Genomic DNA, 180,813 nt, shown 5'->3' with positions numbered 1-180,813 from the left:
GTAATGCGCGATCTTGTGCGTGGGCAGACCAATGGTCTCGTGCCCGTTGACCTTGATCGAGCCCTTGCGGGCGCCGGTCAGGCCCATGATGGCGCGCATGGTGGTGGTGCGGCCCGCGCCGTTGCGGCCGAGCAGCGTCACCACTTCGCCGTGGTTCACGGTCAGGTCCACCCCGTGCAGGATGTGCGACTCGCCGTACCAGGCGTTCAGGTCCTTGATCTCAAGGGCGGGAGTGTTGGTGTTCATCTCAGTGCGCCCCCTGCAGTTCCGCGTCGACCGTGCCCATATAGGCTTCCATCACGCGCGGGTCCTTGGACACCTCCGCGTACGGCCCTTCGGCCAGGATCGCGCCGCGCTGGAGCACGGTGATCTTGTCGGCGATGGAGGACACCACGTTCATGTTGTGCTCCACCATCAGGATGGTGCGGCCCGCCGACACCTTCTTGATCAGCTGCGTCACGCGGTCCACGTCCTCGTGGCCCATGCCCTGCGTGGGCTCGTCCAGCAGCATCAGCTCGGGCTCCATCGCCAGCGTGGTGGCGATTTCCAGCGCGCGCTTGCGGCCGTACGGCAGGTTGACGGTGACAGTTTCGGCGAACTCGGTCAGGCCCACTTGCTCGAGCAGGTCCATCGCCCGGTCGTTGAGGACATCGAGCGAACGTTCGCTGCGCCAGAACTGGAACGAGGTGCCAAGCTGGCGCTGCAGGCCAATGCGCACGTTCTCGCGCACGGTCAGGTGCGGGAACACGGCGGATATCTGGAACGAACGGATCACACCGCGCCGCGCAATCTGCGCCGGTTTCTCGCGGGTGATGTCGATGCCGTTGAAAAGGATGGTGCCGGTGGTCGGCTCCAGGAATTTGGTAAGCAGGTTGAAGCAGGTCGTCTTGCCTGCGCCGTTGGGGCCGATCAATGCGTGGATCGAGCCGCGCCGCACCTGCAGGTCCACGCCGCTGACCGCCGTAAATCCCTTGAAGGACTTGGTCAGGTTGCGGACTTCTAGTACGTTGGTTTGCATGAGTCTCTTATAGGCTGCCGGTTGGCTCCCCTCCGTCTGCGAGAAAGCGGCAGGAGAGGAGAGCGAACCATGGCTGTCGTCTATTTACTTCTTCACCAGCGGGCACCGCGACTGCGACAGCGGCTGGAAGGCTTCCTCGGCCGGCACGGTGGCCACGAGCTTGAGGTAGTCCCACGGCGTCTTGGACTCGCTCGGCGCCTTCACTTCCATCAGGTACATGTCATGCATCATGCGGCCGTCGGCGCGGATATAGCCGTTCTTGGCGAACGCGTCGTTGATCTTGGCCTTCTTGAGCGCCGCCATCACGGTGTCCGAATCGTCGCTGCCGGTGGCCTGCACGGCCTTCAGGTACTGCAGCACGGCCGAGTACGTGCCGGCATGCACCATGTTCGGCATGCGCTTCATGCGGGCGAAGAAGCGTGCGCCGAATTCGCGCGTCTGCGGGTTCAGGTCCCAGTACCAGGCATCGGTCAGCTTCATGCGCTGCGTCAGCTTCAGGCCCAGGCTGTGCACGTCGCTGATGGTCATCAGCAGGCCCACCAGGGTCTGGTTGCGCGGCAGGCCGAAGTCGTTGGCCGCCTTGATGGCGTTGATGGTGTCACCGCCGCCGTTGGCCAGCGCCACCACCTGGGCCTTGCTGGCCTGGGCCTGGAGGATGAACGACGAGAAGTCCGACGCGTTCAGCGGGTGCTTGATGTTGCCGGCCACCGTGCCGCCGGACGCCTTCACCACATCCGCCGTGGCGGTTTCCAGCGACTGGCCGAACGCATAGTCGGCCGTCAGGAAGTACCAGCTCTTGAGGCCCTGCTTGACCATGGCCTTGCCGGCCACATTGGCCAGCGCGTACGTGTCATACACATAGTGGACGATGTACGGCGAGCACTCCTCGTTGGTGTGGCGCAGGTTGGCGCCACCGGTAATCAGCGAGATGCGCTTCTTCTCGGATGCGATGCGCGAGACGGCGAGCGCGACCGACGAGTTCGGCAGGTCGACGATGGCATCGACGCCGTCACGGTCGATCCACTCGCGCGCCTTGGCGCTGCCGATGTCCGCCTTGTTCTGGTGGTCGGCGGTGACCAGCTCGATCTTCTTGCCCGGCAGCCCATTGCCGAAATCCTCGATGGCCAGCTTGGCGGCCTCGACCGAACCCTTGCCGGCATAGTCAAGGTAGACGCCCGACAGGTCGGTCATCACGCCGATCTTGACGACATCTCCGGAAATCGCGGCGCTGGCAGCGCCGGCAAACGTGGAAAGGCTGAACGCCAGGGCGGACAGCAGGGTGGCTCGCTTCATCTCTTCTTCTCCGTGGTGGTGTTGCTAGAAAAGCTGGGCGGCTGCTCAGACCGCCATGTGCGCGTACCGGTAGTCGGCCGGCGGCACGAATGTTTCCTTGACCGTGCGTGGCGACACCCAGCGCAGCAGGTTCAGCGGCGAACCGGCCTTGTCGTTGGTGCCACTGCGGCGTGCGCCGCCGAACGGCTGCTGGCCGACCACCGCACCGGTCGGCTTGTCGTTGATGTAGAAGTTGCCGGCGGCGAAGCGCAGCACGCTGGAGGCCTGGGCAATAGCCGCGCGGTCCCTCGCAAAGATCGCGCCGGTCAGCGCGTAGGGGCTGGTGCCGTCCACCAGTTCGAGCACCTCGGGCCAGTGCGCGTCGGCGTAGACGTAGACCGAGAGCACCGGGCCGAACAGTTCGGTTTCCATCAGTGTGTGGTGCGGGTTGTCTACCTGGAGCACGGTCGGCGTGATGAAGTAGCCCACGCTGTCGTCGGCCTTGCCGCCGGTGACCAGCTTCACGGCGCTGTCGCTGGCGGCGCGTTGCAGGTGGCCATGGATGCGGTCGAACGCGCGGCGGTCGATCACGGCGCCCATGAAGTTGGTGAAGTCGGTCACATCGCCCATCTGGATGGTCTCGGCCATCGCCACCACGCGCTCGCGCACGGCCGGCCACAGCGAGGCGGGGATGTAGGCGCGCGACGCCGCGCTGCACTTCTGGCCCTGATACTCGAAGGCGCCGCGCAGCAGCGCCACGGCCAGCGTGTCGGCATCGGCGGACGGGTGGGCGAGCACGAAGTCCTTGCCGCCGGTTTCGCCGACCAGACGCGGATAGCTGCGGTAGCGCGACACATTGCAACCGACTTCGCCCCACAGTGTGTCGAACACGGCCGTCGAGCCGGTGAAGTGAATGCCGGCCAGTTCGGGCCGCGCCAGCACGGCGCCGCTGATCGCCACCGGGTCACCCGGCAGGAAGTTGATGACCCCCTTCGGCAGACCGGCGGCCTCGAGCAGCTCCATGAACAGGAAGTTCGACAGCGACGCCGTGGCGGCCGGCTTCCACAGCACGGTGTTGCCCATCAGCGCCGGGGCGATGGCCAGATTGCCGCCGATGGCCGTGAAGTTGAACGGCGTGACGGCGTAGACGAAGCCTTCCAGCGGACGGTATTCGAGGTGATTGCGCATGCCCGGCGACGAAATCGGCTGGCCGGCCGTCAGTTCGTGCGCGAACTGCACGTTGAAGCGCAGGAAGTCGATCAGTTCGCAGGCCGAGTCGATTTCGGCCTGGTAGGCGGTCTTGCTCTGGCCGAGCATGGTCGCCGCGTTCAGGCGGGCGCGCCACGGGCCGGCCAGCAGGTCGGCGGCCTTGAGGAAGACGGCGGAGCGCTCGGCCAGCGTGGCGTTGGCCCAGTCGCGCTGGGCGGCCACGGCGGCGTCGATGGCGGCGTGGATGGTGGCCTGGCCGGCGTTGTGGACTTCGCCCAGGCGGTGGGCGTGAGCGTGCGGGGCGCGCACGTCGGTGATATCGCCGCTGCGGATGCGCTCGCCGCCCACGATGGCCGGGATCTCGCGCACCAGACCTTGCTGCTTGTCGAGTTCCGCCGTCAGCGCGATGCGTTCGGCGCTGCCCGGGGCGTAGTTCAGGACCGTTTCATTGATGGATTTTGGATAGGAATTGTTTGAAGACATATACGTTACACGCTTCTTTGGATATGAATACTAATAAATTGGATCCAGTTTAGCAGTCGGGATATTCAGGCACAATAGGGGCCTCACTCGAATCGCATACCGATCTCCAGCACCTCCCATGTCCACGCAAACGGGCCGCGCAAGCGCCCCTACCAAGGGTTTACCCCAGATCATTCGCGATCAGCTTCGCTACGAAATTCAGAAAGGCACGTTGCCGGCGGGGGCGCAGTTGCGCCAGGACGCGCTGGCGGAACGCTTCAACGCGAGCCGCATTCCCGTGCGGGAAGCGCTGCGCCAGCTTGAATCGGAAGGGCTCGTCACCTACCAGCGCAACCGTGGCGCGGTGGTGTCAGGCATGGATGCGACGCAGATCTGCGAGCTGCTAGATATCCGCGTCGCCCTGGAATGCCACGCGGCGCGCATCGGCGTGCCGAACATGGTTCAGCAGGATTTCCAGCAGATGCAGGAGATTCTGGACGCGTACTCGCAGTCGGAGTCGCTCGTGGAGTGGGCCGAGTACAACCGGCGCTTCCACCTGGCGCTGTGCGCGCCGGCCAACAACAAGCGGCTGCGGCGGCTGATCGAGGAGTTCTGCCTGAACACGGACCGCTACACGCACGAGCAGATGTCGATGGCCACCGGCAAGGAAGGCCCGCAGGCGGACCACTATCGCATTCTGGAAGCGTGCAAGGCGCGCGATGCCGAGAAGGTGGCGTCGCTGCTCGAGGAGCACATCCTCGAGACCAAGCGCAATCTGCTCGCCAGCGAGCGGATGAAGGAAGTGGATTAAATCAAATCAGGCGGGGTGCACCACCACGAGCAGCGCCGTGGCGGCACTCTTGCCCGGATTGGCGATGGCATGGGCCACGTCCGCGCCATAACGCGCGGTATCGCCATGCTTCAGCTTTTTCTCGTCCTCCGCGGCACGCACGGTCATTGACCCGCTCAGCACCGACAGGTGCTCCTGCGTGCCCGCGTCATGCGGCTCGGACGCCAGCACCCCACCGGGCTGGATCGTCAGCTCATACCACTCGAATTTCCCTGCCAGGTCGATCGGCCCAAGGATGCGCAGTTCGCAGCGTCCGTCCGGGCTTTTCAGCGCCGGGATGGCGTGCGGCTGCACCACGGCAATCGCCGGCGCCGGCGCGCTCACCGCGCCATTGGCCAGGAAGTCCGCCAGGTTCACACCCAGCGCGTTGGCCAGCCGCCACAGCACGGCCACCGTCGGATTGGTGAGATTCCGTTCGATCTGGGACAGCATAGACTTGGAGACACCGGCGCGGCGCGACAGGTCGTCCAGCGACAGCTGCTGGGCCTGCCGCAGCGCCTGGAGCGCGCCTCCCACGGCGGGCGGCCCATCGGACTGGATGGGCGGCTTGGGGGTGTTGGGCGGGGAGGGTTGCGTCATCGTCATGTGTTCGTTATAGTGCACGAACCGTTCGTTATATAGAACATGTTCGATTTATCGAATCGAACGACCGAGACACTACCACCGGGAGCCGGGCCATGTCGAGTGCCGAGACCTTCTACGCATCCATCCGCGCGGAACTGGATGCCATCCGCGACGCGGGGCTGTACAAGCGCGAGCGCATCATCGCCACGCCGCAGGGCGCGGTCATCCGCACGGCCGACGGGCGGGAAGTAATCAACCTCTGCGCCAACAACTACCTGGGGCTGTCCTCGCACCCGCAGGTGATCGAGGCCGCCCACGAAGCCTTGCGCACCCACGGCTTCGGCCTCAGCTCGGTGCGCTTCATCTGCGGCACGCAGGACCTCCACAAGACGCTGGAGGCGCGGCTGGCCCGCTTCCTCGGTACCGAAGACACCATCCTCTACGGCTCCGCCTTCGACGCCAACGGCGGCCTGTTCGAGACCCTGCTGGGCCCGGAAGACGCCGTGATCAGCGACGCGCTGAACCATGCGTCGATCATCGACGGCATCCGGCTCTCCAAGGCGCGCCGCTACCGTTACCAGCACAACGACCTGGACGATCTGCGCGCCCAACTGCAACAGGCCGATGCCGACGGCGCGCGCTTCAAGCTGGTGTTCACCGACGGCGTGTTCTCGATGGACGGCACCGTGGCGCGCCTGGATGAAATCCGTGCGATCTGCGACGAGTTCGGCGCGCTGCTCGGCATCGACGAATGCCACGCCACCGGCTTCATGGGCGCGCGCGGGCGCGGCACGCACGAGGCGCGCGGCGTGTTCGGCAAGATCGACATCATCACCGGCACGCTCGGCAAGGCGCTGGGCGGCGCCTCGGGCGGCTTCACCAGCAGCCGCAAGGAAGTGGTGGAACTGCTGCGTCAGCGCTCGCGTCCGTATCTGTTCTCGAATACCGTGGCCCCGGCCATCGTCGGCGCCAGCATTGCCGTGCTGGACATCCTGGAGGCCAGCACAGACCTGCGCGACCGGCTCGAGCGCAACACCGCGTTCTTCCGCCGGGGCATTGCCGCGCTGGGCTTCGACATCAAGCCGGGCGACCATCCGATCGTCCCGATCATGGTCTACGATGCTGAGAAAGCCCAGCAGCTTGCCGAGCGGCTGCTGGCGCTGGGCGTCTACGTGGTGGGCTTCTTCTACCCCGTGGTACCGAAGGGCCAGGCGCGCATCCGCGTGCAGCTGAGCGCGGTGCACGACGAAGCCACGCTGCAACGCGCGCTGGACGCCTTCGCGCAGGCGGGCCGTGAACTGGGGCTGATTCGATGAGCCAGGCAGTGAGCAAGCCGCAGATTCTGATCATCGGCGCCAACGGGCAACTGGGTTCCGAACTCGCGCTGGCGCTGGCCGAGCGCCACGGGCGCGAGCATGTGGTCACCTCGGACGTGGTGCCCACCGGCCGCCACGTGCATATCGCCCATGAAATGCTGAACGTGACCGACCGGGGCGAACTGGCCACGGTGGTGGAGCGCCACGGCATCACCCAGATCTACCTGCTGGCCGCCGCGCTTTCCGCCACGGGCGAGAAGGCCCCGCAGTGGGCGTGGAACCTGAACATGACCGGGCTGCTGAACGTGCTGGAACTGGCGCGCCAGCAGGGCATCGAGCGGGTGTTCTGGCCCAGTTCGATCGCCGCGTTCGGCCCCACCACGCCCGCCGTGAACACCCCGCAGAAAACCATCATGGAGCCGACCACGGTCTACGGCATTTCCAAGCAGGCGGGCGAGGGCTGGTGTCGCTGGTACTTCGAGAACCACGGTGTGGATGTACGCAGCGTGCGCTATCCGGGGCTGATCTCGCACAAGACCCCGCCCGGCGGCGGCACCACCGACTATGCGGTCGATATCTTCCACCACGCGGTGCGCGGCGAACCGTACGACTGCTTTCTGGAGTCCGACGAGCGACTGCCGATGATGTATATGCCCGACGCGATCCGCGCCACGCTGGAGCTGATGGAAGCGCCGCGCGAGTCGATCCGCGAGCGGGGCAGCTACAACCTCGCCGGCATGAGCTTCACCCCGGCCGAGATTGCCGAGGCGATCCGCCGCCGGGTGCCGGACTTCGTTGTGCGCTATGCCCCGGACTACCGGCAGGCCATCGCCCGGGGCTGGCCGGATTCGATCGACGACAGCGCTGCGCGCACCGACTGGGGCTGGCAGCCGAAGTTCGGCCTCGCGGAAATGGTCGATGACATGCTGGAGAACCTGAAGACGGCCGCCGGGTAAGCGCCGCCCACGCCACGTGAACTAGTTCGGAAAGAAATAGTTTGCATCCTAATTAATTCACGTCTATCATTCGGCGCATGCCCAAGATAGACGCCCTCCTATTTGCCTTTACCGGCCAGCTCATGCTGGCGGGCCGCCAGTGGCGCCAGATCAGCCAGGCGTCGGTCACGGCACACGGTATCTCCGCAGCGGCCGCCGCGCCGCTGCTCTTCATTCGCCGCCTCGGCGGCGGGGTGCGCCAGGTGACGCTGGCGGACTACGTGGGCGTGGAAGGCGCCACGCTGGTCCGTCTGGTCGATCAACTGAGCGCTGCCGGGCTGGTCCGCCGCGAGGTGGACCCCAGCGATCGCCGCGCCAACGTGCTCTCGCTCACCGAGGCCGGTGAGCGCATGGCCGAGCAGATCGAAGCCGAACTCAAGCAACTGCGCGCCGAAGTGTTCGCCGAGATCAGCGAGACTGACCTCGAAGCCACGCTGCGCGTGCTGGGCGCCTTGTACAAGGCCTCAGGGGCCGCTTCCGCGGCGGCCAAGCTGGAGTCCTGAGCATCATGGGCAGTTGGCCATCCGCACGGGACTGGGTTTTCTCGTTCAAGGCGTTTGCCGCCGCCATGCTGGCGCTCTGGATCGCGATGTACATGGGCCTGCCGCGTCCGTACTGGGCGATGGCGTCCGTCTACGTGGTGGCACATCCGCTGACCGGCGCCACGCGCTCCAAGGCGCTGTACCGCGTGCTCGGCACGCTGATGGGCGCCGCGGCCGGCGTGGCGATGGTGCCCTCGCTGGTCAATTCGCCGCCGCTGCTGATGGGCGCCGTGGCGCTCTGGACCGGCTGCCTGCTCTACATCGCCCTGTTGCACCGCACCCCGCGCAGTTACGTCTTCATGCTGGCCGCCTACACGCTGCCGCTGGTGGCGCTGCCGGCGGTGGACAATCCCACCGCCATCTTCGATATCGCCATTGCCCGGGCCGAGGAAATCAGCCTGGGCATCCTGTGTGCGGCCGTGGTCGGCGCCGTGGTGTTCCCGGCGAGCGTGGCGGACGTGCTGCGCCACAAGTCGCGCCAGTGGATGGCCGACGCCGCACTCTGGGCCGGCGACATGCTCTCGCCCAGCCCCGGCATGCAGGTCACGCGCCACCAGAGCCGCCACCGCCTGGCCGCCGACATCCTGGCCCTCGATCAACTCATCAGCCAGCTGGGCTACGACACCGAAAGCATCGCCCGGGTGCGTGCCGCGCGTGAACTGCGCGGGCGCATGACGATGCTGCTGCCGGTGATGTCCTCGCTGGCGTCCATCGTGGAATCGCTCCAGGCCGCCGGCGGCTTGCCGGACACCCTGCGTGCCCAGATGCAAGCGGCCCGCGCGTGGATTCAGGGCGGGGCGGTGGACGCGCCGCCGGTGCTGACCAGTACGCCGCTGGAACCGGGCTGGGACGCCGCGCTGGTCACCGCCGCCGAAGACCGCCTGCAACAGATGGTGGCGCTGTGGCGCGACTGCGTGTCCCTGTGCCGGCGCATGGGCGAGCGCGACGTGCGCGGCGGCTGGGTGCCCGAGTTCCGGCGCTGGGACGTCGGTCAGACCCGCCACTACGACCACGGCCTGCTGCTGTTCTCCACCGTCACGGTGGCGCTGTCTATCTTCACCATGGGCATGCTGTGGATCCACATGGGCTGGGCCGATGGCGCCGGCGCGGTGGCGCTGGGCGCGGTGTCGTGCTGCTTCTTTGCCGCCCTGGACGAACCCGCGCCGATGATCCAGTCATTCTTCAACTGGAACGTGGTGTGCATGGTGATCTCGATGGTGTTCCTGTTCGCCGTGCTGCCCGTGGCACATGATTTCGAGATGCTGGTGCTGATGTTCGCCGTGCCGTACCTGATCATCGGCCTGCTGGTGGCGCAGCCGCGCCTGGCGATGATCGGCATGCCGCTGGCGGTGGTCACGGCCAACGACATCGGCATCTCGGGTGCCTACAGCGCGGACTTCCATACCTTCTTCAACAGCAATATCGCTGGCATCGCTGGCATCGCGTTCGCGCTGGTCTGGACGCTGGTGATGCGGCCGTTCGGCACCGCCGCCGCCACGCGCCGGCTGGTGCGATCCAGTTGGGGCGATATCGCCGACAACGCAGTGGGCACCCGCCCCGAGGAACACACCCGGCTGCGCGCGCGCATGCTGGACCGGCTGGCGCAACTGGTGCCCCGGCTGGCCGCCAGCGAGAGCGAGGTATCGCCCGATGGCTTCAGCGAGGTGCGCGTGGAGCTGACCACGCTGGCGCTCCAGCGCGAGATGCCCAGCCTGTCGGCGCCCGAGCAGCATGCCATCAAGCGCGTGCTGCGCAGCGTGGCCGGCTACTACCAGGCGCGGCTGGACGGCAAGCGCGACGCACCGCCGCCGGCGCTGCACACGCGGCTGGCCAACGCGCAGCGCAAGGTGCAGTCGCGCATCGCGCTGGCTGCCCTGGTGGAGATGCAAGTGGCCCTGTTCCCGCCGGCCGTGATGCCGGCCCCTGTTACCGGAGGCGCCTGATGCCCGGCGAATTCAGTCTTTATGGCGTGTTCATCCCCAGCCTGCTGGTGTGGATGCTGGCCGCCTTTGCCATCACGAGTGGCGCGCGTGCAGTGCTGACGCGCCTGGGGTTCTACAAGCTCGTGTGGCACCGTTCTCTGTTCAATCTGGCGCTGTACGCGATCGTCCTGGGTGGGGTGGTTGCCGTGGTGCCGTGGTTCCAATCATGAAATTCAAACTCTCTTCGCTCGGGCCAGTCGTGCTGACGCTGGCCGTCACCGCCGTGGGCGCGGTTGTCGTCAAGCATCTGTGGGATTACTACACCGTGGCGCCGTGGACGCGCGACGGGCATATCCGCGCCGAGGTGGTGCAGGTGGCCCCCGATGTCTCGGGCCTGGTCACGCGCATCGCCGTCAAGGACAACCAGCGCGTGAAGGCTGGCGACCTGCTGTTCGAGATTGACCATGAACGCTACGCGCTGGCGCTGCGCCAGGCCCAGGCCACGGCTGCTGCAATGCGCGCCAGCCTGGCCCAGTACCGCCGCGAGGCGAACCGCAGCCAGAAGCTGGCCGAGGTGGTGTCGCGGGAAGTGATCGAGGAAGGGCTGGCCCGGGTGCAGCAGGGCGAGGCCACGCTGGCGCAGGCCGAAGCCGCCGTGGACGTGGCCAAGCTGAACCTGGACCGCACGCGCGTGGTGAGCCCGGTGGAGGGCTACGTCAACGACCGCCTGCCGCGCCTGGGTGACTACGTGAGCACCGGCAAGCCCGTGCTGTCGATGGTCGATGCCCGGTCCTTCCATGTGGAAGGCTACTTCGAGGAAACCAAGCTGCACGGCATCCATATCGGCAGCCCGGTGGACATCCGCATCATGGGCGAGAAGGGCGTGCTGCATGGCCATGTGCAAAGCATCGCAGCCGGCATCGAGGACCGTGACCGCACCAGCAGCAACAGCCTGCTGCCCAACATCAATCCCACGTTCAACTGGGTGCGTCTGGCGCAGCGCGTGCCGGTGCGGATCCAGTTCGACCAGATGCCCGCCGACGTGCGGCTGGTGGCCGGACGTACCGCCACGGTCTCGGTGACCGGAGGAGGTACGCAGTGAACAGCGCAGTGAGTCGCTTCACCCGTGCCACGCTGGCGGGGTTGCTCCCGCTCGCGCTGGCAGCCTGCATGACCGTCGGCCCTGACCACAAGGTGCCCGGGGATGCCGTGGTCAACGCCACCACCGCCAACGGCCCGTTCCAGGGTGCCGACAACCCGGCGGTGTCGATCGGCGAGGTGCCCAACGACTGGTGGAAGCTCTATGACGACCCGAAGATCGAGGGGCTGGTGAAGCAGGCGCTCGTCGCCAACACCGACCTGCGCGTGGCCGCCGCCAACCTGAAGCGCGCCATCGCCGTGTATCACGAGGTGGAAGCGGAGAACCTCCCCGAGGCCAAGTTCCGCGCCAGCGCGGAGCGCGGCCAGATTGCCGGCGAGCCGCTGCTGAAGGAAGAAAAGATCCCGGCGATGAACTTCGGCGACATCGGCTTCGACGTGTCGTACCTGATCGACTTCTGGGGCAAGCTCACCCGCGCCGATGAAGCCGCGCTGGCCGGCGCGCAGGCCAGCCAGGCGGCGCTGGACCAGGCCCGCGTAGGCGTGGTTGCGGAAACCGTGCGCGCCTATATGCAGGGCTGCACTGCCACGCATGAACTGCACGTGGCCCAGCATCAGCTCGACCTCCAGGTGCGCGGCGCGCAGCTCGCCCAGAAGATGGTCGATGCGGGACGCGGCATGCCCACGGACGTGCTGCGCGCACAGGCGCAGGCCGATGCGCTGCGCGCCGTGCTGCCCAGGTACCGCGCCGAGCAGGAAGGCGCCGCCTATCGGCTGGCCGTGATGCTGGGCAAGCCGCCCACCGCGCTGGACATGTCGAGCGTGGCGTGCGAGCACGTGCCCACGCTGCGCCAGGCCCTGCCGGTGGGCGATGGCGCGGCGCTGCTCAAGCGCCGTCCGGACGTCCGTCAGGCCGAGCGGGAACTGGCTTCGGCGACGGCCAAGATCGGCGTGGCAACGGCGGACCTCTATCCGCAGATCCGCATCGGCGCCTCGGCGGGGTTCACCGGCATTCTGGATCACCTGGGCCAGGCGCCGACCGCGCACTGGGGCTGGGGCCCGGCGATCTCGTGGACGATTCCGACCAGCGGCACGCGCGCCCGCATCCACAACATGGAAGCCGGCGCCGAGGGCGCGCTGGCCCACTTCGATGGCGTGGTGCTGCGCGCGCTGCGCGAGACGCAAAGCGCGCTCTCCAGCTACACGCACGAACTCGAGCGCAACCAGGCGCTGCGCGACGCACGCGACAAGGCCGACGAGGCCGCCAGGCACAACCGGCTGCTGTATCAGGCAGGGCGCTCGCCGTACCTGCAGAGCCTGGACGCGGACCGCACGCTGGCTAACAACGACGCCGCGCTGGCCGCCTCGGACGCGCAGATCGCCATGGACCAGATCAACCTGTTCGTGGCGCTGGGCGGGGGCTGGCAGGACGCGCCGGCCGTGGCGAGCCACCCGGTCGGCAAGGAACATTGAGGTAAAGTTTCGTCCCGGCCGCGTCCACCCGACGCGGCCCCGCCGCCGCCGATCCGCGCGCGCGGCCTTCGATCCTGAGGAAAAAGACGTATGAAGACGCTTTCGTTCGCAAAGACCCTGTCCGCCGCCATGGTGGTGGCGACATTTGGCGTGATGGCCGCCGGCAACGCTGTGGCCCAGGAACAGACCGTGCGCGTGGGCACCGTGAGCGGCCCGGACGCCGAGGTCTGGCAAGTGGTGCAGAAGGTGGCCAAGCGCAACGGCCTGAACGTGAAGGTGGTGGAGTTCAACGACTACGTGCAGCCGAACGCCGCGCTGGACGCCGGCGATCTGGACGCCAACAGCTTCCAGCACCAGCCGTACCTGGACAGCCAGGTCAAGCAGCGCGGCTACAAGATGGTCAGCGTGGGCTACACCTATATCTCGCCGCTGGGCATGTATGCGCAGAAACTGAAGTCGCCGAAGGACCTGCCACAGGGCGCGAAGGTGGCCGTGCCGAACGACCCGTCGAACGAGAACCGCGCGCTGCTGCTGCTGGCCGCGCAGGGCGTGATCAAGCTGAAGCCGGGCGTGGGCACCAACGGCGTGAACGCCACGCCGCTGGACGTGGCCGAGAACCCGAAGAAACTGAAAATCGTGGAACTGGACGCCGCCCAGCTGGCGCGCGCCCTGCCTGACGTGAGCGCGGCGGTGATCAACACCAACTACGCGCTCGCCGCCGGCCTCCAGCCGACCAAGGACGCCATCGCCATGGAAGACATCCGCAGCCCGTACGCGAACATCATCGTGGTGCGCGCGCAGGACAAGGACAAGCCGTGGGTCAAGAAACTCGTGGCGGCGTACCAGTCGGAAGACGTGCGCCAGTTCATGAAGGAAAAGTACAAGGGCGCGATGGTGCCGTCGTTCTGATCGGCACTTCATCTATCCATACTCGAATTCCTTCGTTCGCCCTCGGCGGCGACGGCGCTAAGGTAGGGGTCGATCCAAACGGAGGTACACCAGTGGTCACACCCCTCAAAGTCGTCGCCGTCAATGGCAGTGTCCATCAGCCCTCGCGCACGCGGGTGCTGGTGGAGGCACTGCTCGGGGCGCTGGAAGAACGGCTCGTGCTCGACACCCGCGTCGTGGACCTGAGCGAGATTGCCCGCCCGCTGGGCGGCGCGCTGTCGCGCGAGGAACTGCCTGCGGAGATCGAGGCACAACTGGCGGACATCGAATCGGCAGACCTGCTGATCGCCGCCGCGCCGGTCTACCGTGGCTCGTTCCCGGGCCACTTCAAGCATCTGTTCGATCTGGTCGGGATGAACGCGCTGGTCCATACGCCGGTGCTGCTGGCCGCCACCGGCGGCAGTGAGCGGCACGCGCTGGTGCTGGAGCACCAGCTGCGCCCGCTGTTCGGCTTCCTCCAGGCGCTGACGCTGCCGATTGGCGTGTATGCGTCCACGGCGGATTTCGATGGCTATCAGGTCGGCAATGGCCCGTTGCAGGAGCGCATTCGTCTCGCGGCGGACCGTGCGGCGCCGCTGTTTGCCAGCCACGCGCGCCAGTTGCTGCGCGTGGCCTGAGGACTGGCCTGAGCTGGCCTGACCTGGCCGGACCCGGGGCTCAGATTCCCAGGATCTTCTTCGCGTCGCCTAGCGATTTCATCGAGGCGTCGTGATTGCCGGCCTTGTGCTGCGCTTCGCCGTCGGCACGCAGCTTCTGGACCTTGGTCATGTCGGCCTGCGAAAGCGCCGGCTTGGTCGCCAGTTTCGCGTCGATGGCCTTCATCTCGTTGGGGCAGTTATGCGCCAGCGCGGCACCGCTCGCGAAGAGCAGGCCCAGCGCCAGGGCGATGTGACGTGAAGTGCCCATGGCAGGCTCCTTCCTACGGGGATGGGGAGCCTTCAGGATAGTGCACCGAGGTCAGTCCGCTGGGATCAATCCGCTGGGGTCAATCCGCTGGGGTCAGTCGGCCGAGGTCAGTCCACCATCGCCGGCGGCAGCCGGCTACCCACCCAGTCGCGCGCCTGCTCATAGGCCGCCGCGAGTTGCAGCACGCCCAGGTCGTCGCGCGGGCGGCCGATCAGCTGCATGCCCATCGGCAATCCTTCCGCACTGAAGCCCACCGGCACGCTGATGACCGGCGAGCCGGACAGCGTCCACGCCACCACCACCTCCATCCAGCGGTGATAGGTATCCATTTGCCGGCCGGCGATCGATTTCGGCCACGGCTGCTTCACATCGAACGGGAACACCTGCGCCGAGGGCACCGCCACGTAGTCGAACGTGGCGAAGGTGCGTTGCAGCGCGTTGTACCACGCCGAACGTTCGGTGCTGGCGGTGTAGAGGTCGCTGGCGGTCAGGTTCAGCGCGCCTTCGATCTCCCAGATGGCCTCGGGCTTCAGTTGTGCGCGCGTGGCCGGGTTGCGGTAGAGCGCCATGCGCGCGTTGCCGACGAGGAAATGCCGATGGGTCAGCCAGACCTGCCAGATCTTGTCGGGCGGGTAGGGCGCGCCGATGGCCTCCACGCTGACGCCGAAGTCCGGGAAGAAGCGCAGCGCCTGCTCGCACAGCGGCAGGATGCCGTCTTCCATCGGCAGGTAGCCGCCCCAGTCGCCCAGCCAGGCCACGCGCTTGCCGGTGAGGCCGGTGCGCAGCACGTCCGCCACGTTTGCCGGCGTGAGCGAGGCCAGCACCGGGTCGGCCGGCAACGCCTGCGGGGTGCGTGTGTCCGGGCCGGCCTGCGTGGCCAGCAGCAGGGCGAGGTCCGCCACCGTGCGTGCCATCGGCCCTTCGCAGCCAAGCTGCGGCAGGAACAGTTCGGGCGTGGGGCCGTAGGGCACGCGGCCCGCCGAGGGCCGGAAGCCGAACACGTTGCAGTAGCCGGCCGGGTTGCGCAGGGAGCCGCCAAAGTCGCTGCCGTCCGCCACGGGCAGCATGCGCAGCGCCAGTGCCGCCGCGGCGCCGCCACTGCTGCCGCCCGCCGTGCGCGTGGCATCGTACGGATTCAGCGTGGCGCCGTAGACCGGGTTGAACGTCTGCGAGCCCAGCCCGAACTCGGGCGTGTTGGTCTTGCCGATCAGGATTGCCCCGGCGCGCCGCGCGCGCTCGACCACGACGCCATCGCTGGCCGGCACGTTGTCCTTGTAGATCGGCGAGCCGAAGGTGGTGCGGATGCCGCGCGTCATCGCCAGGTCCTTGGGCGCCTGTGGCATGCCATGCATCCAGCCTGCGGAGCGGCCCGCCGCCAGCGCTTCGTCGGCGGCGGCGGCCTCGGCCATCAGCGCCGCCTCGTCGCGCAGCGCCACGATGGCGTTGCTGCCCGGGTTGACCTGCGCGATATGGGCCAGATAGGCGGCCATGACCTGCCGGCAAGATACTTCGCCACCGTGGATGGCCTGCGACAGCGCCCGCGCGGACAGCATGACGATGGGATCGGCGGCGTAAGGCATGGCGTGCTCGGTGTCAGAGTCAGAGTCAGAGTTGGGCGGCGTGGTGCCGGATATGGTCGGCAATGAACGTCTGGATGAAGTAGTAGCCGTGGTCATAGCCGGCGTGGCGGCGCAGCGTCAGCGGCTGGCCGGCCACCTTGCAGGCAGCCTCGAACGCTTCCGGATGCAGTTGTTCCTCAAGGAAGCGGTCGGCCAGACCCTGGTCGATCAGGATGCCGGCCGGGAAGGGCGGTGCATCCTGCCCGGTCATCAGCTCGCTGGCGTCGTGCTCGGCCCAGCGCACCGGATCGTTGCCCAGGTAGCCACTGAACGCCTTGACGCCCCACGGGCACTTCATCGGCGCGGCAATCGGCGCGAAGGCGGACACCGAGCGGAAACGGTGCGGATAGCGTTGCGCCAGCACCAGCGCCCCGTGGCCGCCCATCGAATGGCCGAAGATGCCCACGCGCGCGGCATCGCCGGGCAGTTCCGTGGTGGCGATGGCGAACAGCTCGCTCGCCACGTAGCTCTCCATATGCCAGTGCATGTGCCACGGCGCCTCGGTGGCATCCACGTAGAAGCCGGCCCCGACGCCGAAGTCCCAGCTGTCGGCCTCGCCCGGCGCGTTGGCCCCGCGCGGGCTGGTATCGGGCGAGATCAGCATCATGCCGTGCTCGGCGGCGTAGCGCTGGGCGTCGGCCTTGATCGGGAAGGTTTCCTCGGTGCAGGTCAGCCCGGCCAGGTAGAACAGCGCCGGCACGCGGGCGGTGCCCGTGCCCAGCGCTTCCTTCGGCAGGAACACCGAGAACCGCATCGGCAGCCCGATGGCCGCCGAGTGGTGCCGGTAGAAGCGCTGCACGCCGCCGTGGCAGCCGTGCTCGGCGAGCAGTTCCAGGTCGGTCTGCATCAGTACAGCACCACCGAGCGGATCGATTCGCCGCGCTTCATCAGGTCGAAGCCTTCGTTGATGCGGTCCAGCGGCAGCGTATGCGTGATCAGGTCGTCGATGTTGAGCTTGCCGTCCATGTACCAGTCGACGATCTTCGGCACGTCCGTGCGGCCGCGTGCGCCGCCGAACGCCGAACCCTTCCACTCGCGGCCCGTCACCAGCTGGAACGGGCGCGTCGAGATCTCCGCGCCGGCTTCCGCCACGCCGATGATGATCGACTTGCCCCAGCCCTTGTGGCAGCACTCCAGCGCCTGGCGCATGACCTGCGTGTTGCCGATGCACTCGAACGAGTAGTCGGCGCCGCCGTCGGTGAGCTGGACGATGTGGTCCACCACGTTCGGCACGTCCTTGGGGTTGACGAAGTGGGTCATGCCGAACTTGCGCGCCATCGCCTCGCGGCCCGGGTTCAGGTCCACGCCGATGATCTTGTCCGCGCCGACCATCTTGGCGGCCTGGATCACGTTCAGGCCGATGCCGCCGAGGCCGAATACCACCACATTGGCGCCGGCTTCCACCTTGGCCGTGAACAGCACGGCGCCCACGCCGGTCGTCACGCCGCAGCCGATGTAGCAGACCTTGTCGAACGGCGCGTCCGGGCGGATCTTGGCCAGCGCGATCTCCGGCACCACGATGTGGTTGGCGAAGGTGGACGTGCCCATGTAGTGGAAGATCGGCTTGCCGTCGATCGAGAAGCGCGAGGTGCCGTCCGGCATCAGGCCGCGTCCCTGCGTGGCGCGGATGGCCTGGCACAGGTTGGTCTTGCGCGACAGGCAGAACTTGCACTGGCGGCATTCCGGCGTGTAGAGGGGGATCACGTGGTCGCCCGGCTTGAGCGAGGTCACGCCCGGGCCCACGTCGGTGACGATGCCGGCGCCCTCATGGCCCAGGATGGCCGGGAAGATGCCTTCCGGATCGGCGCCTGACAGCGTGTAGTAATCGGTATGGCAGATGCCGGTGGCCTTGACTTCCACGAGCACCTCGCCGGCGCGCGGGCCGTCCAGGTCGACGTCTTCGATGGTCAGCGGGGCGCCGGCTTTCCAGGCGATGGCGGCTTTGGTCTTCATGGGGGCTCCTAGGCAAGCGTGTGGGGCGGCGCGCTTGGCGCGCGAACAGGTCACGACTATACGGCCATCGGCGGCGCGCGGCCAGACGGATGCTCGATTATCGGCCGCCCGGCGCGCCGCGTGCGAGCACGGTGGGCGCGTCCCCGGCGGGTGTCAGCTGGCCTTCGTGCCGCCGGCCCAGCCACCAGCCCAGCCAGGCCCACGCGATGGCCAGCACCGCGCCGGCCAGCGCCACGGAGGCGGGGTGGCCGGAGATGGCGTCGATGGCGGTGCGCACCCAGGCGCTCACCGCGTCGCCGGCGCGATAGACCGCCGTGTCGATAACGTTCTTGGCCTTGTACTTGGTTTCCGGGTCCACCACGGTGAACAGCATCTCGCGCCCGGGGCGCAGCAGCGCGTACTCGCCCACGCGCCGCACGATCATCACACCGGCCAGCACCGCGAAGGTCGGCCAGACCGCCAGCGCCAGGAAGCCGAGAGTCACCAGCACGGGCACGCCGGTCAGCAGCGCGGTCACGCCGTAGCGCCGCGCCACGCGGCCCGAGAAGAAGAGCTGGATGACGATGGTCAGCGCCTGCACCGTGGCATCGAGCGCACTGAAGACCTGCGTCTGCTGGGCGCGCGACGGATACGTGGCCGCAACGAGCTTGGCCTGCTCGAAGTACAGAAAGGTGCTCGCCGTGGCGAGCAGGATCACGAACACGCCAATGCCAAGCAGGTAGCGCGAGCGCGCCACGAGCACCAGCCCCGCCCAGAGCCCCCCGCCGACCGGCTCGGCCGGGTCTTGCCCGGCACCGGCACCGCCCACGCCCGCCATGCCAGCCCCCGCGCGGCGGCGCCAGCCGAACAGGAAGCCCACGCCCGGCAGCGTGGCGGCCAGCAGCGCCGCCGACAGCACCATCAGCCCCGTCAGCCCGATGCTTCCCACCAGCCAGCCACCCAGCAATGGACCGGCCAGCCCACCGGCGCTGGCACCCGCTGCCAGCAGCGCAAACAGCCGCTTGGCCTGGTCGGGACGGAACACATCGGCCATCAGGCTCCACGCCACCGATACCACGAACAGGTTGAAGACCGAGAGCCAGACATAGAACACGCGCGCCAGCCATACGTTGTCCGGCATCGCCCGCGTGGCGAAGGCAAAGCCGAGCAGGTTGGCGATGAAGAACGCGTAGACCCACGGCACGAATCGACGCCGGGGCAGCCACTTGCAGCAGGCGCCGTAGAACGGAATGGCCACCAGCATCACCACGAAGGTGGCGGTGAACAGCCATTGCAGGTTCTGCACGCCGCCGGCGATGCCCATGGTCTCGCGCACGGGCCGCAGCATGAAATAGCTGGCGAACAGGCAGAAGAAGAACAGGAAGCCCGCCACCACGGCGGGGGCCTCGCCGGGGCGCATGCCGAAGCCGCGTTGCAGCGGCCGGGCGGTGTCAGGTAGAGGCGGGGGCGCAGCCATGGCCGGCGCTCAGGCCAGCGCAGCGGCAATGCGGGCCCGCTCGCGCGTATCGGGCATGCGGCCGAACGCCGCGCTGAGGTTATCGGCCATATTGCGCGGCTTGGACGTGGCCGGGATAGCCGCCGTCACGGCCGGGTGGCTGACCACGAACTTCAGGAAGAGCTGGCCCCACGTGGTGCAGTCCACCTCGCCGGCCCAGTCGGGCACCGGCTTGCCTTTCACCGCGCTGAACAGCCGCCCATCCTGGAACGGCCGGTTGATCAGCACCGCCACGCCGCGCTCCTCGCACAGCGGCAGCAGCGTCTTCTCGGCGTTGCGCTCGCCCACCGAGTAGTTGATCTGGAGGAAATCCATCTTTTCGTGCCGAAGGATCTGCGCCAGGGTGTCGTGCGAGTCTTCCCGATAGTGGGTGATGCCGATGTAGCGTGTCTTGCCGGCTTCCTTCTGCTGGCGCAGCCAGCGCAGGTTGTTCTGCCAGTCGATCAGGTTATGCACCTGCAGCAAATCCACGCTTTCCACGTGGAGATCGGACAGCGAGCGGGCGAACTGCGCCGGCACCTGCGCCACGCTGGTGGAAATCTTGGTCGCCAGGAACACCCGCTGGCGGGCCTTGGCCGCCTGCAGGAGGTCGCCGGTGACGGCTTCCGCGCTGCCGTAGCTGGGCGCGGTGTCCACCACCGCGCCGGGAATGCGCTGCAGCAACAGCGCCATGACCTCGGTGAGCGGGGTGCGCTCGTCGGCGCCGGTGCCCACGTTGAAGGTATCCGCCGTGCCCATGCCGATGACCGGCAACTGCACGTTGGTGCCCGGGATCTTGCGCCGCATCGGCGCCTCCACGGTGGCGGCATGAGCGGCTGCATGCGCGGCGGCCAGGGCAGGGGTGGCCGGCAAGGCGGCCAGCGTGGCGGAAAATCCCAGGAAGGTGCGGCGGTCGATCGGCATGGCAATGTCCCTCGCGGTCGGGTTTCAGGACGTTAGCGCGTGGCCGGGGCGATGTAAACCAGACAACGCGCCAGACAACCCCGCGAAACCCGGCGCGGGCGGGTGGGGCCCGATTGCAAAAAAGCGGCGCACACTGAACAATCCGGCGGCAACCCTGAAAACGGAGGACAACCCCGGTGATCGCGAGTTTCCTTGGCGTGCTGTTCGACGGCCTGGCGTACGGCAGCCTGCTGTTCCTGATCAGCATTGGCCTGTCCGTGACCATGGGGCTGATGAACTTCGTCAACCTGGCTCATGGCGCCTTTGCCATGCTCGGCGGCTATGTGGCCGTGGTGCTGATGAACCGCGCCGGCGTGCCGTTCCTGGCGGCGCTGCCGCTGGCCTTCCTGGGGGCGGCGGCGGTGGGCTGGGGGCTGGAGCGCACGCTCTATCGGCGCCTGTACCAGGCCAGCCACCTCGACCAGGTACTGTTCTCCATCGGCCTGACCTTCATGGCGATGGCTGGCGCCACGTGGCTGTTCGGCCCCGGCCAGCAGCCGGTGGCGCTTCCTGAGTGGCTGATCGGGCAGGTGCAGGTGGCCGGGATCGACCTGGGCGCCTATCGGCTGTTCCTGATCGGTGTGGTGGTGGTGATCACGCTGGCGCTGGGGTGGCTGGTGGCGCGTACGCGCTTCGGGGCGCAGGTGCGGGCGGCGGTGGATCACCAGCAGGCCGCGCGCGGCCTCGGCATCAACGTGGAGCGGGTATTCAGCCTCACGTTCGCGCTCGGCTCCGGGCTGGCGGGTCTTGGCGGCGGGCTGGGCATCGACGTGCTCGGGCTCGATCCAGCCTTCCCGCTCAAGTACATGGTGTATTTCCTGCTGGTGGTGGCCGTGGGCGGCGCCGGCTCCATCCGCGGCTCGCTGCTCGCGGCGATCGTGCTCGGCGTGGCGGACGTGGCCGGCAAGTACTACGTGCCGGCGGTGGGCGCGTTCGTGATCTACGCGATGATGGTGGTGCTGCTGGTGGCCTTCCCGGCCGGGCTGTTCGGGAGGCGCGCATGAAATCCGTGCTGCGTACCGATCGCGCCGCCCAGCCGGCGGCCGCCCTGCGCCACCGCCTGCCCGATGGCCGCTGGCATCCGGCCGAAATCGTCTTCTGGCTTGTGCCGGTGGCGGTCTTCTTCCTGCTGCCTGACTACCTGATCCTCGGCAGCCAGATCCTGATTACCGGCCTGTTCGCGCTGTCGCTGGACCTGATCCTCGGCTATGCCGGCATTGTCTCGCTCGGCCACGCGGCCTTCTTCGGGCTGGGCGCCTATACGGCGGGCCTGCTGGGCGCGCATGGCTGGGGCGAGCCAATTTCCGGCCTGCTGGCCGCCGGCGCCGTGGCCGGGCTGGCGGGCTGGCTGTGCAGCTTCCTGGTGGTGCGCGGCGGCGACCTGACCCGGCTGATGGTCACGCTCGGCATTGGCCTGATGCTGTTCGAGGCCGCCAACAAGGCCGCCTTCCTGACTGGCGGGGTCGATGGGCTGTCCGGCGTGACCATGGGCAAGGTGCTCGGGCTGTTCGAATTCGACCTGTTCGGCAAGACTGCCTATATATATAGCCTCGTGGTGACCTTCCTGCTGTTCGTGGCGGTGCGCCGCATCGTCGCGTCGCCGTTCGGGCTGTCGCTGCGCGCCGTGCGCGAGGGCGTGCGGCGCATGCCGGCGCTGGGCGCCAACGTGCCGCGCCGGCTCGGGGCGGTGTTCGCGGTGTCGGCGGCGGTGGCTGGGGTGGCCGGTGGCCTGCTGGCCCAGACCACGCAGTTCGTCGGGCTCGACGTGCTGGGCTTCCCGCGTTCGGCCGAGCTGCTGGTCATGCTGGTGCTCGGCGGCACGGGCCGGCTCTATGGCGCGCTGGTCGGCGCGGCGCTGTTCATGATCGCGCAGGACGTGCTGGCCGGCATCAACCCGGTCTACTGGCAGTTCTGGATCGGCCTGCTGCTGGTGCTGATGGTGCTGTTCGCCAAGGGCGGCGTGATGGGCGCGGCCAGCGCCATCGCGGGCCGGTTGCGGCGGGGCCGGGGGGCGGCACCATGACGGCCATGCTCCGCACGGCAGGGCTCGGCAAGACCTGGGGCGCCTTCGCCGCCAATAGCGACATCTCGCTCAGTTTCGCGCCGGGCGCACGCCACGCGCTGATCGGCCCGAACGGCGCCGGCAAGACCACCTTCATCAACCTGCTGACCGGGGCGTTGCCGCCCTCGGCGGGGCGGATCTGGCTGGGCGGCCAGGACATCACCGCGCTGCCCCAGCACGCCCGCGTGCGGCTGGGCATGACGCGCACGTTCCAGATCAACACGCTGTTCCCGGGGCTGACGGTGCTCGAATCGGTGGTGCTGGCGGTGGCCGAGCGCACCGGGGCGGCACGCATCTGGGCACACACGGTGGCCTCCCAGACGGCCCTCGTGGACGAGGCCATGGCGGTGCTGGCCATGCTGCGGCTGGACGCCGATGCCGACGTGGAGACCCGCCAACTGCCCTACGGCAAGCAGCGGCTGCTGGAGATGGCGCTGGCGCTGGCCACGCGGCCGTCGATCCTGCTGCTGGACGAACCTGCCGCCGGCATTCCCACGGGCGAGAGCGCGGAGCTGTTCGCGGTCATCGCCGGCCTGCCGCGCGACATCACCATCGTCTTTATCGAGCACGACATGGACCTGGTGTTCCGCTTCGCCGAGCGCATCACGGTGCTGGTGGCGGGCCGCGTGCTGACCGAGGGCACGCCGGCTGAAATCGCCGCCGACCCGCGTGTGCGCGAGGTGTACCTGGGGGAGGCCGCCCATGACTGACTTGCTGCGGATGGAGGGCGTCAGCGCGGGCTACGGCGATGCGCTGGTGCTGGACGGCATCGACCTGACGCTCGCCGCCGGCGACAGCCTGGCGCTGCTGGGCCGCAACGGCGTGGGCAAGACCACGCTGCTGGCCACGCTGATGGGCTTCACGCGGCTGCGCGGCGGGCGGCTGCACTGGCAGGGGCGCGACCTTGCCCGCATGGCGCCACACCGGCGTGCGCAGGGCGGTATCGGCTGGGTGCCGCAGGAGCGCTGGGTGTTTCCGTCGCTGACCGTGGCCGAACACCTGAGCGCCGTGGCGCGCCCCGGGCCGTGGGACATCCCCCGCGTTTTTCAGGTTTTTCCGAGGCTTGAGGAGCGCCGGAAGAACCTCGGCAACCAGTTGTCCGGCGGGGAACAGCAGATGCTGGCGATTGCGCGCGCGCTGATGGTCAATCCGTCGCTGCTGCTGCTGGATGAGCCGATGGAAGGGCTGGCGCCGATCATCGTGCAGGAACTGCGGCGGGTGATTGCCGGGCTGATCGCGGACAGCGGCATGGCGGTGATCGTGGTGGAACAGCACGCCCGGCTGGCGCTGGCGATGACGCAGCGCGCGGTGGTGCTCGACCGGGGGCGCGTGGTGCATGCCGGCGAGAGCGCCGCGCTGCTGGCGGACCGGGCGCTGCTGGACCGGCTGGTCAGCGTGGCGGCGTAGGACTGGTCCGATCGCTTTTCAGAAACGTCTCATATCGCTGGGCCAGTTTCATTCCCAGAATGCATGGATCGGAATCATCCGCTCAGCCAGAAGGAGATCGCCATGCAAAAACCAAGACCCGCCGCCCGCACGTCCATTACACCCGGCATGTTGGGGACACCGGGGTTTCCCGGGCCGATGGCGCCGTCGGCCCCCGCGCTGCGTCAGCTGGAGCGTATACAGGAAGCATTGGGGGTGATGTCGGCGGCGCTGGATAACGCGGCCTCGCCGGACTTCGGCAACGCCGGCGCCGCGCTGATCATGCGGCTGATCCGGCGCGAGGCGGCGTCAGCCATCTCGGTGCTGTCGCCGCCGAAGGCACGCTCCGGTCACGGCTTCAAGCCGCTGTAGAACGCCGCGAGGTTGGCGATGTCCTTGTCGGTCAGCGGCTTGGCCATCAGGTTCATCATCTCGTCCTTGCGCGCGCCGGTCTTGTAGTCCTTGAGCGCCTTCACCAGGTAGGTCTCGTTCTGGCCGGCCAGGTGCGGCGCCTCGGGCAGCTTCGACTTGCCGTCCAGGCCATGGCAGGCCTGGCACTGCAGCGCGCGGGCCCTGCCGGCCTGGGCGTCCGCAGCCATGGCCGGCGGCCCGGCCATGGCCACGGTCATTCCCAGCAAGGCGGCGATTGTCAGGGAACCCTGTCGCGTCACTTGGCCCCCGCGTAGGAGATGCGGTAGATCGCCCCGGCGTAGTCATCGGACACCAGCAGCGAGCCGTCCTGCAACTGCTGCACGTCCACCGGGCGGCCCATGTACTCGCCGTTGGCCGTCAGCCAGCCTTCGGCGAAGACCTCGGTGGCGCCGACCGAGCCGTCGGCGTTGACCGGCGTGTACACCACCCGGGCGCCAATCGGCTTGGTGCGGTTCCAGGAGCCATGCTCGGCCGCAAACACGCCGTTCTGGTACTTGGCCGGGAACATCTTGCCGGTATAGAACGACATGCCGAGGTCGGCCGCGTGGGCGGCGTACTCCACCACCGGGAAGACGGCGTCTGCCGGCGGCTTGGCGTCCTTGTACTCGACCGTGCGGACCTTGCCGCCGCCATACCACGGGAAGCCGAAGTTCTGGCCCGCCTTGGTGGCCCGGTTCAGCTCGCCGGGGGGCTGGTCGTCGCCCATGCCGTCCACCTGGTTATCGGTGAACCAGAGCATCTTGTCGACCGGGCTGAAGTCCAGGCCCACGGAGTTACGCACGCCATGGGCATAGACCTCGCGGTTCTTGCCGTCCTGGTCGATCCGGATGATGCCGCCGACGCCATTCCTGTCGAGGGCGGCCAGCTTGTCCTTGGGCGGCACGTTCCACGGCTGGCCGAGGGCGACGTAGAGCTTCTTGTCCGGGCCGATGCGGCAGGCGCGCGCGCCGTGGTTGAAGCTCTCGAACTCGGTCGGGACCAGCTTGCCCTGCGGCACGACCACGCCGACAGCCACGTCCGGGCCGCCCTCGCCGAAGAACTGGGCGGCGGGGAACGCCAGAACGCGGTTCTGCTCGGCCACGTAGAGGATGCCGTCCGGGGAGAAACAGACGCCATTGGGCACCTTGAACGAGACGGAACTGGCGAACTGCACCACGTCGTCCGCCACACGGCGCTTGTTGCGGTCCGTCACCTGCCAGACCTTGGTCTTGCGCGTGCCGACGAAGACCACCCCCGTGGACGGCTCCACCGCCATGTGGCGGGCCTCGGGCACCACCGCGTACAGCTCGATCTTGAAGCCCTGCGGCAGCTTGATCGTCTTGAGGTTCTCGCGGATGGCATCAGCGCGCGCGCCGGTCTGCGGCACGGTTTCCGGCGTGGCGGTGCCGGTCGGCTTGAAGCTTTGTAGCTTCTGGAGGTTGTCGGGGGCGGCCATGGCAGGTGCCAGGGCCAGGAACATCGCGGCGGCGGCCGCGGAAGATATGGCAGTCCTGATCATTTTGTCGTCTCCGGAGTTCTTCTTGTGTGCATCAAACAGCTTAGGTCAAGAATCGGCACCCGCGTCATGCACTTTCTTGACGACGCAATAAAAGATTTTCAGGGCGGCCGCCGCCGGGCCGGCTTATTTGCCGGAGTCCTTCACCCCGTCGAATTTGTCGAACTCGACGTTGTAAAGCTCCCCGTTGACCTTTTCCACCTTGCGGATGTAAACGGTCTGCACCACGTCGCGGGTGGCCGGGTCGATGGTGATGGCGCCGCGCGGGCTCTGGATCTTCATGCCCTTGAGCGCCGCCAGGAACTTGTCGCCGTCCGTGGCGCCTCCGGTCTTCTTCAGGGCCTCGTAGATGGCCGCCATGCCGTCAAAGGCGGCCACGGCCATGAAGTTGGGCCGGCCGGCGCCCGGGTTGGCCTCGGCAAACGCCTTCAGGAACGCCTTGTTTTCCTTCGAATCATGGGCGGCGGAGTAGTGGAACGAGGTGATCACGCCCAGCGTGGCGTCGCCCATGGCCGGCAGCACATGGTCGTCGGTCAGGTCGCCCGTGGCAATCACGCGGATGCCGGCGGCGGCCAGCCCGCGCTCCCGGAAGCCCTTCATGAACGCCACGCCTTGTTCGCCGGCGGGCAGGAACAGGAATACGGCTTCGGGCCTGGCGTCCTTGATGCGCTGGATGAACGGCGCGAACTCGGGGTTGCGCAGCGGCACGCGGATCGACTCGAGAATCTGCCCGCCGCCGCCCAGGAAGTTGGTCTTGAACGCGGTTTCGGCGTCGATGCCGGGCGCGTAGTCCGCCACCAGCGTGACCACCTTGCGGATGTTGTTGCGCACCGCCCAGGTCGCCATCGGCGCCGAGATCTGCGGCAGCGTCATCGAGACCCGCGCGATGTAGTTCGACTTGGTGGTAATGACGGAGGAGGCCGCGTTGAAGATCACCATCGGCTTTTTCGCCTGCTCGGCGATGGGGGCCACGGCCAGCGCCTCGGGCGTGAGGCCGAAGCCGGCCAGGATGTCCACCTTGTCGCGTACCACCAGTTCCTGGGCCAGGCGCTTGGCCACGTCCGGCACCGGGCCGGTGGTGTCCTTGAGGATGACTTCGACCTTGCGGCCGCCCACGGTGTCGCCGTGGAGCTTCTGCCAGGCCTTCACGCCGCCTTCCATCTGCTTGCCGTAGTCGGCAAAGCTGCCCGAGAACGGGGCGATCAGCCCGATCTTGACCGGATCGGCGGCAAAGCTGGAAGCGGGGAATGCCAGGACGGCGAGGGCGCCGCACGCCAGGACGGCGCGCCGCAGCGGGGTGAAGGTCATCGAAGTCTCCCGAAAGTGCGGTACTAGGCGGCCGCATCGAACGGGAGTGTAGGGGGGAGGGCGGCTGTGCGCAATCCCGTGTTTTGCTCCCCCTCCCGCAGGCGGGAGAGGGGGAAAACCAAGGCTCAGACCACCGTTGCCAGGGCCAGCGTCAGCCCCAGCGCGACCACCGAGATGATGGTCTCGCAGACCGACCAGGTCTTGAACGTCTGCGCCACGGACATGTTGAAGTACTCCTTCACCAGCCAGAAGCCGCCGTCGTTCACGTGCGAGAGGATCAGCGACCCGGCGCCCGTGGAGAGCACCAGCAGTTCCGGGCGGGTGCCCGGCACGCTGGCAGCGATCGGGGCGACGATGCCGGCCGCCGTGGTCATGGCCACCGTGGCCGAACCCGTGGCGATACGGATCATCACCGCCACCAGCCAGCCCAGCACCAGCACGGACACGTGGGCGCTGGTCGCCACGTCCACGATGGACGTGGAGATGCCCGAGTCGCGCAGGATGCGGCCAAAGCCGCCGCCGGCGCCCACCACCAGCGTGATGATGGCCGTGGGGGCCACGCACTCGTTGGTGAACTTCAGGATCGTCTCGCGGCTGAAGCCGCGCGCCTTGCCGAAGGTGTAGAAACTGACCAGTGCGGCGATCAGCAGCGCCATCACCGAGTTGCCGATCAGCTTCAGGAAGTCGTTGGCGAAGGTCTTCGGCGTGGTGAACAGGTCGGCCCAGCTACCGATCAGCATCAGCATCACCGGCAGCAGGATGGTGAACACCGTGATGCCGAAGCTCGGCAGGGCGTGCGTGGCCTTGACGCCTTCGTCTTCCTCGGTGAACTGCACGGCCAGCGGGTTCACATCGGGCAGCTTCACGTAGCGGTCCATCAGCTTGGCGAACAGCGGGCCGGCGATGGCTGCCGTGGGAATGCCCACGATCAGCGCGTACATGATGGTCTTGCCGATGTCGGCGCCATAGGCCGTCACGGCCAGCAGCGCGGCCGGGTGGGGCGGGATCAGCCCGTGCACCACGGACAGGCCGGCCACCATCGGAATGCCCACCAGCACCATCGAGGTACCGGTGCGCTTGGCCACGTTGAAGGCAATCGGTACCAGCAGCACGAAGCCCACCTCGAAGAACACCGGCAGGCCGACGATGAACGCGATGGTCACCATGGCCCAGTGCACGTTCTTCTCGCCGAAGAAGTCGATCAGCGTCAGCGCGATGCGCTCGGCGCCGCCCGACTCGGCCATCATCTTGCCGAGCATGGTGCCCAGCCCGATCACCAGCGCGATGTGGCCCAGCGTGCCGCCCACGCCGGCCTCGAACGACTTGATGATGTCGCCCATCGGCATGCCCACGGCAAAGCCGAGCGCGACGGACACCACCACCAGCGTGATGAACGGGTTGAGCTTGAACCTGGCGATCAGTATGACCAGCGCGATCACGGCGATCAGCGCATAGACCAGGAGTGTGGTTCCTGTTACGGCACCCATATTGTCTCCTTGCGCGGGTGCCGTCCGGAGGACGGTCCGCTTCCGCTATGAAAAGGCCGCTATTCCTGTGGGGCTTAGCGGCCGGGTTGAAAAATCGGTTGGCTCACCGTGCGGGCTTATGCCGCGGGTTTCTTGTAGGCAATGCAGTCCACTTCGACCTTGCAGTCCACCACCATGCTGGACTGCACGCAGGCGCGGGCCGGCGGGTTGGCGCCGAAGTATTCCTTGAAGATCTTGTTGAACGAGGTGAAGTCGCGGGCGTCGTCCAGCCAGACGCCGCAGCGCACCACGTGCTCGGTGCCGTAGCCGGCCTCGGCCAGGATCGCCAGCACGTTCTTGATGGCCTGGTGGCTCTGCGCCACGATGCCGCCGTCGATGACTTCGCCGCCCACCATCGGCACCTGGCCGGATACGTAGAGCCAGCCGTCGGCGGCTACCGCGCGGGCGAAGGGCATGTGCGAGCCGCCCTGGCCCGTGCCGCCTTCCACGCCGAAACGCTTGATGTCCATGAAAACTCCTGTTTGCTATTGATGAAAGGGATCAGGCCGTGGGATCAGGCCGTGGCGCGGCTGCCGCGCGGCAGGAAGCGGCCGGCGCGCACGCCGGTAGCCGCGCGCTGCTGCCAGGACAGCGCGCCGTTGACCCAGACCGCCGCGATGCCCTCGGCGGGCTGCATCGGGTCGGTGAAGCTGGCAGCGTCGCGGATCGTAGCCGCGTCGAACAGCACCAGGTCCGCCCAGTAGCCTTCGCGCACGAAGCCGCGTTCGGTCAGCCCGAAGCGCTCGGCGGAGAGGCCGGTCATCTTGTTGACGGCCACGGTCAGCGGAAACAGCTCGCGGTCACGCGCGTAGTGACCCAGCACGCGCGGGAACGCGCCCCAGAGGCGCGGATGCGGCAGCGGGTCATTGGGCAGGCCGTCGGAGCCGACCACCGTGGCCGGATGGCGCAGGATGCGGTCCACATCGGCATCTTCCATGCAGTGATAGACCGCCCCGGCCGGTTGCAGGCGGCGCGCGGCTTCCAACAGGTCGACGTTCCACTCGGCGGCGATGTCGGCCAGCAGGCGGCCGCCCATGGCCGGGTGCGACTCCGACCACGTGACCTGGATGTCGAAATCGCTGGTCACCTGCTTGAGATCTAGGGTGGACGAACTGGCCGTGTACGGATAGCAGTCGCAGCCGACCGGCTGCCAGCGCTGGGCGCCTTCCAGCGCGTCCAACACCTCGCCGCTGCGGCCCCAGTTGGGCACGCCGGCGCATTTCAGGTGGGAGATGACCACGGGCACGCGGGCGTGACGGCCGATGCGGAAGGCTTCGTCCATGGCGTCCAGGATCTCGGCGAACTCGCTGCGCAGGTGGGTGGCGTAGAGCGCGCCGGCGTCTGCGAGCGGCTCGGCCAGGGCGAGGACTTCCTCGGTGGGCGCGCAGAACGCGTTGGCGTAGGCCAGCCCGGTGGAGAGGCCCAGGGCGCCGTGGGCCAGGGCCTCCTCGAGCTGCGCGCGCATCGCGGCGGTTTCGTCGGGGGTGGCGGCGCGGTCGAGCCGGTCCATATGGTTGCTGCGCAGGGCCGTGTGGCCGACCAGCGCGGCCACGTTGACGGCGGGCTGTGCCGCGTTGACGGCCTCGACGTAGGCCTGGAAGTTCGGGTAGCAGAACGCCTCGGCGCGGCCCAGCAGGTTCATCGGATCGGGCGGATCGCCCGCCAGCGTGACCGGCGCGGCGCTGATGCCGCAGTTGCCAACGATCACCGTCGTCACGCCCTGCGAGATCTTCGGCGTCATCTCGGGCTGGCGGACCACGTTGGTGTCGTCGTGCGTGTGGACGTCGATAAAACCGGGCGCGAGCACCATCCCGTGGCCTTCCACCACGTGGGAAGCGGTGTCCGGGTCGATGGCGCCGGGGGCGTCGATGCGCGTGATGCGGCCGTCGCGGATGCCCACGTCGGCCAGCCGGGGCGCGGCGCCCGAGCCGTCGATCAGGCTTACGAGGCGGATCAGGGTGTCGAACAGGTGTGGCATGGTCAGTCTCCCAGCGGCTGGCGGCTGTCCGGCCCGTCGCTGTCCTGGCTCACGCCGCGATGGGCGTCGAGCACGTATTTGAGGCGGCGCAGCTTCTCGGCGCTCTGTTCCTGCGTCAGCAGGGCCAGGCGCGTGGCGAGCACGTCGAGCACTAGCAGCATTGCGTAGCGCGAGGCCGAAGGCTTGAAGATGAAATCCGTCTCCAGCGAGCGCACGGGCAGCAGCACATCGGCACGCGCCGCCAGCGGCGAGCCGAGTGCCGTCACGGCGATCAGGCGGGCGCCGTACTCGCGCGCAATGTCGCAACTGGCCAGCATCTCGGGCATGTTGCCGCTGGCGGAGAAGGCCAGGATTACGTCGTCGCGCGTCAGCGTGGCCGCCACCATTTTCTGGAGGACCGCGTCCTGATAGCTGGCCACGGGGTGCCCGAGCCGCGCCAGCCGGTAGCGCGCCTCGTCGGCCATGAAGGTCGAGCCGCCACCCATGCCAAAAGCGTAGACCATGCGCGCGTCCAGCAACAGCCGTGCGGCAATGCCAATGCGTTCCGGGTCGATCAGTTTGCGATTGACCTCCAGCGTGTTGATGACATCGGCGTGAATGCTCTCCGCCAGCGACGCCGGCGTGCCGGGCTCCGCCAGCGGCACCGGCTGCAGGAAGCGCGAGCCCACGGCGGTGGCCTGGGCCAGCCGCAGCTTCAGGTCGCGCACATCGCGGCAGCCGATGGCCTTGGCGAAGCGCGTGACACTGGCCTCGCTCACCGCCGCCTTGCGCGCCAGTTCATTGATGCTGGCCGCCGCCGCGCCGGCCAGGTCTTCCAGGATCACCTGGGCCACCTTCTGCTCGGCCAGACGCAGCGCGGGGCCGCGTTCGGCAATGCGGGTCAGGATGTCGAAAGGCGCGGTCATGGCGGGCGGATGGGCGCCGCCTGGCAGGGGTGCCGGGCGACGCATGTTACTTTATAACAAGGATGAAATATCGTAGTTTCAAGGCTATGATTACGTCAATCAGAATTTTTGCGGGGCGATGACAGCATGCGTGAGACAAAGTATCAGGGGGAATACCAAGCCGGGATCATCGATCCGCTGAACAAGGCGCTGGGCCGGATGGACACGCCGCTGGCCCCGGAAAATGCGGGCCAGGTGGGCTGGAACCTGTTGTCCGAGGACCTCAGCCTGCCGGCCGCTGTGCTCTATGAGGAACGTCTTGCGCACAACCTCACGTGGATGCGCCGCTTCATGGGTGAATATGGCGTGCAGTTGGCGCCCCATGGCAAGACCACCATGGCGCCCAAGCTGTTTGCGCGGCAGTTGCTGGAAGGTGCCTGGGGCATCACCCTGGCTACCGCCCACCAGACCGCCGCCGCCGCTGCGCATGGCGTGAAACGCGTGCTGATGGCCAACCAGCTGGTCGGCCGCCGCAATATGGAGATCGTGGCAGACCTGCTGCGCGATCCGTCCTTCGAATTCTTCTCGCTCGTCGATTCGGCAGATCTCGTCGATCAGCTAGGCGCGTTCTTCCGCGCGCGTGGCCAGAAGCTCCAGGTATTGGTGGAACTGGGCGTGGAGGGCGGCCGTACCGGCGTGCGTGACGCCGCCCAGCAGCAGGCCGTGATGGACGCGCTGGCGCGCTGGCCCGATGCGCTCTCCCTGGCCGGCGTGGAAGTCTACGAAGGCGTGCTCCAGCACGAGGCCGACATCCGCGCCTTCCTGCAGCGCACCGTGGCCGTGACGCGCCAGCTGGCCGCCGAAGGCCGCTTCAGCCGCAGCCCGGTGGTCATGTCTGGCGCCGGCTCGGCCTGGTATGACGTGGTGGCCGAGGAGTTCTCGCGCACCGATATCGGCGCCCCCATCGACATCGTGCTGCGCCCCGGCTGCTACCTGACCCACGACGTGGGCATCTACCGCGCCGCGCAGACCCGCATCCTGGCCAACAACCCCGTGGCGCAACAGATGCGCGAGGGGCTGCTGCCCGCGCTGCAGCTGTGGGCTTATGTGCAGTCGATTCCCGAGCCGACGCGCGCGATCATCGGCATGGGCAAGCGTGACGCCGCGTTCGACGCCGGCATGCCGATACCCGCGCGGCTGTACCGGCCCGGCGCGGACGCCCCGGTGGACACCCCGGCGCACTGGCAGGTCACCGGCATGATGGACCAGCACGCCTATTTGCAGATCGAGGCTGGCGACGATGTGCGCGTCGGGGATATGATTGCCTTCGACATCTCGCATCCCTGCCTGACGTTCGACAAGTGGCGGCACATCCCCGTGCTGGACGGCCAGTTGCGCGTCATCGACATCGTGCAGACGTTCTTCTGAGGGAGACCTGCGACATGAGCATCGATATTCTTGCCTACGGCGAGCCGCTGGTCGAATTCAACCAGCAGCCTGACGACGCCAGCCGCTACCTGCAAGGCTTCGGCGGCGATACCTCGAACTTCTGCATCGCCGCCGCACGGCAGGGCGCCACCACCGGCTACATCAGCGCGGTGGGCGCCGATAGCTTTGGCGAGCGCCTGCTGGCACTGTGGACCACGGAGCGCGTGGATACCCGCCATGTCAGCGTGAACGCGGCGGCGCCCACGGGCGTGTACTTCGTTTCGCACGACAGCCACGGCCATCGTTTCGACTACCTGCGCGAGGGCTCGGCCGCGAGCCGCTATCACCATGACCAGCTGCCGCTGGCGGCAATTGCCCAGGCGCGCTTCCTGCACCTGTCCGGCATCAGCCTGGCCATCAGCACCAGCGCCTGTGACGCCGGGCTGGCCGCGATGGAGCACGCGCGCAAGGGCGGCACGCAGGTGTCGCTCGATACCAACCTGCGGCTGCGGCTGTGGTCGCTGGCCCGCGCGCGCGGCATCATGCGCGAGGCGTTTTCGCTGACCGACGTCTGCCTGCCGAGCTGGGACGACATCACCGTGCTCACGGGGCTCGATGACCGCGACGCCATCGTCGATTACCTGCTCGGCTGCGGCATCAGCCTCGTGGCGCTGAAGCTGGGCGAGGAGGGCAGCTACGTGGCCACGCCCGAGGCGCGCTCGCTGGTGCCGCCGTACCCGGTGCGGCCGCTCGACGCGACCGGCGCCGGCGACTGCTTCGGCGGCAGCTTCATCGCCCGGCTGGCTGTGGGCGCCGATCCGTTCGACGCCGCACGCTACGCCAATGTGGCGGCGGCGCTGTCTACCACGGGCTATGGCGCGGTCGCGCCGATCCCGAGCGCCGAGACCGTACAGGCGCGCCTGGAGCAATCCGTGTCGGTGATTGCCTGACTGGAACCAGACGGGCGTGTTCTGCCCCTCAATATTTGCCACCCAACATCGGGACTGTCATGCCAAATCAACCTTCCCCGCTGCTAGAACGACTTGTCAATGTGCCGGTGATTCCGGTGCTGGAATACCACTCGGTGGACGACGCCCTGCACGTCAGCGAGGCGCTGGTCGCTGGTGGCCTGCCGCTGCTGGAGATCACGCTGCGCACGCCGGTGGCGCTGGAGGCCATCCAGGCCGTGGCCAAGGCGCTGCCGCAGGCCGTGGTGGGCGCCGGTACGGTGCTGACCGTGGAGCAGCTTCACGCCGTGCGCGACGCCGGCGCCCAGTTCGCGGTATCGCCCGGCCTGACACAAAAGCTGGCCGATGGCGCGCAGGGCGCGGGCATCACGCTGTTGCCGGGCGTGGCCACCGCCAGCGAGGCCATGGCGGCGCTGGAATCCGGTTTCACCTTCCTGAAGTTCTTCCCGGCCGAGGCGGCCGGCGGCGTGCCGATGCTGAAGTCGCTGTACGGACCGCTGGCGCAGCTGAAGTTCTGCCCGACCGGCGGCATCGACATCGTCAAGGCCCAGCACTACCTGGCCCTGCCGAACGTGGTGTGCGTGGGCGGCTCGTGGGTCGTGCCGAAGGACGCCGTGGCCGCCAAGGACTGGGGCCGCATCCGCAAGCTTGCCGAGGAAGCCGCGCGGCTCTGCAAGGGCTGATCGCCCGGTCGCTGGAAAGCGGGGAGTAAAAAATACAAAGCCGGCCGGGAATTCATTCCCGGCCGGCTTTTTTTGGCCCTCGAGGCGCCAGCTACGGCGCCCCGGCGGCAGAGCGCCGGAGAGCGTTACTTCGCCTTTTCAGCGGAGTTTTCGAGTTTCTGACCGCCCTTCTGCACGTCCTGGCCGACGCCGGCCATGGTGTTGCAACCTGCCAGCAGGGTGGCACACAGTACGCACCAGATCCATCCTTTTTTCACGAGTGGCTCCTTTAGGGATAGTGAGAAGTGGGCACATTCTACCGTCGCCCCCACCGATCCCGATGCAGGATGTGTGCCAATTTGTAAGTAGGAAAACGCTGACAAACGGGCTGACAAAGAGGCTGACAAAGGGGCTGACAAACGGGCCATCGGCGCTGTCCGCGATCAGGGTCTCAGGCTGGGGCCGAGGAGTTGCCGCGCGCGGTTCACGATGGCCGCGTGGGTCTGTGCCAGCCAGTGCGCAGGGAACGGCTGCGCCAGCAGGTAGCCCTGGACGCTGTCGCAACCCCAGGCGCGCACGGCCTCCAGCTGGACGCGCGTCTCCACGCCCTTGGCACAGACCGGCACGCCATGCGCGTGGGCCAGCACGCATGCCGCGCGCAGGTGTGCGGCGATGTCGCCGCTGCGGGTCGCGTGCCCCAGATGGCGCGCATCGAGCGTGATCACATCGGGCCGGGTGCTTTCCAGCGCGCGCAGGCTTGCCGCATTATCAGTGAAGTCGCTGAGGGCCATGCCGATGCCGGTGTCATGCAGCAGCGCTGCCTTGCGGGCGGTCTCCGGGCTGTCCGGCACGATGCTCACCGGCACTTCCACGCAGAGCCGGCCCGGGCCGACGCCATAGGCGTCGACGGCACGCCGCAGCATGTCGATGGTGCCGGGTGACTGCAACTGCGAGCTTGACGCCAGCAGCGTGAAGGGCACTGGCGCCACGGCCTCCGTGGCCCGCATCAGGGGCAGCAGTTGCTGGAGAATCCATTGCCCCAGTTCATCCATCATGCCCAGCGCCTCGGCGGCGGGCAGGAAATCCTGTGGTCCAATGCGGCCCAGCACCGCGTGCTGCCAGCGCAGCCGCACGGTGTAGGCGACGATCTCGGCGGTGGAAAGCAAGGCGCGGGGTTGCAGATGCAGGCTCAGTTCCCCACGGGCGATGGCATGGGGCAGGGCGGCGAGCAGCGGCGCCATACGCGGCGGCGTGGGCAGGTCGGCGCGGCCAACGCCATCGCCGCCGCGCCGGTTGATCTGCAGCATGGCGTCGAAGGCCTGCTGCAGGTTGCGTTCGGTGGCGCTGTCCGGGTGATCCATCGCCGCGCCGATGCTGCAAGACAGAAACAATTCGAAACCATCTACCAGATAAGGCCGGCCCAGCACGGCCGCAATCGTCATGCTCAGGCAGCCGGGGTCGTCCGTGCCTTCGGGGAGCACGCAGGCAACGCCGAGGTCGGCCGGGCCCAGCCATTGCATCACGGCCGGCATGGTGGCGAGGCTGGCCACCCGCGACTTGATCTCCGCGCGCAGCCGGTTGGCGCGCGCCGGGCCGAGGGTGTCGCAGGCATGCTGGAAGCGGTCGAGGCGGATGACCAGCACGGCCAGCGGATGGGCCGTGCCGACCTGCGCGCGGTGCTCGTCCAGCGCGGCGATGAACGCCGCCGGCTGGACGGCGCGGTTGCCGTCCATGGCGGGTGGCGTGTCGTGAGTGCCCGCGCTCATCAGTGACTCGCGGCGCCGTAGAGGCCGAGGCGGACATCAGCCATGGGCGATACCCGTTTTGCGTTCCCGTTCATGCATTCCATCTTTCGGGGCGCTCTGTTGGCGCCGCTCGATTTTGTTTAGCGACTGCGTAGTACTGCGGATGCTGCAAGGCAGATCATACGGCAGCCACGCAGAACTAGGAGAACGGCTATGTACACGTGCGCTGCGCGTAACAACGATGTTTGATTTCGCACAACGAATCCAATGTCGCTACAAATGTCGTCTTGACCATTGAGCAGGAAACGCGTTAGGGCGCGGGTCATAAAAAACGGACGCATGAGCGTCCGTTTCGTGGGTGGCCGGGTGGGACCGGGCGGGGCCCAGGCGGGGCCGTCAGCCGGTGGTTTCAGGCTCCGGGCCTTCCTCCGGCGGCACCTGGGAGGCCAGCACCTTGTCGATGCGCTTGCCGTCCATGTCGATGATCTCGAACTTCCAGTCGCCCCACTGCACGCTGTCGGTGGTCTGCGGCAGGCGGCCGAGCAGCAAGAGCAACATGCCGGACAGCGTGTGGTAGCGCTCCTTGTCTTCCTCGGGCACGGCGCGCAGGCCCAGGCGGTCCTTGAATTCCGGCACCGGGATCATGCCGTCCAGCAGCCACGAGCCATCGTCGCGCTGCACGGCCCACTCGCCACCTGCCTCATCGGGCTTGAACTCGCCGGTAATGGCCTCGATCAGGTCCTGCAGCGTGACCAAACCCAGCACCTCGCCGTATTCGTCGATCACGAAGGCGATCTGGCCGCCGGACGCACGGAAATTCTCGAGCAGCTCCATGCCGGTGACGCTCTCCGGCACGAACACGGCCGGCTGGAGCACCGCCGTCAGCTCGGCACGCTCGCCACGCAGGCGGCGGGCCAGCAGCTGACGCGCGCTGACCACGCCCAGAATGTCGTGCATCCCCCCCCGGACCACGGGAAAGCGCGAGTGGTCCGATTCCTCGATCCGGCGCAGGTTCTCTTCCTCGGAAAGGCCAACGTCCAGATAGACCACATCGCCGCGCGGCACCATCAGCGAGGCCAGCTGGCGATCATCGAGCCGGAACACGTTGCGCACCATCGTGTGCTCGTGACGCTCGATGACACCGGCCTCCGAGCCTTCCACAAGCAGCGCGTGGATCTCTTCTTCGGTCACGGCCGGGCCGCGATCCGTCTTGACGCCGAGCAACCGCAGCACCAGGCGCGTGGAGCCGCCCAGCAGCTTGACGAACGGCGTGGATGCCGTGGCAAGGAACGAGATCGGGCGTGCCACCGCGCGCGCGATGGCCTCCGGCGCCAGCTGGCCGAGCCGCTTGGGCACCAGTTCGCCCAGGACAATAGAGAAATAGGTCAGTCCGGCCACCACGATGGCCGTGGCGGTATAGCCGGCCGATGGCTGCGACAGGCCCAGGCCTGCGAGCCATTCGCCGAGCGGCGCCGCCAGCGTGGATTCCCCGACCACGCCGTTCAGCACGCCGATGGAGGTAATGCCGATCTGGACGGTGGACAGGAACCGCGTGGGGTCCTCTCCGAGCTTGACGGCCTCTATCGCGCCACGGTCGCCGTTTTCAATCTGCCGCTGCAGCCGGGCCTTGCGGGCCGTGACGAGCGCGATTTCGGACATGGCGAACAGGCCGTTAAGCAGAATGAGCGCCAGTAATATGGCTATTTCCATCAGGGTGCGCGCCCTACGCGCGCGGGTATTGAAAAGTCAAAGCATACCATCTGCATGTGACTGGACCACTGCGCGGTGGCGCTTACGTCACAAGGTAATGGTGCGTCCGGTGGACGGTTTTGCACGGCATCGCAAGCACGGATCATGCCGTCAGCGGCTGGATTTCCCGGTCGATCTTCTCGCCGGCCTTCTCCTGGGCGATGCGCAGGTCGTACCCGGCCTGGAGATTGGCCCAGAACTGTGGCGTCGTGCCGAAATAACGCGCGAGCCGCAACGCGGTTTCGGGCGAGATGGCGCGCCGCCCGCGCACGACGTCATTGATGCGCGGTGCCGGCACGCGCAGGGCAATGGCCAGCGCATTGGCCGAGAGCCCATGCGGGGCCATGAAGTCCTGGCGCAGGATCTCGCCCGGATGCACCGGCGCGAGGGGTTCGCCGGTTTCGACGTCACTGGCATCGAGGCGCGGCAGGTCTTCACGCTTGATGGTCATGCTGGCTCCGGTTGTCGGTGATAGTCCGCGATGTCGACGTCCCATGCTTCGCCGTTCTGGAAACGGAAGCAGATGCGCCACTGGTTGTGAATCTGGATGCTCCATTGCCCGCGCCGCACGCCGCGCAGTGCCTCCAGCCGGTTCGCCGGCGGCGCCTGCATGTCTGTCAGCGAGGCCGCTGCGTCCAACAGGCCGAGCTTCCTGAATGCCGTGGCCTGAATGTGCCGCGGCAGGGTGCTGACGTACCGGCCGCAGAACACTGCCGCCGTGGCTTTGTTGGCGAAGGTCCGGATCATGAATGTCGATGGTATAACGTATTGCATTAAATGGCCAGCATCAAAGATGAGGGTGAGCCGTCATCCTAGGAAACCGCGGGGCATTGCGACATGGGACGAATCTGAAAACTTTTTGAATCACGATGATTACCTCGGAGGTAGTCGCCACGCTTCCCGGTCCATGCTGTAATGCCTGCCATGGAACCCCTCACGCCCGGCTCCGAAGCCGCCCTCGATTTCCCCGGCCTGCTGCGCTACTGGCGCGGCAGGCGCGGCTACAGCCAGCTCGCGCTGTCGCTAGCGGCCGGTGTGTCGCAGCGCCATATCAGCTTTCTGGAGTCGGGCCGGGCGCGGCCCAGCCGCGAGATGGTGCTGGCGCTGGCAGACCGCCTCGCCGTGCCGCTGCGCCAGCGCAACCGGCTGCTGCTGGCGAGCGGCTTCGCGCCGGCCTATAGCGAACACGCGCTGGCGGCGCCGCCCCTGCACATGGTGCGGCAGGCCATCGCCCTGATTCTGAGCAAGCAGGAGCCTTATCCTGCCGTGGTGCTGGACCGGTTCTGGAACCTGGTTGACGCCAACGTCGCGTACCGGCGCATGTTCGGCACGCTGCTGGCGGGGCGCCAGCCTGTTTCGCTCGATGAGGACGGCCGGCGCATCAACCTGATGCTGACCGTGTTCGATCCGGACGGCCTCTGGCCGATGATCGAGAACGCGCAGCAGGTGGGCCGTTACCTTGTGCGCCGGGTCTGGCAGGCCTTGCAGGCGCAGGCGCACGACGAGGTGGCGCATGAGATGTTTCGCCGTATCGCCGCATGGCATCCGGACATGGTCGGGCCCGGCGGCGAGCTGCTTGTGGACGAGGATGACGCCGAGGCGGACGGGGCGCCGCCGCCCGTCCTGCCCGTGATCGTCCAGGCCGGGCGGTTCCGCGCCTCGCTGTTCTCCACCCTGACCACGCTGGGCATTCCGCAGGACGTCACGCTGGAGGAGTTGCGCATCGAGTGCTTCTTCCCGGCCGACGAGGCCACCCGCGCCGTGTTCGAATCATTGGCCGGTACCCCCGCGCCCGCGAGCGCGCTCGAATCGTAGTTCAGCCAGAATCGCACGCTCGTGCTAAGATCGCCGGGCCGTTGTGGCAGTGCGGAAAACGCCTGCCGCCACGGCGTCGTTACGTCTTCAGGGCGGGGTGAAAGTCCCCACCGGCGGTATGTTGCCAGCGTCGTGCATCGATGGCGCCTGGCGGTGAGCCCGCGAGCGCCCGCATTCCCGTGCGGGGTCAGCAGACCTGGTGAGAGGCCAGGGCCGACGGTCAGAGTCCGGATGAAAGAAGATGGGCGAAATCCGCAAGCCTGCCTTGCGCGCGTGGACACGTCCGCCCGCGCGGCGGAGCGTCGTCGTATTTTTGCGGGTTTCGCTGATCCACCCTGAAACGCCCACTGATCCCTATATATGGAGCGTTTCAATGCTGCACCACAACGAAGTCAATCTCCCGAACGCCAATTCCAACGTCAATCCCGCCGCCAGCCTCGCCATGGCCGATGCCGATCCGCGCCCGCTGGCCGAGCGCATCGCGCACGCGCTCGAGGCCATGCGTGAGGGCCGTCCCGTCGTGCTGCTCGATGACGACGACCGCGAGAACGAGGCGGACCTGATCCTCGCCGCCGAGCGCCTGACCACGGCCAATATGGCGATGATGATCCGCGAATGCAGCGGCATCGTCTGCCTGTGCCTGACCGAGACCAAGGTCCGCGAACTCGGGCTGCGGCCGATGGTGGAGAACAACCGGAGCCAGTACGGCACCGCCTTCACCGTGTCGATCGAGGCGCGCGAGGGCGTGACCACCGGCGTGAGCGCCGCCGACCGCATCACCACCATCCGCGCGGCCATCGCCGAGGATGCCGGCACGGACGCCGTGGTGAGCCCCGGCCACGTGTTCCCGCTCGTGGCCCGCGATGGCGGCGTGCTGGTGCGGCGCGGTCATACCGAGGGCTCGGTGGACCTCGCGCGGATGGCTGGGCTCTCGCCGGCGGCGGTGCTCTGCGAGCTGATGAACCCGGACGGCACCATGGCGCGCCGCCCCGAGGCACTGGCGTTTGCGGAGATGTACCAGTTGCCGGTGCTGACCATCGAAGACCTCGCCGCCTGGCGTGAAATCAACGGTTGACGGCCCCGGGGCGGCCTCGCTATGCGACAATGCGGGCTGTTTTTTCCCGTCATGACGAGGGCTCCCCGATGTCTCTTCGCGCGTTTCTCCCGCGGATTTCGCGATTTCCCCGATTTCTCGCACGCCTGACCGTACTGGCCGGCGCGTGCTTCAGCCTGACCGCCCACGCCGGCGGGCAGGCCGACCCGGCCCCGCCTGACCCCCAACGCTGGGTGCCGGTGACGGGCGCCACGGGCATGATCTCCTACTTCGATCAGACGGCCGTGCGCCGTCGCGGCCCCGAGGTGGGCGTCGTGCTGATGCATAACGCCCCCACGGGCGGGGTGATCCGCACCGCCAGCGGCGACGCCATTCGCTCCTCGCTGAAGCGGATGGTGCTCAACTGCGCCACGTCGATGTTCGCGGTGGTGGAGCAGACCCTCTACAGCAAGCGCTACGCGCGCGGCGATTCGCTCTACACGATCCGCGCCCCGCAGACGGGCATGCCCCAGCCGATTTCCGCCGGCACCCTCGCCGGGGAGCTGATGAGCCGGCTCTGCCGCTGAGGCCAATCGCCACGGGCTCAGACCGCCCGCCACGACTGTCCCGTTTTCCGCTGCCACGCGTTATGCTTCGCCTCACGTCCACACGAAGGGGCAGGCATGGCGCACGCATGGCGGCAGGTGGCATGGTTCTGGCTGGCGACCATTGGACTGGTCGGCATCTTCTGTGGATGGGGGCACGCGGCGTCGGCGCCTGCCGCGCCATCCTCTCCTCCGGCGGCCGCCACGGCCGCTGCCCAATCCACGCCTGTGGAACTGCGGCTGATGAACCGCCCCGTTGCCACGCTGCGCGGCACCCTGGGCGGGGCGGGCCCCGCCACCCGCGCTGAGCGGGCCGAAGCCACGTTCGACAGCTTGAGCGAGTCGGAACTGGGGCTGCCGCTGAGCCAGTTGAGCGGTACGCTCGGCGATGTCAGCGGCGTGGCCTTCCGCCTTGGGGACCGGGTGCTGTTCGCCCTGGTCGAGGGCGATCTCGATCCCACCGATGGCCTGACGATGGAAGCGGCTGCCGCCCAGACGCGCGCGCGGCTCCAGGCCGTCATCGACGCCCGCCGGGCCCAGCTCTACTGGCCGAATCTGTTGCGCGGTGCCTTGTTCTCGCTGGGCAGCCTGGCGCTGCTGGTCGGACTGATCTGGGGCATCGGCCGCGCCCGCAGCCGCATGCGCGCCGCCCTGCAACGGGCGCTGGACGTTCACCTGCAACAGCGCAGCGGTAGCCAGTTCGACTGGACCGGCGCCGTCTACCAGCTTGTCAGCCGCATCGTCCAGATCCTGGCGGTGGGCTCGGTCATCGCGCTGGGTTTCCTCTGGCTCCAGTTCGCGCTCGAGCAGTTTCCGCTGACCGAACCGCTCGGCGACCGCATGGGCGCCTTTATCCTTGGCCTGCTGCGGCAGATCGGCGTGTCGATTGTGGAGTCGATCCCGGGGCTGGTCACGGTGGTGGTCATCCTGCTGATCACGCGCGCGGTCCAGCGGCTGGTCGGCAATATCTTCGTCGCGGTGCAGAAGGGCCAGATCACGGTGCCGGGCATGCACCCGGAAACGGCCAGCGCCACGCGGCGTCTGGCCAGCGTGCTGGTCTGGGCGCTCGGGTTCACCTTCGCCTATCCCTATATCCCCGGCTCCCAGAGCGATGTGTTCAAGGGCCTGTCCGTGCTGATCGGCTTCATGGTCACGCTGGGCTCGGCCAACATCGTCAACCAGATCATGAGTGGGATGGTGGTGATTTATTCGCGCGCGCTGCGCCGGGGGGACATGGTCAGTATTGGCGATACGGTGGGCACGGTGGTGGGGCTGGACGCGCTGTCGGTCAAGGTGGTCAACCTGCGCAACGAGGAGGTGACGCTGCCGAACGCCGTGGTGGTGGGCAGCGCCATCCACAACTTCTCGCGCCATGGCGCCACGCGCGCCCCCGACAGTGGCGAGCAGAGCGCGATGGTGTCCACCTCGGTCACCATCGGCTATGACACGCCGTGGCGGCAGGTCCATGCGATGCTGCTCGAGGCCGCCGCCCATGCCACCCACGTGGTGGCGGCGCCCACGCCGTTCGTGCTACAGCGCGGGCTATCGGATTTCTACGTCGAATATGAGCTGTTCACGGCGATCGACAACCCGCGCAATCGCTTCTTTGCGCTGTCGGCGCTGCACGCGGCCATCCAGGATGTATTCAATACCCACGGCGTGCAGATCATGTCGCCCCATTTCATCGACCAGCCGGGCCAGAGCGTGGTGGTGCCGCAGGCCCGATGGTTCGAGGCGCCGGGCAATGCCGGGGTGGACCCGGCCGCGCACCCGCGTCGCCGGGGCACGCAGCCCTGAGGCCGGCTTCGGTTGGGGCTTACTGCGCCACGTGGCGGGCCTTCCAGGCGCCGTTGGACTGCTTGCAGAACCAGCCCGACCACGCTTCGGTGGCGCTGCCGCGCTGCAGTTCGGACTTCAGGCGCCGGCACTTCTGGCCCTTGTCCTCCTTGGTGGCGACGGGGGTGATGGTGCCGAGAATGGCGGCGCGCTTGCCGGCGCCCGGGTAGTTCCAGGTCACGGCTTCGTTGTCGGGGCCACCGTCGAGGATCTTGCGCACCGTCTGTTGCAGCGACGCGGCTTCCTTCTGGTTGAGCGTGCCGATGATGCTGCCGGACAGGTAGTTGTCGAAATAGGCGAGGGCGGGCTGGGCGGCGCCAAACAGCAGGGCGCTGCCGAGGCTGGCGGCAAGCGCCATACGGAGATGGGAACGGCGAAGGGTACCCCGGGCGTGCATGACGATTCCTCGTGAGAATGGATGACGAGGCGATTGTAAGCGCGCCCGCGCCGCTTGGGGGCATCGCGATGCTTCCCGAGCCACTTGGCGCCCCGGTGCGGCGCAGCATGGCTTGCGCCGCAGTGCGGTTTGACACCGTGCCGCCGCTGACCTAGCGTGTATTGCCATGTGTCCGCGCAGTCATCCCGCGCGGCACAGCCATGGGCCGGGCGCGGGGGCGAACCCTGCCCATATGCCGGAAACGCTTGTCTGAAGCGGCTTTGGCGCTACCGCTTGAACATTTTGTTGCAAACGTTGCCCCAACGAAACGTGACTTTTAAGTCTCGAATTGTTATGGTTTCGCATCGCAATGCAACAAATCGGTTACGGACTGGTCGATACCAATCCGGTTGATTTGAACCCGGCGCCTGGTCCGTCTCTTGCTCTGGAGACCTGCGACCGACAGCCGGGCGCACGCTAAACCGTCTGTTGAACACTTTCGATCCGCGCCGGCATGGCGGGTCGCCATCCATCCATTTTCCGGCCTTCATGACCGCAACCATCTCGCCGTTCCGCCCCATCCAAGCCCCGACCGATGCGCCCGTGCGCCGCTTACCCGGGATGCTAGGTGGGCTGGGACGCTGGCTGGGGGGCGGGCTGCTGGCCGTGGCGGCGCTGTCCGCACACGCGTTCGACTTCGAGACCGTGGCCGCCAAGGCCCGCCAGCTCTCGGGCGCGCCCTACAAGCCGGCGCCGCAGAACCTGCCGGCCGAGCTGAAGGATCTGAGCTACGAGCGCTATCGCGAGATCGAATACAAGCCGGAGCGCTTCGCCTGGCGCGGTGCGCGCCTGCCGTTCGAGATTTCCTTCTATCACGAGGGCATGGTGTTCGATCAGCCCGTGCGTATCAACGAGGTGGTGGGCAACAGCGTGCGCGAGTTCCGCTTCGATCCGGGCGCGTTCAACTACGGCTCGCACAAGGTGGATGCGGCCAAGCTCAAGGGACTCGGCTTTGCGGGCTTCCGCCTGCTGTACCCGCTGAACCAGGGCAAGCGCAAGGATGAACTGGCCTCGTTCCTGGGCGCCAGCTACTTCCGCGCGCTGGGCAAGGACCAGTGGTACGGCCTGTCGGCCCGCGGGCTGGCGGTGGACACCGCGCTCAATTCGGGCGAGGAGTTCCCGCGCTTCGTCGAATACTGGATCGAGCGGCCGTCCGCCAACGACAAGCAGGTGACGATCTACGCGCTGATGGATTCGCGGCGCATGAGCGGGGCGTACCGCTTCGTGATCAAGCCGGGCAACGAGACGGTGATGGAAGTGAAGTCGCGTCTGTTCCTGCGTGAGAACGTGACCAAGCTCGGCCTGGCCCCACTGACCAGCATGTACCTGTACGGCGAGAACCAGCCGTCCACGGCGGCGGACTTCCGCCCCGAGGTGCACGACTCGGACGGCCTGTCCGTGCAGCTGGGCACCGGGGAGTGGGTCTGGCGTCCGCTGGTCAATCCCAAGCGGCTGCTGGTGACGTCGTTCGCGGCCACCAACCCGCAGGGTTACGGCCTGATGCAGCGCGACCGCAGCTTCGACAATTACCAGGAGTTGGGCGCGTGGTACGAGCGCCGCCCGAGCGGCTGGGTGGAGCCCAAGGGCAACTGGGGCTCGGGCCGGGTGGAGCTGGTGCAGATTCCGACCCCGGACGAGACCAACGACAACATCGTGGCCTTCTGGGTGCCGGACAACCCGCCCAAGCCCAAGCAGGCTTTCGACTATGAATATCGCCTGAAATGGCAGAAGGATGGCGAGAACCTGCCGCCGCTGTCGTGGGTCACGCAGACCCGGCGCGGCCAGGGGCTGACCCGCAAGCAGGACGACACGAGTTTCTCGCTGACCGTGGATTTCGAAGGCCCGGCCTTCAAGAAGCTGGCCGAGGATGCGCGGCTGGACCCCGTGATCTCGGCAGACGCCAATGGCGAACTGCTGAAGACCGCGGTCCGCCGCAACGAAGCCACGGGCGGCTGGCGCATGACGCTGTTCATGCGCCGCAAGGACGAGACAAAGCCGGTTGAGTTGCGCGGCTATCTTCGCAACGGCAATACAACCCTATCCGAGACATGGAGCTACATCATTCCCCCAGGCTAAAGCAGCGCCCGGCCCAGGCGGCAGCATGCGAGCGCTATGTCGACCGCCTGCCTGCCTCGCCCGAGCTGCGCAGCGAACTGCTGGCCGACACCCCCATGCCGCCGGTGACCTCCGTGCCCGCCGAGGGCATCGAGGTGCCTTCCGCGATGATCGAGTTGCAGACCCGGCTGGCCCGCCGCGACCCCAAGGAGCGCGAGGGCGATGAGGCCGCCGTCACCGCCACGCCCGGCGGTCCGACCTACGCCTCGGTGCCGCGCCGCCTGACGATGGCCTACGGCAATCCGCAGGTGGATGGCGAGCCGCTGCTGCAGCGCCGCGACGACGGCACCGTGCGCGTGGATACCGGCCCGAAGCCGGAGCGCGCGTCGATGGTGCCGCGCCAGTGGCCGCCCCATGTGGTGAGCGGCTGGCTGCGCAATACCTGGCGCAAGATGACGGGCCGCCCGCCTGTGCCCGAGACCTGGGACACCCTGCACGACGGCCCTGACGCCGAGGGCAAGTGGCACCCGGCCGGCTCGCATCGCCGCTGGTTCCTGCTGGGGCTGGTGGTTGCCCAGACCACGGTGGCCACGTACTTCATGGCCAAGGTGCTGCCGTACCATGGCGCCGATCCGCTCGAAGTGGCCATCCTGGCCCTGTTCGCGATCCTGTTCTCGTGGGTGTCTGCCGGGTTCTGGACGGCGATGATGGGCTTCCTGGTGCTGGCCAAGGGCGGCGACCGCCACCTGATCTCGCGCAGCGCCGCGCCGGACGCGCCAATCGATCCATCCGCCCGCACGGCAGTCATCATGCCGATTGCCAACGAGGACGTGACACGCGTCTTCGCCGGGCTGCGGGCGACGTATGAGTCGCTCGAGCGCTCGGGCGACCTGGCCCACTTCGACTTCTTTGTCCTCTCGGACAGCGGCAACCCCGACCTGCGCACCGCCGAGCACGACGCCTGGATGGAAATCTGCCGCGCCGTGGGCGGCTTCGGTCGCATCTTCTACCGCTGGCGCCGCCACCGCGTGAAGCGCAAGACCGGCAACGTGGCCGACTTCTGCCGCCGCTGGGGCAGCAAGTACCGCTACATGATCGTGCTCGACGCCGACAGCGTGATGAGCGGCGAGTGCCTGGGCACGCTGACGCGCCTGATGGAAGCCAACCCCGGCGCCGGGATCATCCAGACCGCGCCGCTGGCCGTAGGCCGCGACACCCTCTATGCGCGGGTGCAGCAATTCTCCACCCGGGTCTACGGTCCGCTGTTCACGGCCGGCCTGCATTACTGGCAGTTGGGCGAGTCCCACTACTGGGGCCACAACGCGATCATCCGCATCAAGCCGTTCATGGAGCACTGCGCGCTGGCGCCGTTGCCGGGCAAGGGGCCGCTCTCGGGCGAGATCCTGTCGCACGACTTCGTTGAAGCCGCGCTGATGCGCCGGGCGGGGTGGGGGGTGTGGATTGCCTACGACCTGCCGGGCTCGTTCGAGGAACTGCCGCCGAACCTGCTGGACGAGGTGAAGCGCGACCGCCGCTGGTGCCAGGGCAACCTGATGAATTTCCGGCTCTGGATGAAGCAGGGTTTCCACATGGTGCACCGCGCCGTGTTCCTGACCGGCATCATGGCCTACCTGTCGGCGCCGCTCTGGTTCCTGTTCCTGCTGCTGTCCACCGCCGCGCTGGCCAAGCACGCGCTGGTACCGCCCGAGTACTTCACGCAGCCGTACCAGTTGTTCCCGACCTGGCCCGAGTGGCACCCGGAGAAGGCGCTCGCGCTGTTCTCGGCCACGGCCACGCTGCTGTTCCTGCCGAAACTGGCCAGCGTGATCCTGCTGCTCAAGGACGCGCGGCAGTACGGCGGCCCGGTGCGGCTCATCGTCAGCATGCTGCTGGAAATGCTGATGTCGGCGCTGCTGGCGCCCACGCGGATGCTGTTCCATACCAAGTTCGTGATTGCGGCGTACAGCGGCTGGGGCATTTCGTGGAAATCGCCCCCGCGCGAGGATGCCGAGACCTCCTGGGGCGAGGCGTTCCGCCGCCACGGCTGGCACACGGTGCTGGGCCTGGTCTGGGGCGCGGGCGTGTATTGGCTGAGCCCCGGCTTCATCTGGTGGCTGCTGCCGATTGTCGGTTCGCTGGCGCTCTCGATTCCGCTGTCGGTGCTGCTCTCGCGCGTGACGCTGGGCCGTGCCATGCGCCGCGCCGGGCTGTTCGTGATTCCCGAGGAAGCCAATGTGCCGCGCGAGATCGTGGAAACCCAGCAGCACGTGGAGGCGGCGCAGGACGTGCCGGGCTTCGTCGATGCCGTGGTGGACCCGGTCACCAATGCGCTGATGTGCGCCACGGCCACTGCCCGCAAGGTGCAGCCCACGCCGACGCGCCTGCAGCACGGCGCGCTGGTGCAGCATGCGCTGACGCATGGTCCGCAATCGCTGTCGGCGGCGCAGAAGCACGTGCTGCTGGGCGATCCGTTCGCACTCTCCAAGCTGCACGAACTGGTCTGGGGCTCGCCCCTGGCCGATGCAGCGTGGAAGGAGACGCGCGTGCTGATGCGCCGCGCCGCCAACGTGCTGCCGCTGCGGCCGCGCGCGGCCTGATAGACGACCTCCGGCCTGACGCAAGTCAAAACGGCAGGTCAGCCCCGGTTGGGCTGACCTGCCGTTTTTTTCGTCCTGTCGTTTTAAACCGTTGTATCGGGGGCGGGTGGGGACTTATCTCAGGGCCGACACGCAGATCGGCGCATTGATATAGACATCGCCCACGCGGCGCTCGCCGCGGTCCTTGCGGGTCATGTAGCGGAACATCATGCTGACGCCGAGCTTGGTCAGGATTTCCACGTCGCGGTTGGCGCAGATGTTACGTTGCAGCGGCGCGGCGTAGTTGACCTCGAAACTGGCCAGGTCAAGCATCGGCCCACGATAGTTGGTCAGCTCCAACTGGAACAGCACGTGCTTGCCTGGCACCGACTGGCAGCGGCGCAGGCGCGTCTCGCCATCGATCTCGATGGGCAGGGCATCGTTGAGTTGGCGGCAGGCGCGGGCCAGCACGCCGTCGGGGCGGCTGGTGTTGCGGAGCAGTTCGGGGACGCCGGCGCCGCCGGTGTTCTGGCCGGTGGCGGCACCCTTGAGCATGCGCGACAAGGCGTCGGCTTCATCCACGGGCACGGGAGCGGGTGCCGGCGCGGAAGCCGTGACCGGCGCCCTGACCGGCGCGGCCCACGCGGGCAGCAGCGGCAGGGTTGCCAAGGCAACCAGGCTCAGCGAAACAATGATCGGCGTTTGTCGTATGGTCATGCGGGCTAGCGTTGCCGGGGACGGCTCCCGTGACCCGTCTCCCGCTGTGCGTCCGACTACGCGGTCGGCGCAACATCGGTGCCGACAGGCAGGCATTGTACCCTCCACCCCCGTGCATGCGAAAGCCACGCCACACCGAAAGCACGCTTTGTAACCTGTGCAACAATTGCGCCTTGTCTTCGGAACCGTTTCATGACTGCCACCCCGCGCGCGCCCACGTCTTCCACCCGCTTTCCCCTCTGGTTGTTGATCTGTGCCTCGCTGACCGCGCTGGCGCCGCTGTCGATCGACATGTATCTGCCGAGCTTTCCGGCGCTCGCGGCAGACCTCCACACCGAGATCGGGCAGGTGCAGCTGACGCTGGGCACCTTCCTGGTCGGGCTGGCGATCGGGCAGGCGTTCTATGGTCCGATCAGCGACCGCTACGGCCGCAAGGCGCCCCTCTATATAGGACTGACGCTGTACGGCGCCGCCGCCGCCGGCTGCGCACTGGCCGGCAGCGTGGAGTCGCTGATGCTGTGGCGCTTCCTGGAGGCGCTGGGCGGCTGCACGGGCCTCGTGGTGTCGCGCGCCGTGATCCGGGACCGGCTCGAGGCCAAGGAATCGGCGCGGGCGTTCTCGTCCCTGATGCTGGTGATGGGCCTGGCGCCGATCCTCGCGCCGCTGATCGGCGGGGCCATCCTGTCCGCCCTGGGCTGGCGCGCGATCTTCTGGGTCCATTGTGGCGCGGCGGTGCTGATCCTTTGGTTCGTTCACGCACGGATGGAGGAGTCGCTCGATCCGGCGCACCGGCGCACGCTGCACCCGGGCACCGTCCTGCGCAACTACTGGGAGTTGCTGCGCGACCGCGAATTCCTGGGCTACTCGCTCACGGCGGGCTGCGTGCAGGCGGGCATGTTCGCCTATATCGCCGGGTCGCCGTTCGTGCTGATCGAGTTGCATGGCATCGACCCCTCGCACTATGGGTTCGTGTTCGGGGCGAACGCGTTCGGGCTGATCGCGATGTCCCAGATCAACGCGCGGCTGGTGCGCGCGCGCTCGCTCGACGCCGTGCTGGGCATGGCCCTGTACGCGCCGCTGCTGGCTGGCCTGATGCTGGCCGTCGCGGCGCTGGCGGGCATGGCCGTGCTGCCGGTGCTGCTGGTGGGCTTCTTCGTCTTTCTGGCGGGAATGGGGTGCATCACGCCGAATGCGTCGGCGCTGGCGCTGGCGCACCAGAGCCATCGCGCGGGGACGGCGTCCGCGCTGATGGGCACGCTCCAGTTCGGCTTCGGCACGCTGGCCGGCGCTGCCGTCAGCCTGTGGCACGACGGCACCGCGCTCCCGCTTGCCGTGGTGATGGCCCTCTGCGGCTGCAGCGCGGTCCTGATGCGGCGTTACGGGCGGGTTGGCGCGGGCGTGCCCGCCTGATCAGGCGGCCTGGTTGGCCGGCGCCGCCGGCGCAATCGGCATGGCCGGGGCAGGTTGCATGACCACCATCTGCGCCGGCATCGGGGCGGCAAAGCCAGCCTGGCCAAAGCTCTCCCGAATCACACGGTTGGTATCGAAATAGACCTGCCAGTAATGATCGTTATGGCAGTGCGGCCGCACGGCGAGCACCGGGCCGACCAGCGTGAACTCGAGGATTTCCACGTCCACCGGCGGTTCGGCCAGGACGTTGGGAATCGTGCCGATGCGCTCCTTGAGCAGCGCCACCGCGGCGGCTGCGTCGGTCGAGCCCGCCAGTTGCGCCTTCAGTTCCACGCGCCGGTAGGCATTGGCGGTGAAATTCTGGATGGTGTCCGAGAAGATCTTGTTGTTGCCGACCACGGTCAGCACGTTGTCCGGCGTGTCCAGGGTGGTGGCAAACAGGCCGATCTCCCTGACCGTGCCGGTCACGCCGCCGATGGTCACGAAATCGCCCACCTTGAACGGACGCAGCACCACAAGGAAGGCGCCGGCGGCGAAATTCGACATCAGCCCCGACCACGCCATGCCGATGGCCACGCCCGCCGCCGCAATCAGCGCCGCGAAGGTGGTGGTCTGAATGCCGAAGTAACCAAGGATGCCGATCACCAGCACCACGTTGAGGGTGACGGTGACGATGGAACCGACGTAGCGCAGCAGCGTGGGGTCCACCTTCTGCCTGCCCAGCGAGTTCTGCACCAGCCGGACCACGAAATGGATCAGCCAGCGGCCGATGACCCAGAAGGCCAGCGCGGCCAGGATCTTGACGCCGAACACGGTGGCGTAACCGATGATCAGCTCGCGAATGCTCTGCAACGAAGAGGTATCCATGGGGCATGCTCCTGTTAGGCAAGGGCATTATTGGCCTCGTCGCGGGCAAGTTCAAGTTAATAATTTCGCGAAAATCCGCCGTTCGATCTGCGTAAATAGCAAAGCGGCCGGAACGCTGTCCGGCCGCTTTCGCGCAATCCCCATCAGGGCGGATTACCAGTTGGTCTCGCGCTCCGGGGTGGCCGAAATGCGGTGCAGGGTGAGGTCAGCGCCATTGAACTCGGCTTCGGCATCGAGCCGTATTCCGACGAATTTCTTCAGTGCACCGTAGACCACCGTACCGCCCACCAGCGCGATGGCGATGCCAAGCGCCGTGCCGATCAGCTGCGCGCCGAGCGAGACCCCGCCCATGCCGCCAAGCGCATGGCTGCCGAAGATGCCCGCCGCGATGCCGCCCCAGGCGCCGCACAGGCCGTGCAGCGGCCAGACGCCCAGCACGTCATCGATATGCCATTTGTTCTGGGCCAGCGTAAACAGGTAGACGAACAGCACGCCGGCCACGGCGCCGGTGATCAGCGCGCCGAGCGGATGCATCAGGTCCGAGCCGGCGCACACGGCCACCAGCCCGGCCAGCGGGCCGTTGTAGGCGAAGCCGGGATCGTTGCGGCCAGCCCACCACGCCGCCAGCGTGCCGCCGGCCATGGCCATCAGCGAGTTGATGGCCACCAGGCCGCTGATCTTGTCCACGGTCTGGGCGCTCATCACATTGAAGCCGAACCAGCCCACCGCCAGCACCCAGGCGCCTAGCGCCAGGAAGGGGATGTTCGAGGGCGGATGCGCGCTGATGCGGCCGTCCTTCGCGTACCGGCCGCGCCGGGCGCCGAGCAGCAGCACAGCGGGCAGGGCGATCCAGCCGCCCACCGCGTGGACGACTACCGAGCCCGCGAAATCGTGGAACGGTGAGCCCGCCACCGAGGCGATCCAGTCCTGGATGCCGAAGCGGTTGTTCCAGGCGATGCCTTCGAAGAACGGGTAGACAAAGCCGACCAGAATGAACGTGGCGACCAGTTGCGGGTTGAATCGGGAGCGCTCGGCAATGCCGCCCGAAATAATCGCCGGAATCGCTGCGGCAAATGTGGCGAGGAAGAAGAACTTGACCAGTTCATATCCGCTCTTTTGTGCCAGGACTTCCGCACCGGACATGAATTGCACCCCGTACGCCACCGTATAACCGACAAAAAAGTAAGCAATCGTGGAAACAGCAAAATCAACAAGGATTTTCACCAGTGCATTCACCTGGTTTTTCTTGCGCACCGTGCCGAGTTCCAGGAACGCAAATCCCGCATGCATGGCCAGTACCAGGATGGCACCGAGCAGGATGAACATCGCATCGGCGCCCGTTTTCCAGTTTTCCATTGCTACCTCAATGCTCAAAATGGGAGCACGAGTATGCAAAATCCGTTCCAGATTGCGATGCAAAATGGGGAAAATAGCGCCGAGGCGGTGCGCGGCGCACTGACGTGGCGTTTGCGGGTGAGTTGTCAGGTCAACTATTGCGCGAATGGCGCGGGCCCCGGGTCGAGTCCCGCCTCATTATGGATCGTCATGCGCCAAAATCGGGCGTCGCGGCCGGCGGGCGCGGCCCAGAATGGTGCGCTGCTGGCAAGCGCAGGCCGCGGAGGCACGGGTTCTCAGGTGTGCGCCGTACGATACGTGCCGGGCCTGAAAAGTGACGATTCCATTCAGGGAAAAGAGGGGTAAAACCCCCGCTAAGTCTTGCCAGAGAAGGATTTCCGGCCGTTTTCGTTGCTTCGGTGCCACTGGGGATTGCCCAAGGCGCAAAGGGCAGATTAGACTGCGCCGATCGGTAATTTGCCGGCAGGCAGATGTCCGGTGACGACGACCAACAAGGGAAATCTAGCCATGAATAAAGGTGAACTGGTATCGGCCATCGCCGCGGAAGCAGAACTCAGCAACGCCGCCGCCGAGCGCGCGCTGAACGCCGCGCTGGACAGTATCAAAAAGGCAGTGGCCAAGGGGGACTCGGTCACCCTGGTGGGGTTTGGTAGCTTCAGCTCGGGCAAGCGTGCTGCCCGTACCGGCCGCAATCCGCGCACCGGCGAAACGATCAAGATCCCGGCCGCCAAGACGGTGAAGTTCTCCGCCGGCCAGGGTTTCAAGGACGCCGTGAACAAGAAGAAGTAAGCAAGTTCGCGTTCTTGAAAGCATGGAAAGCGGCCTTCGGGGCCGCTTTTCTTTTTGGGCCTGGCATCCACGCGCGGATTTGCGCCATGGGCACGCCGCGTCGGGTTACACTGCCCGCGCCTCAGGCTCGATTTCTGGATTTTCTGCGATGAACGATCTGTCCCACCAGCTTTCCATGACCGTGCTGATGACGCCGGACATGGCCAACTTCTCCGGCAACGTGCACGGGGGCACCATCCTGAAGTACCTGGACATGGTGGCCTACGCCTGCGCCAGCCGCTACGCCGGCCGCTACGTGGTCACGCTGTCGGTGGATCAGGTGATGTTCCGCCAGCCGATTCACGTGGGCGAACTCGTCACCTTCCTGTCCGCCGTGAACTACACCGGCCGCAGCTCGATGGAAATCGGCATCAAGGTGGTGACTGAGAATATTCGTAGCAAGGTGGTCCGGCATACCAATAGCTGCTATTTCACGATGGTGGCCGTGGACGACAACGGTGCGCCGGCCGAGGTGCCGCCGCTGCAACCGCGCGACGAGGTGGAGCGCCAGCGCTTTGCCGCCGCGCAGCAGCGCCGCGCGCTGCGCCAGGAAATGGAGCGCCGGCACGACGAGATCAAGGGATCGGCGGACTGATGATGGCGAAATTCCGCATCGGGATGGTGGCCGCCGCCGGCCTGTGCGCGCTCTCCGGCGCCACGCAGGCCGAAGAAATCGGCAGCGTCAGCACGAATTTCCGCGTCACCGGCTCCGACAAGGTGGTGATCGAAGCCTACGACGATCCGCAGGTGGACGGCATCACCTGCTACGTCTCGCGGGCGCGCACGGGCGGCATCAAGGGCTCGCTGGGCATGGCCGAAGACCCGCCCGAAGCGTCGATCGCCTGCCGCCAGGTGGGCCCCATCAGCTTCAAGGGCCCGGTCAAGGCGCAGGAAGACGTGTTTTCCGAGCGGATGTCGATCCTGTTCAAGACCCTGCACGTGGTGCGCGCGGTAGACCGCAAGCGCAACACGCTGGTCTACCTGACCTATTCCGACCGCATCGTCAGCGGCAGTCCGCAGAACGCAGTGACGGCGGTGCCGGTGCCGGCGGGGACACCGATCCCGGTCAAGTAAGCCTGGGGGGCCACGTCAGGCTTCAAACAGCTTGCGCAGGTTGGATTTCAGAATCTTCCCATTGGGATTGCGCGGCAGCATCTCCCCGCTGACGATAATCCGCACCGGCACCTTGAACGCCGCCAGTTGCTGGCGCACGAAGTCCTGCAATTCCGGCTCCGTGGCCTGCATGCCCGGCTTCAGGCTTACCACCGCGCCGGGCTCCTCGCCCAGCGTGCGGTGCGGAATGCCGACCAGCGCCGCGTCCATGACGGCCGGGTGCGCATACAGCGCGCTTTCCACCTCGATGCAGTAGATGTTCTCGCCGCCGCGGATCAGCATGTCCTTCATCCGATCGACGATATAGAGGAAGCCGTCCGCATCCAGCCGGGCGATGTCGCCGGTGTGCAGCCAGCCATCGACGAAGGTCTTGGCCGTCGCCTCGGCCTTGTTCCAGTAGCCGTGTACCACGTTCGCGCCGCGCACCATCAACTCGCCGGTCTCGCCCACGGGCAGGGCGCGCCCAAAGCCGTCGTCGATCTTCATCTCGCCAATCGGCAGGGCCGGGCCGCTGCTGTCCGGCCGGAATACATATTCTTCCGCGCTGTGGCTGGTGAAGGTAGCCGAGGTCTCGGTCATGCCCCAGCCGATGCCGGGCGCCGCGTGCGGAAACACCTCCTTGATGCGCCGCACCAGCTCCGGCGAGGCCGGCGCGCCGCCGTAGTTCACGTTTTCCAGCGATGACAGATCGAAGTCGCCACGCCGGGGATGTTCGATGATCTGCCAGGCGATGGTCGGCACGCCGCCCGCCGCCGTGCAGCGTTCGCGCTCGATCAGCGCCATGGCCTGGAGCGTGTCCCAGCGATGCAGCAGCACGATCTTGCCGCCCGTCGCGAGTGCACCATTGAGCACTGACATGCAGCCGGTCACATGGAAGAACGGTACCGCCAGCAGCGCCGCCTTCTGCGGGGCGTTCGGATCGGGTTCCGGCACCGGCTCGCCGCGCCGCATCAGGTTGCGCAGCGGGCTGAACTGGGCCGCCACGGCTACCGAGGTGGCGTTGCGGTGCGAGCCCACGGCGCCCTTCGGCTTGCCGGTGGTGCCCGAGGTGTAGAAGATCGTCGCGTCCTCGTCCGGGTCCAGCGGGATGGCCGGCAGCGATTGGGAGGGCAGGCCGTTCCAGGCCGACGACGGGCCGATCACGGATTCGAGCGTGGCGATATGGGCGTCGCCGGCGACCTGCGAAAAATCGCCGCTCTCCGGCAGCCGCGACACATAGACGCGCTCCAGCGCCGGGCAGGCGGGCAGGTGCTCGAGGATGCGGCCGAGCCGCTCGCTGTCGACAATGGCAATCCGGCTGCCCGAATCGGCCAGCCCGTATTCGAGTTCGGCGCCCGTCCACCACGCATTGAGCGGCGTGACGATGGCCCCCGCCAGCAGCGCGCCGAAGAACGCCACCGGCCATTCCGGCAGGTTGCGCATGGCCACGGCCACGCGGTCACCCTTGCGCACGCCGTCCTGGATCAACTGGTGTGCCAACGCCGTGGCGGCCAGCGCGAATGCGCGGTAGCTGACGCGCTCTTCCTCATAGACGACGAAGGTCTTCTCGCCCCAGGCGGCGGCCACCAGGAACAGGTCGCGCAGCGTGGGCGGGGCGTTTTTCCAGACAGTCGTGGGAATGCCGCGGATCACGCGCGTCTCGGTTTCGAACGGCGAGCCGGGCGCCGTCAGGCGGGCGTGGGCTTCGGCGAGGGACATCACCGGCCACGCGGCGGTTTGCTGAGGATGTTGCGACATGACTGCCTCCGGGGCTGCATTGCAGGTGGACGTGCAGAAACGCGAGGGGCGGCAGGGGCCGGAGCCACCGCCGCCCGGGAGGGGTGTGGGTCAGATCGTGACGCCGCCGTCCACGACCATCGCCTGGCCGGTCATGAAGGTGCTGGCGGCCGAGGCCAGGAAGCAGGCAGCGCCGGCAATCTCGATCGGCTCGCCGATGCGGCGCAGCGGGGCGCCCTGGGTCGACTGCTTGTAACGCTCCGGATCTTCCCACAGCGCGCGCGCGAAATCGGTCTTGATCAGGCCCGGGGCGATGCAGTTCACCCGCACGTTATGCGGCCCGAACTCCACGGCCAGGTTGCGCGCGAGCTGGAAATCGGCCGCCTTGGAGACGTTGTAGACGCCAATCGTCGGGGAGCCGCGCAGGCCGCCAATCGACGACACGATGATGATCGAGCCCTCGCGGCGTTCGATCATCTGCGGCGCCACCATCTGGATCAGCCAGTGGTTGGAGATGACGTTGTTGTCCAGCACCTTGCGGAACTGGTCGTCCGTGACGCCGCTCATCGGCCCGTAGTAGGGGTTCGAGGCGGCGTTGCAGACCAGGACGTCCACCTTGCCGAAGGTGCGGTTGGTCTCGTCCACCAGGTGCTGGAGGTCTTCCTTCGACGAGATATTGGCCGGCACGGCGATGGCGGTGCCGGCGCCGTGGCGCGCGTTGATGGCGTCTACCACTTCGGCGCAGGCCTCGGCCTTGCGCGACGAAATGACCACCTTGGCGCCTTGCACGGCCATCTGCTCGGCGATGGCGCGGCCGATGCCGCGCGACGAACCGGTGATGATGGCAACCTTGCCCGACAGATCGAACAATGACATGGTGTCTCCTGAGGATCGCGGCGGTCCTGCCGTCGCTGGATATGTGAGGTGCCGGCACATTATGGGGACGCCGCCCCCCTCAGTCCACCCGCAAAACGCCACGCCGGGGGTGGTATCAGCAAACTTTCTGCGGGCAATTCACGCGATGCATGACGCGTGCCGCAGCGTGGAACGCTCTGCCCCTTATGCCCCTCATGCCTCCTTGTCGGCGGCGAGCACGCGCGGCAGGGTGGCGGCCAGCGCACCGCGCAGCGGCGCGTCCAGGGGGATGCCGAAGCGGTGGATGAGCAGGTCGATGACGGCCTCGGCGTCGTCCAGTTCCTGCTTCTGGACGCTGCCGTCGGCGGCGCGCGCGGCGAACTGGCCGTTGCGAAGCGCCAGGCGCACCCCGTCCACCACCCGCGCCACCATCAGCGTCTGTGTGAACTGGCTGTCTGGATGGGTCGACACGTACCAGTTGCGCGCCACGTAATCGATCTTCGGCTGCGGGGTCAGGTCGAAGCGGTACATCACGCGCCAGTCGTCCGCGCCGGTGCCGTCATCGGACCGGAATTCGAGGTCGTAGGCGTGGAACGCGCTGCTGGCCGACTGCGCCGCCGGCGTGGGCACCAGCCGGAACGGCTGGGCCGGGTCGATCGGCAGAGACAGCGGCAGCGCGCGGTCGGGCGTGGTGCCGCCGAAGCCGACATCGGCGAGATAGCTCTCGTGCGCCACCTCCACGCGCAGCAGCATGTGCGACAGCCCGGTGGGCGGATGGTCCGGCGGCAGCTGCCAGCGCACGCGCGCGGCCAGGGGTACCACGGCATAGCCGAGCGCCTTGAGGGCGGCGCAGAACAGGGTATTGAGCTCGAAGCAGTAGCCGCCGCGCCCTTCGGTGACGAGTTTTTCGAACACGTCCGATAGATCGATCCGTACCGGGCGGCCCGTCAGCGGATTCAGGTTCTCAAACGGGATATGGGCGAGCTGGGCCGCGATCAACACGTCCAGCGCGGGGCGGTCCGGGGTGGCCGGCGCGGTATCGAGGCCGATCCGCGCCAGCCATGCCTGCAGCTGATCGGGCGAGAGCGGGGAGATTTCATCGACGGGAAGCATGGGTATCGCTGTCTCCGTAGGGGGGGCCGGCAGCGGCCCGACGGCGGTTGGTTTGGCGAGAATGCCAGGCTGCGCCGACGGATTCCGCTTGGATTCCGCTTTGTCAGCGGTGGGGTGGACCCGGGCCGGCGCGCCCACTACTATAAGTCCACAACGCCACCGGCACCGATGCCCCACGCATGACAGGGTCATCCTCAGCCGGGCACCTCTCACAGGAGACGCCCCGTGAAAACCCTGATCGAGCATCTGTCGCACTACGCGGCCTATCACCGCGATCGCCGCAACATCGTCACCCATTTCGTCGGCATCCCGATGATCGTGCTGGCGGTGACCACGCTGCTGGCGCGGCCCGCCATGCCGCTTGGCGAGGGGGCGGCGTTCCTTACCCCCGCCATGGTCGTGTACGCGCTCTCGTGCCTGTTCTACCTGCGGCTGTCGTTCGGCTTCGGCCTCGCCATGGTGGTCATTCTGGCCGTATTCCTATGGGTTGGGGCATGGATTGCCGCGCTGCCCACGGCGGCCTGGCTTGCCTCGGGCATCGGCCTGTTCGTGGTGGGATGGATCATCCAGTTCGTCGGGCACTACTACGAAGGGCGCAAGCCGGCCTTCGTCGATGACCTCGTCGGGCTGCTGATCGGCCCGCTTTTCCTGGTGGCGGAGACCGCGTTCGCGATGGGGCTCGCCCGCGACACGCACGACGCGATGGCCGCGCACGTGCACTGATCGGGTCAGATTCCGAATCTCCGGACACACGCCGCGCACGCCAAAGTGGGGGGACGTACCCCCTCTGCGCGTGCGCAAGGCCTGCTTGCAAGGCCGTTGCTGACGCAAAGCAGCGACAAAACCCGGGGTTTTCACTGGGTTTGACGTACCTCATGTACGAAAACCCCTTGACTTGCGGTACTTTCCGCTATGATTCAGTGCGTACCGGCACCCGTGATTCGCAACGTGCCACTGCGGTGAGACGCAGCGATACGCAGCGATACGCCGGGACACATTCTTCAACTCACGTATATCGATATGGCGACCAAAGCGAAACCGACCACGAAGACTGCAACCAAGCCCGCTGCCAAGAAGGCACCGGCAACCAAGGCACCCGTGAAGGCTGCCGCCAAGAAGGCCGCTCCGGCCAAGAAGGCTGCTCCCGCCGCTGCTCCGGCCCCGAAGCCGCTGAAGGACACCTTCAACAAGTCGAGCCTGGTCGCTCACCTGGTAGCTCAGACCCAGCTGGAAGCCAAGGCCGTGAAGTCGGTGCTGGCCCATCTGGAAAACACCATCGTCAGCGCGCTGAACAAGAAGGGCGCCGGCGAATTCACGCTGCCGGGCCTGCTGAAGGTGACCGCGCAGCAAGTGCCGGCCAAGAAGAAGCGCTTTGGCAAGGACCCGTTCACGGGTGAAGAGCGTTGGTTCCCGGCCAAGCCGGCCAGCGTCAAGGTCAAGGTCCGTCCGCTGAAGAAGCTGAAGGACGCCGCGGCCTGATCGCCACGCATCTTTGGTAGTCCTGAAAACCCCACCCGCTCCGGCGCGTGGGGTTTTTTGTTGCCTGGATGCCCGGACGATGAGGGCGGATCAGTACGCCTTGAAGTTGGCCGCCACGCGCTGGCGCAGGAAATCGCCTGCCGAGATGGCCGGGTACAGCCGCGCAGGGCCCTCGATCACCGCCTCGCGGTTGGCCTGGCAGAAGAACGCCAGGCTGTAGCGCGGGCCCATGTACTCGCCCGGCGCGGGGTTGCGCACACGGTGGAAGTTGGACGGCAGGCGGTCATCGCTCCAGCGCATCAGCATGTCCCCGATATTGCACGTGATGACGTCCTCGTCCGGAGCGATGGGCGTCCACGCCTGCGCCTCCATCTCCTTGCCCGGGCAGACCTGCAGGCCGCCCTGGCCCTGGCGCTGGAACAGCAGCGTCAGGCAGTCGAAATCCGTATGGGCGCCGGCGCGCCAGAGTTCGAGCTTGTCCTGCGCCTCGGGCGGAATCGCGTAGTAGTGGAGCAGCCGCAGCGTGCTCTGGTAGTCCGGCGCGGCCGGGTCGTGGGCGCGCGTGAAGAAATCCGGATCGAAACCGAGCTTGTCGGCGAAGCAGGACAGGATCTTCATGCCCACCTCCCAGCACTGGCGCTCGAAGGCCAGCATCGTGGCCTGGAAGCCGGCCAGCTCCGCCTCGCTGGGCCACAGCGGCGCCATGTGCGGGCGGGTAATCTGGTAGGACTCCTTCTGGTCCGGCGTGCCGGTGGACGGCCGCACCTGCGCGCGGGACTCCCAGCCCGCGTTGAGGGCCTTCTGGAGCGGATACTGGCCCTTCACGGCCTCCGGCAGCGCGAAGAAGCGTTCGGTCATGGCGAAGGCTTCGCGCACGGCGGCGAGGTCGATCCCATGGTTCGCTACCTGGAAGAAGCCGACGTCCACGGCGGCATGCCAGAGTTCGTCGGCGATCTCGGCTTTGCGGCGGGGGTAGTCGGAGAGGTCGATGCGGCAGATCTCGCGCGCGCTGGTCTCGTGGCCTTGCGCACCCATGCGGGATTCGCGGGCCAGTTCGTGGAGGGAGGCGGTGCTGGTCATGATCGTTCCGGAGTCAGGAAAGGTTGGGTGCGGCCCTGCCTTTCGCGCGATGACTGCCGGGGGATCTGACCTGCGGACGATCTCTTGAGCCCCGGTGCCAGTCGCGCAAGGGCGGGGCACGGACGTCAAGAGCAATTTCCTGCCGCGCACCGGGGGTGGGCGGTTGAACGCTTCTACTCTTCGGGGGGTGAGATTGCAGGTTTCGGGCCAGGGGGATGGCGCCGATTTTGGGCCAATTGCGGGCCGATTTGCGCCGGGGTGGCGCACGCCATGCCGCAGGATGGTGCGGCGCGCCCAAAAAAACGCCGGCGCAAAGGCCGGCGTTCAGTTCTTTCCTCCCGCAGCGGGGAGGGCACCACATGACCGCTTACTGCGGTCCCAGCTTGCGGATCAGGGCGTCCAGCTTGCCCATTTCCTCTTCGTTCAGGTCCGTCAGCGGTGCGCGCACCGGGCCGGCGTCGTGGCCAACCAGCTTGGCGCCGGCCTTGACGATCGACACCGCATAGCCTTGCTTGCGATTGCGGATGTCCAGGTACGGCAGGAAGAAGTCGTCGATCAGGCGACCCACGGTAGCGTGGTCGTCCGCCGCGATGGCGCGGTAGAAGTCCATCGCCGTCTTCGGGATGAAGTTGAACACGGCCGACGAGTACACCGGCACGCCCAGCGCCTTGTAGGCAGCGGCGTACACCTCGGCGGTGGGCAGGCCGCCCAGGTAGGCCAGGCGGTCGCCGAGCTTGCGGCGCACGCGCACCATCGCCTCGATCTCACCCACGCCGTCCTTGAAGCCGATCAGGTTCGGGCAACGGTCTACCACGCGTTCCAGCAGGTCGGCGCCGATGCGCGAGTTGGCGCGGTTGTAGACGATCACGCCGCACTTGGTGGCCTTGCAGACCTCTTCAATATGGTTGGCGATGCCTTCCTCGCTGGCTTCGGTCAGGTAATGCGGCATCAGCAGGATGCCGTGCGCGCCCAGGCGCTCGGCTTCCTTGGCGTATTCGATGGCCACGCGGGTCGGGCCGCCGGCGCCGGCCAGGATGGGTACCTTGCCACGGCAGGTTTCCACCGCGGTGCGGATCACGTTCGAATAGTCCTGCTGCGTCAGCGAGAAGAACTCGCCCGTGCCGCCGGCTGCGAACAGGGCCGAGGCGCCGTACGGGGCCAGCCATTCCAGGCGTTCGATATAGGTCGATGGGCGGAAATTGCCCTGTTCGTCAAAGTCGGTCACGGGGAACGAAAGCAGGCCGTCCGAAATAATCTGCTTGAGTTCTTGCGGTGTAGTCATGTCGCTCATCCTGATCGCCACATGGCGAAAATGGTGTGGTTTGTTAATGGGGCAAGGCCCGTTCGATGACCTCGCACCCAACTGCTGAGTGGATTCGAGATAAGTCATCGTACAACTAACAACTTGACGGTGCAAGGGCTAAGGGCACGATTGAGGGAAAACCCCGGCATTTTTGCTGGCACCGGGGGCGGGCACGCGGGGGCTGGCGTCGCCTCGCCCAACCCGGCCGATCGCCCGCCAGACCGCAAGGAGATTGAAAGGGGCGGCAAGTGGCCCGATGCCCGAAAGCAGGGCGGTTCGCACCGTTCTAGGGTAAACGCGCACTGTGTCTGACGGAACCACGTCCCTATAATCGGAGTCGTACGACGACATATCACAAGCCGGTTCCACGCATCCTGCACCCGGTCCCCGGCTGTGAGGAGACCCGATGAACGCAAGCCCCACTTCCAGCGCCGCCGCCGCGACTTCCGCCGAAGGCGCGCGCCGCACCAACGTCCGCTACTGGATTCTCCTGCTTATCTTCATTGTGACCACGGTCAACTACGCCGACCGGGCCACGCTGTCGATTACCGGCCCCGCCATGCGCGAGGAGTTCGGCTTCAGCGCCGTGCAGATGGGCTATATCTTCTCCGCCTTCAGCTGGGCCTATGTGATGGCGCAGATCCCGGGCGGCTGGCTGCTCGACCGCTTCGGCGCCCGCCGCATCTACGCGGCCAGCATCTTCGTCTGGTCGTTCTTCACACTGCTGCAGGGCTGGCTGGGCGTGTTCGCCACCATCGGCTCGGCCATGACCGTGCTGTTCGCGCTGCGCTTCGCCGTGGGCCTGGCCGAATCGCCGGCTTTCCCGGCCAACGCCAAGGTCGTGGCCAGCTGGTTCCCCACCGCCGAGCGCGGCACGGCGTCGGCCATCTTCAACGCCGCGCAGTACTTTGCTGCCGTGGTCTTCACGCCGCTGATGGCCTGGGTCGTCCATAGCTGGGGCTGGCACCACGTGTATCTGTGGATGGGCCTGATGGGCATGGCGCTGGCGCTGGTATGGCTCAAGATCATGCGCAGCCCGGCCACGCACCCGGCGGTGAACCGCGCCGAACTCGCGCATATCGAGCAGGGCGGCGGGCTGATCCATATGAACGAGGGCGCCGGCCAGGGCTCCGAAAAGGCACCGGCGGGCTGGTTCTACGCCAAGCAGCTGCTTTCCAACCGCATGCTGGCCGGCGTGTACCTGGGCCAGTACTGCATCAACGTGCTGACGTACTTCTTCCTGACGTGGTTCCCGGTGTACCTGGTGCAGGCGCGCGGCATGTCGATCCTGAAGGCGGGCTTCGTGGCCTCCCTGCCGGCCATCTGCGGCTTCCTCGGCGGCGTGTTGGGCGGCGTGATCTCCGACAGCCTGCTGCGCAAGGGCTACTCGCTGACCTTCGCCCGCAAGCTGCCAATCGTGGTCGGCATGCTGCTGTCGGTGTCGATGATCGCCTGCAACTACGTAGACGCCGAGTGGCTGGTGGTCGGCATCATGGCGCTGGCCTTCTTCGGCAAGGGGATTGGCGCGCTGGGCTGGGCGGTGGTGGCCGATACGGCGCCCAAGGAGGTCATGGGCCTCGCCGGCAGCATTTTCAACACGTTTGGCAATATCGCCGGCATCGTGACGCCGATCGTGATCGGCTATATCCTCAGCGTCACGGGCTCGTTCAACGGCGCGCTGGTTTTCGTGGGCATCAACGCCCTGGTCACCGTGGTGAGCTACCTGGTGATCGTGAAGGACATCCGGCGCGTGGAACTGAAGCACGCCTGATATAGAGAGAAGACAAGGACCCCCAACATGTCTGAACAGGATTCCCCGGTGGCCGCCCAGGCCGTGGCTGCCGACCCCAAGCCGCTGTACATCCGCATCCACGCCGACGACAACGTGGCCATCATCGCCAATGACGGCGGCCTGCCCGCCGGCACGGTGTTCCCGTGCGGCCTGACGCTCGTGGAACGCGTGCCGCAGGGCCACAAGGTGGCGCTGGTGGACCTGAAGCAGGACGACGCGGTCATGCGCTATAACGTGGTGATCGGCTACGCGCTGAAAGACCTGCCGCGCGGCAGCTGGATCAACGAACGCGTGCTGCGCATGCCCGAGCCGCCGGGCCTGACCGACCTGCCGATCGGCACGCGGGTGCCGGCGCCGCTGCCGCCGCTGGAGGGCTATACCTTCGAAGGCTTCCGCAACCCGGACGGCTCGGTGGGCACCCGCAACATCCTGGCGATTACCACCACGGTGCAGTGCGTGTCCGGCGTGGTCGAGCACGCGGTGCGCCGCATCAAGGCCGAACTGCTGCCGCGCTACCCCAATGTCGACGATGTGATCGGCCTGGAGCACACCTATGGCTGCGGCGTGGCCATCGACGCCCCCGACGCCGTGGTGCCCATCCGCACGCTGCGCAACATCGCCCTGAACCCCAACTTCGGCGGCCGCGCGATGATGGTGAGCCTGGGCTGCGAGAAGCTCCAGCCGGAACGCCTGATGCCGCCCGGCACGATCCCCATCCAGACCGGCGCCGGCGAGGTGCAGGTGGGCGTGGTCTGCCTGCAGGACGACCAGCACGTGGGCTTCGGGTCGATGATCGACTCGATCATGGCCATGGCGGAATCGCACCTCGACGTGCTGAACGCGCGCCAGCGCGAGACCTGCCCGGTCTCGGAACTGGTGGTGGGCGTGCAGTGCGGCGGCAGCGACGCCTTCTCGGGCGTGACCGCCAACCCCGCCGTGGGCTACGCCACGGACCTGCTGGTGCGGGCCGGCGCCGCCGTGATGTTCTCGGAAGTGACCGAGGTGCGCGACGGCATCGCCCAGCTCACCGCACGGGCCGCCACGCCGGAAGTGGCCGAGGCCATGATCCGCGAGATGGACTGGTACGACCGCTACCTGGACCGTGGCCGCGTGGACCGCAGCGCCAACACCTCGCCCGGCAACAAGAAGGGCGGGCTGTCGAACATCGTGGAAAAGGCGATGGGGTCCATCGTCAAGTCGGGCAGCTCGGCTATCTCCGGCGTGCTGTCGCCGGGCGAGAAGCTCAAGCAGAAGGGCCTGATCTACGCCGCCACGCCCGCCAGCGACTTTATCTGCGGCACGCTGCAACTGGCCGCCGGCATGAACCTGCACGTGTTCACCACCGGCCGGGGCACACCGTACGGCCTGGCCGAGGTGCCGGTGATCAAGGTGGCCACCCGCAACGACCTGGCGCGCCGCTGGCACGACCTGATGGACGTGAACGCGGGCCGCATCGCCACCGGCGAGGCCACCATCGAGGATGTGGGCTGGGAGTTGTTCAACCTGATGCTGGACGTGGCCAGCGGCCGCAAGAAGACCTGGGCCGAGCACCACAAGCTCTACAACTCGCTCGCGCTGTTCAACCCGGCGCCGGTGACCTGAGCCGGCCTTACTCGCCGATGATCTGCTTTGTCGGCTAAACCTATTCGCTGGACGATTCGGCCTTTCCACTTTACTGTGAGAAATCCAGCGAATTACCTTACTTTTTAGGCGAAGTGAGAAAAAGCGCATCCGAACCCGTTGACGGCGCTCAGCGGTATTTTTCTCGCATCTTAAGGAAAATTTGGGCCCGCTTACCCGACCAGTGCCAGCAATGGCCAGTATGTGCTCTCACGTTGCGCAGCGTAAGAGATACTCCCTGGCGAAGCAGGTGCTCTATTATCTGACGACACTCTTCCTCTTGCCTGGCGGCGCTGAGATTGCGTTCTGCCACACGGAATGCAGCATTGGCAAGATTAAGGGCAGGAACTAGGTCGGCAGCCACGTGTTTGAGCGTTTTCGGGCAGTGATTAAGCTTGCGTGCTAAGTCCCGCAAGCTTCTCACGCCGCCAGCATCAATTGATTGCTGAATCTCTGACCTGATGGCCTTCTCCTGAGCAGGACGGTATGGTCTAGTGCGGTGGACGCTCGGGCTATCGCAACGACGGTACTCGGCTCGGCCGCGCGCAATTTGCGCTAAAGACAACTGGTTGCAAAGGCAGAAGTGTACGAGGCCGGGAAGGGAAGTGCGGGCGCCAGCTTGTCGAAACATTCTGTGAACCCCGCTTTTCTCCACATTGCATGCATCAGCAGAGCGAACTAGCCAGTTTTCTCCGAGAACAGTTGGCATAGTTTCATTGCACAACTGCAGAGCGTCGGAAGGAAAAAATATCCCTGATGTTCCTGCTGCGACTAGCTCGCCTACCAGTTCAGCGACTGCAACCTCCTGGGCACTAGCATTTATCGTGCGGGTTTTGTCACATAAGCAAAAGAGCTTGCCGCATGTCCAGCAGTTTTCCGGAAGTATTTTTCGAACCGAAGTATATATTGCGTTGTCGGGCGCTCCGCACTGGCGCTGACGTAGTCGAACTCTGTGAATCGGACAGACGGTCACTACATCGATATACCAGATAAGAGGTATCCATGGCTCCGCGCTTGCCGCGCTCGCATCGCGCAAACATTCTCTGCAATAGCGTGCGTGCTTCGCCAGCAGATGGGTCGTGGACAGAAACCCAGCGGCGAAATTTAGCGTTCCGAGCATTAGGTCGGTTCTTCCAGTTGCGCGATTTAATGCTGACGCCCAGGCTCGGGAAACATCCCCGATGGTCACCATTGCGGCGCCTCCACGGGCATACCACGATGCGGTTAAGACAGGCTCTTCATGGCCCTGGGCCATAGGAGCCAGCACGCTACTGTTGAGCTTGCGGACCGGGACACAATGTGCGGAGGCAAGCCGAAAATCATAGCTTACCAGAGACTCCGCTTGGCTTGTTCCGAAGCCTATAGGTTTCAGGTTATAAAGAGGGTGCATATCAACAAACTAACGTGCAAGCTTCTTCCCAATGGCAGCAATGCCTTCATCCGTGCAGTAGTAATTCTTGACGCCATATTTTCGTCTAAGCTCGGCTTCGCCTGTTATTATCTGCTGTCGCATCGCATCATTAAGAGTCGATGCTTTCAACGATTTTCCAAACATGTCCGAAGTCCACATTTCAGATTTGGCGCGAAGCTGATAGCCCAGGAAGTTAGAGAGAATTACCGACAACTGGCCCACTCCACCCATTGAAGAATCGGCCAAATCTTTCACGGCCGCCACAAAGTTGGGGATGCTTTTGCACGGCCAATTTGTTGCGAACTTCTCCACTGCTACTTTAAATTCCTCCATTTCAGATTCGTTATTAGTATCGTATCGAAAAAATGGAACAACCTCCGTGCGACGGATTTGTGTTGTGTAAAGCATCGAAAGTTCCAGTAGTTCATAGCTTCCAATGAAAATTAGCTTAATGTCTATCTGTTCTGCAAAAGATTTTGACGTATTCATGACGTCGCGATTGTTAAACCTAAGGAAGTAATACGCTTCATCAAAGATTATGACCTTCAGCGCCCGCTCTTTTGCCATCCGCTTTATCGATTTTCGAAGGGCGCTAAGGGTGAGTCGGCTGTTATTCGCATACCGGATAATCCCACCCGTCTCAGATGTTTCACGTATATATTCCGTTGGAACGGCGGAGGCTTCTTCCATGATGTCCCCAAACAAATTCTTCCATGCGAAGTTGTGCTTATCGTTGTTTTCGACGGCTATGTAAATGAAGGGTTTTTCAGAACCCTCACCATTTCCCCATAATTCAGTAAACGCATCGGCGAGAGCGTTCGTAGCTAGGTTTGTCTTACCGGCGCCGCTCATTCCTATTAAAAAAATGAATCGTGTATTATTGTTGCGGCGAACGCAATCCAGCACGCCTTGCAGTGCGCTGCTGAGATTTAGGTGTGAGATGTTCAACTGACTGAACCATTCCTCCCGCTTTCGTTTGCTTGCTGTGAGAATTGCGTCAAGCTCAGGGTGAATATACTGCTTGTTCCGCTTGAACATGATTTCTCCCGATAGACGCCTAGGGCGAACGAGAAAGTGAGCTCAGTCGAGCTCGCTTTGGTAGTCGCCCGTCCGTAAGGTTGATTCAAGACCGCAATGGGCGATGTGGTCGTAGCATTTCGCTACACATAATTGCGAAATGCGTGGAGTGTGGATTCATCCAGGAAAGGACGAGGCACCTTGAACTCACTGTCCTTAGTGGATTCCGATTCTGGTGTCATTCCTTTGTTGTCGACGGTCTCACCGGCGTCAGGCTCCCATTGCAGCTCGCCGAAGGGCGAGTTAATGCTCTCCGCTGTGGTTTTCTCGAGAAATCTTGCGGCTTTGGAACTCGCGATGTGCAATCCAAGCGTCTTGGCCAAGTAACCCATCTCGGCCTGTTGCTTTGACATGCGCTCATCAAACGGACCGGGTATGAACAGCTCGGCCTTGTCGGCCAACACTTTTCTTGAGCCAATGGCCTGCTTGGCAAGCTGATTTTTGGCGCGTGCAGACTCCCTGCACGCTTGCTGGACTTGGTAAGTGGTCCTGCCGCGATACGGCTCGAGATTGCGAATAATGGCGCACTGCCATCCCTTCCCTTTCTCGCACACGTAGAGCACGTTCGCATCCCAGGGCTCTACGCGAACCTCCAAGCGGGCGCCTTTTTCCAGTTTCTTGAAGGACGGATGCCAAAAATATTGGCCGTAGAGGTATATGCCGCGCCGATTGTCCAAAAGCTGAAACCACTTTTTTGAGTGCGGACACGTAAGCAGCATCAAGTTTTCGTCGAATCGCACTAAGGTGTGTTCGCGTAGGCCGCTCTCCCTATATAGTTGCCTCTCCTTATCATTTGGGCTCATTCCAAGGGCCGGATGCACGCGTTCGGCGTATTGCCGAAAATATTCATCCAACATCAAGTACAATGCTGGTAGCGTCCATACGCCACGGTCGTACGGATAGACCTCGCGCGATACCGTTCTCGGGTCCACCATATTTGTAGTGTTTCCGCGAAGTTGCTGGATTATTTCCTCCTGAGTGGCGCCAAGCGCCCGCTCAACGACTGCGCCGCCACGAGGTTGGCTCGGCGGACGATAGCGAAGCTCAATACCGTAGAGATAGCAAAACCAAATAAGCTCGTTGGACCAGAACTCTTTCCCGTTGTCGACCACGAGAACTGTCGGAAGCCGCTTATGGCGTCGAACATAATCCCGCAGGACTAAAAGAACGGAAGCAGCACTTGGGGGGTTATACGAAAGCCAGAACGCACGCCTGTGCCGGCATGAGCCATCTACGGCAAGCGTTATGTATGGTTTGCCGAGGTCCACACCGTCCAGGTCTTTTGTGTCCAGAGTAACGGTGGTATGGTCGATGTAGCAGACTTCATGCGGTCTCGTACCGTGGACCGGAAATGGCTGAGCAAAAAGCGCGTCTAAGGGATATTTCTGATAAGCTGCTTTTCGGCCCTCCCGCAGTAGAATATCTTCTGCATTCTTGCAGTTCTTGCAAAAGGTTTGGTACGACCTTGGGGTAATAAGCTCGCCAGTCTCCTTTATGTGGTGTTCTATTCCCAATATATAAATACAGTACGCTCCTCTTCTCGTCATCCGTTCGGGGGAGTTGTAACATGTAATCGCGTCGATTAAGCATTTGTGCTCGGCCTCATTCGTGAAGTGAGGGTGGTGATTTCCTCGGTTGGGAATGCTGTCCATCAACGCAATCAGCCGGTCGAGCTGATTTTCCATGCCTCGGACTTTGCGCTTGAAGCTTTCGAGTGAGCTTCTCGAGAATTCCGTAAGGTCCCACCGTTCAAGCGCTTTCAAACGAACTCCAGCCCGGGCCCATTGGGGTGAGTCGAAGTCATGTAACATCTTCTTCGGGTCTGGCGGTATCCCCGGCGCATCGGAGGAAATCGCGTTGAGGTCGTTCAGCGCCAAAACCGACTCCAAATCGAGCACGGAGAGATGGCCGTCCTTGTCTTGCACATGCAGCTGGCGCTCGCCGCACATCACAACCGTGTACTCGACGTTTTCATACCGGATGACAGTTCCTGAGCGCAGCCGCATGACGCCTGGCAAGGGGAGGACAGGCTGAACCTCCTTTTGACGAGCGACCCGTACCGCAGCTGAGATGGCGGCATCCCGGCAAACAATTAAATCGGATGGGACGTCCAATAGCTCAGTCTCGAGATTGACGTGAACGTGCCCTCCTGCAATCGCAGTGAAAATCTGGTCCGCAGTGAAGTTATGCTCGTCCAGGAGCTCCATATACGAAACGTATTTTCTTTCGTCGAGAAGCTCGCTGATGCGTTGCAATGTGTCGGCGGAAATTTTCGGCGCGTCTTCTCGGAGATAGTCTTTAATGAACCGGGCGTTGTTCAGTAATCTGGTATTTATTGATGAGTTCTTCACTATCTTATAGGGGACACCCATTCTGCCGTACGTCGCCTCGGCTGGGCGATAGTGAATTGCGCCTTCTTCATCTCGGAAGTACGAATCTGGATGGCTTAAGGTCTGACCTAGCAGTCGTGCATCATCACGTATTTCATCGACGTAAACGGACATTCTTGTCACCACTAGAAAATCAGAGTGGTAGGGTCCCGTACCTCGACGCTTCCCATTTTTGTCGATGTAATCGACTTGGACCTCCAAAGGCTGCGGAAAATATGCGATGACATTGTCGTCATTTTCATATCGCATTGCCATCGCCAACTCTCCAGCCATACTTTCGACGAGAAGATGGTGCCCCATCTTCTTGCTGGGGTATTGGGAGGCGGTGTTTCCATAGTGATTCTGCGGTTTGCGAGAGGGTCCGTGGCTAATGACGTATCGAATATATTGACGTCCTTCCTCATGCATATTCATCTGGCAGACAATATTATCAACGTGCTCGCGAAGTTTTGCCTCGTCCATTTTTTTACTCCTTCAATTTGAGTATCGCGTACGCGATTTGCCGGCGGTATTCGGCCTTCCTCAGGGGCGGTGGTCTCCTGAGATTGCGGACAATAGTGTGGCCTCCCAAAACGATTAGCGTCCTGAGTTGCGAAAAAAAGCCTCCCCCTCGGGAAATCTGGAGTTTCTCGAAAAGACCTTGCGGTGGGCTTGCTTCGGGCGACGTGCTTAGCGAGCCGTCTTAAGCGGAAGAGGACTAACTAGGCGGTGTAGAGCGGGTTTTTACGTGCTCCATGATTACAGTCTCCATGGTGAGCAGAGTTTATGCTTTTCAGCGATTTGCGCAAGCGTTTTTTGCGAAACTATGCAAGACGTTTGGAGAGGGTTTTCCCGCGATTAACGTGAAATAGGTATTCGGTCAACGAGCATTATGTTGTTAACTGAAGGCGATTAAATAGATAATCTATGTGATACTGTTTATGCCGGCTCTTTGTGCCAGTGTTGGTGGAACGAATGCTTCGCAGCCGCCGCCGAAATGCCTTGTTTGGGGTCGACCAGAAGGACACGCTCGGCGTTAGCAGGCTGCGGTTCTGGGAGCATTCGCATCCAGTCGACTGGGTGAGCGACTTGAAGGAAGAGGGCGCGGGCACCTTCAATCGACGCAGGATTGCTGTCGAGAGCGCCAGCGAACCACCGGGCAGATGGCCCAAGGCATTGCAAGAAAGTACGTTGCTTGAGCTTGGCGCCCCAATTGCACTCGTTGACTAGGACGACGTCGTTGTATCCCTCGAGTGCATCGGCCAAATGAGCCGACCACCGGAAATAGCCGGCATCCAGGAAGCTGGCTGCAGTCGCCTGCCAGTGCTGAGCAGGAACACCTTGGCACGACGGGTGGAGGACTCCGTCGCATACGAAGAACAACACTCTCATCACGCCTGCTCCTCGCGACACCGGAAGGCTCCACCTCCTCGTGTGGTCGACCCCGAATCAGGGTTCCCCTCCAAAAGGAGGGTACGTAGCGCGTGGATTGCCGCGGGCAGGTCGGCTTTACCGTCGATGATGACGCTGGACTCAGAGAGAATCGGGAGAACCTGGCCCCAATCTGTGTCGAGAAGAACTGGATGGGGAGGGCGACGACGATGGAGGTCGGCACGCAACCATTCACGTCGAGCGGTTACGACAGGGTGGTGGTACCGGTGAAGTCTGTTGCCTGGGAGGGTTGCGCCGATGACGCTAGCGCGCGTCGCGTTTGGCAAGCAGGAGAGGGCCTCCCGGTAGCCCGCCTCCAAGATGTACCAACTGTGCAAGACGATTGCTGTTCGCGGTGAGGAAAGCAGAAGTTCTTCGAACAGTGCTATGTTGCCTGCGAAGGATTCTGAAGCATCGCCGCGTTTTGCAGCCGCATGCGGAGGGTGAAGAATGCCCTCGGGATTGAGATAGAGAGTGGCCACGACGAGCTTGACTCAAGGAAGCGCGCACGCCGTCGTGCATCGTGGTCCGCAGGGAAACGGACCAGATACAATGCATGCGCTGCACCGTTCTTGAGTTGCCTGGCTCTGCCGAAAATGGCTTTAGTTCTGCTTGGACGAGTCGGCTTTTCCCTGTTTCCGCGGTATATGGTTAACAGGGCTACAACATCAGCGAGGACCGCTTGAGTCATGTTGATACAGCGTGGACGCGGCTAGCGTCGCGCACTGCCCGCGGCTTACTGGTGCGAAAAGGGGTGTCTTACGAGCAACTTGTCGAATGCCTGGCGGCTGTCGACTTGGAGGAGTCCGTTCGCGCCGTTGAGGGCAAGGTTCAGCGCGGCTCCTTCCGTTGCAGCTTCTTCTTCCAGCTCCTGCTTGCAGTGCAAGCTGACCTCCCGGACGAATTGGTGTTGTCGAAACGACAAGAGTCGTGGGAAGAGGCGTGCGCCAGAACATTCCTTCGAGAGCTGGAGCATCACGGCCTGACATACGACGTCCTGGCAAAACGGTTTTTGAAGACAGGTCTGGAGTTGAGTGCCGCGCAGCTCGAGCAGCAAGTCTCATCGGGAAGCTTTCCGTTCACGCTACTGCTCCAACTCTCGGCCGTCGCACCGGTCACGTTGCTTCAGCGGTTCGTTGACCAGAGCGACATCGAAGAGACTGCGAAGCTGTATGTCCATGGTGGCTAGAATTTTGGTATGGTTTAAACCATACCGATAGATTAGACCACGACGCGAAAAATGCAAGGAATGGCTGAGCGTTTTCGCGGAACGTCACTCGTCAGAGGCCCGTAAGAGGACGCAACCCAACCTTGATTCCGCTGATGCAAGGCCTACACTCGATTTACCAGCGCTGTCGCTCATAAGCAGAACTACTTCCTGACAGCAGTCATTCCCCTATCCGCAGTTGCTAGCAGCCAGGCACGATGAGCTCGATGTCTTCGAGTTATCGCATGCTTCGATGCACAGCGTTTCACACATCTTTGAAACCGAGCAGAGCTGCGGTTCTCCCTTGGGGGAGCTATGTCAATTTGGTCGGTTGCATCTGTAGACCGCGAGCCCGAGATTGGGCTGCGTCGCTGGCGAGTCATGGAGACCGAGCGAGGTGAACACCATTTCGTCGGCCAGTGTGTTGCTAGCAATACCGGTCGTGTGAGCTCCGCAATCGTGTCGTTCGACAGGCAAAGTCGGACCGGAAGAACCCGAAGCGGACGGCGCTACACCTTGATTGGCGACCCTGGGGACGACCCGGATGGCATGCATACCTGGTCTATCTGGGTGATTTCGAACAACGTAACGCGTCAGACAAACGTGAGCTCCCAGTACCTCGCGCTGGGAGACAAAAATGATGCCATCGCGGGGGCGTAGTTGTCTCATCTAAGGGGCGTTGACATGGCGATAGTGATAGAGCTCTCCGTTGCCAAAGACGAAGTTCGAGTCACGGACTGGAGGCTTTTGCAGACGTACCATCCGCGTTGGCACGTCTTCGGGCGATTTGGAGCCACTGGGGGATTCTGGATAACGCCGCCCTTGGTCTTTCGTGACGTCCGAAGACTCGTGGCCGAATCCGAAAATGGGCGTCGATATCGATTGGTTGGAGAGCCGGGCGTCCCCTCGATGCCGGCGTCGTTCGTGGAATGTTGCGCGAGCTTCGATGCGCGACTTGCCACTACGCGTGACGTGACCGTTGATTTACTGAAATTGCGGGATAGGGCGGTTGGCCGACGGGGTGGCGAAGGTAGCGTTCTGGCATCTCATTGGATGGGGCTGCCAGAACGGTAGGGTGCATACGCCAGCTCAACGTTGTCTCGGTGCGGGAGTTCACTCTTTGGCGACCGGTTCCTTCTTTTCCCCGCCGAGAGCGGAGGTGATGGCGCCGGGCAACTTCTCTTGGTTGCTTTGAACGTAGTTTTGATAGAGAGCGCTGCCGGTTTCCTTGACGAAGAACAGGGCTCCGAAGCTGATAACGCCGAGGACCGTCAGGCATTTTCGAAGTCGAGGAAACGGGGCAAGAGCTGCGTGCGTCTTTCCGAAGTGCCAAATCAGGCCGAAGCCTACCAAGCAACCAACAACCATTGCGGGCAGGACGGGATACTGCACGCGGAGTAGGTACACCAGCAGGCCGTCCACGGCCAGCGCCGCAAGTATGCCTGGTAGCAAGCCGACCAATAGTAGGAAGCGCAATGCCGCGTTTTTCTTTTGCCGTTGCTCGCTTGCCTCCCTTTCCTTCGATTGGAGGGCCATTAACTGCTTGTCGGCATTTGATTTTTCGGCGGCAGCGGCAGCAAGCTGCTTCTCAAGTGCGGCAACCTTCTCATCCGCTTCCTTGGCGCGACCCTGTGCAAAATCTCGCTCTTCGGCGACTTTATTGTTCTGAGCCTGGAACGTGTCCCTTTGCAAGCGAAGGGCTTCAGCTTCCTGTGCTTTTTTGCCAGCCAGGGCGTCCTTCTGGAGGGCCTCAGCTTCAAGCTGTTGCACGCGTTGTACCGTACCCTCATGCGCTGCGAGAAGCTCGTCCCGAATAATCTCGACTTCTTCCTCGGACGAGTGGGCACGTTTGAAGCGCGAGCGTACAGCCTTGTCCAGCAAGATGGTTTGCAGCTCTGCCGGCGAGAATGTATGGACCTCCTCGAAGGTAGCCATCCTTCTAAGAATCGCTACAGTGACGTCTTCCGTGTCGGAGTCGAAGTCCCTAAACAAGAGCGGCAGTCGCAGGCTACCGAACAGTGCTTTTTCGAATTCTGCTGAGCGGGGCGTCCAGAACTGCGCGTACTGGATGAAGCTGCTGGGGTCGATACACACAGGAACGTAGTTGCATCTGCCACCACGCTTGAAGGCGTCAAATCCCATCAGCCTCTTGTCCAGGGTCACGAACCAATCCGAAGCATCCAACGGTGACGCTAAGCCAGCAGGACGAGCTCGCTCAACACAATGCCAGATATAGACATCGTGCTTGATGGCTTCATAGTTCTTCCTTCGCTCCTCGGGCTTCTTCGCCTCGTGCTCCTCCATCCTTCGCACGTCCTCGAGGAACTCGGCGTCGAGCGTGGATACGAGAAGCGAGCGGTCGATAATCTCGATGTTTCGACCCCTGAGGATTCCCGCGAGACCCGATACATACGGCTCAAAGTACTCACGAGGGCTCAACCCAATCGTTGACTTCGCCGCCGCCTGGAAGTATCGACCATACACGCCTGAAAGATTCGAGCTCATACCCACGCGAGCAACATTCGAGGGCATGGGATTTGCGCCCAGATGATGCATGGCGGCATTCAGCACGCGTGTTGCTTCGTCGATGGTCTCAGGGAAGACGAAAAGTTTGAGTTGAATGGGTGAATTGGGATTCCGGTTCAGCGCCATCAAGCTTTGGACGCTGTCATCCTCATAATTCTCATGAAGAGACAGGACCGAAAACAGGGTATTCGTGTCCAGGAAAAGCTTGATAGAGCTCTTCCGAGTGCGCTTACGGTCGAGTGCGTCGATGGTGGAGTTGTCCAGGCTGACGGCACTTACAAAGAACGTCGCTGCGACGCGCTTGAGGATGAACTGGCAGGTCTGTTGGTTGTTCGGGTCAAGAAACTTGATGACAGCGTGAGTGACCTGCTCGCGGACCTCGGCAGGTACGGTTTCCATAACGGGCCCGAGGCCTTCTGTCGGGATTTCCGCCGCACTTCCCGAAATGAGGTTTAGCGTATTAGCACCAGACTGCGAAATCAGAGGGTACAGGTAGTCGTTCTCGAACTTGAACCAGAGCGCGGTTGCGTCGACGTCTGGAGCTGCTTCATTCACTAGACCTTCAAAGCGCATGCGTGCGGCCGTCTCCTCCGCTGACGTCGCGGCCATGGCATCATCAATCTCACGTATTGCTTCCTGACGTAGCTTGAAATGCAGCTTGGGGTTCTCGAGCAGCTTCTTTTCGGACAGGAGGTGAGAAACGGCCTTCTCAATAGCGGCAGCCCCGAAATCGTGAGTTGTCGCCTCCTTAACCTCGTCCCGTAGCTGCTGCTTAGTTACTGCGCCTCCCTTACGCGCACGCAAGACCGCCAAAATAATCTTGAGGAGAGTCTTTTGAACCCAGCCACTCTCATTCAGTTCGACGTAGTGGACGAGCGATACCAGTTCTTTAGTTAGTTTTACTTGTTCGGTCATCTTCAAGAAATCTGTCTTGCGCGCTTCCATGGGTCGGCCTCCGCTTCCCACATCACAGCACAGAGATGTCGCGCCAGCATGCGGCGACGTTAATGTCGCATAATACCGTTGTTGGGCTTGAGGCTAGAGGCCGTGTTTGTTGGGGATGTGCAAAAAAGCAGACAACTTTTTGATGCCTCACCCGGATGAGGTATGCGGAACGGCATTTATCCGTGCTTAGCTCCATTGAAACCCCACTAAAGTGGGTCAGGTGGGGGCGGCGAATCGTTTTTTGAGGAAGAACGGTCGAGCAAACACTTGACGGTGACTGACCTAACCGCTGACAGTCATGCGGGTTCCCGTATGGCCTTTGGGCTTGTCGGGAAGACGAAAACTATCGAAACACTATTCTCTTAATCTTAATTGATGGGCAAGCAGAGGGATTTGCACCGTAGGTGGAAACGTGCTGGCAAGCAACTAGAAGAGCTGTTCGACTCTCCCGAGCACACGGTGGTCGTGCACTACTCCTGCGAGAGCTTCTATGACCGCGAGAATCCACGCTCGCCACGGGTCACTTCAATCGCTGTTCGCAACCTTGACTCAGGGCAAACGACCTCATTCTCTATTCACTTGGTTGCCGAGCAACGGGGTCTTCTAGACAGCATTGCTGACCACTATGACGCCCTTGAGGGCGAGATGCTCACGGCCTTCTTCGAGAACATGCGAATTCGGAGCCATTGCAAGTGGATGCATTGGAATATGCGAGACGCTAACTATGGCTTCGAGGCGTTGGAGAATCGCTTGCGTGCCCTGGGAGGCCGGCCTACGACGCTTGACGAGCGGAATCGCTATGACCTGTCCCGCATCTTGGTCAGCATGTTCGGGAACGCCTATATTGGTCACCCTCGACTCGAGAAGCTAATGGCGCTGAATCACATTACCGCTCGGGATTTTCTCAATGGCCAGCAGGAGGCAGATGCTTTCGTCGCGCAAGAGTTCGTAAAGCTGCATCAATCAACTTTGCGGAAAGTCGATGTACTAGCCAATCTTGCGGAGAGAGCTCACAACGGCTCGTTGAAAACACATGCAACTTGGTGGCAGCGCCATGGGCGCTCAGTCGCAGCAGCCGCTGAATGGGCGAAGGAGCATTGGTTGTTTAGCGGAATCGGTGCGCTCTTGGGCTTGGGCGCCGCGGTCTATAAGGCATTGCCTTGGCTGAGAGCGCTGTTCAGTTAGCTGCTGCCTACCGGTGACGAGCGGCTTGCCTGGAGCATGGTTGTAGTTGTTTACTACCATGCTCCGACATGACGCACGGTTACGGGAGCGGCTGCAGAAGCTTGCCAGACCACTCTATGAGTTTGAAGGTCACACCTTGCGTGGCCTGTTTGAAGACGTCCTCATTTTCATCGAAGGATGCCGCGATGATGCTCTGTAGCTTGGGCTCACCGGCTAGTTGCTTGAGAAGGGCGTGTTGGCTGTCGACTGCCATGGAATGTTGACCAGGTTCATCAAGCATGAGTACGCTTGGATGATTGCCTTCAAAGTTCTTGGTTACGGACGTCTGATGCAGCGCCAGGAGATAGCTCCAAATAAGTCGCACGAAGTCACTAGCACTTGAATCCGATTTGATGTCCGTACGAATCTCCCGCAGTTCCATTTGCGCCAGAGACGGGACAAGAGTGTCATCCGAGATTTCGACATCTTGGATGGGAGCGCTTTCATACCCGAACGAACCGGCATTGGCTCGGAAATGCTTCTCGAACACATCAATTCGGATATTGTCGTCCTCGGTGTAAGCGTCCTTTGGTAGCTTTTTGCGTGCCCCTTGATTGGCCACCAGCCTGTCGGAGATGGCCCTCAGTTGGCGTAGTCCGTCCGCTGTCTTTGTTTCCACTTCCTGTAAAGCGGTGACTTCTGACTCAATTTGCACTTGGCGGCGCACAACAGCTTTAGACTCGGTCGCACCGGATGACACGTCCCCGCGCATTGCGACGAGCACATCGCGCTTGGCTGCCAGCCTGGCAGCCAATTCCGTAACTCTCACTTCGGATTCTTGAATCGTCTCCTTCACTCCGAAAATCTGCCGTATCAACATGCGCCGCTGACTGTCTAGATACGCGATGTTGGCGTCGAGGTCCATCTGGGGCCCGGTGATACGCAGTTCAACTACGGGACGCGCGAGCTCCTCTGTGCGTATGCGAAAGCGGGGCTTCCCGCCTATCGATATGTGTTCTCAAGGCACCGGAACGACAGCAAGGCCGCGCCGGTACATGGTGATGAGCTTCAGTTCGCATTCGACAATCTCTCGGCTTCGCATCGCGGAAAGAAGCTTCCGTTCACGTTCGGAGCCTACCTCGCCATTAGGGCTGCAGGTGAGGATTCTGCCAACACCGAATTTGGCACTGCTTTAACGATTGCCTCCGTGTTAGGGCAAGCATCTATATGCTTTGGGCGCGCGACAAATCGATGACGACGCCATGGATATGTGGCCACTCCTCTAATGGTATTCGTTCGCTCATCAACGTCGCAAAATGTTGGGCGTCCCGAGGCTTCACGCGCTCAGGTGTCGCTCGCGGAGAGTGTCCAAACCACAGGACGATGTAGATTCCCACACCGCCTGCATCCGGGTGGACGGAGTAGTAGCGTTCAAGCTGCTCTCGCCACGCTGTCCAAACCGCCTCATGATTCTCCTTCTTGATTTCGACAGGGACCATGATGCGCGAACTCTTGGCGAAGAGAACGCCTTGCATGTCAGCGCGCCGCTCATTGGCAGCTTGCGCTTCTTTTGATGCTTCAACGTTCTTAGGCGCTAAGCGTCCCCGCAGGAGGGTCAAGAGTACGTCTCGGCATTCATTCTCCGACTTCGGTTTCTCGTTTCCCCGCTCGTCGACGGTCCAAAAAAGCCGCAACAGGTTCGTGTCGTCGTGACGAATATGTTCTGCGCACATGGTCAACTGGTCGGCCATTAGCGCTGCCAAGTCTTGCGCGTTTGCCGGTGCCCGATTTGCCAGGGTATTCGCCGCTGCGAGCGCGTCTGTCGGTTTGAAAAATGCCTTTCGAGCAAAGCGCTGCTGGTCGTAGTAGCAACCATCTAGATGGACACGCCATCCTTCCAACGACGGTAGTGCCTTTAGGCGCCGAAGCTGTGTTCCCGCCTGCGGCGAAGGGTCTTCGGAAAGCCATTTCGTCAGTCGGTGGACGATATCTCCTCTCTCGTGCTCGTGGGTGTGGATTCGGTCTATTTCAAATCGATTCACTGCTGCACTGGGAGCAAGAATCTCAACCAATCTCGCGAGCACCCTGGGCGTGAAACGCTGGCTTTCATCCGTCGTAGTGTATTGTTGGACGATGGCGTCAGTGAGCGCAGCTACGTCCACGGATGAACTCAAAAAGAGCTCATCCAAGTGAGGCCCGAAAACGTCAGGAAATGCTCGGAGGCCGGCAACCAGAAAGGCGAGCCGTTGGTGTTCGTCAATTCCATCATTCGCCACATTCGCAGACGCGACGCTCGACAAGGTCTCCGTATGATGGATTCCCGCCGCTGGGAGGAGCACAGAGTTTAGAAAACGAATCTGCCCAGGCGAAGCTTGGCGTGGAAGAAGCGAGAAGAGCTCCGGTAACAGTAATCGCGCCAGATTGACTGGGCCTGTAGGCTCGCGTAGGTCCCGCAACGCGGCAAACTGCGGCCCCTCTACGTTGCTAAGATGGGCCGCCGCATGGCGAAGAACGAGCGGAGCGACAAGCTCTGGGAGCGCGTTAGCCACAGCCAGGTACCACGTTGGCGATTTTTCTGTTGACGCTACGAGCATGAATGCAACCAGCGTTCGAATCAGGCCATGGTCCCAGTGTTGCCAGGCATGCGGGTTGGACTGACTCTCAAGCTCTGCAGCTAGCAGGCAAGGATTCTGCAGGTAGAAGTTTTTCTTCTCGTTGATGTAGAGCGAGAAAATCTCGTCCGCGGTTGGCAAGTCCTCTCTGGTGAGAATTCTTCTGATTCCACCGATGGCACGCTGTACGTGGGTCTCATCGACTACTAGGTAGTCCTGGAGGCGTTCAACGGGACTTCTACCGTTGATGTTGCTGTAACGATTCTGGTAAGCCAAAATCAAACGGTGGAAGAGAGAGGGCGGTGCCTTGCCGGCGTAGACATCTTCTAGGTGAGGAGCAAGCGACCGTTGGCGTTCCTCTCGTTGTTCAAGGCGTTTTTGGGTCGCCTCCAGCTTTCTCGCGAAATCGGTCTTGTAATGGGTGTCAAGTGACCACGAGCAGGCGTCAGATTGCCACTGTTCGGCATCCGACCATCGCGGAGTATTTGCAGAGACCCATTCCGCAATATCATCGATAGTGATATCAAAAGGTGTAGGTGGCGAGATTGCGTACATGGCAGCCTGCCTAAAGCAGTACTGTGCCAGTTCAGTGCTCGGTGTGATGCTAGCCAATGAGAGCATCCATTTGTACCAGTCCTTCGGTAAATCGACCCTCCCTAGCCGTTGCTCAGCTACCCAAAAACTCAGCTTCCCTTGTTCATCCGGCTGAACCTGCGAGTAGCCGAAAGCCAAAATGGCCTTCATAAGTGAAGGCCTTGCGGAAAGCCAGGCCCGAATTTCGTCTTCGCTGCCTCCGTGGCCGCGATGAAATCCATACTCATCGACAGTTACTCTGAGCCAAGAATAAATCTGCTCCGGTGTAGAGTCATCGCCGCACTCGAGGAGTGCGCGCGCGAGGAGTCGTGCAGCGATTTCTCTCACGTCCTCCAGGTCATCATCTCGCTGACCATCTGCTGCCGCCTCTAAGGTCTTGATTGATGACGCGAAGCGCTCCGCAAGCGCGGGCAAAGCGAACCTGGGCGTTGCGTTAACGAACTTAACCTTCCAGAAATACTTGAAGTCGCCGAAGAGGGAGTCCGACTTGGGCTTTCGAAGATATGCCATCATCTGGTGGGGGGGCAGCAGCGTGGGATACAGGTGAGTTAGCAGCGCCCCAATCAGTTCATCTTCGTCGTCCTCTACGTGACCGCTGTCAACTTCGTTCAGGAGCTGCCTTGCGGCATTTCCTTCTGAGTCGTCATTGACAAGCAACGCATCTAATGCCGCCTTTCGGATGCGAGGCCAGTACGTCGGGTCCCTAACGATATCCACTAGTCCAGGTGTTAGTACGGACATCGGGCTTCCATACCTAATGGCGTCGAGAATGCAATCGAGCACGGCCTGATGTGCAGGGTCACGCGAAGCACCCCGCAATCGGTCCGCAAATACTTGGACCATATCTGGCGTCCCGAGCGCGCCGAACGGTTGAGCAGACCAGTTTTCGTTCCTGAACCAGCGATACTGCGTTGCTTCTTCATGAAGCGCGTCCAAAAGCGCCATCTTTTCGGTGACAGAGAATGGCCGGACATCACCGTAGAGGATGAGTCCAAGAGGGTCGCGCTCAACAAGGAGTAGACGCTCGGTCCTGCAGTGAACGCAAAGCCAGGCGTAGAGCCCCCTCATAGCATCGACAACCCTCCCATCGTTCCCGCAAACAAGCGACAGCACGCGTGAAATCGGCAAACCGTCACGCTGTACAAGTCGAGAAATGGCCTTCGCTCCCAAGTACTCCGCCACTGTTCGATGGCGCGGAACTCGATTGAATCCTGCGGCTCCAAATAGCGGAGTAGACAGGGTGGCGTGGATTTCATCAGTGCTTAGCCTTAAGGCCGCGACAACTGTTGAAACGGAGACTGATGACTCCCCCGGCAATGCATCGTCGATGGCAATGCTCGGCGCGCTGGAAATTACGAGCAATGCAGAAAGTAGACCTGCTTGATGTAAGGTTTCCTCCAAGGCGAAGTTTTTGCCCCTCTGGCCCCGTTGATGAACTGGATTGTGTTCTTGAGCCAGTTGTCGACAGGCAAGCTCGTACGTTTCTTCTTTGCTTTCGGGCCACCTGTCGCTTCCAACCGCCCTGACAACCAGGTCAAGCAGCAGAGGGTTCCCAAAGAGGGGTGCAACTCCAAGTTGCTCCGACTTGGCAAGAAATTTATTCGCTTCCGGCAAACGAGAGGGCACCCACGATTCGACGAGCTCTCGGACTTCAGCATCCGATAGAGGTTCTAGTTGCAGCTCTACGACCTCCTTGTTAGGGGACACAAACTTTAGGTCTGCAGCACCTCCAGAAAACCACTCCGCCTCCCGGCACGAAAGCCGAAACCGTGGGCGACCGAGCTCGGCCAGCTTCTTCCGTATGGCGTCGAATGTTGCCAAGAAACTGCCCGAGGACACTTGACCCTCGTCCAATGCGTCAATAAACAGGGTCCCTCCAGCCCATCCATCGGGAGGCCCAACAGCAATCAAATTTCTGGCTGTGACGAAATGGCAGTCATCGGCACTTTCCGCTTCGCGTAGAAACGCAGTCGATTTTCCGGAGCCCGGCTCGCCAAGAAGCACGTAGGCGTCTACTTCCGCCCAGTCTGCCAATAGCCTGGTGTCTCGTGCACCATTCGCCAGAGTCTTGGTGCCGCGGCGGGGTAGGTAGCTCAAAATTGTCATTGGCTGCCGACGGGAGGCTGATTAGTTGTTGGAGATTCGAGCTGCACAATAGTCGAAGTACTTCTGTTGCGCCCACTCTGTCCTATTTCCCACAACATATAGTCGTCGCTTGGCACGGGTCGCAGCGACGTTCAGTAGGTTTGGCTTTTCTGCGGCCCAGGCCTTAGCGCCAGGTCTCTTTGGATTCCCGCCAAGGACAAGGACCACAACATCTGCTTCCTTTCCTTGGACGGTGTGAATCGTTCCAACCTTGATGCCCTCCAGTGAATGCCTCCGTACCAGTTGCCGTAATCCGTCGACAACAGTTCGGAAGGGTGAAATCAAAAAGATTTCCGCATCGTGGCCACCACTTCTAATGCCGTGCACGAGAGACAGTACTGCTTCCCCTTCTAACGGTATCCAGTGCTTGTCTGCGTCATGCGATACGATGTCGTGCCACGACGTTGGGGGCAAGCCGACGTCCTTTCGCGCCTGAGTACCGAACACCATCAATCCGTCATATGCAATCCGGTTAGCGACATCGAACATCTCTCGCTCGCAGCGCCGATGGACGCGGAGCGGTGAACCGACCCAGAGCTGCTCATTCGCTTGGGCCACGGTGGTACCGAATGGCGTCGCGCGGTCGGCAAGTTTTTGGGCGGACGTGCTTCCGGGCAGCCAGGTTTCCGACACGCCATAGTGCAAGCGCAAAGCGTGCTGAACCGTGTACGGGATTGAGACAACAGGTTCCAGTTGCAGCGGGTCTCCGACGACGACGACCCGCCGGGAACGCCAGATTGCGCCCGCAGCGGCCTGTGGGACCGCTTGGCCGGCTTCGTCGATGAGCAGCCAGCCGATGCTCTCTTTACCGAGGTGCGAAAACAAGCGCGCGAACGACGCAAAGGTGCTGGAGACAACCGGCACTACCAAGAACAGCGTCTGCCAGGCGGCCAAAGTTGCTTCCTTGGGAGCCGTCTGTGGTGCGCTGCCGTCCAGGATGTCAGCTAGGCCATGGAGATTTTTCCGAACAGTGTCAGCGTTCGCTGTGATGAAGGCTTTGTGCAAGTTCAGGGCAGCAAGGAAGACCTTGGCGCGCGCGTGATTCCAGGCCTCAGTGGCCCAGGGCGCAGAAAGTTCTCTTGCTTCTTCTTCGGTAGCCCATAGGTCATCGTCAGGGAAGTGCTGCTCAAGGGCGGCTCTATCTTGCTGAATGTCCGCCGTCAGGCGTCCGACGACTGCTTCCCTGTCTTTGCGCTCTTGGGCCAGTGTTTGGAGCAGTCTGCGAGCTTCAACCTCTTCAAGCTTCGTTGCTGCCGCTTCGTTCTGTGCTTGAAGAAGGCGGCTCTCGGAGTCGGCGGCAACCTTTTGGAGACCACGTTCCATCGCGCGCCATGCTCGGTAGGCTTTGCCTAGGGAGCTAACAATTTCCCATATGCCTGGCCGGTTTGCATGATGCAACTTGTACGAAGCTCGGTGGCCTTCAGTTTGAAGCGCTTGAGCTTCAGCTGCGGACAGGGCCGCCTGATGGCGCCGACCATAAGAGGGAAGGCTGTCCATCAGGGCGACGGATTCACTGTCGATACGAACGATTTCGGCACGCTCGGAACGAAGCGATTTGATGTGGCGAAACACCTGCGCGAGCTTCGAGCGCTCTGCTTTTTCCTGCGCCAGAGTCTGTTCGAACTCTTTAACAGCCGCGCGCCAATCGACGGGCGTTGCCGTTGCTGCAGTTAGCCACGCTTGGAATCCCGTCTTCTTCACCTTGAGGTCGTTCTCGGGCGGAATTGCGGCTTCGAACGGTAGTTCTTGGCCGTGCCAAAAGTTTGAGAGAAACTCGCCCCTGTTGCTCTTGTTGCCGAGCTTCGCGGCAAGTAAGCCCCATGCAGGTTGTTGGATAGTTTGGGTTCCAAAGCGAGGGAAGTAGTCGACCTGGTCAAGCCAGCTTGCGTCCACCGCCTTTGCCCCCGGAATTTCGAGCGTAATGTTCTCTACCGCGCCGTTGTTCGACGAAGCCGCGACGATTTCGAAGCCCGTCAACGTGCTCGATGGAACGGAGATTGAGCGGTTCCACTTTCCGCTCTTCCACCCAGTGCGACCACCGAACCCCTCCGACGGCGAAGACAGATTTGCCAGAGCTTTGGCCCGAGCGACAACAACACCAGCGACGATGTCGCGCAGCATCGTCGTCTTGCCTGTGCCCGGCGGGCCATTCACCCCAAACAATCCGCCTTTGGGAAACAGCGATTTCCAGATGGAATTGACAGCGAATTGCTGACTATACACAAGGGGATGATGCCCCTCGCCAGGCCAGCGTCCGGTGGGAAATCTGTCCGGAGCGAGCGTTTCGAATACGTCACCAAGATTCTGCCGAATATCGGTCCTGGGGATGCGCTTCTCGGATTCGTCGGTGGTTAGGTAGTCGCGTAGCGCCATTCCACGGTCGCCGGATTTCAACGCGTCAGCAACGCGGTCAAGGTCGTCGACAAAAAAGCTGTTCAGGAAGTCAGCATCGTCGGATTCGTGTGCCTTTTTCGACGCAAGCTGATAGCTTTGAGTTCGAATTACGGTCTGCTGAGGGATAACGGCTTGGAGTCCCAACGAATCCGTCACCCACTGGGCTAGGGCGAATAGGTCGTCTGCATCTACGGGGCGGCCAACTTCCTCTTCACGTTCCCCGAAAGTCCCTCTCGCCGGGTCGTCCGGCAAGATTCCAAGTTGCTTTCGGGTATGTTGCTCAAATTTCGACTGAAATCGCGAAACACCTTCGAGCCACTCCTTTGCTTCCGGACCGACTGTCACGGTTCGTCCCAACGCCCACGCGCAATTTGACAACACCAGCGTGTCGAAGAGTGGGCGGCCGTCATCGGCTACAGAGATGGAGAACATTGCCGTTTCACCATCTGAGCGCTCATCTACCGCCTCCGGGTCTTTGCCGCAGGCTGCTTCGAGAATCGTTCTAACCGTATCGAGAGGGTAGACACTGACAAAGAGCCGATGCCGCCACACTTTGTTGTAGCCAAGCTTGCGGCCGCGTAGCCGGTGCGTGGGTTCCCAGGGAAGCGTGCCGTCTTCCTGAGCAATATCAAACGACGGAAAGGTCTTGTCGTTAGGCTCCGCCGCAGGGATGGTCTGAGGGGAGAACAGTTCGACGGCCCGCCAATACTTCAGGACGGATGTCTGTTGGAGCGACTCGGACATTTCGACAATCTTGTTGAATTTCGACAGATTCAGAATTCTGCAATATACAGGCCCGGGCCGTCTATTTTCCTAAGGAGGGGTATTGACCCTGCGGGCGGGTAATAGAACGACATTAGTTGGTGTAGCTGTTTGCTTGCCAATTTCGGTCTGAGCGGCGTATAACCATCTAGCTGTTGTTCCAGAGATATCGCCCAAGGAGAAACATGGCAACTTACAAGCAACTGATGGCGCAGAAAGAAGCCCTCGAAGCCCAGCTCGCAGAGATACGTGCGAATGAAGTCGCGGGCGTCATCGAACAAATCCGTAACCTGATGGTTGAGTACAACCTTTCGCTTGAGGACATTCAAGGGAAGCGGCGTCGCGGGCGGCCCGCTGGCAGCGCGTCGGCAAAGGCTGCAGAGGCAAAGGAGCCGTTGCCGCCGAAGTATCGTGACCCGAAGACCGGAAAGACCTGGTCCGGTCGCGGCCGAGCCCCTGCCTGGCTCGGCAAAAATCCGAACCGATTCCTCATCGCTGAAGAATAATTGCGGTCGAGACATCTACATAACGACTTGTGAAGTCTCAGCCTTGGGACTGCCGCGCCAATTATATGTTTCCCGTGCCGCGACACGGGATGCCACTGTTCAGTGGCAGCAACGCCGGCTGCCGCTTCTCGAGGCTGGACCATGGATGGTCGAGCCAATACTGCCAGACTTCAATGACAAAAGTTCTGCACTTCAGAAATGACGAGCGCGGGTACATGAATTGGCTGGCCGGCAATCCAGATGGACTCGTGCTCAACATTCGACATCCTGCGCATCAGTTCACGCCAAAGTTGCATCGCGCGTGCGGAACAATAACGAGTACGAAGAACGCGCCGTATACGTCCGGCCAATACACCAAACTCTTTTCGCACCGATACGACCAGATTTCTCACCAGTTTCTTGAGGAGACCAAGGGGATTCGCGTTGGCATCTCGCCGTGCGGGACGTGTAAGCCGGACGTGGAAGCACTGGAAATTGATGAGGCGGCTGGATTCTATGCCGTACTAGACGGCCTGGTCAGTAGAGCACTTCAGGACGACGCTTCGCGTCGCCGTGCTCGTCTGGAGAAAGCTGAGCCGAAGGCGGCGGAGAAGTTCGTTCTAACGCGAGTGTTTGACCGCAAACCTGACGTAATTGCCGAAGTACTCTACCGAGCTGCCGGTACGTGCGAATCCTGCAATTCCAAGGCTCCTTTCAGCCGGAGGTCGACAGGTGAACCTTATCTCGAAGTTCACCATGTTGTGCCTTTGGCCAAAGGAGGCGACGACACCGTCTCGAACGCGATAGCCGTCTGCCCGAACTGCCATCGAGAGCAGCATTACGGCTGACCGTGCGGATGCGGTGCTGATTCGAACAGAGGTGCCTTGTACTAGGTGTGAGCCGTCGAATCCCCAGATGTGACCAAATGACGCTCCACCCAATCCAGCTCATCGGGTGTCAGCCACATCGCGTAAGGCACGACAGCTCGCACTCGGTCGAGCGTCGCGGAAGACGTGGGGGCGTCGCCTGACTCGGTTGCGACGATGGCCCGGAGATGGCCGAGCAGTGCCTCACAGGTTTGCCACCGCTCATAGCGCTCTTCACCCGTTTCCCCGGTGTCATACGTGCCGTCAGGAAGCTTACGCACACACAACTTTGGCTGCGTTCCGGGAAGTACCGCTGGAAAATATCGATGGGGGAAGTCGTTGGGGACTTGCTTCTGATGTTCCATGTCGCGCTCCAAAGCTCGTGCGAGCAAGAACTCATTTGCACGCTGCAGGACCGGTGAAGGGTCGAGCCGATGCCAATGACAGGGCTGCTCAAAGCTGGGCTGGAGGTTTGCTGCCGAGTTGTCGTTCTACTTCTAGTGGCAGCCAGGGACGCGCCGGGAGGCACACTGCAATATTAGTCGGTGGGGAAGGCGAGGGAAAGGCGAGGTTGAAGGCGGCGGGCTCTGGGGTAGGGACTTATTCCGGATTTTTCGCCAGGAGTTGGGTGATGTATGTAGGTGACGAGGCATTTTTGGGCGAAATGCTTAATTCATGCTATACCATTAAGGTCAGTGACCGACTTCAGGGCGTGGCGGAGTGTGGATGGATTTTCGGTTTGTGAGGACGTTGGTTGTGCTGATTTGTGGGCAATAAGGCGCGGGATTTATGGGGATGCGAAAAATCCAACGAACTGATTTATTTTGTACAATAAATCCAGCGTTATGCTTTACGTCAGCGAAGAGATAGCCACCCGCGCCCTCAGAAAACCTCAACCAAAAGCTTTATTTCTGTCCAGGGAATTCATTTAGCTGACATGCTTGGTGAACACGGCGCGCTCCATCTCCTGCACGTTCACACTGACCTGCACGCTCTGGCCGGCGCCGGGGCGCACCGCATCGGTGAGGACACCGCACACGGCCTGCGCGATCTGCTTGCGCACGGCCTGCTCGCGCCCATCCAGAATCCAGACCGTGGCGTGCACGAAGGCGCGGTCGCGGTTTTCCGTACCCTGGCGGTAGGTGGTCAGCGTCACGCAGCGGGACTTGATGTCCGGCTCGCCAAACTGGCCGGTGGCCAGCAGCGCGGCGTTGGCTTCATCCAGCAGCTCGTCCTGCGAGCAGGTCAGGCGGGTGTTTTCGGTGATTTCGATGATCAGTTGCGGCATGGCGGGAGCGTCGAAGGATCGGAGGGAAAGCCAGCATCGTACGGCAAACCGGCGCCCTCCGGGGAACCCCTCGGCTCAGGCCGCCACGCCGAACGCGGCCTCGATGCGGCGAATGTGGTCGCGCAGCAGCGGCCGCACCTTTTCCAGCAGATGCGCCGGCGGCACGATGGCGTTCGGGCCGCTGCAGCTGAGCGTCATCGGCGGCAGGGACTGGCCGGGCCGGAAGGCGAGGGCGATGGAGTTGATGTCCGGCAGCCATTCGCCGAACGATGTGGTGCAGCCGAGCCGGCGCGCCTCGTCACGGCTGGCGGAGAGCACGCCCTCGGCGTGGGCCGCGCTGACGCGGTCGTCGGCGCGGAACGCGGTCAGCGCCTGGCGCTGCTCGGCCGGCGGCAGGGCCAGGAGGTAGGCCCGCCCGGCAGCCGTGTTGAGCCCCGAGACGCGGCTGCCCACGGCCACGCGCAGCGTGAGGTAGCTCTCCGACTGGCAGTTCTCGTAGATCAGCATGCGGCCCCGGTCGCGCACGATCAGCGAGGTCACCCCCTGCGAGAGGTCCGCCAGTTCCTGCATGTAGGGCCGCGCCACGGCCAGCACGTCGGCGCCGGGCTGGCCGGCCGGTACCAGCGCCAGCGCGGAACTGCCCAGCCGGTAGCGCACCGGCTCCGTGAGCGCCTGCAGGTAGCCGAGTTCGGTCAGCGTGTGCGTGAGGCGCGAGACGGTCGACTTCGGCAGCCCGCAGCGCTGGGCCAGTTCGGCATTGCCGAGCTCGCTGTCGAAGGCGCGGAAGCACGCCAGCACGTCGAGCCCGCGCGCCAGCGCAGTCACGAAATGGCGGTCTTCCTTGCGGTTGTCCGCCTTGGGCGCGGCGGGCGGGAGGTCGGAGAGGGAATCGGCCTGGCTATCCATGGTGCGTCGCTCAAAGGTTGCCGGCGGCAAGCTGCTCGCGCAGCTTCGCCTTGAGGATCTTGCCGGAGGGCGCCGCGGGCAGCTGCGCCACCACGCGGATTTCGGCCGGCATCTTGTAGGGCGAGAGGCGGTCGCGCAGGAAGGTGCGCAGCGCGGGCTCGTCCAGCGTCATGCCGCCGCGCACCTCGACGAAGGCGATCACTTCCTCGTTGCCCTCGGTAGCCCGGCCCACCACGGCCGATTGCAGCACGGCCGGGAACGCGTTGAGCGACTGCTCGACTTCTTCCGGGTACACGTTGAAGCCCGAGTGGATGATGATTTCCTTCGAGCGGCCGACGATGGACACCGCGCCGTCCGGGTCGATGCGCGCGAGGTCGCCCGTATGGAGCCAGCCGTCGGCATCGATGGTCTGCGCCGTGAGGTCCGGGCGCCGGTAGTAGCCCTTCATCACATTGGGGCCGCGTACCAGCAGTTCGCCGCTGCCGTCGGGCAGCGGGGAGCCCAGGCGGAGCTCCACATCCGGCACCACCGGGCCGACCGAGCAGTCGGTGCGCGGCGCATCCACACGGGTCTGGCACACGGTGGGCGAGGTCTCCGTCATGCCGTAGCCGTTGTGCAGCACGATGCCGAAGGCGTCCTCGAACGAGGCCTTGAGCGACGCCGTGAGCGGCGCGCCGCCCGACTGCGCCATGCGCAGCGACGGCGTGCGCAGCGATTGGCCCTGCGCGCGGCTCCATTCGATCACTTTCGCGTACATGGCCGGCACGCCGTGCAGCACGGTGAGCTGTTCCTCGACCAGCGTGCGCGCCAGCTTCTCCGGGCGGAAACGCGGCTCGTAGTAGACCGTGGCGCCGTTGGACACCGGGCCCACCAGCAGCACGGACAGGCCATAGACGTGCGAGATCGGCAGCACGCCATAGACGCGGTCGCCGGCCTGCACGCGGGCCTGCAAACGGTTGGAATGGCCGATGAACATCAGGTTGGCGTGCGTCAGCATCACCGCCTTCGAGGCCCCCGTGGTGCCCGTCGTATAGATCAGCGCGGCCACCTGTTCGCGGGCCTCGGCGGCCACCGGCTCGGCCACGGCGCTCTCGTCGATGGCGCTGACCAGCAGCTTGCCGACGTGCGGCCACGCCGCCGTATCGGCCCACTGCGCGCCGCGCGCCAGGCCGTGCTCGCGCGCTTCAGGGAAATCGTTGTCCAGATAGAAGGTCACGCGCGCGCCGGCGTGCTCGACGATATTGGCGATCTCGCGCGCCGACAGCCGGGCGTTGACCGGCACCGACCACGCGTCGATGGCGCTCAGCGCCAGTAGCAGCACGGCGCAGCCGACGCTGTTCTCGGTGACCAGCACCACGCGGTCGCCGCCGCGCACGCCGAGCGCGGTCAGCGCCTGGGCGGTCTCGCGCACGGCCAGGTCCAGTTCGCCATAGCGCAGCGCGCGGTGGGCATCCATCACGGCCACACGGTCAGGATGGCTGGCCACCCACGGCCCCATGGTCTGGTGCAGGCGCTGGAAGGCAGGGCGGAAAGCGTTGGATTGGGTGGGGGTGGACGCGTGACCAGAACGGTCCGCGGGCAAGGCGGTACTACGCATGCGTGTCTCCGGGCAAGGCTTCCGGCGTGAAGTCGCCGGTATTGATGCGTCGCATCGTCCCATCGATCCGCGGAAGCTGTCAACCGCAGCGTGGAATCATAGTTCTGCATAGTGGAATTTGCGTTTGGGCTTTTCGCGACATGTCTTCAATGTCTGCGCCCCCGGAACCCGCCAAAATGCGATGCCTGAAAGACAATGCGGATGAGAACGCTTATCATTGCGGCTTTTACGGGATTCGCAGCAACATGAAGCAGGGCATTTCGACCAGTTACCGCGTGGCGGTCGCCTCGCGGGCGATCGCCGGCATCCTGGGCGGCTACGGGCTCGCGGCACTCGCCACGGGCTGCGTCGCGCTCGCGCTGGCTCGCTGGACCGGCATGGCGCGCGCCGAAGCGGTGGTCGCCGCCTCCCTGCTGTCGTTCCTCTGGTACGCGCTGGCCGTAATCTGGGTGTTCGCCGTCGATTCGGCATGGCGCGCGTGGATCGGACTGGCCGTGCCCTGCGCGGTCCTGGGACTGGGCTGGCTGGCCCTGCGGAGCGCGTAATGGCCGAATTGCGAAAGGGGCAGGGGCTGCGCCAGTCGATGGCGTGGCTGCATACGTGGTCGGGCCTGCTGGTCTGCTGGGTGCTGTTCCTCGTCTTCTGCGGCGGCACCGCCAGCTATGTGAAGGACGAGATCACGCTGTGGATGAAGCCCGAGTTGCACGCGCGGCTGGGTGGCGACATCTCCGCCGCCACAACCAGCCAGGCCGCCGAGGGCGCCATCGCCTTCCTCCGCGAACAGGCACCGAATGCCGAGCGCTGGTTCATCAATCTCCCCGACGACCGCCGTTCCACCACCACGGTGTCCTGGCTGCGCCAGCCGCGCCCCGAGGATGCCGGCAAGGGCAACCGCGCCCGGCTGGAGATGCGCACGCTGGACGCGGTGACCGGCACACCCGTGCCCGGCGCCCGCGAGACGCGCGGCGGCGAGTTCCTCTACCGCCTGCATTTCGACCTCCACTACATGTCGGCGATCTGGGCGCGCTGGATCATCGGCTTCTGCACCATGTTCATGCTGGTGGCCATCCTGAGCGGCGTGATCACCCATCGGCGCATCTTCGCGGACTTCTTTACCTTCCGTAGCCGCAAGGGGCCGCGTTCGTGGCTCGATGCGCACAACGCCACCGCCGTCCTGGCGCTGCCGTTCCACCTGATGATTACCTACACCGGCCTCGTGACGCTGCTGTTCATGTACATGCCGTGGGGCATGCAGGCGGTCTACCAGGGCGACCCGAAGCGGTTCGATGCCGAACTGGGCCTCCGCGCGCCGCGCGTGCAGGCGGCCGGCGTGCCGGCGCCGCTGGCCCCGGTGGGGCCGATGCTGGCGCAGGCGATTGCCCGGTGGGATGGCGTGGCCCCGGCACGGATCAGCGTGGAGCGCCCCAACGACGCCAACGCCATCGTCACGATGACCCGCGATGCGGGGCACAGCCTGTCTTCACTCCGTCCTACCGTCGTGTTCGCCGGCACCACCGGCGCATTCAAGGAAACCTTCGGTGACGATCCGGGCAATGCCAGCGCCACGCGTGGCGTGATGGTGGGCCTGCACGTCGCGCACTTCGCGCCGCCGCTGCTGCGCGCGCTGTTCTTCGCCTCCGGGCTGGCCGGCTGCCTGATGGTGGCGACCGGCGCGCTGCTCTGGGCCGTGAAGACGCGCCAGAGCCATGCACGCACGATTGCCGCCACCGGCCGCACGCCGTTCGGGCTGCGGCTGGTGGAAGCGCTCAACCTCGGCGTGATTGCCGGTCTGCCGATTGCGTTCGCCAGCTACTTCTGGGCCAACCGGCTGGTGCCGGTGGGTATCGCGCAGCGGCCCGACATGGAAATCCGCATGTTCTTCACGGCCTGGGCCATCGCGGCGCTGGTCGCCCAGATCCGCCCGACGCGCGGCATGTGGCGGGTGCTGCTGGGCACCGGCGCCGTACTGTTCGCGGGCCTGCCGCTGCTGAACGCGCTGACCGGCACCGCGCACCTGGGCGTGACGCTGCTGCATGGGCCGGCAGTACTGGCGGGCTTCGACCTGACCGTGCTGGCGATTGGCCTGGGGCTGGGCGCGGCGGCATGGTGGCTTGGGCGCCCGCGTCCCGCGGCACGTGGCGCCGGTGCGTCGGCGCGCACGGGCGCCATGGGGGAGGCGTCATGAGCGCACCCGCCATGTGGCCGGTCTGCGTGGCCGGCATCGGATTTGCTGTGGGCGGCTTTACCTGGCTGGCCCAGACCATCGACCGGCATCACGCCGACATCTTCGGCCGGGGCGTCGAGCCTCTGCCTTCCCGCGTGCGCCGCCTGCGCTGGCAGGGCTGGATCGCGCTCGCACTGGCGCTGGCCGCCTGCGTGGTGGCCCAGGGCTGGGCCTTCGGCGTGATCTATTGGGCCGGCCTGCTCACCGTCAGCGCCCTGACGGTGGTGGGCGCCTTCTCTTATGCACCGCAGGTCACGCCGCGCATCGCGCGCGGCGCGATCGGCATCGGTGTGGCTGCCGCGCTGGCCGCGATCCTGATCGTGCAGGCGTAGCAGTACGAACGAGCGCCGCCGTCAGAGCGACGCCACCATCCAGACGGATACGGGAAAAAACCCGCCCGCCGCGATCCGCGGCGCGGACGGGCATGAAATCGATTTACTTTGGGAGTGTCACCTTGTCTTATTCCGTACCGCGTGCCGGACGTGCGTCCCGCACGCCGCTGCGCCATCTCGTGGCCGCATTGGCCGCTGCCGGCGTGTTGCCGACCATCGCCTTCGCCCAGGAGGCGGCCCAGCCAGCCGCCACGGCGGAAAGCGCCACGCTGCCCACCGTGACCGTGCATGCCGACGCCTCGGCAGACCAGTTGCCCGCCCCCTATGCCGGCGGCCAGGTTGCGCGCGGCGGCCACCTTGGCGTGCTGGGCAACCAGGACTTCATGGATGTGCCGTTCAGCGTGACGTCGTACACGTCCCAGCAGATCCAGAACCAGCAGGCACGCAGCATTGCCGGCGTGCTGGCCGATGACCCGGCGATCCGCACCGCCTACGGCTTTGGCAACTTCGCGGACACCTTCGTGGTGCGCGGCTTCCAGCTGACGACCGACGATATCCAGTACAACGGCCTGTTCGGCATCGCGCCGCGCCAGCTGGTGGCAACGGAAGGGCTGGAGCGCGTGGAAGTGTTCCGTGGCGCCAGCGCCTTCCTGAACGGCGTGTCGCCCGGCGGCACCGGCACGGGCGGCATGATCAACCTCGTGCCCAAGTACGCCACGGCGACGGACATCACGCAGGCGACCATCGACTATACGAGCGACTCGCAGGTGGGCGGCCATGTGGATGTGGGCCGCCGTTTCGGCAAGAACCGGGAATTCGGCGTGCGCGTCAATGCCATGGCGCGCGGCGGCGATACCCCGGTGGACAACGAAAGCCGCCAGCAGCGCCTGTTCACGCTGGGCCTGGACTACCAGGGCGACGCGTTCCGCGTGAATGCCGACTTCGGCTACCAGAAACAGCGCATCAACCAGGGCCGCAGCACGGTCCAGCTGTCGGGTACGGTCCTGCCGGCGGTGCCGTCCGCCTCGACCAACTTCGCCCAGCCCTGGACGTATTCCGAGCTGGAGGACACCTACGGCACGATCCGCGCCGAGTACGACGTCACCAGGGACTGGACCACCTACGCTGCCTTCGGCGCGCATCACACCAACGAGTTTGGCAGCTACAGCGGCGCGAACGTCGGCAACAACGGCTTTGGCACGGCCACGCGGCTGACCACCCCGTTCAAGCAGGATACGTACACCGGTGAAGTGGGCGTGCGCGGCCGCTTCGTGACCGGCCCGGTCAAGCACACGGTCAACCTGAGCTGGTCCGGTCTGGAGCAGGCGAAATCCAACGCCTTCCAGTTCTCGCCGTCGTTTGCGACCAATCTCTACAACGCGCCGACCGTGCCGTACCCGGCCGCCCCGACCACCGGCAATATGGCCGATCCGTACGTGACGGGCCGGGTCAACATCAATGGGGTGTCGTTCTCGGACACGCTGTCGTTCCTGAACGACCGTGTGCTGCTGACCGGCGGCGTGCGCCAGCAGGTGATGAACATCCGCGGCTACGCGACGGCCACGGGCGTGCAGACGGCGAACTACAGCGAGTCCGCCACGTCGCCGATGTTCGGCCTGGTGGTCAAGCCGCTGCAGAACGTCTCGCTGTACTACAACTACATCGAGGGGCTGGCGCAGGGCGGCACCGCGCCGTCCAATACGGTCAACGCCGGGCAGGTGTTCGCGCCGGCCAAGTCGAAGCAGCATGAAGTGGGCGCGAAGTACGACGCGGGCAGCTTCGGCACCACGCTGGCGTTCTTCCAGATCGAGCAGCCGACGGGCGTCACGCAAGGTAATGTGTTCGCCGTGCGCGACCAACGCAATCGTGGCGTGGAGTTCAGCGTATTCGGCGAGCCGCTGCGCGGCGTGCGGCTGCTGGGCGGCGTGTCCTATATCGACTCCAAGGTGTCGAACACGGGCAGCGCCAGCACCGAGGGCAAGCCGGGTGTGGGCGTGCCGATCTACACGCTGACCCTGAGCGGCGAGTACGACCTGCCGTTCCTCCCGGGCGCGACGGTGTCCGGCCGCTATATCCAGACCGGCCGCCAGTCCGCCAACACCACCAACACCATCAGCCTGCCGTCGTGGAACCGCTTCGACCTTGGCGCGCGCTACACGTTCAAGGCCTCGCAGCTGCGCTATACGGTGCGCGCGGGCGTGGAGAACCTCGCGGACAAGGACTACTGGGCGTCGTCCAGCGGCGGCGTCCTGGTGATTGGCCAGCCGCGTACCTTCAAGCTGTCGATGACCGTGGATTACTGAGTCCGCAACCAGTCGCGCGGGGACTGGCCGACCTTGGCCAGGAACGCGCGCGACAAGGCTGACGGGTTGGCGTAGCCCAACTCGTCGGCCATCAGTTTCAGCGGCATGCCGTCGCGCAGGCGGGCCTGCGCGAGAGTGATGCGCCAGTCGGCCAGATAGTCGGCTGGCGTCTGTCCCACCACCTCCCGAAACGTCGCCGCGAACGCGCTGCGCGACATCCCGGCACAACGCGCCATCGACTCCACGCCCCATGCTTCGCCCGGTGCCTCGTGTACAGCTACCAGTGCCCGTGCCAGGCGCGCATCGGACAAGCCCGTGATCAGGCCCGGCTGGATGCCGGCCTGCCCGGGATGGTCGAGCAGCCACCGCAGCAGCTGGATCAGCACCACCTCGAACAGCCGGTCGGCCAGCAGGCGCTGGCCGCAGCGCACGCGCTCGGTCTCGGCGAACAGCAGCGCGAGCGCGGGATCGAGCCCCTCCACCTGTGCCAACGGCAGCACGATCAGCGGCGGCAGGGCGCGTGCCAGCGGATTCATTGCCCCGCCATCGAAATCGAGCGTGGCGCAGGTGAACTGGGAGCCTTCCGCCGGCGGATTGTGGAAGGTGTGGACGGTGTAACGCGGATAGAACAGCAGCGATGGCTCCTCGATCACCAGCCGGGTGGGCAGAGCGCTCGCGCCGTGGGTGACTTCGGTGCGCCCCTCGCGCAACACGTGGAGGAAGCCCCGCCCGGCTTCATCGAAGCGGGTGACACCGCAGAGTGGCCCGGCGTGGAACAGGTGCGCGCGGATGCGGAAGCGTTCAAGCAGCGCGGAGAGGCGATCGGGCTGGGATTCTGGCAGTGCGGACATGGGCCTGGACGAAAAGGATTGTTTCGTGGACGAATTGTATCCTTTCGTACGGCGTCTGCGCCCATAGTGGAGACACCCCGGAGGCAGGCGATGAAGCCGGCGCCCGGGAGCCAACCCACTCTCTCTCTCTATATATATAGGAGTTCATCATGACCGCACGTGTTTCCCTGCCCGACGCCAGCAACGCCCCCGCCGGCAGCACCGCCGCCCTGGCCCAGATCCAGGCCGCCTTTGGCGCGACCCCGCAGATGTTCCGCGCCGTGGCCAATTCGCCGGCCGCACTGCAATCGATGTGGGGCGCGTTCGGCGCGCTCGGCAGCGGTGTGATTCCGGCGCATCTTGGCGAGAAGATCGCCGTGGCCGTTGCCGACCGCAACCGTTGCGAATACTGCCTGGCCGCCCATACGGCCCTGGGCCGCAAGGCCGGCGCCACCGCCGAGGAGATGGTCGCCGCCCAGGCCGGGCGGGCCGAAGATCCCCGCACCGCCGCCGCGCTGACCTTCGCGCTGAAGCTGGTGAACGACCGGGGTCAGGTGACCGACGCCGACGTGGCCCAGCTGCGCGGAGTCGGCTTCGGCGACGAAGAGATCGTGGAAATCGTCGCCCATGTCGCGCTGAACCTGTTCACCAACTACATCAACGTGGCGCTGAACGTGCCGGTGGACTTCCCCAGCGTGAAGCTCAACCCGCGCTAAGCCGTTAAAGCGCGTCTAGCGCAGCAGATTCGACCGCGCCAGTTCGATGATCTCGTCGGCGCGGCCGTTCATCACGGCCTTCATCGCCCACAGGCTGAAGCCCTTGACCTGCTCCGCCTTCAGGGACGGCGGCATTGCCAGTTCCTGCGTGTTGGTCACCACGTCGAGCAGGGCCGGGCCGTCATGCGCGAGCATGGTGGCGATGGCTTCCGGCAGCAGCAGCGGGTCTTCCACGCGCTGGGCATGCACGCCGATGGCGCGCGCCATGGCGGCGAAGTCGGGGTTTTGCAGCGACGTGCCCGACTCCAGGTAGCCAGACGCCTTCATCTCCAGCGCGACGAAACCGAGCACGCTGTTGTTGACGATCACCACCTTGACGGGCAGGCCCTGCTGGGCAAGCGTCAGGAAATCTCCCATCAGCATCGCAAAACCGCCATCGCCGGACAGGCTGATGACCTGCCGCCCCGGATAGGCGGACTGGGCGCCAATCGCCTGCGGCAACGCGTTCGCCATCGACCCATGCGCGAGCGAGCCGATCAGCCGGCGCTGGCCGTTCATGCGCAGGTAGCGGGCGGCCCAGATCGTTGGCGTGCCGACGTCGAAGGTGAAGACCGCGTCCTCGGCGGCCTGCTCGCTCAGCAGGCGGGCCAGGTACTGCGGATGGATCGGCTTGCGGCCGCTGTCGCCGGTGGCCAGGTCGTCCAGTTGGCGGCGCGCGTCACGATAGTGGCGCAGGCTCGCCGCCAGATGGGCCTCGTCGGCCTCGTCGGCCTTGGGGGCGAGGCGCGGCAGCAGGGCGTCCAGCGTGGCGCCGACATCGCCGACCAGCCCCATGTCCAGCCGCGTGCGGCGCCCGAGGTTTTCCGGGCGAATATCGATCTGCACGACCTGCGCGCCCTCGGGGTAGAACTGGCGATACGGGAAATCGGTCCCGAGCATCAGCAGCGTGTCGCATTCCTGCATGGCGTGGTAGCCCGAGCTGAAGCCGATCAAGCCGGTCATGCCGACGTCGTACGGATTGTCGTACTCGATGTATTCCTTGCCGCCCAGTGCGTGCACCACGGGCGCCTTCAACGTGGCGGCAAGTTGCACCACCTGGTCGTGCGCGCCGGCGCAACCGCGCCCGCACAGCAGCGTGGTGCGCTGGCTGCCGCGCAGCAGGCTGGCCAGTGCATCGAGCGAGGCGGCGTCCGGCGTGACCACCGGCGGGCGCAGGGCGATTGCGGCGGGCGCGGACTCGGCGAACGTGCCCTCGCGCAGCGCCACGTCGCCTGGAATCACGATCACGGCCACGCCCCGGCGGCCCACCGCCGCGCGGATCGCGGATTCGAGCACACCGGGCAACTGCTCGACGCTGGTGACGAGTTCGCAGTAGTGGCTGCACTCCCCGAACAACTGCTCGGGGTGGGTCTCCTGGAAGTAGCCACGCCCGATTTCGGCGCTCGGGATATGGGCGGCGATGGCCAGCACCGGCACGCCAGACCGGTGGCAATCGAACAAACCGTTGATCAGATGCAGGTTGCCGGGCCCGCAGCTCCCGGCGCAGACGGCCAGCTTGCCGGTCAGGTGCGCTTCGGCGCCCGCCGCGAAGGCGGCGGTCTCCTCGTGGCGGGTGTGGATCCAGTCGATGTCGTCGCGCTGGCGCAGTGATTCGGTAATGCCGTTGAGGCTGTCGCCGACGACGCCGTAAATGCGTTCGACGCCCACCGCGTGCAGGACGCGGGTGATGAGGTCGGCTGCGTGGTTGGCCATGGTGCTCTCCTTGTGCGATCGGTGCCTGCGAGCGAGGCAGATTTCCAAGGTACAAGGGTAGGCGGTGAGCGACGGCGAGGATAGCGCGCGGGGCCGGTCCTGTCCGATCCGCACGGCGCATCATCGGACAGGACAATAAAAAAGGCCGCCATGGAGGCGGCCTTGCGGGGGCGCGAAGTGTACGTCAGGCGTGCAGCGCGGCCGGTTGCAGCGATTGGCCGGTCAGGCTGGCCACGGCGATGGCCATGGCCTGCTCGCGGGCCTCGGCGGCGGCCGGCGCGGGCATGAAGCGCTCGGGGGCTTCGCGCGCCAGTTGCTGGAGGTGGCGCAGCTTGGCCTGGAGGCCTGGTTCCACGCGCGAATCGGGCGTCACCGTCGACGGGCAGGCCACGCCGAGGATGTCCAGCGCCTGGCGGAAGTTCTCCACCGTCAGGCCCTCGGCCGGGTTCACCTGCACGAGATGGCGGCGCTGCGCTGCCGTCATCGAGGCCGGCGCGGCCGTCGACAGGATCACCCAGCTACCGGGTGCGGCGCGCTGCGTGAACCAGGCATCGATCTCGGCGCCATGACCGCCCGCCACGCGCGGGGTCATGCCTTCCACCTGGAGGTCGAGCTGTTGCAGGATCGCAGCGGGTGTGCCACGACGCCACGCGTCGGACACCACCACGCGGGCGCCGGCAATGCCGAACAGCCGGCGCAGGAAGCCCAGCGCGATCGGATCGAAGAAACGGACATCCCTCAGGGTGCCGCTCGTTGGCGTACCGCCCAGGCGGGCAGCGGAGCGGTCCGAGTAGAGGACGCCGGGTACGTCCAGCATGATGAGGCGTTCAGACATGATTTCCCTGTGGTAGTCGGTGCTGTTTTGGTCGAGACAAGCGTACTCGGCAATTCGGCCTCTGCGGCGCCACAAAACGTGCGTAAGTGCAACAGTTCTGTAACTTCTACACCGGAGGCGTAAATGCCCGTTACCCCTTGTTCTCAAATGTTTCTGCCCGACACACCTGCCTGATGCCGGGGTCGATTCCGGCGCGGATGCGGGCTCAATGAAGAAGAAAACGAGCGCACCTGCGCATCGGTTGACACAAGGCGATTAGGGGAATTACTAGGATTTACCCGAAGCGGGAAGGGGCGGTGGGAATGGCGTTGAAACCCGAGGGCGTGGCTTACCGCTTGCGCAGTAAACGCATTTCGAAATGCTCGAATGATTGCTGGCACGCTGCGCTGCAGAACAGCACGGCGGGGCCCACGGGCTGCTCGCAGCCATGGCAGGCGCCGCACGGCTTGAGCCGTGGCGCCCAGTCGCGGCCCGCCGCGTCCAGATCATCATCAAAGGACGAATCGTCCTGCACTGCCTTGCGTAGCGCCATGCCAGTCCTTGCTGTGCGTCTCGATTGAGAAGCAAGCGAACATGCTAGCCGGGCTGTGGCCCGGAAAGAATCAGCATTCGCTTATTTACGACAGCAAAGACCGGAAACTTTAACAATGGCGTGACATTGGTGCGGTGCAGCGTGGCCGGGCTACTGGAACTGGAAGCGGGACACGTCAGATTCCAGCGCGGCGGCTTCTTCGTCGAGCCGGTTGGCGTGCAGCGCCACGGTGTCCACCAGCGCGCCGTTCTGCGCGCCGGTCTGCTCGAGTTCCGCGAGGGCATCGCCCACGGTGCGGATGCCGGCGGCCTGTTCCTCGGCCAGCGCACGCAGATGCCCCGCGAGGCTGTGGCTGCGGTCGACGGCCGATTCGATCCCTTCCATCGCCGCCACCACGCTGCTGCTGAGGGTGGCGCTGCGTTCGATCTCGCGCGTGGCGTCGCCCACGATACCGCTGATTTCGCGCGCGGCGTTGGCGCTGCGCTGGGCCAGCGCGCGTACCTCCTGCGCGACCACGGCGAAGCTGCGTCCCGCCGCGCCAGCGCGCGCGGCTTCCACGGCGGCGTTGAGCGCGAGGATGTTGGTTTGAAACGCGATGCCCTCGATCACCGTGACTACCTCGGCAATATTGCGCGAGTGGCCCAGCACGTTGGCCATGGTCCCGTTCATGTCGCGCACCACCGCCATGCCGGCGCCCGATGCGGCGCGTGCCTGGTTGGCCATCGTGCTCGACTCGTTGGCCTGCTCATGCACCTGTTCGACGAGCGCGGTCAGGCGCGTCATGCTGGCCGCCGCGTGGCGCAGGGCCGCGGCCTGCTGCGCGGTGCGCGCCGCAAGCTGCTGGTTGCCGCCGGCAATGTCGCCGCTGGTGGCTGTGATCTCGTGGGCGGATTCCTGAATGCGGGCCAGTACGCCGGCCAGTTCGTCGCGCATGCCGGCCAGGAAGTAGAGCAGGCTGGTCTGATCGTCCCTGCGCAGGGCGATATGCGCGGTCAGGTCGCCACTGGCGATGCGATTGGCCGCCGCTGCCGCGTCGCGCGGCTCGCCGCCGAGTTCGCGCGTCAGGCTGCGTGCCGCGAACCACGCCAGCGCGCCAGCCGCCACGAAACTGGCCACGAGCAGTGCGGCCATCAGCGTCTGCGCGCCGAGCTGGCTCGCGGCAACGCCGGCCACGGTGTCGGCAGCCTGCCGCTCCAGGCCGGCGCGCGTGGTTTCCATCAGCGCGCCGAGCTTTTGCAGTTGCTCGCCCAGGAAGTGGCCATCGACGGAGACGGCGCTGTCGAACTGGAGGGCGTCCAGCGGTTGCTTGTTGATCAGCGCCACATAGCCTTGCATCAGCTCGCCTGCCGCCGCGCGCTCCTTTTGCAGCGCCTGTGCCTGGCGCGGCGCGGCCTGGCGCACGCCGTCCACGGCGGCGTCGAGCTGGCGCATGGCCATCTGGATGTCCGTGCCGGCGGCATCACGCTCGCTGGTGCTCGTGGCCAGCGTCAGCGCGAGTTGCGCGCGGCCCAGTGTGGCCAGCGCGGCCTGCGCGCGTTCCGCCGAGATGGCGCCGCGCATGTCGCGTTGATACAGCGTGTCAGTGTCCTGCTTGAGGGAGACCAGATTGAGGATGCCAATCAGGCCGACCACGGCCCCGAAGACATAGACCAGAATGAACGCCGCGGACAGCCGCGCCGCCAGCGGCAGTCGCACCAGCCGTTGCCACACGGCTTCGCCGCGTGCGCGCGGCAGACTCAGTTGGATGGCTTGCAACACGAAACAGACTCCTGCCGGGATTGGCCCGGCCATGCCATGACCCGATGCCCGCCGCGTGGCTGCCTGGCCGTGCCGCCCGGTTGTGGTCGGCCGGGGCATGTTCCCGTTGCGGTGCGCCGCCATGCTCGGCGAACGGTGTGACGCAGGCGTGACACCCTCGCACAAGCAGGGGAGAAGCACAGGCCGGGAGGGCCGGTTACGTCTGGAGCAGGGGCTGTCCGGGCGGGGCCGCCAGGTCGGCGCGGAAGGTCTGGTCGAGGATGTCGAGCCGGTAGCCCTGCGCGTAGACGACGTTCACGGTAACGCCGTTGGCCGGGCAGAGGTCGAGCGTGCGCCGCATGCGCGAGACCAGCCCCGCCAGCGCGCGCGAGAGCGGCGGCAGGTCATGGCCCCAGATCATGTGTTCGATCCGCTTGCTGGCCAGGATGCGGCCCGCGTTGGCAAACAGCAGCGTGGCCAGGTCGAACTCCTTCGGCGTCATGGCGATGCGGCGCCCGTTCAGGATGGCAAAGCGGCCCGGGCTGTTCAGCTCGTAGGGGCCGGCGCGCATCGGCAGGTTGTTGCGGAAGCGTGCGCCGCACATGCGCCTTCGCAGGGCGGAGATGCGCGCCAGCAGCACGCGGTTGCTCAGGGCTTCGAGCACGTAGTCGTCGGCGCCGGCGTCGAGCGCCTCGACGAGATCGTTGTCGTTGTTATGCTGCCCGCCGATCATGATGATCGGCATGTCGCGGGCCCGCACGGCGCGCACGGCACGGATCACGTCGATCGCGGAGATGTCGTGCAGGTCGCGGTCGACCAGCAGCATGTCGTAGCTGTCATGGCTGAGGCCGTGGATCAGGTCCCGGCCGGCAAGGAAGAGGGTGCACTGGAAACCCGCAAGGGAGAGCAGGTCCTGGATGGGGTGGAGGCGGGCCGCACGGCTGGCCAGCAAGGCGATGTTGGTCGAAACACTCATGCTACGACTACCAGAAAACTGAAAAGGATTGACGGAGAGGAACCGTCAGAGCGTAGCGGCGGCATGCCGGGGCGGACAATCGTCATTCCCTTAAATGTGGGACCGCTGGGAACCGGGTCAGGCTTATCCACAGAACGTGTGGATAACTGGCAGGCGGCCGCAGGCACACCGGCGCCGGCGCGCCATTGCATCGGCGCGCCTAAAAATGAGGCAGGCCAACCGGCATATGGCGATCGGGGGATGCCCTCATGTGACGGGTATGCCAGAATACGGATCAATCCATGTACGGGCCCGCAGCGCCGAACCATCCGCCTATGTTGATGAGTCCTAGCGTGATCGCCGCAGTGATGGTCGCCTTCCATATCGTTGGCGTGATGGCCGCGCTGCATGCCGTGATGACGGTCCGCACCGCACCCGGTGCGATTGCGTGGGCGGGGTCGCTGGTGATGATGCCGTACTTCGCGCTGATTCCGTACCTGATCTTCGGCCGCAGCACCTTCGCCGGCTACGTCAACGCGCGCCGTTTCAATAATGACCGCCTGCGCGAGATCCGCCGTGGCATGACCGCGTCCGAGCGCGAGGCCCTGTCGGCCTGCGTGGTGACGGCACCGGCGCAGGCGTGCATGCGCGCGCTGCCCGGGCTGACCGGCATGCCGTGCCTGGCCAATAACGACGTACGCCTGCTGATCAACGGCCAGCAGACCTTCGAGGCCATCTTCGCCGCCATCGACGCCGCCACGCAGGTGGTGCTGGTGCAGTTCTTCATCGTCCATGACGATGAACTGGGCCGCGAACTCCAGCGCCGCCTGTGCGAGCGTGCCCGCGCCGGCGTGAAGGTCTATTTCCTGTTCGACAGCATCGGCTGCCACGGACTCGGACGCGCCTACATGCGCACGCTCCAGCAGGCGGGCGTGGAGGCGCGGCCCTTTGCCACACATCCCGGCTTTGTCAATCGCTTTCAGTTGAATTTCCGCAACCACCGCAAGCTCGTGGTCGTGGACGGCGCGCGTGCCTTCCTGGGCGGGCACAACGTCGGCAACGAATACCTGGGTGCGCGGGCGCCGCTCTCGCCGTGGCGTGATACGCATATCGAAATTCGCGGCGCGGCGGTGCTGGAGTTGCAGATGGCGTTCGCCGAGGATTGGTACTGGGCCGCGCGCGAGGTGCCGTACCTGATGCTGCCGCCGCAGGGCGATGTGGGCGAGATGATCTGCCAGGTGGTGCCCTCCGGCCCGGCTGACGCGCAGGAGACCTGCTCGCTGTTCTTCGTCGAGGCGATCCAGTCGGCGCAGAAGCGGGTCTGGATCACCTCGCCATACTTCGTGCCGGACGAGGCAGTATTTGCGATGCTGCGCCTGGCCGTGCTGCGCGGGGTGGACGTGCGGATTCTGATTCCGTCGCGCCCGGACCACCTCGTGGTGTACGCGGCGTCCACCATCTACGCCTACCAGGCGGTGTGCGCGGGCGTGAAGGTCTACCGCTACCAGCCCGGCTTCCTGCACCAGAAAGTCATCCTGATCGACGACGAGGCGGCCGCCGTGGGCACCGCCAATCTCGACAATCGCTCGTTCCGGCTCAATTTCGAGATGATGGTGATGACCGCGCATCCGGCATTCGCGCGGGACGTCACGCGCATGCTGGAGGCCGACTTTGCCGAGGCGCGCGAGATCAGCCGCGACGAGTTCCTGGCCTCGCCCGCGCTGCTCCGGGTGGCGATGCACGTGGCCAAGCTGTTCGCCCCCATTCTCTGAACGGCGCCGCTGCCGACGTTGTCCACGTTGGCGCTGGCGCTATTTGTGTACACTGTCTACTATACATAGCAGAATGAGTGGACGATGTCCACATGGGAGTTTGACATGAGCCGAGTCGCCGCCACGCCGCCCACGCGGAGCACTTATCGACATGGCGATCTACGGCGTGCCTTGCTCGAGGCCGGGATCGACCTTGCACGCACCGGTGGCCCGGAGGCCGTGGTGCTGCGCGAAGCCACGCGCCGCGCGGGCGTGGTGCCGAATGCCGCGTACCGTCACTTCGCAAGCCGGCAGGACCTGTTGCAGGCGGTGCGCGCCGCCGCGCTGTCCGGCCTGGCCATGGCCATGGAGACCGAACTGGCCACGCTGCCCGCCAATGCCTCCGCCGCCGAGCGCGCGCGCGGGAGCCTGCGCGCGGTCGGCGCGGGCTACCTCCGCTACGCACTGGCCGAGACCGGCCTGTTCCGCACCGCATTCTCGGTGCCGGACGACGTGGAGGATGACCCGGACCCCGCCAAGGCCGGTAACAGCGGCCTCAACCCTTTCCAGTTGCTGGGCGCCGCGCTAGACCTTTGGGTCGATGCGGGCCTGCTGCCTGCGGCCCGCCGGCCCGGCGCCGAGTATGTGGCCTGGTCCGCCGTCCACGGGTTAGCCATTTTGTTGATCGACGGCCCCCTGCGCAGCCGCGCGCAGGAACAGGCCGGCATCATCGGTGCGCGGCTGCTGGACATGGTGGAGAACGGCCTGACAGTGGCCTGAGACCAAAAAAAATGCCACGTGGCGGGGACCACGTGGCATCCAAGTAAAAGAATGCCAGCGAGGGGTCAACTCTGGCACTCCATCGGGTGCCTGCATTGCACAGGCGGGGCCAGTGTAAGAAGACGATTCTGATTCGTGAATAGGAATAGTCCGAAAATGGATTTTCGCCGCGCAAATACTGTCTAATCCCCATGGGGCGACGGTCGAAGTCGCCCTCGGCTTTGATGCAGGTCAATGGGAGTGCACGATGAATCGGGCGCGCGGTTGGATGATGGCGGGCATTGCGGGCGCCACATGGTTGCTGGGCGGCTGCGTGGCATATCCCGGCTATGACACGACGGGCTACTACAGCAGCTATCCGTCCGGCTATGCGTCGTCAGGGTATTACGGCGGCTATTCCAGCGGCTATCCCGCCTATGCCTACGGCTATCCGTATGGCGGGTATCCGTACTACCGGCCCTGGTATGGCGGCTTCTACGGCAGCGTCTGGTATGGCAGCGGATATCGCGGCTACTACGGGCGTGGGTATCGGGGCTATTACGGGGGCTACCGCGGCTACCGCGGGGGAAACGGTGGTTACCACGGCGGCTACCACGGCGGCTATGGCGGCTACCGTGGCGGTGGCCATGGCGGCGGAGGAAGAGGTGGCGGTGGCCGTGGCGGTGGCGGTGGCCGGCGCTGAGAGCCAGTGCCCCGGCGCGATCCCGCCTACGGCAGCTGCCGCAGCTGGCCGATCACGGACATCAGCCGCCCGTGCGCCACGATGACCGACGATTCATCCTGCAACGCCTCCTGATAGCGCTTGCGAAACGCCTCGTCCCCGCGCTCGCTGAACAGCTTCTGCGCGGCGCCGGCCACGGCCCGGCAGGTATCGTCATGATGTTCGTCGCCCTCGAGTTCCTCGTCGATCTCGATGATGAGGCGCGACAGCGGGTCCAGCCAGCGAAAGAAAGATTCCTCGGTGACCAGCTGCACGAACTGCCCGGCCGGAATCGGACCGTGCAGACGCTCGTATTGAACACGGTCGTAGCCGATGACTTCCTTGTGCACCTGGAGCAATGCCGCGCGCAGGGCGCGCAGGCCTAAGCGGCGGGTTTCCTGGGTGGCAAGGAACTGTTCGCTGGGCATGCCTTTTCTCCACATTCCTGTTCCGGGACAGGGCGTGTCGACATGACCCGTCGGCGGGGTCCTCCCGGGAACCGCCATCGCCTGCCCGATCGTTTTCGGTGTTGCATCGCCATGCGGCATGACATGGCGTCTGCGAGAGTCAAGTATAGGAAGCGAGCGTGGCGCAGACCAGCGCGCAAGCCTAGCGAGATACCCGTATTGCGGCCCTGCGGCAAACCGTGGCGGCCATGTGGGTGAGCCTGAAACAAGATGCCGATGCTGCGATGCAAGGCGCTGTTCAGGCACCCGGCTCCTGCAACGGTGCACCCGTTGTGGCGACGATTTCCTCGGGGGAAGGATGGGCGCGCGCGGTCAGCCGCAGGCGCGCGAGCAGCGGAAGATGATCGGACGCCAGCCGCGTCAGCGCGCTGCGATGGCCTGCCACCGACACCAGGTGCGCGCGTGGCGAAGTCCAGATCCGGTCCAGCGCGAGGAAGGGCCAGCGCGACGGAAATGTCGAGACATGGGGCGTGCGTTCGAAGTACGCATGCAGCCAGCGCAGCGGCCTTCCCCACAGGAACCACTCGTTCACATCGCCGAGCAGGATGGTGGGCTGCTCGGGCGCCTCCGCCAGCGCGGTGAGCAGGCGGCGCACCTGCCAGCGCCGCTCGCCGGGCATCAGCCCGAGGTGCGTGGCAATCACGCGCAGCGCGAAGGTGTCGTGCTCCACGGCGTTGCATTCGAGCATGGCGTCGATGGCGCCGCGCGGCTCGTGCCCCTTCACGCTGAGGTCGATATGGCGGATGCGCAGCGGCCGGTAGCGCGTGAGCAGGCCGTTGCCGTAGTCGCCGTCCTCGCGGACCAGCGTGGGGCCGGGAATGGCGTGCAGGCCGGTGTGCGCGGCGAGGAAGCGCAGCATGTCGAAGCCGGTGGTGCGCGACTCCACCTCCTGCAGGGCGATCAGGTCTGCGCGCAGTTCCGTCACCACATCCGCGATGCGCTTTGGCACGAAATGCCCATCGGTGCCCACCCCGCCGTGGATGTTGTAGCTGGCCACGGCGATGTCGGCATGCAGTGACCCCGAGGGGTCTTGGGGGAAAGGCAATGGCGCGTGCATCAGGCCCCCTCGCGCGAGGGCGCGCTGGTGCAGGCTGGCGGGTGCCGCGCCGCCGCAGTCGCAGTCGCAGTGGCTGCCGCATGGCGTTCGGCGTTGGCTGCGCGCTCCCGACGCTTGCGCCGCCGGCGCAGCAGCACCGCCACGGTGATCGGAATCAGCAGCACCAGCGCCAGCAGGGCGAAGGTGCCCGCGCCTGGGTCCTTGGCCACGGCGGCAATCCGGTCCACCAGCGAGGCGGTGATGAGAATGCCCGGCGTCATGCCGATGGCGGTGCCGAGCAGGCAATCCCGCAGCCGGATGCGCGACGCGCCCACCACCAGGTTGACCAGCGTGAACGGCGCCACCGGCACGAGCCGCAGCACCACCATCGCCAGCACGCCATGCTGCCGCACCTTGTGGCTCAGCCGGTTCAGCCGGCGTCCGCCCAGGCGCCGCACCGCATGGCGGCCCAGCAGGCGGCCCGCCGTGTAGCCACCGGCGGCACTCAGCACCGTGCCACACAGCGCCAGCACCGCGCCATACCACGGCCCGAACACCACCAGCGTGACCACGATCAACAGCGTTACCGGAAACATCACCAGTCCACCTGCCACGAAAGCGGCCATCATCGCGCCCGGGGCAAACGGCATGTCGCGCACGTGCTCGACCATGGTCAGCAGATGGCGGAAGTCGGCCCATTCGCGCAGCGGCGTGTAGCGCCACGCGAAGGCCATGCCGCCCAGCACGAGCACCAGCAGCACGAATACCGCCACGCGGTTGGCCGCGTGGGGGCGGGCCTCGTGGCTGACGAACTCGCCCATGATCTGATCGCTGTCAATGGGTTCGATGGGGTCCAGCAGCCGCGCATCGGGCAGCGCGGCGTCCACTTCGTCCGGCACGGTCGGCGAGAATCGCTCCAGCGTGCGGCCGTCGCTGCGGTGCAGGGTCTCGATGGCGGCGTGCAGGCCGCCGGCGTCCGCCAGCGCGGCGTCGAGCTCGTCCGGCGTGACGGCGAGGTGCTCGCTCAGCAGCCGCCCGCGCATCGCCCGGATGCCGGCAGCGATCTTGGGATCGCCATTGGCTTCCACCACGAGGTTGCATTCGGTATCGAGCCCGAACGAGCGATTGCTGAGATTGGCCGACCCGATCGTCAGCAGCTGGTCGTCCACCACCATGACCTTGCTGTGGACGTTGACACAGGCATCGCCAAGGTCCGGCACATGCGGGCAGTACAGGTGGAACCGCGCGTGCGCGTCCGCGCCGCGCAGGCGCCGGCAGAGCCGTGCGCGCAGCACCCCCATGCTCGCTTCCTCCAGCCAGCCGCTCTCGGTGCGCCGGGACACCAGCGCAATCTCGGGCCCCTCGGGCTCGCGCAGGCGCTTGGTGAACGCATCGGCAATCAGGCCGGAACTGAAATACTGGTTCTCGAGGTAGATGCCCTGGCGTGCCGCGCCGATGGCATCCAGATACAGCTCGCGGATCTCCGACACGCCGGGCTCGTCCTCGCAAGCCGGCGAGGTCCGGCTGATGCCGACGTCCACATTGGTCAGATCGGGTGCGATGCTCTCCGGCCACGCATCCCCCAGCGGCCGGTCCGGCACACGCGGCTGGCGGCCCGTGGCGCGCAGCCAGCGCGCCGCCGCCAGGTCGCCCAGCGCAGCGGCGGCATCGCCATCGACCACGCACTGCACGTCATGGAAGGGCGGGTAGGGCTTGCCGTCCAGATCCACGCGGCGCGGGTCGTCGCCCAGATGATGATGGGTGTCCCAGCGCCGGATGGTCAGGTCCAGCCCGCCCACGAAGGCCACCTGATGATCGACCACGACCACCTTCTGATGATGCGAGGCCCCGGGCGGATGGTTGCCATCGAGCCGGAAAGACAGCCGCCGATGGGTCTGCCAATGCATCTTGGCGGACGGCAGCCACTCGCGCTCCAGCGCGAACACCATCGCGAAATCCCAGCTCAGCACGTAGATCCGCAGGCCGCGCTGGCGTTTGCACAGCGCGTTCAGGAAGTCGCGCAGCGTGGGCGGCAGGCCATCGGCATGGTCCCCGCCGCCCGGGGTCATCACCATCCGGCTGTCGATATCCCAGCCGAGGATGAACACGCTGTGCGTGGCCTTGGCCAGCGCCTCACGGAGTGCGGAAAAGTACGCATCGGCATCCACCAGCATCGAAAAACGCTGGCACGGCTCCACCCGCCAGCAGTTGTGGCCGGGGCGCAGGAGCGGGGCATTGGGAAGGGCGTCGGGCATCACCCGGCCACAGGCGCAAGTTTTGTACCGGATGGGGCGTTGGCGCCAGGACTGGCTTCCGAGGGTGGCTGCCCGCTGTTGCCGGTGTGCGCCTTACTCGGCTTTGTAATTCTGACAATCGATGGCGAGCGCTTCAGCGCGCCGCGCCGCCTCACGCCAAGCCCCCGGCGGCAGGCCGAAGCGGCGGGCAAACGCACGCGTAAAGGTGGTCTGGTCGGGATAGCCGACGCCGAAGGCGATGTCGGCCAGCGGCATCGTGCCGGCCATCAGCCACTGCACGGCCTGATCCAGGCGCAGGCGGGTCTGGTAGCCGTGCGGGGTGTCGCCGAAGGCTTCGCAGAACAGCGTATGGAAGTGGCGGGCGCCCCAGCCGAAGCGGCTGGCGAGTTGGTCGGCGCGCGGCGGCTCGGCGAGGCTGGCGCGCAGGCAGGCGTCGATCGCCAACACCGGGAAGCGGGCGGCGTCGTGCCGGGCGAGATCCTGGCCGAGCGAGGTGGCCAGATTGCCAGCCAGGATGGCCGCGCGCTGCCAGTCGTGCTGCGGCGGGGCGCCCGGGCGGGTTTTGGGGATGGCGACGAGCGTGCGCACCTGGGCGGCGAGTGGGCCGTCCAGCGCAAAGGTGCGGGGGCGGGCCATCAGCCGGGCCGGGAGGGCCACGGAGCTGGCCGGGAAGTCGGCCACCAGTTGCAGGTTTTCGGTCAGGCCCACGCAGACATGGTGTTCGCCGCCGGGCACGACGAGGCCGTGTTCGGCATCCACGCGATAGGCGTGACCGTCGATCTCCAGTTCGATGGCGCCGTCCACGCCGAACAGCAACTGGTGGTAGTCGTGCGCATGGCCGAGCGGCTGCGGCTGGAACCGCCGGGGCTCGACCAGCGGGGCGGCGTGATCAGCGCGCTTCGGCACGTTGCGTCCGTCCCTGGGTCTGGCACAGCCACACGCCGGCGCCGGCCACCGCCATGCCGAGCCACTGGAGCGGCACCAGATGGTCGCCAAACAGCAGGGCGGCCTGCACGGCGGCCAGTGGCGGGGCCAGGAACATCAGCGCGGCGGCGTTGGCGGCGCGTCCGCGGCGCACCAGCGCCAGCAGCAGCCACGTGCCGAGTCCCGACAGCACCAGCGCGGCATAAGCCAGCGAGGCCCAGAGCGTGGCGCCTGGCTCCCAGTGCAGCGCACCCGGGCCGCCGTTGACCATGACCAGCGTGCCGGCCACGAGCATCGCGCCGGCATTCTGCCAGGCCGAGCTGGCGCGAATGTCGGCCTTGGCAATAGAGGTCTTCTGCAACAGCGTACCCATGGTGATGGAAACAATGGCCAGCAGGCCGACCAGCACGATCCACGGCGACACCGCGTGTGGCGCGCCGGCCCGCATCGCCGGCAGCACGACCAGCCCCACGCCGGCCGCGCCGAGCGCGAGCCCGCGCCAGGTGCGCATCGAAGGTAGCTCTTTTAATAGGGGGATGGCAAGCAGCGCGGTCAGCAGCGGCTGCAGGGCGCCCAGCAGCGCCATCACGGACGGCGACAGGCCGTGCGCCACGGCGCCGTAACCGGCACACAGGTAGATGCCCTGCATCAGCGCGCCGGCCAGCAGGTGGCGCGGCACCTCGCGCGGGGCCGGCCACGCCGCGCCGGACAGCAGCGCCGCCAGCATAAACATCAGCCCGGCCAGCGCGAAGCGGGCGAGCAGGAACAGGCTGGTGTCGGCCACGGGCACGACCGCCTTGCCGACGATAAAGCCGGTGGACCAGATCAGGACGAAAGCCAGGCCAGGCAGCCAGGCGGGCAGGGGGCGCGACATGGGAGCAGTACTCGATCAGATTCCGGGGCGGCCGGCATTGGCCGCAATTGGGGGGATTGTCTGGCAGCGTAGCGGGGCGGAAATCGGCTGTCTTGGCGATTCCTGCAATCGGCGGCGGGCCGATGCCATCGATCATCGGACAAATCCGATAGACCTCATGGACAATAAGCGCCTCGTCCACGTCTTTCGGCCCCGATTGGGCCGCTTCCTGCCATGCAACCGACCGCGCCCCATCACCGCCTGATCCAGGACCTCGGCCTTGTGCCCCATCCGGAGGGGGGATTCTACCGGGAGACGTACCGGGACGCCGCGCGGGTCCGCCGGGCCGATGGCGCGGCGCGCTCGGCCTCCACGGCCATCTATTACCTGCTCTGCGATGACGCGTATTCGGCGTGGCACCGCATCCGCGCGGACGAAGGCTGGCATTTCTACGCCGGCGAGCCGCTCGACGTGCATGTGATCGATGGCGCAGGCCGGCTGCACACCCACCACCTCGGCAACCCCCTGCACGACGCCGGCACCGCGTTTCAGGCGGTGGTGCCGGCCGGCTGCTGGTTCGCGGCCGAGCGCGTGGCGGGCTACGCCGGCGGCTATTCGCTGGTGGGCTGCACGGTGGCGCCCGGGTTCGAGTTCAGCGAGTTCGAACTGGCCGACGCGGCGGCGCTGGCCGCCGCCCATCCGGACCACGCCGAGGTCATCGCCCGGCTGGCGCCCCGGCCCCCCAAGCAGCCCCCGTCGCGGCCCCCGTCGCGGCCACGGCAAGGCTGACCGCCTCGATCCCTACGTTCGCCGGCAAGTTTTACGCGTAGCAGGTGCGCCCCGCCCCCGCCGCGCGCCGATGTTGCGGCGCCGGGCGGGTCGGGAACGGCTTTTGCAGAACCGGTCCACGGACCCGTTTTCGCATGTCCGCTACCTACCCCGCAAAACCCCACAGAACGAGGAGTCATCATGGATAAATCCAAGATCCCGGTCGGCCAGCGCCCGGCCCTGAGCCTGTTGCTGGACGACCACCGCGCCGTCAAGAAGCTGTTCAAGCAGTTCGAGGAAGCCAAACAGGACAGCGCCAAGCAGTCGATTGCGGCGGAAACCTGCCACGCGCTGACCATTCACGCCCAGATCGAGGAAGAGATCTTCTACCCGGCCCTGCGCGGGGTTTCGGACAAGATCGACGACATGCTGGATGAAGCCAAGGTGGAGCACATGGTGGCCAAGGCGTTGATCGCGAAGATCGAGTCTGGCGACAAGGACATGCTCGACGCCAACTACAAGGTGCTGACCGAGTACGTCGGGCACCACGTGGAGGAAGAGGAAGGCGAGCTGTTCAAGGCCGTGATCCAGGCCAAGATCGACCTGAAGGCCGTGGCGGCGCAGCTTGAGGAGCGCAAGCACGAGCTGGAAGGCGTGACGGTCTGACCCTCGGCGCGGAGAGAAAAAGGCCCATCCATGACGGATGGGCCTTTCTTAGGGTTGCGATACGTGGTGTTTAATCCGCTTTTTCGCCTTCAACCCTGATTCGCGAGCAGATCGGCCAGCTCATCGGCGTGTTCTTCCTCCACGGCCAGGATCTCTTCCATCATGCGGCGTGTGGTCGGGTCCTTGTCGCCCAGGTACTGGACGATCTCGCGATAGCTGTCGATCGCGATCCGCTCGGCCACGAGGTTCTCGCGGATCATGCTGGCGAGGTCGTCCCCCTCGCTGTACTCCGAATGGCTGCGCGTCAGCAGGCCGTCCGGCGACAGGTTGGGCTCGCCGCCCAGCTGGACGATGCGCTCGGAGATCTGGTCGGCGTGGCCTTGCTCCTCGTTGGAATGTGCGAGGAATTCGTCGGCAACGCTCTTCGAGTTCGGGCCCTTGGCCATGAAATAGTGGCGGCGATAGCGCAGCACACAGACGATTTCCGTGGCGAGTGCGGTATTGAGCAACTCGATCACGGTGTTGCGGTCGCCATCGTAGCCCTCGGTGACGGCGCCGTCTTCGATCTTCTTGCGGGCACGTTCGCGCAGGGTCTTGATGTCGGTGAGGAAGGGTTGGGATTGCATTGTGATGGACTCCTTTGCCAACCGTGAGCGGGGACTTGTAGGGGGACAGACGTGGGGAATTGGTGCGTATCTATCTTAGAGTTCCGCACACGCCGCGCGGCGTCAGCCCGTGCCCCATTCTGCTATCGGGTTCGGTCCTACAACCCGCCAGCGGCCTGCCAATCGGCATGCAGTTCGGGGCGGGATTTGCGGGGAGTGGGAGATCAGTAGCCCGAACGGCTGTAACCCGGGTTGTAACCCTGGTCGTAACCCCGCTGGTAGGGCGCGTACTCGACCTGCCCGTAGCCCACCGGGGCAGCCGGCGCGCATGGCACGTAGGCACGCTGGTAGTTGCTGTAGCAGTAGCCCGGCGGCACCTGCGGGGCGGCGTAGGCCACCGGTTGCGGCGGCGCGTAGACCGGCGCCGGCGCAGCTACCACGGGCTGGCTGTAGACCGCCGCGCCGATGGCCAGCGCCGCGATGGCGCCCACGGCCAGCGCAGCCACCGCGCCGTCTGACCCGCCGCCACCGTGATGGCGGCCGCGGGCCGACGCCGGCCCGGCGGCCAGCATGGCGGCGCAGAGAACGGCAATACCGGTGTAACGAATCGATTGGCGCATGTCGGGCTCCTTGTCGGCCGATGATCGGCCTTGCTCGATGGGAGCCATCATGCCCTGCGGCGCATTACAGTGGGTTACGCCATGGTGAGCAGATGTTACGGCTGCAACATCTGGCGCGGCTTTGGCGCGAGTTACTCGCTGGCTTCGGCCAGGAACCAGGCGCGGCGCTGGGCTTCGTCGATCCAGTTCTCCAGCAGGCTCGCGGTGGCCACGTCGCCGTGGTCGTCGCAGACGCCATGGGCGTCGAGCATGATTGCGGCCAGTTGCAGATTGTCGGCGCGAAGTTCCGCCAGCATGTCGCGCGGAGCCACGCGGTCGGCGTCGTTGTCGCGCAGGCGCTGCTGGCGGGTCACGTCGCCGATGGAGCGCAGCGTGGTGGTGCCGAGCTTGCGCACCCGCTCGGCGATGTCGTCGGTGATGGCGAAGATCTGCGCCGACTGCTCGTCGAGCATCAGGTGGTAGTCGCGGAAGTGCGGGCCGGACATGTGCCAGTGGAAGTTCTTGGTCTTCAGGTAGAGCGCGAAGACATCGGCGAGCAGCGGGTTCAGGTGCGCGGCGATGGCGGCGACGCCCTTGGCGTCCGGGACGGACGGGGCGACGGTGGCGGTGACGAGGGAGGGCGCGGGCATCATGGCTCCTGGCGATCGGGAAACATTCGGGGGAATCCGGGCAAGGCTCGGGGTGTCTTGCCGCCATGATCGGGCTGCATGCCGCGCCGCCGTTGCCGCCCGGCCCCGGAATTGTCGATAACGCACGCTGGCGCGCCGGGCCGGGGGGGAGCCGGGCCAGACTATACATACATATAGTTACGCCGCCGGAGCGGGCCTCGTATCATGCCTGCACGCATCCCGGCATGTCGCTCCGGGCATCGCTGCGTGTTTCAGTCGGGTCGAGGTAGTCGCTTTGCACAACAAACAGTTACTGGCCATCGTCGACGACGATGACTCTGTCCGGGTCGCCACATCGCGCCTGGTTCGCTCCCTGGGGTGGGAAGTCATCCTTTTCGACACCGCCACGGCGTTCCTGAACTCCGGCTGTGCGGCCGAGGTGGATTGCGTGATCTCCGATGTCCAGATGCCCGGCATCACCGGCATCGAGATGCATCGCCGGCTGACCGAAGCCGGCGTACACGTGCCCGTGATCTTCATCACCGCGTTTTCCGTGGAAGCCACGCGCAGGCAGGCGATGATGAACGGTGCGCTGTCCTTCCTCAGCAAGCCGGTGGACGGTGCCGCGCTGCAGGCGTGCCTGGACCGGATCGGCAAGGCGGCACCCAACGCATAAGTGCCGTACCCTGCCGTACGTCACTTCTGCCACCTGCTATGTATAATTCCTGCGCACACATCCAAGGTGGATCGATGGCACATCCGTGCCCGCCCGCACCACGACTGTGCACGCGACCGCCCCGCAAGACACTGCCGACGGCCAGCGGTAGTTGAAACCGCGAAGTCCCCCGAGGAGCCACCCCGAGCATGTCCCAGCCAACCGCCGTGCACAGGCCGAAATCCGAGAATCCGCGCGCGCTGCTGGCCCTGGCGGCCCTGCTGACGCTGGCGATTTTCCTGATCGATATCCTGACGCCGCTGACGATTGCCGTGGCGGTGCTCTATGTTGTGGTCGTGCTGCTGGTGGCCGCCACCGGCTCGCAGCAGGCCACGCTGTATTCGGCCATCGGCTGCGCCGTACTGACCATCTTCGCCTTCCTGTTTCAGCGCACGGTCACCGAGGACGCCGGCCCGCTGGCGCGCTGCGTGTTCAGCCTGCTGGCGGTGGCCAGTACCTCGCTACTGGCCATGCGCAATCTTGCCAAGACGGCCCAGCTGCAGGAAGAGATGCAGATCCGCGCCACGGCCGAGGCGGCGCTCGCGCGCAGCGAAGCCTTCCTGGCGGAGGCACAGCAGCTGAGCCAGACCGGCAGTATCGCCATGCGCGTGCCCGACGACACCATGACGTGGTCCGACGAGGCCTACCGGATCTTCGGCTACGACCGCACCGTGACGCCCGCCGCGGACCTGATCCTGGCACGCGCCCATCCGGAAGACCTGCCGCTGGTGGTCTCAGTGCGCGACCAGATGCGCCGGGGCGCACCGCTGATCGACGTGCGGCATCGGCTGCGCATGCCGGACGGTACGATCAAGCACGTGCACCTGGTGTCGCGCCGGCGCGCGGCGGCGCCGGACTATACCGAATACGTGGGCGCGCTGATGGATATCACCACGGCCGTCCAGACCCAGCAGGCGCTGCAGCGCACCTCCACCGAACTCGCGCATGTGATGCGCATGACCACGCTGGGCGAGCTCGCGGCGTCCATCGCCCACGAGGTGACGCAGCCGATTGCGGCCATCGTCACCTGTGGGGATTCCGCGCTGCGCTGGCTGAACCGGCCGCAACCGGACGTCGGCGAGGCCACCCAGTCCATCGACCAGATGATCCGCGATGCACGGCGCTCCAGCGACATCATCCGGCAGATCCGCTCGATGGCGCAGAAGCGCGATCCGGTCTACGCCGAGACTGCGCTTGACAGCCTGGTGCGGGAATCGATCGAACTGATGCGCCGCGAGCTGCAGGATCACCATGTGGAATCGGTGATCGACCTGACGCTTCCGGACGCGATGATCTGCGGCGACCGCGTGCAGCTTCAGCAGGTGCTGATCAACCTGCTGATGAACGCGGTGCAGGCAATGGAAGGCGCTGGCCGTCCCCGCAGGCTCTGGGTCAACACCGCGCTGGCCGAGTCGCGCCAGGTGCAGGTCACCGTGCGGGACGCCGGCAAGGGCATCGCGCCGGAAGATGCCGACCGGCTGTTCAGCGCGTTCTTCACCACCAAGGCCGAGGGCATGGGCATGGGCCTGTCGATCTGCCGCTCCATCGTGGAGGCGCACGGGGGCCGCATCTGGGCCGACTCGCCGCCCGAGGGCGGCGCGGCCTTCCACATCATGCTGCCGTTGCATCTGGCCGATGCGGCGGACGGCGAATGCGCGGCGCTTCGGCACGCCGCGGAAGCAGGGAGCGAACATGGGCAATGAGTCGGGCGCCGCCAACGAGGTGGCAGGTGGCGTGGTCTATGTGGTGGATGACGACGAGTCGATGCGGGTTGCTGTGGCGATGCTGCTGCGCTCCGTGGGCCACCAGGTGCAGACATTTGCCTCCGCGCAGGAATTCCTGGCGTGCGAGCGGCCCGATACGCCAAGCTGCCTGATCCTCGATGTCCGGCTCAAGGGCCTGAGCGGCCTGGCCGTGCAGGAGCAGATCGGCGCGGGCCAGATCAGCATTCCCATCGTCTTCATGACGGCGCATGGCGACATCGCCATGTCGGTCAAGGCGATGAAGGCGGGCGCGACGGACTTCCTCGCCAAGCCGTTCCGGGACCAGGACATGCTGGACGCCGTGAACAGCGCCCTGGCGCGCGACGCGCAGCGGCGCGTGGCCGACCAGTCGAGCGCGGACTTGCGCCAGCGCTATGCCACGCTGACCCAGCGTGAACGGGAAGTCATGGCCCAGGTGGTGCGCGGGCTGATGAACAAGCAGATCGCGGCGAACCTGGGCCTGAGCGAGATCACGGTGAAGATCCACCGCGGCCAGGCCATGAAGAAGATGGGTTCGCGCTCGCTGGCCGACTTCGTGCTGAAGGCCGAAGCGCTCGGGATGACGTCCGACGCTTCGCAGTAAGCCGTCGCGTCAGGCCGGCCCCCACGCCGAGATCAGGGCCGCCATGCCGCAGCAGGCGGTGCAGACCCCAATCCAGCAGCAAATCAGCTTGCGTTCGCGCCACGTGATATGGGCGGGATAGGACACGTGCTGGGCGGGCATCGTCGAGGTCTGGATGGGCATGATGGGCTCCGGGGGCCTGGACTCAGGCGTCCGACTTCTCGGGCGAGGCCGAGACACCGGTCAGGTCGCGCCCGGCCAGTTGCAGCCTGGCGGCGGCATCCACGGATTGATCGAAGCGCGCGCCATCGGTGTACGGGTCGCGCGGCGAATCCACGCGGGCGCCATCGGTGTAGGGGTCGCGCGGCGAATCGACGCGGGCACCATCGGTGTACGGGTCACGCGGCGAGCTGACGCTGGCGTGGGCCACGGTGGCGAAGCTGCCGAGGCTGCCCAGCACGAGCAGGGCGGTTGCGGCGAGGGTGCGTTGGGTGCGTTGGGTGCGTGTGGTCATGGGAATCTCTCCATCAGTGAGGGTGCAGCTTTTGGTTTCCTGGCGGCGCGCCGCGCATTGCCGGCTGCCTGGAATCAAGCTTAGAGACTCACGCCCCGGAAATCATTTGTACATCCGTCGCCGCCGATAGCGCATTCGTTGCGCGGCCTCATCCTTAGGTTTAACTCGCCGCAACGGCGGCCACCACGGACTGCGCCAGCAGGACTTCGGCCAGGATCATCGCATCGGCATTGCGCGCACGGGGGCGCTGCGGCCGGGGCTTGTAGATGGCATCGCCGGGCTCGATCTCGCGGCCGCTCATGGCGCAGAAGCCCGCCACGCGCGCGAAGGCGGTGCCCCATTGCTGCTCGCCGTAGCGGCAGTGGGTGGCATCGTTCCACGACAGCACGGCGGTGTGCGCATCGGGCAGGTCGATGATGCGGATCAGCACGCCGGCCAGGTCCTGGCGGCCGCAGCGATGGTAGGACATGGCGCTGCCGGCGGGCTGGTCGGGCTGCGCAAACAGCAGCCCGAGTGCCTGCTGCCAGGGGTCGGGGCGGTTGCGCGTCGGCGCAACCTGGTCTGTCACGAGGTTGTCTGCAAGCATGATGGGGCTCCGGGTTGAGGGCGACGGCCGCTCAGGCGGCCTTGCGTTCCAGGCTGCGTTTCACGCGCCAGTTGTAGGGGGTTTCGCCCACAAAGCGCTTGAACACGGTGGTGAAGTGCGATTGCGAGCGGAAGCCGCAATGCATGGCCACGTCGAGAATCGTCTGGCCGGTGGCGGTCAGCAGCGACTGCGCGTGTTCCACGCGCCGCCGCAGCAGGTATTCGTGCGGACGCAGGCCGGTGGCGCGACGGAACTGCGCCGCGAAGTGCATGCGCGTGAGGCCGGTGCTTTGCGCGATATCGGCCAGGCCAATCGCTTCGGACAAATGAGCGTCGATGTAGTCGGTGGCGCGGCGCAGGCGCCACGGCGGCAGCGGCGCCAGGCTGCCGCCCGTGGCTTCCGTCGCACCGGCCTGGAAGTGCCGCGCCACCAGGCGCGAGACGATGGCCAGGCTCACGCTCTCCACGAAGATGCGGCTCGCGCCGGCGTCCTGCACCTGCGTCATCGCCAGGGCCTGGCCGAGCCGCTCGAGCGCCGGGTCCTGCAGCAGCCTGGGCGAGTCCAGCACGATGTCGCCGGCATGGGGGCGATCGAACAGGTCGGCGTGGCATTCGGCCAGCACCGCCTGCGTGGCATACAGGTGGAGCACGTCGGCGGGCGCCTGGAAGGTGGCGCGTACCGGTACGCCCGGCGCGGTCACCTGCACCGCGCCGGCGGTGATGCGCCCGTCCACCAGCGGCCGGCCTGCATGCACGAACGCCAGCGTGGTGCAGCGCAGGTTCATGGCGATGCAGTGGTGGGTGTCGGCGCCGGGGTGGTAGACCTGGAGCGGTTCGCTGGGCTCGAGCGTCCAGCGCGAGACCGGGATCTGGGCGCCCGTGTCGTGGGAGGGTGCGCGCCACTGCTGCTCGGCGCCGATGAGCCCTGGTGGCGCGGACGGGCGGGCGGTACTGACCGGGATGAGCGAAGCGTGATGCATGACGGCCCCTTTTGAACTGAACGTTGAAGCGGTTCCGGGCCGCTAGACCCAGCATGGCTTCAAGGTATATCAGGCAAAGAGGGCCGAATAGCCCTACAAACGGTTGCGCACGGTGTCAAATGGTTTGCGCAATTCATACCTTGGTTTAGTCGGCCAGGGGCGCTGGCCACCAAGAAAAACGGGCTTCCGAGGAAGCCCGTCGCCCGCTGGATAGTACGCGGTCTCGTGCGAAAGTGCTTTCAGGCGCTGACGGGCGCGCCGCCCGCCGCCGACTCCTTGGCGAACAGGCTCTTGGAGGCCGCCACATGGCTGGCCAGCACCGGCCGCAACACCACCACGGCCAGGAAAGCCGCCGTCAGATCCATGCATGCCACGGTGTAGAGCACCGTGGACCACGTGCCCGTGGCCTCCATCATCAGGTTGCCGATCGGCACGAACAGCGCGCCAATCCCCTTCGCCGTGTAGAGCACGCCGTAGATCTTGCCGATGTGCTTGGTGCCGAAGGCGTCGCCTGCCAGTGCCGAGAACAGCGAGTAGACCTCGCCCCAGGCCAGGAACACCACGGCGGACAGGATCAGGAACGCGTACGGGTTGCTGCCGAAATACCCGAGCGCGATGATCCCAATGCCCTCCAGCGTGAAGGCGATCACCATCGTCTTCTCCCGGCCGATATGGTCCGAGATCCACCCGAACAGCGGCCGCGAGATGCCGTTCATGATGCGGTCCAGCATCAGCGCCAGCGGCAGGGCCGCCATCACGAAGAAGTGGAGATCGACCTTGAAGTCCTTGACGCCGAGATCCTTGGCGATGACGCCGAGCTGGGCCACGGCCATCATGCCCCCGGTCACCACCAGGATGAACATCATGAACATCAGCCAGAACAGCTTGGTGCTCATGGCCTCCTTGAGCGTGTAGTCGCGCGTGGCCTGGGCCAGCTTGTGCGACGCCCGGGTTTCCTGGGCACGCGGCGAGCGCAGGAACCACGCGGCCACAAAGGCGATGGAGCCCTGCAGCACGCCGAAGAAGAAGAACGTGTCCTGGAAGCCGGACGACTCGATCATCGCCGCAATGGGCAGGATCGTGGCCGCCGAGCCCGCGCCGTAGCCGCCGGCGGTCAGGCCAACTGCCAGCCCGCGCCGGTCCGGGAACCATTTCAGGGCGTTGTTGATGCAGGTGGCATAGATCGACCCGACGCCAATCCCGCCCACTGCCGCGCCGAAGTAGAAGCCCGCCAGGGTGGTGGCCTGCGAGTTGATGATCCAGGCCGCGCCGATGAACAGCGCGCCGAACGCCACCATCAGGCGTGGGCCAAACTTGTCGATGAAGTAGCCCTCCACCGGCGCGAGCCAGGTCTGGACCAGCACGAACAGCGTGAACGCCACCTGGATCTGGGCGCGTGGCCAGCCGTAGGTCTGCTGGATTTCCGGCACGAACAGCGTCCAGGCGTACTGGATGTTGGCCGTGGCCACCATGCAGACGACGCCAAAGGCGAGCTGGATCCAGCGGGTCCGTTCCGATGTCTGCTGGTTCGGGGTGAGTGCGGCGGAGGATGGGCTAGTCATGGCGCGCTCCCTGGGTCGTTTGTTGTGGCATGTCCGGCTGCATGTTTGTCTCCTGTTTCCTGGTTGCGATGTGCGCTCGCGAAAGGAATAAATCGTATGCCAGCCCATTTATCGCTTGGGCGGTCAAATACAAAGTATGTGATATACCAGGGCAGCGCAAGATAAAGACGCAGCAGGGTTTTCACCAAATACAGTGATTATCGGAATCAATGCTGCCGGCTCAGATGAGGGAGGAATCAATAATGGCCAAAAAAAATGCCCGCAGGCGTCCCGGCGGGCGGAGGCACGTTGCGTGACACCAGTCCGCAGCATGTAGCTGCAGTTATACGCACAAAATAAAGGGCGCGTACGTGGTTTTCCGCCAAATGACAGAAATGTAATGCAGATAATCCACACGGTGCGATGGATTAATCTCAGGATTGACGCGATGCGGAAAAATGAAAATGTGTGGGAATAAGCGGCAGGACGCCGCCCGGGGATAAATGCCGCGAGTCTGATTGATGGATTATCTGCGGGGATGAATCAGATTAACTCATGAATCCGCGCGAAGGCCGCGCGGGATCGTACGGGGAAAATCAACCCCAGTGCCGCACCCGGCCGGTATCCATGTGCACGAAGTTGTCGCGCGTGTAGATGCCCACGCCGCCGCCGCCCAGCGACACCGCCGCATCGCGCAGGTCTGCCAGCGGCACGCCGGGCAGGCGGATGTCGATGGCCATGCCGTCCATGTGCAGGCTGCGCCGGGCCACGCCACCGCCCCGGGTCTTGCGCAGGCGCTCATTGGTGACCGGGCTGCGGTAGCCGGAAATTACCTCGAACGCCTGGTCGGCGCCCAGCACGCCGCGCAGGTCGGCGAGCAGTCCGAGCAGCTTCGGATCGATGTTGCCGACGTCGCCGGAGTAGTGGTCGCGCAGGAAGCGGTTCAGCGCCTGCTGGGCGTCCGGCAGCACGTGGTCGCCCATCGCGTAGACCAACGAGATCTGCTCGCCGGTATGCGTATGCGAGAACGACAGCGCCCGGGCCCCGGGCACGCTGGCCAGCGCCAGACGCGGCACCGCCAAGGCGGACAAGCCAGCGGCAAGGGCCACAGCGCTGGACTGGCGAAGGAAGCGGCGGCGGGCTGGCGTGTTGCGGGTATGCGTCATGGCGATGGGGGCGAAAGGGGGCGAAGGGGTCGATCCGCGCGATCGGTGGTCAGGAAGGACGCGCCGGACTGGCCGCAGCATCCGTCGTGGGGTTTTGCCGCCGCACGGCACGCTGCTGAAGCGCCTGTTCGAGCACTTTGTCCTGCCCATATATGTCAGCGAGGAAGTATACCCGGCCATCGGCCCGCGCAATCGCCGTGCCATAGGCCAGCACCACCGGCAACGGCGCCTGCAGGGACACTGTGTTCGAGCTGCCCTTGGTCATCGCCTGACGGATGCGCGCCTCGGTCCAGTCCGGCTGGTCCTGGAGGACAAACTTTGCGAGTTCGACCGGCGCCTCCACGCGGATGCAGCCATGGCTGAAATCGCGCCGGTCGCGCTCGAACAGCTGCGGCGACGGTGTGTGATGGAGGTAGATGTTCTGGTTGTTCGGAAACACGAACTTGATGTCGCCCAGCGCGTTCAGCGGCCCGGGCCGCTGGCGGATGCGCATCTTGCCGGCCAGCACCGCGCTCAGGTTGGCCTCGTTCAGCGTCGGCACGGCCGTCGTGCCGGACACGAATTCGAAGCCCTGCCGCGTGAAATAGCCCGGATCGCGCCGGAAGCGCGGCACCAGCTCCGCCCGCGCGATGGAGGGCGGCACGTTCCAGTACGGGCTGAACTCGATATAGCGCATGTCCTCCTCGAACAGCGGCGTGCGGGTGTCCAGCGCCTTGCCGACGATGACCTTCATCTCCAGCCGGATGTCGAGCTTGCCGTCGCGGTAGTCGTAGGCGCGCAGCACGAATTCCGGCACGTTGACCACGATCATGCGCGGGCCGTCGGCCAGCGGGGTCCAGCGCAGCCGCTCCATGGTCAGCGCGATCTGCCTGACGCGCGCCGCCGGCGGCGTATTCAGCTGGGCCAGCGTGCCCTTGCCGATTACGCCATCGGCGGTTACGCCATGACGGGACTGGAAGGCCTTCACGGCTTCCACCAGCGCGCCCTTGTAGCCGTCCGTCGCAGGCGTGCCCGCTGGCAGGTCGCCCAGTGCCGCCAGCCGCTGGGCCAGCTGGGGCAAGGCGCTGTAGGGCTGCCCCGGCGTCAGCTTGCCACCGGGCGGCGCGGGTAGCGGCGCAGCCCACAGCGGCTCGGCGGCTAGCGCGCGATAGCGGGCCAGCGCCGTGCGCAGCGTGCCATAGAGCGGGAACGACGGCGGCGCCTCGCGGATCGCGTCGGGCAGCCGGTCGGCCGCCAGCGCGGCGCGCAGGGTGGCGTCCGGATCGAACGGCTTTTCCTTCGAGACATCGAAGCCCGCATGCACCTTGCGCGGATCCACGCGTCCCCGGCGCAGGTCGGACAGAAAGTGTTGCATCGACTGGGTCAGTGCGCCGTCGATGCGCTCCACGGCCTCCGGCGCCAGCGCGGGGCCGGCAGCGGCCTGCGTGACCGCGCGGCCCAGCGATTCGGCGTCGTAATCCTGGGCCTCGAGCCCGTCCGCGCCGGCATCGCTCAGTGCCGTCACGGCCTGCCGCGCGGCCTGCGTCGGCTTGCCATCGACAAACCAGAGCGGCTCCGCCCATGCGCTGGCCGCGCCGCAGAGCAGCCACGCCACGCAGGTCGCGGCAAGGCGGTGGCGGGCACGGCAGGGGGAAGGGGCGGGCGGGATCGGCGGCGTTACGGCAAATGTCATCGTCATTGGCATGGGCGAGTGCATTGCGGGAACGGGGTATCGTACCCGATCGCCATGCGACGGTCGCTCACCCGGGCGGCAATCTCCTCGTCGTGCGTAACCAGCATCAGCGCCGCGCCGGTCTCCGCGCAGGCTTCGAGTATCAGCGCCAGGGTGTCTTGCTGCGTTACCGGGTCCAGCCGCGAGGTGGGTTCGTCGGCGAACAGGAAGGCGGGCGTCAGCAGCAGCGCACGCAGCAGCGCAAAGCGCTGGAGTTCGCCGCCAGACACCGCGCCCGGCCGCCGCGCGAGCAGGTGCGGCGCCAGTTTCAACCGTTTGAGCAGCGGCGCGATGCGCGTCCGGTCGATCCGGTGCAGCGCGGCCAGATCCTCCAGCGCGCGGCCAATGCTGGCATGTGGGGCGAACGCGCCGGCAGGGTCCTGGTAAAGCTTCTGATAACGCACTTTTTGGATCCGATCCGGCCGATGCACCGTCCCGGCGTCCGGCGCGACCAGCCCCAGCAGCACGTTGCCGAGCGTGGACTTGCCGCTGCCGCTGGGCCCGGTCACCGCCAGCCGCTCCCCGGCGTGCAGGGTGACGTCGAGGGACCGGAACAAGCTGCGGTCGCCGAATTGCTTGCTCACGCCGCACGCGCGCAGGATTTCATCGCCACCGGGCGACGGCGCGCGCACCGCCGGCCAGTTCGCCGGTTCGGCGGCCACCAGCGCGCGGGTATAGGCATGGCCGGGAGCGCCGAGGACCGCCGCGGCATCGCCCCGTTCGACCAGCCTGCCGTCGAGCATGACCGCCACATCGCCCCCCAGCGCGCGGGCCACGGCGATGTCGTGGGTGATCGTCAGCAGCGCGCAGCCTTCGCCCAGCGCCGCCTGCAACCGGGCCACCAGTTCATCGCGCCAGACGCGGTCGAGGCCCTTGGTCGGCTCATCGACAATCAGCACCGGCGCGCCGCCCGCCCGCGTGATGGCGAACGCCACCCGCTGCGCCATGCCGCCAGACAGCGTCGTCGGCCACGCCTGCGCCGCGTGCGCCATGCCCAGCCCGTGCAGGTCGTGCAAGGCACGGCGCCACGCCTGCGCGTTGCCGAGTCCGGCCAGCGCATGCGTCTCCGCCAGTTGCCGGCCCACCCGCATGGTCGGATCGAGCGCAAACCACGGCTCCTGCGGCAGTAGCGCCAGTTGGCGGCCCCACATTGCCCGCCGCGTGGCGGGGTCGGCGGCGTCGCAGCGGCGGCCATCGACGGTGAGCGTGCCGCCCGCGCGCAGGCCGCGCGGCAGCGTGCCCATCAGCGCATGCGCCAGCAGGCTCTTGCCGGAGCCGCTTTCGCCGAGCAGCGTCAGGGCGCGTCCCGCCTCCAGCGTGAACGACACCGGCGCAAGCAGCTGGCCATCGGCGCTGGCTACGCTCAGCGCATCCACGGCCAGCAGGGGATGGGTGTCGATGCGGGTCATGCGGCGGCCTCCGCCGGCGCGCCGGTCGATACCAGCACCAGCCCCAGGATGGCGAGGCCGAGCAGCAGGATCGGCCAGGCGATGATCCACGGCGCCTCCGCCGCGTAAGGGAGCAGCTCGGTCATCATCAGTCCCAGTTCAGCCGCCGGCGGCTGCGCGCCCAGGCCGACAAAGCCCATTGCCGCCAGCGCCAGCACCGCCGCGCCGGCGCCAAAACTCATCAGCGTGGCCAGCAGCGGCGCCAGTTCCGGCAGCAGGTGCCGCCGCACGATATAGCCCGGACCAAAGCCGAGCAGCCGCGCCGCTTCCACATGATGGCTGGCCAGCACCACGCGCGCCGTGGCCCGCGTCACGCGGTAGTACTCGACCCACAGCACCAGCGACAGGCCGACATAGAGCGGCCAGTAGTCGCCCGGCGCGAACGCGCTCAGCAGCAACACCAGCAGCAGGCCCGGCAGCGCCAGCACCGCGTCCGCCACGGCGCCGGTCAGGCGCTCGGTCCAGCCGCCGCGCCACGCAGCCAGCAGGCCCAGCAGCGTGCCCGGCACGGCGGCGGAGGCCACGCTCAGCAGCGCCAGCCCGAGCGAGAGCCGCGCCGCGCTGGCCAGCCGCGCCAGCATGCTGCGGCCCAGATGGTCGGTGCCGAGCGGCTCGGCCAGTTGCGGCACCTGGAGAATGCCGTAGAGGTTCTGCTCGAACGGCGCGCGCGGCGCCAGCCAGGGGCCGACGATGGCAAACAGCGCCAGCATCAGCAGCAGGGCGGCGCCGGCTTTGCGGCGGGGATGCCAGGTCATCGGCCCCTCCCGATGCGCACGCGCGGATCGATCGCCGCGCAGGCCAGATCCACCAGCGTATTGAGCGCCACGAACAGCAGCCCCATGACCAGCGCCGTGCCCTGGATCATCGGTACATCGCGCCCGAAGATCGCGTGCACCAGCGCATGGCCGATGCCGGGCCATGCGAACAGCGTCTCGATCACCACCACGCCCTCCACCAGAAAGACCAGTTGCACGCCGAGGTAGGCCACCAGCGGCACGGCGGCATTACGCACGCCGTGGCGCAGCAGCGCGGCCCGGTCAGAGAGCCCCTTGGTGCGCGCGAACAGGAAATACGGCGAGGCGGTCACCGTGGCCATCGCATCACGTGCCACGCGCATCGCCGTGGCGGCGAGGCCCAGCCCCAGCGTGAGCGCCGGGGCGATCAGCGAGCCGTGCGCGGCATCGCCGCCGGCTGGAATCAGGCCGAGTTGCACCGCCAGCACGGCCACCAGCACGATGCCGAGCACGAACGGCGGCAGCGCGCGCAGCAGCACGGACAGCCACAGCGTCAGCCGGTCCAGCCGGCCCCGGGGCCGCAGCCCCGCCGCGAAGCCGAGCGGCACGGCGATGGCGCAGGACACCGCCAGCGCCGCCAGCGCCAGCGACAGCGTGTGGCCCAGTTGATGGGCGATTTCGGCCGCCACCGGCGCGCCCGTGACCGCCGAGACGCCCAGGTCCAGCCGCAGCAGGTGCCCCCACCACGCCACCAGGCTTTCGAACCACGGCAGGCCGAGCCCCAGCTCCGCGCGCACTGCCTCGGCGGCCTGCGCGGTGACCATGTCGTAGCCATAGCGGCCGGCGGCGATCCGGAACGCCATGTCGCCGGGCAACAGCCGCATCATCAGGAAGCTCACCGTGCCGACCAGCGCGGCCACCACGAGCGCCTGCACGCCGCGCTGGAGCACGATGCGGGCAAGCTGGCGCGCCGTGTCGCGCCGGAAGGTGGCGGTAGGCTCGGCCACCGGGGCGGCGCCGGGCAGGGCGGCGCGGGTCAGGTTTTCCATTGCAGTTGCGTCAGCCGGTAGGAACGTTCGAAAGGATCGATGGACACCCCCGCCAGCCGGGGGCTGGCCGCCAGCGTCTGGCGATACCAGACCACGGGGATCAGCGGCATCGCGTCGTGCAGGGTGTCCGCCACCTGCCGACGCAGCGCCTCGGCGCGCGGGCCTTCCGGCGTGGACGGCAACGCGGCCAGCGCCGCCGTCACCACCGGCGACGACCAGCGCATCGGCCCCCAATCCCCACCCTGGCCCGCAAAGTCCTGCGCCACCGCGCCGAAGGCGTCCGGCACCACGCCAAAGTTGCGCGCCAGCAGGCCCACTTCGAGCGTGCCGTCGCGATGCCCGAACGGAATGTCGCTCGAATTGCCCACCGCCACGCGCACCGCCACGCCCGCCTGCCGCCACTGCTCCTGGATGGCGGCGGCGATCACCGGCAGCTCGGGGCGGTCCGGGAAGGTGCGCAGCGTCAGCGCGAGCCGATCCGGGCCGCGCCGCAGGACGCCGTCGGCATCGGGCCGGAAGCGGGCCTCAGCCAGCAGGCCGCGCGCGGCGGCAGGGTCGTAGCCCAGCGCGGGCAGGCGCGGATCGTGCCAGCCGGGCAGGGCGGGCGGGAACAGCTGGCCTGCCGCCAGTGAAGGGTCCCGCAGGATGGCGCTGGCAATGCCGCGCCGGTCCAGCGCCAGTGCCAGCGCGCGGCGCACCCGCACATCGGCCAGCAGGGGATGGCTGGCATTGAGTTTCAGCAGCGTGGTCCGGGGAACGGTCACGGCATGCACGGCCACGGCGCGGCCACGCTGGAGCCGTGCGATGCTGCCCGGGTCGAGCCCATAGGCCAGATGGGCTTGTCCGGCCTCGGCCATCAGCGCGCGCATCTCGGCGCGGCCCACTGACAGATACTCGGCATGCGTCACGGCCGGCCGGGCGCCGTGCCATCCGTCGAACGCTTCCACGGCGAAGTGCTGCGGCGGCGCGAGTTCGGTCACGCGGTAGGGGCCCGATCCGATGATCGCGCGCACCGTGCCGTCGGCGCCGAACGAGGCCGGCGCCAGCACCTGCGTGCTGCTATGGGAGAGCAGGGCTAGCAGGGGGGCGAAGGGGCGCGCGAGCCGGATGCTTACCGCACCGGTTTCGGCATCGATCCCCGCGATGGGCGCCGCACCCAGCACCCCGGCGGCATGGCGGGCGCGTCCGAGGGCAGCGACCACATCGGAGGCCATCACCGGCGTGCCGTCATGGAAACGCGCGCCTGGCCGCAGCGCGAAGCGCCATTGCAGGCCGTCTGGCGACATCTGCCAGCCAGCCGCCAGCCCCGCTACCGGCACGCCGGCCGCGTCGTAGTCGACCAGCGTCTCGGTGACCTGCATGCGCGAGAACAGATAGCCGTTGCGCAGCGGATCGAGGCTGGAAAGCTCCCATGGCCCGATCACGCGCAAGGTGGGCAGCGGCTGGGCGAACACGGCTTTCCCAGCGCCCACCGTCGACACAATCGGCGCCGCCAACGCAGCCTTCAGCAGCCGCCTGCGCTTCCCAATGTTCCCCATGGCGTCAGTAGCTGAGCCGCAGGCCCAGCCGCACCGTGCGGCCCGCGCCCGGCAGCACCCAGACGCTGCTGTACGAACTGGCGTACCAGGTCTTGTCGAACAGGTTGTCCACGTTCAGCGTCACGCGCACGGTCTTGCTGTACTGCCAGTAGGCCAGCAGGTCCGCCAGCGTGTAGGCGGGCAGCGAGAAGCTGTTCTGCGCATCGCCCGACCGCTTGCCGACGTAGCGCACCCCGCCGCCCACGCCATAGCGCTGCCCAATGGGCGCGGCGTCCTCGTAGACCGCCATCAGGCTGCCGCTGGTACGCGGGATATTGAGCAGCGGCGTGCCGGCGGCCAGCGTGCTGTCCTCGGTGATCTCCGCATCGGTATAGGCCAGATTGCCGCTCAGGCGCCAGTGCTTGCCAAGCTGCCCGGCCACGTCGAGTTCCACGCCCCGGCTGCGCGCCTCGCCGGCAGCCACCGAGTAGGACGGATCGACCGGGTTCGCGGTCAGCACGTTGCGCTTGCGGATCTCGTACACGGCCAGCGTGCCGCCGATGCGGCGGTCGTCGCTGTCCACCTTCACGCCGGCCTCCACGGCGCGGCCGTGCTCGGGCGAGAACGCGTTGCCTGCGGCGTCGCTGCCGGCGTTGGGCCGGAACGAGCGGCTGGCGTTGGCGAACAGCGACACATTGTGGCTGGCCAGATAGGTCAGCCCCACGCGCGGCGACACCGCCGTCTGGTGCTGGCTGGTCTCCGTGCCGCGCAGCCGGTTGTCGAGCGACTGATTGAACGTATCGAAGCGCACGCCCGCCAGCAGCCGCCAGCGCTCGCCCAGCCGCAACTGGTCCTGCGCATAGAGGCCGAGGCTGGTCTGGCGCTCGTAGGTGTCGGTGTTGGGGGCCAGCGCGGGCGGCGTCTGGCCGTACACGGGCTGGTAGATGTCGATGGCGTAGGGCGCGGCGGCGCTGGGGTTGCGCCGCAGCTGCACCTGCGTATTGGCGAAGCGGTAGGTGTCGAGGCCGACGATCACCTCGTGCCCGACCGGCCCGGTGGTGAACTTGCCGGTCACATCGGCCTGCAGCGACACATCGTCGGACTGATAGTCCCGATAGCGCCGCTGCCGCGTCAGCGTACGGTTGTCCGCCTGCAGCGCGCTCGCCTCGGTCGAATAGCCTTCCAGGCTGCCACCGCGATAGGCCACGGCCAGCCGGCCCTTCCAGTCGGGCGAGAACTGGTGCTCCACGCTCAACTGGTGCGACTGGCTGTCCAGCCGCATCGCGCCGTCATCGGGCTCGCCCAGGAAGCGCGAGCGCGGCACCGCGCCGAGCCGGCCCTGCACCGCCACCACGCCACGGTCCAGCGGCGTGGTGAAGCGCTGGAATTCGCCCGCGTACTGGACGATGGTGTCGGCGCCGAGCATCCACGTCAGGGACGGCGCCACCAGATAGCGCTGGCTGTCGATGAAGTCCCGCGTGCTGCCTTGGTGGTCGGCCACGGCCACCAGCCGGCCTGCCAGCGTCTCGGTAATCGGCCCGGTGAGGTCGGCGGCGGCGCGGTAGCCATCGCGGCTGCCCACCTCCAGGTCATAGGTCTGGCCGGGCTGGAAGCGCGGCTGCTTGGTGACGATGTTGAGGCTGCCGCCGGGCTCGCCGCTGCCATAGAGCGACGAGGTCGGCCCCTTCAGCACCTCCACGCGCTCGATGGTGGCGGCATCGCGCGGGGCGGTGAAGCCCCGGTTCGCCGTGAAGCCGTTGACCAGATAGGCCGCGCCGGTGTTCTCGTTGCCGGAGAAGCCGCGGATCGCGTAGTTGTCCCAGAGGCCGCCGAAGCTGTTCTGGCGCGCCACGCCGCTCGCGTAGTCGAAGGTCTGGTCCAGCCGCGTGGCGCCGATATCGTCCAGCAGCGCGCGCGGCAGCACCCGCACAGACTGCGGCACCTCACGCAGCGGGGTTTCGGTCCGCGTGGCGCCGCTGGCCAGCGCCGGCGCGTAGGCGTCGTCCAACTGGCTGACCACGGACACCTCGGGCAGGAGCGGGGCGTCGTCAGCCTCGGCGGCGGATGCCATGGCGGTTGCCGTGGCGGTGGTCGTGACAAGCGCGGCGTAGCGCAGCCGGTGGCGGCGGGCGGAAAAATAGCGGGTTCGCATCGATGAAAACGGTTTGGCGGAGCGGGCGGGGCGACTTCCTTTTTGCAACAGGGTTGCATTATAGGGAGGTTTGAGACGGATACGCCACCACTTTTTCCGCAGATCGACATGCGAAACGTCCGCAACAAAACTATTGAAAAGGCGCCCGAAAAAATTGACTTCAGCCGCACGGGCCGGCGGCGTAGCCTGTGCGGATCCCTATCCTGACCGCCCCCATGCCCGAGCTGGCCGACCTCGTCACGCCTTCGCCGCCCTCGTGGATGCCGCAGACCACGGGCTGGCTCGTGGTGGCGTTGATCCTCCTGGCCGGCCTTGCCTGGCTGGGCTGGCGCGCCGGGCGGCGCTGGTACGCCAACCGCCATCGGCGCGCGGCGCTGGCGGAACTGGCGCGCTGGACGCCCCGGCTGGCTGGCGACGATCGCACCCGGGCCCAGGCCCTGCTGGCGCTGGCCGAACTGCTCAAGCGGGTGGCCCTGGCCGAATGGCCGCGCGAGGCCGTCGCGTCCTTGTCCGGCGCCAGCTGGCACCAATTCCTCCATGCCCATGCGGGCACCGCCACTGACGCCGTGCCCGGTCTCGCCGCGCTGGTCGATGACGCCGAGTACCGGGGCGCCGTCGTGCTGGCCGCATGGCCGCCGCAACAGGCCCATGCCACTGCCGATGCCTGCCGCCGGTGGATCGCGGCCTACCGTCGGGATAGCCGGGATAGCCGGGATAGCCGGGATAGCCGGGATAGCCGGGATAGCCGGGACTCGCCGCCCAAGCGCCGATGATCGTCTTCGCCTATCCGTGGCTGTTCACGCTATTGCCCCTGCCGCTGCTGGTCTGGTGGCGGCTGCCGCCGTACCGGGAGCGCAGCGCCTCCGTGCGGCTGCCGTTCTTCGAGGAAGTGGCCGATGCGGTCGGCCTGAAGCCGGCCACCGGCGCCCACGTGCCGCGCCGCAACCTCGTCCAGCGCGTATTGGCCCCGATTGCCTGGGCGCTGGTGGTGACGGCGCTGGCCCGGCCGCAGTTCCTGGAGCCCCCGCTATATAAGAAGGAGCCCGTGCGCGACCTGCTGGTGGCGCTGGACCTCTCCCAGTCGATGGATACCCGCGATTTCCGCGACACCGCCGGCGCGCTGGACACCCGCGTGCACGCCGTGCGCCAGGTGGTGGGGGATTTCGTCGCCCACCGCCCCGGCGACCGCATCGGCCTGATCGTCTTCGGCGATGCCCCGTACCCGCTCGCCCCTTTCACGCTGGACCACGCGCTGGTGGCTACGCTGATCGCGGACATGGTGCCCGGCATGGCCGGCGCCAGCACGTCGCTGGGCGATGCCATCGGCCTCGGCATCAAGCTGTTCGACCACAGCCACGCCGCCGAGAAGGTGATGATCGTGCTGACCGATGGCAACGACACCGCCAGCCGCATGCCGCCGGCGCAGGCCGCCGAGATTGCCCGCACGCGCGGGGTGGTGGTGCATACGGTCGGTATCGGCGACCCGGCGGCCACGGGCGAGGCCAAGGTCGATCTGGACATGCTCAAGCGCATCGCCAGCAGCACCGGCGGGCGTTATTTCTTTGGCGCGGACCAGAACGCGCTGGCGGCGATCTACGCCACGCTGGACCGCGTCACCCCGCATCAGGAAAAGACCCTGAGCTGGCGCCCGCGCCGCGAGCTGTTCATGTGGCCGCTCGGCGTGGCCGTGCTGATCGTGCTGGGCTACCAGCTGGCGATGGCCGCCTATGCGCGCTGGACCCTGCGCGGCGCCCGGCAGCCCACTCCGCGCACCACCCGGCAGGAGCCTGCCGCATGAGCGCGCTGTTCGAATCGCTCGCCCAGTTCCACTTCCTGCGCCCGTGGTGGCTGCTGGTGCTGCTGGCCGCCGTGTGGCTGCCGTGGGCGGTGGGGCGGCAGGGCGATGTGCGCCGGCGCTGGCGCGGCACCATCGCCCCGCATCTGCTCGATGCCCTGGTGGTGGGCGAGACCCGCCGCCGCGCAGTGCGCCCGGTGCATGGGATTGCCGCGCTGCTGGCGCTGGGCGCCATCGCGCTGGCCGGCCCCACCTGGGAGCGCGAGCGCCCGCCGTTCCTCGCCGACAAGGCGCCGCTGGCCATCGCCATCGACCTCGGCACGACCATGGACGCCATCGACGTCAGCCCCACCCGCCTGGAGCGCGCCAAGCTCAAGGTCAAGGCGCTGCTTGCCCACCGCGACGGCGGCCGCACGGCGCTGTATGCCTACGCCGGCTCCACGCATATGGTTCTGCCGCTGACGGATGACGCGGACCTGCTCCAAACCTTCGTCGATGCGCTCCAGACCCGCATCATGCCGGTGCCGGGCAAGGACACCGCGCAGGCCGTGCGCACCATCGACACGGCGCTCGCCAAGGAGCCGGTGCCCGGCACGACCCTGCTGCTGACCGATGGCGTGGAAGCCGGCGCCGCCCGTGCCATGCAGGCGCAACGCGGCAGCCGGCGCACGCAGGTGGTGGTGCTTGCCATCGGCACGGCGGAGGGCGGGCCGCTGCGCGCGGGGGACGGCACCGCGCCCGGGCTCGATGCCGACGGCCTGCACGCCTTGCGGGACAGCGGCATCCCGGTGGCCACGCTGACCACCGACAGCGACGCCGACGTGGCCTGGGTGCAGCGCCACGTGCAATCGCATGTGGAGCAGACCCACGCCAGCGACACGCAGCGCTGGCGCGACGCCGGTTGGCCGCTGACCATCCCTATCGCGCTGCTGGCCGTGCTGTGGTTCCGGAAGGGCTGGTCCGTGCGATGGATCGCCGGGCTGGCCGTGGCGATGGCGCTTGGCGCGCCGCCGATTCCCGCACAGGCCCAGGCTCCAGCCCAAGCCGCAGAGAAATCATGGACCTGGGCCAACCTCTGGCTCACCCCCGACCAGCAAGGCCGGCGCGCCTTCGAACGTGGCGATTACGCCACCGCCGCGCAGCGCTTCACCGATCCGATGTGGCGCGGCGTGGCCTACTACCGCAACGGCCAGTACGCGGAGGCCGCGCGCGCCTTCGGGCAGGTCAACACGACGGATGGACAGTTCAACCTCGGCAACGCGCTGGCGCGGCAGGAAAAATATAAGGAAGCCTCGGCGCGCTATCGGCTGGTGCTGCAACAGCGGCCCGGCTGGCAGCCGGCGCAGAAAAACCTCGCGCTGATGACGCAGATGCTGGCGCGCAAGCCGCCCCCGCAGAGCGACGAGGAGTCGCCCGACATCCCGCCAGACAAAATCGTCGACGACCCGAGCAAGCCCCCGCCGCCGCCCAGCGACCAGACCCAGCAGATGGGCCGCGTGCAGCAGAACGCCGAGATGTGGATGCGGGCGATCCAGACCTCGCCCACGGAGTTGCTGGCGCGCAAGTTCGCGCTCCAGGAGGGCAAGCCATGAGCGCGTGCCGGATGCGTCACGCCGTGGGCGTGGTCCTGCTGTGTGCCGCTACGCTCGCCCACGCGGCTGGGCCCAGCGTGCGGGTCAGGGTGGTCGGGCCGCAGCCGGTGGTGGCGGGCCAGTCGGTACAGGTGGAAGTCACCGTGCTTGCCCCGAACTTCTTCCTGTCCGCACCGGCCTTCCCGGTGTTGCAGATCCCGGGCGCCGTGGTGACCATGCCGGACGACCGGGGCATCAACTCCACCGAGACCATCGACGGCGCCAGCTTCGCGGGCATCCGCAAGACCTACGTGGTCACGCCGCAGGGCGCGGGGGACTTTGCGCTGCCGCCCATCGAGTTCCGCTTCACCCACGCCGGGAACGATGGCAAACCGCAGACGGCCACCGTCACGCTGCCGCCGACGACGATCCACGCGAGCGGGCAGGCCGGCAAGAGCGGGCAGGGCACGCAGGACACCGTAGCACTGCCGGCTGGCGCGCTCCAGGTAACCCAGCAGTTCGACAAGCCCATCGACGAGGACAGCAAGCTGCGCGCCGGCGACGCACTGGTGCGCACCATCACCATCGTCGCGCCGGGCACCCCAGCGATGATGATCGCCCCGCCGGCCCCGCCCGCCCTGCAGCCGCCGCGCGGCGTGCGGCAGTTCCGCGCTGATCCGGTCCTGCAGGACGACGCCTCCGGTGGGCGCCGCATCGAAACCATCACCTATGTGTTCGAGGACAGCGGGCGCCACACCTTGCCGGCGGTGCCGGTGAGCTGGTACGACGCCGCCACGGGCCGGCGCGCTGCCTCGACGGCCCCGGCGGTGACCGTGAACGTGGCGCGTGCGGCACCCGGGTTGGGGCTGTCGCCGTCGGGCGGGCTGGCATGGCGTGCGCCGGCGTGGCTCGACGACATCGACTGGCGCATGACCGGTGCGATCGTCCTCGTGGCGCTGGTGCTGGGCTACGGGCTTTGGCGATGGCGTAGGGAGCACGGTGCCGCGAGCGCCGCATGGCGCACCACGGAGACGTGCAGCAACCTCTGGCACCGCTCCGGCCTGCCGCCGCTGAATCCCGGCCAAGGTCCCGGCCAGGACTAGTTCTTTTCCGAAATCATTCAGATCGCACAAAAAAAGTTTGCATTCCTTTCGCTGCATGGAGCCTGCAAACTTCTCAGTGTTCACTGAAGTGCACTGGACGAGGGGTGGCATGTCACAGGGGCAGCGAGGGAAAGCTAAGTTGGGCGCGAAGGTGGCCCACGAATCCACATGGCGCGGCCGACTCTTGCTGGTGGCCCTGGCCGGCGCGATGGCGCTGGCTGGCGCGGGTGGCTCGTACTGGTATGCCTCGCGCAGCGGTCCGGGCCAGGGCAGTGGGGCCGGCGCATCGGCGGTCAAGCCGGGCGATGGCGTCAGCGGTCCGCTCGGCATGGTCCACGTGCCCGGCGGCGAATTCCTGATGGGCAGCGACCACAAGATGGCCCAGCCCAACGAGCGTCCGGCCCACAAGGTGCGCGTGCAGGGCTTCTGGATGGACCAGCACCACGTCACCAATGCCGAATTCCGCAAGTTCGTCACGGCCACGGGCTACCTGACCACGGCCGAGCGCGCGCCCGACTGGGAGACCATGAAGGTCCAGCTCCCGCCCGGCACGCCGCGCCCGCCCGATAGCGCGATGGTGGCCGGCGCGATGGTCTTCGTCGCCACCAACGGCCCGGTGCCGCTGCGCGAGAACTGGCGCTGGTGGCGCTTCGTGCCCGGCGCGGACTGGCGCCATCCCACCGGCCCCGGCAGCAGCATCGAGGGCAAGGACGATCATCCCGTGGTGCAGGTGTCCTACGAGGACGCGGAGGCCTACGCCAAATGGGCCGGCAAGCGCCTGCCGACCGAGGCCGAATGGGAATTCGCGGCGCGCGGCGGGCTGGAGCAGGCCACCTACGCCTGGGGCGACCAGTTCGCGCCCGATGGCCGCCAGATGGCCAACGTCTGGCAGGGCCAGCAGGTACAGCCGTTCCCGGTGGTCAGCGCCAAGGCAGGTGGCGCGGCGGGCACCAGCCCGGTTCGCACCTTCCCGGCCAACGGCTATGGGCTCTATGACATGACCGGCAATGCGTGGCAGTGGGTAGCCGACTGGTACCGCGCCGACCAGTTCCGCCGCGAGGCTGCCGAGATGAAGACCGTGGTGCTCAACCCGGCCGGCCCCCGCGACTCCTGGGACCCGAGCGAGCCCGGCGTGCCCGTGAAGGCGCCCCGGCGCGTCACGCGCGGCGGCTCCTTCCTCTGCAACGAGGACTTCTGCCTGAGCTACCGCCCCAGCGCGCGGCGCGGCACGGACCCGTACACCAGCATGTCGCACCTCGGCTTCCGGCTCGTGATGGATGACAGCCGATGGACGGCCCTGCGCAAGCAGCCCCCGCCTCAGGGCAGCCCCCAAGCCCTGTCCGCCCAACTTTCCTCAACCGGAGTCAATCGATGAACGCGAAAGGACTTCCCTCGCAGCGGGCCACGGCGCGCCGCTGGCAACTCGCGGCCACGGCCGTCGTCGCGGCGCTCGCGCTAGCGGGCTGCAAGCGGGCCGATGAGAACAAGCCTGCCGAGACGCAGGCCCCGGCCGCCCCGGCTGCTCAGGCCCCGGCCCCGGCTGCGCCACCGCCCGTGACATCGACGACACCTGCCCCCACCACCCCTGTCCCGGCCACAGCCCCGGCGCAGGGCGCCTCGCCAGTGGCCGCCGCGCCGGCTGGCGCGCGCGGCGGCAAGCCCAACATCGTCGTGATCTTTGGCGACGACGTCGGCCTCGGCAACGTCAGCGCGTTCAGCCACGGCGTGGTCGGCTACAAGACGCCGAACATCGACCGCATCGCCAAGGAAGGGATGATGCTGACCGACTACTACGCCGAGAACAGCTGCACGGCGGGCCGGTCCACCTTCATCACCGGGCAGACCGTGTTCCGCACCGGCCTCTCCAAGGTGGGCCTGCCCGGCGCGCCGGTGGGCCTGCAGGACCGCGACATCACCATCGCCCAGGCCCTCAAGCCGCTGGGCTACAACACCGCACAGTTCGGCAAGAACCACCTGGGCGACCAGGACCGCTTCCTGCCCACCAAGCACGGCTTCGACGAGTTCTTCGGCAACCTGTACCACCTGAACGCCGAGGAAGAGCCCGAGCGCCCGTACTGGCCCAAGGACAACCCCGACTTCCTCAAGTACTACAACCCGCGCGGCGTGATCCACAGCACGGCGGACGGCAAGATCGAGGACACCGGGCCACTGAACCGCAAGCGCATGGAAACCATCGACGACGAAACCACCGGCGCGGCGATCCAGTACATCCAGAAGCAGGCGCAGGGGGACAAGCCGTTCTTCCTGTGGATGAACTTCACTCGCATGCACCTGTTCACGCACGTGCGCCCCGAGTACCGCGGCAAGGCCGGGCTGGGCGGCGGCCACGAGTACGCGGACGGCATGTGGGAGATGGATCAGAACGTGGGCAAGCTGCTCAAGTCGATCGATGACGCCGGCATCACCAACAACACCATCGTGGTCTACACCACGGACAACGGGCCGAACTTCTTCACCTGGCCGGACGCCGCCAATACGCCGTTCCGCAGCGAGAAGGATTCGAACTGGGAAGGCGCCTACCGGGTCCCGGCGATGATCCGCTGGCCGGGGAAAATCCAGCCGGGCACGGTTTCCAACGGGCTGATGTCCGGGCTCGACTGGTTCCCCACGCTGCTGGCCGCCGCCGGTGATGGTGATGTGAAGGATCGGCTGGTCAAGGGCACTACGCTGGGCGGCAAGAGCGCCAAGGTGCACCTGGACGGCTACAACCAGTTGCCGATGCTGACCGGCCAGACCGATAAGAGCGCGCGCAACGAGTTCTTCTACTTCAACGACGACGCCGAACTCGTGGCCATGCGCTACGACGTGCTCACGCAGGGCGCCACCCAGCCCACGGCGTGGAAGGTGGTGTTCTGCGAGCAGCGGGCGCGGGGCGGTTTCGAGGTCTGGAAGGAGCCGTTCACCTGCCTGCGCGCGCCAAAGTACTTCAACCTGCGCATGGACCCCTACGAGCGCGCGGACACCGGGCCGACCAACCTTTACCACCAGCTCGAGACCGAGAACCCGTACCTGTTCATCGAGGGTAACCGGCGGGCCATCCAGTTCCTGCAGACCTTTGTCGACTATCCGCCCAGCCAGTTGCCGGCCAGCTTCACGATTGACCAGGCCGAGGCAAGCGTGAAACGCAAGGTGGCCGAGCAGATGGCCAAGGCGCAGTCCGCCCAACCGCAGAAGAAGTGACGGCGGCAGACCGGAAGCTGGAACCCGCCATGGGCGCGCGCCAGAGTCGTGGCACGCGCACCGCCGCCCAGGCGGCGGTGCGCGCCGGCACGGCCTGGCGGGTGCCCGCCGCGCTGCTGGTCCTGTCCGGCGCGGCCGGGCTGGTCTATCAGGTCCTGTGGGTCAAGCAGCTTTCGCTGGTGCTCGGCGTGGATGTGCACGCCGTCACCGTTGGCGTCAGCGCGTTCTTCGCCGGGCTGGCGCTGGGCGGCTGGACCATCGGGCGATGGGCCGACCGCGCTGCCTCGCCCTGGCGGCTCTACCTGTGGCTGGAATGCGCGATTGCCGTGCTGGCGCTGGGCGCCACAGTGGCGCTGGCCCACGCGGCGGCGCCGTTCGCGTGGCTGGAAACCCGCGCCGGGATCGTGGCGTGGGCCTTGCCCGTGCTGCTGGTGGCTCTCCCGGCCGTGGCCATGGGCGGCACCATGCCCGTGCTGCTGCGCGCGATCCGTCCTTCCGGAGAACTTGGCGCCCATGGCGGGCGGCTGTATGCCGCCAATACCGCCGGGGCGATTGCCGGCACGCTGCTGGCGGCCTTCGTCGCCATTCCGCTGCTCGGCGTGTTCGGCAGCGCCTGCACGGCGGCAGGGCTGAACCTGCTGGCCGGTGCCGGGGCGCTCTGGCAGAGCCGGCGGGTGCCGACTGTCGCTGTTGCCTCTCCTTCGCCATCCACCGCACCCACCCCGGTCCCCGCGCAGCGGCGGCTGGCGCTGGGGCTCTACGCCGTGGCGGGCGGCATCGCGCTGGGCTACGAAGTGGTCTGGTCGCAGGCCATCGTCCAGTTCCTGAGTACGCGGGCGTTTGCCTTCGCGGTGGTGCTGGCCACCTATCTCGCCGGGCTGGTGCTCGGCAGCGCGCTGGTGGCGCGGCGCGTGGACCGTTCGCGCGACCCGTGGAGCGCCTTCGCGCTGCTGGTGGTCGGGGCGGGGCTGGTGGCGCTGGTCGAATTCGCGTGGCTCGGGGAATGGCTGCCGGCCCTGCAATCCGCCGCCTATGCACGCGTGCTGGAGGGCACGGGCAACCTGCTCGCCGCCTCCAGCGCACGCTTTACCGTGGCGGCGCTGTGCATCGTCTTCGTGCCCACCGTGCTGCTGGGCGCGGCATTTCCGTACGCGGTGCGGCTGTCGGTCGATCCGGCGCGGGTCGGGTCGGGGCTGGGCGCCGTGCTGGCGCTCAACACGCTGGGCGGCATCGCCGGATCGGTGCTGGCGGGCGTGGTGCTGGTGCCGTGGATTGGTGTGGTGCATACGCTGGGCGTGCTCGCCGCCGCCAGTGCGCTGGTGGCTGTGCTGGCGATGGTCTTCGGCGATGGCGTCACGCGCCGTGCCCGCGTGGCGATTCCGCTGCTGGCCGTGGTCACGCTGATGGTGGCCGTGGCCACGCCCGCAGATCGTCTGGCCCGCCTGCTGGCACAGGCGCGCGGCGGCGAGCTGGTGTTCTACGAGGAAAGCCGGGGCGCCACGGTGGCCGTGGTCGAGCAGTCCAAGGGCACCCAGAGCTTCCGCCGGCTCTATATCCAAGGGGTGTCGAATTCGGGCGATACCATGACGTCGCTGCGCTACATGCGCCTGCAGGCGCTGTTGCCGCTGATCGTCCACAACGGCACGCCGCGCTCGGCGCTGGTGATCGGACTCGGCACCGGCATCACGGCCGGCGCGCTGCTCCAGTACCCGGGCCTCGAACACCGCGTGGTGGCGGAACTGCTGCCCGCCGTGGTGCGCGCCGCGCCAAGCTTCCAGGGCAATTTCGACGCCAGCCACGACAAGCGCATCGACATCCGCCTGCGCGACGGCCGCCGCGAGCTGCTCCAGGGCACCCAGCGCTACGACCTCGTCACGCTGGAGCCGCCGCCGCCGTCCGCCAGCGGCGTGGTCAACCTGTATTCGCGCGAGTTCTACCAACTGGCCGCCAGCCGCCTGCAGCCGGGCGGCATCGTCGCCCAGTGGCTGCCGCTGCCGACCCAGAATCGCGATGACACCCGCTCGCTGGTGCGCAGCTTCCTCGACGTCTTCCCGCATGCCTCGCTCTGGACCACCGAACTCCACGAGATGCTGCTGGTGGGCTCGGCCGAGCCGCTGGCGCTCGATGTGCCGACGATCGCCGCCCGCTTCCAGCAGCCCGAGGTCGCCAGCGCGCTGCGCGCCGTGGGCGTGGCCTCGCCGGCGGCACTGCTGGCCACCTACATCACCGACCGCGATGGCCTCGACTGGTTTGCCGGTGACGCGCCCGCCGTGACCGATGACCGCCCGCGCATCGAGTACACCGGCTGGGTGCGCCAGAAGGCGTTCGTGCCGGTGCTGCGCGAGCTACTGGCGCTGCAATCGGACCCGCCGCTCACCGGCGCCGACGATAGCCTGCAACAGGCCATCCGCCGGGAGCGTGACAACCTCCAGACCTTCTACGCTGCCGGCCTCGATGCCTACGAGGGCAACCGGCAAGCCTGGAGCCACCACATCACGGAGGCGATCCAGGCCGACCCCGACAATCCCTACTACCGCTGGTTCACCGGAGGCGGCCGATGAGCGCCCGCGACGACATCCTCACGCTGCAGGCCCGCATGGGCGAATCCATCGTCGGGCAGGCGCGCATGATCGAACGGCTGCTGCTCGGCCTGCTGGCCGATGGCCACCTGCTGGTGGAGGGCCTGCCGGGGCTGGCCAAGACCCGGGCGATCAAGAGCCTGGCGCGCCATCTGGACGCGCGGCTCTCGCGCATCCAGTTCACGCCAGACCTGCTGCCGGCCGACATCACCGGCTCCGATATCTATGTGACGGACGCTGGCCGGGGCGACTTCCGCTTCCAGGCCGGGCCGATCTTCGCCAACCTGATCTTGGCCGACGAGGTCAACCGCTCTCCGGCCAAGGTGCAGGCGGCGCTGCTGGAGGCCATGGAGGAGCGGCAGGTGACCGTGGGCGGCCAGACCCACAAGCTGGAGCCGCTGTTCCTGGTCATGGCGACGCAGAACCCGATCGAGCAGGAGGGCACCTATCCGCTGCCCGAGGCGCAGATGGACCGCTTCCTGATGCATGTGAACGTGGGCTACCCCGAGGCCAGCGCGGAGGCCGAGATCATCCGGCTGGCGCGCAGCGAGGAAGCCCCGCCGCAGGCGGCACCAGCCGCCGGGGGCGGCACGGCGGACAAGCTCTCGCCCGCGTCCGTGTTCGCGGCGCGGGCGGCCATCCACGGGATTGCCGTCAGTGAGCCGGTGGAGCGCTATATCGTCGCGCTGGTGCAGGCCACGCGCGACCCGGGCCGGTTCGACGATGACCTCAAGCGCTGGATCCAGGTGGGCGTGAGCCCGCGCGGGTCGATCGGGCTGGACAAGGTGGCGCGGGCCATCGCCTGGCTGCGCGGGCGCGGCCATGTGACCCCGGACGACGTGCAGGCCGTGGTGCACGACGTGTTCCGCCATCGGCTGATCCTGTCCTACGAGGCCCACGCCGCGTCCGTCAGCGCCGATGCGGTGATCGACCGCCTGCTGCAACGCGTGGCCGTGGCCTGACAGCTTCGCCGCCATGCCGCGCGATTTCGCCGCCCGCGACCGGGCCGCCACCGGCGCCGGGCCAGCACCCTCGACCGCCACGCCGGGCGTCAATGTCGACATGAACGCGCTGGCCGCGCTGGAGGCCACCGCCCGCGACTTCCATTTCCGCACGCGCCAGCCGGTGCACAGCCTGCTGTCCGGCCGCCACGGCTCGCGGGTGCGCGGGCGGGGGCTGGCCTTCGAGGAGGTGCGCGGCTACCTGCCCGGTGATGACGTGCGGACAATGGACTGGCGCGTGACGGCGCGCACCGGCAAGCCGCACGTGCGCGTCTATGCCGAGGAGAAGGAGCGCCCGGTGCTGCTGGTGGTGGACCAGCGCATGAACATGTTCTTCGGCAGCCGGCGGGCGATGAAATCGGTCGTGGCGGCAGAAGTGGCCGCACTGGCCGCGTGGCGCATCGTGGCCGATGGGGATCGCGTCGGCGGCATCCTGTTCGGCGATACCAACCTGACCGCCAGCGCGCCGCGCCGCAGCCGGGACGCCGTGCTGCACCTGCTGGGCGACCTCGTCGCCCATAACCGCCGCCTGCATGCCGAGGCCGAAGCCCGGCGCGGCGCCGGCCAGTTCAACGCGGCGCTGGAGCGCGCGGTGCGGCTGGCCGGGCACGACCATCTGGTCATCGTCATCAGCGACTTCGATGGCGCCGACGACCGCACGCGCCGGCTGATGCTGGCGCTGCGCAGCCGCAACGACGTGCTGTCGGTGCTGGTCTACGACCCCTTCCTGCTGGAGTTGCCCGATTCCGGCCACCTCGTGGTCAGCGACGGCGAGCTGCAGGTGGAACTGGGCTTCGGCCGCGCCGCGCTGCGCGACCAGATCGGCAGCTTCGCCAGCCAGCACAGCCAGGCGCTGTTCGACTGGCACCATGGCATTGGCGTGCCGCTGCTGCCGGTGTCCGCCGCCGAGGACGTGGCGGTGCAGCTGCGGCGGCTGCTGGGGTAGGCGGGACGGCGATTACAGCCCGTAATAGGGCCGGTTCGCCTCGATCCGCGCGCGCTCCGACTCCGGAAACGCCCCTTCGGCGAGCAGCCGGATCAGCGCGGCGCGGCCTTGTTCCTGGGCGCCGATGTAGTAGGCGCAGACCGTCAGCTCGTCCAGCGCACGCCAGCGGTAGACCGAGGTATCGACGAACAGCGCGTCGGCGGGGAGCGGCATCGCCGCCGCCTGCTGGGCGTAGAGGTGCCCGAGCGCGTATTCCCCGCGCTGGCGGTGCCAGCGGGCCAGGTCGCACAGCGGCTCGGCGCGGGTGGGGCGGGCCTGATAGGCGGCCAGGTAGGCCGCGGTCACCGTCTCGGCCGGCGCGCCGTCCAGCGCGAGCATCGCCGCGCACTGGTAGGTGGCGAACCACTGCTCCTCGTCCCATCCCCCCATGGCGGCCCGCGCGCGATAGTGGCGCAGGGCGTCCGCCGGCCGACCAGCGTCCCGGCAGCTTTGGGCGAGGTAGAAACGGTAGCGCGTGTTGTCCGGGGCGTCGGCCACGGCGCGCTCCAGTACCTCGATGTCGCGCAGATAGGTGTTCGGGTCGCGGGCCCGCGCGCCGTCGCGCGAGACCACGATGGCCGGGCCCTGCAGGTCGTCCCAGACCGCCGGGGTATCGCAGGTCAGGTATTCGTGGATCACGCCCTCCCAGCGCCATGGCACCCCCGCCCGCACCAGCGCGTTGCGCTGGTACTGCCAGCCGCTCAGCTCGCAGCGCAGCCGATAGCCATCGGTGCCGAGCGCCGGCCAGCGGAAGCCGTCCGGCACGCCCAGCGTTTCGTCGGCATCGATGAACAGGATGTAGTCGTCCGGCTGGCACTGCGCCCGGGCCAGGGTGAGCGCCTCGTTGCGGTTGTGGGCGAAGTCCTGCCAGGGCCGCTCGTGCACCGCGCCCGGCAGGCCCGCCATGCACGCGGCAATGCGCTGCTGCGTGCCATCGGTGGAGCCGGTATCGACGATCAGCCAGCTATCGATCCATGGGCGCACGGACGCGAGGCAGCGCGCGATCACCGGCGCCTCGTTCTTGACGATCATGTTCAGGCAGATGCGTGGCATGGGGATTGGGATGGACGGTGGGTAGTGTCTTGCGGCCACGGCGGCGTGGGCTGCCGTGGCCGGGGGCGGGCGGTGGCCCGTCAGTTCACCGTCAGATGCGCGACGGGTACAGGCCCTCGGTACAGATCATATAGGTCAGGTTCGCCGGCGCCTGGCCGGTCAGGTTCGGCAGGGCGAAGTTCGTCGTGCCGTCGCCGCCAAACGTGTTGCCGATGAGCGAGAACAAGGGCGCATAGAGCTGGATCGGCAGAAGCTGGCCCTTGGCCACCATGCCGCCCATGTCGTAGTTCTCCGGGTAGGGCAGGGCGGTCAGCCAGACGTCGCCAATCGTGCATACACCGCTCGCGCCGTCCTGGCCTTGATTGCCGGTCGGGCCTTGGGCACCCGTTGCGCCTGTGGCGCCGGTCGCCCCCGTCGCGCCGGTTGCCCCCGTGGCGCCGGTCGCGCCTGTGGCACCCGTGACACCCGTAGCTCCGGTGTTGCCGGTCGGGCCTTGCGGGCCGGACGGGCCGGTAATGCCCGTGGCGCCAGTGGCACCCGTAGCACCGGTAGCGCCCGTCGTACCCGTGGGGCCTGCGGCGCCGGTCGCGCCCGAGGGGCCGGTGCTGCCGGTTGCCCCGGTGGCGCCCGTGGCGCCGGTTGCGCCCGTGGCACCCGCGGCGCCCGGACTGCCCACATCGCCACGCGCCACATCCTGCGAGAGCGCGGCCAGCGTGGTCTGGCGGGCGGTCAACTGCGTGGCGAGGGCCTCGAGCGTGTCGTCATAGGCATCGCCGAACACCGGCTTGAACGGCTGGTTCAGCAGGCTCAGGCCGGTGGTGTTCACGCCCAGGTTGACCAGGCGGGCGCGCACGAGGTTGAGCGTGGTGGCCAGGTTGGACTGCATCAGGCTGGCCAGCGTGGCGTTGAACGCGTTGAACACCGTGGCGGTGTCGGGGTTCTGCGCGGCGGCGGCCACCACCAGTTCCGTGATCGGCGTGATGTTGGTCGTGCCCGGGCTCTGAATGTAGGAATGCAGCGTCAGCCCGGCGGGGCCGGTTACGCGCGCCACGCAGGGCAGGGCCAGACCGGCGGACGAGACCGACCATGCGCCGTTGGCGTCACTCGTGGTCGAGGCCGTGCCCGCGGCGCAGCGCAGGTCGATGGCGCCGTTCTGGACCGGCGCGCCGGTGGCCGCCGTGCCCGAGAGCGTGGCCGCCGCCGGGGCGGCCGCCACAGGGGCGCTGGTGCCCGCATCGTCGCCGCCGCCGCAGGCGGTCAGCAGTTGGGCCGTGGCCATGGAAAGGGCGAGCGCCCACCGGTTCTGTTTCATCGGATTCCCCTGGGAATGGCGCGTCGCCGGCGTGCGAGTCGCCGGTCCGGAGCCTGTTATGTATCGAATGGAAAAGAGGCCGAGACCAAACGGCCGTGGCGCTCGCGGGGTGGATTCACCCGGGATGCACCCGGGATTCCCCCGCTACGCCGGGCGTGATGATAAGTCAACATTGCCAGGTTTTCTGCCACCGATAAGGGGCAAGGGGAAGTGCTAGGACCTGCGGGAGGTCGGGGTCGCGCATGCGGGGCGTGTGATGTTTGGAGCGCTTTTTACAGCGCCCCGCATGGCTGGTGCGGATGACAGCGGGCTTACAAACGGGCTTAGACCGTGCTTACACCGTACCCATCGCCGGGTCGGTGATGGTGTGCTGGCCGGTTTCCACGCGGCCGGCAAAGCGGCGGTAGTACGCGGTGTCGCTGGGGGTCGTCACCGCGAAGTCGTACCACTGCCCGCTGTCCTTCAGCGACCAGTGCAGCGTCTGCGTGGCGCCGGCCGCCACCGTGGCTTCCCACGGGCCGTCCGTGCGATACGCCAGCGGCGCCACCCGGAAGGTGCAGGCCGCCTTGCCGGTGTTCATCAGATCGACATAGACGTCGCCATTGGCGATGTCGTAGCAGACGCGCACCTCCGGCACGCCCAGCGCGCCGCCCAGCACGGTGGTATCGCCCTTGAAATGGCGATGGAAACCGTTCGGGCCGAGCACCCACAGGTCGTACTGGCCCGGCGCGGCGGCCGACGTGCCCCAGCTATCGGACAGACTCTTGCCGGCCTCCACCATGTAGCGGCGCGGAATGCTGTTCAGGTCGTTGCGGTCGTACACGTGGAACACCGCCGCCTGCGTGCCCGAGTTGGCGAACAGGATCTCCACCTGGCCGTTGACGTGGGCGCGCGCGCTGGCGTGCAGCTCGTAGGGCAGGGCGCGCGACGGACGCGTGCCGGTGGCCTGCTCCGGCAGGTTGATGTCCGACGGCACGGGCACCGCCGGCAGCGCCTGCTGGGCGACGCGCAGGGCGTCTGCCGACGCGCGCGTGCCGCGGCCGGCCAGCGTGGGCAGCGCCTCGCTGTTCGGCGTCTTGAAGTTGAACGCCGAGGTCAGGTCGCCGCAGACCGCGCGGCGGAACGGGCTGATATTGGGCTCCTGCACGCCGAAACGGGTCTCCAGGAAGCGCAGCACCGAGGTGTGGTCGAACACCTGCGAGTTGACCCAGCCACCCCGGCTCCACGGCGAGATCACGAACATCGGCACGCGCGGTCCCGGGCCGAACACGCGGCCATCGCGGGGCGGCTGGCTGGTGCTGCCGTCCGGCGGGGACTGCGTGTAGTACTCGGCGGCGAGGTCGGCATCGGCCAGCGTGGTCTTGCCGGCCAGCGAGCTGTCGGCATTGCGCGACGGCGCGGACGGCGACGGCACGTGGTCGAAGTAACCATCGTTCTCGTCGAAGTTGACCAGCAGCACGGTCTTGCTCCACACCTCCGGGTTGGCGGTCAGCGCGTCCAGCACTTCCTGGAGGAACCACGCGCCCTGCACGGGTGTGGACGGCCCCGGGTGCTCGCAGTAGATCGACGGCGCGTTGATCCAGGAGACCTGCGGCAGCTTGCCATTGGCGATGTCCTGCCTGAAGGCGTCCAGGTACTGCTCCGGCTGGGTGCCCGGCAGCGTGTTGGCGATGCCCTTGTAGAGCGGATTGGCGGCGTTGTCGGTGGCCGCGTCGTAAGCCTTGTACGGCACGGCCTGCCCGGTGTTGGTGTACGGGGCGCCCGGCGAGCCGCCGCTGGACACCGGGAAGCCCGAGTTCAGGTTGGCGCGGCGGAAGGTCTGGAACGCGCCCAGCATGTTGTCGCCCCATTCGTCGGGCATGTTCTGGTAGCTGATCCAGTTGATGCCGGCTTCCTCGAGCCGCTCGGCGTAGGTCTTCCACGTGTAGCCGATGTTGGCGTCGGCGGCCACGCCGTTGATGGCATCCCACTCGTTGTTCACGAAGGCCCGGTTCAGCGGCATCGCGCCGTTGGTGCCGGAGATGTGGAAGGCGCGGTTGGCGTCGGTGCCGGTGTGCATCGAGCAGTGGTAGGCATCGCACAGCGTGAAGGCATTGGCCAGCGCGAACTGGAACGGGATTTCCTGTTCCTTGAAGTAGCCCATCGACGTGTCCGTCTTGGCCACCGGCCAGCGCGACATGCGGCCGTGGTCCCAGGCGGCCTGGCTGTCGGCCCAGGCGTGCGGCGTGCCCGCGGTGCGCTGGGCGTTGTTGGCGCTGCCGTTCAGGTGGTACGGCGTGATCAGCGAGCCGTTGGTGCGCGCCTGCTGCCAGACGTTGCGGCCATTCGGCATGGGGATGGTCAGGCGGTCGCCAAACCCGCGCACGCCGCTGAGCGTGCCGAAGTAATGGTCGAACGAGCGGTTTTCCTGCATCAGGATGACCACGTGCTCCACATCGGCGATGGTGCCGGTGGCGTTGTTGGCCGGAATGGCCAGCGCGCGGCGGATGCTGGGCGGAAAGGCGGCCAGGGCGGCGGCGGAGAAAGCCGTGCCCATGCTCGCCTGCAAGAACTTGCGGCGGGAGATCATTGTTCGGGTTCTGGGGAGTGTTGGGAGGAGGCGTGCCCGGCGGGGGCTCAGGGGGCGCAGCGCTTGTCCGGGGCCGGCGCGGAGGCGGGGGGCGGATCGCCGGCGGGCGGCTGGCTCGGGCTCGGCTTGTTGTCGTCACCGCCGCAGGCGGCCAGCAGCAGCGCGGCAAGGCACGCGGCCGCGAGGGCGGTCGTCAAACTGGCTTGTTTCATGGGGTCAGGGCTGGTTGGATCGGGTCTGCCACATCAGCAGACCCGTAAGCCTATGTGTCAGGGATGACACAATCGTGACCCTCGCTGCACTAAGTGATGTATGCAGCATGAGGAGGAGACGCCTACAACGGTCCTCGGAGTGACTTGAGTCCCACCCAGATGACCCCGATCACCAGGTTGATTGGCACGCTGAGCACGCTCGGCACGTAGAAGATGGCCGACAGCGCGGGCGCGCTCATCATGGTTTCGGCGATGCCGCCGAGGGCGAACAGGATCAGGCCGCACCAGAGCCAGCGCCGCATATAAGTGGGCAGCCAGTGGGCGCGCGACTGGTTGAAGCGCCACGCCGCGGAGCGCTCGAACAAGTCGCCCCGGCTGGCGTCCTTGAACAGCCAGCCGAAGAAGAAAAAACGGTATAGCAGCGTGCGGAACGCAAGCTCTTGCATGATGCGCGGGCAGCCGGGCTGCCAGGTTGCCGATTCAAGAAAACGGGGCTTCCTGACGTAATAGGCCGAATAGGCGGGTTTCGCAATATGGATGCGAGCCCGGATAAACGGCGCCCCAAAATGGGGACCGGGCCGGGCTGCAATCCGGTTTTTCCCGCCGGGCGCCGGGCGCTGGGCGCTGTGCCCGCCAGCCCCCGCTTGTCGCCCCCCGCTTGTCGCCCCCGCTTGTCCCTGCTTGTCCCCCCATTTGGGGACAGTCAAAACGTGACAGCGCTGTTACAGTCGCGCGCAATGCTCCGGTCGACAAGTCCGGGCTAAACATCAAAAAAACGGGTCGGGTCCATGTTTTCACACTTCTCCGCTGGCGCACGCGCGTTCGGCATGGCTTTGCTTGCCGCTGCGGTGCTCACCGCCTGCGGTTCCGATGACAACGCTGCGCCGGCCACGCAGCCCACGCCAGCGGCCACCAAGGTGGTGGTCGATACGAGCAGCGCCACGCCGGTTGCCGGCGGCACGCTGACGCTGAAGGCGACGCTGCTGGCCGCCGACGGGAGCGAAGTCAAGGGCGCCAGTTTCGCCTGGACGTCTTCCGATGAATCGGTGGCCGTGGTCACCGCGGCTTCGGACAAGGCGCCGGCGGGGGTGTCGGCCTCGGTCTTCGTCGGCACCTATGCCACGGTCCAGACCCGGAATGCCGGGGAGGTCGATATCACCGCCACGGCGACGCTGGCCGATGGCACCCGGGCCACCTCCGTCACCCATCTGGTGGTACAGGCCGCGCCGGCCAAGTCGTACACGCTGACCCTGTCGCCGGCCAACCTGACCCTGACCGCTGGCGCGGCTGCACAGACCGTGACGGCAGCGGTGCGGCGCTCGGATGGCGTGGATGGCATCGCCGACCTGACCAACTGGACATGGACCACCGCCGATGCCACCTTCCCCGTGACGCCGGCAGCAGACGGCCATTCGGCACAGGTCAGCAGCCCGTCTTCGGCCACGCTGGCCGGCTCCGCAGTGCTTGCCGCCTGCGCGGACGCGCCCACCGGCACCCGCCTGTGCGCCAATGCCGCGCTGGCCCGTCCGGCCGCGCCGCCGCCGCCGACCTACACCGTAGGCGGCACGGTGTCCAACCTGGCCGTGGGCAAGAGCCTGATGCTGGGCGGGCCCAACGGCGATACGGCGCTCGTCAGCGCCAGCGGGGCGTTCTCGTTCCCGACTGCGCTGGTCGCCGGGGTGCCGTACGCGGTCACCGTGACCGGCCAGCCCGCCGGCCAGACCTGCACGGTCCAGAACGGCAGCGGCACCATCGCTGCCGCCAACGTCACCAACGTGGCGATTACCTGCGTGCAGGCCCAGTTCGTGGTAGTGGCCAACCGCCATGAACTGACCCTGTCGGTTTATCGGACGCATCCGGAGACCGGGGCGCTGACGGCCGTGCCGGGCAGCCCGTTCCCGACCCTCGTGCCGGTCAGCGACATCGCCTTCCTGCCGTCCGGGCGGATCGGGTACGCGGTGATGGCGGACAACAACTTGATCTTCCCGTTCGAACTGAATGCCGCCACCGGCGCGCTCACGCCCATGCCCGGCGCCAGTGTCCCCAGCACGCCGGCGCCGCAGGTCGTCGCGGTGGACCCGACGGGCCGGTGGCTCTACGTCGGCGCCCTTGGAATGCTGACGAGTTATGCCATCCAGCCCCTGACGTATGGCCTGACCAGCACGTCTGTCATTCCCGCCAGCGTGCCGACGATGCCGGCTGGGATCGCCGTGTCCCCGAACGGGCAAAACGTCTATGCCACGAACATTGACCTGGGCCATGTGTGGCGTCTGGCGGTCGATCCGGCTACCGGTGGGCTGGCGTCAGGCTCCGCGCTGTCATCGTTCGGCGTGCAGCCGACGGGAGTGGCCGTGTCGCCCAATGGCAGCACGCTGTACTTCACCAACCTGGACACCGGCACCCTCGGCATCGGAACGCTCAATGCCGCAGGCGAAATCGTCAACGACTTCGTGATGCCGACTTGGGGAACGGCACCCATCGACATTGCACTCGCGCCGTCCGGTCAGTTTGGCTATGTGCTCGACTCGGCGAGCGGCCGCATCGAGACGTTCCAGCTTGGCGGCTCGGGCGCTCCGGTGTCGCTCGGCGTGACTAACGCCAGTGCCAACGGCCTGCGCCTGCGCATCACAACGGATGGGCGCTTCCTGTACACGCCGTCCTTCAACGGCACGCTGTACGGCTTTGCGATCAACGCGGCGAGCGGCGCGCTGACGCCGGTGCCGGGCAGCCCGTTCGTCACGGGCAATAACAACGTTGCCATGGCGATCGTGCAGCCGACGCCCTAAGCCAGTCGGATTCATCCATTCAACACAGATTACGGGTCGGGTCTCATGTTTCCACGCTTCTCCGCTGGCGCACGCGCGTTCGGCATGGCTTTGCTTGCCGCTGCGGTGCTCACCGCCTGCGGCTCCGATGACAACACCACGCCGGCCCCCTCGGCCACGCCAGCCGCTACCAAGGTGGTGGTCGACACCACCAGCGGCGCGCCGGTGGCGGGCAGCAACTTGACGCTCAAGGCGACGCTGCTGGCCGCCGATGGCAGCGAGGTCAAGGGCGCCAGCTTCGCCTGGACGTCTTCGGATGAATCGGTCGCCGTGGTCACGGCGGCGTCGGACAAGGCGCCGGCGGGTGTTTCCGCTTCCGTCTTCGTCGGCACCTATGCCACCGTGCAGACCCGGAATGCCGGGGAAGTCGATATCACCGCCACCGCTACGCTGGCCGATGGCAGCCGCGCCACCTCCGTCACCCATCTGGTGGTACAGGCCGCGCCGGCCAAGTCGTACACGCTGACGCTGTCGCCCGCGAACCTGACCGTGACGGCTGGCGCAGCGCCGCAGACCGTGACGGCAGCGGTGCGGCGCTCGGATGGCGTGGATGGCATCGCCGACCTGACCAACTGGACGTGGAACACCGCCGATGCCACCTTCCCCGTGACTGCGGCAGCGGACGGCCATTCGGCACAGGTCAGCAGCCCGTCTTCGGCCACGCTGGCCGGCTCGGCCGTGCTGGCGGCCTGTGCGGACGCGCCCACCGGCACCCGGCTGTGCGCCAACGCGGCACTGGCTCGCCCAGCGGCGCCGCCCCCGACCTACAGCGTGGGCGGCACCGTGTCCGGGCTGGCGGCGGGCAAGAGCCTGCAACTGGCCGGGGTGAATGGGGATGCGGCGGTTGTCAGCGCGGATGGTGCCTTCACGGTGTCCAGCGGGCTGGCCGATGCGTCGAACTACACGGTCACCGTGTTCGCCCAGCCGGCCGGCCAGACCTGCACGATCCAGAACGACAGCGGCACCATCGCCGCCGCCAACGTCACCAACGTGGCGATCACCTGCGTGCAGGCGCAGTTCGTGGTGGTGGCCAACCGCAATGACCGGACCCTGTCGGTCTATCGGATCGACCCCGTTACCGGCGCGCTGGCCGCCGTGCCGGACAGCCCGTTCCCGACCGTGAATGAGGTCAACGACATCGCCTTCCTGCCGTCCGGGCGGGTGGGCTATGCGGTGATGGTGGATAACAACGCGATCGTCCCCTTCCAGCTGGATGCCGCCACCGGCAGGCTGACCATGATTGCGGCGGCGAGTGCCCCGACACCGCTCGCGCCTCAGGTCGTCGCGGTGGATCCGACAGGCCGGTATGTCTATGTCGGCGGCGTTGGTACGCTGACGAGCTTTGCCATCAATCCCGTGACGCAAGCCGCAGAGTTGACGTCAAGCCTGTCCGCAGGCGGGTCGGCCAGTGCGGGCGGGGTCGCGGTGTCCGCCGACGGGCAGAACGTCTATGCCACGAGCATCGCGGCGGACGCGTTGTGGCACGCCCCCGTCAGTGCGGCGACGGGCTCGCTTACGTTTGCCTACACCAGGTCATCGCTTGGCTTAGGGCCGATGGGGGCGGCCCTGTCACTCAATGGCAGCGCGCTGTACTTTGCCAACCGGGACACCAATAGCTTCGGCAGCTGCACGCTCGATGCCACAGGCGCGATTACGAGCGCCATGGACATGCTGATTGGGGTGTCGCGTCCCGTCGACGTCGCCGTCACGCCGTCGGGCCAGTTTGTCTATGTACTCGGTACAGGGAGCAACAACATCCAGACGATGCGGATCGACCCCACGTTTGGCCCCTTGCCGCTCGCCATCACCCCCGCCAGCATCAACGGCCAGCGCCTGCGCATCGAGCCGAACGGGCGCTTCCTGTACACGCCGTCGCTCAGCGGCACGCTGTACGGCTTCGCCATCGATGCGACGAGTGGCGCGCTGACACCGGTACCGGGCAGCCCGTTCGCCACGGGGAATATCAACGCCGGCATGGCGATTGTGCAGCCTACGCCATAAATCGGCGGTGTGACTAAGCCGTCCAGGCCTGCGCCGGGTTGCAGGCCAGGTAGCGCGCCGGTTCGGCAATGCCGAGCCGCGCGCGGGCCGCATCCAGCGGTTCGTGCAGCAGGGTTTCGTAGTCTTCCCCCAGCAGCCAGCCGGCACGGCGGCCCCGGCGGTAGCCTTCCAGCACCGCGCGGGCAAAGGCCGTGCTGCGGGAGACGCGCAGGCTTTTCAGGGCAGCGGCCACGGCGATGAAGGCCCAGCCGGTGCCGCCGGTCTGGGCGTAGCTGAAGGCCACCAGCGCCGCCTCGCCCAGGCTTTCGTCGGCGCGGTAGCCGGTCAGGACGTGCCAGATATCGTGGATGTCCCGCGTGCGGCGCCCAAACCACAAATAGGCGTCCTCCATCACCGGCTCCTGGTTCAGGTTCGACACCTTGGCCAGCCCGTCGGCGCTGTAGCCGGTTTTTTCCAGAAATTGCCGATAGGCGGCGCCCACGGTGCCCGGCGCGAAGCTGGCGATATAAGCCGGGTCGGTGAGACGCTCGGCCAGTTCGATGCGCTGGTAGGCCAGCCGCCGACCCTGCCGCGTACTGAGCAGGCGGCGGTAGTTCTTCGGCATGGCGGGGCCGTTCAGCGCCCGCATGATGAGGAAGACCTGCTCGGTGTCGTTGCCGTCCGCCAGCAGCTTGCGCACGGCGCGGAAGGCGGTGAGCAGGTCGCGCTGGTAGGGATCGGACGTGGTCGACGGGGAGGGGGAAGGCGAGGGGGAAGGCGAGGGGGAAGCAGAACTGGCCATGGCAGGCTCCTCGGTCATCACGGTCAGGCGGGCACGGCCGCGCGCAGGCTGGCGGCGGCGTTGCGCACGAAATCGACACTGGCCTCCACGGCCGTCACCGGCAGCATATGCCCGCCGGTCACCAATGTCAGCCGGGCTGCCGGCAGCTTGGCGACCAGCGCCTCGCCGTTCTCGCGGTAATCGAGGATGCGGTCCTCGCGGCCAAACAGGATGCTGACCGGCATTTTCAGGTCGCCATAGGTGGGCAGCAGCGGCGGCAGGCTGTGCGCCACGCCGTGCAGGTCTTCGGACGCCCCGAGGAAATGGCCAGGCCGCAGCCCCAGCAGGCCGCCGCCGCGCGTGGGGAAGTCCGCTGGCGCCGCGTCCGGGCCGAAGACGATCTGCATGACCTGCTCGCGGTTGCGGATCGACATCGGAATCAACAGCGTCCAGGCGATCAGCTTGCGCATCAGCGCGCTCTGCATCGTCATGGCCTTGAATACCGGCGAGACCACCTCGGGCAGATGGGTGAGCGGGGCGATCAGCGCCAGCCCGCCCACGCGGGCCGGATGATAGGTGGCCAGCGCCAGCGCGATGGCGCCGCCGAGCGAATGGCCGACCACCAGCGGCTGCTCCAGCCCGAGCTGGTCGATCAGTGCGGCCAGCGTGTCGGCCTGCGCGCGCAGGTCCGCCGGCGCGCCGGGGGCGCGGGTGGAATACCCGGCGCCGGGGCGGTCCACCGCAATCACGCGGTAGTCGCGCGCCAGCGGCGCGATCATGCCGTAGTCGAAATTGGCGAGCTGGCCGGCCAGGCCGTGCACCAGCAGCACCGGCTGCCCTTCGCCACGCTCCACCACGTGCAGGCGGGCGCCGGGCACCTCGACGAACCGGCCGGTGGGCGGCAGGGCCGCCTCGATCTTGCGCGCCGTGCGCCAGGTGAAGAGGAACAGCAGTGCCAGCGGCACCCCTAGCGCTATCGCTAGGACAAGTACGAGGATCAGCAGCATGTTCATGATTGGGCTTCGGCGAGGGGGTCTGGGGTGGGCATCGTGGTGGCCTGCGTGGTGTCGAAGCGGAGCACGCCATCGTCGATGCGGCCATGGCGGATGGTCAGCATGTCCATCAGATAGTTCTGATACACGCGCCACGGCTTGCGGTGGCCCTGGCGCGGCAGCACGGCGGCGGCGCGCTGCACGTAGCCGGAACTGAAATCGAGGAAGGGCACGCGCTGCACGTCCGGCTCCACCTGCGGCAGGGCGTAGCGATGGCCATGGCGATCCATGTACTTGAGCAGCCGGCAGACGTACTCGGCGGTCAGGTCGGCCTTCAGCGTCCAGGACGCATTGGTATAGCCGAAGGCCAGCACCAGGTTCGGCACGTTGCTCAGCATCATGCCCTTGTAGGCAAGCAGCTCGGACGGCCGGCGCGGCTGGCCATCCACATGGACGGCGATGTCCCCGAGCATGTTCAGCTTGAGCCCGGTGGCCACCACCACCAGATCGGCCGGCAGCGTCTGGCCGGACTTCAGCACGATGCCATCTTCGGTAAAGCGTTCGATCTGGTCGGTGACGATGGAGGCGCGGCCGTTACGGATCGACTGGAACAGGTCGCCATCGGGCACCAGGCAGACGCGCTGGTCCCATGGGTTGTAGCGCGGGGTCAGGTGCGTGGCGACGTCGAAGCCCGGCTGGAGCTGCGCGGCGGCCATGCTGACCAGCCGCTGCTTGACGCGCTCGGGCCGGCGGCGGGCGAGCTGGAAGAAGAACATCCCCAGCAGCACGTTTTTCCAGCGTGTGGCGCGGTAGGCCAGCCGCTCCGGCAGCACGCGCCGCAGCTGGTTGGCGATGGCGTCCTCGCCGGGGCGGGTCACGATATAGGTCGGGGAGCGCTGGAGCATGGTCACGTGCGCGGCGGTCTCGGCCATGGCCGGCACCAACGTCACGGCGGTGGCGCCGCTGCCGATCACCACCACGCGCTTATCGGTGTAGTCGATCGACGGATCCCAGAACTGCGGATGCACCATCTGGCCCCGGAAGGTTTCCTCGCCGGGGAAGGCGGGGCGGTGCCCTTCGGCATAGCTGTAATAGCCGGCGCAGACGTAGAGGAAGCGGGCGCGCAGCCGTATGTGGGTGGCGTGGGTGCCGTCGGGTACACGTTCGGCGTCGATGGTCCAGCAGGCGTCACGGCTGTCCCACGCCGCGCCCACCACCTTGTGGCCGAAGCGGATGTGGGGCGTGATGCCGGCTTCCTCGGCGGTTTCCTGGATGTAGCGCAGGATCGACGGCCCGTCCGCAATGGCCTTGGCGCCGCGCCACGGCTTGAAGCGGTAGCCGAGGGTGTACATGTCGGAGTCCGACCGGATGCCGGGGTAGCGGAACAGGTCCCAGGTGCCGCCCAGGGTCTCGCGGGCTTCGAGGATGGCGTAGCGCTTGTCGGGGCAGCGCTGCTGGAGCTGGCGGGCGGCGCCGATGCCGGACAGGCCGGCGCCGACGATCAGGACATCGAGGACTGCGTCATCGGAAGTGGGGGCGGTCATGACGGGCATCCGGATCTTGGGAGTTCTGACAACATAGGTTGTCAGACGCCATCTGACAATAGGGAATGTCATACTGGCGCCCATGACTGCCGAGCTGATCCCTGCCCGCCGCTATCGCGGCGCCGAAGCCGAAGAGCGCCGCGCCCAGCGCCGTGCCCAACTGATTGCCGCTGCCGTGCAGGTCTACGGCGAGCGCGGCTACCAGAACGCCACGGTCAAGGCCGTGTGCGAAGCCGCCGGCCTGACCGAGCGTTACTTCTACGAATCGTTCGCCAATAGCGAAGCGCTGCTGCTGGCTTCGTTTGAAACGGTCACGCATCGGCTGCTGCTGCGCATCGAGCAGGCGGGCGAGGATGCCGGCGGCGACGGCGAACATCGCGCGCTGGCCATCCTGCGTGCTTATTTCGGCACATTGCAGTGCGAGCCGCGCTCGGCCCGGGTGTTCCTGGTGGAGATCCGGGGTGTGAGCCGGCTGGTGGACGAAGCGCTGGGCCGGTCGCTGCGCGAATTCGGCGGACTGCTCGCCCGTACGCTGCTCCCGGGTGCCCCGGAGCCCGATCCGATGCTGCTGGCCGGCGTGGCGGGCGGCATCATCCACGTGGCGCTGCACTGGATTCGGCACGGGCACGTACCCGATGTGGACACCGTGGCGGCCACCGCGCTCCAGTTGGCGTTGGTACTGAGGGCAGGCGCGCGGAACTGAATCGGAATTTCTTGATTTATTTGCCTGGGGCAACAAATAATTTGCCTCAGGCAAATAAATCGTCCTCGACATGTCTCCCAATCCGCAAGTGCTGGCGCGCGCCGAAACCGTGCGCCGCTTCAATCGCTTCTACACCCGCCAGATCGGCCTGCTGCACGAGCATCTGCTGGAAAGCGAGTTTTCCCTCACCGAAGCCCGCATCCTCTATGAGCTGGCCCATCGCACGGGCCTGACCTCGTCCGACCTGTGCCGCGAGCTGGGGCTGAACGCGGGCTACCTGAGCCGCGTGATTGCCGGCTTCGAGAAGCAGGGGCTGGTGGCCAAGACCCGCTCGCAGGCGGACGCACGCGTCAGTGAACTGGCGCTGACCGATGCCGGCCGGGCGACCTTCGAGGTGCTGAACCTGGCCTCGCGCAACGAGGTGACGGGGATGCTCGGCCGCATGACCGAGTCCAGCCAGCAGCAGTTGGTGGAGGCCATGACGCAGATCGAAGCCCTGCTAGGCGAATCGACCCCGAGCTACATCCTGCGCGACCCGCAGCCGGGCGACATGGGCTGGGTCGTGCGCCAGCAGGCGGTGCTGTACACGCGCGAGTACGGCTGGAATAGCGAGTTCGAGGCGCTGGTGGCGGAGATCGTCGCCAAGTACCTGCGCGACTACGACCCGAGCGGCGAGCGCTGCTGGATTGCGGAGAAGGACGGCAAGGCGGTGGGTTCCGTCTTCGTCGTGCGGCACGACGCGGAGACCGCCCAGCTACGCATGCTCTATGTGGATGCCAGCGCGCGCGGGCTGGGTATCGGCCATCGGCTGGTGGATGAGTGCCTGCGCTTTGCCCGGACGGCCGGCTACAAGCGGATGATGCTGTGGACCAACAGCATCCTGACCGACGCCCGCAAGATCTACGAAAAGGCCGGCTTCACGCTGGTGGAGGAGGAGGCCCATCACAGCTTCGGCAAGGATCTCGTCGGCCAGATCTGGGCGCGGGACCTGTGAGGGGCAGCCACTCGGCCATCGTCGCTGCCGCGCTGACCGGCATCCTGGTGGGGGCGGCGATGGTGTCGACCCGGGCGGTGTCCGCCGATGCGTCGCCGGCCACGCTGGCCTTCCTGCGCTATCTGATTGGCCTGTGCGTGCTGGCGGGGCCGGCCTGGCTCGGCACCCGGACCCCGACTCGATTCGCCTGGAAAGATGCGGCGGTGCTCGCCGCGCTGGGCGTGTTCCAGTTCGCCGTGCTGATCGTGTTGCTGAACCACGCGCTCGGCGTGCTCTCGGCCACCACCTGCGCGCTGGTGTTCTCGACCATGCCGCTGTTCACGATGCTGCTGGCCGTGCTGAGCGGGCAGGAGGCGTTCAGCCTGCCCAAGCTGACGGGGCTGGTTTGCGCCGTCTCGGGCGTGGCGGTGTTGCTGCATGGGGCGCCCCTCGGTGGCACCGCTGGCGTAGGCGGCGGCACGCATCTCGGGGCGATGGCCGCGCTGATCGGCGCGACCGTGATCGGCGCCGTGTGCAGCCTGCTGGTTCGGCCCTTGCTCCAGTGCTATCCCGCCTTGCCGACCAGCGTGCTGGCGATGTGCGCGGCGGTGGTGTTCCTGCTGGCGCTCTGCGCGACGACCGGGCAGCCGCTGTGGCCGTCCTTGTCGTCGACGCAGTGGGGGCATGTCGCCTTTATCGGGCTGTCCAGCGGCGTGGGGTACTTTTGCTGGCTCTGGGCGCTGACGCGGCTGGAGGCGAGCCGGGTCGTCGGCTTCCAGGCGCTGGGACCGGTGACGGCGGCGGTGCTGGAACTGCTGGTGGGCCGCCAGTGGCCCTCGTGGTCACTGCTGATGTCGATTGCGCTGGTGGTCAGCGGGCTGCTGATCACCCAGCAGGGCCGCCGCCCCTCAGGATCAGGTGCCCGCCGCCAGCCGGGCCTGCTCGAGGAAGGAGCGGATCACGCTGGCCCCGGGCGACGTCCGGCGCCATAGCAGGCCGAAGCGGCGCGGCTCCGGCTCGATCGGCAGGGTCAGCTTGGCGATATGGAGCCCGGCGGTCAGCGGCGAGGCGATGTCCGGCACCAGCGACACCCCGAGCCCACGGTCCACCATCATGGCGATAGCCAGCAGCGAACTCAGCTCGAAGCGCTCCTGCGCGGGCGTGATGCCGGCGCGGCGCAGATAGTCGCTGGCCTGCTTGCCGCCGCCCAGGCTGCGGTCATAGCGGATCAGGGGCCGGGTGCGCAGGAGTTCGTGCGGATCGGCGTCGCGGTCCTGCGCGGGCGCCAGCACCACCAGCGGCTCCTGCCGCAGCAAATCCCAGGCGAAGGTCTTGGGGAGGGCGAAGGGCGGATGCAGGCAGACCGCGGCATCGAGTGACTCATCCTTCACCGCATCGAACAATTCGTGGGACAGCGCCGAGCGGATATGCACCGACACCCCGGGGTGCACCGCCGCGAACCGCGCGAGCGCGTCTGGCAGCAGGCTGTGCAGCGCGGTGTTGATCGTGCCGATGCGCAGTTCGCGCACGGCATCCGCCTGATTCACCCATCCCCTCAGTTCATCCACTTCCCGCAGCAGCGTTACGCAACGCGCCGCCAGCCTTCGCCCGGACTCGGTGGGCGCCACGGTACGGCCGGCCCGCCCCAGCAGCGTGGTGCCGAGTTGCCGCTCCAGCACCTGGATCTGCTGCGAGATCGCCGCCGGCGTCACATTGAGCCGCCGCGCGGCTTCTGCCAGCGTGCCGGTCTCCACCACCAGCGCGAAAGCCTTCAGGTAAGCGGTTTCCATAGAAGTTCTAATGTACGAACGTAGTAAAGGATAGTTTATCTTTTTCATCGATTCACGGACACTGCCTGTCACCCCCACGGAGATACGGTATTCGCCATGAGAAGCAAGCTGTTCGTGCCCGGTTCCCGCCCCGAGTTTTTCGCCAAGGCGCTGGCCAGCGATGCCGACGCGCTGTCCTTCGACCTGGAAGATGCGGTGGCCGAGGAGAAGAAGGGCGAGGCCCGCGCGCTGCTCTCCGGCCTGCTGCGTGCCGCCGAGACGCGCGCCAGTACCAAGACGCTGATCGTGCGCGTGAATAGGCTCGATACGTCACATTTCGAGGCCGATCTGGCAGCGGTGGTCGTACCGGGTTTGCATCTGGTCAACCTGCCCAAGCCGGAGAGCGCCGATGACGTGCGCCGTGCGGCGGCAGCCATCGAGCAGGCCGAGCGGGCGAATGGGTTTGGCGATGGCCAAGGCACCGTTGGCAAGGTCGGGCTGCTGCTGAATATCGAAACGCCTCGGGCGCTGCGGCTGGCCGCCGAGCTGGCCGGCGCCCATCCGCGCGTGGCGGGCCTCCAGCTTGGGCTGGGCGACCTGTTCGAGCCGGCCGGCGTGCATCGACGCAACACGGCGGCGATTGCCTCCGCCATGTTCGCCGTGCGGATGGCGGCTGCCGAGGCCGGTGTCTATGCCTACGACACGGTGTTCGCCAATATCCGCGACACCGAGGGCTTCCGTGCCGAGGCCGAGATGTCCCGCCAGATGGGATTCCTGGGCAAGAGCTGCATCCACCCGAGCCAGATTGCACTGGCCAACGAGGTCTACCGGCCGTCCGACGAGGAAATCGCCCACGCGCTGCGTGTGGTGGCCGCTGCCGAAGAGGCGGACGCCAAGGGCGTGGGTGCCTATGTGGTGGACGGCAAGATGATCGATCCCCCGTTTGTGCGCCGCGCGCAGGCGATTGTCGAGATTGGCCGGAGGCTTGGATTGATCCCCGCCTGATCGGATTCCCCCCGCATTCCTACATAAAAAACACAGGAGACAAACACCATGACGAATCCATCGTCGCTGCGTGCCGTGGTATGCCTTGGCCTGATCGCCGCAACCGCCTCTATGACCGCGCCGGCCCTGGCCGCCGAGGGCGCCTACCCCTCCAAGCCCATCACCCTGATCGTGCCGTACCCGCCGGGGGGCTCGAACGACATCTTCGCGCGCATCGTGGCCAAGGAGATCGGCGAGGAACTGAAGCAGCCCGTGGTCATCGACAACCGGCCCGGCGCGAGCGGCAACACCGGCACCGGGCTGGCGGCCAAGGCCGCGCCGGACGGCTACACGCTCGTCGCGGTGTCCTCCAGCATGACCACCAACGCGGCCATCCAGAGCAAGCTGCCGTTCGATGCCGTGAAGAGCTTCGCGCCGGTGGCGATGGTGGCCCACGGGCCGTTCATCGTGGCGGTCAGCAATGACTTCCCGGCCAAGACGCCGCAGGAGTTGATCAACGCCATCCGCGCCAATCCCGGCAAGTACAACTACGCGTCGTCCGGCCCGGGCAGCGTGAACCAGTTCGGCACCGAGCTGCTCAAGGCGCAGGCCGGCAAGCTGGCCATCACGCACGTGCCGTACCGGGGCATGGGCCCGGCCGTGACCGACCTGATCGGCAACCAGACCCAGCTGCTGATTTCCAGCGGGCCCTCCCTGCTGCCGATGGTGCGCGCCGGCAAGGTCCGCGCCGTGGGTATTACCAGCCTGAGGCCGAGCCCGATTGCGCCGGATCTGGTGCCGATGGCCACCGCCGTGCCCGGCTACGAGTTCGAACTCTGGTGGGGCTTCCTGGCGCCCGCTGGCACCCCGCCGGCGATTGTCGCGCGGCTCAATGCGGCGGTGAATCAGGCGCTGGCCAAGCCCGCCGTCAAGGAGGCGATCCTGAAGGAAGGCGCCGAGGTCACGCCGGGCACGCCGCAGAAGTTCGGCGAGACGATTGCCGCCGATGTGACCCGCTGGAAGGCGCTGGCCAAGCAGCAGAACATCGTCGCGGATTGAGTATTGAGAGATTTTTCGGAGCAAGTATGCAACCCAACACCAATGGCCAAGCCACGAGCCAAGCCACGGACTTCGGCACGCAGCGGGCAGGACAGCCCGGCCCGCTGAGCGGCGTGCGCGTGCTGGACCTGAGCGCCTATATCGCGGGGCCGTACGGCTGCTCGCTCTTGGCGGATCAGGGCGCGGACGTCATCAAGGTGGAGCCGCCCGTCGGCGACAACCTGCGCAAGTACCCGTCCACGCTGGAGTCGGAGTCCCGCGCATTCCTGGGCGTGAACCGCAGCAAGCTGGGCGTGGTGCTCGACCTGAAGGCCCCGGCCGATCTGGACCGGCTGCTGGCGCTGGTGCGCGAGTCCGATGTGCTGGTGCATAACTTCCGGCCCAGCGTGCCGGGGCGGCTGGGCATTGGCTACGCGCAGCTGGCCGCCGTCAATCCGCGCCTGATCTACTGCGCGGTCACCGGCTACGGCGAGGCCGGGCCGCTCAAGGACAAGGCCGGCTACGACCAGGTGCTGCAAACCATGACCGGCATGTGCACGCTGCAGGGCAAGCACGGCGGGCCGCCCGAGATCCTGTACGGCTCGGTGGTGGACTACTACGCCTCGGCGCTGGTGGCGGGCGGCGTGGCGTCCGCGCTCTATGAGCGGGAGAAGAGTGGGGTGGGGCAGTACGTGGGCGTGTCGCTGCTGCGCGCGGCGCTGACCATGCAGTCAGCCCGCATGGTCTGGGCCGACTCGGAGCCGCGCGACGTGGGGCGCGACATGCGCTCGGGCGGCATCACCGGCATCCATCCCACCCGGGACGGCTATCTCTACATCTCGGCCAACACCCCGCACTTCTGGCGCGCCCTGTGCGAGAAGACGGGTTTGGGGGAGTTGCTCTCGACCGACCGCTACGACAGCGTGCGCAAGCGCGCCCAGCATCAGGGCGAAATCCTGCCCAAGCTGCACGCGGCCCTGCAGCAGCGGTCGGCGCTGGAATGGGAGGCCGAGTTCGGCGAGGAAGTGCCCTGCGCGGCGGCGCGCTCGGTGGAAGACATGTTCGATTTCCCGCAGGTGCTGGCCGAAGAGATGGTGACCACGTTCGACCACCCGGTGGTGGGCCGCTATCGCGGCTTTACGCGCGCCGTGAAATTTGGCCGCACGCCGGGGCCGGAGCCGTTTGCCGCGCCGGCGCTGGACCAGCATGGGGACACCGTCCGCGAGGCGGCCGACCGGCTGGCCGGCCGTGGCTGAGGGGGAGACCGAGGCTGGCTTCCAGCCCGTGCCGAACAGCACGGCCAGCGCCGCGCCACGCAGCACGGCATGGCCGGACGCCTGCGACGCCCATCTCCATATCTACGACGCACGCTTCCCGGCCATCGCCCCGGCTGTGGCCAACGCCACCGTGGCGGACTACCGGCGGGTGCAGGCGCTGCTGGGCACGCGTCGCGCGGTGATCGTCCAGCCCCGCTGCTACGGCACCGATCACAGCTGCACCCTCGATGCGATCCGCCAGCTTAGCCTCGCCAACACGCGCGGCGTGGGGGTGGTGCGGCCCGATGTGTCCGATGACACCCTGCAGGCGCTCCATGCCGGCGGCATCCGGGGCATCCGCTTCTCGTTGTACACCCCGGCCCACGCCGTGGTGGGCTTCGAGATGGTGGAGACGCTGGCGCACCGCATCGCCGAACTGGGCTGGCATCTGCAACTGCACTGGACCGCCGACCAGATCGTCGCCCATGGCGACCTGCTGGCGCGGCTGCCCACGCCGCTGGTGTTCGACCATCTGGCCCGCCTGCCGCTGCCCGGTGGCACGGCGCATCCGGCGTTCGCGCTGGTGTCCGGGCTGCTGGCGAAGGGCCGTGCGTGGCTGAAGCTGTCCGGCGCCTATCTGGATTCGATGGTCGGCGCCGGCGGTGGGTATGCCGATATCGCCCCAGTGGCCCGGGCGTGGGTGCAGGCGGCGCCGGAACGGCTCGTCTGGGGCAGCGACTGGCCCCATTCCACGGAGCCGCACGCCAAGCCGGACGACGCCTTGCTGTTCGACCTGCTGGCCGATTGGGCCGGCACCGAGTCGGCGCGCCGCCGCATCCTGGTGGACAACCCCGCCGCGCTGTACGGATTCGAGGCGCCATAAACGCCAACACAATAAAACTTCGGAGACATTCATGAGCAAGACCCTGCAGCGCCTCGGCAAGGCCGTGGCCACCCTCGTCGCGGCCGTGCCGCTCGCCGCTTTCGCCTTCCCGGACAAGCCCATCCGCATGGTGGTGCCGTACTCGGCCGGCGGCGGGGCGGACAACACCGCGCGGGTAGTCGCCCAGAAGGTGGGCGAACTCCTCGGCCAGACCGTGGTGATCGACAACAAGCCGGGTGCCGGCGGCGTGATCGGTGCGGATGCCGTGGCGAAGGCCCCGGCGGATGGCTACACCGTGCTCTACGACGCCTCCGCCTTCGCCGTGAACGGCGCGCTGCGCAAGCTGCCGTTCGACCCATCGGCCGATTTCATCCCGATTTCGCTGGTCGCCACGGCGCCGCAGATCCTGGTGGTGGCCACCAACGCGCCCTACAAGACCGTGGCCGAGTTCATCGCTGCCGCCAGGAAGACGCCCGGCAAGCTGACTTACGCGTCCGCTGGCGCCGGCACGGGCTCCCACCTGGCCGCCGAGATGTTCAACGAGCAGGGCAAGATTGAACTGCTTCATGTGCCCTACAAGGGTGGCGCGCCGGCGCTGACCGATGTGATGGGCGGGCAAGTGGCGTCCTACTTCGGCAACACCGCCTCCACGCTCCAGTACGTGACGGGCGGCAAGCTGCGCGCGCTGGCGGTGACCTCGAAGACGCGCCTCAAGGCGCTGCCCGATACGCCGACGCTGGCCGAGAGCGCCATGCCGAACTACGAGGTGCTGGAGTGGAACGGCGTCTTCGTGCCCAAGGGCACGCCGCCGGACCGTGTGCAGGCCATCGCGAGCGCCGTGCAGAAGGCCGTGGCGGACCCGGCGGTGCGCGCCAAGCTCCAGCAGGCCGGGCTCGATCCGGTGGGCAACACGCCGCAGGCGTTCAAGAGCTTCCTCCACACCGAATCGACGCGCTGGCAGGCGCTGGTCAAGGCGCGCGGGATTCGGGTGGAGTAAGTTCCTGGCGCTCGGCTTCGGCAGCGGGCACGAAGCGCCGCTGCCGCATCCACTTCGTCGCCACCCATTTCTCGCCGGCCAGCACTTCGGCAGCCGCATGCAAGGTGCGGCCATCGAGTTGGCCGTGGTCGTCGCAGTACTCGAAGTACAGCGCATTGCCCTTGCGCGGCACCACGGACAGGCCGATCTCGGGGAAGAGCGTTTCCCCGCCCGCTGGCACGTCGTTCAGGTAGATCACCATCGTGCTCACGCGCTGCCCGCTGCGGGCGATCGACGCCTGGTTGGCGGCGTTGTTCGGCATCAGGAAGTCGAAGTGCGGGCGGCTCTGCGCCCCCGGCGCATAACGCAGCACCTGCAAGCCCTCGCCGTTCTCCATCGGCATCTGCATCAGGGCGGAGATGCGGGCGTCGAGGGTGGCCAGCCACGGCGCCTCGGCCAGGCGGAAGAACATGCCCTCGCTGGTGCGGTCCGGGCTCACGATGTGCTCGCCGGTGCGCGGATCGACCAGGGTGGAGGGCGCCAGGCGCGGCCGTGCCTCGGCCATCAATGCATCGCACTCCTCATCACTGAGCACGCCTTCGAGCACGGCCACCACGGGGCGCTCGGTGCGGGACAGCACGGGTATGTTGCGGTCGCCGCCGTGCAGCACCGACGCGCGCGGCAGCCGGGGTTGGGCGGGCGTCGTGGCCGGGGCGGCGCGCGCCACCGTGATGCTGCCCTCCGGCATCGGCAGCCCCTCGCGCAGCACGCGGGCGAAGGCCTCCACCAGTTCCCGCGCCACGTCCGGCGCAAAGCGCTGCGCGGCCAGCGCGCGCACCAGCTCATCCGGGCGGCCGCCGCGCTGCAGGGCCTGGACGATCCAGTCGCGCAACTCGGCGGTGAAATGCAGCGTGGCAAGCTGGCGCGGCGGGGTGGCCGCAGAGTGAGCAGAGGCGGGTGCAGAGGCGGGGGCCATGGGTTGGGGCGAGGCGTGCATGGGACGGCATGGGTAGCGGGCGGCGCCAGTATCCCGGCATTGCATACGGGTTGCAACCCGTTGCCGGCTTGAAATTTTCTGTAACTTTCGCGTGGTGCCGGGGCAATCAAACGGTCATATTTGGCTCCTAGGATCAGAGCCGCTGCACACATGACGAGGGATCGCGTACAGGCTTTCCCCCGTCGAAAACTCCCTCGCGCAGGCGGCCCACCCGCTCGAACCATCGCGACGGGGCGGGCTTTTTGGGTGCGGCACGCCAACGATACCCACTACATATCGCCCTAGCCCGGCGAGCCAAAAAAACATGCACCCAAGACACCACAGCTTTGTTCCGTTACTCACGGCGCTGGCCGCAGCCGCCATGCTGGCCGCCTGCGGCGGCGATGGCGGCGGCACCCCGGCCGCGTCCAATCCCGGTGCCACCCCGGCCACGGTCAGCGGCAGCGTGATGGGCACGGCGCTCAAGAACCCCACTGGCGTCGCCATGTCGTCCGCCGCGGGCGTGGACTACGCCAAGAGCAGCACGGGCGATGACGTCCAGCAGACCATCGTCCCCATCGCCTACGCCAATGCCACCGTGTGCGCCGATACCAACGGCAACGGCGTGTGCGACAACGGCGAGGCCGCCACGCGCACCGGCGCCGATGGCCGCTTCACCCTGGCCACCGCAGCCGCCAGCCTGGTGGCCGTGGTCGGTACGGACGCCACCTACACCGACGCCAGCGGCGCCCCCGCCAAGGTCGCCAGCAAGCTGGTGCTGCGCAGCGCGGCCGAGCAGGCGGAAAATGGCGCTCAGGTAGTCATCAGCCCGTTATCGACGGAAGTGGTGCGCCTGACCGAAGCCGAATCCCTGACCGTGGCCGACGCCAAGACCGCCATCGCCAGCCGCCTGAGCCTCACCGGCGGCACGGCCGATGTCACGGTCAAGGCCGACGACGTACTGGCCCTGCCGGCCAGCGTGGCCGATGCCCACGCCGCCACGGCGCTGCTGACCGAGTCGAACACGCTCGCCGGCCGCTACACCCTGGCCTCGAAGATCCTGGACCGGGGCTTTATCAGTGATGCCGCCACCGATCCGGTCACCACGCTGAAGGCCGCGCAGGACGCCGCGTTCAACCCGGAAGGCATTCCGCGCTATGACCACCTGTTCGTGGTGGTGTTCGAGAACCACAGCAACCAGACCATCGACGATCCGGCCTACCCGAACTTCTACAAGTACCTGAACCAGGAGGGCAACAAGGCGGCCAACTATTTCTCCACCGGCAACCCCAGCGAGCCGAACTACATCTCGCTGGCCAGCGCCGACGACTGGGGCGTGGCCGACGACAACCCCTGGAACTGCCTGCCGGCGGGCGATACCGCCAACCAGCCCACCGACGTCTACCAGCCGCTGGCCGCCTGCAACGCCGACACCAAGGTCCACAACCTCAAGGGCCACCGCAACCTGTTCACGGCGATGTACAACGCCGGCATGGGCACGCGCGTGTACAGCGAGTCGATGGACCCGGGCCAGGACCCGCGCCGGGATGGTGCCGGCAACGCCACCATCACCGCCGTCAACGTGACCTCCGGCGCCGGTGCCACCGAGCCGATGATTTCCAGCCTGTACAAGACCAAGCACCACCCGGCGGTGAACTTCGACGAGGTGCGCAACCGTCCGGACTTCTTCAGGAACCTGAACCGTACCGTGGGCGGCGGCCAGTGGGATGCGGCCATCCAGACCTATGCGCAGGGCCATGGCATCACCTGGAACACCCACCAGTTCGAGGATGACCTGAAGAGCGGCGACATCGGCGCGCTGAACTACATCGTCCCAGACCAGTGCGACGACATCCACGGTACCGGCTCGGCGGTGGCGGACTGCACCTCGGGCGTGCCGGGCATCAAGCGCGGCGACGCCTACGCCAAGTACCTGGTGGAGACCATCAAGGCATCGCCGGTGTGGCAGAACACCAGCCGCCGGTCGGCCATCGTCATGCTGTTCGATGAGGGTTCGAGCTTCTTCGGCAGTTCGTCGTGCTGCGGCTGGAACGTGGGCGGCGGCACCACCAGCGGCGCGCCGCTGGGCGAAGGCATCACCACGGCGATTCCGCGCTACAACGGCGGCAACAAGGGCGATGGTCCGACCATTTTCGGTCTGCTGACCAACCAGCCGGGCGCGCCGAAGCAGGTGATCGACTCGGACGCCTACAGCCACTTCTCGTTCGTGCGCACGATGCAGGACATGTTCGCGCTGGCCGACCCGGGCGTGCCGACGTCGTACATGAACCGCTCGAAGTACACCGAGCAGTACATCGCCCAGAACCTGGCCAACCTGGCCGAGTACTCGGGTAGCGCCAACACCCACTTCGATTCGGTGCGTCCGATGAACCACAACTACGTGGTCAAGGCCGGCGATATCGTCTCGGGCGGCGCCACGCCCGGTGTGAGCGGCAGCGGCACGCTGAGTGGCGGCAACACGGCCAGCGGGCCGGATGCCACGCAGACCAATATCTGGGCGATCAAGTCCTGATGTGGCGGGGCGCCGGGCGCGCGGCGCAGGCCGTCGCCCGGGGCCCCGATCTTCTTATGGTGCGCAACCGGGCCTGGCCCGACTGTGCGCCCGGCTGCCACCGCTGATCCAGACCATGTCCCACTCCATTCTTGCCGCCAGCCTGCTGGCGGCTGCGTGTGCTGTCACGCTCGTCGGCTGCAAGCCGGCGACCGAGACGGCGCCGCACGCTGCCACGCCAGCCCAGGCCGCCGTGCAGACGGTTGCCGCGCCGGCATCGGCGCCGTCATCGCCTCTGTCACCCGCCGCACAACTCGGCGCGAAGCTGTTTTTCGATCCCTCGCTGTCTGGCACGGGCAAGATGTCGTGCGCCACCTGCCACGACCCCAACCACGCCTACGCGCCGGCCAACGACCTCTCCGTGCAGCTGGGCGGCGCCGACGGCAAGGTGCCGGGCACGCGCGCCGTGCCCACGCTGATGTACAAGGAGTACACCAACGCCTACTCGGATACCTTCGAGAACCCCGACATGGTCAGCCCGCCCGGCCCCGGCGGCGGCCTGACCTGGGACGGGCGCGCCAACACCATCGCCGAGCAGGCCGCGATTCCGCTGCTGGCGTCCAACGAGATGGCCAATGCGAGCAAAGCCGCCGTGGTCGAGGCCGTACAGCACGGCGCCCACGCCGACGCCTTCCGCCAGACCTACGGCGCCACCGTGTTCGACGACACCGGGCGGGCCTTCACGCTGGTCGGCGCCGCCCTGCAGGCGTTCCAGGTGGAAGACCGCAGCTTCCACCCCTACAGCAGCAAGTTCGACCGCTACCGCAACAACAAGCTGGGCGGCGCGCTGACCGATGCGGAGATCCGTGGCCTGCGCGTGTTCCTGGACCCCAACAAGGGCAACTGCATGGCCTGTCACCTGATTGGCGGCGGCAACGACGGCAGCCAGGACATGACCAGCGACTACTCGTTCGCCGCGATCGGGGTGCCGCGCAATATGGAGATCCCGGCCAATGCCGATCCGAAGTATTTCGACCTCGGCCTGTGCGGCCCGCTGCGCACCGACCACCGCCCCGGCAAGGACAAGGGCGCGGCGGCCACCTGCGGCATGTTCAAGACGCCGGTGCTGCGCAACGTGGCTACGCGCCACGTGTTCATGCACAACGGGGTGTTCAAGTCGCTGGAGGAGGTGGTGCGCTTCTACAACACCCGGGATACCGCGCCGGAGAAGTGGTATCCGCGCGATGCCAAGGGCCGCGTGAACAAGTTCAACGACTTGCCGGCGCCATACCGCGCCAACCTGGACGACCAGATGCCGCTGGACCTGCGCAAGCCCGGCAGCGCCACGCCGATGACCGACCCCGAGATGCAGGACCTGATCGTTTTCCTGAAGACGCTGACCGATGGCTTCGTGCCGCCGGCGGGCACCGCCGAGAGCGGTCCGCAGGCCCACACGGTGGCGGAAGCCGCTGCCGTGAATGCGGCCGCGAACGCCGCGCACAAGCCAAAGACGCCATGACCCGTTATTTCACCGACACCCAGACCATGAAACCCATTCTTTTCGCCAGCCTTGCCGCGCTGGCCGTGCTCGCCGGCTGCAGCGCCCCGGACGCCCCCAATGAGGCCAATTTCCGCGCCGCGCTGGAGAAGCAGCTCGAAGCGCACGGCGACCTCTGCATCGGCCGCCATCGCTGGCCGGTAGATGTGCCGGACCTGCCCGTGGCGGGGACACTGCGCGACGGCATCCAGATGCCCGCGCTCGAACATGCCGGGCTGGTGGCGCACACCCGCGCGGAAATGACGCTGCGCCACCAGAATGGCGAGACGGAAACCGTGAAGGCGCTGCGCTATGACCTGACCGACAAGGGGCGCGGCTTCGTCAACGCCCATCCCAAGACGGCTGCGAAAGGTGCGGACACCGCCGAGCCGGATCTTTGCTACGGCCACGTCCGCGTGAACAAGGTCACCGGCTGGGATACACCCAAGGCCAGCGGCAGCGGCAGCGACGACAAGCCGGCGCACGCCACCGCCACCGTCCGCTACACCTATATGCTCGATCCGGCCCCCTGGGCCAGTGATGCGGCGGTGCAGGGCGCCTTCCCCGTGCTGGCCCGCGTGGTGCGGGGCAGCGGCACGATGGCGCTGACGCAGCAGTTGGTGGCTACCAGCGGTGGCTGGCAGCCGATGCAATAACGAGGGATCAGGCGTTGACGACGCGGCGCGCGAAGCGCTCCAGGTAGTCCATCAGCCGCTCCGCGCCGTTGGCGGCTTCGGCTTCGTTGCCGCTGGCGATGGCCTGCGCCATGACCAGGTGGGCCTGGGCGCCCTCGGCAATCTCGCCTTCGTGCTGGTAGGCGTACCAGAAGCGCCGGCACTGCACGATCAGCGGGATCACCGCCTTGACCGCCGAGCGGTTGCGGCAGGCCGCGTGGTTCACGTGGTCCAGCGCCTGGTCGGCGGCCATGTATTCGTCGAGGTTGCCGCGCTGGGCGGCCTTGACCATCTTCTGGGCGCAGGCGATCAGCGCCTTGCGCTGGGCGTCGGTGGCGCGGCGCGCGGCGTTGGCGGCAATCAGCCGCTCCAGCACGCGGCGCGTGGCCAGCACGTCCAGATGGTCCATGACGTCGATGGTCGAGACAATCAGCCCGCGCCGGGGCTGCTGGAGCACCAGCCCCATCGACACCATGCGCACCAGCGCCTCCCGCACGGGCGTACGGCCCAGCCCGGTGAGTTCGGCCAGCTCGGCCTCCACCACGGGGCTGCCGGGGGCGATCTCGAGCTTGGAGATCAGCGTCTCGATGCGGTCGTAGGCCACGTCGGCGGCGCGGCGCTTTTCACGATTGTCAGTCTCGGCGCTCTGGTTTCTGGAAGGTGTCGGCATCTCGAACAGGTTGGCAGCGGGGGCGGCGGTCGACATTATGCCGTGACCGCCCCCGCGGGGCTCAGAGCGCTCAGGGCGCTTAGTGCGCTCAGTGCGCTTACAGCGTGGCGCCGATCTTGCGCAGCTCGGGAATCGCCGGGGCCTTGGCCACCCACAGGGCGTCGAACTTCTGGATCGCCGGCGCCGGGTCGTAGTTGGCCACGCTCTTGAAGTGGACCGACGACTGCTTGAGCTTCTCGATCAGCCCCGCCTCCGTGGTGACGATGTCGTTGATCTGCGCGGTCAGGGACTGCGTGACCAGCGCGCGCACGAGGTCCTTGTCCTTCGCGTCCAGCCCTTGCCAGATTCGGCCCGAGACCAGCGGCGCGAACGGCATGAACAGCGCGTTCATCGGCAGCAGGGACTTGGAGATCTTGTCGTAGCGCTGGTTCCAGGACAGTTCGATGTCGGCCTCCAGCCCATCCACCTGGCCATTGGTCATGGCGTCGAACACGGCCGGGGTGGGGATCGGGGTGGGCGCGGCGCCCAGCATCGAATAGAAGTCGCGGTAGACCGGCGTGGGGTTGATGCGCAGTTTCATGCCCTTGAGGTCGTCCGGCGAATTGATGTCGCGCGTGGCGAACACCACCCGCATGCCGGTGATGCCCCAGCCCAGGCCGATGGTGCCGGTTTCGCGCGGCAGGGCGTCCAGCAGCTTCAGGGCCGCCGGCGTGCGCACCAGCTTGGCCACGCTGCTGGTGGAGCGCACCAGGTAGGGCGCGTTGATGGCGGCCACGCTGGACACCCGCGAGCCGAGTTCGGCCGCCTGGATCCAGCCCATGTCGAGCGCGCCGGACTGGAGCTGCTGCATCATCGCGGACTCATTGCCGAGCTGGCCCGAGTGGAACACGGTCACGGTCAGGCGGCCGTCGGTTTCCTTCTTGAGCGACTCGCCGAAGGCCACGGCGGCCCGGTTCCACGAATGGCCGGCGGGCGTGATCAGGCCCAGGCGGAATTCCTTGGTGGTGGCGGCGCGGGTGGTGGAGGTGATGACCATGGGCGCGGCAACGGTGGCCAGCGCGGTGGTCTTGAGGAAACGGCGGCGGGTGATGAGGGTCATGGCGGCTCCAGTGCGGTTCGATGGGTAACGGCGAGGCGGATGGGACAGCAAGGGATCGGGTTGGATCGGGTTGGATCGGGCGGCTAGTCCAGCAGGCCGATGGACAGGCTCGGGAACAGCGAGAGCAGCACCAGGGCCACGCAGCTGATCAGGAAAAAGGGCAGCGTGACCATGAACATCTTCCCCGGCTTGGCGCCGGTGACGGCGGAGGCCACGAAGAAGCTCAGCCCCACGGGCGGGGACATCAGCCCGAGCACGAGGTTGATGACGATGACCACGCCGAAGTGGCGCGGGTCGATGTGGTAGACCTCGGTGGCGATCGGCAGCAGGATCGGCACGGTCATGATCAGCCCCGGAATGCCGTCGATCACCGTGCCGATGATCAGCAGGATCACGTTGGCCAGCAGCAGGAATTCGACCGGGCTGTGGGCGATGGTCTGGATCCAGGCCGCCACCATCTGCGGAATCTTGCCGTAGATCAGCAGCCACGAGAACACGGCGGCAGCCGCCACCAGGAACAGCACGATGGCCGAATAGATGGCCGAGCGCAGCAGGATGGCCGGCATCGTGCGCAGGTCGAACTCCTTGGTCACGTAGCGGCCGACCAGCGCCGCGGCCAGCGCGCCCACGGCGGCGGCTTCGGTGGGATTGGCCACGCCGCCGAGGATGGAGCCGACGATCACCACCGGGATCAGCAGCGTCGGGCTGGCCTGGATCACGGTGGTGGCGCGCTCGCGCAGCGTCTTGCGCGCGCTGCGGGGGTAGTTGTAGAAGACCCCCATGATGGCGATGATGATGAAGAACAGCACCGTCAGCAGCAGCCCGGGCAGGATGCCGGCGATCAGCATGTCGCCCACGGCCACCTGGGCCAGCACGCTGTAGACCACGAACATCACCGAGGGCGGGATGATCGGCCCCAGCATGCCGCCGTAGACGGTCAGCCCGGCCGCGAAGGTCTTGTCGTAGCCCTGTTTCTCCATCTCGGGCACCATCACCTGCGACATGATCGCCACCTGGGCCGTGGCCGAGCCGATGATCGACGACACCAGCATGTTGGCCAGGATGTTGACGTAGGCCAGCCCACCCTTGATCGAGCCGACGAAGGCCATCGACAGGTCGACCAGCCGGCGCGTGATGCCGCCGCTGTTCATGATCTCGCCGATCAGGATGAACAGGGGGATGGCGATCAGGCCGTAGCTGTCCACGCCCGCGAACATCTGCGAGGGGAACGATTGCAGCAGCACGGTGGCGCCGGTGCTGAAGATGAACGCCAGCCCGGCCAGGCACAGGCAGATGCCGATGGGCACGCCAACCAGCATCACGCCGCAGAAGAAGAAGGTTGTCGGCATGTCAGTTCACCGTCTCGGAATTACCCACCTGGAACTCGGGGAAGGTGCGGCGCGGCGCCAGGTCCAGGTCTTCGAGCAGGTTGGCCAGCGCGTGCAGGCTCAGGGTGCAGGAGAACAGCGGCATGATCAGCTGGAGCACCCAGACCGGCCATTCCAGCGTCTGGGTGTGCTCGGTGTAGAGGAAGTTGAACGATTCGGCCGCGTACTCGCGGGCGTCGAAGCCGTAGCGGGCAATGCCGACCGGGTCCATCCAGACCCAGCACATCGCCAGCAGCGCCAGCCCGAACACCAGCACGCCGCCCGTGGCGATGGCCTTGGCGGCGCGGGCGGCCTTCGGGGGCAGGTGCTCGGTGAGCAGCCCCACGGCGAAATCGAGCCGCAGGCGCGTCATGACCGAGGCGCCGACGAAAGTCAGCCACACCACCGCGTAGACCGATGCCTCGTCCACCCAGTACAGCGGCAGCCCTGCGTAGCGCGTGACCACGTTGAGCAGGATCAGCAGCACCAGCAGCGTCATCAGGCCGCCGAGCACGTAGCGCTCCACGGCGAGCACGGCGTCCGAGGCGCGCAGCACCCAGCGTACCGGTCGCGCAACGGTGGCCGTGGCGGGCGCTTCGGCCGCGGTGAGGGAGGAAAGGTCAGGCATGGCAGGCAGACTCCAGGACGAAGGGCGGTCGTGACGATCGCGGACGCGACGGCTGGTGCAAGTTGGATGCCTGCGGCGGCACGGAACCGCCGCAGGCCCGCATCACACCACCGACTGGTACTTCGCCGGCCGCGTCTCCAGCGCCTGGCGCACCACGCGCTCGACGAAGGCGCGCTCCTCGCCCACCAGCGGCAGGCGCGGGCGGCGCATGAACTCGGAGCCCACGCCGACCAGGGTGTCGATCAGCTTGAGGTTCTGCACCAGCTTGTTGGAGACATCGAGGTGGAGCATCGGGGTCATCCACTGGTACAGCTTGAGCGCCTCGGCGAAGTTGCCGGCCTTCATCAGGTCGAACAGCGCCACGGTCTCGCGCGGGAAGGCGCAGCCCACGCCGGCCAGCAGGCCGTCGCAGCCCAGCGCCAGCCCTTCGTAGGCCAGGTCGTCCACGCCCATGAAGATCTGGTAGCGGTCGCCCAGGGTGTTGCGCAGGTCGGTCACGCGGCGGATGTCGCCCGTGCTTTCCTTGATCGCCGCCACCCACTTGCAGTCCGCCAGCTCCACCATGTGCTCGGGCTTGAGGTCCACCCGGTAGGCGACCGGGTTGTTGTAGACCATCACCGGCTTCTGGGCGGCTTCCGCCATGACGCGCACGTTCTGCATCGCTTCGCGGGCATCGGCCACGTAGATCACCGAAGGCATCACCATGAAGCCGGCCACGCCGAGCTTGTTCGCGCCGTCGATATAGCGCAGCGCGTCTCGCGTGCTGGTTTCGGAGACGTTGGCCAGCACCGGGATGCGGCCATCGGCGGCTTCCACGGCGATGCGCGCCACGTCGAGCTTCTCCTCGAGCGACAGCGTGCTGGCCTCGCCCAGCGAACCGCAGGTCACCAGCCCGTGGATGCCATTGCGGATCTGGAATTCGATGTGACGGCTCGTGCCCTCGGCATCGATCCGCTCGTCGGCGTGGAACTTGGTGGTGATAGCGGGGAAGATGCCGGTCCAACGGGGATTGGTGGCGTTGCTCGAATTGGTCGAATTGGTCACAGGGGACTCCTCGGTTGGGTCGGGTTGGGCTCGCAAATATCTGCTTAATATATTTAGGATATCTTCCAGCATTGGTCTAGCAAGAGCAATGCCAGTGAATACCCTGATAGCCGGCGCGCCCGGAATCCGGCTTGGGGGCTGGGATTGGGGGAATGAGGAGGGAAAAATGGACGGAAAGGGGGGAGGGGGGGGCGAACGGGTTCGCCCCGGCGCAGGGCATGCCTTGCACCGCCGGCGGGGCTGGTGCACCGGCACGGACGCGCCGCGTCAGCGCGTCAGGCGGTGCTCGCGGCCACGCGCGCTGGAAGCAGATTCGGTGTCAGCCCGCCAGCGCGAAGCCGTAGAGCGCGGCGGCATTGCGCCAGCGCAAGCCTTCCGTCAGATCCGGCCGCTGTGCGAACCAGGCCATCACCGCGCGGCACTCGTCGGCGCGCGCCGGGGCTTCGTGGTTGGTCCACGGCCAGTCGCTGCCCCAGAGCAGGCGGTCCGGCCCCGCTACTTCGGCCCAATGCGCGGCCAGTGCCGGCCACTGATTAGGGCTGGCCAGCCGGTAGGGCGCGCTGATCTTGATCCAGAGCGGGCGCCGCACGGCCACGGTGCGGGCCGTGTCGAAGACCGGGTCGTCCACGCCGAGCGGGCCGGGGCGGCCGAAGTGATCGAGCACGATGGGGGCTGATGTTTCGCCCATCGCGATGTCGAGCGCGGCCAGCACCGTCGCGCCGTCGCCGTTGTTGGTGTGGAGCTCGACGTGCCAGCCCAGCGCCGCCACGCGCTGGAAGAGCGTGCGCCACGGCGCGGTGTCAATGCGGCGCCAGCCGGCATCGCCATACAGGTTCAGGCGGATGCCCCGGACCCCGGCGGCATCCAGCGTGGCGAGTTCGGCGTCGTTCACGGCGGGATCGACCACCGCCACGCCGCGCAGCCGCCCCGGCATGCGGCCCAGCGCGGCCAGCATGGCCGAGTTGTCGGTGCCCAGGAAGCTGGTCTGGACTACCACGCCGTAGGGGTCCACCGCGTCCACCGGGTCCACCGCCGGGTCGCCCAGCGCGCCGGCCATGGCCAGCCAGTCCGCCAGCGGCGCGGCATAGGGCGGCCGATAGCGCGCCGAGGCCACGGCCACGCCGGCATCGAAGACATGAAAGTGGCAATCCACCAGCGTCTGGCTTGTCGTCATCGGCACGATTCTCCTCTGTGCGGGTTAGCCCCGATATGGCGGGCTGGCCCGGTCCGGGTACTCTAGTCCTCTATAGGAGTGGAATCTAACACGGACACCAGATGCCAGACAATGCCACGCGCCAACCGGCAGCCGCCTCGGCAGGCATGAGCCGCTACGGGCAGATTGCCGCGCAATTGCAGCAGAAGATCGTCACGGGCGAATGGTCGCCGGGCACCGCCATTCCGGCCGAAAGTGCGCTGGCAGTCGAATTCGGCATCGCGCTCGGCACGATCCGGCAGGCGATTGCCGTGCTGGTGCAGCAGGGGCTGCTGGAGCGGGTGCAGGGCAAGGGCACCTTCGTACGCACCGGCCTGACCGGGGGGAGCGGCGCCAGCATGATGCGCTTTTTCCGCTTCCGCTCGGAGGCGGACGCCGATGCGGCGCCCACGGCGGTGCCGCGCTCGGAAATCCTGTCCTGCCGCAGCGTGCGGCTGGATAAGGGCATGGCCAGCCGCTTCGGGCTGGAGGCCGGCGCGCGGGGCCTGGCCATCTCGCGCCGGCGCTGGGTGGCGGACACCCCACGCCTGCTCGAATCGATCTGGCTGCCGTTGCCGCGCTGCGCGGCGTTGCAGGACACCCCGGTGGCCGAGTGGGGCGAGCTGCTCTATCCGCTGCTGAGCCAGCGCTGCGGCATCACCGTGCACCGGGCGATGGACGAGGTGACCTTCCGCCTGCTCGATGCCGAGGAAGCTGACCTGCTCGCGCTGCCGCCCTCCCACCCCTGTGCCCTGGTCACACGCCAGGCGTTCGATATCCAGGGCCAGTGCGTCGAATACCGGCTGACCCGGGGCGATGCCTATGCCTTCCGCTACACGGCCGAGATCCGCTGACCTCCCCCCAAAAACTGATTCGACGGAGACACCCCATGCGTTCCCTGATCCCTCTCACCCTGGCTTGCCTGGCCTTGCAGCCGACCCTGCTGCACGCCGCCGACCCCGCTCAGCCATGGCCCACGCGGCCGCTGACCATCGTGGTCACCTATCCGCCCGGCGGCGGCGCCGACCTGATGGCGCGGCTGATTGCGCCGGGGCTGGGCCGGGAACTCGGCCAGACGGTGATCGTGGAAAACCGCCCCGGGGCGGGCGGGCAGATTGGCGCGTCGTACGTGGCCAAGGCCGCGCCCGATGGCTACACGCTGATGGTGGACGCGTCCTCCTACGCGGTGAACCCAAGCCTCTATCCGCGCCTGCCCTACGACCCCGCCAAGGCGTTCCGGGCGGTGGGCGTGCTGGCGCGCTACCCCAATGTACTGGTCGCCAATCCCGCCTTCCCGGCGACGAACGTCAAGGACGTGCTGGCGCTGGCGAAGCAGAAGCCGGGCACGGTGGCGTTTGCCTCGTCAGGCAACGGCTCGGCGCAGCACCTGTCCGGCGTGCTGTTCGAGCAGCGCGCCAGCGTGGACCTGCTCCACGTGCCATACAAGGGCGGCGGCCCGGCGATGACCGATGTCATTGCCGGGCAGGTGCCGCTGTTCTTCGCCAACGTGGCTTCGAGCCTCCAGCACATCAAGGCAGGCAAGCTGCGGCCGCTGGCGGTGACCAGCCATACGCGCACGTCCGCGCTGCCCAACGTGCCGACCATGCAGGAAGCCGGCGTGGCGGGCTACGAGGTCTATGAATGGAATGCCGCCTTCCTGCCTGCCAACACGCCGGAAGCCGTGGTGGCGCGGCTGTCGGGCGCGCTCCAGAAGGTCATGGGTAGTCCGGAGATCCGCCAGCGCGTGGCCGAGCTGGGCGGCGAGGTGGTAGGCGCCCCGCCGGCCGAGGCGGCGCGCTTTATCGATACCCAGACGCGGCTCTGGGCCAAGGTCATCAAGGACGGCAACGTCAAGCCGGAATAAGCGCCGGCGCGACGTCGTAGAACATTCAAAACGAAGGAGACCCCCATGTCCGCAGATTCCCCCTTTGACGCCGAGCGCCGGCACCTGCTCGGGCTGATGGCCGCGCTGGGCGCCGGCGCGCTGGCGCCCACGCTGGCGCTGGCGCAGGCCTGGCCGTCCAAACCCATCCGGCTGGTGGTGCCGTTTGCGCCGGGCGGCAGTTCCGAGATCGTGGCGCGCTCCACGGCGGCGGAGCTGACCAAGCTGCTCGGCGTATCGGTATTCGTTGAAAACAAGCCGGGCGGGGCGGGCAATATCGCCATGGGGGAGGTGGCGCGGGCCGACGACAACCACACGCTGATCCTCGGCCACATCGGCACGCTGGCGGTCAATCCGTACATCTTCTCCAAGCTGCCGTACGACCCGAACAAGGACTTCCGGCCGATTTCGCTGCTGTCGAAGGTGCCCAGCCTGTACGTGGTGCACCCGGACCTGCCGGCCAGGAACCTCAAGGAATTCGTGGCGCTGGCCAAGAGCAAGCCGGGCAAGCTGAACTACGGCTCGGCGGGCAACGGCAGCGCCGGCCACCTGGCCTTCGAGTACCTGAAGGCGACCACTGGCACTTTCATTACCCACGTGCCGTATCGCGGCAGCGGCCCGCAGATCACCGACCTGCTGTCCGGGCGGCTGGACGCGGCGGCGGTGGGCGCGCCGGCCATCATCCAGTTCATCAAGACGGGCAAGGTGCGCTGTATCGCCACGGGTACGGCGCAGCGCATTCCGCAACTGCCGGACGTGCCGACGGTGGCGGAGCAGGGCTATCCGGGCTTCGAAATGACGCAGTGGTACGGGCTGCTGGCGCCGGCCTCG

At 66.5% G+C, this 180,813-nt stretch carries 160 protein-coding genes and 1 riboswitch (1 of these 161 only partly in view); of the genes, 75 read left to right on the top strand and 85 right to left on the bottom strand.

What is annotated here, in order from left to right:
• The 4 genes from KHO18_RS01575 to pruA form a co-directional block, all read right to left on the bottom strand.
• Positions 1-246, bottom strand: a 246-nt coding sequence (locus KHO18_RS01575; protein WP_211942665.1) for an ATP-binding cassette domain-containing protein, incomplete at its 3' end; no start/stop codon positions are given.
• Position 247: 1 nt separating this feature from the next.
• Complete coding sequence (locus KHO18_RS01570; protein WP_211942664.1) at positions 248-1,018, bottom strand: ABC transporter ATP-binding protein; 771 nt, start codon at positions 1,016-1,018, stop codon at positions 248-250.
• Positions 1,019-1,102: 84 nt separating this feature from the next.
• On the bottom strand, positions 1,103-2,311 hold the full coding sequence (locus KHO18_RS01565) for an ABC transporter substrate-binding protein (RefSeq protein WP_144198140.1): 1,209 nt from the start codon (positions 2,309-2,311) through the stop codon (positions 1,103-1,105).
• 45 nt (positions 2,312-2,356) lie between these two features.
• Positions 2,357-3,982: an L-glutamate gamma-semialdehyde dehydrogenase gene (pruA, locus tag KHO18_RS01560; RefSeq protein ID WP_211942663.1), complete on the bottom strand. Its 1,626-nt coding sequence runs from the start codon at positions 3,980-3,982 to the stop codon at positions 2,357-2,359.
• A gap of 118 nt (positions 3,983-4,100) precedes the next feature.
• Here pruA and KHO18_RS01555 point away from each other — a divergent pair, with 118 nt between their 5' ends.
• Positions 4,101-4,772 carry a GntR family transcriptional regulator gene (locus tag KHO18_RS01555; RefSeq protein ID WP_144198142.1) on the top strand — a complete coding sequence of 224 codons (672 nt, stop codon included), beginning with the start codon at positions 4,101-4,103 and terminating at the stop codon, positions 4,770-4,772.
• 6 nt (positions 4,773-4,778) lie between these two features.
• Here the strand turns inward: KHO18_RS01555 and KHO18_RS01550 are convergent, their stop codons facing one another.
• Complete coding sequence (locus tag KHO18_RS01550) at positions 4,779-5,390, bottom strand: helix-turn-helix domain-containing protein (RefSeq protein ID WP_144198143.1); 612 nt, start codon at positions 5,388-5,390, stop codon at positions 4,779-4,781.
• Between the two features lie 98 nt (positions 5,391-5,488).
• Here KHO18_RS01550 and kbl point away from each other — a divergent pair, with 98 nt between their 5' ends.
• The 9 genes from kbl (at position 5,489) to msuE (ending at position 14,286) form a co-directional block, all read left to right on the top strand.
• Positions 5,489-6,691, top strand: coding sequence for a glycine C-acetyltransferase (kbl, locus tag KHO18_RS01545; RefSeq protein WP_144198144.1), 1,203 nt, complete (start codon positions 5,489-5,491; stop codon positions 6,689-6,691).
• On the top strand, positions 6,688-7,647 hold the full coding sequence (locus tag KHO18_RS01540) for an L-threonine 3-dehydrogenase (protein WP_144198145.1): 960 nt from the start codon (positions 6,688-6,690) through the stop codon (positions 7,645-7,647). Before kbl ends, KHO18_RS01540 begins: the two co-directional genes overlap by 4 nt.
• A 77-nt stretch (positions 7,648-7,724) precedes the next feature.
• Positions 7,725-8,189 (top strand): MarR family winged helix-turn-helix transcriptional regulator, encoded by a 465-nt coding sequence (locus KHO18_RS01535; RefSeq protein WP_144198146.1) that lies wholly within the window; start codon positions 7,725-7,727, stop codon positions 8,187-8,189.
• A gap of 5 nt (positions 8,190-8,194) precedes the next feature.
• Positions 8,195-10,171, top strand: coding sequence for an FUSC family protein (locus tag KHO18_RS01530; RefSeq protein ID WP_211942662.1), 1,977 nt, complete (start codon positions 8,195-8,197; stop codon positions 10,169-10,171).
• Positions 10,171-10,380 (top strand): DUF1656 domain-containing protein, encoded by a 210-nt coding sequence (locus tag KHO18_RS01525; RefSeq protein ID WP_092296794.1) that lies wholly within the window; start codon positions 10,171-10,173, stop codon positions 10,378-10,380. The genes KHO18_RS01530 and KHO18_RS01525 overlap by 1 nt, the downstream gene beginning before the upstream one ends.
• Positions 10,377-11,252: an efflux RND transporter periplasmic adaptor subunit gene (locus KHO18_RS01520; protein ID WP_186296842.1), complete on the top strand. Its 876-nt coding sequence runs from the start codon at positions 10,377-10,379 to the stop codon at positions 11,250-11,252. The genes KHO18_RS01525 and KHO18_RS01520 overlap by 4 nt, the downstream gene beginning before the upstream one ends.
• Positions 11,253-11,260: 8 nt before the next feature.
• The gene (locus tag KHO18_RS01515; protein ID WP_211942678.1) at positions 11,261-12,721 is read left to right on the top strand and encodes an efflux transporter outer membrane subunit; all 1,461 of its coding nucleotides are present in this window, start codon (positions 11,261-11,263) and stop codon (positions 12,719-12,721) included.
• 153 nt (positions 12,722-12,874) lie between these two features.
• The gene (locus KHO18_RS01510; RefSeq protein WP_377731802.1) at positions 12,875-13,630 is read left to right on the top strand and encodes a MetQ/NlpA family ABC transporter substrate-binding protein; all 756 of its coding nucleotides are present in this window, start codon (positions 12,875-12,877) and stop codon (positions 13,628-13,630) included.
• A 92-nt stretch (positions 13,631-13,722) separates the two neighbouring features.
• Positions 13,723-14,286 (top strand): FMN reductase, encoded by a 564-nt coding sequence (msuE, locus tag KHO18_RS01505; protein WP_211942660.1) that lies wholly within the window; start codon positions 13,723-13,725, stop codon positions 14,284-14,286.
• Between the two features lie 40 nt (positions 14,287-14,326).
• Here msuE and KHO18_RS01500 read toward each other — a convergent pair whose 3' ends face one another.
• The 6 genes from KHO18_RS01500 to KHO18_RS01475 form a co-directional block, all read right to left on the bottom strand.
• Positions 14,327-14,575, bottom strand: coding sequence for a hypothetical protein (locus KHO18_RS01500; RefSeq protein WP_211942659.1), 249 nt, complete (start codon positions 14,573-14,575; stop codon positions 14,327-14,329).
• 107 nt (positions 14,576-14,682) lie between these two features.
• Entirely contained in the window at positions 14,683-16,155 is a 1,473-nt protein-coding gene (locus tag KHO18_RS01495; protein ID WP_144198224.1) for an amidase, read from the bottom strand.
• 25 nt (positions 16,156-16,180) lie between these two features.
• Positions 16,181-17,029: an S-formylglutathione hydrolase gene (gene fghA / locus KHO18_RS01490; protein ID WP_211942677.1), complete on the bottom strand. Its 849-nt coding sequence runs from the start codon at positions 17,027-17,029 to the stop codon at positions 16,181-16,183.
• Between the two features lie 11 nt (positions 17,030-17,040).
• Positions 17,041-18,147, bottom strand: a complete 1,107-nt coding sequence (locus KHO18_RS01485) for an S-(hydroxymethyl)glutathione dehydrogenase/class III alcohol dehydrogenase (RefSeq protein ID WP_144198225.1) — start codon at positions 18,145-18,147, stop codon at positions 17,041-17,043.
• A gap of 97 nt (positions 18,148-18,244) precedes the next feature.
• Positions 18,245-19,603 carry an NTP/NDP exchange transporter gene (locus KHO18_RS01480; RefSeq protein WP_144198226.1) on the bottom strand — a complete coding sequence of 453 codons (1,359 nt, stop codon included), beginning with the start codon at positions 19,601-19,603 and terminating at the stop codon, positions 18,245-18,247.
• 9 nt (positions 19,604-19,612) lie between these two features.
• Positions 19,613-20,545, bottom strand: coding sequence for an aldo/keto reductase (locus tag KHO18_RS01475; RefSeq protein WP_211942658.1), 933 nt, complete (start codon positions 20,543-20,545; stop codon positions 19,613-19,615).
• Between the two features lie 179 nt (positions 20,546-20,724).
• On the opposite strand from KHO18_RS01475, the gene KHO18_RS01470 reads away from it, so the two are divergent.
• The 5 genes from KHO18_RS01470 (at position 20,725) to KHO18_RS01450 (ending at position 24,443) form a co-directional block, all read left to right on the top strand.
• A complete protein-coding gene (locus KHO18_RS01470) occupies positions 20,725-21,588 on the top strand; it encodes a branched-chain amino acid ABC transporter permease (protein WP_186296861.1) in 864 nt (287 codons plus the stop codon).
• Complete coding sequence (locus tag KHO18_RS01465; protein WP_211942657.1) at positions 21,585-22,607, top strand: branched-chain amino acid ABC transporter permease; 1,023 nt, start codon at positions 21,585-21,587, stop codon at positions 22,605-22,607. The genes KHO18_RS01470 and KHO18_RS01465 overlap by 4 nt, the downstream gene beginning before the upstream one ends.
• On the top strand, positions 22,604-23,356 hold the full coding sequence (locus tag KHO18_RS01460; RefSeq protein WP_144198230.1) for an ABC transporter ATP-binding protein: 753 nt from the start codon (positions 22,604-22,606) through the stop codon (positions 23,354-23,356). Before KHO18_RS01465 ends, KHO18_RS01460 begins: the two co-directional genes overlap by 4 nt.
• Positions 23,349-24,053 (top strand): ABC transporter ATP-binding protein, encoded by a 705-nt coding sequence (locus tag KHO18_RS01455; RefSeq protein ID WP_211942656.1) that lies wholly within the window; start codon positions 23,349-23,351, stop codon positions 24,051-24,053. The genes KHO18_RS01460 and KHO18_RS01455 overlap by 8 nt, the downstream gene beginning before the upstream one ends.
• Before the next feature lie 102 nt (positions 24,054-24,155).
• Positions 24,156-24,443 carry a hypothetical protein gene (locus tag KHO18_RS01450; protein WP_144198232.1) on the top strand — a complete coding sequence of 96 codons (288 nt, stop codon included), beginning with the start codon at positions 24,156-24,158 and terminating at the stop codon, positions 24,441-24,443.
• Here the strand turns inward: KHO18_RS01450 and KHO18_RS01445 are convergent.
• From KHO18_RS01445 to KHO18_RS01415, 7 genes are all read right to left on the bottom strand, one after another.
• Positions 24,422-24,700 (bottom strand): c-type cytochrome, encoded by a 279-nt coding sequence (locus tag KHO18_RS01445; RefSeq protein WP_211942676.1) that lies wholly within the window; start codon positions 24,698-24,700, stop codon positions 24,422-24,424. The genes KHO18_RS01450 and KHO18_RS01445 overlap by 22 nt on opposite strands.
• A gap of 38 nt (positions 24,701-24,738) precedes the next feature.
• The gene (locus KHO18_RS01440; protein ID WP_211942655.1) at positions 24,739-26,001 is read right to left on the bottom strand and encodes a PQQ-dependent sugar dehydrogenase; all 1,263 of its coding nucleotides are present in this window, start codon (positions 25,999-26,001) and stop codon (positions 24,739-24,741) included.
• A gap of 123 nt (positions 26,002-26,124) precedes the next feature.
• On the bottom strand, positions 26,125-27,306 hold the full coding sequence (locus KHO18_RS01435; protein WP_144198234.1) for an ABC transporter substrate-binding protein: 1,182 nt from the start codon (positions 27,304-27,306) through the stop codon (positions 26,125-26,127).
• A 125-nt stretch (positions 27,307-27,431) separates the two neighbouring features.
• On the bottom strand, positions 27,432-28,793 hold the full coding sequence (locus tag KHO18_RS01430) for a GntP family permease (protein WP_144198235.1): 1,362 nt from the start codon (positions 28,791-28,793) through the stop codon (positions 27,432-27,434).
• A 116-nt stretch (positions 28,794-28,909) separates the two neighbouring features.
• A complete protein-coding gene (locus KHO18_RS01425; RefSeq protein ID WP_144198236.1) occupies positions 28,910-29,302 on the bottom strand; it encodes a RidA family protein in 393 nt (130 codons plus the stop codon).
• A gap of 44 nt (positions 29,303-29,346) precedes the next feature.
• Positions 29,347-30,810 carry an N-acyl-D-amino-acid deacylase family protein gene (locus KHO18_RS01420; RefSeq protein ID WP_144198237.1) on the bottom strand — a complete coding sequence of 488 codons (1,464 nt, stop codon included), beginning with the start codon at positions 30,808-30,810 and terminating at the stop codon, positions 29,347-29,349.
• Positions 30,811-30,812: 2 nt separating this feature from the next.
• Positions 30,813-31,715 (bottom strand): MurR/RpiR family transcriptional regulator, encoded by a 903-nt coding sequence (locus KHO18_RS01415; protein WP_144198238.1) that lies wholly within the window; start codon positions 31,713-31,715, stop codon positions 30,813-30,815.
• A gap of 126 nt (positions 31,716-31,841) precedes the next feature.
• On the opposite strand from KHO18_RS01415, the gene KHO18_RS01410 reads away from it, so the two are divergent.
• Genes KHO18_RS01410 through KHO18_RS01400 form a run of 3 tightly spaced genes read left to right on the top strand, consistent with a single transcriptional unit; the run spans position 31,842 to position 34,773 of the window.
• A complete protein-coding gene (locus KHO18_RS01410; protein ID WP_211942654.1) occupies positions 31,842-33,122 on the top strand; it encodes an amino acid deaminase in 1,281 nt (426 codons plus the stop codon).
• Positions 33,123-33,136: 14 nt separating this feature from the next.
• The gene (locus tag KHO18_RS01405) at positions 33,137-34,072 is read left to right on the top strand and encodes a sugar kinase (protein WP_144198240.1); all 936 of its coding nucleotides are present in this window, start codon (positions 33,137-33,139) and stop codon (positions 34,070-34,072) included.
• Between the two features lie 59 nt (positions 34,073-34,131).
• On the top strand, positions 34,132-34,773 hold the full coding sequence (locus KHO18_RS01400) for a bifunctional 4-hydroxy-2-oxoglutarate aldolase/2-dehydro-3-deoxy-phosphogluconate aldolase (protein WP_144198241.1): 642 nt from the start codon (positions 34,132-34,134) through the stop codon (positions 34,771-34,773).
• Between the two features lie 125 nt (positions 34,774-34,898).
• Here the strand turns inward: KHO18_RS01400 and KHO18_RS01395 are convergent, their stop codons facing one another.
• The 5 genes from KHO18_RS01395 to KHO18_RS01375 form a co-directional block, all read right to left on the bottom strand.
• On the bottom strand, positions 34,899-35,030 hold the full coding sequence (locus KHO18_RS01395) for an entericidin A/B family lipoprotein (RefSeq protein ID WP_092296698.1): 132 nt from the start codon (positions 35,028-35,030) through the stop codon (positions 34,899-34,901).
• A 165-nt stretch (positions 35,031-35,195) separates the two neighbouring features.
• Positions 35,196-36,518, bottom strand: a complete 1,323-nt coding sequence (locus tag KHO18_RS01390) for a GGDEF domain-containing phosphodiesterase (RefSeq protein ID WP_144198242.1) — start codon at positions 36,516-36,518, stop codon at positions 35,196-35,198.
• 375 nt (positions 36,519-36,893) lie between these two features.
• Complete coding sequence (locus KHO18_RS01385) at positions 36,894-38,207, bottom strand: hemolysin family protein (RefSeq protein WP_144198243.1); 1,314 nt, start codon at positions 38,205-38,207, stop codon at positions 36,894-36,896.
• A 142-nt stretch (positions 38,208-38,349) separates the two neighbouring features.
• On the bottom strand, positions 38,350-38,697 hold the full coding sequence (locus tag KHO18_RS01380; protein ID WP_144198244.1) for a HigA family addiction module antitoxin: 348 nt from the start codon (positions 38,695-38,697) through the stop codon (positions 38,350-38,352).
• The gene (locus KHO18_RS01375) at positions 38,694-38,993 is read right to left on the bottom strand and encodes a type II toxin-antitoxin system RelE/ParE family toxin (protein ID WP_144198245.1); all 300 of its coding nucleotides are present in this window, start codon (positions 38,991-38,993) and stop codon (positions 38,694-38,696) included. Before KHO18_RS01375 ends, KHO18_RS01380 begins: the two co-directional genes overlap by 4 nt.
• Positions 38,994-39,170: 177 nt before the next feature.
• Here KHO18_RS01375 and KHO18_RS01370 point away from each other — a divergent pair, with 177 nt between their 5' ends.
• The 4 genes from KHO18_RS01370 (at position 39,171) to KHO18_RS01355 (ending at position 43,496) form a co-directional block, all read left to right on the top strand.
• Positions 39,171-40,061: a helix-turn-helix domain-containing protein gene (locus tag KHO18_RS01370; protein ID WP_144198246.1), complete on the top strand. Its 891-nt coding sequence runs from the start codon at positions 39,171-39,173 to the stop codon at positions 40,059-40,061.
• Between the two features lie 79 nt (positions 40,062-40,140).
• Positions 40,141-40,308: riboswitch (FMN riboswitch) on the top strand.
• A gap of 195 nt (positions 40,309-40,503) precedes the next feature.
• Positions 40,504-41,136 carry a 3,4-dihydroxy-2-butanone-4-phosphate synthase gene (ribB, locus tag KHO18_RS01365; protein WP_244844450.1) on the top strand — a complete coding sequence of 211 codons (633 nt, stop codon included), beginning with the start codon at positions 40,504-40,506 and terminating at the stop codon, positions 41,134-41,136.
• Between the two features lie 29 nt (positions 41,137-41,165).
• Positions 41,166-41,681, top strand: a complete 516-nt coding sequence (locus tag KHO18_RS01360) for a surface-adhesin E family protein (protein WP_377731798.1) — start codon at positions 41,166-41,168, stop codon at positions 41,679-41,681.
• Positions 41,682-41,777: 96 nt separating this feature from the next.
• Positions 41,778-43,496 (top strand): mechanosensitive ion channel domain-containing protein, encoded by a 1,719-nt coding sequence (locus tag KHO18_RS01355; RefSeq protein WP_144198249.1) that lies wholly within the window; start codon positions 41,778-41,780, stop codon positions 43,494-43,496.
• Positions 43,497-43,515: 19 nt separating this feature from the next.
• Here the strand turns inward: KHO18_RS01355 and KHO18_RS01350 are convergent, their stop codons facing one another.
• Entirely contained in the window at positions 43,516-43,893 is a 378-nt protein-coding gene (locus tag KHO18_RS01350; RefSeq protein WP_244844440.1) for an RT0821/Lpp0805 family surface protein, read from the bottom strand.
• Positions 43,894-44,532: 639 nt separating this feature from the next.
• On the opposite strand from KHO18_RS01350, the gene KHO18_RS01345 reads away from it, so the two are divergent.
• Together KHO18_RS01345 and mdoH are read left to right on the top strand one after the other, a co-directional pair.
• The gene (locus KHO18_RS01345) at positions 44,533-46,047 is read left to right on the top strand and encodes a glucan biosynthesis protein G (RefSeq protein ID WP_211942675.1); all 1,515 of its coding nucleotides are present in this window, start codon (positions 44,533-44,535) and stop codon (positions 46,045-46,047) included.
• Positions 46,020-48,623 (top strand): glucans biosynthesis glucosyltransferase MdoH, encoded by a 2,604-nt coding sequence (mdoH, locus tag KHO18_RS01340; protein WP_144198251.1) that lies wholly within the window; start codon positions 46,020-46,022, stop codon positions 48,621-48,623. Before KHO18_RS01345 ends, mdoH begins: the two co-directional genes overlap by 28 nt.
• Before the next feature lie 114 nt (positions 48,624-48,737).
• On the opposite strand, the gene KHO18_RS01335 is transcribed toward mdoH, so the two are convergent.
• Positions 48,738-49,319, bottom strand: coding sequence for a hypothetical protein (locus KHO18_RS01335; RefSeq protein ID WP_144198252.1), 582 nt, complete (start codon positions 49,317-49,319; stop codon positions 48,738-48,740).
• A 192-nt stretch (positions 49,320-49,511) separates the two neighbouring features.
• On the opposite strand from KHO18_RS01335, the gene KHO18_RS01330 reads away from it, so the two are divergent.
• Positions 49,512-50,729: a Bcr/CflA family multidrug efflux MFS transporter gene (locus KHO18_RS01330; RefSeq protein WP_144198253.1), complete on the top strand. Its 1,218-nt coding sequence runs from the start codon at positions 49,512-49,514 to the stop codon at positions 50,727-50,729.
• Here the strand turns inward: KHO18_RS01330 and KHO18_RS01325 are convergent, their stop codons facing one another.
• Both KHO18_RS01325 and KHO18_RS01320 read right to left on the bottom strand, forming a co-directional pair.
• Positions 50,730-51,596, bottom strand: a complete 867-nt coding sequence (locus KHO18_RS01325; protein ID WP_211942652.1) for a mechanosensitive ion channel family protein — start codon at positions 51,594-51,596, stop codon at positions 50,730-50,732.
• A 153-nt stretch (positions 51,597-51,749) separates the two neighbouring features.
• The gene (locus tag KHO18_RS01320) at positions 51,750-52,952 is read right to left on the bottom strand and encodes an ammonium transporter (RefSeq protein ID WP_144198255.1); all 1,203 of its coding nucleotides are present in this window, start codon (positions 52,950-52,952) and stop codon (positions 51,750-51,752) included.
• A gap of 33 nt (positions 52,953-52,985) precedes the next feature.
• Here KHO18_RS01320 and KHO18_RS01315 point away from each other — a divergent pair, with 33 nt between their 5' ends.
• From KHO18_RS01315 to KHO18_RS01300, 4 genes are all read left to right on the top strand, one after another.
• Positions 52,986-53,297, top strand: coding sequence for a hypothetical protein (locus tag KHO18_RS01315; protein WP_144198256.1), 312 nt, complete (start codon positions 52,986-52,988; stop codon positions 53,295-53,297).
• 162 nt (positions 53,298-53,459) lie between these two features.
• The gene (locus KHO18_RS01310) at positions 53,460-53,741 is read left to right on the top strand and encodes an HU family DNA-binding protein (protein ID WP_008651272.1); all 282 of its coding nucleotides are present in this window, start codon (positions 53,460-53,462) and stop codon (positions 53,739-53,741) included.
• Between the two features lie 148 nt (positions 53,742-53,889).
• On the top strand, positions 53,890-54,375 hold the full coding sequence (locus KHO18_RS01305) for an acyl-CoA thioesterase (RefSeq protein ID WP_092296653.1): 486 nt from the start codon (positions 53,890-53,892) through the stop codon (positions 54,373-54,375).
• 2 nt (positions 54,376-54,377) lie between these two features.
• Entirely contained in the window at positions 54,378-54,854 is a 477-nt protein-coding gene (locus KHO18_RS01300) for a CreA family protein (protein WP_144198381.1), read from the top strand.
• Positions 54,855-54,869: 15 nt separating this feature from the next.
• Here KHO18_RS01300 and KHO18_RS01295 read toward each other — a convergent pair whose 3' ends face one another.
• From KHO18_RS01295 to KHO18_RS01285, 3 genes are all read right to left on the bottom strand, one after another.
• Positions 54,870-56,630: a class I adenylate-forming enzyme family protein gene (locus tag KHO18_RS01295; protein ID WP_211942651.1), complete on the bottom strand. Its 1,761-nt coding sequence runs from the start codon at positions 56,628-56,630 to the stop codon at positions 54,870-54,872.
• A gap of 90 nt (positions 56,631-56,720) precedes the next feature.
• On the bottom strand, positions 56,721-57,485 hold the full coding sequence (locus KHO18_RS01290) for an SDR family oxidoreductase (protein ID WP_144198258.1): 765 nt from the start codon (positions 57,483-57,485) through the stop codon (positions 56,721-56,723).
• A 192-nt stretch (positions 57,486-57,677) separates the two neighbouring features.
• Positions 57,678-58,577, bottom strand: a complete 900-nt coding sequence (locus KHO18_RS01285) for an arylamine N-acetyltransferase family protein (RefSeq protein WP_211942650.1) — start codon at positions 58,575-58,577, stop codon at positions 57,678-57,680.
• Between the two features lie 225 nt (positions 58,578-58,802).
• Here KHO18_RS01285 and KHO18_RS01280 point away from each other — a divergent pair, with 225 nt between their 5' ends.
• Together KHO18_RS01280 and KHO18_RS01275 are read left to right on the top strand one after the other, a co-directional pair.
• Positions 58,803-59,300 carry an Mpo1 family 2-hydroxy fatty acid dioxygenase gene (locus KHO18_RS01280; RefSeq protein ID WP_211942649.1) on the top strand — a complete coding sequence of 166 codons (498 nt, stop codon included), beginning with the start codon at positions 58,803-58,805 and terminating at the stop codon, positions 59,298-59,300.
• 297 nt (positions 59,301-59,597) lie between these two features.
• On the top strand, positions 59,598-60,056 hold the full coding sequence (locus KHO18_RS01275) for an HU family DNA-binding protein (protein WP_092296638.1): 459 nt from the start codon (positions 59,598-59,600) through the stop codon (positions 60,054-60,056).
• Between the two features lie 90 nt (positions 60,057-60,146).
• Here KHO18_RS01275 and KHO18_RS01270 read toward each other — a convergent pair whose 3' ends face one another.
• Both KHO18_RS01270 and kdgD read right to left on the bottom strand, forming a co-directional pair.
• Complete coding sequence (locus KHO18_RS01270) at positions 60,147-61,136, bottom strand: isopenicillin N synthase family dioxygenase (RefSeq protein ID WP_211942648.1); 990 nt, start codon at positions 61,134-61,136, stop codon at positions 60,147-60,149.
• Positions 61,137-61,503: 367 nt separating this feature from the next.
• Entirely contained in the window at positions 61,504-62,418 is a 915-nt protein-coding gene (kdgD, locus tag KHO18_RS01265) for a 5-dehydro-4-deoxyglucarate dehydratase (RefSeq protein WP_144198262.1), read from the bottom strand.
• Between the two features lie 427 nt (positions 62,419-62,845).
• Between kdgD and KHO18_RS01260 the strand changes: the two genes are divergently transcribed.
• Together KHO18_RS01260 and garD are read left to right on the top strand one after the other, a co-directional pair.
• A complete protein-coding gene (locus KHO18_RS01260; RefSeq protein WP_144198263.1) occupies positions 62,846-64,210 on the top strand; it encodes an MFS transporter in 1,365 nt (454 codons plus the stop codon).
• Between the two features lie 27 nt (positions 64,211-64,237).
• Positions 64,238-65,833, top strand: coding sequence for a galactarate dehydratase (garD, locus tag KHO18_RS01255; RefSeq protein WP_144198264.1), 1,596 nt, complete (start codon positions 64,238-64,240; stop codon positions 65,831-65,833).
• A gap of 148 nt (positions 65,834-65,981) precedes the next feature.
• Here the strand turns inward: garD and KHO18_RS28710 are convergent, their stop codons facing one another.
• From KHO18_RS28710 to KHO18_RS01235, 4 genes are all read right to left on the bottom strand, one after another.
• Positions 65,982-67,241 (bottom strand): TniQ family protein, encoded by a 1,260-nt coding sequence (locus KHO18_RS28710; RefSeq protein WP_211942647.1) that lies wholly within the window; start codon positions 67,239-67,241, stop codon positions 65,982-65,984.
• A 9-nt stretch (positions 67,242-67,250) separates the two neighbouring features.
• Positions 67,251-68,300 carry an ATP-binding protein gene (locus KHO18_RS01245; RefSeq protein WP_211942646.1) on the bottom strand — a complete coding sequence of 350 codons (1,050 nt, stop codon included), beginning with the start codon at positions 68,298-68,300 and terminating at the stop codon, positions 67,251-67,253.
• Positions 68,301-68,422: 122 nt separating this feature from the next.
• Positions 68,423-71,191: an integrase catalytic domain-containing protein gene (locus KHO18_RS01240; protein ID WP_211942645.1), complete on the bottom strand. Its 2,769-nt coding sequence runs from the start codon at positions 71,189-71,191 to the stop codon at positions 68,423-68,425.
• Positions 71,192-71,647: 456 nt separating this feature from the next.
• Complete coding sequence (locus tag KHO18_RS01235; RefSeq protein ID WP_211942644.1) at positions 71,648-72,100, bottom strand: hypothetical protein; 453 nt, start codon at positions 72,098-72,100, stop codon at positions 71,648-71,650.
• A gap of 721 nt (positions 72,101-72,821) precedes the next feature.
• On the opposite strand from KHO18_RS01235, the gene KHO18_RS01230 reads away from it, so the two are divergent.
• Positions 72,822-73,328: a DUF6471 domain-containing protein gene (locus KHO18_RS01230; RefSeq protein ID WP_280527747.1), complete on the top strand. Its 507-nt coding sequence runs from the start codon at positions 72,822-72,824 to the stop codon at positions 73,326-73,328.
• A gap of 1,131 nt (positions 73,329-74,459) precedes the next feature.
• Here the strand turns inward: KHO18_RS01230 and KHO18_RS01225 are convergent.
• Positions 74,460-76,817, bottom strand: a complete 2,358-nt coding sequence (locus KHO18_RS01225; RefSeq protein ID WP_211942642.1) for a hypothetical protein — start codon at positions 76,815-76,817, stop codon at positions 74,460-74,462.
• A gap of 375 nt (positions 76,818-77,192) precedes the next feature.
• Here KHO18_RS01225 and KHO18_RS01220 point away from each other — a divergent pair, with 375 nt between their 5' ends.
• On the top strand, positions 77,193-78,002 hold the full coding sequence (locus tag KHO18_RS01220) for a hypothetical protein (RefSeq protein ID WP_211942641.1): 810 nt from the start codon (positions 77,193-77,195) through the stop codon (positions 78,000-78,002).
• 79 nt (positions 78,003-78,081) lie between these two features.
• Here the strand turns inward: KHO18_RS01220 and KHO18_RS01215 are convergent, their stop codons facing one another.
• The 3 genes from KHO18_RS01215 to KHO18_RS01205 all read right to left on the bottom strand — a co-directional run bounded on the left by KHO18_RS01215 (position 78,082) and on the right by KHO18_RS01205 (position 86,470).
• Positions 78,082-78,906 carry a hypothetical protein gene (locus KHO18_RS01215; RefSeq protein ID WP_211942640.1) on the bottom strand — a complete coding sequence of 275 codons (825 nt, stop codon included), beginning with the start codon at positions 78,904-78,906 and terminating at the stop codon, positions 78,082-78,084.
• A 298-nt stretch (positions 78,907-79,204) separates the two neighbouring features.
• Positions 79,205-83,221 (bottom strand): NACHT domain-containing protein, encoded by a 4,017-nt coding sequence (locus tag KHO18_RS01210; protein WP_211942639.1) that lies wholly within the window; start codon positions 83,219-83,221, stop codon positions 79,205-79,207.
• Between the two features lie 93 nt (positions 83,222-83,314).
• On the bottom strand, positions 83,315-86,470 hold the full coding sequence (locus KHO18_RS01205; RefSeq protein WP_211942638.1) for a DEAD/DEAH box helicase: 3,156 nt from the start codon (positions 86,468-86,470) through the stop codon (positions 83,315-83,317).
• 203 nt (positions 86,471-86,673) lie between these two features.
• Here KHO18_RS01205 and KHO18_RS01200 point away from each other — a divergent pair, with 203 nt between their 5' ends.
• A complete protein-coding gene (locus tag KHO18_RS01200; RefSeq protein WP_211942637.1) occupies positions 86,674-86,994 on the top strand; it encodes an H-NS histone family protein in 321 nt (106 codons plus the stop codon).
• Positions 86,995-87,167: 173 nt separating this feature from the next.
• Positions 87,168-87,821, top strand: a complete 654-nt coding sequence (locus KHO18_RS01195) for an HNH endonuclease (RefSeq protein ID WP_211942636.1) — start codon at positions 87,168-87,170, stop codon at positions 87,819-87,821.
• A gap of 946 nt (positions 87,822-88,767) precedes the next feature.
• Here the strand turns inward: KHO18_RS01195 and KHO18_RS01190 are convergent.
• The 3 genes from KHO18_RS01190 to KHO18_RS01180 form a co-directional block, all read right to left on the bottom strand.
• The gene (locus KHO18_RS01190) at positions 88,768-89,127 is read right to left on the bottom strand and encodes a 5-carboxymethyl-2-hydroxymuconate Delta-isomerase (RefSeq protein WP_211942635.1); all 360 of its coding nucleotides are present in this window, start codon (positions 89,125-89,127) and stop codon (positions 88,768-88,770) included.
• 75 nt (positions 89,128-89,202) lie between these two features.
• A complete protein-coding gene (locus tag KHO18_RS01185) occupies positions 89,203-90,033 on the bottom strand; it encodes an IclR family transcriptional regulator (RefSeq protein WP_144198266.1) in 831 nt (276 codons plus the stop codon).
• A 10-nt stretch (positions 90,034-90,043) separates the two neighbouring features.
• A complete protein-coding gene (locus KHO18_RS01180) occupies positions 90,044-91,630 on the bottom strand; it encodes a class I adenylate-forming enzyme family protein (protein WP_244844438.1) in 1,587 nt (528 codons plus the stop codon).
• A 176-nt stretch (positions 91,631-91,806) separates the two neighbouring features.
• Here KHO18_RS01180 and KHO18_RS01175 point away from each other — a divergent pair, with 176 nt between their 5' ends.
• From KHO18_RS01175 to KHO18_RS01160, 4 genes are all read left to right on the top strand, one after another.
• Positions 91,807-92,175, top strand: coding sequence for a DUF3649 domain-containing protein (locus tag KHO18_RS01175; protein ID WP_313817088.1), 369 nt, complete (start codon positions 91,807-91,809; stop codon positions 92,173-92,175).
• Entirely contained in the window at positions 92,175-93,815 is a 1,641-nt protein-coding gene (locus KHO18_RS01170) for a PepSY-associated TM helix domain-containing protein (RefSeq protein ID WP_144198267.1), read from the top strand. The genes KHO18_RS01175 and KHO18_RS01170 overlap by 1 nt, the downstream gene beginning before the upstream one ends.
• Positions 93,812-94,186 (top strand): DUF3325 domain-containing protein, encoded by a 375-nt coding sequence (locus KHO18_RS01165; RefSeq protein WP_244844436.1) that lies wholly within the window; start codon positions 93,812-93,814, stop codon positions 94,184-94,186. The genes KHO18_RS01170 and KHO18_RS01165 overlap by 4 nt, the downstream gene beginning before the upstream one ends.
• A gap of 122 nt (positions 94,187-94,308) precedes the next feature.
• Positions 94,309-96,489 (top strand): TonB-dependent receptor, encoded by a 2,181-nt coding sequence (locus tag KHO18_RS01160; RefSeq protein WP_244844434.1) that lies wholly within the window; start codon positions 94,309-94,311, stop codon positions 96,487-96,489.
• On the opposite strand, the gene KHO18_RS01155 is transcribed toward KHO18_RS01160, so the two are convergent.
• Positions 96,483-97,340: an AraC family transcriptional regulator gene (locus tag KHO18_RS01155; RefSeq protein ID WP_211942633.1), complete on the bottom strand. Its 858-nt coding sequence runs from the start codon at positions 97,338-97,340 to the stop codon at positions 96,483-96,485. The two genes, KHO18_RS01160 and KHO18_RS01155, sit on opposite strands and share 7 nt — an antisense overlap.
• Positions 97,341-97,489: 149 nt before the next feature.
• Between KHO18_RS01155 and KHO18_RS01150 the strand changes: the two genes are divergently transcribed.
• On the top strand, positions 97,490-98,035 hold the full coding sequence (locus KHO18_RS01150; protein WP_211942632.1) for a carboxymuconolactone decarboxylase family protein: 546 nt from the start codon (positions 97,490-97,492) through the stop codon (positions 98,033-98,035).
• Positions 98,036-98,050: 15 nt separating this feature from the next.
• Here KHO18_RS01150 and poxB read toward each other — a convergent pair whose 3' ends face one another.
• The 5 genes from poxB to KHO18_RS01125 all read right to left on the bottom strand — a co-directional run bounded on the left by poxB (position 98,051) and on the right by KHO18_RS01125 (position 103,867).
• Positions 98,051-99,787 (bottom strand): ubiquinone-dependent pyruvate dehydrogenase, encoded by a 1,737-nt coding sequence (gene poxB, locus KHO18_RS01145; RefSeq protein ID WP_211942631.1) that lies wholly within the window; start codon positions 99,785-99,787, stop codon positions 98,051-98,053.
• Between the two features lie 184 nt (positions 99,788-99,971).
• Positions 99,972-100,622, bottom strand: a complete 651-nt coding sequence (locus KHO18_RS01140) for an HAD domain-containing protein (protein ID WP_144198272.1) — start codon at positions 100,620-100,622, stop codon at positions 99,972-99,974.
• A gap of 328 nt (positions 100,623-100,950) precedes the next feature.
• Positions 100,951-101,154, bottom strand: coding sequence for a hypothetical protein (locus tag KHO18_RS01135; protein ID WP_144198273.1), 204 nt, complete (start codon positions 101,152-101,154; stop codon positions 100,951-100,953).
• 150 nt (positions 101,155-101,304) lie between these two features.
• A complete protein-coding gene (locus KHO18_RS01130; RefSeq protein ID WP_211942630.1) occupies positions 101,305-102,912 on the bottom strand; it encodes a methyl-accepting chemotaxis protein in 1,608 nt (535 codons plus the stop codon).
• 196 nt (positions 102,913-103,108) lie between these two features.
• A complete protein-coding gene (locus KHO18_RS01125) occupies positions 103,109-103,867 on the bottom strand; it encodes a response regulator transcription factor (protein ID WP_144198275.1) in 759 nt (252 codons plus the stop codon).
• A 314-nt stretch (positions 103,868-104,181) separates the two neighbouring features.
• Here KHO18_RS01125 and cls point away from each other — a divergent pair, with 314 nt between their 5' ends.
• The 3 genes from cls (at position 104,182) to KHO18_RS01110 (ending at position 107,059) form a co-directional block, all read left to right on the top strand.
• The gene (cls, locus tag KHO18_RS01120; protein ID WP_144198276.1) at positions 104,182-105,618 is read left to right on the top strand and encodes a cardiolipin synthase; all 1,437 of its coding nucleotides are present in this window, start codon (positions 104,182-104,184) and stop codon (positions 105,616-105,618) included.
• Positions 105,619-105,723: 105 nt separating this feature from the next.
• Positions 105,724-106,377 carry a TetR/AcrR family transcriptional regulator gene (locus KHO18_RS01115; RefSeq protein ID WP_144198277.1) on the top strand — a complete coding sequence of 218 codons (654 nt, stop codon included), beginning with the start codon at positions 105,724-105,726 and terminating at the stop codon, positions 106,375-106,377.
• A 247-nt stretch (positions 106,378-106,624) separates the two neighbouring features.
• Complete coding sequence (locus KHO18_RS01110; RefSeq protein WP_144198278.1) at positions 106,625-107,059, top strand: hypothetical protein; 435 nt, start codon at positions 106,625-106,627, stop codon at positions 107,057-107,059.
• A gap of 26 nt (positions 107,060-107,085) precedes the next feature.
• On the opposite strand, the gene KHO18_RS01105 is transcribed toward KHO18_RS01110, so the two are convergent.
• The 5 genes from KHO18_RS01105 to KHO18_RS01085 form a co-directional block, all read right to left on the bottom strand.
• Positions 107,086-107,505 carry a hypothetical protein gene (locus tag KHO18_RS01105; protein ID WP_144198279.1) on the bottom strand — a complete coding sequence of 140 codons (420 nt, stop codon included), beginning with the start codon at positions 107,503-107,505 and terminating at the stop codon, positions 107,086-107,088.
• A 277-nt stretch (positions 107,506-107,782) separates the two neighbouring features.
• Positions 107,783-108,589: an endonuclease/exonuclease/phosphatase family protein gene (locus KHO18_RS01100; RefSeq protein WP_244844431.1), complete on the bottom strand. Its 807-nt coding sequence runs from the start codon at positions 108,587-108,589 to the stop codon at positions 107,783-107,785.
• 11 nt (positions 108,590-108,600) lie between these two features.
• A complete protein-coding gene (locus tag KHO18_RS01095) occupies positions 108,601-110,835 on the bottom strand; it encodes a VTT domain-containing protein (RefSeq protein ID WP_211942628.1) in 2,235 nt (744 codons plus the stop codon).
• A 93-nt stretch (positions 110,836-110,928) separates the two neighbouring features.
• Positions 110,929-111,741, bottom strand: a complete 813-nt coding sequence (locus KHO18_RS01090) for a helix-turn-helix transcriptional regulator (protein ID WP_211942627.1) — start codon at positions 111,739-111,741, stop codon at positions 110,929-110,931.
• A complete protein-coding gene (locus KHO18_RS01085; RefSeq protein WP_211942626.1) occupies positions 111,725-112,633 on the bottom strand; it encodes a DMT family transporter in 909 nt (302 codons plus the stop codon). The genes KHO18_RS01090 and KHO18_RS01085 overlap by 17 nt, the downstream gene beginning before the upstream one ends.
• A 213-nt stretch (positions 112,634-112,846) precedes the next feature.
• Here KHO18_RS01085 and KHO18_RS01080 point away from each other — a divergent pair, with 213 nt between their 5' ends.
• A complete protein-coding gene (locus KHO18_RS01080) occupies positions 112,847-113,401 on the top strand; it encodes a cupin domain-containing protein (protein ID WP_211942625.1) in 555 nt (184 codons plus the stop codon).
• A gap of 180 nt (positions 113,402-113,581) precedes the next feature.
• Entirely contained in the window at positions 113,582-114,046 is a 465-nt protein-coding gene (locus KHO18_RS01075) for a hemerythrin domain-containing protein (protein WP_144198285.1), read from the top strand.
• 89 nt (positions 114,047-114,135) lie between these two features.
• Here KHO18_RS01075 and KHO18_RS01070 read toward each other — a convergent pair whose 3' ends face one another.
• The 3 genes from KHO18_RS01070 to KHO18_RS01060 form a co-directional block, all read right to left on the bottom strand.
• Positions 114,136-114,672: a ferritin-like domain-containing protein gene (locus KHO18_RS01070; protein ID WP_186296847.1), complete on the bottom strand. Its 537-nt coding sequence runs from the start codon at positions 114,670-114,672 to the stop codon at positions 114,136-114,138.
• 203 nt (positions 114,673-114,875) lie between these two features.
• On the bottom strand, positions 114,876-115,271 hold the full coding sequence (locus KHO18_RS01065) for a mechanosensitive ion channel protein MscS (protein WP_144198287.1): 396 nt from the start codon (positions 115,269-115,271) through the stop codon (positions 114,876-114,878).
• A gap of 131 nt (positions 115,272-115,402) precedes the next feature.
• Positions 115,403-115,900: a Dps family protein gene (locus KHO18_RS01060; protein WP_211942674.1), complete on the bottom strand. Its 498-nt coding sequence runs from the start codon at positions 115,898-115,900 to the stop codon at positions 115,403-115,405.
• A 274-nt stretch (positions 115,901-116,174) separates the two neighbouring features.
• On the opposite strand from KHO18_RS01060, the gene KHO18_RS01055 reads away from it, so the two are divergent.
• The 3 genes from KHO18_RS01055 (at position 116,175) to KHO18_RS01045 (ending at position 118,940) form a co-directional block, all read left to right on the top strand.
• A complete protein-coding gene (locus KHO18_RS01055) occupies positions 116,175-116,555 on the top strand; it encodes a response regulator transcription factor (RefSeq protein ID WP_211942624.1) in 381 nt (126 codons plus the stop codon).
• A gap of 188 nt (positions 116,556-116,743) precedes the next feature.
• The gene (locus tag KHO18_RS01050; RefSeq protein WP_144198290.1) at positions 116,744-118,297 is read left to right on the top strand and encodes a sensor histidine kinase; all 1,554 of its coding nucleotides are present in this window, start codon (positions 116,744-116,746) and stop codon (positions 118,295-118,297) included.
• On the top strand, positions 118,287-118,940 hold the full coding sequence (locus tag KHO18_RS01045; protein ID WP_144198291.1) for a response regulator transcription factor: 654 nt from the start codon (positions 118,287-118,289) through the stop codon (positions 118,938-118,940). Before KHO18_RS01050 ends, KHO18_RS01045 begins: the two co-directional genes overlap by 11 nt.
• Positions 118,941-118,949: 9 nt before the next feature.
• Here KHO18_RS01045 and KHO18_RS01040 read toward each other — a convergent pair whose 3' ends face one another.
• From KHO18_RS01040 to KHO18_RS00985, 12 genes are all read right to left on the bottom strand, one after another.
• Entirely contained in the window at positions 118,950-119,102 is a 153-nt protein-coding gene (locus KHO18_RS01040; protein WP_186296848.1) for a hypothetical protein, read from the bottom strand.
• Between the two features lie 22 nt (positions 119,103-119,124).
• Positions 119,125-119,433, bottom strand: coding sequence for a hypothetical protein (locus KHO18_RS01035; RefSeq protein ID WP_144198292.1), 309 nt, complete (start codon positions 119,431-119,433; stop codon positions 119,125-119,127).
• Between the two features lie 160 nt (positions 119,434-119,593).
• A complete protein-coding gene (locus KHO18_RS01030) occupies positions 119,594-120,019 on the bottom strand; it encodes a DUF3331 domain-containing protein (RefSeq protein ID WP_144198293.1) in 426 nt (141 codons plus the stop codon).
• 31 nt (positions 120,020-120,050) lie between these two features.
• On the bottom strand, positions 120,051-120,998 hold the full coding sequence (locus KHO18_RS01025) for a helix-turn-helix transcriptional regulator (RefSeq protein ID WP_144198294.1): 948 nt from the start codon (positions 120,996-120,998) through the stop codon (positions 120,051-120,053).
• A 239-nt stretch (positions 120,999-121,237) separates the two neighbouring features.
• Entirely contained in the window at positions 121,238-122,560 is a 1,323-nt protein-coding gene (gene oxlT, locus KHO18_RS01020) for an oxalate/formate MFS antiporter (protein WP_144198295.1), read from the bottom strand.
• Positions 122,561-123,135: 575 nt separating this feature from the next.
• Positions 123,136-123,705, bottom strand: a complete 570-nt coding sequence (locus tag KHO18_RS01015; RefSeq protein WP_144198296.1) for a YcbK family protein — start codon at positions 123,703-123,705, stop codon at positions 123,136-123,138.
• Between the two features lie 49 nt (positions 123,706-123,754).
• Positions 123,755-125,377 carry a L,D-transpeptidase family protein gene (locus tag KHO18_RS01010; RefSeq protein WP_244844428.1) on the bottom strand — a complete coding sequence of 541 codons (1,623 nt, stop codon included), beginning with the start codon at positions 125,375-125,377 and terminating at the stop codon, positions 123,755-123,757.
• 2 nt (positions 125,378-125,379) lie between these two features.
• Positions 125,380-126,825 carry an ABC transporter ATP-binding protein gene (locus KHO18_RS01005; RefSeq protein ID WP_211942622.1) on the bottom strand — a complete coding sequence of 482 codons (1,446 nt, stop codon included), beginning with the start codon at positions 126,823-126,825 and terminating at the stop codon, positions 125,380-125,382.
• Entirely contained in the window at positions 126,822-127,619 is a 798-nt protein-coding gene (locus KHO18_RS01000) for an ABC transporter permease (protein WP_144198299.1), read from the bottom strand. Before KHO18_RS01000 ends, KHO18_RS01005 begins: the two co-directional genes overlap by 4 nt.
• Entirely contained in the window at positions 127,616-128,647 is a 1,032-nt protein-coding gene (locus KHO18_RS00995) for an ABC transporter permease (protein ID WP_211942621.1), read from the bottom strand. Before KHO18_RS00995 ends, KHO18_RS01000 begins: the two co-directional genes overlap by 4 nt.
• Positions 128,635-130,185, bottom strand: a complete 1,551-nt coding sequence (locus tag KHO18_RS00990) for an ABC transporter substrate-binding protein (protein ID WP_211942620.1) — start codon at positions 130,183-130,185, stop codon at positions 128,635-128,637. Before KHO18_RS00990 ends, KHO18_RS00995 begins: the two co-directional genes overlap by 13 nt.
• Before the next feature lie 4 nt (positions 130,186-130,189).
• Positions 130,190-132,316, bottom strand: coding sequence for a TonB-dependent siderophore receptor (locus KHO18_RS00985; RefSeq protein WP_211942619.1), 2,127 nt, complete (start codon positions 132,314-132,316; stop codon positions 130,190-130,192).
• Positions 132,317-132,504: 188 nt separating this feature from the next.
• Between KHO18_RS00985 and KHO18_RS00980 the strand changes: the two genes are divergently transcribed.
• The 9 genes from KHO18_RS00980 (at position 132,505) to KHO18_RS00940 (ending at position 144,512) form a co-directional block, all read left to right on the top strand.
• Positions 132,505-133,089, top strand: coding sequence for a DUF4381 domain-containing protein (locus KHO18_RS00980; RefSeq protein WP_244844426.1), 585 nt, complete (start codon positions 132,505-132,507; stop codon positions 133,087-133,089).
• The gene (locus KHO18_RS00975) at positions 133,086-134,114 is read left to right on the top strand and encodes a vWA domain-containing protein (RefSeq protein WP_144198303.1); all 1,029 of its coding nucleotides are present in this window, start codon (positions 133,086-133,088) and stop codon (positions 134,112-134,114) included. The genes KHO18_RS00980 and KHO18_RS00975 overlap by 4 nt, the downstream gene beginning before the upstream one ends.
• The gene (locus tag KHO18_RS00970) at positions 134,111-135,703 is read left to right on the top strand and encodes a vWA domain-containing protein (protein WP_211942618.1); all 1,593 of its coding nucleotides are present in this window, start codon (positions 134,111-134,113) and stop codon (positions 135,701-135,703) included. Before KHO18_RS00975 ends, KHO18_RS00970 begins: the two co-directional genes overlap by 4 nt.
• Positions 135,700-136,785, top strand: a complete 1,086-nt coding sequence (locus KHO18_RS00965; RefSeq protein ID WP_211942617.1) for a BatD family protein — start codon at positions 135,700-135,702, stop codon at positions 136,783-136,785. The genes KHO18_RS00970 and KHO18_RS00965 overlap by 4 nt, the downstream gene beginning before the upstream one ends.
• A 208-nt stretch (positions 136,786-136,993) precedes the next feature.
• Positions 136,994-138,160 (top strand): formylglycine-generating enzyme family protein, encoded by a 1,167-nt coding sequence (locus tag KHO18_RS00960; RefSeq protein WP_244844448.1) that lies wholly within the window; start codon positions 136,994-136,996, stop codon positions 138,158-138,160.
• Positions 138,157-139,986 carry an arylsulfatase gene (locus KHO18_RS00955; protein WP_211942615.1) on the top strand — a complete coding sequence of 610 codons (1,830 nt, stop codon included), beginning with the start codon at positions 138,157-138,159 and terminating at the stop codon, positions 139,984-139,986. Before KHO18_RS00960 ends, KHO18_RS00955 begins: the two co-directional genes overlap by 4 nt.
• A 29-nt stretch (positions 139,987-140,015) precedes the next feature.
• The gene (locus KHO18_RS00950) at positions 140,016-142,547 is read left to right on the top strand and encodes a fused MFS/spermidine synthase (protein WP_211942614.1); all 2,532 of its coding nucleotides are present in this window, start codon (positions 140,016-140,018) and stop codon (positions 142,545-142,547) included.
• The gene (locus KHO18_RS00945; RefSeq protein ID WP_211942613.1) at positions 142,544-143,527 is read left to right on the top strand and encodes an AAA family ATPase; all 984 of its coding nucleotides are present in this window, start codon (positions 142,544-142,546) and stop codon (positions 143,525-143,527) included. The genes KHO18_RS00950 and KHO18_RS00945 overlap by 4 nt, the downstream gene beginning before the upstream one ends.
• 13 nt (positions 143,528-143,540) lie before the next feature.
• The gene (locus tag KHO18_RS00940) at positions 143,541-144,512 is read left to right on the top strand and encodes a DUF58 domain-containing protein (RefSeq protein ID WP_144198309.1); all 972 of its coding nucleotides are present in this window, start codon (positions 143,541-143,543) and stop codon (positions 144,510-144,512) included.
• 12 nt (positions 144,513-144,524) lie between these two features.
• Here KHO18_RS00940 and KHO18_RS00935 read toward each other — a convergent pair whose 3' ends face one another.
• The 5 genes from KHO18_RS00935 to KHO18_RS00915 form a co-directional block, all read right to left on the bottom strand.
• Positions 144,525-145,604, bottom strand: coding sequence for a glycosyltransferase (locus tag KHO18_RS00935; protein ID WP_211942612.1), 1,080 nt, complete (start codon positions 145,602-145,604; stop codon positions 144,525-144,527).
• A gap of 91 nt (positions 145,605-145,695) precedes the next feature.
• On the bottom strand, positions 145,696-146,916 hold the full coding sequence (locus KHO18_RS00930) for a tail fiber protein (protein WP_244844424.1): 1,221 nt from the start codon (positions 146,914-146,916) through the stop codon (positions 145,696-145,698).
• Positions 146,917-147,250: 334 nt separating this feature from the next.
• Positions 147,251-149,485 carry a phosphocholine-specific phospholipase C gene (locus KHO18_RS00925; protein WP_144198311.1) on the bottom strand — a complete coding sequence of 745 codons (2,235 nt, stop codon included), beginning with the start codon at positions 149,483-149,485 and terminating at the stop codon, positions 147,251-147,253.
• A 47-nt stretch (positions 149,486-149,532) separates the two neighbouring features.
• On the bottom strand, positions 149,533-149,697 hold the full coding sequence (locus KHO18_RS00920; RefSeq protein WP_177219952.1) for a hypothetical protein: 165 nt from the start codon (positions 149,695-149,697) through the stop codon (positions 149,533-149,535).
• A 122-nt stretch (positions 149,698-149,819) separates the two neighbouring features.
• Entirely contained in the window at positions 149,820-150,143 is a 324-nt protein-coding gene (locus KHO18_RS00915) for a hypothetical protein (protein ID WP_144198312.1), read from the bottom strand.
• Between the two features lie 381 nt (positions 150,144-150,524).
• Between KHO18_RS00915 and KHO18_RS00910 the strand changes: the two genes are divergently transcribed.
• Both KHO18_RS00910 and KHO18_RS00905 read left to right on the top strand, forming a co-directional pair.
• On the top strand, positions 150,525-152,483 hold the full coding sequence (locus KHO18_RS00910; protein WP_186296851.1) for a beta-propeller fold lactonase family protein: 1,959 nt from the start codon (positions 150,525-150,527) through the stop codon (positions 152,481-152,483).
• Positions 152,484-152,567: 84 nt separating this feature from the next.
• A complete protein-coding gene (locus KHO18_RS00905) occupies positions 152,568-154,523 on the top strand; it encodes a lactonase family protein (RefSeq protein WP_211942611.1) in 1,956 nt (651 codons plus the stop codon).
• A gap of 13 nt (positions 154,524-154,536) precedes the next feature.
• Here KHO18_RS00905 and KHO18_RS00900 read toward each other — a convergent pair whose 3' ends face one another.
• Genes KHO18_RS00900 through KHO18_RS00890 form a run of 3 tightly spaced genes read right to left on the bottom strand, consistent with a single transcriptional unit; the run spans position 154,537 to position 157,819 of the window.
• Positions 154,537-155,304 (bottom strand): Coq4 family protein, encoded by a 768-nt coding sequence (locus tag KHO18_RS00900; RefSeq protein WP_144198315.1) that lies wholly within the window; start codon positions 155,302-155,304, stop codon positions 154,537-154,539.
• Between the two features lie 23 nt (positions 155,305-155,327).
• Entirely contained in the window at positions 155,328-156,296 is a 969-nt protein-coding gene (locus KHO18_RS00895; RefSeq protein ID WP_211942610.1) for an alpha/beta fold hydrolase, read from the bottom strand.
• Entirely contained in the window at positions 156,293-157,819 is a 1,527-nt protein-coding gene (locus KHO18_RS00890) for a flavin-containing monooxygenase (protein WP_211942609.1), read from the bottom strand. Before KHO18_RS00890 ends, KHO18_RS00895 begins: the two co-directional genes overlap by 4 nt.
• Before the next feature lie 73 nt (positions 157,820-157,892).
• Between KHO18_RS00890 and KHO18_RS00885 the strand changes: the two genes are divergently transcribed.
• The 3 genes from KHO18_RS00885 (at position 157,893) to KHO18_RS00875 (ending at position 160,487) form a co-directional block, all read left to right on the top strand.
• Positions 157,893-158,522 (top strand): TetR/AcrR family transcriptional regulator, encoded by a 630-nt coding sequence (locus KHO18_RS00885; RefSeq protein WP_144198318.1) that lies wholly within the window; start codon positions 157,893-157,895, stop codon positions 158,520-158,522.
• A 70-nt stretch (positions 158,523-158,592) separates the two neighbouring features.
• The gene (locus KHO18_RS00880; protein ID WP_211942608.1) at positions 158,593-159,516 is read left to right on the top strand and encodes a bifunctional helix-turn-helix transcriptional regulator/GNAT family N-acetyltransferase; all 924 of its coding nucleotides are present in this window, start codon (positions 158,593-158,595) and stop codon (positions 159,514-159,516) included.
• Positions 159,513-160,487 (top strand): DMT family transporter, encoded by a 975-nt coding sequence (locus KHO18_RS00875; RefSeq protein ID WP_244844422.1) that lies wholly within the window; start codon positions 159,513-159,515, stop codon positions 160,485-160,487. The genes KHO18_RS00880 and KHO18_RS00875 overlap by 4 nt, the downstream gene beginning before the upstream one ends.
• Here KHO18_RS00875 and KHO18_RS00870 read toward each other — a convergent pair.
• A complete protein-coding gene (locus KHO18_RS00870; protein WP_211942607.1) occupies positions 160,410-161,285 on the bottom strand; it encodes a LysR substrate-binding domain-containing protein in 876 nt (291 codons plus the stop codon). The two genes, KHO18_RS00875 and KHO18_RS00870, sit on opposite strands and share 78 nt — an antisense overlap.
• Before the next feature lie 96 nt (positions 161,286-161,381).
• Here KHO18_RS00870 and KHO18_RS00865 point away from each other — a divergent pair, with 96 nt between their 5' ends.
• The 5 genes from KHO18_RS00865 to KHO18_RS00845 are packed head-to-tail and all read left to right on the top strand — an operon-like array spanning position 161,382 to position 166,422.
• The gene (locus KHO18_RS00865; RefSeq protein ID WP_211942606.1) at positions 161,382-162,269 is read left to right on the top strand and encodes an HpcH/HpaI aldolase/citrate lyase family protein; all 888 of its coding nucleotides are present in this window, start codon (positions 161,382-161,384) and stop codon (positions 162,267-162,269) included.
• A gap of 48 nt (positions 162,270-162,317) precedes the next feature.
• Positions 162,318-163,307, top strand: a complete 990-nt coding sequence (locus KHO18_RS00860) for a tripartite tricarboxylate transporter substrate binding protein (protein ID WP_144198322.1) — start codon at positions 162,318-162,320, stop codon at positions 163,305-163,307.
• Positions 163,308-163,333: 26 nt separating this feature from the next.
• A complete protein-coding gene (locus KHO18_RS00855; RefSeq protein WP_211942605.1) occupies positions 163,334-164,542 on the top strand; it encodes a CaiB/BaiF CoA transferase family protein in 1,209 nt (402 codons plus the stop codon).
• Positions 164,493-165,425: an amidohydrolase family protein gene (locus tag KHO18_RS00850; protein WP_211942604.1), complete on the top strand. Its 933-nt coding sequence runs from the start codon at positions 164,493-164,495 to the stop codon at positions 165,423-165,425. Before KHO18_RS00855 ends, KHO18_RS00850 begins: the two co-directional genes overlap by 50 nt.
• Before the next feature lie 31 nt (positions 165,426-165,456).
• On the top strand, positions 165,457-166,422 hold the full coding sequence (locus KHO18_RS00845; protein WP_144198325.1) for a tripartite tricarboxylate transporter substrate binding protein: 966 nt from the start codon (positions 165,457-165,459) through the stop codon (positions 166,420-166,422).
• Here KHO18_RS00845 and KHO18_RS00840 read toward each other — a convergent pair.
• Positions 166,394-167,377, bottom strand: coding sequence for a 2OG-Fe(II) oxygenase (locus KHO18_RS00840; RefSeq protein ID WP_211942603.1), 984 nt, complete (start codon positions 167,375-167,377; stop codon positions 166,394-166,396). The two genes, KHO18_RS00845 and KHO18_RS00840, sit on opposite strands and share 29 nt — an antisense overlap.
• Before the next feature lie 325 nt (positions 167,378-167,702).
• Here KHO18_RS00840 and KHO18_RS00835 point away from each other — a divergent pair, with 325 nt between their 5' ends.
• The 3 genes from KHO18_RS00835 to KHO18_RS00825 all read left to right on the top strand — a co-directional run bounded on the left by KHO18_RS00835 (position 167,703) and on the right by KHO18_RS00825 (position 172,082).
• On the top strand, positions 167,703-169,910 hold the full coding sequence (locus KHO18_RS00835; protein ID WP_211942602.1) for an alkaline phosphatase family protein: 2,208 nt from the start codon (positions 167,703-167,705) through the stop codon (positions 169,908-169,910).
• A gap of 115 nt (positions 169,911-170,025) precedes the next feature.
• Positions 170,026-171,408: a cytochrome-c peroxidase gene (locus KHO18_RS00830; RefSeq protein WP_211942601.1), complete on the top strand. Its 1,383-nt coding sequence runs from the start codon at positions 170,026-170,028 to the stop codon at positions 171,406-171,408.
• Positions 171,409-171,434: 26 nt separating this feature from the next.
• A complete protein-coding gene (locus KHO18_RS00825) occupies positions 171,435-172,082 on the top strand; it encodes a hypothetical protein (RefSeq protein WP_211942600.1) in 648 nt (215 codons plus the stop codon).
• Positions 172,083-172,089: 7 nt separating this feature from the next.
• On the opposite strand, the gene KHO18_RS00820 is transcribed toward KHO18_RS00825, so the two are convergent.
• From KHO18_RS00820 to KHO18_RS00795, 6 genes are all read right to left on the bottom strand, one after another.
• Positions 172,090-172,770: a GntR family transcriptional regulator gene (locus KHO18_RS00820; RefSeq protein ID WP_211942672.1), complete on the bottom strand. Its 681-nt coding sequence runs from the start codon at positions 172,768-172,770 to the stop codon at positions 172,090-172,092.
• A gap of 97 nt (positions 172,771-172,867) precedes the next feature.
• The gene (locus KHO18_RS00815) at positions 172,868-173,869 is read right to left on the bottom strand and encodes a TRAP transporter substrate-binding protein (protein WP_211942599.1); all 1,002 of its coding nucleotides are present in this window, start codon (positions 173,867-173,869) and stop codon (positions 172,868-172,870) included.
• A gap of 83 nt (positions 173,870-173,952) precedes the next feature.
• Entirely contained in the window at positions 173,953-175,218 is a 1,266-nt protein-coding gene (locus tag KHO18_RS00810) for a TRAP transporter large permease (protein WP_144198330.1), read from the bottom strand.
• Position 175,219: 1 nt separating this feature from the next.
• The gene (locus KHO18_RS00805) at positions 175,220-175,864 is read right to left on the bottom strand and encodes a TRAP transporter small permease (protein WP_211942598.1); all 645 of its coding nucleotides are present in this window, start codon (positions 175,862-175,864) and stop codon (positions 175,220-175,222) included.
• Between the two features lie 102 nt (positions 175,865-175,966).
• Positions 175,967-176,908, bottom strand: a complete 942-nt coding sequence (locus KHO18_RS00800) for a dihydrodipicolinate synthase family protein (protein ID WP_244844420.1) — start codon at positions 176,906-176,908, stop codon at positions 175,967-175,969.
• A gap of 319 nt (positions 176,909-177,227) precedes the next feature.
• A complete protein-coding gene (locus KHO18_RS00795; RefSeq protein ID WP_144198333.1) occupies positions 177,228-178,082 on the bottom strand; it encodes an amidohydrolase family protein in 855 nt (284 codons plus the stop codon).
• Between the two features lie 101 nt (positions 178,083-178,183).
• On the opposite strand from KHO18_RS00795, the gene KHO18_RS00790 reads away from it, so the two are divergent.
• The 3 genes in view from KHO18_RS00790 to KHO18_RS00780 are tightly spaced (at most 45 nt apart) and all read left to right on the top strand, a layout consistent with a single transcriptional unit that may run on beyond the window.
• Complete coding sequence (locus KHO18_RS00790; protein WP_211942596.1) at positions 178,184-178,954, top strand: GntR family transcriptional regulator; 771 nt, start codon at positions 178,184-178,186, stop codon at positions 178,952-178,954.
• Between the two features lie 35 nt (positions 178,955-178,989).
• Positions 178,990-179,964: a tripartite tricarboxylate transporter substrate binding protein gene (locus tag KHO18_RS00785; RefSeq protein WP_211942595.1), complete on the top strand. Its 975-nt coding sequence runs from the start codon at positions 178,990-178,992 to the stop codon at positions 179,962-179,964.
• A gap of 45 nt (positions 179,965-180,009) precedes the next feature.
• Positions 180,010-180,813, top strand: partial view of a Bug family tripartite tricarboxylate transporter substrate binding protein gene (locus tag KHO18_RS00780; protein WP_211942594.1) — the 5' portion only. The gene runs 195 nt beyond the window's last position; 804 of the gene's 999 nt are visible here — the first part of the coding sequence; it begins with the start codon at positions 180,010-180,012; its stop codon lies off the right edge, out of view.

It is taken from the genome of Cupriavidus campinensis (genome assembly GCF_905397395.1).
Taxonomy (GTDB): Bacteria; Pseudomonadota; Gammaproteobacteria; order Burkholderiales; family Burkholderiaceae; genus Cupriavidus; species Cupriavidus campinensis.
This window is presented reverse-complemented; position numbering and strand designations above follow the sequence as displayed.

Excerpts from the sequence above, each read along its gene's own strand:
- KHO18_RS01465 (WP_211942657.1), top strand. The coding sequence starts at position 21,585 with ATGAAATCCGTGCTGCGTACCGATCGCGCCGCCCAGCCGGCGGCCGCC.
- KHO18_RS00860 (WP_144198322.1), top strand. The coding sequence starts at position 162,318 with ATGACGAATCCATCGTCGCTGCGTGCCGTGGTATGCCTTGGCCTGATC.
- KHO18_RS01425 (WP_144198236.1), bottom strand. The coding sequence starts at position 29,302 with ATGGACATCAAGCGTTTCGGCGTGGAAGGCGGCACGGGCCAGGGCGGC.
- mdoH (WP_144198251.1), top strand. The coding sequence starts at position 46,020 with ATGGAGCTACATCATTCCCCCAGGCTAAAGCAGCGCCCGGCCCAGGCG.
- KHO18_RS01140 (WP_144198272.1), bottom strand. The coding sequence starts at position 100,622 with ATGTCTGAACGCCTCATCATGCTGGACGTACCCGGCGTCCTCTACTCG.
- KHO18_RS01150 (WP_211942632.1), top strand. The coding sequence starts at position 97,490 with ATGACCGCACGTGTTTCCCTGCCCGACGCCAGCAACGCCCCCGCCGGC.
- KHO18_RS01075 (WP_144198285.1), top strand. The coding sequence starts at position 113,582 with ATGGATAAATCCAAGATCCCGGTCGGCCAGCGCCCGGCCCTGAGCCTG.
- KHO18_RS01370 (WP_144198246.1), top strand. The coding sequence starts at position 39,171 with ATGGAACCCCTCACGCCCGGCTCCGAAGCCGCCCTCGATTTCCCCGGC.
- KHO18_RS01530 (WP_211942662.1), top strand. The coding sequence starts at position 8,195 with ATGGGCAGTTGGCCATCCGCACGGGACTGGGTTTTCTCGTTCAAGGCG.
- KHO18_RS01285 (WP_211942650.1), bottom strand. The coding sequence starts at position 58,577 with ATGCTTCCCGTCGATGAAATCTCCCCGCTCTCGCCCGATCAGCTGCAG.
- KHO18_RS01065 (WP_144198287.1), bottom strand. The coding sequence starts at position 115,271 with ATGCGCCAATCGATTCGTTACACCGGTATTGCCGTTCTCTGCGCCGCC.
- pruA (WP_211942663.1), bottom strand. The coding sequence starts at position 3,982 with ATGTCTTCAAACAATTCCTATCCAAAATCCATCAATGAAACGGTCCTG.
- KHO18_RS01275 (WP_092296638.1), top strand. The coding sequence starts at position 59,598 with ATGGCGACCAAAGCGAAACCGACCACGAAGACTGCAACCAAGCCCGCT.
- KHO18_RS01180 (WP_244844438.1), bottom strand. The coding sequence starts at position 91,630 with ATGCGTAGTACCGCCTTGCCCGCGGACCGTTCTGGTCACGCGTCCACC.
- KHO18_RS00945 (WP_211942613.1), top strand. The coding sequence starts at position 142,544 with ATGAGCGCCCGCGACGACATCCTCACGCTGCAGGCCCGCATGGGCGAA.
- KHO18_RS01565 (WP_144198140.1), bottom strand. The coding sequence starts at position 2,311 with ATGAAGCGAGCCACCCTGCTGTCCGCCCTGGCGTTCAGCCTTTCCACG.
- KHO18_RS01540 (WP_144198145.1), top strand. The coding sequence starts at position 6,688 with ATGAGCCAGGCAGTGAGCAAGCCGCAGATTCTGATCATCGGCGCCAAC.
- KHO18_RS01060 (WP_211942674.1), bottom strand. The coding sequence starts at position 115,900 with ATGCCCGCGCCCTCCCTCGTCACCGCCACCGTCGCCCCGTCCGTCCCG.
- KHO18_RS01080 (WP_211942625.1), top strand. The coding sequence starts at position 112,847 with ATGCAACCGACCGCGCCCCATCACCGCCTGATCCAGGACCTCGGCCTT.
- KHO18_RS01110 (WP_144198278.1), top strand. The coding sequence starts at position 106,625 with ATGAATCGGGCGCGCGGTTGGATGATGGCGGGCATTGCGGGCGCCACA.
- KHO18_RS00900 (WP_144198315.1), bottom strand. The coding sequence starts at position 155,304 with ATGGCCAGTTCTGCTTCCCCCTCGCCTTCCCCCTCGCCTTCCCCCTCC.
- KHO18_RS01320 (WP_144198255.1), bottom strand. The coding sequence starts at position 52,952 with ATGGAAAACTGGAAAACGGGCGCCGATGCGATGTTCATCCTGCTCGGT.
- KHO18_RS01235 (WP_211942644.1), bottom strand. The coding sequence starts at position 72,100 with ATGAGAGTGTTGTTCTTCGTATGCGACGGAGTCCTCCACCCGTCGTGC.
- KHO18_RS01440 (WP_211942655.1), bottom strand. The coding sequence starts at position 26,001 with ATGATCAGGACTGCCATATCTTCCGCGGCCGCCGCCGCGATGTTCCTG.
- KHO18_RS01570 (WP_211942664.1), bottom strand. The coding sequence starts at position 1,018 with ATGCAAACCAACGTACTAGAAGTCCGCAACCTGACCAAGTCCTTCAAG.
- KHO18_RS00820 (WP_211942672.1), bottom strand. The coding sequence starts at position 172,770 with ATGCCGACACCTTCCAGAAACCAGAGCGCCGAGACTGACAATCGTGAA.
- KHO18_RS01390 (WP_144198242.1), bottom strand. The coding sequence starts at position 36,518 with ATGAGCGCGGGCACTCACGACACGCCACCCGCCATGGACGGCAACCGC.
- KHO18_RS01345 (WP_211942675.1), top strand. The coding sequence starts at position 44,533 with ATGCTAGGTGGGCTGGGACGCTGGCTGGGGGGCGGGCTGCTGGCCGTG.
- KHO18_RS01455 (WP_211942656.1), top strand. The coding sequence starts at position 23,349 with ATGACTGACTTGCTGCGGATGGAGGGCGTCAGCGCGGGCTACGGCGAT.
- KHO18_RS01535 (WP_144198146.1), top strand. The coding sequence starts at position 7,725 with ATGCCCAAGATAGACGCCCTCCTATTTGCCTTTACCGGCCAGCTCATG.
- KHO18_RS01070 (WP_186296847.1), bottom strand. The coding sequence starts at position 114,672 with ATGCAATCCCAACCCTTCCTCACCGACATCAAGACCCTGCGCGAACGT.
- KHO18_RS01520 (WP_186296842.1), top strand. The coding sequence starts at position 10,377 with ATGAAATTCAAACTCTCTTCGCTCGGGCCAGTCGTGCTGACGCTGGCC.
- KHO18_RS28710 (WP_211942647.1), bottom strand. The coding sequence starts at position 67,241 with ATGCACCCTCTTTATAACCTGAAACCTATAGGCTTCGGAACAAGCCAA.
- KHO18_RS00805 (WP_211942598.1), bottom strand. The coding sequence starts at position 175,864 with ATGCCTGACCTTTCCTCCCTCACCGCGGCCGAAGCGCCCGCCACGGCC.
- KHO18_RS01460 (WP_144198230.1), top strand. The coding sequence starts at position 22,604 with ATGACGGCCATGCTCCGCACGGCAGGGCTCGGCAAGACCTGGGGCGCC.
- KHO18_RS00920 (WP_177219952.1), bottom strand. The coding sequence starts at position 149,697 with ATGAAACAAGCCAGTTTGACGACCGCCCTCGCGGCCGCGTGCCTTGCC.
- KHO18_RS01435 (WP_144198234.1), bottom strand. The coding sequence starts at position 27,306 with ATGACCTTCACCCCGCTGCGGCGCGCCGTCCTGGCGTGCGGCGCCCTC.
- KHO18_RS00915 (WP_144198312.1), bottom strand. The coding sequence starts at position 150,143 with ATGCAAGAGCTTGCGTTCCGCACGCTGCTATACCGTTTTTTCTTCTTC.
- KHO18_RS00975 (WP_144198303.1), top strand. The coding sequence starts at position 133,086 with ATGATCGTCTTCGCCTATCCGTGGCTGTTCACGCTATTGCCCCTGCCG.
- KHO18_RS01105 (WP_144198279.1), bottom strand. The coding sequence starts at position 107,505 with ATGCCCAGCGAACAGTTCCTTGCCACCCAGGAAACCCGCCGCTTAGGC.
- KHO18_RS00865 (WP_211942606.1), top strand. The coding sequence starts at position 161,382 with ATGAGAAGCAAGCTGTTCGTGCCCGGTTCCCGCCCCGAGTTTTTCGCC.
- KHO18_RS01195 (WP_211942636.1), top strand. The coding sequence starts at position 87,168 with ATGACAAAAGTTCTGCACTTCAGAAATGACGAGCGCGGGTACATGAAT.
- KHO18_RS01430 (WP_144198235.1), bottom strand. The coding sequence starts at position 28,793 with ATGGGTGCCGTAACAGGAACCACACTCCTGGTCTATGCGCTGATCGCC.
- KHO18_RS01420 (WP_144198237.1), bottom strand. The coding sequence starts at position 30,810 with ATGCCACACCTGTTCGACACCCTGATCCGCCTCGTAAGCCTGATCGAC.
- KHO18_RS01310 (WP_008651272.1), top strand. The coding sequence starts at position 53,460 with ATGAATAAAGGTGAACTGGTATCGGCCATCGCCGCGGAAGCAGAACTC.
- KHO18_RS01025 (WP_144198294.1), bottom strand. The coding sequence starts at position 120,998 with ATGCATCACGCTTCGCTCATCCCGGTCAGTACCGCCCGCCCGTCCGCG.
- KHO18_RS01445 (WP_211942676.1), bottom strand. The coding sequence starts at position 24,700 with ATGACCGTGGCCATGGCCGGGCCGCCGGCCATGGCTGCGGACGCCCAG.
- KHO18_RS00995 (WP_211942621.1), bottom strand. The coding sequence starts at position 128,647 with ATGGAAAACCTGACCCGCGCCGCCCTGCCCGGCGCCGCCCCGGTGGCC.
- KHO18_RS01190 (WP_211942635.1), bottom strand. The coding sequence starts at position 89,127 with ATGCCGCAACTGATCATCGAAATCACCGAAAACACCCGCCTGACCTGC.
- KHO18_RS00845 (WP_144198325.1), top strand. The coding sequence starts at position 165,457 with ATGAGCAAGACCCTGCAGCGCCTCGGCAAGGCCGTGGCCACCCTCGTC.
- KHO18_RS00955 (WP_211942615.1), top strand. The coding sequence starts at position 138,157 with ATGAACGCGAAAGGACTTCCCTCGCAGCGGGCCACGGCGCGCCGCTGG.
- garD (WP_144198264.1), top strand. The coding sequence starts at position 64,238 with ATGTCTGAACAGGATTCCCCGGTGGCCGCCCAGGCCGTGGCTGCCGAC.
- kdgD (WP_144198262.1), bottom strand. The coding sequence starts at position 62,418 with ATGACTACACCGCAAGAACTCAAGCAGATTATTTCGGACGGCCTGCTT.
- KHO18_RS01185 (WP_144198266.1), bottom strand. The coding sequence starts at position 90,033 with ATGGATAGCCAGGCCGATTCCCTCTCCGACCTCCCGCCCGCCGCGCCC.
- KHO18_RS01175 (WP_313817088.1), top strand. The coding sequence starts at position 91,807 with ATGCGATGCCTGAAAGACAATGCGGATGAGAACGCTTATCATTGCGGC.
- KHO18_RS00795 (WP_144198333.1), bottom strand. The coding sequence starts at position 178,082 with ATGACGACAAGCCAGACGCTGGTGGATTGCCACTTTCATGTCTTCGAT.
- KHO18_RS01450 (WP_144198232.1), top strand. The coding sequence starts at position 24,156 with ATGCAAAAACCAAGACCCGCCGCCCGCACGTCCATTACACCCGGCATG.
- KHO18_RS01290 (WP_144198258.1), bottom strand. The coding sequence starts at position 57,485 with ATGTCATTGTTCGATCTGTCGGGCAAGGTTGCCATCATCACCGGTTCG.
- poxB (WP_211942631.1), bottom strand. The coding sequence starts at position 99,787 with ATGGCCAACCACGCAGCCGACCTCATCACCCGCGTCCTGCACGCGGTG.
- KHO18_RS01400 (WP_144198241.1), top strand. The coding sequence starts at position 34,132 with ATGCCAAATCAACCTTCCCCGCTGCTAGAACGACTTGTCAATGTGCCG.
- KHO18_RS01215 (WP_211942640.1), bottom strand. The coding sequence starts at position 78,906 with ATGGACCTCGACGCCAACATCGCGTATCTAGACAGTCAGCGGCGCATG.
- KHO18_RS00810 (WP_144198330.1), bottom strand. The coding sequence starts at position 175,218 with ATGCCGACAACCTTCTTCTTCTGCGGCGTGATGCTGGTTGGCGTGCCC.
- KHO18_RS01335 (WP_144198252.1), bottom strand. The coding sequence starts at position 49,319 with ATGACCATACGACAAACGCCGATCATTGTTTCGCTGAGCCTGGTTGCC.
- KHO18_RS00835 (WP_211942602.1), top strand. The coding sequence starts at position 167,703 with ATGCACCCAAGACACCACAGCTTTGTTCCGTTACTCACGGCGCTGGCC.
- KHO18_RS01385 (WP_144198243.1), bottom strand. The coding sequence starts at position 38,207 with ATGGAAATAGCCATATTACTGGCGCTCATTCTGCTTAACGGCCTGTTC.
- KHO18_RS01510 (WP_377731802.1), top strand. The coding sequence starts at position 12,875 with ATGGCCGCCGGCAACGCTGTGGCCCAGGAACAGACCGTGCGCGTGGGC.
- KHO18_RS00985 (WP_211942619.1), bottom strand. The coding sequence starts at position 132,316 with ATGCGAACCCGCTATTTTTCCGCCCGCCGCCACCGGCTGCGCTACGCC.
- KHO18_RS01305 (WP_092296653.1), top strand. The coding sequence starts at position 53,890 with ATGAACGATCTGTCCCACCAGCTTTCCATGACCGTGCTGATGACGCCG.
- KHO18_RS01240 (WP_211942645.1), bottom strand. The coding sequence starts at position 71,191 with ATGGACGAGGCAAAACTTCGCGAGCACGTTGATAATATTGTCTGCCAG.
- cls (WP_144198276.1), top strand. The coding sequence starts at position 104,182 with ATGTTGATGAGTCCTAGCGTGATCGCCGCAGTGATGGTCGCCTTCCAT.
- KHO18_RS00930 (WP_244844424.1), bottom strand. The coding sequence starts at position 146,916 with ATGAAACAGAACCGGTGGGCGCTCGCCCTTTCCATGGCCACGGCCCAA.
- KHO18_RS01125 (WP_144198275.1), bottom strand. The coding sequence starts at position 103,867 with ATGAGTGTTTCGACCAACATCGCCTTGCTGGCCAGCCGTGCGGCCCGC.
- KHO18_RS01405 (WP_144198240.1), top strand. The coding sequence starts at position 33,137 with ATGAGCATCGATATTCTTGCCTACGGCGAGCCGCTGGTCGAATTCAAC.
- kbl (WP_144198144.1), top strand. The coding sequence starts at position 5,489 with ATGTCGAGTGCCGAGACCTTCTACGCATCCATCCGCGCGGAACTGGAT.
- KHO18_RS01360 (WP_377731798.1), top strand. The coding sequence starts at position 41,166 with ATGCGGGCTGTTTTTTCCCGTCATGACGAGGGCTCCCCGATGTCTCTT.
- KHO18_RS01085 (WP_211942626.1), bottom strand. The coding sequence starts at position 112,633 with ATGTCGCGCCCCCTGCCCGCCTGGCTGCCTGGCCTGGCTTTCGTCCTG.
- KHO18_RS00960 (WP_244844448.1), top strand. The coding sequence starts at position 136,994 with ATGGCGCTGGCTGGCGCGGGTGGCTCGTACTGGTATGCCTCGCGCAGC.
- KHO18_RS01550 (WP_144198143.1), bottom strand. The coding sequence starts at position 5,390 with ATGACGCAACCCTCCCCGCCCAACACCCCCAAGCCGCCCATCCAGTCC.
- KHO18_RS01300 (WP_144198381.1), top strand. The coding sequence starts at position 54,378 with ATGGCGAAATTCCGCATCGGGATGGTGGCCGCCGCCGGCCTGTGCGCG.
- KHO18_RS00935 (WP_211942612.1), bottom strand. The coding sequence starts at position 145,604 with ATGCCACGCATCTGCCTGAACATGATCGTCAAGAACGAGGCGCCGGTG.
- KHO18_RS01245 (WP_211942646.1), bottom strand. The coding sequence starts at position 68,300 with ATGTTCAAGCGGAACAAGCAGTATATTCACCCTGAGCTTGACGCAATT.
- KHO18_RS00855 (WP_211942605.1), top strand. The coding sequence starts at position 163,334 with ATGCAACCCAACACCAATGGCCAAGCCACGAGCCAAGCCACGGACTTC.
- KHO18_RS01295 (WP_211942651.1), bottom strand. The coding sequence starts at position 56,630 with ATGTCGCAACATCCTCAGCAAACCGCCGCGTGGCCGGTGATGTCCCTC.
- KHO18_RS01380 (WP_144198244.1), bottom strand. The coding sequence starts at position 38,697 with ATGACCATCAAGCGTGAAGACCTGCCGCGCCTCGATGCCAGTGACGTC.
- KHO18_RS00925 (WP_144198311.1), bottom strand. The coding sequence starts at position 149,485 with ATGATCTCCCGCCGCAAGTTCTTGCAGGCGAGCATGGGCACGGCTTTC.
- KHO18_RS00895 (WP_211942610.1), bottom strand. The coding sequence starts at position 156,296 with ATGAACATGCTGCTGATCCTCGTACTTGTCCTAGCGATAGCGCTAGGG.
- KHO18_RS00850 (WP_211942604.1), top strand. The coding sequence starts at position 164,493 with ATGGGGACACCGTCCGCGAGGCGGCCGACCGGCTGGCCGGCCGTGGCT.
- KHO18_RS00785 (WP_211942595.1), top strand. The coding sequence starts at position 178,990 with ATGCGTTCCCTGATCCCTCTCACCCTGGCTTGCCTGGCCTTGCAGCCG.
- KHO18_RS01270 (WP_211942648.1), bottom strand. The coding sequence starts at position 61,136 with ATGACCAGCACCGCCTCCCTCCACGAACTGGCCCGCGAATCCCGCATG.
- KHO18_RS01010 (WP_244844428.1), bottom strand. The coding sequence starts at position 125,377 with ATGACATTTGCCGTAACGCCGCCGATCCCGCCCGCCCCTTCCCCCTGC.
- KHO18_RS00815 (WP_211942599.1), bottom strand. The coding sequence starts at position 173,869 with ATGACCCTCATCACCCGCCGCCGTTTCCTCAAGACCACCGCGCTGGCC.
- KHO18_RS01200 (WP_211942637.1), top strand. The coding sequence starts at position 86,674 with ATGGCAACTTACAAGCAACTGATGGCGCAGAAAGAAGCCCTCGAAGCC.
- KHO18_RS01480 (WP_144198226.1), bottom strand. The coding sequence starts at position 19,603 with ATGGCTGCGCCCCCGCCTCTACCTGACACCGCCCGGCCGCTGCAACGC.
- KHO18_RS01375 (WP_144198245.1), bottom strand. The coding sequence starts at position 38,993 with ATGATCCGGACCTTCGCCAACAAAGCCACGGCGGCAGTGTTCTGCGGC.
- KHO18_RS01170 (WP_144198267.1), top strand. The coding sequence starts at position 92,175 with ATGGCCGAATTGCGAAAGGGGCAGGGGCTGCGCCAGTCGATGGCGTGG.
- KHO18_RS01050 (WP_144198290.1), top strand. The coding sequence starts at position 116,744 with ATGTCCCAGCCAACCGCCGTGCACAGGCCGAAATCCGAGAATCCGCGC.
- KHO18_RS00950 (WP_211942614.1), top strand. The coding sequence starts at position 140,016 with ATGGGCGCGCGCCAGAGTCGTGGCACGCGCACCGCCGCCCAGGCGGCG.
- KHO18_RS00830 (WP_211942601.1), top strand. The coding sequence starts at position 170,026 with ATGTCCCACTCCATTCTTGCCGCCAGCCTGCTGGCGGCTGCGTGTGCT.
- KHO18_RS01225 (WP_211942642.1), bottom strand. The coding sequence starts at position 76,817 with ATGGAAGCGCGCAAGACAGATTTCTTGAAGATGACCGAACAAGTAAAA.
- KHO18_RS00825 (WP_211942600.1), top strand. The coding sequence starts at position 171,435 with ATGAAACCCATTCTTTTCGCCAGCCTTGCCGCGCTGGCCGTGCTCGCC.
- ribB (WP_244844450.1), top strand. The coding sequence starts at position 40,504 with ATGGCCGATGCCGATCCGCGCCCGCTGGCCGAGCGCATCGCGCACGCG.
- KHO18_RS01220 (WP_211942641.1), top strand. The coding sequence starts at position 77,193 with ATGGGCAAGCAGAGGGATTTGCACCGTAGGTGGAAACGTGCTGGCAAG.
- KHO18_RS00910 (WP_186296851.1), top strand. The coding sequence starts at position 150,525 with ATGGCTTTGCTTGCCGCTGCGGTGCTCACCGCCTGCGGTTCCGATGAC.
- KHO18_RS01410 (WP_211942654.1), top strand. The coding sequence starts at position 31,842 with ATGCGTGAGACAAAGTATCAGGGGGAATACCAAGCCGGGATCATCGAT.
- KHO18_RS01475 (WP_211942658.1), bottom strand. The coding sequence starts at position 20,545 with ATGCCGATCGACCGCCGCACCTTCCTGGGATTTTCCGCCACGCTGGCC.
- KHO18_RS01000 (WP_144198299.1), bottom strand. The coding sequence starts at position 127,619 with ATGACCTGGCATCCCCGCCGCAAAGCCGGCGCCGCCCTGCTGCTGATG.
- KHO18_RS00965 (WP_211942617.1), top strand. The coding sequence starts at position 135,700 with ATGAGCGCGTGCCGGATGCGTCACGCCGTGGGCGTGGTCCTGCTGTGT.
- KHO18_RS00790 (WP_211942596.1), top strand. The coding sequence starts at position 178,184 with ATGCCAGACAATGCCACGCGCCAACCGGCAGCCGCCTCGGCAGGCATG.
- KHO18_RS01350 (WP_244844440.1), bottom strand. The coding sequence starts at position 43,893 with ATGGCGCTTGCCGCCAGCCTCGGCAGCGCCCTGCTGTTTGGCGCCGCC.
- KHO18_RS01330 (WP_144198253.1), top strand. The coding sequence starts at position 49,512 with ATGACTGCCACCCCGCGCGCGCCCACGTCTTCCACCCGCTTTCCCCTC.
- KHO18_RS00970 (WP_211942618.1), top strand. The coding sequence starts at position 134,111 with ATGAGCGCGCTGTTCGAATCGCTCGCCCAGTTCCACTTCCTGCGCCCG.
- KHO18_RS01495 (WP_144198224.1), bottom strand. The coding sequence starts at position 16,155 with ATGCCTTACGCCGCCGATCCCATCGTCATGCTGTCCGCGCGGGCGCTG.
- oxlT (WP_144198295.1), bottom strand. The coding sequence starts at position 122,560 with ATGACTAGCCCATCCTCCGCCGCACTCACCCCGAACCAGCAGACATCG.
- KHO18_RS01485 (WP_144198225.1), bottom strand. The coding sequence starts at position 18,147 with ATGAAGACCAAAGCCGCCATCGCCTGGAAAGCCGGCGCCCCGCTGACC.
- KHO18_RS01045 (WP_144198291.1), top strand. The coding sequence starts at position 118,287 with ATGGGCAATGAGTCGGGCGCCGCCAACGAGGTGGCAGGTGGCGTGGTC.
- KHO18_RS01415 (WP_144198238.1), bottom strand. The coding sequence starts at position 31,715 with ATGACCGCGCCTTTCGACATCCTGACCCGCATTGCCGAACGCGGCCCC.
- KHO18_RS01205 (WP_211942638.1), bottom strand. The coding sequence starts at position 86,470 with ATGTCCGAGTCGCTCCAACAGACATCCGTCCTGAAGTATTGGCGGGCC.
- KHO18_RS01260 (WP_144198263.1), top strand. The coding sequence starts at position 62,846 with ATGAACGCAAGCCCCACTTCCAGCGCCGCCGCCGCGACTTCCGCCGAA.
- KHO18_RS01500 (WP_211942659.1), bottom strand. The coding sequence starts at position 14,575 with ATGGGCACTTCACGTCACATCGCCCTGGCGCTGGGCCTGCTCTTCGCG.
- KHO18_RS01355 (WP_144198249.1), top strand. The coding sequence starts at position 41,778 with ATGGCGCACGCATGGCGGCAGGTGGCATGGTTCTGGCTGGCGACCATT.
- KHO18_RS00905 (WP_211942611.1), top strand. The coding sequence starts at position 152,568 with ATGGCTTTGCTTGCCGCTGCGGTGCTCACCGCCTGCGGCTCCGATGAC.
- KHO18_RS01015 (WP_144198296.1), bottom strand. The coding sequence starts at position 123,705 with ATGACGCATACCCGCAACACGCCAGCCCGCCGCCGCTTCCTTCGCCAG.
- KHO18_RS00940 (WP_144198309.1), top strand. The coding sequence starts at position 143,541 with ATGCCGCGCGATTTCGCCGCCCGCGACCGGGCCGCCACCGGCGCCGGG.
- KHO18_RS01165 (WP_244844436.1), top strand. The coding sequence starts at position 93,812 with ATGAGCGCACCCGCCATGTGGCCGGTCTGCGTGGCCGGCATCGGATTT.
- KHO18_RS01325 (WP_211942652.1), bottom strand. The coding sequence starts at position 51,596 with ATGGATACCTCTTCGTTGCAGAGCATTCGCGAGCTGATCATCGGTTAC.
- KHO18_RS00880 (WP_211942608.1), top strand. The coding sequence starts at position 158,593 with ATGTCTCCCAATCCGCAAGTGCTGGCGCGCGCCGAAACCGTGCGCCGC.
- KHO18_RS00840 (WP_211942603.1), bottom strand. The coding sequence starts at position 167,377 with ATGGCCCCCGCCTCTGCACCCGCCTCTGCTCACTCTGCGGCCACCCCG.
- KHO18_RS00990 (WP_211942620.1), bottom strand. The coding sequence starts at position 130,185 with ATGGGGAACATTGGGAAGCGCAGGCGGCTGCTGAAGGCTGCGTTGGCG.
- KHO18_RS01040 (WP_186296848.1), bottom strand. The coding sequence starts at position 119,102 with ATGCCCATCCAGACCTCGACGATGCCCGCCCAGCACGTGTCCTATCCC.
- KHO18_RS00870 (WP_211942607.1), bottom strand. The coding sequence starts at position 161,285 with ATGGAAACCGCTTACCTGAAGGCTTTCGCGCTGGTGGTGGAGACCGGC.
- KHO18_RS01035 (WP_144198292.1), bottom strand. The coding sequence starts at position 119,433 with ATGACCACACGCACCCAACGCACCCAACGCACCCTCGCCGCAACCGCC.
- KHO18_RS01005 (WP_211942622.1), bottom strand. The coding sequence starts at position 126,825 with ATGACCCGCATCGACACCCATCCCCTGCTGGCCGTGGATGCGCTGAGC.
- KHO18_RS01555 (WP_144198142.1), top strand. The coding sequence starts at position 4,101 with ATGTCCACGCAAACGGGCCGCGCAAGCGCCCCTACCAAGGGTTTACCC.
- KHO18_RS01525 (WP_092296794.1), top strand. The coding sequence starts at position 10,171 with ATGCCCGGCGAATTCAGTCTTTATGGCGTGTTCATCCCCAGCCTGCTG.
- KHO18_RS01115 (WP_144198277.1), top strand. The coding sequence starts at position 105,724 with ATGAGCCGAGTCGCCGCCACGCCGCCCACGCGGAGCACTTATCGACAT.
- KHO18_RS00890 (WP_211942609.1), bottom strand. The coding sequence starts at position 157,819 with ATGACCGCCCCCACTTCCGATGACGCAGTCCTCGATGTCCTGATCGTC.
- KHO18_RS01135 (WP_144198273.1), bottom strand. The coding sequence starts at position 101,154 with ATGGCGCTACGCAAGGCAGTGCAGGACGATTCGTCCTTTGATGATGAT.
- KHO18_RS01095 (WP_211942628.1), bottom strand. The coding sequence starts at position 110,835 with ATGCCCGACGCCCTTCCCAATGCCCCGCTCCTGCGCCCCGGCCACAAC.
- KHO18_RS01030 (WP_144198293.1), bottom strand. The coding sequence starts at position 120,019 with ATGCTTGCAGACAACCTCGTGACAGACCAGGTTGCGCCGACGCGCAAC.
- KHO18_RS01315 (WP_144198256.1), top strand. The coding sequence starts at position 52,986 with ATGCAAAATCCGTTCCAGATTGCGATGCAAAATGGGGAAAATAGCGCC.
- KHO18_RS01155 (WP_211942633.1), bottom strand. The coding sequence starts at position 97,340 with ATGTCCGCACTGCCAGAATCCCAGCCCGATCGCCTCTCCGCGCTGCTT.